Below are 230686 nucleotides of genomic sequence, written 5' to 3'. Positions count from 1 at the left end.
GCAAGGAAGCCCCGCTGGAGGAAGTTTGTCTGCTGGGGTGTGGTGTAACCACAGGGATGGGGGCCGTCGTAAACACGGCGAAAGTCCAGCCAGGTGACAGCGTGGCGATTTTCGGTCTCGGTGGTATTGGCCTGTCAGCGATTATCGGTGCCAGAATGGCCGGCGCCGGGCGCATTATCGGGATTGACGTCAACACCAGTAAATTCGATCTGGCCCGCAAGCTGGGTGCTACCGACCTGATTAATCCCAAAGATCATGATAAGCCAATTCAGGATGTCATTATCGACCTGACGGAAGGCGGCGTTGATTTCTCTTTTGAGTGTATCGGTAACGTTAATGTGATGCGCTCCGCACTGGAATGCTGCCACAAGGGCTGGGGTGAGTCAGTGATTATCGGCGTGGCGGGTGCTGGTGAAGAAATTTCTACCCGTCCATTCCAGTTGGTGACCGGACGTGTATGGCGCGGATCTGCTTTTGGCGGTGTTAAAGGCCGCAGCCAGCTACCCGGCATTGTGCAGCGTTATCTGGACGGTGAATTCCAGCTCAACGATTTTATTACCCATACCATGAAGCTGGAAGACATCAATCAAGCATTTGAATTAATGCATGAAGGAAAATCCATCCGCTCTGTCATCCATTTCGACTAAATCGGAGGAACACCGCAACAATGAATGTGTCACTGGAACTTCTGGAAGAACATCGTATTTTTGGCGGCTGGCAACAGCGTTACCGTCATGCTTCATCCGCACTGAATTGCGACATGACGTTCAGCATCTACTTACCGCCGACGTCCGATGATATACCACCTCCGGTGCTGTATTGGCTGTCCGGGCTGACCTGTACGGATGAAAACTTTACTATCAAGGCCGGAGCCCAACGGGTTGCCTCGGAACTGGGTCTGGTGTTGGTGGTACCGGATAGCAGCCCGCGTGGTGAGAACGTAACAGATGATGACAGCTACGATCTTGGACAAGGTGCGAGCTTCTATGTCAATGCTATTCAGCCCCCTTGGAACACGCATTACCGGATGTATGATTATATCTGTCAGGAACTGCCAGCGCTGATTCAACAACACTTTAACGTCAGTGATCATCAGTCAATCAGCGGACATTCTATGGGGGGACACGGTGCCCTGATGTTGGCATTGCGCAACCCTGGCCGCTATCGCTCGGCGTCGGCCTTTGCCCCCATTGTCAATCCCTGTCGGACGCCATGGGGTAGAAAAGCGTTTACGGCATATCTGGGCAGTGATGAACAGTTGTGGCAACAGTATGACAGTTGTGCCCTGTTGGCAAACAGCACTGAGACCTTGCCAATACTGGTGGATCAAGGTGATTGCGACCAGTTCCTGGCTGATCAACTCCAACCTGCCCGGCTGGATGATGTAGCCCGCCAGCAGGGGTATCCACTGACGTTGCGGACACAATCCGGTTATGATCATAGCTATTATTTCATTGCCAGTTTTATTGAAGATCATCTGCGATTTCACGCTAAATACTTGCAATAAATAGTCGTGAGGTGTTGTTTACCCCTGATATTAGTAACAGAATAGCATCATGGAATGTTCAGCGGGCTTGAGCTTTCAAGTTTGCTGGTTTCCCATGTTTATTTATAGTGCGGGATATCAGGGGGAAACGTATTACGTTAACCCTTTAACCAGGGTAAATGGTGGCTGATGCCCATAGATTGACCAAAAAAAAGACAACCAGTAACATGCTCGCTATATAGTCTGTTTATTGGCTGCTTAATAACAACAGGGAGTTATCGGCTTTGCAACGCAAACGTGTTTCATCAACAGAACTGTTCTCCGTGGGATATGATCCGGAAACCAGCACACTGGAGATAGAGTTTCTCAACGGAAGCTTGTATCAGTATAAAGGCGTGGCGCGCATGATTTATGAAGAACTCATGTCGACAAGTGCCAAAAATCGCTACTATACCCGGTATGTGAAAAATTCATTTCCTTATGAAAAAATCCAATAACGTAACAGAGCGGACACCTGCTCCGCTCGGTTTGTTTCTGGCTTTATCATTGTGTATTTACCGCTGACACCACCTGGTGGAACGCCGTCAGTGATGTAGTTTCACCCATAGCCCCGGTGCAGAAAATACGTAATGTGGTTTTACCTGCCCCGCCACCGGAGAGGACAGCGTAACTGCACGGTACTGGCATGCAGATAACGCGAGATCAGATTATTTTTTCAAAAAACGCAGAATACGGATTCTACATTTCGTCACCAGCCTGAATAAAGTCGATATTCTGAACGAATCCAGTATTGACCACAAAATATACACCTTGACCGTCTTGTTATAATGAGGCGATCCATGAACATCTCTTAGTGAAAGAATATTATGGTGTCGGGATATTTTTTTGATGAACCCGGCTTCAACATTCGGGATAACTTCATCCATCAGACTCTGCACATAGTACAATTTAACGTTATTGTTAACTTCTGATGCATCAATGGTAAAAGTGGAATCCAGATAACTAAACACCTGCGCCGCATCAATCACTTTAGGTATTGTATTGATAATATTATGCTCAATAACCAGCCGTGTAACATACGGTAATTTGTTATAGACATCTGCATCATGGTACAGCGTGTCGAAAGGTGTTCCCACCATGGTCAACCCGCTAATTCGGCTGTCGATAATACTGTTCTTATACGCAATAAAACCGCTAAAACTTAACCCGATGATATGGCAATGGTATGTTCCCTGCTCGCTGCCGAGATAATCCAATATATCACTGTACATACTGAATGATTTATCACCATACGGTAATTTATTTTCTCCAACACCAGGCATTTCTGCCAAGACAATGGTGAAATCAAACTTGTCAAACAAGTTAATAATATTGACCCATTGTTCTTTTAAAGAAATGATTCCACCACTGATAATAATCACATTATTAGACTTTTTCTTCCTTATATAACAAATCTGTTTATCATCAGAAAGGCTAACACGCGTCACTATCCCCTTATCGATATAAAGATGCTTGAATAAGCGCAAACAATGTTCATAGCATGCTTGTTGCAATTCTGTTTCCGCATAGGGAAATCGACTAAGATTATAAAGTGCACAGGCCTTGACATATTCCCCTTTTTTTTCACATGCCTGCGCCGCTTCAAAAAACGTCCGACTCCAGCTGCTGTGGAGATCATCACCCAAATGATCAATCCGGCTTAAAAGATGTCGGGTTTCATCATAAACACCAAGTACCTTACTGTGTAATAAAACAAAATTCTTTAACTCATCCAATACCATAATAATTAGTCCATTGGGAAATGTTCTATATTCTGTTTTACCTGTCCCAGCAGTTGCGATGCCAGCTTCCCATCAAGAACCCGATGATCAAATACCATGACGAGATTCGCTACCCATGCGGCCACTATTTCCTCTCCAGCCACGATCGGTTTTTCGTTAACTGCACCCAGCGTAAAAGTAAATGTCGAACCGGATATGGGAATACACATATCAGGGCCGTTTTTCCCTAGCGATGTTACCGTAAAGCTTCCCCATGTTTCTGCCTGTGTTTTTGATGAACGTAACGCCAGCTTCATCAAAATAGCGGCTAAAAAACCGGGTAGTTGCTGAATCAACCTGATTTTACGGTAGTGTTCACTTTCCTTAACGTTCTCATGCTTAATCTCTTTTAACGCTTTTTCTATATCCATAACTGTTTTTATATCGGTATTTTTTATAACCCGCGAGTAGACCCCCGATACTCCATTCAACGTTTTCTCGAGCGTCAATCTGGCGCTGATATCATTCAAACAAATCAGAGTATTGCTGCTACCAAATTTCACCATTACATTCAGATCAGGAAATTTAGCCAGAGCATCACTGATTGCCTTGATAGTAATAGCGGTCATACTGCCAAGCTTGGCACTTTTTACAATGTGTGAGACATTCACTTCCCGTATTAACGTGATGGCCGGTATGTTTTTGGAAATCGATAAAAAAGAAAGTGTCTGATTCCTTTCCTTAGAGACCTTCTGCAACTTCATCGCTGACCGCCTGGTAAATATCATGAAGTGTTGTGCACTGTAAAACTCGCTCAACATTAAGTGTGAGCTTATTTTTCTTTTCAATTTCCATTAACATATAAACAAAGGTCAAAGAGTCCCACTCTGATAAATTGGTCAAATCAATATCCACATGTTCCTTGAGTAAGGACATCCCGGTTTTAACATTAATAAAGCTGATAAACTCGTCCAGATTCATATTAATATCTCCTCTTGAATAGCAACGGAATGGCTCTTTCCTGCCAAGTGATGATTATCCTGACCAACGATATTGAAGATTGTGTCCTTTGTATTATCAAAACCGCAGTCATGATAAAAAGACCGAAACTTTTTATTTTTTTCAGTCGGAATAAATGCAGCTTCTATAATATCGATACTTTTTTGTTTACACAGATCAAATAACCATTGTATTGCAGCGAACTCTACTTGCCGACCAAATATCCGGCAACTCATGATAAAGTTATCAATATAACAACGTTCATTCGAGAATCTGAGAAACATAGCACCTATCGTGCCATAATCCCCAATGTTATCATGACAATTCAATGCAACAATCAGGTTGTCACTGTTACGGTTGAATTCAGCCACATCATTCACGCTCATTCGCCTGGTCGTCATATTAAACTGATTGGTTCTCAGCGTGAGCTGTGATATTCGATCAAGCGTAGCATCATCAATCCTTCGGATGCTAAGCGTCATATTCAGACTGGCAAGAAAATCGTTGTTATCCGCGTAATTCTTTCTCATTTCTGTGCGGATTTTGTTCTGCGAATACGTCAGATTCCGTAACCGGTCATCATTACTGAGAGTTTCACGTTGAAAATAATCTTGGGTAATAATCCACGATACATTTTCAGCAACGTCACCAGAAAAATCGACCACCGTAATTTCCGGGCATCGCGTTTTGACCTCTGCGCATTCATAACCAGAATCATCAATGAACATCATGTGTTCTATTGATATATTCAACTCTTTGGCTATCTTGACGATATTGGTGCTTTTCTCATCCCAGTTAGCACTGATGACCGAAAATTTATCTAGTGAGATCTGTAATTCGTTGCTTCTGCGCTGAAACATCGCCTCGACATTTTCCAGGTTATTTTTACTGCATATCGCCAGAATAATCCCCTGATCGTACAAGTTACTCAAAAAACGTTGGTAGCGTAAAAATCCAGTACCGACCTGTTTATCGCTGATAATGATGTTATCGATACCATCATCAGCCAGCGTGCCTTTCCACAGCGTATTATCCAGATCGGTAACCACACATTTAATGGTTTTCCCCATGATCATTCGTAATGTAGAGGAAATCGATCTGGCCATGTCATCCAGTGTGCCAAGGCCGACGGACAGCCCCAGCAATTGCGCCAGCTTGCCATCTTCAGCACTGCCACCCGCCGTGTTGAATTCTTGGATATCAATCACCGTGACATGACTGCCGATATGAGATTTTGACTGGATAAAGGCGTTGAAATCATCGAGCAGCGACTTTATCTCGGCCCTTTTATTCAATGCGGTACACTGCTTTAAAATAACTTCACTGATATGAATCGTATTTATAAATGTATGTGCTTTACAGATCTGGGTTGAAAAGTTCAACACATGCTCCAGTCTGTCCTTATATTCTGTGATTTTTTCTCTGATAACATCGGCTGACCGTGCGCAACCAATCCCATCTTCAACAAATCTACCATCTATAATATAGACATGAAAATGTGCATTAAAATCACTGATCGCATCCATATTACCCAATATATGGGGGAAATAGTTGCTGTATACCTCGTCATAAAACTCAGGGAAATATCCCATTTTACCGATATTATAAGTAATAAGATTATTCAATGCTTTATGGTTGAAATCACTGAATATTACTCCCCTAACAATACGTTTATCAGTAGAATCAATTCTTTTAGAAAACGCTATTTTATCTAATGCTGTATCCTTTTCCATAAAAACTCCCTCTATTATTAATACACTTCCCTATAAAATTCCCTTTTTGTTTTCCAGAATAAAACCACCCGACAACCATCGTGATGACTCGACAGATACACCGATAGCCGTTTCATTTGGAGAGGAAACGTCACTAAACTCTTTTAACTGGAAAAATAATGCGGCATTCGCTGTATTACCTATCTCATCAACCATACTGAATATTTCATCTGCTTCATAATCAGTATCAGACAATATTTTCTTAACCATGCTCCCCGATAATTGTGGTGGCATGAGCCAATCTGCTTTTTTGTTTAATGAACTGGTCAAGCCCTCGATCATTTCCTTTGTTATTTTAGGAACAAGACTTTCTATAAGTTTATACTCTTCCATCAGCATAGGCCCATAGTCGATATCATTTCTTATTCCCCGCCAGTTCGCAAGTTGTCCCACATTCTCATCCAGGCCGAGATACTTAAAACAAATATCAACTAATTCAATACCGGCACCATCAGCCGTATCAGAGATAATACACCCTCCGACACCATCACCAAACAAGGTATAATTTACTATTTCTTTCATTTCTTTCTTTCTTGTATCGTCACTGAAGAAATCAAGAAACTTAAAAGCACACTCTACACCGATAACAATCCCGCGGTGCAATGAGTTGTCCGGTGCAGAAACCAATTCACGAGCGAGCTTAAGCGCCTGTATTGCGCCGGAACAGCCCGAAAGAATCTGATAGGTTTCTATATTTTTCATTCCCACCAAGAAACAGGCTTGATTGACACTGGTAGGAAGAAGGCAATCAGGCGTGGCGGATGAAACAATAACGAAATCTATCTCATCTTTTGAAATATGATGATTTGATAATAATTTTTTAATTACTATCGATACCAAATCAGCCGATGTTGAAGTTGGTTTTCCTGTATTTATATTTGTAGTAAAATGTCGACCAATGTTACCAAATAGTTTCTTTATCAATTCTGGTTTGAAACCAATTTTCTCACCAAGCTCATTATTAGTAACATTAGGTCCTGGCAAATACGTCTCCACCGCATTAATATAAACGCTCATTTGTGATCCCTCATTTTTAAGCATGAAATAAAACTCGCACACATTATGTGCTTTTGCAACTGTATTTCAATAGCCATCTGAAAATCCTATTTCTAAAAACGGATATAAATGTGCATTTGTTTTTTAAACTATTATCAAGATAATAGTTTCATATTATACACGTTATACAGATAAAAATTATAGCCAAAAAAAATATCAATAACACTGAATTATATAAAGTTATATTGAATTATTTATGGATAGAAAAATCGATAAAAGTAAAAATAATGAAAGAAAATATATTTGTTTCATTATTGAAACAGAAAAGAAACAAAATATTATATTTATAATCCACACATTAATATCCGCATCATTATTCCACAAAAATATAGTCATGAAATAGTATTATTATATAATAATAATGTACACCTAGAATATAGACATTTCCGGGATACTACAGATAAGATGTTTTCCATCCATAAGCGACATGCACTAAGCCCATTGTAAAAAAAACGAAAAAACGTGACACATGTCGCATTTCTAAGTTGAATTGACTAGAATGCGCTGTCCGTTATACCTATACCTGTTCAGGAAATATCTATGGAATCCGCCATTCCATCACGCTCCACAGCCTGGATGCGCGTTGTCACCCTGGCTATCGCTGCCTTTATTTTTAATACCACTGAATTTATCCCTGTCGGGCTACTGAGTGACATCGCACAAAGCTTTTCCATGAGAAGCGAGGATGTTGGACTGATGATCACTATCTATGCCTGGATAGTGGCAGGGATGTCACTTATCTGTATGTTGCTGACCAGCAAGATAGAACGTCGTAAATTACTGATTGCCTTGTTTAGCCTGTTTATCGTCAGTCATATTCTCTCCGCCGTGGCCTGGAACTTCACGGTTCTGATCATTTCACGTGCCGGAGTAGCACTGGCCCACTCGGTTTTTTGGTCAATCACCGCATCACTGGCCATTCGTATGGCGCCACCGGGGAAACGTGCTCAAGCGCTAAGCTTGCTGGCGACCGGTTCAGCATTGGCCATGGTGTTCGGTCTACCACTGGGCCGTATAGTTGGCCAGTATCTGGGCTGGCGCGTCACCTTTATCGCCATTGCGGTTGGTGCCACCATTGCCCTGATTCTATTGGCCCGCCTGCTACCGGTACTGCCAAGTGAACATTCCGGCTCACTGGCCAGCGTGCCAATATTGTTCAAGCGTCCAGAACTGGTCACCGTATATATGTTGACCATCATGGTCGTAACAGCAAACTTTACGGCTTACAGCTATATCGAACCCTTCATACAAAACGTGGCTGGACTGCCGGGAAGCTTCACGACGTTGATACTCCTGTTATTTGGCGCAGCAGGTATTCTGGGCAGCGTGCTGTACAGCCGTTACAGCGAGCGTTTTCCATCCGGCTTTATCATTGGTGCCATGGTGATGCTACTCGCCAGCCTGCTGCTATTGTTGCCGGCAGCTGGTCATCGACTTAGCCTGACGTTGCTCTGTGTGATATGGGGAGTATCGATTATGGCTATCGGTCTATCCATGCAATCCAAAGTATTAAATCTGGCGCCGGATGCCAGTGATATCGCCATGTCTATCTTCTCAGGTCTCTATAACTTTGGTATCGGTAGCGGTGCCTTGCTAGGCAATCAGGTCAGTTTACATATCGGCATGGATAAAATCGGTTATATAGGAGCGCCACTGGCATTGATAGCGCTTGGCTGGTGCCTGTTCAGCTTCTACCACAACACAAGACTGGTTAATTTTCGGATGAAGAAAGCACACAATCCGGATGTACATTCAATCCGTTAAGCGCCATATTTAGGGTTGTACGACCCATATCGCACCCCAAAAAAATGCCAGTCAGCTAATGTGACTGGCATTTGAATTCGGGATATCACGCCTATTAAATCAGCCATCCCTTGATAGTCAATGCATTACCACCAGTCTCAATCCGATGCGTGATTGACCGATGTTTCAGGGAATGTCATTTCTTCGTATTTCACGACTCGCGTGCCTTTCAGCAGCTTATACCCAAACCAGATAACCAGAAACAGCGGGATACCGATGTAAGTCGCGGTGACGGAATACCAGTCGATCTTATCTGACAGAAATGCCTGATAATTCTGGCCAAGGGTGATAATCAGGCACAGCACAAACGCGAAAACCGGTCCCAACGGGAATAAACCGGAACGGTATGGCAGTTCGCCCAGATCACGCCCTTGCTTAACATAACCACGCCGAAAACGGTAATGGCTGACGGCGATCCCAAGCCAGGCAATAAAACCTGTCATACCCGACGTATTGAGCAACCATAGGTAGACCGTCTGATTACCATACATCGAACTCAAAAAGCAGAGCGCGGCTACTGCGGTGGTCGCATACAGTGCATTACGCGGCACGCCACCTGTGGACAATTTGGCGAACAATGCCGGCGCTTTACCTTCCGTCGCCAGGTTATACAGCATCCGGGTAGAAGCATACATCCCCGAGTTCCCGGCTGACAGCACGGCAGTCAGGATAACCGTGTTCATCATCGCCGCTGCGGATAACAAACCAGCGTTCTCAAACACCAACGTAAACGGGCTGACGCTGATGTCTTTCACGTCGTTACGCAGCAGATTAGGATCAGTATAAGGAATGATCAAACTGATAATCAGAATAGCGAGAACATAGAACAGCAGGATACGCCAGAACACCTGTCGGATAGCACGCGGAATGTTGATGTGTGGATCTTTAGATTCACCGGCAGCAACCCCGATCAACTCGGTTCCCTGGAAGGAAAAACCGGCGATCATCGCCACGCCAATCATGGCAGAAAATCCACCGACAAACGGCGCATCGCCAATCTGCCAGTTATGCCAACCCGCATGCTCGCCACCCCGTAAAATACCGACGATCATCAGGATACCCACGCCGATGAAGACCACAACGGTGACGACCTTAATTAAAGAGAACCAGTATTCCGCCTCGCCAAAACCTTTTACCGAAATGGCATTCAACAAAAACATCACCGACAAAAATAGTGCGCTCCACACCCAGCCAGGGAAATCTGGAAACCAATAGCCCATCACCAATTGTGCCGCCACCAGTTCCACTGCGATGGTGACCGCCCAGTTATACCAATAGTTCCAGCCCAGCGCGAAACCGAAGCCTTCTTCTACATATTGTGCGCCGTAGGTGGAAAAAGAGCCGGCAACCGGCATAAAAGCGGCAAGCTCGCCGAGGCTGGTCATTAAAAAATAAACCATCAAGCCAATCAGCGCATAAGATAATAACGCGCCGCCAGGCCCGGCCTGAGAAACCGTAGCACCGGAAGCCACAAATAAACCGGTACCAATCGAACCACCGATCGCGATCATGGTGAGATGCCGTGCTTTTAGCTCACGGCGGAGCATGGTGCCCCCCTGTCCCGGGGCTTGAATATCATACTGAGCCATTAGAATCCTGCGTGCTCTTACAAAAATTGAGGCCGGATTGTAACAAATATGCCTGAGCTTAATAGCGGCGAACACCAATTATAAGAGAGCTTAATAACTCCATGGCTATCATAAGAAATTCATTTGGTCACAATATTCTTGAAGGAAAAAGGACTACGCCGCCTGACAATATCCCAGAAAACATTGCAGCACACTGGAAAGATGTTTCTGCCGGTGATGTACCAGGTACAGGGTTCGGACCAGCCGAGGCAACGGTATTGGCAGCTCAACCAACGTCCCCGCCGCGAGTTGCTCGGCGATAACATGCCGGGATAAGCAGCTGATGCCAATACCATGCCGCACCGCATGTTTGATCGCCTCAGAGTTCCCCAACTCCATCACCAGACGGAAATGAGGCAGGCGCGTTAGCAATAGGTGGTCCAGAACTTCACGCGTACCCGAACCTCGCTCTCGCAGGATCCACGGTGCATCAGCCAGGTGTTGAAGTGTAAATGTCTCATTAATCAGCGGATTTCCGGGAGCACAGAACACCACCAGTTCATCTTCCATCCAGGGTGTGGTAATCAGATCCGGGTGATGGCACGGCCCTTCGATCAACCCCAGGTCTACACTCAACGTCGCCACCGCCGTGACCACATCCTGGGTATTACCCACATGTAACTCCAGGGGGATATGCGGGTAATCCTGGCGATAGCGGGCGATCATTTCGGGCATTAAGTAATTACCAATGGTGCTACTGGCATAAATGCGCAACGCACCATTGCCTTTACGAAATAACAACTCAATCTCAGAGGATTGCTCCAACAATGACAGTGCTTTGGGATAGAGCAGACGACCATGTTCATTCACCACCAGTCGCTTTCCTACACGATCAAACAACTGCACCCCAAGTTGACTTTCCAAATCAGCCAACGCGGCACTGACGGCCGATTGAGAAAGCGATAACACGACGGATGCCTGAGTCGTCGAACCGCTTTTCAACACTTCAGTAAAAACTTCCAACTGACGTAATGTTATATGCATAGTGGGCTCTTATCGTAAATATCTATAGGTTATAAATATATAATCGATTTCTCTTTTAAGCACTCTGATTATAGGCTGTGCACTCAGCTCGATATATTCATAATAGGAACTGCCATGCTTTCTCTTGCTTCCAGGGTATTGCTTCAAAAACCACGATTTGCCGTCAAACACATCGCTACCGGTATGATACTGATCAGTTTGATGACCGTACTGATGCTCTGTCTGGCCAACCAACCGACTATCGCCACCTGGGGCCTTGGCTCCCTGACGCTGGCTATTTTGGGGGGCATGGTACTGGGAAATACAGTTTATCCCCGGTTACATCCCCGCTGTGATGCTGGAGTACAATGGGCAAAACACCACTTGTTACGATGGGGTATCATTCTGTATGGCTTTAAACTCAGTTTTCAGCAAATTACTTCAATTGGCGCAACCGGTATCACCATCGATATCCTGACGTTAACATCCACTTTTCTGCTCGCCTGCTGGATTGGACAACGGTGGTTCAAGCTTGATCAGCAAACGGTATTCTTGATCGGTGCCGGCAGCAGCATCTGCGGTGCTGCGGCAGTTCTCGCCACTGCACCGGTATTAAAAGGCCCGGCGGATAAAATAGCCGTTGCCGTTTCTACCGTCGTTATTTTTGGTACTACGGCCATGTTTCTTTATCCCTGGATTTATCATTTCATTCTTCATTATAGCGGCAGCTTATTTACCCCGCAGACTTTCGGCATATATCTTGGCTCGACCGTTCACGAAGTCGCCCAGGTGGTTGCCGCCGGTCATGCCATTAGCCCGGAAACAGAGAATGTCGCGGTAATTGGCAAAATGTTGCGCGTCATGATGTTGGCCCCCTTTCTACTGATCCTCAGCTTTTGGCTGAAACAGAAACAGCCGGTGACGGAATCCACCGAAAAGGCCGCACCGTTGATTTTCCCTTGGTTCGCCCTGGGCTTTATTTTGATGGCAGCCTTTAATTCCTTTGCATTATTGCCCACATCATGGGTGAAGGGCATCGTTCACCTGGATAACATACTATTGACCATGGCTATGGTCGCATTGGGTATTGCTACCCGTTTCAGCGCGATAAAACAGGCCGGTCTCAAACCCATTCTGTTAGCACTGTTGCTGTTTATCTGGCTGATTTTCGGCGGGGCCGCTATCAATCTGGGAATAGAACATCTGTTTGCAGCATGAATGTCACAGGGATTTACCGCCTGACCATCAGACAATGCCATAATGCACGCACCAGCAAAGGAGAAAACCATGAAATATGTCGGTGCTCATGTCAGTGCATCCGGTGGTGTCGACCAGGCGGTAATCCGCGCCCATGAACTTAATGCCACGGCGTTTGCGCTGTTTACAAAAAATCAGCGCCAATGGCAGGCGGCACCGCTTACACCGGAGATTATCGGGCAGTTCAAGGCCGCCTGTGTCCAGTATGGCTATACATCCGCGCAAATACTTCCTCACGACAGTTATTTGATTAACCTAGGTCATCCGGATGATGAAGCACTGCAAAAATCCCGTATCGCATTTATTGATGAAATGCACCGTTGCCAGCAACTGGGACTGACGATGCTCAATTTTCATCCCGGTAGCCATTTACGCCAGATAACGGAGCGTCAGTGTCTGGCGCGGATTGCGGAATCCATCAACATTGCCCTCGAAGCAATCCAGGGTGTCACCGCCGTGATCGAAAATACCGCCGGTCAGGGCAGTAACCTGGGATTTCGTTTTGAACAGCTGGCGGAAATTATCCACCAGGTTGAAGACAAAAGCCGGGTAGGTGTCTGTATTGATACCTGCCACGCATTTGCGGGTGGTTATGATCTGCGCACCGAGGCCGATTGTGACCATACGTTTGCCGAACTGGAAAACGTAGTGGGCTTCACATACTTGAAAGGGATGCATCTCAATGATGCCAAAAGCGAGTTCGGTAGTCGGGTTGACCGCCATCATAGTCTGGGAGAGGGCAACATTGGCAAAACGGTGTTCAGCTATATCATGCGTGATCCTCGTTTTGATGGCATTCCACTCATTCTTGAAACTATCAATTCCGCTATCTGGGCAGAAGAGATCGCCTGGCTGAAATCTCAGCAGTCCGGCAACTGACCCCCTGAGAAAATGTTATCACTGCCGATGTTCTACTATTTCATTACGTAAACACCAATGTCATTCCCGTGAAAACGGGAATCTATCTGTTAATCAATTCGTTATTATCAGAATGGATTCCCCTCTACACGGAGATGGCAAACATCGTGTCCTTGCCATCAAACGCAAACACGCCAGTCTAAATAGACTGGCGTGTTTGCAACAACATCCCTGTGTATGGCTAATACTTATGACAAATCAATATCAAGCAGCTTTCATCAACTGCTCGTCAGTGCGTTTCAGCGCCGCGTACAGCAGACCGGTAACCACTGTACCTGCCAGGATCGAAAACAGGTAACCGAACACCGGTGTAATTGCACCCGGAATCAGCAGCACGAACAGACCACCGTGTGGCGCCATCAGTTTAGCACCGATAGCCATCGACAACGCACCGGTCAGTGCGCCACCCAGAATACAACTCGGTATTACACGCATCGGGTCACGGGCAGCATACGGAATCGCCCCTTCAGAGATGAAGCACAAGCCCAGAATCAGCGCGGCTTTACCCCCTTCACGCTCGGTATCCGTAAATTTCTTCCCGGCGACAATGGTCGCCAGACCCATTGCCAGCGGTGGCACCATACCAGCCGCCATGACCGCCGCCATTGGTGCATAAATCTGACTACTGAGCAGCGTGGTGCCGAACACATAGGCAACCTTGTTCACCGGACCACCCATATCGGTACACATCATGCCACCAAGGATCGCACCCAAAATGATGGCGTTCGCGGTTCCCATGGTTTGCAGCCAGTTCGTCAGCCCGGTCAAAATCTTCGCAACCGGTGTCCCTACCACATAAATCATGATCAGACCGGTAATCAGCGTAGCGATCAGCGGAATAATCAGGATAGGTTTCAACGCATCCATACTTTGTGGCAGCTTCACATGATTATTGATTGCACGGGCCAGATAACCAGCCAGGAAACCAGCAATAATACCACCGAGGAAACCTGCACCCGTGCTGACCGCCAGCATGCCGCCGACCATACCAGGTGCCAGACCAGGACGGTCAGCAATCGAGAAGGCGATGTAACCTGCCAGTACCGGAACCATCAGTGCAAAGGCCGAACCACCACCGATCTTCATCAGTGCCGCAGCCAACGTCCCGGGTTCTTTAAAGGCAGTAATACCGAACACGAACGACAGTGCGATACACAAACCACCGGCTACCACGACCGGCAGCATGTAGGACACACCGGTCAACAGGTGACGATAAGGACCGGTACCACCTTTCTGAGATCCGCCGGTAGAGGCACTATTGCTTTGACCGGAAGGCTGATACACCACGGCTTCTACCGCTGCCTTGTCCAGCTCTTGCGCCGTTTTCTTCAGCGCCAGTCCGGTTGAGGTACGGTACATTTTTTTACCGGCGAACTTACTCAAGTCAACTTCGATATCGGCCGCCACAATCACCAAATCAGCCTGTTCGACCTCTTCTGGTGTAATGGGGTTACCGGCACCTACGGATCCGCGAGTTTCTACTTTAACCCACCAGCCACGTTTTTTAGCTTCGGTTTCAATGGCTTCCGCCGCCATAAATGTATGAGCGACACCGGTTGGACAGGCGGTGATCGCCACGATGCGCTTCGCCGCTGAAGGCGTAGCCGCCGCGATAGGTGATGCCTGATACGGTTTGGATTCAGCTTTGGCTTTTTCCAGGAACGCATCTGGCTGGCTAAGTGCCAGCTCTACATCACCGACATACACATTTTTGCCATTCAGACCACTGTCTGTCTGTGCCGTAGCACCCAACACAATAGCCAGTTCAGCATCTGAAAGTTGTTCGGTAAGAGTAAGACCTGCTTTCACAGCGGCAGAGCCGAGTAGGTTCTTCACCAGACGGCTTTTCGCCAGTCCCAGTGATTTATCTATTATCAGCAGCGTTTTCATCGTTCATCTCCTGCTGTCAGTTAAAAGGTTTTAAATCGACACGCGCCATCATTGCGGCCAATTGTGGACGATCGGTAATGCCGACGTTACTTTGACTGACAGCTAACGCAGCGACTGCCGTTGCCAAACGTAACGTATGTTCACTGGACTCCCGCATCAATAAGCCATAAATCAATCCCCCCACCATGGAGTCACCCGCACCTACAGTACTGATCACCTCACAGGCCGGCGGTTTAGCCAACCATGCACCTGACGCATTCACCCACAGTGCGCCTTCCGCTCCCAGCGAAATAACGACATGGGCAATGCCTTGTTCACGCAGTGCATGAGCAGCGTCAACCACATCGGATAACGTTGGTAATTTACGTCCCGCCCAGATTTCCAACTCACGACGGTTAGGTTTCACTAGCCAAGGCGATGCTTTCAACCCCGCCACCAGTGCTTCACGACTACTGTCAAAAATAATGCACGGACATTGGCTACGCAGCCGTGTCATCCAGTCAGTAAAGGCATCAGGATCAACGCCACTGGGCAGACTGCCGCTGACAGCAACCATATCGAATTGCCCCAACCAGCTCAGCGAATCATTGACAAACCGCTGCCAGTCCTGAGGCGTAACTTCAAAACCAGAGAAATTCAGATCGGTAACATCACCGTTTTTTTCGGTCAACTTAACGTTAATGCGTGTGCGTCCTGGAACGACCTGGAAACGGTTGGCAATGCCCAACTCGCTGAACAATTGCTGAAATCCGTCCTGGTTGTCTTTACCCAGAAATCCACCCACCGTGACGTCAATCCCAAGATCTTTCAGCACTTTGGCAACATTGATACCTTTGCCAGCCGCATGCAGACCTGCAGTCTGAACCAGATTCACTTCGCCACGTTCAATTTCCGGGCAATAGCCAACCAGATCATAAGCGGGATTCAAGGTAATGGTGGCGACTCGCCTACTCATGCAGCCCCCTCACCCAAACCAGAGGTAATTGCCTCGCCAATGGCTTTCAGCGCAGCTTCAGCATCACTGCCGCTAGCCGTAAAACGCAGATGGTGGCCACTCTTAACCCCTAGCGCTACCACTTTCATCAAACTGCGCCCATTCGCCGGTTTACCGCTGCCATCAAGATTGGTCACGGTAATTTCGCTGGAGAATTGTTTAATGACATTCACCAGCATCGCTCCCGGACGCGCATGCAGCCCGTGTTCATTACGAACAGTGAATTCCGCTACCAGCGCATTGCTCTCTTCCACCACATCACTGGTCAGCAGTGCCAATAGTGTAGCGTCATCCGCAGCCAGTAATTGGCTAGCCTTACCAGCAATCATCAGGTTACTGAAGTAATCCAGCGGGGCGAAAATCTGTTCATCTGCTGCCGCAACGGTTAGCAACATGGCGACATTTTCACCATCGACGAGGAAAGGCTCTGCCGGACGGCTCACCGCCAACGCGCTGATCAAGTTGCCGTTCAGGCTGTCATTTAACCAGATACCCTGCCCCAGATTCAGGGGTTTGCCTGCCACGACATTGCTGACGAAGCTGGCATCCACCGCACCAATCTGTTGCAGACGGCCAGCATTCAGTGCCTGCAACGTCATCAGGTTGTCAGTAGCGACATTCAGGTTGATTAGCGAAGTATCAAAGCGGAATTCTCCGGCCAGTTTTTCGCCCATCAGCAAATGGTGTAACTCTTCAGCAGACGTGGTGCTGGCCAGGCGCTCGGCAACACGATCGTCACTCAGCACATGAGTAAGCTGACGCAGCAATTCCAGATGCTCATCAGAACGGGCGGCAATTCCCAGCACGACATAAGCCGTCTGGTCATCTCCCCAGGGAATCCCCTGCGGGAACTGATAGACCTGAACACCTGTGTTCAGCACCAGATCACGCGTGTCAGTAGTACCATGAGGAATGGCAATGCCATTGCCCAGATAAGTGGATGTTTGCTTTTCACGCTGAAACATACCTTCAACGTAACCAGCGCTGACGCAACCGGCTTCAGTCAATGCGGCAGCCACCAAATTGATGGCCTCTTGCTTGCTGCTGGCGGTAGCACCTATATGAATATCGTGCTGTGACAACTGGAACATGGCTCTCCTCCTCCGCTAAAATTGAATCGTTTCAGCATTTGTGAGAAAAAAAAAAAGTATCAATTTTCGGAAGCGTTTCGAAAAAAAAACCGCTGAAACGTTTCAAAAATTCTGAGGTATTCATCATATCGATGCAAGCATTCTCCATGAACTATGTTACGGATCTTAGAGGTCACGCACACTTTCATCATTTTATGGGATAGTTCTTAATTATTTTGTAACATTTGCTGAAGCTGTGCTGAAGAAAAAATTCTGAAACTGTTTTTTGTTTTTTATTGGCAGGCGTAATATAACGCGTCCTGTTTTATCTCTCGTTCACTTTTTAGCCAAAGAACCACCATGCACACGTCTGCCAATATTACCCGACGATTACCCGATATTACGTCGTCGGCATTTTTAGTGGTTGCTTTTCTGACCGGCACCGCCGGTGCGTTGCAATTGCCGACGCTCAGTCTGTTTTTGTCAACGGAAGTTCATGCCCGCCCTTTTTTGGTAGGCCTGTTTTACACCGGCAGCGCGATCATCGGAATTATTGTCAGTCAACTGCTGGCCGGTCGTTCGGATCGACAAGGCGACAGAAAAACGCTTATTTTTCAATGCTGTATATTGGGTGCGCTCGCCTGTGCATTGTTTGCCTGGAACCGCAATTACTTCATTCTGCTGTTTATTGGCGTGTTACTTTCCAGTTTTGGCTCCACCGCGAATCCACAACTTTTCGCGCTGGCGCGGGAATATGCTGACCATACCGGACGCGAAGCCACCATGTTCAGTTCGATGTTACGCGCCCAGATCTCCCTCTCCTGGGTCGTCGGACCGCCCATCGCCTTTATGCTGGCACTGGGTTTTGGCTTTCCGTTCATGTATCTGGCCGCCGCTGGCGTGTTTATCCTGTGTGGCCTGCTGGTATGGATGCTCCTGCCCTCAATGCCGAAGGTTCAGACAAAAACCCGCGATACGTTGGAATCCCCACGTCGTAACCGCCGCGATACGCTGCTGTTGTTTATCGCGTGTACGCTGATGTGGAGCTGCAACGGTATCTACCTGATTAATATGCCGCTGTATCTGATTCATGAATTGCAATTGCCGGAAAAACTGGCTGGCGTAATGATGGGGACAGCCGCCGGGCTGGAGATTCCCGCCATGCTCATCGCTGGTTATGTAGCTGAACGGTTTGGTAAACGTTTTCTGATGCGTCTGGCCATCACCGCCGGTTTATTGTTCTATATAGGACTGAGCGTATTGCATGCTGAGTGGATATTGCTGGCTTTACAACTGCTGAACGCTATCTTTATTGGTATCCTTGCTGGCATCGGCATGCTGTATTTTCAGGATCTTATGCCTGGGCAGGCCGGTGCAGCCACCACTTTGTTTTCCAACACATCCCGTGTTGGCTGGATTATTTCCGGCTCGCTGGCAGGCATAGTGGCTGAAATCTGGAGTTACCATGCCGGTTTTATCATCGCGATGGGAATGATCGTCGGCTCAGGTTATTGTTTGTGGCGGATTAAGGACGTCTGATCGTCCGGCGAGGTATCCACTTCAAGCTGAATCAAATAGATCAGCGCATCGTCACGATGGCTGTGACACATCTCCAGGTTGGCCTGCAAGCTGCCACAGACGGCTGGACGCAATGGAGAATGGAACAAGGCACAACGCATCTGTTCATCCAGATGGATGCAGCGGGTATTAGCAGGTTTCCCCTGCGGCATACCCGGTATCGGGCTGGATATAGAAGGGGCGATACAGCAGGCTCCGCAATCAGGACGGCAGTTCATCAGTGATGCTCCAGTGGTCTGGTCCTAACGGGGTTTCCCATTCCGCACCTTAGCAGGCTTATGCCGACAAGGCGAATGCTTCTCCCGTCATCTCCCGACAACGGCATTTTTAAAGTCACTGGCGCATCAAATCCTGCTTGCCTGAATCCGGCGGCACGAGTAACGTGACGCCACAAAAATTCAACTCCTTACACAGGTATTACTTCATGGCAAGAGCGAACGAAATTAAGCGCGGCATGGCCGTTAACTACAATGGCAAGCTGCTGTTGGTAAAAGATATTGATATTCAAAGTCCCAGTGCTCGTGGTGCCAGTACGCTATATAAAATGCGTTTCTCCGATGTCCGCACTGGTTTGAAAGTTGAAGAACGCTTCAAAGGGGATGATATTCTTGACACCATCACCCTCACCCGCCGTTCCGTCACCTTTTCCTATATTGATGGTGACGAGTATGTGTTTATGGATAACGAAGATTACACGCCCTATAACTTTAAAAAAGAGCAGATCGAAGACGAGCTGCTGTTTATTCCAGAAAGCGGCATGCCAGGTATTCAGGTCCTGACGATGGATGGACAGATTCTGGCACTGGAACTGCCACAAACCGTTGATCTGGAAATTGTGGATACAGCGCCAGGTATCAAGGGTGCCTCTGCCAGTTCCCGTAACAAACCCGCCACCATGAGCACCGGCCTGACAATTCAGGTGCCGGAATATCTGAGCGCTGGCGAGAAAATCCGCATTCATATTCCAGAACGCCGTTATATGGGGCGTGCCGAGTAAGTGTTATTCGACCTGATGTCTGGCGCAATGCGTCAGACATCACCTCACCCTGATCTTTTAGCCTGTACCTCTGGGGGGTTCTTTTGTTGACGAAAGTGAATTTGATTACCGGTTTTCTAGGTAGCGGCAAAACCACCACCCTCCTCCATCTGCTGTCACAAAAACCGGAAAACGAAGTCTGGGCCGTTTTGGTGAACGAATTTGGAGAAATCGGCATTGATGGCGCGCTACTGGCAGACCACGGTGCCGTATTGAAAGAGATTCCAGGCGGCTGCATGTGCTGCGTGAATGGTCTGCCAATGCAGATCGGCCTGAATATGTTGTTGCAACAGAAGAAACCACACCGTCTGCTGATCGAACCGACCGGTCTCGGCCATCCTAAACAGATTTTGTCGCTGTTAATGGCAGAGACCTATCAGCCCTGGTTGGAACTCCAGGCCACGCTGTGCCTCCTCGATGCTCGCCAGCTCAGCAATAGCCGCTATACCGATAACGAAAACTTCCGCGACCAACTGGCCGCAGCCGATATTATCGTAGCCAACAAACAGGATACCTGGCAAGACGACGATCGACGCGCACTGACCCAATGGTATCAAGCGTCTGGCGACGGCAGACAGCTTGTCACAGTGAGCCAAGGCCAGATCGATATGCAGTACCTGGATCTGCCACGCGAAAATCTGCGCGCGCTGCCGGATGCGGCGCATCATCATGCTGCCCCCCAAAAACAAGGGCTGGCCGCATTACGACTGACAGGGAATGAAGCCTGGCGTCGGGCACTGAATCAGGGTCAGGGCTATTACGCCTGTAGCTGGATTTTTGTGCAGGATACGGTGTTTGATACCGCCAGACTGCTCGATTGGATACGGCTGTCACCGGTCGATCGGGTTAAAGGCGTGATGCGTATCGCTGAAGGTACGCTGATTGTTAACCGACAGGGTACCGATCTGCATATCGAAACCAAACCCGTCCCGCCGATGGATAGCCGCATTGAACTCATTCATGAAGCCGAGGCGCCATGGAATCACCTGCAAGCCGGTTTATTAATGGCGCGTTTAACGCAATCGAGCTGAAATAGCGACAAAAACCGCTTCATACCAGCTACCATTATTACCGCTATATGAAGATCAAAGACAACGTCCGGCGGACATAAGACACTGTCTTTTGCGATCTACGAGCCGGTTAATCGCTCGTGTGGTCGAGAGAACGCGACAAACTTACTGACAGCGTTTGCTCATAGCGCCCATGGCGGTGTCGAGATTGTTGGTGGTGTGCTGCCCCAGATAAACAATCGCCCCCATAGCCGCACTGCCACTGACTTGCGCCACCTGACATAAATACGCTTCCGCTCCCATCGCTACACTGACATTGGCGCTTTGGGCTTTGAAATCATTCACACCATCATTAAATTTCGCCCCCATGGCCAGATCGGCATTCAGTTTGTTGGTTTCGCCGGAAATCGCAAAGCTGGAACCCATGCTGCCATTGACGTTTAATTGATCCTTGGGTACGGCGCAGGCATCCACTGTCAGCTTCACGCCAAACATGATTTTCATGTTATCAATCGGCTTGTTGGTATAAATTTTCAACGTAGCCTTATGATCGGAAAAGTCCCAGGCATCATAATCTTGTGTTGTCCCGGTGACAGCCAGATGGTGGTTACTGACCTTTACTTCCAGCTTATTCATGGTTTCCGGTGAAGCACTGGCGACAATCTGTGGATGTGCGGCGCACATGACATGAACCTCCAATCCTTTCGCCAGCGTGATGGTATTAAAGTCGCTGACATCAAACTGCTTTTCAACCTGACTGGCATGCGCGGCCGCGGCAGGCAGAATTAGCAGTGTCAAAATAGAGGGAAGGACAGACAACATTTTTTTCAGCGTATTCATAGTAACAGTTCTCTTTCAGGGGTTGAGCAGTACCGGTACCCTTTCCAGGGGAGACGCGGTCAAAGCGACATCGCCACGGGGTGCCAGATTAAGGTCGAATTGGGGCCGTAGATCGAGCGCCCGGGTTGACGCAGCCACTTGCCAGCGACAACTCAGCGCCAGTCGGGATAGCGTTATCGTCAGTTGATTCAGGGATAAGGTCATACCGACGCAATTACGTTTCCCTGTTCCAAACGGGAAAAAGTGGTGAGTGGGTACCGTATCATGCAGAAAGCGTTCAATATCGAAGCGCAGCGGCTCCGGCCAGAGTTGCGCATTACGATGAACCAGCCACGGTGAGAACATCACGTTCACCCCTGGCGGCAACAGGTACCCCTCAATTTCCACACTCTGCCGAATGGTGCGCTCAATCAAAGAAGAGACGGGTGTAAGGCGCAAACACTCCCGCACTGCCGCCAGCGTGACAGGACATTTTTGTATCGACCAGTTCCGGTAGTCCAGTCCTGCCGCTTCCTGACGGATTCGTGCCTGCACCTCAGGGTGCTGCGCCAGATGGATAAGACACCATTGCAGGCTGGTAGCCGGATTATCAATGCTACCCGATAGGTTACCTATCACCAGATTGACCAATGACGATTTCTGACTGGGATGCTGGTCAATCTCCATTGCGCGATATAACGCCGCCAGCATGGTATCCGGTTCGTTATGAATATTAGCAATGGCACGATCCACCATGTCATTCATTTTTTGGCGGATATTCAGCAATTCTGGAGACTGTAACAGTGTTTCCCGATTGCTGGTCGTCGCTTTCTGAATCAGATCGAAAAACGCCTTATGTATTTCAGCGGCGAATAGCTTGCTTTCCTGTAGTGAAAAAACCTGCCCCATAAACGGGGGCATTACCGCCCGGACGGCCCATTCCCCGCAGACATCACGCAGGGAGTTCACCGCCCCGGACTGAAATCGCGCCACCAGCCACTCTGCGCTATCAGTGAGGGCCAACTGGATAGTGTCGAGTCTGGGGCTGACCAATGGCATGGTCAACCGGCGACCTTTGCGCCATTCATCACCATCGGCAGCAAACGTTAACGCGTCGCCCAGCAGTATCCTGCCCACAGCGGAGGAAGACGGTAATGTCGATATCTCTTTCGCAAAACTGTCGTAGTGATTTTGCCAAAACCTGACATGTTCGGCAGCGCCGAGAATAACCAGGTCTTCACTCCCGGCAAACTGTAGCCGCACCAGCGGTCCATGCTGCTGTACCGCCTCTTCGATGATTCTTAAAATCCCAATGGTCTGTAACCGCTGTAGGGCAACCTGATGGGCCGGTAACGCATCATAGGGCAACGTCATGTCTGCCTCCCTCTTCCCATGAAACAGTGGATTGTGGTGGGAAATACACATTACAGGCGCCGATAAAAGCGCCTGCGCCAATCGATAACAGCGTGATGGGTTGCCGCTGGCGATCGGGTTGTTGCAGCCAGGAGTCCAGCATTAAAAAAGGATCACTCGCGCAGCAATGACCAACATCCGGCAGCAGGCCCAGATCAATTTTCTCTTTCAGTGCCGGATTAATCCGCTCATAGTTCATCCAGGTCAGTCGGTTGATATTATGTGGCAGCAGCGCCCCATGGGTTTGCACCGAAAAGCCGATAGCACTTAGGGCGGTATCAATCATGGCGTAATGTGCTTCATAGAATCCCCGGTTTTTATCCACGTCACCAAACAAACCGGGGTAAAATTCAGGGCGATGATGCAGGTAGGGCCGGTCAAGCTGTACACCAGTGTGGTGGTTATCCACGACCAGGGCGGCAAAGCCATCGCCCAGCAGCGTGCAACCGGGAATATAGCGTTCTATGGGATCGAAACCGGACAGACTGTCCCCTAGCACTAACAATACCCGTTTAGCAATACCCTGCTGCAATAGACGATAGGCCAGCATCAACCCCCAGAATCCGCCGCCACAGTTGTGCTGATTGATCTCATAGCGGCGTTGTACCTGATGCAGTGCCGCGTGACGACGGCAGAGTTGCACGGTTATAGACTCCTCACCACCAGGTTGGATTGGCAACGCATGCACATAAATCAACGTGTCAATCGCCACTTCCGCATCCAGTTGCCCGGCAACGCGGTCGGTCAGTGCCAAAAAGCAATCCGTCAGGCTCTGTTCGGCACCTAGCGCTGCCACGCTTTCAATGCCAAACAGCTTACAGAAGACTCTCGCTTCGCTGCGTTTGCCTCCGGCCGACTGAATAATCTCCATGGCATCAAGGCGATGCTCGGGGATATCACTGGCGAACGCGGCAATTCTCATGCCATCACCAGTTGGCCACGCAGACCGATCGCTGTCAGTACCGCATTTTCCCAGGTAAGCAACAGATAATCCTGCGTGGGATCCCCCTGCTGAAGAGCGGCAAAGGGCGCGCTACACAATAGGCGGTCGTCAGATGCGATCCGGTAGGCGGTCGACGGCAGATGGCTCAGTACCGCAGACGAGGCAACGATGCGACAATCACTCGGTGACAGGGAAAAATGCGCCAGCATCTCGTCACAACATGATGCAAGCTGGTCAGCACTGATCTCGACCCGCCGCTGATAACCCTGGTAACACCACCCTTGCTGTTCACGATTGATTGCCAGGATGCAGGCACTATTCGCCGGTTGCAGTTGCGCCATAAGCGTTGAGCGATACAGTAAATGTTTTTGATCGGCAATTAGCAGTAGCGCCCGACGATGGTTGTTACAGACATAACGGTTAAGACAGTCAAACGCGAAAAGTGACGCCGATAATCCCCGATCGCTGATGGCCAGACCAAAGCTCTGCTCAGACAGATTCAAGCTGTAAATAACATGGTTGACCACCGACGTTCCCAGGTGCAGATCCGGTGTCCAGTGCGCCATCAGAACGACATCGATATCCTCTGTGTCAATGCGCTGGCGCAGCGTTGGCAGAAGTTGGTTGAACATGCTGATAAAGGAGGCTTTATCCGGCGCATGAATACACGACGTGACATTGCTCTGCGCCGCGTCCCACGACAGGCCATTGGCTTTAAAAAAGGCCGCGATATAACTCTCCCAGTGGGGGATGTTATCAACCCATGCCGGGTTAAAGGTTTCCAACTGACCAAAGGTATCCCAGATAATATGCTGCGGGCTCAGACAAATATTCATCGCACTCCTCGGCTCGAAACGTAAGCGCGAAAAGCGTTTAAACGATGAATATGGGATGTCCCTTCCATGTATTCGAATGCGAAGGCATCACGATAGCGTTTCTGTAGCGCTGGCATATTCAGCCAGCGTACAGCGGGCAAACGCTGCGGTAACAGCATGGCGACCTGCTCTACAAAAGCGGTGGCTTGCATCTTCAACTGACTGGTCAACCATACTTTGGACCGTCCCTGCTGATACTCGTCCCCTAACGCCAGCAATCGATAATAAAGCGCCCGATAGCACCGCCAGTATGACGCCAGATCATCAATGCCTTCAGCGTCAAGGGCATCCAACAGGCCACGCGCCGTTCCCAGCGCCATCGCGGCTACCAAGGGGCGATGCTTTTCAAACACCGTGCCCAACGCGTTGATTCCCTGATGTAAACCAGACAACTCCCGGCCGAGAATCTGCTCTTGAGCAACCGGGAAATCAGTGATGGTGATACGCGTCAACCCGGCACCGGCCAGCCCATAGGCTTCCAGCGCATCAACGTTAAACGCCTGTGGTGCGGCGTGTGGCTCCACCATCACTAGCTGGGTACGGCCCTGACCCTGGCTGGCGAAAACCAAACCAATACTGGCCAGTTGGGCGCCGCCGATGAACATTTTTTCGCCGTTCAACAGATAACGGTCACCATGCGGTGTTAGCTGGGTGCGAATGGCTGACGCATCTGAGCCAACCTCCGGCTCACTGACGGCAAAAAATGTCCAGGTGGGACACTGTAAATACCGGCTAAAAAACAGCGCCTGCTGTTGCTCGTTACCGAGTGTCAACACCGCCCGGCAAGCCAGTGAAGTGCCCGGCATCGCCATCATGCTACTGGCGTCAAAGCGCGAGAGATACTCCACCAAGACTAAATAATCGACGAAATTATCACTATCAATCGGTAACTCGTGCAGATATCTGTGCCACGGGTTGTACTTTTCCGGCAAGCCGATATGGGATATGGCCAGCAAGATTTCATCCTGAAGTCGCAGTCGTGCCGTATCAGGATCGGTTTCAAGTAATAGCCCTGCTGCCGTGAATTCACTCAGGCTGGCGTCCAGACGATGTAATTCCCATTTATGCTCGACCTTCACGTCATTCACCTCGGTCTGTTAACCGGTAGCAGGCAACCCTGCCAGATTAATTATCTGACAATAAGCGTAATACCGATGGTTTTTGACAATTGATTGAAATTGCACTCTGTTGAGAATAATCAAGCACCTGCTATCAGCTGACGGCGATTCGCCGATGCGGGTTTCCTCACCACTATCCGTTTGTTAATTGACGCGTTTTACTGGCATGATCACGGTTTCCAGTGCTGCAAATGGCATTCGATCACGGCTGATGACGCGGTTGCGCCCAGCCCGACGCTGATGAGCATCACCTTGTCACCTTCAGCCAAGCGACCTTCGACGATCAGCCGCATTAAATTGATGAAGGGATCGGCCCCGAAACAGTGCCCATAGCGGGAAACATTATCGAGGAAGACCAGATCGGCAGGAAACATCATATTCTTGCCGATCTCTTTCCACGAAGAGCGGTTAACGTTATGGGGAACCAGATATTTTATCTCCGACATATCCATCCCACTTTTCGTCAGGCTGGTCGTAATATGGTGCTGGACGAAATCAAAATAGCATTGCTGGAAAAGTGTCGGATCATGTTCCTGACGATGACCACTATTGATGCTGAAACGCCCGTCGCGCGTGGTAGTGGTCTGTAACACATTAAGCTGCCTGCCGGTACGAGTGATCAAAACGGCGCAGGCGGCTTCGCCCATAATCGTAGTCGCAGGGATCAGCTGTACCCACTGATGGAAGGCTTTCTCTGCAATCAACACAATCGCGCTTTCGCCCTCTTCCAGCATGGTCGCCGTTTGTTCCAGTGCTACCAATCCGGTAGCGCAGTGACTCATGGTATAACTGGCGCACTCTGTGGTTGGACCAAAAAAATGGTTTACCAGCCCAGCCAGTGGCGAATCATTAAACGGGGAGATCGTGGGGATAGTATGGCAATGGACGCACAGCTTCAGCCGACCGACCAGATCAGGATGACGATCGGCGATACCCGACAGTACTGGCGCCATCAGTGCGGCCAGCGGTTGGTCATCATCATGAGGAAACTGCTTTAGGCCATAAAAGCGTTCGAACATTTTGCCATCAATTTTCGACAAGCCCAATTGCTCAACAGCCTGTGCGATAGTCTGAATTTTAGGGGCGAAGGCAACCTCGATATCCACAATATTAAGCAACATTTACCGCGCTCCCGATCGCGTTATGCTGCCGCGACATAATGCTGACTGAGGATACTGTCTTGCTGCCCGTGCTCACCGGGTAAACGCAATGTCAACGCCGCAGCCTGCGGTTTATCGGTCAGCCACTCGGCAAGCGTCGCCGAGTCTGAATGATCGGCAGATGGCTGTCGTGTCCAGCGCCACCCGCCGGTAGTCAGGGTTTTGCCCGGATGACTAAACAACAGATAATCAACCCGATTGGCGCAAGTGTCAGAAGATAAGGAAAAACGGGACAGTGCATCAACAATCAGCAAACAATCCTGCTCGGCCGTGACCATCGCGCCAGCTAATTGTAAATGGCTCCATGTCAATCCGCTGTCATCCATCTTCAGCCCCAGCACTTCATTGAAATGGCCCGCGTTATAGAGAAGTTCAGGCAATAACGGTGTTTTGCAATCCGGTGAAGGCAAGCGATGCAGATAAATCAGTGACAGCGCGCCACGAGTGGTCAGTTGTCGACAAAATGTGGTTACGCTCTGATGGTGTTTGGCTTCCGGCCATTCGCCACCGGCAGAGTAGGAGGCGATGCGCAGCTGGCCGGGGTCCGGCTGGGGGTTTAGCGAGAACCAACAATGTAACAACGCGATATCATCCTCTTCAGCATTACGCCACACCGAAGATACGGGTAGTGTTCCTGCCGCCCCGATCCATAGCTCATCACATTTACCCATTGATTTTATTCTCCCGGAACACCCCGCAGGCATTGAAGAAATGGATATTCCGCGTCCCCTCTGTGTACTCAAAGCCTTTAATATCACGCATCAGTTTTCTCAACTGCGGGTCGAAGAGAACAGCGCCCGCCTCACAACGGTGAACTGCCTGTTCCGCTACCGATTCTGCCGTACTGGTAGCCATCGCTTTTGCCAGACCAATTTGTCGGCTGATGGTTTCGCCACGATCCACCCGTTCCGTGCAGTGGATTAACTGCCCTAATGCCGCCGCCAGTCGCCGCTGCGACTGCTGTAACCATTCCCGGTGGCGAGACAGCGTAAGCAGTCCGGCTTGTTGAACATGATCCACGATGGCACGGGCCACGCCCAGTGATAGCGAACCGACGCAGGGACGCAGACTGTCAAACGTATTCATGGCCGCGGCGGAGAAACGCTGAACCGGGCGCAGATGTCGGCCGATCAGGGCATCATCATCCAGCCACATATCATCAAATACCAGATGTGAGATATTACTTCCCGGCACACCAAGGATCGGAAGTCGGGTGGCGGAAAAACCAGAGACTTTGCGGGGTTCAAACAGAAAAAGGTTAATCCCCAAAGGCCCGTCATTGCTGCGGGCAAATACCACACCGATATCCGCGTTTATCCCATTGCCGATAAAATATTTTTCCCCACGGATCAACCATCCGCCATCCACCTTAATAGCCCGGGTCGTCATCTCGCCAGCATCGGTGCCGTGCATAGGCTCACTCATGGCGAAACAGCTCCAGCAGAGTCGCTGACGAAAATGGGAAAAAAAACGCTCCTGCTCTTCAGCACTACCAATAGTTTGTAAAACGAAACCCGACATGCCCGGATTCGGACAGGAAAAAATAAGATTGGGTTCGACATACCCCAGCGCTTCGTAAAATAAACAGCGCTGTGAAACCGTTAATTCATAAATAACGTCACCGTTACTCAACACCAATGGAGTGGGGTTATATTTCTCCGGCAGTCCCAGTCGGTTAATTTGTGGTGCCAAAGCATAATTCACGGTTGCCAGATAATTATCCGGATCCTGCTCAATCAGTTGACCAATAGCACGCCCTGATGCCAGCGAAGATAATGCCAACTCTCTTAACGCCATTTGCGGCACGCTCAACTTCATGGTTTCTCCCATTAAAAACAGCAAGATATCTGTAGTATCATCTGCTAATGAATTCGGTCAGGCTGATTATTACTGTCAACCACATCACTGATTTACCCCTGCTTGCATGACGCCAGTGTCTTTCATCTACGACGGGCTATCCTGACGTTGATAGTTTTGCTGCCAGTATTGCAGTAACGCCTGATGATCAATTTTGCCATTCAGACTCAGCGGTAACTGTTGCAGATAATGGAGGGACGTCGGCACCATATATTTGGGCAGTTGTTCACTAATATGACGGACAAAACCCTGCCGCTGTTCGGGCGTATCATGATGTAGTTGCAGGAACATAATCACGTCAGCCAGTTTATTGTGCTGATAAACCGGTACAGCGGCCGCCTGGCTTACCAGCGGATAGCGGCAGGCTACCGCTTCAATTTCCGCCAGTTCCACTCGGTTACCATGCCATTTGACCTGGCGGTCTATCCGGCCTTTTAACCACAGTTCGCCATGTTCATTGACGAAACCGTAGTCGCCGGTGCGGTAGAAACGCCTATCGTCATGACCACCGAAAGCGACATTTTTCGGATGCGATTCGGGCAAATATCCCAAGCCGACCTGTTCACCGTAAATTACCACTTCCCCGACCTCCCCAATGGGAAGCTGCTCACCACGATCATTTTCGATGCCAATCACGTTATTGCCACGGGGTTTGCCTAGTGGCAACAGTCTGTGTTCGCCGTCAGACAACCGTTCGATAGGCTGAAGATGTGTGAGGCAGGCGGTTTCCGTCGGCCCATAACCGTGCATCACCCGCACCTGTGGAAAGCGCTGATGAATTTTGTCAATCAGTTGTGGCGAGACAAACTCGCCCCCGACGATCACCAACTGTAAATGCACTAAAACCTGCTGGTTGAACTGGGGGTCCAGACACATGATCTCCAGAAAACTTGGCGTTGAAAACCAGCTGGTTACCGCCACCGCTGGCTGGCATCTCATCAGATTAAGGTTCTGGCGTGGCATCGCATTATGCGCATGACATAACATAATCAACGGTTTCGCCAGCGCGAGGCTGGTAAACAGATCGAGCAGACCCATATCAAAGGAGAGACGCGCATGATTGAGATGTGCTCCGTTGGAGGCTTCAACCAGCATGATCTCACGATACCAGGCGTAAAAAGCGCCAAATTGCGCATAGCCAATCTTGACGCCTTTCGGCAGCCCAGTGCTGCCGGACGTTGACAGCACATAAAAAATCGGATTATCCGCGGGCGTCTGCCACGCTGTCAGTTGACAATCACTGTCGGGCAATGACGCCAGCGCCACTATCGGGTAGTGAGTGATCGCGTCATCGCAGACGGGCTGCGAAGCCACACGCCCATCCAGGATCAGGTCGGTTTGATAAATCTCGGCCATTTTCACCACTCTGGACAGCGGATTGGCGGAATCCACCACAGTAAACGCGATACCGCAGTAAGCACAGGCAAGCAATGCCGAGAGGGTATCCAGTTCTTTATGACCAAAGACCAACACCCGTGTCGGCTTTAGCTGCTGTAAAACATCAACGATAGCCTGTACGCGCCCGGCAACCTGCCGGCAACTGAACTGTCCATCCGGCGAGATGATAGCGATGGTGTCACCCGACTGTTCAAGATGACTAACGATCGCCTGCATCATTGACGAAAACATAATATTTTCCTTCACGGGTGGCCGACTCGCTTACCGCCTTGCGGTCGAGTTTACTGTTAAGGTTAAGGGACTGATGGGTAATGGCATACCAGCGTTTGGGGATCATATAGGGCGGGAAATGACGGCACATCGCCTGCCCCATCGCGGCAAAATCAAGTGGATCATCACTCAGTACAAAAGCGCTGATCCCCTGTAAGGTGTCCCGGCGGTACCAGGGTTCGATAAAGGCTTCGCGTACCTGGGCCAGACTACGTAAGTACCCTTCAATTTCATTAAGTTCGATGCGGTAACCCTGTAGTTTTATTTCCCGATCAGTACGTCCCCAGAAATAAAACCGATGCTGACATACCGACCCCAGATCACCGGTGTGATACCCCCGGACTCCCACCGCATCAGTAAAGTAACGCGCCTGTTGCTGTGGCGTGGCGTTGAGATAACCAACACCAACCGAACGTCCTTTGATGATCATTTCGCCCCGTTCCGCCGCGGCGGGCGCAATCTCGATGGCCGTTCCCGGACGCACGTTGCCGAGCGGTAACGGTAATGCGTCCGCCAGATGCTCAGGCTGAATATCAACGTGGGTTACCGCCACGGTGCATTCCGTCGGACCATAGGTATTGGTGATTCGGCATCCGGGAAAACGTTGCCACAGCTCACTGACCAAGGCTTTCGACAACACTTCCCCACAAAAAATGAAGTGTGTCAGATGTGGCAGGGATACGGCGGAGAACATTTTGTCATTCAGGTAGTAACGCGTGATGGTGGGGGTGGACACCCAGGTCACCGTGCGGTAAGCGGCATGACGACTAATGTATTTACGGGTATTAATGAATTCCCGGTGATCCAGTGCAGAAAGGGGTTGCAGATTAAGCCAGGCCAGCCACAGTTCGAACAGAGAGACATCAAAACAGTAACGAATATTGCCACTCACGGCGCCATTCAGTACAAACGCCTCCGCCAGCCAACTGACAAAGTCACTCACATTGTCATAACTGACCGCAATGCCTTTCGGCAAACCAGTGGTGCCGGAAGAAAACATAATATACATGGTGGCTGACGGCGGCACCTGACGTAGTGCCAGCACTGGCTCCACCTGACGACGGGCGACCAGCTCAACCGGCCACCAGGGGACATCACTTAGCGTCAGATGAGCTGCATCAGCGGTGGCATTCAGTACCAGTTGCACACCAGCCCCTGCCACCACCTGCGTCAACCTGTCGGCAGAATTGTCGGTTTCCGCTGGTACGAATGCCCTGCCGGCGAGAATACAGGCCCAGACAGCAATAAGATAACGTTTATCTTTGTGCCCGTAGATCATCACCGCGCCATCGCCCTGCGCAATCAACTGTCGGCTCAAGTCATTGGCGAAAAAATAGAGTTCGTCATAACGCAGATCGCCATCAACATGATGATAAGCGGCGGTCTGACAGTGCCGGAAACGCTGGAATATCGCCCACAATACGGGTTGTCCCTGCACGATACTCATGAGGCCTCGGTAATCATTAATCCATTGATATAACGGGCAATCGAGCCAACGGTTTCAAAATGTTTGATATCCAGCGATGCCGGATCAAGATGCAACCCGTCAATCGCATCTTCCAGATACATGATCAATTCAATATACAAACCGCTGTCGAACCCCAGATCGCGCTCAATCTGGATACCACTGTGCAGTTCTGCGGTATCGTCGATATCCATCACTTGGGCAATGGCGTCAATAACCAAGCGTTCGTAGCTATCCATTCTTCACTCCTGACGATATGGTTGAATCCGGTGGGTCGAGGCTTAAGGCTTTTAGCGCCAGCCGATCGATTTTACTGTTGCTGTTTTTAGGAAGATGTTGGGTGAAATAAAAACGGTGCGGAACCATATAGGTTTCCATGCGTGTTTTGCACCACTCTTTAATTTGCTGGTGGTGGGTCGTCGCGGCTGATGCTATTTCTATCCACGCCACAATTTCATCGCCGTAAACCGGATGGGGCAAACCTATCACCGCGACCTGGCTGACGTTATAGAAGCCAGCCAGCACCGACTCTACCTCACGCGGAGCGACTTTCTCGCCACAGACATTGAGTACATCATCCATCCGGCTGACGAAATAAAGATAGCCCTCTTCATCCAGACGGCAGATATCGCCGGTATACAGTACCCGCTCACCGGAAAGTGGCCCGGGCTTTAATTTTTCGTCGGTTTTCTCCGGATTATTCCAATAGCCGAGCATCACCGTCGCGCCACGGATCACCAGCTCGCCGGTGGCGTTGCGTCGATGTGCGCGTCCCTGTGGGTCAACCACCCACATTTCAGTATTGGGAATGGCCTTCCCGACGCTTTGCTTACGGGTTTCCAACATGGCGGGCTCAAGATACGTACAGCGATGACACTCGGTTAGTCCGTACATCGAGAACAGTTGAGCCTGACTGAATATTTCGCCAATTTTATCGATGTCAGCGGGATTTAACGCCGCGGCGGTATTGGTAATCAGGCGTAGCGAGGAGAAATCAAAACGCCTGGCCAAGGGTACGATCAGGCTCAGCATGGTCGGCACCAAAGGAAGTACCGTCGCCTGCTGCTTCACCAGGCGATGCAGCACAAACAGCGGCTGCGCAAACGACGTTTCAATAATCAGCGTGGCGCCGATCAGTGCCGACATAATCACCTGATGCAAGCCATAGTCGAAACTTAACGGGATGGCGCAAAAAATTCTGTCCGTTTCCACCAATTGCAAATAACTGGCGACCGACTGCGATGCGGCAATCATATTCAGTTGTGTCAACATGACGCCTTTGGGTTTTCCGGTTGATCCGGAAGTGTAAATAATTGCCGCCAGATCCTGGCTCAATCTCTCTCCCGGCAATGCTGCTGCACAATTTGAGGCCAGAATAGTGGCTAGCTGTGAGCACGAACGTTCACTCGGGCCGTTGAGCAATAGAGTTGGCAGCCTGCGCATCTGTTCACTGGCCAACGCAAGTTCACTCTCCAGCGCCGCATCAGTAATAATCAGGCTGGCGGCGCAATCATCACTGATCCACGCCAGCTTTTCCGCCCGGGTATCAGGATGTATCGGCACATAAACGGCACCGATATATTGAATCGCCCAGAAACAGCGGATCAATTCCGGGCTGTTTGCCATCCAGACCATCACTCGATCCCCACGCTGGACATTCTGCTCAACCAACCAGGTCCCGATCTTTAACGCGTCGTTCCGCAGTTGCGTGTAGCTGATTGCGCTATTGTTACCGATGACAGCGATACTCTCCGATCGCCTTTCCGCGCTGACATCAAGATATTGACTGAGTACCTGATAATTCATTTGCATCATGCTGCCTCCTGTCGACGCAATACCATAGCGCTGAACGTACCGGCCACTCCGGCGGCGACAGCCAGCATCCGGCCTTGTGGCTTAACAGCGGCAGGGTTGTGCATCACATCATGTAAATTGATAAAGGCATCGCCACAGAAGCAGTGACCAAGCCGGTAGAGGTTGTCGCGCATCACGCAGTTTCGGTCCAGGCCAAGTCGGTCGGCAATGCGATCGAAAGTAGACGGGCTCATATGATATGGCAGCACGGTTTCAATCATCGGTGCGCTGATACGGGCCGCCGCCATTGCCCGCTCGATGGCGGACATCATGGTGGGCATAAAATCATGGTCATAACGGTTCTCAACCTGGCGATCGGTGATTACCGTGCGACTACCGAGTCCGCCAATCATCGCCCACCCCATGCCTTCAATGACACTGCCGCCCGCATCAGCGGCGCGGGTTACCAGCACGGCACTGCACCCTTCACCAAACACGCCGTTCTGATCAACATACTGCACCGTTTGATGGAAACACTTGTCACCGGTTAACAGTACAGCGAAACCTGCCGACGCATCAGCTGCGGGCAATATTCGCTGTAACAGCGCCAGCCCGGCGAACGAGGAGGCACAGGAGTTTTGCGTTACCGATAATACCTCCACGCTGGCAGGCAAATGTTCGGCCACGACGGTACGGAGCACGTCGGCATCGAAAGGATACGTGCTGTGCAGTGAATGCGCATAGGCAACATGGGTAATCTGCTGTCGTTTTTCCGGGTGACGGGCCAGTAATCGAGCCAGGCATTCACTCAACATCCGGGATAATGCCAGATCGGGAAACAGGCAGGCAGATTCCAGCTTATGAAAGCGGCTGAAAATCTTCTGGTTTCGCTCTCCCCACTGATAGTGCTGTTGCAGCGTCGATAACACCGTCAATTGCGGGTTAATCAGTGTCGCAATATCAATGATGTTCATCGACGTCCTCCAGTGAGAATGCCAGCACATGGCAATTATTATGCCGATGACAGGTCAGCAATAGGGTCTCTGCCGCTGGCTTTTCCGCCTGAAGTACACTGGCCAGTTCAAAGAAAGGCGCGGCGCACAGTAACGCCGGCTGCGGGGTGAGCATGGCGGTGAATGCCATCGCTGAGTGGCGCTGCGGCTCAGCAGTGATCAACAGTGTGCTTTCCGGCTTGATAGCGTGCTGTCTTAGCTGTGCCGCAAAATACGCTGGGGTGTTTTCATCATCCCCACACTGCTGCCAGCGGGCTTTCAACCGACAGCGGCCTGGCTGACGTTGAAATAACAACGCTGCGCCACAGTCCCTACCCGCCAGACGATCCAGCGTGGGTGACTCATGCATCAACAGATGTTGATCAACGATCAGCAGCAGTGCTTTACCCTGCGTGGCGGGAAGATAGCGATCGATTAACTCCAGCGCGGTAAACGGGGCCGCCAGCCCACAGTCGCTTACCGCGAACGCGAACGCCTGGCTGGCATGACATTGATGCAGGATAAAATTGGTGACAGAACATCCCATTAACGCGTCAGGCGTCCAGTGGGCCAGTATCACCACATCCAGATCGCTCAGTTCCACTTCCGGTTGCAGGCGTGAGATCAGCGCTCCGGCGATGTCGGTAAACGTGACACGTGACTCACCCTCAATCCATGCCTGCGCACGGCTACTGGTAGCGTGCCACGGTCGGTCGTTAGCCTGATAAAACGCCTGTAGCCACGCGTCAACCACCTCCACGCGATCAGTTGCCGGTAAGGAAAACGTCTCCTGATCAGTAAAAGTCAGGCAATGGATGTGGGCGCTATCCAGATAAAGATCCATAGTTACGCTCTGTCGTTGCAAACCGTCAGGGTTGCGGAATCTCAAGATCGACCGGTTGTTGCTGATTCAGCATATGTGCCACACCATCCGGTTTGCGGATCTGCGTCGCCCGATCACCATCAACCAGAATTTCTGCCGGATAACCAAAACTGAGAAAATAAACCGGGGAAGCCGTTGGTCCATAGGCACCAGAATTGAAAACACCAATCAGGTCACCAACCGCCAATCTGGGTAGTGTGACCGTATCAGCGATAATATCGGTCGGCGTACACAGTGGGCCGGAAAGAGTATAGGTTTGCATCGCACCTTCCTGCCTGGCGGCCAAACGCCGCACCGGGAAGTTTTTGCGAATGACCGACCCCAATCCCGCCGCAGCCCCGTGGCAGTTAGAACCACCGTCACAAATGGCAAACGTTGATCCTTTGGAATCTTTAAGATAACGGACTCGTGTAACGAAAATTCCCGCTCGGGCAATCATGTAACGGCCCAGTTCCATCATCAGTTGCATCTGTGGGAACTGCTGTCGAAACGCAGCCAGGAGAGGCGCCAGACTGTAGCCGAGAGCAGCCAGATCGAGCGGCTGTTCCTTGGCGTAGTAAGGCACACCCAGGCCACCACCGATATCAACAAATTGCAGCGGGAAAGACAGTTGCTGCTGAATCTTCTCTGCCAGTACCAGAATGTTGCGGGTGTTACTGGCAATCGCCTCAGCATCCAGAATGCGCGTGCCAAGGTAAATATGAATCCCGACCATTTTCAGATGTGGGTAGTGATGCAGGCACGATAGCTCAGCCAATGCCTGGGATTCATCAATACCAAATTGCCGAGGTTTGCCGCTCATCACCAGCCGGGCTTTCTCGGTGCTGAAATCCGGGTTGATACGCAACATGAAGGTTTGCTGACAGTTCGCTTCGGCAGCGATGTCATTAAGCTGCCTAAGTTCCGCCAGAGATTCCACCACTACCGCTTTAATCCCTAACGCCACACAACGGCGTAGCTCTTGTGGCGATTTGGCTGGCCCGACAAAGATGATTTGCTGTGGAGTAGCACCCGCTGCCAGCGCCATTTCCAATTCGGCGGCGGAACAGACCTCACAGCCGATGTCATATTGTCTGATAATTTTTATCAGTGACACATTCGGATTGGCTTTTAAGGAGTAAAAGTAATGCAATTCTGCTGGCAATGTTTCCGTTAGTGTTTTTAGGTCATGTCGTATTTGATTGGCACTGTATATATAACATGGTGTCCCGGTTACCTGAACCAGCGTGTCGAAATTCAGTTTCTCAATACCATTCTGATGGATGAATTCTGTCTGGTAATTAAAGCGGTGCATGCTGAATACTCTCTGCGAGGTAGTGACTGAGAGAATTAATATTGAGGAAATTACCCAGGAATTCACCATCCATTTTTTCAAATAGATCAAATTCTCTACCGATAATTTTTTCAATACGTTCATTTAATCCAGCAATCAGCTCAACTAATTTCACTGAGTCAAGCACGCCAGAAAACCCATAAAGCTCACGACCGGAAAGCACCAGACTTATTCTGTGGTCATCTAACCCCAACTTTTCTAGCTCTACTGTTATTATTGATACAATCTCATTTATGATGAGTGACATGATCTCTCCATCCAATAAAAACTCGCCAAATGTCCGCGAGAATAAATCAGTAAGCTGTGGCATATTTCTGCATAGTAATAGGGTGTTTTTTCATAATTTTGACTAGAATTGTAAATATGGATTAAAAAATAGAAAAAGTATCACTCAGCAATTTCAGGCAAATCCCGCTAAAAAAAATGCATAATTTACTTCCTATCAAGACATTGTGTCCGTAGGTTCACGGTAATATTACGGCAATATTAGTGACCCGTGTTGACTTGCCATCATGTCGCCAGCGTTAGTTAATAACCAATATCTGGACAGCGGCTTATGCTCTTCATAAAGGATATTCAGTGTAGCCAGCCCGCTAGCTACCGTTGCAGACCCTTACAGGAACTGGCAGAAAGTCATCAGCTTTCCGATAAAGAAATCAAGATTTATCAACGTATTTACCAACTGGACAGCGTGTCGATGATCGAGAAGAGTCATTTTGATATGCATCTTGAAACCTTATCGGAATTAGTGTCCAGGCATCCGTCACTGTGTAACAAAAAAGGCTATTTGATCTTTACCAAGACCCAGACGCACAATACGTTTTTCGATGATGAGTGGCTGAAAAATCTGGCTAATACATGTGGTTTGACGCGCTGGACGACGTTTACACTCAGCCTGAATCATTGCGCTTCCGCATTAAGCGCGGTGCATTTGATTCGACAACTTCACACTACGGATTTTGATGGCTTGGCAATTATTCTGAGTGGCGAAAAAAGTTTTTCGTCTTACTTTAATAAAATGCCAGTGGGGTTATTAGGTGAAATGTCTGCCGCCTGTTTACTCAGCAGTAAAATAGGAAAATGGCAAATTACCGAATCAAAAGTGACACATATTAACCAGTATTATAAGAATCCAGAAAACACTACCGTGCAAGAAAGAAATGAAATGCGAAATGTCTTTTATGACCAATTAGTGACATTTCTTTCTTCTGATTCAATAAGGGATAAACCTCCCGACGTAGTGATTTCATACAACTTAAATCGGCCATTACTATCCCGCCTCGCTTTGGATATGAATTGGGAGGATAGACTTGATTTATCCCATATTGGTAAATATGGCCACACCTTTTGTTCAGATGTATTTTTTAATTTACAGATGATCACGGAACATCGCGATTTTAATTCAGCACTATTATTTTCGGCAGGGATGGGAATTACATTCTCCTCGCTGAATATTTTAAAACACACCGCAACCTTTAATTAGTGAGATGACAATATGGCAATTTTAGACGCAATCAAACTGGCTCTGGATGAAGTGTTAGATGGTGAGCCTGTTGTGCTGACTGACACCACGCGCTTTGATGAGGATTTGGATCTCGACTCCGTCAGCTTTGTCCAGTTCTTGTTGACACTGGAGGATAATATCGATGGATTGATGTTTGATCCTGATCAGATCAGCCAACAATCATTTAATACTGTCGGCACACTGGTTGCGTATATTGAATCCTACACTTGCGCAGCCCAACAATGATGATGCTTTCCTCCAAACACGTTGAGCAAGCGCTGCACTGTGGACGCACAGCGCAACCGGCGGAAATATTAAGTCAGCTTACTTTATGGATAACGGGAAACCAGGGTTATCTGGCCAGTAACGGTGTCGCGTTGTATTCCCTTCAGCCTCCGTTGCCGCTGTTACAGGGTGATGGTTCGGTGGTGGCGGACACAGCGTTGACAACATTGGCTGATGATCGGCTGCTGAATTACCTGGGACTGGCAGTGGCACAAGTCTCTGCCAGTCAACCCGGCACCCCACAACAAGCGCTGTTAGTGGCAGCGCTACGACTCGGGCTGGCGGCAAAAATCCTCGACATGTCCTATACGCACCTTAATCAACGGCAAAGTTTTGGACAAAAAACCACCCGGCATCAGTTGATCAAAGCCAGCTTCTCTGAAATATACGCCGACATCACTCAACTGAAATTTCAGTTGATCTTGCGTCTTGAAGAGGGAGATTTCACCGGCCTTGAGCAGGAACACCATGCGATAACACAGCTCACCAATAAAGCGGAAAAACTCATGGGCGGGCATGGTTTTCTGCTGGGTAACAGTCATACGCTGAGCCATTTTTCGATGCTGCTCTATAGCGCTTCGGGAAAAACAGGCAACGATATCTGGCATCAGCCGGCCCCCGTGATGTGAGGAAACCGTTTTATGACAACGTCCAAACAACCCGCACTTTATGCCGCGGAATATCCACGACAGAGTGATTTAAGACAAGTTGTCACCTTGGCCTGGCCAATGATCTTAACGGCCGTAGTGGTTTCACTGTCACAAAACGGCCAGATCTGGATTCTGGGTAACAATAGCGCCGGTAATGATGCACTGTACCTGCTCTCCATGTTACAGCCGTTTCATTTTCTATTTATTGCCTTGCTTGAATGCCTGACGATTACGAATCAGATCTTCAGCGCCCGTTCCACGCAGCACTGGCCGCGCCGCAACGTAATAAACAGTACGCTGCTTTTCGCCCTGGTCGGCGCACTGTTTCTGGCATTAATTGCACTATGCAGTTGGTTATTCGCCGCCCCACTGCAACATCTTTATGTCAGTAACAATACCCGGTTATTCAACACGATTTTGCCGGTTTATATGCTATCGCTGATTCCTTTTCTGATCTTTGAACTCAGCAATGCCGCACTGCGTGGGCAAAGTAAAAGCAAATCCAGTATGACGTTTATTATTGGTTTTATTCTTATCAATTTTATCAGTTGCTATATTGGTTTTAACTACTATCACCTTGGTTTCTCTGCTGTTATTTACTCCAATCTGATCGCGGCGCTGATGCTGCTGCCGTGCTCATATATCACTATGGTGAAAACGGTTTCTCAAGGCGAACACGCTCAGGCAAGGACCTATTTACCCCGACTGCTGGCGATCACCGCCGATGCTGGCGTGCCAATTTTTCTGTCCATGATGCTGGCTTTCGCCAGTTCAGCGGTCATCTTTCCCTTACTCAGTAAGTCAGGTCTCGGCTACGCCACCGGTTTTCTGATTGTGGTCAAACTACGCACTTTCTTTATTATTCCCGCCGTGGCTATCGGTTCCGCCATCGCTATCTGCGTAAACCAAAAGCTATCCAACAGTGCTACATCCACCACATTGAGCCGAATCCTCAGTAAAGGACTGGGTTGGATAGCTCTCAGCTACCTGGTTTTTACCCTGCTCGCCTTTTTCAGCCAACACCTGTTGGTCGATCTACTGGCGGGTAGCGAAGAGATCCGCAAAACCGCCTATCTGATAATGGCATGGCTGCTACCCACTTTTTTCATGACATCTCTGGTGGCAAGCATACAAACCATTCTGGAGCAATTAGGTCGAGGTAAACGGGTGCTGCTAGTGACGTTTGTGATGGAAGCCTTGTTGATAATGGCAGTGTTACTGGCCGACGGTGGGCAGAATATTCACCGGCTGATTAACATCATCCTGGTCTTTAATCTTCTCTATTTGACCGTGTTTGTTTACGAGTACTACCTGCTGGTCAAAAAGATGGGAAAACTGAATGCTGTATGATCTCTGTTACCCATTATTGAAACTGGCCGCAGTGGCCCATTACCGCTACAACCATTGTCTGGTCAAATTGAAACGCCGCCCCAGCCTGCTGCTGAAAACGCAGATTACGCCAGAAACGCATTACGGCCACACTTGCCGTAGATTACGGCAGGTGGATATCACCATTCTAAACAGGATTTCACCGCATCGCGCCGTTGATTATGCCATCGCGCTGTTCGAACATCCGCACCGAATGCCCTGTAAAAACAGCGATCTGCTTTATCTTCAATCCTTGAATAAGGATTCTCTGGTGTTCGCCGGCCAACAGATCACCGTTTACCGGTCAGGGCCGGGATCCCACCAGCGCGTGCTGTTGGTACATGGCTGGGAGGGGCACAGTGTGATGTTCCGTCCGCTGGCTGAAAAACTGGTCGCTCAAGGTTATGAAGTGATTGCACCCGATCTGTTGGCACACGGCAATTCAGCCGGCGAGCGCTGTTCTTTCTATGATCTGGTGCAATTGCTGCTCATGCTGGGTAATCACTACGGTCCTTTCAAGACGGTTATTGGTCACTCATTCGGTGGTACTGCCGCAACCCTGGCGAAATGGAAAGGGCTAGACTGCCATCAACTGGTGAATATCAGCAGTCCAGACTCTTTTGCCTGTCTGCTGGATGCCTGGATTGACTATCACCGGGTTCCCTCTTCGTTACGCAGTCAATTGGCAGAAGAGTACCATCAGCGTTATGGCCTGCATCCTGATCTTATTTCCACCACATCCTGGAAGGCTATCCCTATTCCCACGTTGATTTGTCATGATCGTGATGACAGTAATATAGATTTGCATCAGGCTTACAATATGGTCAGCGCTTTTCCCGACAGCCAGCTGTTTCTGACCTCGGGCCTGGGACATCGAGGCATACTGAAGGACCATGCCCTTCACCAACGCATCATCACGTTTATGCACGAAGGAAAAGAAAGCAACGTTAACACGGAGTGAATACAATGGAACCGCTCTACACGGGAAGCGTAATACTTACCTTACATCCGGTTCTATCCCGACGATTTTCCAGACTGAAATAACCACCGTGTAGTTCCACAATTTGCCGCGAAAGCATCAGACCGATACCACTACCATTTTTCTTCGTACTGTAAAAAGGAACAAACAAATTGTCTCTGTTGCCAATACCATGCCCCTCATCAAGCACGTCGAGATGAAATTTGTTCTCTTTAATCTGCCAGCCTAATGTCACCACACCGTCGATCTCGTCAGCCATCGACTCATCCGCATTTTTCAGAATATTGATCATCAACTGTTCTATTTGTACAGCATCAATATTGATCATTGCCCGGCCTGAATCATGAAGCACTATTTTACGGTGCTCGAAAAGCGGCAACAGATTACGAATCAATTCACCCGCATCCTGTAATGACTTTTCGGGTTTGGGTAAAGAGGCCAACTTCCGATAACTTTCGACAAAGCTTTTCAGGTTATTGGCTCTTTCATGAATGATCTGTAATCCATCACGAATGTCCTGGTACTCTTCCTTCTCTTCCGTGGGGATCAATGACGTCAATACCTGGCTGAGTGAAGCGATCGGGGTCAAGGTATTATTAATCTCATGGCTCATGACACGCAGTAGATTTCTCCAGGCCCGATACTCTTCCTCACGCAGTAACTGACTGACATCCGTGATAAACAACAACCGCTGGCGCAATCCGTCTTCAAAGTAGCTGTCATGCCCAATCTTGAATCTCCCGTGACGCTCTGGAAAATTCCATTCAATAACACTGTTTTCCGGCTGCTCAAATAGCGGTTTAAACGGCAGTGATTCCAGAGATTGTCCCTGTATGGTCTGAGGCGTGGTGTTAAGCAGTTTTGCCGCGGTGTTATTGAGAAAAGCCACTTCACCCTGATTATTGATAGCCACAATGGCCACATCAATATTATTAATCACGGTTTTAACCAGGTACTGCTGTTGCTTCACCGTCAAGCGTTGCTGCTGCATTGAAGAGGCCAGTTCATTGATCATGTCAATCAACCCATTCAAGGCGCTGTTTTTTTTCTGCTGCTTACCACGTAAGCTGAAATCATTGTGCGTGATGGCTTCAATTAAATTCATCAGCGTGGCTATCTGATAATGCAGGGATTGACGGGTCATGAGCACACAATAACCAATAGAGACACAGAGCATTAGCGCCACCAGCGCCACCAGATAACCGGAGAATCCATTCCAGATCATCAGAGCGATCACGCTAATGGCCGAGGGTAATGACGCCAACAGTATCAGCCAACGCTGTAACGCTTCTAGCGAGCTCCAGGCTATATTCATCAGCTATTCTTTTTTAACCTGCGATAAAATGCGCTGCGGCTCAGGCCTAAAGACTCGGCGGCTTCAATGACATTCCCATCGAACTCCCGCAGACGCTGCTGAAGCGCCATCTGTTCAATATCGTCCAATGTTTGCCACGTACCCTCATCATCCAAATCCACTGCCGCAGAGATTCCGGGCAGATTATCCGCGCAGGTTGGCTCACACGGTAATCGGCTATCGGCGTTGTTAGGCGTGAAATCCATGGACAGTACCATTTTCAACAATGGTACATCCAGCGTCCCGGCCCGGCTAAGCAGTACGGCTCGCTCCAGAATATGATTAAGCTCGCGGATATTTCCCGGCCATGGATATTGTTGCAACAATTCCAGCGCTTCAGACGTCAGCACCAGCACCGGTTTGCGGTATTTTTCGGCAAATGCCGCCATCATTCCTTGTGCCAACGGGCCAATATCCTCCGGTCTTTCGCGTAACGCTGGCACACGAAATTCAAAGGTGTTCAACCGGTAGTAGAGATCACGGCGAAACGAGCCGTTGGCAATCATGGTATCGAAGTCTGCATTGGTGGCGGCAATAATGCGGACATCAGCGAACTGCGTCTTACTGGCGCCGACTTTTTCGAACTGCCGTTCCTCCAGCATTCTCAAGAGTTTGACCTGCTGATTCAGCGGCGTGTTACCTATTTCATCGAGGAAAAGCGTGCCGCCATCCGCCAGTTCAAAACGGCCGATACGCTGCTGTTTGGCATCAGTAAATGCCCCTTTGACATGCCCGAACATTTCACTTTCAAACAAACTGTCAGGAATACACCCCATGTTGACCGAAACATAGCTCATCTCACGTCGCATCGAACGCTGATGAATATAACTCGCCAGCATACTTTTACCGGTGCCATTTTCACCAGTCAGCAAAATACTGGCATCGCTTGGAATCACCTGGTCAAGCAGGTTTAACAGCTCCTGCATCGCCCTGGAGCAGGCAACAATGTTCTTCTGTAGGCACGGATGCAGTTGCTCCTGCAACAACGTATTCTGTTGCAGGAGCGAACGCTGTTTTTTTATGCCTTCCACCAATTGTAGCTGGGTATTGAGCACATGGACCAGACGCTCATTTTCCCAGGGCTTCTGAATAAAATCAGCGGCGCCATTTTTCATGGCGTCAACAGCAATATCTATCGAGCCCCAACCGCTCATGACGACCACGGGAAGATCGGCATCAATCTGCCGGATACTCTCAATCAGAGACAACCCCTCCTGACCCGAGGTTGTGTCACGCTGGTAGTTGAGATCAACCAGCGCAATATCCGGTGTTCCCTGGCGTACCTGGGTTAACACCTCTTCCGGCTGAGTTGCGGTAATCACCTCAAACTGATGCACTTTCAACATCAGTTTGAGTGTACTGAGGATGATGGCATCATCGTCGGCGACCAGAACCCGGTATCTTTTGCCCATACTTTATGTTCTCAGCCTTTTTTCATCTATGGCGCAGTTATTGATGTCGCAGGGCATCCATTGGACTGGTCTGCACTGCACGTTTTGCTGGTAACAGGATGGCGAACGTGACAACCAGACCAATCATCAATGATGTGATGGAAAATAGCATCATCATACCAATGCCGGGATACCCGAAGGTAACCAGAATCATCGGGCTGATGGCACCGATGACCGGCACGCTAATCACTAATCCCAATACCAGTTGCCACCATCCTTGCCGCATAATCAGCGCGATAATATCGCCTCTGGTGGCGCCAAGGGCGCGACGGGTGCCAAACTCCTGATAACGCTGATTAATCGTTTTCGCCATCACACCATAGATACCACTGCCCGCCAGCAATACCGCCATTATACCGAAAATGTTAAACAAAATAGAGATATAGCTTAACCCGGAGGTGTTACGGTCAATCACTTCCTGTAACGTTTTCTCCTGATATACCGGCAGTTGAGCATCAATGCTGCTGACGGCATGTCGAATCACATTGCTCAGGTTCTCATGCGGTACGCCGGTAACCACCACGGATATCTGCTCCTGGGGAACCTGAAGCATGGAACGGTAGACGGAAGGCATCCACTGACTATGACCAAAAGGCCGGCCCTGAATCACATGCGGTATAACTCCTACCACCGTGTACCATGCATGATCTTCGCCATCGATCCAGCGGATACGTTTACCGACCACGTCTTTTTCATCTGGCCAGTAACGCTGGGCGAATGAGCGGGTTATCACTACCACCTTTTGCGATTGAGCATCATCATTCTGTGTCAGCAACCGGCCCTCTTCCGGCATAATTCCCAACGCGCTCAGCGAGGATGGATAAACAACCACATCGTTGGCTCGGGGGAACTGATTACGGTTGGATCGCGTGAAGCTACTACCTTCCAGTTCAATACTGCTGGCCGAGGTGAATTCCCCGGGAAGGCGGCTCATCAGTCCCGCTTGCACGACCCCGGGCTGGGTTTTCAAATCGCTCACCAGACGGTTAAAGAAATTCACTTTGCTGGCGTCATCAGGGTAATTAATCGGCGGCAGACTCACCTTTGCCGTCCAGACATTATTACTGTCCACGCCATAGTCAATTTTCGCAGCCTGAGCGACCACCAAAGCAAGTAGCACCCCCACGCAGAGCACCGAACTGGAGAGCGCCACTTCAAAAATCACCAGTCCGCGACTGATGCGACTACTATTACGGCTTTGGGCACCGCGTGTACCATCCCGTAGCGCATCGTTGACATTACTGTGTACAATTTTCCAGGCAGGCAGCGCCCCGGTAATAATACTGGCAATAACCACCAGAATCAGGGCCTTCACCACCACATCGGTATCAATGCCGAGTTGCCACCAGAACGGTGGTTTATCCGGCACAACAGAGGTAATCAGACTACCGGTTAATGAAATACCCCAGCCAGCCAGCAGCAGCCCCACAATGCCACCAGCACAGCAAAGAATGACACTCTCCCACATCATCTGCATCACTACGCGTAACGGCGGAGCGCCATGAGCCACACGAATAGCAGTTTCTTTACTACGCTCAATCGCTCTGACCAGCAGCATGTTGCCAACGTTACAACAAGCCAGCAGCAACACCAGCAGCACCGCCAGTAACATCACCAGAAAGATCGGTTTTGAATCTTCCCCCATGAAACTGTCCATAAAGGTGATGGCAAAAGCGGAATGCCCACCGTTGATTTCAGGAAAGCGCTGCTCACGCCCGGCCATGATATTTTTCAGTTCAACGTCCACATCAGCCAGCGTAAAACCTGGTTTGATCTTGGCGAAAACCTGGACCTTCGGTGCATTTTCGACCGTAATATGCGCAGGATTCAACGTGGTGGGCAGCCAGATTTGATTATTCATCGGGAAGGCATACCCCTTTGGCATAACGCCGATGATTTGGGTACTGACACCATTCACCAGCAGCGACTGAGCGAGAATATCCTGACGTCCGCCAAAATAGTTCTGCCATAGCGCATACCCGATCACCGCCACAGGATTAGCGCCTTCGCCTGCATCCTGTTGATTGAACAACCGGCCTTTAGCGGCCTGAACACCGGTAAAAGGGAAAAAATCAGGCCCTGAACGAATGGCAATATAGCGTGATGCCTGGCCGTCGAGATTAATGTTCGCGACATCACCATAATAGTAACCCACCTGCTCCAAACGCGTGCTGTGCGCTTTGATATCAAGATAGTCCATAAAACTGATGGGAGAATCGCCCAGCCGCACATCGTTAATACTGGGGCTGATCATGACCATCCGATCGCCGTCCTTAAACGGCAACGGCTTGAGAACCAGGCTGTTAATAATGGAATACATGTAGATGCATAATCCCAGCCCGACTGCCATGATTAATATAGTGAACAGTGAAAAACCGGGCCGTTTCAATAACAGACGGCAGGCATAGCGAAAATCGAACAGAGTGGACATAAAACGCTCCTCAGGCCAGGCACATCGAGTTTCGCAACAGTCGATCATCAATGACCATGCCATCAAAAATTTCAATCTGTCGCAGCGCCCTTGCCGCCGAACGAGCATCATGGGTCACCATGCAAATGGTCGAACCCGTTTGGTGTAACTGATCAAACAGCGCGATTACCGCATCGGCGTTTTTGGAATCCAGATTACCGGTTGGTTCATCCGCCAATACCAGCGTCGGGTTACCCACAATGGCGCGGGCCACCGCAACACGCTGCTGCTGACCGCCAGAAAGCTGGGCAGGAAAGTGTTTGCCGCGATGCTTCATATCTACTTTTTCCAATGCCGACTGCGCCATCAATTTCATCTCTTTCTTATGCATTCCTTTGCGGTAGGTCAGCGGCAACATGACATTCTCTTCTACCGTCAGGTCGCTAATCAGATTAAATGACTGGAAAACGAATCCGATTTCCTGATTGCGGATCACCGCCTGCTGTTTCGCGTTGAGGTGGCCTACATCGATACCGTTAATTTTATATTCGCCTTCACTGGGTTTATCGAGCAAGCCAAGGATAGACAATAACGTCGATTTGCCACAGCCAGAGGGGCCGGAAATGGAAATATATTCACCTTTATTAATGGTGAAACAGATGTCGCTCAGTGCATGCGTTTCCATCTCCTCGGTATAAAACACTTTCTTAATGCTTTTTAACTCTACAATTGCTGACATACACTTATCCTCTTAACGAGTAATGCTAATCTGTTCAACATGATCCCACGCATGATAACTGGATAAAACAATCCTATCCGCAACCGACAGTCCGCTACTGATGGCAATTTCATCTGCTGAACCTTTGCCAAATACCACCTGGACTTTTTTGGCGCTTTTGCCATCAGCGGAAAGTTTATAGACAATGCCTGGCATATTATTCTGCGCATACAGTGGCCTGGGGACATAAAGTATATTGGTCAGGCGGGCGACCTGTATCGAACCTTCAATACTTAAATCTGGCCGGGCTTCATCTGGCAGTGGACCGGTTAATTCGACATCAACCAACACCGTGCCATTAATGACTGAGGGATCAATACGGGAAACTTTGCCCTGAATATTGTGGATCTGTGTATTGATGGTGACCGATTGGCCGAGGGCCACATCGCGGATTTGTCGTTCGGGCACGTTCAATTCGGCTATCAGTTGGTCTTTCCGTGCCACACGGGCAATGTTGTAACCAGTGCTGATACGCTGCCCCACTTCAAGATTTATGGTCTGAATGACTCCAGATTCTGTTGCCCGCACCGTTAATGAACGAATTTGTGACTCTGAACGAGCCAGCATATTTTTCAATTTACTCACGCGGGCATAGTTCGCATCCATATCTGCTTTCTGCGCAATTTTCAGTTTTTCCAACTGTAGACGGGTGAGATCCAGACTCTGTTTGTTTTGCTGCGTTGCCAGTTTGGAACGGCGGTAAACCAGCATGGATACCGAACCATTATTACGTTTATTTAAAATTTCAGCGGCATCATATTCCAGCTTCGCATGTTCATATTTTTGTCTGGCATCGACAATTGCCACCTGTGCACCCAGCAGATTACTCTCATGCCGACTCTCAAGCGCTTTGGTATCCGCTTCCTTCGCCGCCAATTCCCAACGTAACTCTTCAGTAGCCTGCACCAAATCTGGATTAACCATTTCGGCTATCACATCACCGGTATTAACAAATGCACCCGCTTTCACTTTTACTGACTCAACACGACCATCCACATTGGCGGCAACCCAGCTGATATTGCGGGGAACCAGCGAACCATTACCTCGCACTTCTACCACCATATTGCCTTTCTTGACTGCGCCAATCAGCAGACTGGATGCACTGACTTTATATCCGTCAGGGGTATAGCTCAGTGCATAGAAACTGGCGATGGCAATCACAATCAACAGTGAAGTTGCCATTGCCACTCGCTTGATAGTGAATTTGCTGGTTTTACGCTGAACATCCATCGTCTTTTTCACTTAATTATTATTTGATTCAGAACAACATTAAGCAGCATTCATGCCAATTTTTATATAATTGATATTTATGTATTTTATATTTAAAGACGACTAAATTCCCATTTCTGACAACAAACTACAGATACAAATGGGACGAGTTCCAGAATATGGGACACAGACTTTATGCGCGACAAGGATGCTGATTTAACAGGAATGCAACCCAGGATTATCGCGTCTCACCAGAGAAGAAATATGACATTAATATGTCATTAGTGTGATGGTGATATGGCAAGAAATGATCATGCCGACGATACTGAAATAAGTATTATTCACTATCAACGAGCATTACAAAAATGTTATTAATTCCTATGTCAAAACGTAATCTTTTACTTATCTTGCTGTTAAATAGTGTGGGTATCATCCTGTTTTTTTCTTGGTATTTACCCATGAACCATGGATTCTGGTTTGTTATAGATAAAAATACCTTTTTCTATTTCAATCAGCATCTGGCCACCAGCCCTGTATTTCTTAAACTGGTGGCGATTACCAACAACCGAGCCTTTGATGGGTGTTCCCTGTTAGCTATGGGTTTGTTGTATCTGTCCCTCTATGTAGCACGCGACTCGAGTGGTCGGCGCCATATGTTGACAACCGGGGTGGTCATGCTGTTGACAGCGTTGGTACTGAACCAATTGGGACATGCACTCCCGGTACAACATGCCAGTCCTACGCTGTATTTCGATGGTATCAATCGTGTCAGCGAACTGACCGGTTTTCCGACCAAAGACAGTTCCAGCGACAGTTTTCCTGGCGACCACGGTATGCTGCTGATGGTTTTTTCCGCCTTTATGCTGCGCTATTTTGGCGGTAAAGCGTTTGCAATAAGTCTGCTCATCACCGTCGTATTCTCTTTGCCACGAGTCATGATCGGTGCCCACTGGCTGACGGATATCATTGTCGGTTCTCTTTCCATCGTTTTAGTGGGATTGAGTTGGTGGTTATTAACCCCCGCCAGCGATCTCCTGATCGAAGCGATTGAACGTCGCTTACCCAGCAAGACCCCTTCGAGTACCACCACAAACTAGCCCTTTTACTTCATCTATTTTTACCTTTAGCCGTAGCGGACATCTTTCTCACTGCTACGGCGCTCATGCCAATCAACAATTTTTTATGCTGTGTTATCAGCTCGAAATATCGGCGCTATATCTTGCATGGGGGGAGGGATTTCATCATGAAATCATATAAATGAAATAAGCAAAAATACTCGCAATCTGTTTTCCAATACGGTAGGCTCATCGCGGCAAACTATTTTTATGCACTTATCTGCTCAGTTGAGGGAATTATGTGCTGTATTGCACAGTTTGGCAGATCGGTAATTGTCCTATAAATAGTAGTGCTTTACGCTGAATCCCGTTTTCGTTTGGCATTAACACACATAACGATTGGTATTATCGTTAAGGACATCAAGGGAATATAATCGTAATGGTCAAGTCTCAACCGATTTTGAGATATATCTGGCGGACGATGCCAGCGATTGCAGTGGCCATTGTGCTCACTGCCTGTACTAACAACAATGCGAACCTGAATGCACAAACTGATAGGCATGTGGTTAATGGCGACCCTTCACTACAAGCCTCTCAGGATGAATTTGAAGCAATGGTTCATAATCTGGATATTAAATCCAGATTACTTAACCAATATGCTAGTTGGAAAGGCGTTCGTTACCGTTTAGGCGGTGACAGCAAGCGCGGTATCGACTGTTCAGCTTTCGTACAGCGCACATTCCGTGAACAGTTTGGTATGGATCTGCCTCGGTCCACTTATGAACAGCAGGAAATCGGTAAAAAAATTCAACGCAGCAAGCTACGCGTTGGCGATCTTGTGCTATTCCGTGCTGGCTCAACAGGCCGCCATGTCGGCATCTATCTTGGTAACCGGCAATTTGTCCACGCCTCCACCAGCGGTGGTGTGATGATTTCCAGCATGGATGAAAGTTACTGGAATCGCCGTTATCAGGAAGGGCGACGGGTTCTTAATAGAGATCCACAGAGTTAACGCTGTTTTCATTCCCTGTTCTAATGCCAAACGAAGTGAAACGCCGCTACCTCAACAGCGGCGTTTTTCTATATCTGTCCTGCGCCTTATGTGATCAAAGATAAGTTTCTCTGACTGATTCATGATAAAAATGCAATGGTGCCGGCGTGTTTATTGCTAAATATTTCAAAAACTTTATCGTGTCGTCCCAGCCGCCGACATACATGAGATAATACGTCTGGCAGGTTATATAACATGGGTTCTCAGGAGCTGAACACCCCGATGTTTAAACGTGTCGTTACTGCTGTGCTGTTAGCAACCTGCCCACTGATCGGCCATGCTGAAACCATCAAACAGGTTTTTGCCTTTGCTCTGTTGGGCTCGCCTAAATATGATAAAAATTTTACCCACTTCGATTATGTCAATCCTGATGCCCCTAAAGGTGGCGATGTCACACTTTACGCACTTGGCACCTTCGACAATTTTAACCTCTACGCTTTACGAGGCATTAGCGCTATCCGCACCGGCCAGCTGTACGATGCGCTCTATACGCCTTCTGAGGATGAACCCGGCAGTTATTATCCACTGATTGCACAACGTGCACGCCATGCCAGCGATGATAGCTGGATTGAAGTGGATATGAATCCCAACGCACGCTTTCATGACGGTTCACCGATTACTGCAACTGATGTGGCTTACACCTTCAACATGTTTATGACTCAGGGCGTACCGCAGTTTCGTATTTATATGAAAGGCGTTACCGCCAAAGTTATTGCACCGTTGACAATACGCTATGATTTTGCCAAACCCGGCAGAATGAAAATGGTCAGCCTGCTGACATTACCGATAATGTCTGAGAAATTCTGGGAAAAGCATAAATTCAACGAACCATTATCGTCCCCGCCGCTGGCCAGTGGCCCTTATCGCATTACCGACTATCGAATGGGACAATATGTCACCTATTCACGGGTAAAAAATTATTGGGCGGCGGATCTGCCGGTCAATAAGGGCCGCTACAATTTTGACCATATTCGCTACGACTACTATCTGGACGACAATGTGGCCCTCGAAGCGTTCAAGGCAGGCGCGTTCGACCTGCGGATAGAAAGCTCCCCCAAACACTGGGCCACGCAATATCAGGGCGGTAACTTTAAACGAGGTTACATTATCAAGAAAGATGAGCCAAACCAGAGCGCACAGGATACGCGTTGGATGGCATTTAACATTCATCGCCCTTTATTTTCCGATCGGCGGGTCAGACAGGCGCTAACGTTAGCGTTTGATTTTAACTGGATGAATAAGGCTCTATTTTTCAACAGCTATCAGCGGGCCAACAGTTACTTTCAGAATACGGAATATGCGGCGCAAGGCAAGCCTTCTACGGCAGAACTGGCCTGGCTAACGCCGCTGAAAGGTAAAATTCCAGCGGAAGTATTTGGCCCTCGCTATCAACCGCCGGTATCCGATGGCAGTGGCTACGATCGGCCTAATTTATTAAAGGCGCAACACCTGTTGGCACAGGCGGGCTGGATTATAAAAGACCAAACGCTGGTGAATCGCCAGAGCGGTCAACCTTTCGCCTTTGAACTGCTTATTCCCAGTTCAGCCAATGCGCTATATGTGCAACCATTCCAGCAAAATCTGCAACGACTCGGCATCCAGATGAGCATCCGTAGTGTGGATTCCCCACAGTTTAATAACCGGTTGCGCAAGCGGGACTTTGACATGATACCGACGCTATATAGTGCTGAGCCGTATCCCAATGCCAATCTGCAATTCAGTTGGAGTTCAAAATACATCAACTCAACCTACAATACCTCGGGCGTAGAAGATCCGGCTATTGACAGTCTGATCGACGACATCATGCGACACCAGGGCGATAAAGACGCATTACTGGCACTGGGTCGCGCATTAGACCGGGTGCTGACCTGGAATCAGTTCATGATACCGATGTGGTACTCCAACCATGATCGTTACGCCTACTGGAACAAATTTGCAATGCCGGCGGTACGCCCCGCTTATTCGCTGGGTTTTGATAGCTGGTGGTACGATGCCAGTAAGGCCGCGACGCTACCTGAAGAACGCCGATAAGGAGTTGATGTGGGAAGCTACCTGTTACGTCGCCTGTTGCTCATCATCCCCACATTGTGGGCCATTATTACCATTAACTTTTTTATTGTACAGATTGCACCGGGAGGCCCGGTTGATCAGGCCATTGCCGCTATTGAACTGGGGCAAGGCAGTGGTTTTACCGCGGGTGGCACCGGAAGTGGCATGGCCCGTTCAGGCGGTAGCGGCACGCCTTCAGCAGAGAATGCTTATCGGGGATCCCGCGGCCTGGACCCAGAGATTATTGCGGAAATCACCCAACGTTACGGCTTTGACAAACCTATCCATGAGCGCTATTTCAAGCTGCTATGGAATTATATCCGTTTCGATTTTGGCAACAGCCTGTTTCGCGGCTCATCCGTCATCGAACTGATCAAAGAAAGCATGCCGGTATCCATTTCACTGGGGTTATGGAGCACGCTGATCATCTATCTGGTTTCCATTCCGCTGGGTATCAAAAAAGCGGTGAAAAACGGAACGGCATTCGATACCTGGAGTAGTAGCCTGATTATTATCGGCTACGCCATTCCCGCGTTTCTGTTTGCCATTCTACTGATTGTACTCTTTGCCGGCGGCAGTTATCTGGACTGGTTTCCGCTGCGCGGATTAGTTTCCAGCAACTTTGATACCCTTCCCTGGTACGGCAAAATCACTGACTATCTGTGGCACATTACACTGCCGGTACTGGCAACGGTAATCGGCGGTTTCGCTACCCTGACCATGTTGACCAAAAACTCCTTTATGGATGAAATCCGTAAACAGTATGTCATCACGGCACGGGCCAAAGGATTGGATGAAAAAACCATTCTCTACCGCCATGTCTTCCGTAATGCCATGTTGCTGGTCATCGCCGGATTTCCAGCCACGTTTATCAGTATGTTCTTTACCGGCTCGCTGTTGATTGAAGTCATGTTCTCTCTTAACGGACTGGGACTGCTGGGATATGACGCGACATTGCAACGCGATTACCCGGTGATGTTCGGCACGCTGTATATCTTCACCATCATCGGACTGCTGCTGAATATCGTCAGTGATATGACCTACACACTGGTTGACCCGCGTATTGATTTTGAGGAACGCCAATGAGCCGCTTAAGCCCAATGAACCAGGCGCGCTGGGCAAGATTCAGAAGTAACCGTCGCGGTTACTGGTCGCTATGGGTCTTTATGGTGCTGTTCATCGCCACGTTGTTTTCCGAACTTATCGCCAACGACAAACCGCTGCTGGTGCGCTATGACGGCCAGTTTTATGTCCCGTTCATGGTGAATTACAGCGAGACCACGTTCGGCGGTGAATTTGGCACTCAAGCCGATTATCGTGATCCTTATGTAGCGGCGCGACTGGCAAAACACGGCTGGGCGATCTGGCCGCCGATCCACTACAGTTACCGCACCATCAACTACGCCACCCAGGTTTCTTTCCCTTCTCCGCCTTCACGCTACAATTTGCTCGGCACAGATAGTCAGGGAAAAGATGTACTGGCACAGGTGCTGTATGGTTTTCGCATTTCTCTGTTGTTTGGACTGGCGCTGACACTCCTCTCCAGTGTGATGGGTATCGTTGTCGGTGCGGCACAAGGCTACTATGGCGGGTATGTGGATTTATGGGGACAGCGCTTTATCGAAGTATGGTCCGGTATGCCGACGCTGTTTCTGATCATTCTGCTATCCAGCGTCATTCAGCCTAACTTCTGGTGGCTGCTCGGGATCACGGTATTATTCGGCTGGATGAGTCTGGTGGGCGTGGTACGGGCTGAATTCCTGCGAACACGTAATTTTGACTATATCCGCGCTGCCCAGGCCATGGGTGTCAGCGATCGGTCCATTATGTTTCGTTGCATGTTACCCAATGCCATGGTCGCCACCCTCACCTATCTGCCGTTCATCCTCTGTGGCTCTATTACAACACTGACTTCATTGGATTTTCTCGGCTTCGGGTTGCCAATTGGTTCACCATCACTGGGAAGCTTGTTGCTGGAGGGGAAAAACAATCTGCAAGCGCCCTGGCTGGGTATGACGGTATTTATCGTACTGGCGCTTATTCTTTCACTCCTTATTTTTATCGGCGAAGCGGTTCGCGACGCTTTCGACCCGAGCAAGGCGCATTAATATGTCCGGTACTCCGTTGTTACAAATCAAGGACCTCAGCATCGCGTTTCGTCATGGTGCGGAAGAAAAACGCGTGGTTGATCAGATCTCACTGGAAGTGGCGCAAGGTGAAACGCTGGCGCTGGTCGGTGAGTCCGGTTCAGGGAAAAGTGTGACCGCCTTGTCGATTCTGCGTCTGCTGCCTTCTCCGCCGGTGGTTTACCCGCAAGGAGACATCCTGTTTGAGGGGCAGTCACTACTGCACGCCGATGAAGCCACACTACGGCAGGTGCGAGGTAACCGCATCGCCATGATTTTTCAGGAGCCTATGGTTTCCCTCAACCCATTGCAATCCATTGAAAAACAGTTGGCGGAAGTGCTGTCACTGCATCAGGGAATGCGTCGTGAAGCTGCCAAAGGAGAGATTATCAGTTGTCTGGAACGCGTTGGCATTCGGCAGGCCAGCGCACGACTGGCGGATTTTCCACACCAGCTTTCTGGTGGTGAACGGCAACGGGTAATGATTGCAATGGCCTTGCTAACCCAGCCAGATCTCCTGATTGCGGATGAACCGACTACTGCGCTGGATGTGACCGTACAGGCGCAAATACTGACGTTACTGACATCACTGAAACAGGAGTTGGGGATGGCTCTGCTGTTCATCACCCATAATCTGAATATTGTCAAACGTCTGGCCGATAACGTGGCCGTAATGAAATCAGGTCAGTGCGTCGAGCATAATTCGACCAGGATGTTATTTTCCGCGCCTCAGCACGCTTATACTCGGCAATTGCTGGATGCCGAGCCTGGCGGTATGCCGTTACCCTTGACCGATGACCAAACCGAATTACTGCGCGTCAATCACCTCAATGTCGCTTTTTCCATCAAGCGCGGTCTGCTGCGGCGTACTGTTGATGAAAAAAAGGTGGTCAATGATCTCTGCTTTACTCTGCGGCGGGGAGAAAGTCTGGGATTGGTGGGCGAGTCCGGTTCCGGCAAGAGCACTACCGGACTGGCATTACTGCGGCTGCTGACGTCACGTGGGGAAATCTGGTTTGATGGACAACCACTACATACGTTTAACCGTAAACAGATGCTTCCCATCCGCCGTCGAATTCAGGTGGTTTTTCAAGACCCCAACTCCTCACTGAATCCGCGCTTCAATGCCGAACAGATTATTGCCGAAGGGCTGACCGTTCATCAAAAACTGAGCGCTGCCGAACAGGAACAGCGCGTTATCCAGGCCATGCAGGAAGTGGGACTGGATCCCGAGACACGTCACCGCTATCCAGCCGAATTTTCCGGCGGTCAACGTCAGCGTATCGCTATTGCGCGGGCACTGATTCTACAACCAGAGCTGCTGATTCTTGATGAACCCACCTCATCGTTGGATCGTACTGTGCAAGCACAAATTCTGATGTTGTTGAAAACACTGCAACAGAAACACCGTCTGACCTACCTGTTTATCAGTCACGACCTCCATATTGTACATGCGTTATGTCATCAGGTTATCGTGTTGCGCCATGGTGAAGTGGTTGAACAAGGTTCTTGTCAGCACGTATTTGCCCACCCGGTGCAGGAATATACCCGGCAGTTATTACAACTCTCAGCTTAAGACCACAACGCAGACTTATCTATGGGGCAGCAACAGGGCCAACCGCTGTTGCTGTTTCAGAAGGGATGCTGAGCGGCGATAGACTCGGCAATGGCGACACCAACGTTTTTCAGATGGCATAATGCTGTACTTTCATCGTTCCGATGCAGAAACAGGCAAGGTTCACTGTCCCATTCCAATACAGTGCATTGAACATGGATTTCATCCAGGTATTGATCCAACTGATGCAGGATTTTCCATGCATCTTTGCCATCATGACTTAACAGTTTGAAACCAATCAAATTATTATCATCGTCCTTGCCACTGAGCGGAATCGGTTCCACTTTCACACCGGTAAACCCAGTTAACCAGCGATAACTTTGCGGCAAGCGATGAACTACCGAAAGTTGGAGACTATTCACGACGGTTTTCCTCAGCTAGGCAGACTGCATAATTTACAAAATTATAACATATGTAATGCATACTTTTTGAATTTCACTTTTTTTTTGCTCAAGAAGCTAACATTTTCTTAGCGATTGATTAATATTCGTGCGTTTAATGACTGTCAGGACGATTAATTCTGTTACAAGGATCACGAATCTGAGCTATTTTTCGCTATATGTAACCTTTTACGCCTCATATCTCAACTTATTTTTCATGTTGTTCACTTTTAAAACAAATAAATTACAAGACAGACAACAACTCCCTATTGCCTTGAGAGTATCAGCACTATAGTAATGATGATCGTGACAACCAGACGGGAAACGCCCCTTGTTCAAAAAGACTCAGGAACGACTGGCATACAGATACAGGGCAGCGGCGGAGACAGAACAGAATGCCATAGAAATCACCATCGGCCAGGCACTCTGAAACGACGATAAAGATAACACGGCACCGATCAGTGAACCCAAACCAAAACGTAGTGTACCCGCCAATGATGACGCCGTACCTGCCATATGAGGGAAACCATCAAGAATAACCGCCATCGCGTTGGATGCGACGGTAGCCACGCAACCGACAAACAACGCCACCCCGACAACCAATGACAGGAATCCAAGATTGAACGCACAGACCAACAGCAGAAAAATGCCCATAGAAAACTGGATAATCAGCCCCAACCGGAACATAAACATCGGTCCCATGCGGGAGACAATGCGGCTATTCAACAACGTCATCAGGAACAGAACAACAATATTCAGAGCAAAGTAGTAGCCAAAATTCTGGGGAGACACCCCATTCAGATCGATATAAACAAACGGCCCGGCACTCAGAAAAGAGAACATCCCGGCAAAAGAGAATCCGCTGGCCAACATGTAGCCAAATACCCGCTTGTGACGACACAGCTGAGAAAAATTACCCAACGTAGTGCGCAAATGAAAGCGCTGACGCCGCTCCACTGGTAGCGACTCCGGGATAAACAACCATACAAAAATTGTAGCCATCAGCGCTGCACCAGAAATGGTCCAGAATATTGCATGCCAACTGAACCAGAATAACAATGCACCACCGATGATCGGCGCCAGCAAGGGTGCAATTGTCATCACCAGAATCACAAACGACATCATGCGAGAGAACTCATCTTTGGAGAACATATCCCGCATCAACGCATTAATCACTACGCTGGCCGAGGCGGCTGACAAGCCATGCAGAAAACGCATGTAAATCAGTTGTTCCACCGTTTGAGACAGCGCACAGGCGGCAGCGGCGATAGTGAAAACCAGAACGCCCCCCAGGATCACCGGTTTGCGTCCTATACTGTCGGACATCGGCCCGTAAAAAAGTTGGCCGATGGCGAACCCCAACACGTAAGCGCTAAGCGTCATCTGTACCCGACCGGGGTCCACGTTAAATTCTTTTGCAATCACGGGTAATGCTGGCAAATACATGTCAATGGCTATTGGCATCAACATGGAGATCAAACCAAGGATAAAAATAAGACGCAGCCGGGACGAATGTTGTGGACGCACGGAAAACAATTCCTTTAGAGATGACAAAAGCCCGCTGCCAGTAGCATCAGCGGGGATAAAGAGTTAATCGTATTACAGGACGTCCGTTCCAAATGCAGGCAGTTACAACCCGACGCTGGCAACTTCCTCCGCCGTCAGCGCACGGTACTCTCCCGGTTTCAGATCACTGCCCAGCACAATGGCACCGATGCGTTCACGATGCAGCGCCACAACATGGTTCCCCACGGCGGCAAACATCCGTTTTACCTGATGGTAGCGGCCTTCACTGATCGTCAACCTCACCTGATATTCCGTTACCTTCTCCAGCAGCGCGGGACGGGTCAGTGTTTTTTCATTATGCAATTGTATACCTGTCGCAAATTGCGCTGCGGTATCGGCATTCACTGGCTGTTCAAGCGTCACCAGATAGGTTTTTTCACAATGGTGTTTTGGCGACGTGATCCGGTGCGACCACTGGCCATCATCGGTTAATAACACCAAGCCACTGGTATCAATATCCAGCCGTCCGGCGGGATGCAATTTATACGCTACCGGCTCATCCATAAAATAAAGGATTGTCGGATGGTCAGGATCGTCGGTAGAACAGACATAACCCAGCGGTTTGTGCAGCATAAAATAACGTGGCCCGTTTTGCTGTTGCAGGGGCTTGCCGTCAAATTCAACCACGTGTTCCGGTAGCAGTTTGAATGATCCGCTTTTTATCACTTCACCTTGCACCGTAACCCGCTGGGCGCGCAATTCCCGCACGATCAGTGAACGGCTTATCCCTAACTGTTGGGATAGAAATTTATCCAGTCTCATTAAACGTTTACTGCCTATATTACCCGGCTGACTGACCAGGTTGAATCCGCCAGAAGCGCGAGATCTGCCCGTCAGCATAAAAAAAGAAGAGTAGCGTTATACACCCTAAGCACACATTAGCATAACGGCGTGTTACGCCGATGGAGAGACCCAGTCAATCAGACACTATTGACCCACTGACCCAAAGGGTCGCTCCTGCCATGAGTAACAGGCATAATGGAAGCAATTTATAATAAGGAGCGATACGATGTCATCTATTCATGGTCATGAGGTGCTGCAAATGATGCTGGCGGCCGAAACCCCTTTTACGACTGAACAGTTAATCACCACCATAAACATCCGCTTTGGCAACGATGCCCGCTTTCATACTTACTCGGCCAGCGATATGACCGCCGAGATGCTGGTGCAGTTTTTAGCCAGGAAAGGCAAATTTGTTCTGCAGAGTGCGCGTTTTACCACCCACGCCAGTAAAATCTGTCAACACTAGGCGATGTCTTTTACACTGCGGCCTTATCAGCAAGATGCCGTAACAGCCACCCTCGACTACTTTCGGCACCACACTACACCCGCCGTGATCGTTCTGCCCACTGGCGCGGGAAAAAGTCTGGTGATCGCCGAACTGGCCCGGTTAGCCCGTGGTCGCGTGCTGGTGCTGGCGCATGTCAAAGAGCTGGTAGCGCAGAACCACGAAAAATACTGTGCCCTGGGGCTGGAGGCCAACATCTTTGCCGCCGGACTGCAACAGCGACAGAGTCAGGGCAAGGTGGTTTTTGGCAGCGTACAGTCAGTCGCCCGCAATCTGGCCCTGTTTGAACAGGCTTTTTCATTATTGATTATTGATGAATGCCACCGGGTCAGCGACGACGATAGCAGCCAATATCAGCAAATTATTCATCATCTCCAACAATCCAATGCACAGTTGCGTTTGCTGGGACTGACTGCTACACCCTACCGCCTGGGAAAAGGCTGGATCTATCAATACCACTACCACGGCATGATCCGGGGTGATGAGCACTGCCTGTTCCGGGACTGCATTTATGAGTTACCGCTACGCTACATGATCAAGCACGCTTTTCTGGTGCCGCCACAGCGCCTGGATATGCCAGTAGTACAGTATGATTTCAGCCAGTTGAGCGCTCACAGTAACGGTTTATTCAGCGAGGAAGACCTTAACCGTGAATTGAAACGTCAACAACGGGTTACACCACAAATTATCCACCAGATTGTCGAATATGCCGCCGATCGTAACGGGGTGATGATTTTTGCCGCCACGGTGGAACATGCCAGTGAGATTGAACGTTTGCTACCCGACGGTCAGGCCGCGCTTATCAGCGCTGACACACCAGCAGCCAGACGTGATTCGCTGATTGAGGCGTTTAAACAGCAACAATTGCGCTATCTGGTCAATGTCGCCGTATTAACCACCGGTTTTGATGCTCCTCACGTAGACGTTATCGCCATTCTACGCCCGACCGAATCCGTCAGCCTCTATCAGCAGATCGTCGGGCGCGGTTTGCGATTGTCTGCGGGAAAAACTGATTGTCTGATTCTCGACTACGCCGGTAATCCACACGACCTGTATACACCCGAAGTCGGCAAGCGTAAACCGCATAGCGATAGCCAGCCAGTACAGGTCTTCTGCCCACAGTGCGGCTTTGCCAATCTGTTCTGGGGCAAATGTACCGACGACGGCACCGTGATTGAACACTACGGGAGACGCTGTCAGGGGTGGAGTGAGGATGAGGATGGCCGCCGTCAACAATGCGATTACCGCTTTCGTTTCAAAACCTGTCCGCACTGTGGAGCAGAAAATGATATTGCCGCCCGCCGTTGCCATCAATGTGAAGAAATACTGGTAGACCCGGACGACATGCTGAAAGCGGCGCTAAAGCTGAAAGACGCGCTGGTACTGCGTTGCAGTGGTATGAGTATGGTTCATGGCCTGGATACCAAAGGCGAATGGTTGAACATCACCTATCATGATGAAGATGGTGCTGAAGTTAGTGAGCGTTTCCGCTTGCAGACACCGGCCCAGCGGCACGTTTTTCAGATCCATTTTCTACGCGTCCACCTGCGTGCGCCCGGTATCCCCTTCCACTGGCAGACTGCCGCCGAGATCACACAGCAACAACCGCTACTGCGAGCTCCCGATTTTGTTGTCGCACGCCAACAAGGCAAATTCTGGCAAGTGCGGGAAAAAATATTCGACTACCAGGGCCGCTACCGCAGAGCGAATGAACTGCGCGGCTGATTAAATGGCGGTTTCATTTGCCCGCTGGGCCAGATTCCGATAGAATTCCGCCCGCTTTTGTCTAAACACAAGCGGAATATCCAACCTGTTGCTGGGTCGCCTGTAGCAGGATCACTTTTTTAAAGTCGAGAAAGACATGATTACTATCAATGCAGAAGTACGCAAAGAGCAGGGTAAGGGTGCGAGCCGCCGCCTGCGTAATGCGAACAAATTCCCAGCCATCGTTTATGGTGGTGCGGAAGCGCCGGTTTCTATCGAGCTGGATCACGATATCGTTAAAAACCAGGAAGGGAAAGGCGGTTTTTACGATGCAGTTATCTCCCTCGTTATCGATGGCAAAGAAACCAAAGTGAAAATTCAGGCTGTTCAGCGTCATGCTTTCAAGCCTAAATTAACTCACATCGACTTCGTTCGCGTTTAATCACGCTGAAGTTATCCGGTATCCCGGAGAGAAAAACGCCGCATTAGCGGCGTTTTTTATTTCTATCGACAACGGCGGTGAACTTCAGTTCCGGGGTGACCTTAAAGCAGCTTGATACGCTTTGATTTTCGGCACCAACAGGGCCGCACGCCGCAGGCTCTCTTCTTGCCACACCGTTTGGCGGTCGTAGTATTCGGCAAACGCCGGAGTTTCCTGCGGCAGAATCACCCACGGTAGTTTAGATTGGGTAAAAATATGCACATCTGGCGGCAACAGTTCCGGATGAGTCAAGGTCCCAACCCGCACGAACCGGGTCAGCGGGCCACTGCCAGCATAGTGGCTCCACAATGCCACATAGCATTTAGGACAGCGAGCGATCTGTTGCCCTTGTCCGCTGTTGGATGGTGTGTTCACCAGCAGAGGCTCACCACTGAGCAATTCCACGTTGTCTGACTCAATCATGGCATTCAAGGCAAATGCCGAGCCGCTTTCCCGCTGACACCAGCTACAATGGCAGCAGTGCACTACCAACGGTGCGCATTTCAGACGGTAGCGGATAGCCCCACAATCACAACTGCCGTCCATAGGATATGGGTTTTGCATCAGTACCCCTTATCTGCGGTGGTTTTGCTGGTTTCAGTAATGGTTTCCCGGTATTAATTCGCTAAAAACACACTCAGCCGAGGCCCCAGATTGCCAGTAAAATACCGAATAATCAGTTATCAATACCTTGCTCTGCCCACATTTTTTACAAAAATCCTGATTCAATACAAATCCATATCGCAACAGATCAGTTACCGCCGCCCAGGCGACGCTGTAGTTGATCACGCAAATTCGGTGGTGTTCCCTTGATAGTCAAAGTATCAGTCGCCGGATCCCAGAAAATACGTTCCCCCAACAGTAATGCATCGAAGTTGATACTCAGGCCGCCGCCACTGCCGGCGAACTTGGTCAGTTGCCGCAACGTGCTGCGATCTGCCGGGAAACTCTCCTCAAGTTCATAGCCTTGTCCGATGGAAAAGTCCTGAAAACTCTGATCTCCTAAAGTCGGTAACTCACCGGACAAGGCTGCCACTTCAATCTCATCTCCTGCTTGCAACTGTTCGTTGCAATAGCTGTACACTTGCTGACGGTATTGCTGACGCTCATTTTTATCCAATTGCGCATCAGCGCAATAGTCATCAACAGCCTTGAGCAAGCCACGGTTCTGCGCTTTGGTATCCAGCCCTTCGGCTGCGGCCAGGAAATCCATGAAAAAATCAGATACCTTGCGCCCGACCCGCCCTTTCAGGAAAGTGAGATAACGAGTTGATGACGGGTTGGTCTCCCATTCAGTCAAATCGATACGTGCCACAATATCGGCATGGTGAATATCCAGATAATGAGTGCTGCTGATATCCAATTGTTCGTTTACCCGCAAACTATTACAACTGTTCAACACCGCGATCAGCAAATACTCCACCGCCAAATAGCGATATTGGCAAAACAGAACCACCCCCCCTTCCGCAAACGGATATTTTGCCAGTTCATCACGCAGACGCCCTGTCGCGGCACGGGTAAATGCCAGAAAGTCATCGTCTCCCTTACGGCAGGCACGTAATGCATCTGCCAGTTCACTTTGCTCATTAAACAGGCCATAGGCCTTATTTTTAGCACTATAGACACGATGCAGTTCAGCCATCATTTCGTTAACGGCGTCATTGGTGGATAACAGCGAATCACGCAACACCATTTCCAGTGTTTGCTCATCGCGTTTGATGAGCTGATGCAGGGCAATCTGGTCGATATCCAGACTCATGATAAACTCTCCTTTTAGCGGGGGAACGTATTCAAGCACCTAAGTATCCTCGCTGCAACCAAAAGCCACTACCACACAGAGATAACGCATCCACGGGCCGAAATGATAAAAGTGCGGAAAAAGACGCTCTTATACGGTAATATGTTCGACTTTAGTCGCTTAAGAAGCACCATTTTATGCCACAATCATCCCGTTATAGTGACGAGCAAGTTGAACAGTTACTATCAGACTTGGTCAAGGTTCTGGAAAACCGCCGCACACCAACCGATCTCGCATTGATGGTGTTGGGAAACATGGTGACCAACCTGATTAACACTAGCGTGGCCCCGGCACAACGTCAGGTGCTGGCCCGCTCTTTCGCTGAAGCACTACAAGCTTCAGTAACAGCAGATAAAACACATTGATTTTGACCTGTATATGGTAACCAACCGCCAGCGCTACCGCGAAAAAGTTTCCCAGATGATCAGCTGGGGACACTGGTTTGCCTTGTTTAACATTCTCCTCAGCCTCGGGCTAGGTAGCCGTTATCTGTTTGTTACCGACTGGCCATCATCACTGACCGGGCGTCTTTATGCGCTGGTCAGTTGGCTTGGACACTTTAGTTTTATTGGTTTTTCCGCGTATCTGCTGATTATTTTCCCTCTGACATTTGTCGTTATGTCGCAACGATTGTTGCGGTTTTTATCAGCGGCGATAGCAACGACGGGACTCACACTGCTCATCGTCGATGCTGCTGTTTTTACTCGTTTCCACCTGCACCTTAATCCCACTGTATGGGAACTGGTAACCAACCCCAACCAGAGCGAGATGGTCCGTGACTGGCAATTGATGTTTATTGGGGTGCCCGTCATATTTATGGTGGAGATGCTGTTTGGTACTTGGTGCTGGCAAAAATTGCGTAGCCTGAATCGACGTCATCATTTTGCCAAACCGCTGGTGGGTATTTTTATCATTTCGTTTTGTGCCTCGCATCTAATGTACATCTGGGCTGATGCCAATTTCTATCGCCCGATAACCATGCAGCGCTCTAACTTACCGCTTTCTTACCCGATGACTGCACGCCGTTTTCTGGAGAAACACGGTCTGCTCAACGCACAGGAATATCAGCGCAGACTGCTGCGACAAGGTAATCCCGAAGCAGTTTCGGTGGAATATCCACTGAGCGACATCGCCTTTAGTGATGCCGGCAGTGGCTATAACCTGTTAATGGTAATGGTAGACAGTATTCCTGATCAGAATACGCCACATGCTATGCCTAACCTGACCCGTTTTGCGTCTGAAAATATTCGGTTCAGTGACCATTACAGTGCCGGTATGCAGCAGGACAGTGGGTTGTTCAACCTGTTCTATGGTATCTCCTCCACCTATATAGACAGTGTTCTCAACAGCAGTAAGCCCTCTGCGCTGATTACCGCGTTAAGTCAGCAGGGTTATCAGTTCGGTCTGTTTTCTGCCAGTGGATTCGACAGTCCTCTTTACCGACAAGCACTTCTGGCTGACTTCTCACTGCCAACGCCAGATGCGCAAAGTGATGAAATCATCACCACGCAATGGCAAAAATGGCTGGACAGTCGCGCCGGCACAACCGAACCGTGGTTCTCATTCATTGAGCTAAACCACACCAGTTGGCAGGCAACTACGTCTAAAAGCCCAGCTGCGGAACAACAACGCCTCTACCTTCAGGGTAATCAGCGCGTGGACCAGCAAATTGAACGGATCATCAGTGTGCTGCGTGACAAAAATATGCTGGATAAAACCGTGGTGGTTATCACGGCTGAACAAGGAAATGCCCAACGCCCAGGCGATAACTCGCCGACGCCGATGAAACGCTCGTTGTGGCAGGTTCCGCTGGTCATTCACTGGCCTGGCACACCCGCACAGACCATCAACAAAATGACGGATAACAAAGACGTTATGACCACATTGATGCAACGTCTGCTACATGTAAAAACGCCATCCAGCGATTACTCACAGGGAGAAGACCTGTTTACAGCAGAGCGACGAGATAACTGGCTGGTCAACGGTGATGGGAGTGATTTGATCATTACCACACCAAAACAGATTATTGAACTCGGGAGTCACGGCAATTACCGGGCTTATAATCAGGAAGGTCATGAATTATTGAATGAAAAACCGCAGTTGGATCTGTTATTGCAGGTATTGACCGACGAACGGCGATTTATTGCTGACTAACTGCCTAAATCTAAAGCAGTCGTTTCGTAAGGCTATTGCAATCAAAGCGAGAAACGGTAGTATATGCCCCCACAGCGTCGGCACGTAGCGCAGCCTGGTAGCGCACTGTCATGGGGTGTCAGGGGTCGGAGGTTCAAATCCTCTCGTGCCGACCAAATATATATTCGGTTAGTCTCGTTCACTACCGGAAACCCCACAAAAACCCGCATTCTCACTGAGTTTGCGGGTTTTTTGTTGCCTGTTATCTCTCGGCATACCCCGTTTACAGCCGGAAAGTTTAGTTATACGCTTAGTTATACCATCCCATATAACTACAAAAGCGTATAACTACGATGGCTCGTATAACTACCCCACTGACCAATACCGAGATCAAAGCCGCCAAACCTGCCGAGAAGGAATACACGCTACAGGACGGAGATGGGTTGTATCTGCTGGTGAAACCGAGCGGTTCTAAAATCTGGCGTTTTAACTATTACCGCCCCGATACAAAGAAACGTGCATTAATCAGCTTTGGTTCATTCCCTGCTGTTTCTTTGGCCGAAGCCCGACAACGGCGTGAAGCGGCAAAAGCGCTGATAAGTAAAGGCATCGATCCACAATTCCATCAGCAACAGCAGCGCGAACAAAAGCAAGCCATCAACCTAAACACGTTCGCCAAAGTCTCCGCTGACTGGTATGAATTAAAAAAGTCTCAACCGCTGGCCGAGAACACCATTAAAGATATCTGGCGTTCGCTGGAAAAATACGTGTTCCCGTTCATCGGAACCCTACCGATCAGCCAACTTACTGCTCGTCACTTCATCACCGCGCTGGAACCGATACAGGCCAGCGGCAAACTGGAAACTGTCAAACGGGTAAGCCAGCGAATCAACGAGGTGATGGATTATGCGGTTAACTCCGGGCTGATTCCTGCTAACCCCGCCGCCAAGATCCGCAAAGCCTTTCAGACGCCGGTGAAAAACCATATGCCAACTATTCGGCCAGAGGCATTACCTGGCTTGATGAAAACGCTATCGGTCGCCAGCATTGAGTTACAGACCCGCTTATTGATTGAATGGCAGCTACTCACTGTTACCCGTCCCGCCGAAGCCGCTGAAACCCGCTGGAGCGAGATAAACCTGACAGATAAAACCTGGACGATCCCCGCAGGCCGCATGAAGATGCGCCGTGACCACATTATTCCCCTGCCCCCGCAGGCGTTAGCCATTCTGGACGCCATGAAGCCCATCAGCGGACACCGTGAATACCTGTTTCCATCCAGTAAAGATCCCAAGCAGCCGATGAACAGCCAAACCGCTAACGCCGCATTGCGCCGTATGGGTTACAAAAGCGTACTGGTATCCCACGGTCTACGCGCCATATTCAGTACCGCCGCCAATGAAGAAGGGTTCCCGCCAGATGTGATCGAAGCCGCTCTCGCCCACGTAGACACCAACGAAGTACGCCGCGCCTATAACCGCTCCACCTATCTGGAACAACGCAAGGTGTTGATGTGCTGGTGGGGTGAATTTGTGGAAACAGCCGCAACAGGAAAAGTGATGGCATCGGAAGGAGCCAGAGGATTACGCATCGCCAATAGCTAATACTGTATTTATATACAGTTAATTATTGATTCCTGTTAGTTGCCCTCCTAAAATGTGGTTATCCGGTGAAAACAGGCAGAACCGAGAACCCCATACCTGAATGTTTTTCTCCGCCAACTGGCACAAGACTCACTGATAGGGAGCATCATGAAAAAGCTGTTTAAGCTCAAAGAGTGGTTAACATTAGAAGAAACCGCCCGCAGACTGACCACCAGCTTTCAGGAAGAAGTATCCATTGCAGACTGTCTTCAACTTGCACTTGATGGCCACATCATCATTTCAGCGCTAATAGAAAAAAATCGCTATGGTATGTGGGCTGAAAAAAAGAGCCCTCTTAGCAAAGATCTTTTAGCAGGGTTTAACAAATTCTTATTAGAGAAAGGAATGCTTAAGGAAAATCCTCATGTGTTGGATGATGCACTTGAGGCAATATCAAATAGGATGCCTATACGCATGTCTCGATATGGGGAAGTGTTTCGCCTTGAAACAGGCATCTATGATCTACCGATGATAGGGGCTGAAGTATTGGATGTTTTGCACCTTTGTTCTATTCACCAAGGAAGGGAGCCAGCAACCTTTATTAATCTGGATGGACCATTTTTAATTGATGACGAACGATATATCAGCATAGTCGAACCTTTCATTGAGAAAGCTGTTGGATACAAAATGGATGACGCAGGAAAGCTAAGATTATTTGATGAAAAAAGAAAAGAATTCGTAACACCAGATAATTATCACTCATCGTTTTATCCCGCAGATGGATTACGTGATGTCGAATTTGTATTTCGTCGCGTAAATATTGAACAATTTGAAAAGCAGCAGTTGGATGAATATACCGACCTCGATCTGAATGAAAGTCTTTTCGTTATTGGCGCGATTATTGATGCACTAAAAAATACATCGACCAAATCAAAAAGATGGACACAAGATAGCCTGAAGCTAGAAATAGTCGAGAATACGGAGAACATCAAAAACCGTACTCTGGATAATTACTTTTCAGAAGCAAATAAATATTATAAATCAAACTGTTAAGTTTGCAGCGAAAATCGATTTTTCGTTGCGATGCCAATTCCCTCACTCTGTTATTGAATAGCCTCATCGACCGGATACGACCGGTCATTGATGAGGTATATCGCTATGAATCTGTTAGACAGAAAAATCCTGTTAAAGAAAGAAGTGAAAGCCATTCTGCGCGTTAGCTCGGACAGCAGCTTTCAGGAAATGATCAATGCCGGAGAATTCCCCAAAGGGTTTCGGGTCGGCTTACGGCGCGTAGGCTGGTTCGAGGATGAAGTTAGCGATTGGTTAAGGCAACGCATTGCCGAACGTGACCAGCAAACCGAAACCGCATAAACCGACACCTTCATTTTTATTGCCGCGATAGCGGCATATCGGAATCAAAAAAATATGATGATCCAAAAATCTGGCGCTGGCTGGAACGGGCATTGTTACGCCCAAAATCAGGGAATAGCCCTTTTTATACACAATGGCGAATCTATTTCTACCACTCAGGAAAATGCGCAACGCTTAGCAAAACCAATACAAAACGTATTGACGCTGGCGGGGCATCTGGCTTATCGTTTCGCTGTTGCCGCAAAATCGGCGACCAGGTTTGACAGCCTGAATGTACAAGCGGACGACCGCTTTAGTTTCATGCGGTTTTTTTACGTCCGTAAACCATGTTATGCCCAAATTATGGTGGGGCGTAATGGGGGAGCCTTCGGGCTCGCCGGTTTCTTGTACGCCGGTCTGTCAACCCTGTTACGTCTCACCACCCCGATTGACAGCGGTGTGGTGAGGTTTTCAAACCCGTACGAGAGGCCGCCGCTATGGTTGCTACCCCTACCCCGTCTCACCCTAATTTCACCTTTCTCTTTCTGGCTGTCTACCGCAGAACGCCGCACGAAAAACCGCACCGTAAAGCCATTATTGCCCCAAATGAGCGATCCGCTCGTCAGCATTTTGAGCCTGATTTTATTCTGTTCTTTGCTGGTCGCCTTCCCGTTCAGGAGGTGCGCCATGTTTGATAACACACCGCTGGAACAGGAAGAACTGATCGATCAGTGTCGTGCGTTAGCTTATGCCATCGTGGAATTAAGGGAACCGCAGGCAAAAGAGATCCTGATGTTCATTCTTGCCGAACGGCTTGATGCGCTCCACCGTGCGCAGGAGGACGAAGACGCATGAGCAACACGTTTATTCAAGACGTGCGGGCAAAAGCCAACGGCCATTGGGAGGGAATTTTGCAGCGCTTAGGCATCCCGACCAATCGGCAGGAAAGTGAATGCCCCAACTGTGGCGGGAATACCCGCTACCGTTTTGACGATAAAGAAGGCCGTGGCACCTATTTTTGTTCTCATTGCGGCGCAGGAACCGGGCTGGATCTGGTAATGAAGGTGAACAAGTGTGGCGCGAGGCAAGCTGCGGAACAGGTCGCCGAGGTACTAGCGCTTCCGTTGCCGGTCGTTATGCCCGCCAGTGAAAAGCCTGATAATCGTCTGATTACCGAACGGGTAAATTCGCTGGTGGAGAAGGCGGTATCAGGCCAGTCTGACTATCTGCTGAATAAGGGGCTGCAACGCCCCTCGCTACTGCTGGATGATGGTTCCCTGTTGCTGATACTGCAAAACATGGACAGCACCACAACCGGCGCACAGCTTATCAAACCCAATGGTGAGAAAAAGCTGATTGCCGGTAGCCGCAAGAAAGGCACATTCATTCCCGTTAGTACCCTACCCGAACACACAGACACGGTGATCATTGCCGAAGGATACGCCACGGCGCTTACGACATCGTTACTGATGCAAGGTGTCGCTATCAGCGCGTTAGACAGCGGTAATCTGATCCACGTTGCGCGGTCTTGTCGTGCTGTCTGGCCGGACGCCAAAATCATCCTTGCTGCGGATAATGACAACAAACCTGATGGTAGTAACACCGGAAAAATCGCGGCTGAAAAAGCGGCACTGGCGGTAAACGGTTGGGTGGCGCTCCCGCCGACAACTGAAAAAGCTGACTGGAATGATTACTACCAGCAGCATGGCGTGGCGGTATCCATATCGGCCTTTGCCGCCTCACTTTATCAGCCAGGACAAAAACAGCAGCCGTCTTTCGATTCCCCCTTAAAACCTTACGCAGATATTCGTCATGGTGGACTGTATTGGGTAGAGCCGAAAACGAATCGCGACAGCGGCGACATTATCGAGCGTGAAAGCTGGCTATCTGACCCTATTACGGTAGCAGGTATCGGATCGGATGAATCAGAGCGTTATCTGGTTTTAAGCTGGACGCCAAGCGGTGAGAACCAATCCCGTACCGAAGCCCTTCCAATGCGAGATATCAGCGAACGTGAAGGCTGGGCGCGATTACGTGCAGGTGGGCTGGCAGTCACGGCCAAAGGCGGATTACGGGCAATACTGGCCGATCATTTATGTCGTAGTCATGCGGGTTGTCGCTGGGCAATCGCCAGCGCCACTGGTTGGCAGCATGGCGCTTACCTGATGCCGGACGGTTCTGTTATCGGTACACCAAGCATTCCCGTCTTGTTCAACGGTAAATCGGGCGCGGCTAAAGGTTATGCCACCAGCGGAACGGCGCAAAGTTGGCGCGAAAACGTCGTAGCATTGGCACAGGGTAATCCCTCCATGATGCTGGGGATCGCCTGCGCCTTTGCTGCGCCCCTCATCGGGCTGGTAAACGCGGATGGGTTCGGCGTCCATCTGTTTGGCGGTTCGTCTGCGGGCAAAACCACCACCGGCGATATCGCCTCTTCCGTCTATGGCGATCCTAATGCGCTTAAACTGACGTGGTACTCCACCGCGCTGGGGCTGGTGAACGAAGCCGCCTCCCATAATGACGGCTTTATGCCGCTGGATGAAATCGGGCAAGGCAGCAATCGCAAAGCCGTGGCCGATGCCGCCTATGCGCTGTTTAACGGCGTAGGTAAGATTCAGGGAGCCAGAGAAGGCGGCAACCGAGAGCTAAAACGCTGGCGGGCAATGGCGTTCAGTACCGGTGAAATCGACCTGGAAAGCTATATCCGCGCTGACGGCGGGCGGGTGAATGCCGGTCAATTGGTGCGCTTGCTGAATGTCCCGATCACCAAAGCGACGGTATTTCATGGCTATCAGGATGGCAAAGCCCATGCTGACGCGATCCGGGATGCCAGCAACGCCCATTATGGCGCAGTTGGTCGGGCGTGGATCGCCTACCTTACCAGCCAGAAAGAAAATGCGCAGGCAACCTACCGCGAAACAGAGCGACGCTGGTTGTCACTCTTACCCGATGATGCCAGCGAACAAGTTCGGCGTGTGGCATCACGTTTTGCCGTACTGGAAGCCGCTTTGTTGCTCTCAGCCTCTTTTACCGGCTGGACGGCGCAAGAATGCCACGATGCACTGCAACATAGCTTCTATGCCTGGGTAAATGAATTTGGCATGGGCAACCGTGAAGCCAAAGCCTGGGTAGAACAGGCTGACGCCTTTTTGCACCAGTTTGGCTACAGCCGTTATTTACCGCATCCCAATCCTGACCCCCGTGATCTGCCTATCAAGGATCTGGCGGGTTATCGGGTGAAAAAACCGGGAGCCGATACGCTGGTGTTTCACACCTTCCCTGCCGTGTTCAATAACGAAATTGCCACTGGTGCCAATGCCGCAGCGTTTGCACAGGTGTTAGCCGATGCCGGAATGCTGGATAAACCGACCAAAGGCATTACACGCAAATCTCTGCGCATCGACGGCAAACAACCGCGCTTTGTGGTGCTCATGACACTCGACGACGAGGAAGAGTAAATCACGCGTAAAGTAAAATAAGGTCGGTTCGGTAGGTTCAGTCGGTTCATTATTTTAATACATTGATTTATGGTTATTTTTATTTGAATAGTGAACCGACCCTGAACCGACTTTAGCCATTTTGAACCGACCTAACCAAACGCCCCTTTTCTGGCTGGCTTGATGAACCGACCTACACACCGCGTAAACCTACCCATAGGTCGGTTCAATTCTAGGAATAATTATCCTATCTATCAATCGGTTGACTACGTGAACCGACTGAACCTATCGAACCGACCCACTTTTGCTTATCTATAAGAATTTGCACAGACAAAAATCATGATGGGTTAAACCATTACCAGCAAGAAAGTGCGCAAAACGACACAGAGCGAGTATGGAAAAATGCACAATATGGTACGCAGTTGTGCGCATTACTGTGCGAACTGCGTACCTCGCTGCAACCCGCACCACGCCTAATTTTATTCAATTTGAAATCAATTTTTTGGTCGGTACGCATGTATCGAAATGCTAAGGTTTTTTGCGCAGTCGGCGCGGCGGGGAAATGGTATGGGGAATGTGCTTAAAATGGCAGATTGGGGGCGATTTCGATCTATGACAGAGTGAAACATTACTGGAGATCGACTAAGTTCGACGGCCTGCTATGTGCCAGAAGCAGAAGTTGCTAGGTTCGTACTGCATGAATCATTGAGGAACAGATCATACCACTTGAAAGCATCGTGCTATGGACACAATTATCTTCATCGACAGTAAACAAACCTAGGCCTTGTTGAAGAGAGCATCTTGGACTGACTGCCGAAATGTGATCAGCTTTAACTATCGTAATAAACAACCTGTAGGGGTCGGTTTTTGTGCTATAAATCAAAAAAAATTAGATAACACCGCCACTTGAAATTATCTTTTTATTCTATAGTGATTTACAATGGCAATGAATAACGTGAATTACACATCTTTTGTCAAATAAATACATGTGGGGGGGGTAATATGTTTGATGATTTTGATTTTAACCTACTAAGCTCTGATGAATTTAAAGAGGATTCAGTTAGAGAAGAGTTGATTTTACCAATTATTAAAGCTCTTGGTTATAAAGCATCGGGAGATAGCCGTGTAATCAGGAGCAAAACGCTTACACATCCATTTGTCTCAATAGGTTCACAGCCAAGAAAGATTTCAATAGTACCGGATTATGTTTTTCTTTCTAACGACCGACCATATTGGATTCTTGATGCAAAGGCTCCTAATGAGAAAATAACCAAAAGCATGCACGTTGAGCAAGCCTATAGTTATGCTATACATCCAGAAATAAGGGCGGAAATGTATGCTTTGTGCAATGGGAATGAATTTGTTCTATATAGCATCCGGGAACTCCACCCAATACTCAGATTTTCTTTAAAAGACATTGATAATCACTGGGAAAAATTATTTAGGATATTAAATCCAGATATTAAAGCTAATCCGGATGTTTTGAATTATGCGCCTGATTTTGGAATTCACATTCGAAAAATGGGTTTGGTTAAAGATGGTTTTTTTAGTGCCCCAGCTATAAACACTAAATTTATTAGTCGATTGAGCGAACGGTCATACACGTGCATATCTACAATACCCGGAGATATTGATATGGCCATTTCTCTGGACTTTAACAAAAAAACATTTAAACAACTACTTAAAGTACTTCCATCAGAACAAGCAAGTAAAATTAGACAGGCTTTAGGTCAACAGCCTTTTCATATAAATTTCTCTGAAAACGACCCTGACGTAAAATTCGGGATCACAAGTAATATCAGTAATGAAATACATCACAATGCTGAAGAAAGCTATATTCCTTTCATAGTTAAAGAGGTATTTCCTTATAATAACTCCATCGACGAATGGGAAGAGTTAGCCAAAAGAGAAATGGAGTGAATTGGTATTTTTTATTTTGCATAAAATTTTTGGTAAATGATTCTCGCGTGTGAGTTTAAACCGATGTAAGCCGGTTTTTTACAGTAATATGCTCCCAAATATGAACTACAGCATCCATTCATAATTCACTGCTCAGCTCCCATTACATTAGCTAATACATTGCATTATAAGTAAAGCCACTTATCAGTGGTGAGGATAATTGCGAACTTCCACTTTTCGCTCATAGATGCCCTTTGGTACTCCTGTGCCAAAAGCGGAGGTTACCTCTCGGGGGCATTAAAGATTAGCCTTGGCTATTATGATAAATTCATTCAACTGTCAGGGTTCAATTAGGGTGAGAAAAATGCTCTTGGAAAAGCTGAAAGCACTTGAATGCAGTCTTCACGGTGCCCGGCGGAAAGATCGGAAATGGCTTGAACAGATATTGCATCCCGAATTTCGGGAAATTACACGGTCAGGTGTAATAGTTGACCGCGCGGAGACGATAGCATCTCTGGCTGGCGAATTAAGTCCAACGATCATTCTTAGCAGTGATTTCCGGCTGCTCAGCATGGGAGAGTACTGCGCCATTCTGCACTACAAGACGTTTAATTCGGACGGCAGCCGAGCATCCCTACGTTCTTCTTGCTGGGTGTATTCTGACAGGGGGCAATGGGAGCTGGCTTTCCATCAGGGAACACCAGAGGCGGGTGCGGTATAAGTTTGGCAATGATACGCTAAAAAAACCACCAGCCCGGTGGGTATCTCTTACAGGCATGAAAGGCCAATGTCAGCTTCACGCCCTGAGACATTCGACAAGCTTTTTATGGCCTAAGTAAAGACGAGTGTCGCTCTTCCAATGCCAGCAAATATTTCGCTTCGTCGTAGCGGGTTCTAGTCTTCCAGCAGCGGTAAATGATCCTTATCCATTTAAACGCCAGAGCCCGGATAGCTGAGTGATGCGATTTCCCTTTTTCTCGCTGGCTCTGGTAATAAAGTCTGGCCCAGTATGATGAGTTAACCGTCTTCGCAGCCCATTCAACAAAGGTCTGCCTGACAAACTTAGCACATTGCCATCGCCAGTGAACCCAGGATTTCTGGCCACTTCGTTCTGTCACCGGTGCAATACCTGCGTAGTTTTGAATTTCTTCAGCGCTGTTAAACCGGTCACGGTTATCACCAAGTGCAGCAAGCATCCGTGGGCCCATACACGGCCCCATGCCCGGAAGTGATTTGAACAGCCCCCGCATCTGGCAATGTGTCAAACAGCGTTTCGATTCGCTCATCATAGGTTTTGATGATTTCACTCACGACTTTAATTTGTGTCGCCAGTGCTGTTGCCATCAAAGCATTAGCCTCTATAACACTCGGGTCTGTAGTCAATGGGATCGCGTTATCAATACTCGCAACACGTTGCTCGGTAAGGACCATTGCACGGCCACCTTTGGCATTCAGAAAGTTGCGGATCGTGTCGCGCCTGGCACGTTTCAGTTGTTGCAGACTGGGCCACCGTGTAATTAGTTCACACAACAGTAAACTCCCCCCCGGTGTGAGAACCACTCCAGGGGCTGAGGATAATATTGTTTAAGTGTGTTGATTATCCGATTCACAAAGCGGCGTTTATCTTCAACCAGCTGACGACGTTGCTCAACCAATTGCTGGAGCAACCGTATATCCACATTGTCGGGTTCAATGGCTTTTATCTTTTGGGGATAGCGTAGCATTAACTCTAATGCCAGCTCGGCATCCTGCGGGTCATCTTTAGCGCCGCTGGGCGAGAAAGCTTGCCGGTAACGGGCCAGGGACAAAGCATGGACAGGGAAAACGGTAATAAATGGATATTTTTGAAGAGAATACACCACGGGGCCTTTCTTCAGTTCGAGAGCTATAGCGATCCTGCCCTTCACCTTCTGGTGTAACCCGGTAAGCCAGAGATCAAGCGCTTCAGCTGTATGTTCAATTACATGGAATGCGCGTTCGCCGTTTTTAAACTGAACACAGACATCGTGTTTTTTATCTGCCCAGTCCAGACCAACATGTGCAGCAAATTGATTAGTCGCAGTCATCACCAACTCCTTTTCATCGGGGATTGGTATGCATTCCACGCTCTTCGAAAGAAATATAGCCAGCAGTTTATCTGCATGCCCTGAGTATTCGTTAGCGAACGTGGAGCACTTACTGGCTCGAAGGAAAAGCGGCGATCATCACATGATTCTCGCTCAATATTCGTAACCAGTAAGCGCATACCCTGAATCACTTCAAAGTGTAATTCTCAGGGTGCGAATGACTATACCTCGCTCATTGCAGACGATCAGCGATTAAATCACACCAGCACAGAGAACAACATTCCAGCTACCATTGAGTAGCCACTTGCCTCTCTCTCCCCACCTCACTACAATGTATACAAAACACACAATGTAGTGAGGTGGCAGCATGGGCGTCATGTCCGTTCGCTTAAATGATGAAACAACTGCGCAGCTTGATGCGCTGGCTAAAGCCACGGGACGTACCCGCTCTTTTCTGGCCGGACAAGCCATTGAAGACTATCTTGCGCGGGAAGCCTGGCAGATAGCAGAGATCGAACAAGCCATTAAAGAAGCCGATGCAAGTGATTTTATCTCACCAGATGAGATGGATAATCTGTTTAAAAAGTTAGGTACGGTAAGACATGGAAATTAAATGGCTGCGTAAAGCTGCGGCCAATTTGGAAGCCGAGTACCTGTATATCGCACAAGACGATCCACAAGCCGCCAGCCAATTCGTAGATGAAGTCCAAAGGTTAACGGAATTACTACCGCAACAGCCAGCAATGGGAAGACCTGGCCGTGTACCTGGAACGCGTGAACTGGTGTTAACGCACTATCCCTACATCATCCCCTACCGCGTGAAAGATAATATGATCCAGATTCTGCGCGTCTTTCATACGCACAGACGTTTACCGTCAAAATGGTGAACAACCTTTAACGAACGCACATCCACCAACTAACCGCCACGCAGCCATGAAAGAGAACAAAAAACATAACCAACAATCAAGATCATCTGGCTGGGGCGGGAAACGTATCGGTGCAGGCGCTCCCGTTGGTAACACCAATGCAGTGAAACATGGGGAACGCAGCCGCCAGGCATTCTTTCCTTTGGCTGGAGATAATGGACGATTCACGCCGTTGCAATTGCTACGTGCAAGAAACCTGATCCTTGCTGAACGTGTAGGCGAGTTGATGCACAGATCGCTTTCTTTGGGTACAGCCGAGTGGCGCGAGTTTATGTTACTAGATGGGATTCTATGGCAACACACCCGAAAAATGATGGTATTAGAACGTCGTAAAGCAAAATTAAATTTACAGCACAACCAGCGCTAAAAATCAGCGTATCAAGCGAAACTCAACTGTCATGCGCAGACTATTTCTCATGATGACTTTTCGTTTTAGTTATACGTTTAGTTATATGATAAAAAACAAACTCACAACCAAGATAATATAAACAAATAGTTAACCTATAAATTCAACTTCTCTCGTGCCACAAAAACCCGCATTCTCACTGAGTTTGCGGGTTTTTTGTTGCCTGTTATCTATTGGCATACCCCGTTTACAGCCGGAAAGTTTAGTTATACCGTCCCATATAACTACAAAAGCGTATAACTACGATGGCTCGTATAACTACCCCACTGACCAATACCGAGATCAAAGCCGCCAAACCTGCCGAGAAGGAATACACGCCGTTGTATCTGTTGGTAAAACCGAGTGGCTCTAAGATCTGGCGCTTTAACTATTACCGCCCTGATACGAAGAAACGTGCATTAATCAGCTTTGGCGCATTCCCTTCGGCTTCTTTGGCCGAAGCCGGGCAACGGCGTAATCAGCAAAGGCATCGATCCACATTGGCAGTTCCTCTGCCGGAAAGACCACTACCGGCACCATCGCATCCTCCGTGTATGGCGATCCCAAGATGCTTAAGCTGACGTGGTATTCCACCGCGCTGGGGTTGGTGAACGAAGCCGCCGCCCACAATGACGGCTTTGTGCCAGGACGTTGCTAATTAATTGTAGTGCTATTCAATGGGGAGCAGGCCACTGCCTGCATCCTTACCATAAGAGGATGCTAAACTTGCTAAAAATTGGCTGAATGTATTCAGCAAAGAAATTGTATCAGCGTAGAGTGAATAAACAACCAATCGTGGCAACTAAAGCAGAAAAAAACTTTAATCTTACTTTTTCTTTTTCTTTTAACAGATAAATCCCTAGAAAAGTAACCAGTACGGGTGAGATCATATAAATCGAGATGACCATAGAAATCTCTCCGTACTTAAGTGAGTAAATAAGAAGTAAGTAACATAGAGCACTAAATAATGACGCTGGGAGCGCAACTTTTATTAACTCCAGTTTAAAATTGAATCTGCCTTTTCGTATTAAAGAAATAATAATGGCGCTATTAAAAAAAGAAAATAGAACAATTACTGGCTCATTGAAGTAATCAGCACATATTTTATCAAATGTTAATGCAAATGCTATCATTAAACTTGCAGTAATTTCTAGTATGAAACCTAGAGCAGTACCTTTTCCTCTTATTTTTGATACTAGAAAAGGAGATCCCCAAATGAGACCCCCCCCTGCAAATTGCCACAAAGAAAAATATTCATTGAAAAACAAATAACCTATTATACTTGCCCACACTAATCTTAATCGGGAAATTCCTGATTTAACGGATGCTTCCAGGTATTTATCTGCATGAAACGTTAACAATGAAAAGCCTGCCCAGCATGCAGCAGCCAGAATGAGGAATACATAGGCTCTTATCTCAGCAACGTTTGGAAACACTGGATTCATAACAACAGCAGGAGAAACAATAGCAGCACATAAAAATTGGAAAATTATAGTGTAACTATATACATCTTTAACTTTAAGCATATTAAAGCGATGTGTTATTTTTTCAAAGCCTGAGAAAACTGCTGCTAAAAATGACGTTAGAATCCAGATATCCATGGTTTTATATCTTCTGCTCTTCTATATATTTAAACGACTGAATGATCACATTACGAGTCTCTGCTGAAATCAACATCTCTGCTGGCAGATCCTTTTCGCTTTTTAGTATACGATATTCATCATGCTCATTTGGACAAAGAGTTATTACGTCATTTGTAACTTGCACTAAAAAGTTCCACTGCCTTACTTTTTTATTCGTTTTAGTCTCATAGTCAAAAAAACCGAGGTAATGAATTAAATTATTTATTTTTAATCCTGTTTCTTCCAACAACTCCCTTTCAGCAATATCGAATATGGTGGTGTCTGATACCTCTCTTCCGCCACTCGGCAACTCCCAATAATCAGCAAGAAAATCTTCGCTTACTGCCCTCTTGATTATTAATATGCCTTCATCAATAACAGGAACTACTCCACCAACATGTTTCGTGACGCCATCCTGCTTTGCTGAAACTTCCAATGAAGATAGCAGTTTATTAAGAAGCTTTCTGTCAATCATATTATTTTATTCCTAAAAAAATTTCAGGTCTCGACACCACGGCTTCCGCTACTTTTTTAATACCTAAGGCATAACTAAGCATAATTTCTCTATCCTGTTCTCGCGCCCATACAGGGATCTTGAATGCGGATGAGAAAAATTTTTGAGCTCCTTTATATTCTGAGCGAATTTCTGCAGCCGGTTTAGAGTAAAGTCGCGGCATAATTTTTTCCGTTTTCCGGAATAAAGGCATATCCGCTATCACACCTGTTGAGGTAGGGACATCAACCTCTGAAAGGCCTTCAGCATGAAGCGCCGTAACAAACTGGTTCAATGATACTCCATTGGTTGCATTCGCATCGTAATTCATTACATACGCATACCAACTCGGTTGGCGATCATCAAAGACTGGCAGCTTTAGAAAAGGGATACCAGCCAAAACTTCAGAGATTTCGGCGGCAAATTTACGCTTAGTTTTAAGCCAAGCATCGAGGTGAGTGAATTGCTCTTCAGCAAGCGCAATTGCAAGAGGATGAGCGCGTAACTTCAAACCCATTCCTGATGTGCTGAATTCTGAAAGTTCATAATTTTTGGGGATTTCTGATCTGCAGCGTTTGTTATAATGCCCCTGTAATAGAGCTCTGTTATAGATGTTGTTGTTATCTGTCAATAGGATTCCTCCTTCACCGCCAGTCACAATCTTTTGCCCCTGCAGACTCCATGCTGCAATCTCACCAAAACTTCCCACTTTTCGTCCACCAATTTCAGCACCGTGTGCATGAGAGCAGTCCTCTATCACAGGTATATGATGATGCTGAGCTATTTTAATAATCGCTGGCATGTCACAGGGCATACCCCACATATGTGTGACTACAATCGCTCGGGTATTGTCAGTGATAAGCTCAGGAATCTTATTTGCATCAATATTTCCTCGTTCATCTGCATCGCAGAATACCAAAGTAGCCCCTGTATAAACTACTGGGCTCACCGTTGCAAAAAAGGTATAAGCAGGGCAAATTACTTCATCACCTGGTCCTAGCCCAAGTCCTTCAAAGGCTGAAAATAGAGCAGACGTTCCTGAATTTAATACGAGTCCTTTACTGCGCCCGTGGTAACGGGAGAACGTATCTTCAAATCTTTCAAACACTCCTGAACGATTATAAATAGAAATACTCTCGCCAAGTTGTTTGACCACTGCGTTAACGCTTGTTTCATCAATAATTGGCCATTCAAATTTTCCATAGCCATCAGCAAGAACTGAAACCCCACCCTCAATAGCTAATTTTTTTAATTTATCATCATGCATTTGTTATTTCCTTGTTTTCAGTATCTCTTGAATACTTGTATTTTGTTTTTATCACCCCTGATTTATATATTGCATCTATAATATAATGATGCTTAAGTTGCTCAATATTTTCAACCTCACTGTTACGGTGGGAATTCAAGAGTGAAGATATTTGTATTTTAAGGATTTCATCAGAGCTTAAATTATTTTTAATATGTTTTAGAAGCACACCTTGATGTGATAAGAGCTTCATCTCTTTAGGTGTGACAATAATAATTCCATTAGTTCCTATAAGCTTAACCTCCTCATTTTTATTGCCATAGCACCGCGATATCACAGCATTGCAGATAAAATCCTCATTGTACGTTGCCGAAGGAAATTCAAATAGTATATGGGCAGTATCCTCCACGTCATACTGCTGCTCAGGTTTGGCAATTTTGCTAATCTTTGCTGTAACAAAATCAGGTTCACCTAGATACCATACGATGAGGTCTATTAGATGATATCCCATATCAATGACTGCTCCACCGCCTGATACACACTTACTGGCCCGCCATCCCTCATCGAGTCGGTCAACAGAAAGTGTGTACCTGAATTCAGCGGAATAGATGTTACCGACTTCACTTATAAAATTACTGGCAGCCTGATAAGCAGGATTAAAACGTCTTTTAAGTAGTACAGCACAACTTGCTCCTGTCATTTTTAACATAGAGTAAGTATCTTCTGCTTCTCCAAGATCGATAGCAAAAGGCTTCTCTTTGATAAAATAACACCCCGGATAAGATAAAAGACTCATTGCATTAAAATACTGATTGTGCGGTAAGCAAAGAAGATAGATATCACATTTTTTGGATGCTGCAAGTTCCTCTATCGAGGTATAACATTCGGCATTTAGGTGAGAAGAGACTTTTGAAGAAATATCTTTATCACGGTCACATACGGCTGTGATATCCCATCCGGGAATCTGTTTTATTATTTTGATATACTCTTCGGCTTGTTTGCCTAGCCCCACGACTCCAATACTTCCCATTCCATCCATCCTTGTGTAGTTATTGGGAATGTGAAATTAATGAAGAATTACTTCATTAAAATTAAGGTAATGTTACATTTTTAAATAATGCATTTTTATAGCTATCATTAAATAAAGTTACCCATTCTAAAATGGACACTATTAATTAACCATTAACACACAGCTACCCTGCTCACAAACTAGTATTTAAGCCCTTTGTAAAGTGCACTCCTGAGACATAGTTCTGTAGCTATGTCTCATCAATAGATTTTCCGATAAAACACGGTTGTAACAGAAACAAGAAGTAGAAATTTTTTGTCACAATTTTTTATCAAATCACCACTGAGAATCTAGTTACTCCCAGCCAATTCTATCTTTGGCGGCTACGACCGCTTCACACTCGAAGCTGCCCGAAACCCTCCAAGCTCTCCGTTTCTAAAACGGACGTTATTTACATAATATGAGTCTGGACTAGAGTTACGCCTAGCGCATTAGACATATTGTCTCTGCGCTTGATGCGCGCGCACTATTTGTTAGCATGCTTCATCATGAAAAAGATCCGTAGTCATGATGATAGAATACACATCGTAGTCATTCACCAGTTTATTCGCATTCAAGCGGACATCATCTTCTGGTCGAAAGAAGGCCTCATCTGTGTCAGCAATGAATGCTAGATCCGTACGTTGGATTGTCTGGTCTATGAGATATCCAGCAGTTTCTTTCTCGGTCGTAATCTCTAGCCAGACACGTCCAGGCATCTGAACAACCCTTACGGCTACAATATCGGGACGTAGGTACATGGAATATTTTTCTCGAAGCCGTTGTGTTACATCTTCGGCTACATATTGCTCCGCGGAACTTTGGATTGGTTCCGCTAATTTGATCAATAACGCAATGGCTTTGTCGAGCGGGTAGCGAAAGAACTCGCGTGCCGTATTAACACGAAAATCTGTTAATTCCAGATGTACCCTAGCCTCCAGAGTTTCATGTTGTTCGGCAAATATTTCGAAGGCCACTTGAAAGGGTGTTGGAACACCTGTAGAGGATAATTCACGTGCCCTCATACGGGAATCACGTAGTGTTCGACCGACCTTAATCAATCCCGGCATGCTCGGATTGACCAAAATATATACATAACCTGGAACCATAGATAAACTTTCCTTTTTCTAAAGATCTATTTTCTTGGCGATAGTTTACTACAGATGTTGCTAAATGGATGATCCTTGCTCTAATAGCCACTACAACTCTAAAGCTGATTCAGAGATGCCAATAAGCATTATGCACAACGTCTATATCTCGCTCAAAGCAGTGCTTTGTGTACTGGCATCAGGTTGAGGTAATCACGCGTATGAAGAATCAGGTTCTCACATCCTATTAAAATCTTTTCTATTGATTTTATCTCTATCCGTACCATAAATTATGGTTGCAAAAAAACGTCCTAATTCCAAATGATGGAAGTGATTATCTTTAGCTTGAGATGCCATTGAGTTCAGTATGTTATAAAGACATTCAATAATCTCAATAACTAAAAGAACCCGATAACCAGCAAGCATCTCGCTTCTCTTGAGTAAATAATTTAATTCCCCAGGTGAGTTTATAGGATTCCTATTTTCATCGTAATACCCCATCACAAAGCTAGGTAATATTTCGCCAATATTCCGATATAGTTCACATTTTTTATCGATTACGTTTCTTTGTCTGTCAGTTAATAATTCATTGTAAATTCTCTTATCTATTTCATTATACCAATATTTCATTGGATCGTTATCATGATTATTAGTGATGAAGTCAACATTGCTATATCTTGATGATTTTGCGAATTCAGTTAATAATTCCATAACTCTATAATGAATTTCATGTAAGCCAGAAGGAAAATTAACTCTCCCTGTTACCAGCTCGAATAATACATTTAAATCATGCCCATAATTCTTTAATTCTTTAATTCTTTAATTCTTTAATTCTTTAATTCTTTAATTCTTTAATTCTTTAATTCTTTAATTCTTTAATTCTTTAATTCTTTAATTCTTTAATTCTTTAATTCTTTAATTCTTTAATTCTTTTCGTGAAGTATATTTTCCATTTTGATTATAATCATCAAGCATAAGGCAAGGCTTCATAAACCTCTCTAACCCTAGACTAACTCCTGATAATGCTTGAAAATATAGCCCTCTAGTTGCAAAGTTTGCTTTCCTCAAACAAGTGAGTCCTATTCCCAATAATTGCCTTGAAAAATCAACTTCATCAACAAACCTTCTGTATTTTTCGTCCATAAAAACCTCGGGCTACTAATTGATAACTCAGAGTAATTCTAGCAAAAAGGGCAATCAAGTTAAATCATCTGATTACTACCTAATTCCGTCATATAGAATCCACCGTTCTTTTGACGTCTATAACTCGCTCTTAACAGACGGTCAGCGACTAATTCACACCAGCATAGAGAACGATATTCCAGATACCATTGAGTAACCGCTTGCCTCCCTTCCCCTGGTAACTACGATGTATACAAAATACACAATATAGTGAGGTGGAGCATGGGCGTCATGTCCGTTCGATTGAATGATGAAACCACCGCGTAGCTTGATGCGCTGGCTAAAGCTACTGGACGTACCCGCTCTTTTCTGGCCGGACAAGCCATTGAAGACTATCTTGCGCGGGAAGCCTGGCAGATTGCAGAGATTGAACAAGCTATTAAAGAAGCCGATGCGGGTGATTTTGTCTCACCAGATGAGATGTACAGCCTGTTTAAAAAGTTAGGTACGGCAAGACATGGCGAATGCAGCCGCCAGGGCATCTTTCCTTATGAGACTACGATTGGGACTACGATGAAAATCCAATAGAAAAAACAATTAAAATCAATCAATTGAAAAATAAATTGAATTTCTCTCGGGCGGTTTTCTACTAACTGAGTATTGTATTTAATATTGAGGCCAGGCCAACCGCCCCTTTGCATACCAGAGATTTATCATCAAGACTTAAACCAAAGACGTAGTCTGCGCAGGCATTGTGATTTACACTGCGCGCTGCAAAAACTGAGTAGATAAACGATTAAGTAGGCGGTAATGGCGATGAACGGAACGATCACAACCTGGTTTAAAGATAAAGGTTTTGGATTTATCAAAGATGAAAACGGTGATAACCGTTATTTTCATGTGATTAAAGTCGCCAATCCTGAACTGATTAAGAAAGATGCGGCGGTCACTTTCGAACCCACCACCAATAACAAGGGTTTGTCAGCTTATGCTGTGAAAGTCGTACCGGAGAGCAAATACATCTATATTGCGGGCGAGCGCCTTAAGCTCACGTCGATCAAGTCTTACCTGGTTTACCGCGAAGAAGTGTCTGCCGATACCCGCATTGATAAAGAAAATGCGGTGCTGTCTGTGGGGGTACTGATGGGTAATATCAGGCCGAAATCAGCCACTAAGCCTGGTGAAATGCGCTCGCTAAAAAAACTGGCGATCACTACCTTCCAGGGAACGACGTTAATCTTCTCAGAAGATGAGATAGACGTGGATGCCACGGTAAAACTGCTCAAGGTCTGAAATAATTCGCACTGACCCTGTGCCGAAATCCTGCGCCATTCATAAGCAGAATTTCGGCATCGCTTACCAGCCGCAGTACGCCGTGATATATAGATCTTTTATAAACGCTTCTAACAACCAGACCATATCATGTAGCAGCCCGGTTAATGCTTTCGCCACATTGGGCGGCAGTGTTCCCCCAGAATGGCTTGCGTTAATGCCTGCGCATCGTCCACTTGTAATGCGGTTTCCTGCCAGCAGTTCGTTATCAACTCAAGCCACATAGTGATCAGGTACTGCAACCTGGTACAGCCTCAAAAATTACAGGTATAATCCCACACATTATTCAACTGGTTTAGAAACGAAGATGACAAAACTCACCTTACAAGAGCAGATGCTAAAAGCTGGGTTAGTGACCAGCAAAAAAATGGCCAAAGTCCAAAGAACAGCCAAAAAATCACGAGTTCAGGCGCGTGAGGCAAGAGAGGCTGTGGAAGAAAATAAAAAATCACAACTTGAACGTGATAAACAGCTAAGTGAACAACAAAAACAAGCTGCTTTAGCTAAAGAATATAAAGCTCAGGTGAAGCAGCTCATTGAAATGAACAGAATTGACATTTCAAACGGCGATATTGGTTTTAACTTCACAGATAATAAGTTAATTAAAAAAATAGCTGTGGATAAGCTGACTCAGGCTCAGCTGATTAGTGGTCGTCTCGCCATTGCTCGTTTGGTTGTTGATAACAGTGGCGAGAGTGAATACGCTATTATCCCCGCTAGCGTAGCCGATAAAATTGCGCAGCGAGATGCGAGCAGCATTGTATTAAATAGTGCGCTTAGTCAGGAAGAGCAGGATGAAGAAGATCCGTATGCCGATTTTAAAGTGCCCGATGATTTGATGTGGTAATTAACGTTTTGCAGATACTTATGTATGAAAAGTCCCTGAGGGCTTTTCATTAAGATGCTTTGCTCAACCCTTTCAATGTGGCCTTTTATTTTCTGGGGTGTGAAGCGGAGATGTCTAACAGTCAATCAACGATAAGTTACAGATACTGATAATATCTCTTCTTATAATGAAGCAGTGTCAGCATATACCCGAATTGATATCGAAAATGTGGTGGCTATCTGTGGGTGTACTAATTAATAACATCAGGCCGAAACCTTGCATCATTCATAAACAAGATTTCGGCATCACTAGCTGACCTAAGGGAGTCAAGCCATACAATTGTAGTGAATAAATGAGACAATGATCTTCATTTGCTAAAAGCACGCCCTGACGATTTATTCACAAATATTTAAAATATATCGCACGAACATTTACTCGTTTAATTTCTTATCCTCTGTAAGAACATCCTCGAGGAAACGCACCGCATTGCGCAAAGCCTGATCAGCTTCAGGCAGGATCCCTGCTAGAAGATGCCATACATGGAACATTCCAGGCCAAACTTCGAGTGTGGTGCGTACACGCGCTTCCCCTAAATTTGAAGCTAGTCGGATAGCATCACTCAGCATGACCTCATTCTCACCGATCTGGATTAGTATCGGTGCAAGCCCTTGGACATCAGCATAAACGGGGGAAGCATCAGGATGTGTAGGAAGCTCACCGGCGAGAAAACACCTTCCCAAGATGTTGAGAAAATCCACGCTACAAATCGGATCAATCCCCTCGCGGGTGGTCGCAGACAAACCGCTATGGGTAAGATTTGCCCATGGTGAGATCGCCACCCCGGCGGCGGGTAGCGGAATACCAGCATCGCGAGCCTTGCGCATCATAGTGACGACCATCGCGCCGCCTGCTGAATCACCTACCAGAGCGAGATCGCGGGGATGAATGCCACGGTCCAGAATTGCACGATAAGCTGAAAAAACATCATTAATTGGCGTCGGAAATGGGAAATCGGGCGCCTGCCTATAGTCTGGCGTGTAAACCCTGGCTTTCAACGCTTTGGCAAGACGCCCCGTAATTCCACGGTATGCTTCGACACCCCCATGCACATAGCCGCCGCCATGAATGTATAGAACGACTCTGCTCCCAACGTGTTCCTCCATCTCGCTGATCATTGCAGGAGCATCGCCTAACGTAGTGGTCTTATAGGAAATCCCCTCGATCGCAGGGAAAATTTTTTCAAGACTTTGCATATAGTGAGCGCGTACTTCCGGCCAGCTAGCTTCAGACTGACCATAGAGCTTCTGAACAACCGGGCCAGCGGCAGTGATCCATCCATCAAGAGCATTTTGGGCATTTTTCGACAGCATTGTTGAAACCTCACTCAGTTAAATTCTACAATGACAGTATATTCAACACATTAACGAAAAGGGTTCCCCAATGGTGGGAAAAAAAATCCCAGTGGCTAAACCAAAAGGCTCGGATATAGATATTGGTGCACTGCGTATCTTTGTTGCTGTTGCAGAGGCGGGGAGTTTTGTTGCAGGCGGTAAGGCAATGGGACTGACGCGTTCTGCGGCGGGTAAAGCACTGGCTCGTTTGGAAAACTATCTTGAGACACGGCTTTTCCAACGGACAACTCGTCGCTTATCTCTCACGACAGAGGGGCATGAATTTTATCATCGATGCAGTCAGTTGCTGGAGGATCTAGAAGAAGCTGAAGCTACCATTCGTCAAAATCCACTACGGCCAAAAGGCATACTTCGACTTACCGTTTCAGAAGGCTACGGCAAAATGATTATTTTGCCGTTTCTCAATGAATTTCTAGAGGCCTCACCAGAATTGAGCATTGAGGTAAGCTTCACTGATCGGGTTGTTGATCTTGTAGAAGAAGGATTCGATCTCGCCATCCGAGTAGGTAGTGCAACCACAAGTTACCAATACATAACGCAGGTGATCGACAGGGCATGGCCACACCTTTATGCATCCCCCAACTATCTCGAAAAGTGGGGAATTCCGAACTCGTTTGCTGAGATAAAAAACCATCGGCGTCTCGTCTATGGTCTGGGAACGACTCCCACCGCATGGACACTGGTTGATAAAGAGCAAGGTCAGATAACTCTAGACGGCCCGGCTTATGCCAGATTTGACAGCGGAGATGCAATTCGCACCGCATCCATCGCGGGGCTGGGTATCGGATATTTACCGTCCTTCATGATTGAAAAGGATTTATTTGAAGGCCGCCTGGTGCAAGTGCTGACTGATGTAAGAGGTGAAGAAATTGCTATCCATGCAATTTACCCAAACCGCAGGAATCTCTCTGTTCGGGTACGAGCTTTCATTGATGATCTTAGAAAATTTCTGAATCACACTTAAAAAGTGACATTTCTCATCCTGCGAACATGAACTTCCGCTTCACGCCCTGAGACATTTGACAAGCTTTGTATGGCTTCAGTAAGGGCGAATTTTGCTCTCTGCGTGCTCAAGTATTTTGCCCCGTCGTAGCAGGTTCCGGTCTTCCAGCAGCGGTAAATGATCCTTATCCATTTTAAACACCAGCGCCCGGATCGCAGATTGGTGAGATTTCCCTTTTCTCACTGGCCCTGGTAATACAGTCTGGCCCAGTATGAGGAATTTACCGTCTTGGCTGCCCATTCACGCCTGCCTGACGAATATTTATCTGACTTTTCAGGAACCAGATTAAACATTATATCCGAGACACTGAAGCAACCATTACGAAAGGTTTGCTCTATATTCCAGATCATCTGGTAAAAAGATAAAAGCCCCGCCGGGTTGTATCCGCCCGAACGGGGTCGCAGGCCCTTACCGTTGTTGATGGAATAGCCAATCAATGTGCTGCCTTACTGCACATAACCTTCTTGATTAATTTGCCCTGTCGCCAGGATTTCATCTTCTTCCTCAGTAATTTTTGGTGCGGCCAAACTGGTGCTGACACCCCAGTAGTAGCACACCAGGCTGACAATAGCAGACAGGATCATATCCATCGGCGCGCTGATAAGCCCTGTGCCACCAAAGGTTCCCAGGCCGGAAATCACCATTATGGCAATGTAATAAACCAACAACCACCATGCACAACCGACATCGCGCTGATGATGCTGACCTTTTTTCGCAAACAGTGCATATAGCACCCAGGCAACAATCAGTATCGGCAGCAAAATCACGTTAACCGACCACCCGCTCCAGTAAACCAGCATTGTACTGGCGACAAATGCCAGCGGGCTTAATAGGTTAAACAGCGGCAGGCGGAAAGGACGGTATAAATTCGGTAGATGACGGCGGAAAGCGCCTGCGGAAATCGGCCCTGGCAAGTAAGTAAAGACCGTTGCCGATGTCACGGCCCCAATCAGGCCCCCCCACATCTGGAATTCAGAAGGCAAAGTCCAGGCGATCGCCAGCACAAGTGATAACCAGAGCGCCCCACGCGGTACACCGGATTTCTCATCCACTTTGCCAAAGACTTTAAACAGGTGGCCGTTACGCGCCCAGGCAAACAGTACGCGGCTCGCCCCCGCGAGATAAATATTACCGGTACCTGCCGGAGAGATGACAGCATCAACCAGGATCAGGTTGATAAGCCAGGTGATCCCAAGGCTGCGCGCCAGATCAGCATAAGGGGATTGCAATACATGTTTCAGGCCATCCCAACCGTGGGCACTCAACGCTTCGGATGGTACCGCTCCCAGGAAAGCATATTGCAACAGCAGGTAAATAACAAAACTCAACCCAATGGCAATGATGATAGACAGTGGTACATCACGCTGAGGATTTTTCGCTTCACTGGCAAAGTCCACTGCCTGGCGGAAACCCAGATAGGCGAATACAATCCCGGCACCGGTCAGCGAGGAGAAGATACCATGCGTTCCGCCCGGCGGCGGCGGTGGTACATTCAGGTTGGCAGCATTGAAGTACATGAATAAGGTGACAATGGTTAGCAATGGCACAACAAATTTAAAGACAGTAACAATGGTATTTACCCGACCAAAGACTTTTACACTCCAGTAGTTGAGCAGGAAGAACACCAGCAGCAGCCCTATCTGAACAGCAAAACCGATCATTGTCGGGCTGCCATCAGTATTCCCCAGAGCAGGCCACCAGTACACAGCGTACTGACGCACGGCTTCCACCTCCACCCCTGCCGTACTGGTATAAGCAAGTAACGAACTGACGCCAATCACGAAACCCACAACATTACCATGGGAATAATTAGGATAACGGACAAAACCGCCAGCACGTGGTAACGCAGCGGATAATTCCGCAAACACCAGCCCGATTAATAATACGATGATGGCCCCCAGAATCCATGCCCAGCCAGTCTGTGCTCCTGCATACCCGGCGCTGGTGAGCGCGGCATAAAGCCAGCCAGAGCCAATCATTGACCCTATTCCCAGCAAGGTGAGATCGACTAATCCCAGCTCTTTCTTAAGTCCGTGTTTCACCATATGACATACCTCTTGTTTTCAGTTTCGGCACTCACTGGCCCGACTGTCTGAACCATTCGTTGATGTGATGTGTTGTGTGTAACAAGACTAAATGAGCAGGTTACATGCCATCGCAGGTATCTATAGGTAAATAAATATGTCTTTTTATAATTCAGGTATCGGTAGGTAACTGGAGAATGAAATTTGCAAACTACCGGGCACAAAACAATCTGGACAAAGAGCCATCTGGCAGGACTGTTCGTAAACTAAAAGCAGATGAATATCCCAATGCGCCAAAAAAGTGCACATCCCCAAATAGGGATGTTGAAAGGCACCAAAATGGGGCATCGTTTTTAATTGTCAGCGTTAAACCTATTTCCTCGCGGTAATCGCCAACGAAGTTGACACCCTTATTTGCTTTTACGCTGTGGATTTCAGCCTGGTTTCTGGCTTGTCCGGATTCAACATCACTACCTCAACTCGTTGTCATTGACGGCATGAAGTTGACCACCGTTCACGTAATACGTTGCGGTCCGCGGCTACGGCCCCGGTGATGCACCTGACTCTGTCGCCGCAGTACATACCATGACTATCTGATGCTCTTCTTCGGCGCTCAGTTTATTGACCGGTACCGGACACACTGCTGTGGATCGATGGTCTTCAGCTTGTCCATTCCAGCGCCGCCAGGTACTTAGGCTGACGGGTATCCGTTTGCGGCGTCTGAGTGTTCTGGATAAAGCCCTTTAACCTATTGCTGTGGTGTAAAGGAGAAACGGTACACGTTGCTCTCCCGCCGCTCAAAACCAAGCTTCTGATATAAAGTGTTGGCGGCCTCCCGCGACGGACGGGAAGTTAAATCCACTGTTCTCGCTCCAGCCTCTTGCGCAAGTCTCAACGCTTCTCGTGTCAGCATTTCCGCGAAGCCCTGCCCCCGGTGCTCAACATCAACAACGACATCTTCGATCATTGCTCTTATTCCCGTAGGGATTTCAAAGAGCACAAGCGTCAACATGCCAACGTAGGCACCGTCTTCTAAACGGGCGACGAGAAGAATTGTCGCAGAAGATTCTACAATTCTGGCGATCCTGTCGAGTGTTGGAGTGGCGGACGTAGTTGATAATTGAGATACCAACTGCGAAATCAGTCTCGTCACGGTTGGCGTCGCCTCTGTCACAACTTCAATCTTCACAAACCATTCCTCCAACTTTCTGAAACCCGCAATGATTTTAGCAATTAGTGTCTGCAACGATAAACCGCTAGTGCTTTAATTTGATGCCTACCCTGCGGTTTCTTTCGCCGACGCCCGTCTCATGAGAGACGAAACACGCCACACTTGGCAAACGCCACATATTTATCCCACCCGTAATCTACGCGCGGCCTCCCGCACTTCATCCTGTCGCTGTGGCGCTATATGCGCCATGGACTCTGTGTAGAGCGCTAACACATCGGCTGGCGCAGTTTCGGGTCGTCCGGCATTGAACGGGGGTTCCGGCGCATATTCCAGCCGCAGTTGTATAGACTGGGCTACGGTATCTCCGGCAATCTCGGCCAACACGGTCAAAGCAAAATCAATGCCTGCCGTCACCCCACCACCGGTGATAAGCCGACCATCGCGTACTACACGCGCGGCGTCAGGAATAGCACCATACAGTGGCAGTAGTTCGCGCAAAGCCCAGTGACAGGCGGCATGTTTGCCCTGTAAAAATCCCGCGGCCCCCAGGATTAGCGAACCGGTACAGACCGATGTTACATACTGAGCACTGTGACCTAGACGCCGGATGTGGCCAATAAACTCCGCATCCAGCGATATCTGTGTAGCGGTCAGTCCACCAGGTACGCATATCAAATCACAGCGGTCTATGTCGGCCAGCGGTACGGTATTGGCAAATGCCAACCCACCGCACAGCACAGTGCCACCATATAAGCTAGCCACCTGTGTTTCAGCATTCGGCAAACGCGATATGAATTCATAAGGACCGATAAAGTCTAAGGGCGTCATACCTGGGTAAATGACAAACACGGTGCGAAAATTGGCTTGGGACATATTCATATTGAACTCCTGGAAAACGGATTACGCTTCTTACCTGCCGATATACTATCTGTTGACAGGTTGGCTTAGATGACATAAATACCTATTTTTCAGCCAACATTATGCCTATGAAACGCATCATCGCCTTTTTCCTGTTCGACGGTTTCCAGATGCTGGATGCTGCCGGGCCGATTGCCGCATTTGAAATGCCCACACGCTTCGTCCAGCCCGCGCCTTATACGCTCAAGCTATTGTCACGCGATGGAGGTCTGATCACTAGCTCTTCGGGCGCAGCAATGCAGACTGAACCCATGCACCAGATCCGCAATATCGACACGCTGATTCTGGCTGGCGGCATCGGTATACACGAAGCGGCTCAATGCCCAGCCACGTTGGCATTTGTGCGCCACCAAGCTGAGATAGCACGCCGCATGTGCAGCGTGTGCTCAGGCGCATATCTTCTGGCGACAGCAGGTTTGTTGAACGGTAGGCAGGCCACCACGCACTGGCGACGCACCAAAGATTTTTCCCAGCGTTTTCCCAAGGTGCTTTTTCGCCCGGATCAGATATACACCCAAGACGGCAAATTCTGGACATCGGCAGGCATCACCGCAGGTATCGACCTGGCTTTGGCATTGATCGAAGACGACCTGGGAGCAGAACTGTCCAAACAAGTTGCTCAACAACTCGTGGTTTACCACCGGCGTGGCGGCGGACAGTCCCAGTTCTCTGCCCTACTCGAATTTGACACCCCTGGCAGCCGCTTTTCCGCACTTTTCCCGTGGATTCGCGAGCACATTGCCGAGTGTCTGTCGGTGCAACGTTTGGCAGAACACGCTTGTATGAGCGAACGCAACTTCGCCCGTACATTCAGGAACGAGACCGGTATCACACCGGCCAAAGCCGTGGAGAAAATCCGCCTGGAACTTGCTCGCAACCTGATCGAATCAACGCAGAAACCGATAGAAGCTATCGCAATCCAAACCGGATTTGTCGACGCCGAACGTATGCGTAAAGCTTTTCTGCGCATCTATGGGCAGCCACCGCAGAGCGTGCGGCGTGCAGCACGTGCGCAAGCAGGAGACACATCAACCTGACTGCCGAAAACTATAGCGCGACAGGTGCCACTGATCTGTAATGTCTGGTATCGGGTTACACGCCGGTTACGGTCATACTATACGGCGTGATACCAACTCCACATTTTAATCAACAATGCGGCAGAAACACTCCAGCACACCACAGCGGCGATGAGTGCCTGCGGAAGGCGCATCATCGTCGTCAAGTAGTACAGGGAAATGAGATAGATAAGATAGGGAATGACCGACCAGATACCAAAAAGGATCGTCGCGCGCAACGCATCTATTCCGCGTTCAGCACCCACAATATAATGTGCAATAAGGGCAAAAGTAGGAAATAGGGGAATCAGCCCGGCGATATAGTAATTACGTGTTTTTGCCAGTACACCAATCAACAAAACAACAAGTGCACCAAGAACAGCTTTGATAAGCAGCGACATACTTTATTTTCATTCCGTTGGACAATCCCTATTTTTAACAGAAATGTGCCCACAGAAAAGTGAAAATTGCGCTCAGATCGTTTCTGTTCAACCCCGCAGAATAAATTCAATAAATAAAACATCGGTTCATTTTTATAATACTTTGATCCCGCTCCGTTTTTTATGTCGAATGATTGACTACGCTTAACCTCCTTAGCAGAAAAAAACATTGAATAACAAGGAGTATTGAACGTGAGCCTGACTCGTTTTCCCCTCGCGGCAACAGCGGTGTCGGTATCCCTGCTACTCGCTGCCTGTAGCAATTCGCAACCACATGACACCGTTAAACCGCTATCTCCGGGAACAGCTACCCGCCCGGTGCTTTCCTCTCAGGAAGCCGAGCCGTTTACTCTACAACACTAATGACCAGACATAACACCGGATTACCGGCCTCAAAATGAGGTGAAAATAAAAAACACACCATTCACTATCAACCAGTGAATGGTGTGATGATAGATACCTTGTAACAAGCCCCGGCAACTACCGGAGCCATAGCAGTGATATCAATACTTTTTAACGCTTAGTGCCAATGCACATCATCCGTTGGTATCTATGAAACGCTCTCATGATGTTTTTCAATAGCAATTTTTTTCGGTTTTTCATCTTCCTTGATTTCCTGCAGCAGGTTTACTGTCAGTAATCCACTGTCCAGATGCGCGCCTTCAACTTTGACATGATCCGGCAGCGAATAACGAACACTAAAGTCACTACGGCTGATACCACAATGCAGCCAGCCATCTTTCTCCTTCGTGGACGTTTCTTCTTTGTGTTTACCGGAAATAAGCAGTTGCCCATTGTTGATGCTGACTTCCAGATCTTCATCACGCCAGCCAGGTACACTGAGTGTGATGTCGTAGTGGGTATCGTCGAGTCGGCGGATGTCATAAGACGGCGTGACGGATAAAGGCGTATCGCCTGTCAGCTGGCTGAACAACCGGTCTATACGGTCAAATCGGTCAGAGAAGAGTGAATCGGCAAACGCCGGAAATAAAGACACTGATTTGAATGCCATGGTTAACCTCCTGAATCGCAAAATACACATTCAAAAGTGCAAACCGCAAGGCAACGAAATTGTCTTGCCCTCACTCAATAAGATAATAGTGATTGTGAGACTTTCAAGTCCGTATGATTAAAATTATGCAGAGTACCCTCACCAGTATAAGGCACAGGCATCCCTGCCTATGGTCCGTGCCCATCATTGATCTTATGCCATTAATTAAACCTGCTGGCTACGTGGCCAAACGCAGTACAGCACCAGCGCGGTCAGAAACGTCACCGGAGCAGAAAATGATTGCCACAGCGTGCTGCCATGCATCAGCACAATACCCGCGACCACACTGAGAAACCAGGCGCTCAGCCCATGCAGGTTGACGGTTTTTTCCGTAGGTTTAGGTAACGACGAAAACTGGCGAGCGGAAAAAATATGCCCTAACGCCACACCAACCCATGCCACAACAAAGACACCCTGATAGGCCAGCGCTTGCAGAATATAGGCAAAGATATCGGCCAGCATCAATACATATACCGCCACACCAACCACACAGGCCCAGACTATTTTGCGATAGCGAATACGTAACAACCGATCGAAAAATACCTGCATATTTACCGTTGCCAGATAGTAGTTGGCAGTGTTGATACGGGTTTGAGTAATCCAGACAAACAGTAACCCCCATAACCCCAGTAAATTCAGGATCGCCACCACCACCGCCGTTTCACTGACACCACCTTGGTGGGCCACGCTACTGACCAGATAAATTCCGGCTATACCATTCAGCAAAAAGGTGATGAGATAAAATGGCATGCCAAAGTTGAACCGTGCATGGTAATGGCTGTCATCCTTTTTACCAAACCTGGCATAATCAAAGGTATACATCATCAAGACCCATACCCCCATGTAGTAAGTGAAGCAATTCCACCACCCATTAGCTGGAGGGGAAGCCGGCCCGAATTCCAGCCACTGTGGCTGATAACCATAATGATTAATGGACACCAGGACCGTAAGTAGCAGGCCGATAAGATAGAACGGCAACAGCACACCGTTGAATTTATCCAGCCAGTGCTGCACGCTACCGAAAATCAGCGGCACGCTGTAAAGCACCACCACCAGCGCCGCCCAGTGATAAGCTACTTGTGGGAACAGATGATTGATGGCAAAGGCGATAACCGACCCTTCAAACACCGCATAGTAAATGGCAGTAGAGAAGAAAATCAGCGTGGCAAGCGCTGACCCCATACGGCCGAACAGCAGATTGGAAAACAGGGCTACCGACAATCCGCTGCGGATGGCAAAACGGCTGATCGTCCCATTAACCAGACCATAGCTCACCACCGATAGTGCCATACCAATGATGGCGTTTTTCGCGCCATAGCTCAGTGCCAGCGACGCCCCGACCACAATGTAGAAAATGGCACTGCATACTGCCCACCAGGCCATAGTCAGAGACAGTTTTCCCATTCGCTCTGCCCCAGTCACGGTTTCAGCGGAAATGGCGGAATAGGCCTCTTGCTCATGGGATAAATCAGCCATTGCAAACCTCCGGATACGCGGTTGAACATCATTTAAGGTCGAAAAAATCCGCAGTTTGGGCAGAACCAAAACTGACAAAAAACATTCGGATGAATTAGAAGATCACGCTATGAAAAGCTGCTCCAACCGCTGCAAACGGTTTTGGTATTGCTGTCGGGCCACCAGTGCTTCTTCAAGACTGACCGGCACAAAACGTACCTGGTTATGCGGTTGTAACTGCCCGACACTATCCAGATCGGCACTGATAACCGTGCCCAGCGTCATGTAGCCACCACCAGAAACCGCGTCACGTAACAGAATAATCGGCTCCAGACCACCGGGAACCTGAACAGACCCGATCGGATAGCAGGCATCAACGATATTGGAAGGATCCGATCCCGCGCCAAAAGGCGGCGTGCGGGGCTCAAACACCAGTGGTGCGCCGCCTTTCAACCGATAACCGATACGATCGGCTTCGGTACCCACGGACCAGCTATCAGCAAAAAATTGTGCTACCGCCGCGGCTGTTAAACGATGAATGTACAACCCGGTCACCATGCGCAGCTCGACCGCTTTGGCAAATGTTGGAATGAAATCGTCAGGCACGCTAGCGCCTGCCTTTGCCTTCATCCCTGCCATCCCAACCGCCAGCGTATCGTTAATCATCAAACGGCGTCCCTGATACCCCCCCAACGCCCCTAACGTATAGGTGGAACGGCTGCCCAGGGCTTGTGGCACGTCAATCCCTCCGGCTACCGCCAGATAGCTGCGGCAGCCTGCCACGGCGTAATCGAAACGCAATATCTGCCCAGCCTTCACGCTGAAAGCGGTATGCATCGGCATCTCTGTACCGTCGAGCTTTGGTTTCATCGACGCACCACACAATGCCACCAGCCCATCACCGGTAAACTCCAGTTCCGGTCCCAGCAAGGTTAATTCCAGTACTGCGGCCTGTTGCGGGTTCCCCACCAACAGATTGGCCATACGCAGAGAATACTGATCCAGCCCGCCTGATGGCGGGATACCAAGATGGTAATACCCTTCCCGGCCGGTATCCTGTACCGATGTTGCCAGCCCGGGTTTGAGGACATTAATCTGCATACAGAACCTCCTGAAGATAGTGCTTGTACCCCGTAGGATCGGCGGCAAATTTATCCAGCTCAAAAGTAACCGGACGAATACGCAGACGGAACGTTCCGTCCTCCACCTCATGGATGGCCTGCTCATAAGCGAGTTGATCGATGGGCTTGAACTGTACGATGTCGCCAGTCCGGAAAAACACCAGTAACTCGCTGAAGTAATCCAACCGCTGTTCTGGGTCATAGATAGGTGCCGGTGTCACACCAAATAACTGATAACCACCCGCGCCCCGTACCGAATAGATACAGCCGAAACAGCCGCCGTGCCCCACTGACAGCCGAGGCGTGTCAGTGCGCGGTCGCAAGTATTTCGGTACCTCAATCTGCTGTGCCCGTTCCACCATCTGAAACATGAAGGGTAATCCGGCGACAAACCCCACCATGGAGACAAACCACGGCGTACCACTGTGGGCGGCGATGAAAGCCGCAACATCTGGATAGCCATTACTGCGTGCCGCGTATTCCAGATCGGTTACGGTGGGATCCTGATGACGATCCCGAAAACGCATCAGCGTTTCCCGCGTCCAGGGGTCGTCATATAACACCGGAATTTCAATGATGCGGGTTTCAAGCCGATTAACCGTCTGTGCCTGGTTTTCTGCCTGCTGCACCGCCTCCAGCAATGCCTGCGGCGCGATGATGTCCGGATTAAAGCGAATCTGAAAGGACGCATTGGCCAGACAAATATCCAGTATGCCGGGAATGGCCTGTCGCTCCATAGCGCGGGTAATCGCCATCCCACGGAAGAATGCGGGTAGAGACATCGATTCATCTACTTCAGCGAATAGATGCTCATCCCCACCGAAGGTGTAGCGTATTGTGGCGTTTTCCATATCAGGCCTCCTGAGATATCGGGCTCTTGGTGTCCACACGCTCTTTCAGCCAGGCTTCCAGCGTAGTGGTATCGAACTGCCCAGCCCGCAGACGTGGATCGGCAATCAGCCATTGATGCAGTGATTGTGTCGTCGTGATACCGGTCAGTTTTAGCTGATGCAACGCCCGCTCTGCTCGTGCGATAGCTTGCTGACGATCACGACCATGCACGATCAGCTTGGCTAGCAGGGAATCATAATATGCGGGAATCCGGTAACCGCTGTACAGATGACTATCAACCCGGACCCCCTCGCCTTGCGGCCATACCAGCTTTTCCACCATGCCGGGACACGGGAAGAACCCTCGATCAGGGTCTTCGGCATTAATTCGCATTTCACAGGCGCTGCCGTTAATGGTGATAGCCTCCTGCGCCAACGTCAGCGGTTCACCCTGAGCGATACGTAGCATCCACTGCACCAGATCGACACCGGTGATCATTTCCGTCACCGGGTGTTCCACCTGAATACGAGTATTCATTTCAATAAAATAGAACCGGCCGGTGGCGATATCGAACAGATATTCCAGCGTACCGGCACCGCGATAACGAATCTGTTGGGCCAGTTGTAACGCACTGTGGCAGATCGCCTCGCGTTGCGTCGGGGAAAGCGCGGGAGACGGTGCTTCTTCAAACACTTTCTGCCGCCGCCGTTGCAGCGAACATTCTCGTTCATATAAATGCACGACATGCTCGCCATCTCCCAGGATTTGCACCTCGATATGCCGGGCATGCTGGATAAAATGCTCCAGATAGACATCACCGGAGCCGAACGCGGCCCGGGCTTCACTCTGAGCAATAGGGAAATCACGTGTCAAATCGGCAGCATTGTGAGCGATGCGGATTCCCCGCCCACCGCCACCAGCCGCCGCCTTGATCAGCAACGGATAACCAATTTCTTCTGCACACCGTAACGCGGCAGTGACGGTGTCCAGCGCCTTATCGGAGCCGGGAACCACGGGTACGCCCGCCGCCTGGGCAGTACGTCTGGCGACGGCCTTGTCACCCATCATACGAATGGTATCAGGCGTCGGCCCGACAAAAATGTAGCCAGCCTTTTCCACTGCCTCGGCAAAATCAGCGTTTTCGGCAAGAAAACCATATCCCGGATGAACAGCGTCGACACCACATGTGCGGGCTCCCTGGAGCAGCGCTTCACTCTTTAAATAACTTTGATCCGCTCGGGCTGGACCAAGAATATAAACTTCATCGGCAAGACGGGCAGGCAGAGAATCGGCATCCGCTTCGCTACAGGCGGCGACAGTAGCAATACCCAGGCTTTTGGCGGCACGGATGATACGTACAGCGATTTCGCCACGATTGGCTATCAGTAGTTTTCTTATTGGTATATTCATCTCTACCTCTGCAATAAATCTTTATTGTTGTAATTATCTATCAGTTTTTATGATGGCAATAACTTGTCCCGGTTCAACAGCTTCACCATTGGAAACCTTAAACATAATGAGACGTCCATCCTGTTCAGCATAAATTTCACTAAACTGTTTCATGACTTCAATTAAACCAATAACCGTATTTGGCGTGACTACATCATTTTCTTCAATATACACTGCCACATCCGGGGCAGGTTGCCGGTAGAAAATGCCGGGTAAAGGAGAACAGATTTCATATTCTTTCATTACCAATGATTCCTCTAATTTAGTTATCAGATACCTGATTAAAAATTGCTTTTACTGGAGATTTAATTTCAATATCAGCATTAATTAATACTTCTCGCGTGGTTTTAATTAATGCCAATGCGCCGGGGGTATCACTGTGAATACAGACCGAATCAAATGTAATTGGGATATCATCCCCCTCGATGGTACGAACTTTCCCTTCCAGGCAGGCGCGCAGCACTCTCTTCGCCGCCTGCTCCGGGTCAAGTGCCTCAACCCGGCGGGTGAAAACAATTGAACCACTTCGGTCATAATCCCGGTCACCATAAAATTCACAGATAACAGGATGTTGTGATTCTTTCGCTGCATGCCACACCGCCGAACCATGCATACAGAACAACAGGAGACCTGGCGCTAATGCATGCAGGGTTTCTACAAAAACCTGTGCTGCCTGAGAATCTTTTGCCAGATGCATATAAAGCGCGCCATGTGGCTTGATATGTTGCAATGGCAATTGATATAAATGGGAAAATTCCCGCAACGCTCCCAGCTGATAAATAATATCGTTCACCACTTCTTGTGGCTGAATATTGATATGCCGCCGACCAAAACCCACCAGATCGCGAAATCCAGGATGTGCGCCAATAGCCACTTCATGATATTTTGCCAATGCAACGGTCTCTCGCATGATATTGGGATCCCCGGCATGAAAACCGGTCGCGATATTGGCGGAACTGATGAGAGACATAATGTCTTTATCAACACTATCACCAATGATCCACGGCCCAAAGTTTTCACCCATATCAGAATTAAGATCGACTGCACGTTTCATAATTATTTCTTATTTGTGATAGATTTGTTTAAAAATAATATAAAGTGAATTTTTTATATTCGGAAAGACGTATTTTCAGATAGCAGAGTATCTGAAAAACAGATGGCTCGTTCATCGGAGAAAACATCATGATTACGCTGCGCCAAATCCGGTATTTTGTCGCCACCGCTGAAATGGGACAAATATCTCAGGCCGCCATTCAGTTGAACATTTCCCAGTCAGCGGTCACCGCTGCCATACAGGAGCTGGAAAGTTTATTGGGGAAACCGCTGTTTCTGCGCTCAGTACATGGTATGACACTGACGGAAAACGGTAGCTATTTTCTCAATCATGCCTATTCCATTCTACGCAGCGTGGACGATGCCACTAACATCCCACTGACCGACAACCGTATCAGTGGAACATTGAGGATAGCGGCCAGCTACACGGTGATGGGGTATTTCCTGCCATTTCACTTACAGCGGCTCTCTTATGGGTTCCCGCATGTCAATATCAATCTGTATGAACGGGAACGCCGTGATATTGAGCAGGGCCTGATCAATCGCGCGTTGGATCTTTCTCTGGTATTGACGGCAAACCTCACGCATCCGGAAATTATCTCTGAAACCCTGTTCAATTCCGAACGACGACTATGGTTACCCAGCCGTCACCCATTATGCGAAAAAGCGGAAGTCAGTCTTGAGGATGTGGCAAAAGAACCCTTCATCATGCTGACAGTTGATGAAGCCGATCACAGCGCCATGCGCTACTGGGATCTCAATGGTCTCCAGCCACGGGAGATGCTGCGCACCAGTTCCGTCGAGGCGGTACGCAGCATGGTGGCGAATGGCCTGGGGGTAGCCATTCTGTCTGATCTGGTCTACCGCCCATGGTCACTGGAAGGTCGACGCATTGAAACCCGTTCGCTCAAGGATACCGTGCATCCAATGAGTGTCGGATTAGCCTGGCATCGTGACGCTGAATTTACCCCACCCATGCAGGCAATTCGGGAGTATTTCCGTAATGCGTTTCTGACACCGCACCTTAATTTTTCACGACGGTGACAACGCTCGGCGCAATTGACGATACAGAATCGTCTAATGTGATGACCCTTCCATCAGGCATCAGACATACGCCGGCTTACGGGGGCCAAAACGCAGCGCCATCAACATCAGAACGATCACACCGGCAGTCAGTCATAATCACCCATGCCTGTTCCAGCCCGGTTGAATGCTGGCGAATAAAGCCGGCCACTAATGGCATCAGACTGGCAATAATGTAGCCTCCGCCTTGTACAACCTCCATTAACGCACCCGCCTGTTGGGGCATATCCACATTATCCAGCACAATAATCAGATAGTTATTACAATAAAAAGCTGAGAACGAGCGGTAAATTCTGTTGTCATGAGCATTCTTAATGGCGTGAGTCGATAACCTTGCTGGTTCAGACTTCCATGTCTTTCCACAAAGAATCTTAATATCAAGATAAATACCATGACTAACAGAGCAGATATTGCATTTGCACAATGGCAACGGGAAAGACCCGATGTGGATCCCTTTCCCATGCGACTGATTAGCCGCTTATATGAGGCATCGTTGCGCATCGAACGTGACTACATCAATCCGCTTTTTACCCGTTTTGACCTGCGTTCCGGTGAGTTTGACGTACTGGCGACACTACGTCGCTCTGGTGCACCTTTTGCACTCTCACCCACTCAGCTTTATGAGGCACTAATGCTCTCATCCGGGGGAATGACCAATCGTATCGACCGGTTGGAAGACGCGTTGCTGGTCAGCCGCCAACGCAATCCGCAAGATCGACGTGGGACGCTGGTGGAATTAACTGAAAAAGGGTTACAACTGGTAGATGAACTACTGGAATTACATGTCGATAACGAGCGCCACGTATTGTCAGTGTTGAACGGGGAAGAACAACAGCAGTTGGATAACCTACTGGCAAAATTGGTGGCTGGATTAACTCAGGCATAAAAAAATCCGCTCATTAAGAGCGGATTTCACATACTTACACTCAACACGTACAAGTGTAGTAACGTTATTTAGAAGCGATAACCGACGCCTACATTCCAACTGCCGATATCAACGCTACGGACACGGCTTTGTTCATAACCCACATCCAGTGCAACGTCTTCCCTTGGGTTGAACTGCAAACCAGCACCATAGACAAAACCAACGTCACTGGTACTGTGGTTAGCACCCCCCCCCGTTGCATTGTTAGTGAACTTACCGGCACTTATCCCAATAACACCGTAGATGCTTGCCCAATCATTAATACGGTAAGCAGGACCGGCACTCAATCCATAGTACTGACCTTTCTGGTAGATACCACCAGTAGTCTGGCTATCATCCAGATAAGTGAATGAGCTAATAACACCCAATGGGCTATTATCAAACTCATAACGGTATTTCAGGTTAAAACCAGGGGCTTTATTTATTACGCTCTGCATATCACCTTGAGCATAACCTAACGATACAGTACTTTGACCCGCAACTGCGGAACCAGCACTGGCGGCCAAAACACAGGCCAAAGCAGAAAGACACGCGATCTTTTTCATATACAGCCTCGAATTCATCTTATGAAAGAATACTTACGCGCTATAAATATAACAAAAAAATAAGCACTTGGTTGCCTGGCAAATATTTTCCAAACCGGGAAAACATGTAACAAAAATTATCAAATTCAAGATATCCATATGATTTTAATTGATTTTTAATCATAATATTTAAATAAATACTTAATTTCTTGATAGCAAAAAAAACAGATAAATCTTAATTTTTCGCTTAGTTTTCAATCTGAAACTTATATTATGAAAATTTTCTCCAAACAGAGAGTAAATTAAAGTCAACAAGAGTAAACTGAATCTGAATAACTTGTTTATTTATGTAAAGTCCGATTTTTATTAATTGCTCACTATTAAGGCCCCATGGATGACCTTATTCCCCACCCTGCGAACGTCCGTTTTACTCCCTGTATTGCTGATTTTTATCTCCATGCTATCCATTCAGAGCGGAGCTGCTCTGGCTAAAAGCCTTTTCCCACTTATTGGGGTATCGGGCGTGACCGCATTGCGCCTGGGGTTTGGGGCGTTGATTCTTGCTGCCATCTTTAAACCCTGGCGAATGCACTTTGGCTCTAACCGTCTGCCACTACTCGTTTACGGTATCACGCTAGGGGGAATGAACTATTTATTTTATCTTTCCCTGCGCACTGTTCCACTCGGTATTGTCGTAGCACTGGAATTTACCGGTCCTCTTACCGTCGCTATTTTCTCTTCCCGACGACTCTTCGATTTTCTGTGGGTCATACTGGCGATTGCCGGATTATGGTTGTTATTGCCTCTGGGGCAAAATCTGGGCAGCATATCTCCCCGTGGGGCCGCCTATGCCATCGGTGCCGGAGCCTGCTGGGCATTTTATATTCTGTTTGGACAGAAAGCTGGTAATAACCACGGTGCGGGTAGTGTCGCTATCGGAGCCTTAATTTCTGCGCTGGTTTTTTGTCCACTGGGTATATTTTTTTCCGATGCCAACTTGTTTTCTTTCTCGGTCTTGCCTATGGGAATCGGGGTGGCGATCCTCTCCACGGCACTGCCTTATTCGCTGGAAATGATAGCCTTGACACGTCTGCCGGCACGAACATTCAGTACATTAATGAGCATGGAGCCCGCGATTGCCGCTCTCTCCGGCATTCTGTTTCTGGGAGAGCATCTCATCCTGACCCAGTGGATAGCGTTACTGTTTATCATCATAGCTTCATTGGGTACCACGCTGACAATAAAAAAACCGAATCGAGCCAAGGAGAGCTGAAATAACCAATAGATTTCCCTATAACACAATCTATAGGGAAACCTCAATATCTGCCCTTTCATATAAAAAATAAACTTAACATTCAGATATTGAGACTAATAAATAAGCTGAATATGTCTTGGTGCAATTATTTTTTCATCAATATAAAAAATGGATTAATGTTACTTGACATCACCTATTAATTTATTTACTCCGTTATTGTTCTTGTCAATCTATCTCAGCATGTCATCATATCACCTCACCATATAAATGTAATATAGGACAATAGGCCACAAATAAAACAATGACTGGTAATAGAAAGAACAGTAATTAACTCATTGTTAATAATGGTAAATTATAACGCAACGATTAGTAATGTGAAAAAATATCCTGCTGGATGTCAGTCCTTCGCGACACATGATAAAAATCAAATTCATGGGGAAGAAAAAATAACGCCACAGACTATTTGTATAATAGGTGATTCTTTGCGAACAAGACTGACAGAGTTGCTATAATTAACCATGTTGAACAGCAGAATTATGAACAATCAGAGCCGGTTGAAATTGAACTGGCAGTTAATAAAATTAAGAGGGTAACAATTATGCGTACAGCTAAACTGGTAAAATCAGCCCCTTCACAATTCGTTTACACCCGGAATGACCTGGACGATGACGTTAAAGCCTCAACCATCAAACTGTTAAACCAACTGGTGATAGACTTTATCGATCTGTCACTGATCACCAAACAGGCTCACTGGAATATGCGTGGTGCCAATTTCATCGCTGTACATGAAATGATCGATACCTTCCGCGATGCCATTATCATCCACCTGGATACTTTCGCAGAACGTGTGGTACAGATCGGTGGTATAGCAACCGGCACGGTACAGGTGATTAATGAAAAAACCGCCCTGAAGAGCTATCCGACTGATATCCACAGCGTGCAGGATCATTTGAAAGCGCTGGCAGAACGCTATGCCGTCGTCGCTAACGACGTCCGAAAAGCTATCAGTAAAGCGAAAGATGAGGATACTGCCGATATGCTGACCGCTGCGTCTCGCGATTTGGATAAGTTCTTGTGGTTTATCGAAGCGAACATTGAATAACTATCCTAAAATAAATCATGGTCCAACGGTCATCTGCCGTTGGACAACACTTATTCAACCATCAGAAAAACCTACTTTTAGCTAGGTTAACCCTCTATCCTGCCAGCCTTTATGTACAAAAAATTAGCTTTTACCCACAATATTGCGATGTAACGCAAATCAACGGTTGTTTCCCCACTACAATTTAGTTAATCATAGCAGCGCGATACATAGGTATTTATGATGGCAGACGTTTCCTCCAACTTGTTATCTGTGCACGCGATAAAAACAATCAGGTTAAACACCATCTTTGACCACTAACCCCAGATGTTCACCACCGTGTCCGCTCTCTGCGGCTGGAGTGATGCAACCTATAAAATCGGGGCTCTTACAACCAATAGGAAGTATGTTGATGAAATCACTACTCAAAGCTTCAATTGCCGCCCTCGCGCTGGCCTTTAGCCTTTCCAGTCAGGCAGCAGATAAAACACTGATCGTTGCAACCGATACCGCGTTTGTACCGTTTGAGTTTAAACAGGGCGATAAATATGTTGGTTTTGATATCGATCTTTGGGATGCCATTGCCAAACAACTGAACTTGAATTACACCCTAAAACCGATGGATTTCAGTGGCATCATCCCAGCACTACAAACCCGTAATATCGATCTTGCCCTGGCAGGTATCACCATTACGGAAAATCGCAAACAGGCCGTTGATTTCTCGGACGGATATTACAACAGTGGTTTGATGGTGATGGTCAGATCCGATAATCATGACATCAACGGCGAAAAAGACCTGAATGGTAAAATTCTGGCAGTGAAAAGCGGCACCGGCTCTGTGGATTATGCCAAGGCCAATATCAAAACCAAAGATCTGCGCCAGTTCCCGAACATCGATAACGCCTATCTGGAATTAGCCACCCATCGTGCTGACGCGGTGCTGCATGATACCCCTAACATCCTGTATTTCATCAAGACTGCCGGTAATGGTAAGTTTAAAGCGGTAGGCGGATCCATTAAGGCACAACAGTACGGCATTGCCTTCCCGAAAGGCAGCGATCTGCGTGAAAAAGTAAACGGTGCGCTGAAAACCCTGCGTGAAAATGGTACTTATGCAGCCATCTATAAAAAATGGTTTGGCGTAGAACCTAAATAACCACCGTTTGTTGCTGGAGAAATTTAATGCAGTTTGATTGGAGTGTCATCTGGCCATCGATTCCCCTCTTGCTGGAGGGGGCAAAAATGACCCTGCTGATTTCAGTACTGGGTCTGTTCGGCGGACTGGTTATTGGTGTGCTTGCGGGATTTGCCCGCGTCTACGGCGGTAGAGTGTCCAGCCATATCGCGCTGGTATTTATCGAGATTATCCGCGGTACGCCGATTGTTGTTCAGGTCATGTTCATCTATTTCGCATTGCCGATGATTCTGACGTCTATCCGCATCGACCCATTTTCCGCCGCGGTGGTGACCATCATGATTAACTCGGGAGCCTATATTGCGGAAATCACCCGTGGTTCGGTGCTGTCGATCCATAAAGGTTTCAGCGAAGCGGGTCTGGCGTTAGGCCTGTCCCGCCGCGACACACTGCGCCACGTCATCGCCCCACTGGCATTGCGCCGCATGTTACCGCCTTTGGGTAATCAATGGATTATCAGCATCAAGGATACTTCGCTGTTTATTGTTATCGGTGTGGCGGAACTGACCCGTGAAGGGCAGGAGATCATCGCCGGTAATTTCCGAGCCCTGGAAATCTGGAGTGCGGTAGCAGTGATTTACTTGATCATCACACTGACACTGAGCTTTATTCTGCGACGTCTGGAAAGAAAACTTAAAATTATATGATTGAATTTAAAAATGTTTCCAAACACTTTGGTCAGACAAAGGTTCTGCACGATATCGATCTGAAAATTGACCAAGGTGAAGTGGTCGTGATCATTGGGCCGTCAGGTTCCGGTAAATCCACGCTGTTACGCTGTATCAACAAGCTGGAAGAGATCACCAGCGGTGACTTGATTGTAGATGGTTTGCACGTCAATGATCCTCACGTGGATGAACGCCTGATCCGTCAGGAAGCGGGCATGGTATTTCAGCAGTTTTATCTGTTCCCACACCTGACGGCACTGGAAAATGTAGCGTTTGGGCCCATCCGGGTGCGGGGAGCCAGCAAGGAAGAGGCTAAAAAGTCGGCCCTCGAATTGCTGGCTAAAGTCGGGTTGTCCGAACGCGCACATCACTATCCATCTGAACTTTCCGGCGGTCAGCAGCAACGTGTGGCGATTGCCCGTGCGTTGGCGGTGAAGCCCAAGCTGATGCTGTTCGATGAACCGACATCCGCGCTGGACCCGGAATTGCGTCATGAAGTGCTGACGGTAATGAAAGATCTGGCCGAGGAAGGGATGACCATGGTTATTGTGACGCACGAAGTGGGCTTTGCCCAGAAAGTGGCGTCACGTTTGATCTTCATTGATAAAGGTCGTGTTGCTGAAGATGGTGACCCGGAGACGCTGGTCGCCAACCCACCCAGCGACCGTCTGCGTGAATTCCTGCAGCACGTTTCCTGACCACATTCTTCCTCCCAGATATCCCCGCACTCCTGCGGGGATATGTCGCTTTCGGCTTAACATTTTGATCTGAAGATATCGCTACAGCACAGATACTTTCATTCCGCCGTAGCCGGATATTCCTGTTGTATCACCTCGGCAAAATCACGGCACATCACGTCATCGCCATGCAGATTATCTGCCAGCACCCGCTCACCATCCACTACCCGAATTCTGGCATTCAGATTAAAGTCCGCTGCTGGCTGAGGACGTTTCGCCGCCGCAGTGATAGTCGCTTCAGCCGCTTGCCAGACATCATCCACTGTCTGGTTACAAACCGTCGCCAGATAATCCGGGTTAAATCCTTCACCGGTCAGGCTACGTAGAGTGTCGTCATGACTGACGCTATTACCTGGATTCCAGTAATGACGAGCTAGATCCGGACCAATCAGCGGATTGTCCGTCAGGTAGCCATCGCGTTGCAGGAAGAAATGGCGCGTTTGTTCAACGGCCATCAATGCCAGCAAGTATCCCTGATACGAACAGGCGGACTCCATTGACAGCAAATGCGGGATCGCCAGCGTAGGACGTGGGCTGCCGTCGATGCCCAAAATACGCCGTTCCGTATCCCGCGCCAGCTCGGTAACCGCCTGCGGTGTGAGCTGGTCATCGTCCCAGGAATAGAGCTGCCATTCAAAATAGGGCACCAGCAGAATATGCCGCTCATTAAACGCTCGCATGGGTTGACGAGTGCGGATATCCGCCTGAATTAGCGCATCGGGGATCACATCGCCCTGAACATTGGTGGCGTAGCGCTTTAACCAGTCCGCATCCTGCAACAAACTGTCGCAAAACATTGATTGTGTCTCGGCATACGCCATCGACGTTGGCGGAAACTCTTGAGAGAAACAGGGGGCATTCTGGCGAATATTGGCAAAATGCGCCGCATGCCCGCCTTCGTGAAATAACGTATTGATGCCATTTGCCCCACTGCCGATCTGGTCTGGTTTCGCCAGGCTGGTAAAATTGATACGCGCTGGCACCCAGTGCCCTTGCTGAATAAACGGTGGCACCGGTTCGTGCATAAACCCGTTTTCATATTTGCCTTTGCGCACCAGCAGATCGAGCCGCATGTCGGCACCATTAAAACCGATGTGCAGACGTTTGAAACTATTTACCCAACGTTCAAGTGATGCGGCAAACGGGAAGTAAGGATCGAGCTGACGGGTCACATCCCCTGAACTGGTATAACGGACATTCCAGGGTTGCAATGCGTCTTCCCCATTTTCCGCCGACAGTTGACGCAGACTACGCAGATTGGCGTCGCGGGTTCGCGCTTCAAAGCGGTCCAGAATGGCAAAGAGTTGCTCTGGCGTCATACGCTCGGTCTTATTGACCTTGTAATCGAAGTAATTGCGATAGCCCATCTGACGTGCAAAACGATTACGCAGGCTGACCAACGCCAGAAATCCATGCTGTAATAACCACTGCTCCAGATCCCGTAATGCCTGCTGCGAACTACGACGAGAGGCTTCGTTATCGTTGGTGGCCTGATTGGTTAGCAACTCGCCCAATGAAGCCTCAACCCGCTCACCCTCCTCATTCAGATGGGTCATCTCATAGGTTTTACGTTGGGAATACAGCGTATTTTCCGCTGAGATAAGCTCATCCAACAGGGATTGTGCCTGAGGATCTTCAATCACATTACAATCGAAAAAACGATACCAACCGCGTAAGCCGTGTAACAACGCTGCGTTATCCACGGTATGCGGTGCCGCCTCCAGCGTGGCAATATGCGCACGCAATGTCGCCAATTGTTGTGGTTGTGAGATAAAACGCTTGTAGGCACTCTCCGCCTCGGCAAAACGAGCCGCCACATTGTCGTTGCCGGTTCCCATATAGTATTGCCAGAACAGATCTTCTTTAGTCTGGTGCACCGCAAGATAGTCGCGGTTCAGCGCATTGAAATAATCCACTACCTGTTGCATGACTGATCCTTCTCTTATTTTTGCCGCTGAGGGAAATATTCACCTTCAGCCCAGTTGCTTTATGATGGCGGAGGCGGCCTGCTCCATCGTGGATGCAGCCCCGCTTGCCACCAGGCAACAAGCCAGTTGCAGACGAATTGCCAGCGGTATGGCCTGTTCCCCCGCCAGGCATTGTGCCGTCCAGCGGGCTGTCGTCTCGGCGTCTTTTGTGGCGGGCAGCGCATCGGCAGCCACCACGATATCCTGCCGCAATTGCAGTACCTGTTGCTGCTGATGGATGAAATGTATCTCCGGACAACGCTCGGGATGGGCGTACACTTCCCCTTCCGTACCGTGCATCAACAACGCCCGTCCACCCATATTCTGAAAAAATGAGGCCACCCGTGTCACATATTCCGGATGAGACACACTGGCCAACCGAAGCGCCGCCGCTTCAGCAAACGGGGTTGCTATTTTCGCCAGCGTATGCGCACTGTTTCGCACCCCCATCCGCCAGCGGAAATTCAGTTGTCGTTCCATCGGCGGACACAGGACGGATACCGGCATAAACACGGGCTTCCCACTGTCCAGCCGCTTCTGCGCCTCTATGTTGTCCTTTACCGGCATCACCCCCAACTCATGCAGAATTTCCGCACTGGTCACCCGGGTAGGATCCTCACTAACGCCGTGGATCAGCACCGGGAAACCGAGCTTTGATAGTAGTAACGCCAGCAATGGCGTCAGACAGGCCTGCTTGCGCGCGCCGTTATAGCTGGGAATCACGATGGGTGGTAAGCGCTGCGCGGGAGGGTTCAAATGCAGAGTCTGCTCACACATTGCCTGATAAAAACCACGCATCTCGGCGTCTGACTCCCCTTTGATACGAAACGCGATCAATAATCCCCCCAACACCAGTTCAGGAACCTGATCGTTGAGCATCTCACGGTAAAGTTCGTAGGCGGTAGTCTGGTCTATATCTCGGGCGTGCTGTTTGCCGCGCCCGACTTCTTTGATAATTTTAGTGAAATCCATGATGCGTCTCATCACTAATACGGTAGTCAATCGGCTAACTGCGAAAATACCATGTTTTTATTTGATCCGTGTCACCAAAGCCATTATTATCGCCCGCGCATTAATAACAACCTATTAACGATTTATCTTTTATGCGTATTTCGCCACGCTGATCCATCCTTTTTTACAAACTGTACGCCCACACGTAACCATTTTGCGCGCAACATGCGCCTGTCGCCGATGAATCGGCGCCAACCGGCAGACCAGTCGGTGTATTGATAATCGCTTTATTAACCAACAAGGCCTTATGACTATGTTGTTGTCTTCAAACCGCCAGGACTGGCTTGGCAATATCCGTGGCGATATTCTGGCGGGTATCGTTGTTGCTCTGGCGTTGATTCCAGAATCCATTGCCTTTTCCATTATTGCTGGTGTTGACCCTAAAATCGGGCTATATGCCGCATTCTGCATCACTATCGTGATCGCGTTCATTGGTGGCCGTCCCGGCATGATTTCTTCCGCTACCGGCGCCATGGCGCTACTGATGGTCACGCTAGTGAAAGAACATGGACTAGAATACCTGTTTGCCGCGACGCTGCTGGCGGGTATGCTGCAATTTCTGGCCGGTTATCTGAAGCTGGGCAGTCTGATGCGCTTCGTCTCTCATTCGGTGATTGTCGGGTTTGTGAACGCACTGGCTATCCTGATTTTCATGGCCCAGCTACCTGAACTGACGCATGTTGGCTGGCCGGTTTATGCCATGACAGCGCTGGGACTCGCCATTATTTATCTCTTCCCCTTTATCACCCGTAGCATCCCATCTCCGCTGGTTTGCATTATCGTGTTGACGATCCTGTCACTCAGCCTGGGGCTGGATATTCGAACCGTGGGCGATATGGGCCAGCTACCGGATACACTGCCGGTTTTCGCCCTGCCGGATATCCCGATAAACCTGCACACATTTGCGGTGATTTTCCCTTATTCCGCAGGGTTGGCCGCGGTCGGGCTACTGGAATCGATGATGACGTCCACCATCGTTGATGAGATGACCGACACGTCCAGCGATAAAAACCGGGAATGCAAAGCTCAGGGAATTGCCAACATGGTGACGTCACTGATGGGCGGAATGGCGGGTTGCGCCATGATTGGTCAGTCGGTGATTAATATTAAATCCGGTGGACGTGGACGCCTCTCGACGCTGACCGCTGGTGTCTTCCTGTTGTGTCTGGTCATGTTTCTGCGCGACTGGGTATCCCACATTCCGATGGCTGCACTGGTTGCCGTCATGATCATGGTATCCATCAGCACTTTTTCCTGGCGTTCCATCCGTGACCTGCGGACACATCCGGTTTCCACCAGCGTAGTGATGCTGACCACCGTCACGGTTGTAGTGACAACCCATAATCTAGCCTACGGCGTTCTGGTTGGTGTATTGATTGCGGGGATTAATTTCGCCAACAAAGTGGCTCAGTTTATGCTGGTAGACAGCGTTGTTTCAGAAAATACCCGACATTATCAGGTTAAAGGACAGTTGTTCTTCGCTTCTGCTGAACGATTTGCCAATAGTTTTGATTTTAATGACAGCATTAATCACATCGTTATCGATTTGCATCATGCACACTGTTGGGACATCACATCCGTCAGCGCACTGGATAAAGTGGTCATGAAATTCAGACGCCTGGGCAAGCAGGTTGACGTCACCGGATTAAACACCGCCAGTGCTACGATTGTCGATAAATTCGCCATTCATGACAAACCCATCGACGCGACGAAACTACTGGAAGAGCATTAACGGACATCACTACTAAGTACGTCGTCTTTTCAGGCACAACGGGCTACCAGGCAACGGGTAGCCTGTTTACGCATCGGCTTCACCCTCTTCCGGCATATCGCGCTGTTCAATTGGAAATACCGGCAACGCTGCCAGTAATTGTGCCCCATAACTTTTAGTCAGCAGACGACGATCGTAGATCACTATTTCGCCGAAACAATCATGACTGCGGATCAGTCGTCCCACCTGCTGGATCAATCTGAACGACGCACTCGGCAGACTCTGAACCACAAACGGATGGCGCTTCAGGCTTTTCAACCATTCGCCTTCGGTCAGGATCACCGGACTGTCAATCGGCGGAAAGGCTATCTTGTGAATATGCACTTGCGTTAATAGCTCACCTTTCAGATCCAGCCCTTCCGCAAAAGATTGTAGGCCGACCAGCACGCTGGTTTGCCCCTCTTCTACCCGCTGGCGATGCAGTTCCACCAATCGATAGCGAGGCTGGTCGCCCTGCACCAGCAGCATTAACCGCAAATCGGTCACTTGTATCAGAAACAGTTGCATAGCACGCTGGCTGGCAAACAGCATTAGCATGCCTTTATGGGTATTTTTTTGAAGTTCCGAGCGAAAAAAACGTGCCATTTCAGCAACATGTTGTGCTTCGCACGCCATCAGCGGCTCATAGCGCATTTTAGGGATCACTAACCGACCTTGCTCACGGTGATTAAACGGCGAATCCAGGGCAATAAACGTATCCCCCTCTTCTTCACTCAGCCCCGACAGCTCTTGCAAACGGGTAAAACTGTTCAGTGAGCGCAGCGTCGCCGAGGTCATCACGACATGAGAAAGATTGCGCCACAGTAATCGGTCAAGCTGGTCGCAAACACGGATCCCAGCACAATGCAGATAAAGATGCGGCTGGCCGTCCCACATCTCGCGGACAATCCACTTGGAAACCGGCGCATTGGAAGATTGCTCCAGCGCCGCCAGACGCCATAATTTACTCACCGTTTCCAGATAATTCAGGATCCGGCTCATCCGCAACATGGTGTGGTGTAATCGCACTATATCGTGCTGGCCGGTTTTTTCGCCCAGATCATTGAGCATGTACTCCGCCAGTCCGCGCAGACTGTCGGTCAGCTTGAACAGGCGGGAGCAGACATCGCTCATTTCTTCCGGCAATTTTCCCATTGGGAAACGATAATCCGCCGATACGTTGTCGACGGGCAGGAACGACACGCACATCTGCTCAAATATCTGCATCCGTTCCCGCACTTCACCACAATGCGCTAACAGCCGTTCGGCGTTAGCCAACCGAGGCGGCGATTTCGGCGCAAACTGTGCCATACAGATGCCCATTTGTTGCACCAGCTGTTCCAACTGGTACTGAGTCACGCTGTGGGTAATATCAGCGGATACTTCTAATGCATCCCGTGCAACATCAGGCACGTGATGCCCTTCATCCAATACCAGTAACAGATTTTTGGCGCTGGGTAACACCGAATCACTTTCCATCGCCGCCATCACCAAGGCATGATTGGTGACTACCACATCAGCCTCTTCAATCTCACGCCGGGCGATAAAAAACGGGCATTCGCGGAAATAGTGACAGTTACGCCCCAGACAGTTCGCCTTATCAGTGCTAAGCCTGGCCCACAGTCCATCAGCTATCGATGCCTGATAATGATCCCGAAGTCCGTCCCAGGTATGACTCTGCAAGGCTTTTGACAGTTTTGTGCAGATGACCTGCTCTTCGCGACTGGAAGGAACCCGTTCGTCATCCAGAAACAGGGTTAAATCCCCTTGTGCATCGACATCCGTCGCCATGACCGCCAGATTACGTGGACAGATATAACGTCCCCGACCAAACGCCGCCGTATATTTCAAGTCGGGAATGAACGACTTCAGCAACGGTAAATCCTTGCTAAAAAGCTGATCCTGTAGTGCAACATTGGCCGTACTGATCACCAGCGTTTTCAGTTCCGACCGACCGACCGCAATGCCTGGAATCAGGTATGACAGGGTTTTCCCCACCCCAGTCGGCGCTTCAATGACTAAATGGCGCGGATAATCGCCCGCCAGCGTTTTAGCCACTTCAGCTATCATCTGTCGCTGTGGAGTACGGGAAACAAAATCCGGAATTTGCTGCTGCAATGCCTTATACCATTGGCCGATCTGCAGTTTTAACGCGGGGGAAAGGGTCATGCCTGCTCAATATCAGTTAATTCAGCAGGCATTGTCCCACAGACGGCAGGTAATACGCCACTTTCGTTATGGAAGCGCAGGTTCACACCACGTCTTTACCACTGCGGATGATACGAATTCAAGAAACCGGCAACGGCAGTTTGCTTGTATCACCAGCGGAAGGCTTTATAATCCAGAGGAATTAACAAAAGGATAACCTGATGAGTTTAAGCAAGCTGGGTATGATCGGGCTATTTGCCCTGTGTGCATTGAGTGGTATTGGTGGCGTCATGCTGGTGGGTTATATCATTATTGTTCACAGCAACTGACCATACGATAACGGCAAACTCGTGTCTGAGGGGAAAAACTATTCAACCGCTATTGCCCCTGTACCATCATTCCTTGATGGCGTTTCCCGACCCCATCACGGTGGTCAGGAAACGGAACTGATAAAGGCATTAACGCCAAGAAAGGTGTTCATGCAAGGTAAGGTGTTAAAGCAAGGTAAAGTGCTGTGTTTTCACCCGTTCTGAATCCACGCCAATCATGACATCAAATCGGCCCGGCTCCACAACATGCTGCATTTTCTCGTTATAGAACATCAAGTCTTTAGGCGAGAGTGTAAAGCTGACCGTTCTTTCTTCTCCCGGTTGCAGCATCACTCGCTGAAATCCTTTCAGTTCTTTTACCGGACGACTAACCGAAGCCACTACATCATGTAAATACAGCTGGATAACGGTTTCTCCTGCGCGTTTACCGGTATTTTTCACTGTCACTGACGCAGTTAATGTTCCGTCACGTTTCATGATCGGGCTGGAAAGCCGGATCGCCGACACGTCAAACGTGGTGTAACTCAGGCCATAGCCAAATGGATAGAGCGGGCCATTGGCTTCATCATAGTAATGCGAGGTGTACTTACCCGGATTCTCCGGCGTATAAGGACGTCCGGTTGGCAGGTGATTATAGTAAATCGGAATCTGCCCTACGGAACGCGGAAAGGATATCGGCAGTCTGCCGGACGGGTTGTAGTCACCAAACAACACATCGGCAATCGCGTTCCCGCCTTCCGTCCCGCTGAACCAGGTTTCCAGCAATGCGTTTGCCTGCTGATTTTCCCGTACCAGTGCCAGAGGACGCCCATTCATCAGTACCAGCACCAGGGGTTTACCCGTCGCTTTCAACGCAGTGATTAATGCTTCCTGACTATCCGGGATAGTAATATTGGAACGGCTGGAGGCCTCATGCGCCATGCCTTGCGCCTCACCTACTACCGCGACCACGACATCAGACTGTCTGGCCACGTTCACCGCCTCGTCAATCATCACCTGGGGCGTGCGACGATCTACCGTCACCGCAGGTTCATACTGATTCAGGAAATCAATAATCCCTTTATGATTACTGATGTTGGCACCTTTGGCATACAAGATATGGGCCTTATCGCCTACGGCGTTTTTAATCCCCTGATATACCGTTACCGACTGTTGGGCAACGCCAGCTGCCGACCAACTGCCCATAATGTCGCGTTTACTGTCCGCCAACGGCCCTATCACCGCAATCGTACCGGTTTTTTTCAGTGGCAGAATATTAAGCCGGTTTTTCAGTAAAACCAGACTTTCGCGCGCCACTTTCCGTGCCGCCAGACGATGCAGACGGCTTTCCGCATTAGTATCCACCGGGTCGGAACCTACTGGCCCAAGGTGACGATATGGGTTCTGAAACAACCCCATATCGTATTTCATATTCAGCACTTTCCGACAGGCCGCCTCGACATCTTTTTCACTTACCGCACCGCTTTTTACCAGTCCCGGCAAGTAACGACCAAAATATTCATCGCTCATGCTCATATCAATACCGGACGTAATGGCAATACGCGAGGCATCGCGCGCATCCGCCGCCACCCCGTGTTTAATCAGTTCTTTGATGGCGCCATGATCGCTGATAGTGACGCCGTTAAAATGCCACTGATCGCGTAGTACATCTTTCATCAGCCAGCGATTAGAGGTAGCCGGTACGCCGTTGATGGAATTGAGTGCGATCATGACCCCGCCACTCCCCGCATCAATCGCAGCCTTATACGGCGGCATATAATCCTGGAACATGCGCTGCAAGCTCATGTCCACCGTGTTATAGTCGCGGCCACCTTCGACTGCACCATACAAGGCGTAATGTTTAACACTGGTCATCAGGGAGTGCCGGCCCGTAAGATCGTCGCCCTGAAAGGCTTTCACCATCACACGGGCAATTTCACTGGTCAGCCAGGTATCCTCGCCAAAGCCTTCGGATACTCTGCCCCAGCGTGGGTCACGGGTAATATCCACCATCGGCGCCCAGGTCATGTTCAGACCATCTTCAGTCGCCTCATAGGCTGCTGTACGCCCAGTCAGCGCGATAGCATCCATATCCCAGGAAGAGGCCAATCCCAGTGCGATAGGGAAAATGGTACGCTGACCATGTACCACGTCATAGGCAAAAAACAGTGGAATCTTCAGGCGACTGAGCTGCATAGCCTGATCCTGCATCTGTCGAATATCGTGGCGAGTGACAGTATTAAAGATACCACCCACTTGCCCGTGTCGAATCATTTCACGAATGGCTGCCTTCGGGTTGTCCGCTCCCACGCTGATTAACCGCAGCTGGCCGATTTTTTCTTCCAGCGTCATTCTTTTCAGCAGATCGGTTACAAAAGCATCACGTTGCTGATGCGAAGTTAACACCACCGTAGGTGGTGTTGTGACCAACGGTTGGGCAGCAACAGCATTACCGGCAAGCCCGATTACAATCGTCAGTGAAGTAAGCCATTTCATTATTTTTTCGTACTCAATCAATCCCTTGTTTCTGGCGATATCACCAAAACACGGCATAAAAGTTGGTGGGACAGGTCAGTTAATGTGCCATAACCCTGAAGTGGCAAGAAGAGTGTTCACCCTCCACATGCCATTGTTGTGATGTACCACAGAATACATCGCACATCATGATAATGATTTTCAGACAAGAAATTGACTTAAAAGTGAAAGAATTATGCGAGTTGCTGCACAAATGACCATGATCACCAGATGAAGTGACATCACGCCACATTACGATCAGGACATTATTAGAAGGGCGATAGCAGTATGACGTTGATGGTGGAGGCAAGCACCCGGCCTTGGCCGGCCGGGCACAGGAGAGTGGATAATCGGCAGAGCACACTATAATGCAGCAACAGTCAACGCTTTATCCAGCGAACCGACCAGCCAGTCGATATCTTGTTCCTGAAACGCCAACGGTGGGCGCAGCTTCAATACGTTACCATACGGTCCGGCAACTGATGTCAGCACATGATCGGTTCGCAAACGTTCAATCACATCCAGCGCCAACGCTTTGTTCGGTGTTTTTGCATCACGGTCGCTGACCAGCTCAAAACCGATGAACAACCCGGCGCCACGCACATCCCCGACACTGGAGTGCCGTTGTGCCAATAGAGCCAGTTCGCGACGTAGTTTTTCCCCGACGTTTTTGCTGTGCGCCTGCAATTTCTCTTCTCGTATAACCTGTAACACCGCCTGTGCGGCCGCAATCGACACCGGATTCCCCCCGAACGTATTGAAATAAGGAATCTCATCACTGAACGCCGCCAGTACGTCCGGTCTGGCCAACAGTGCTGAAACGGGAATACCGTTACCCATCGGTTTTCCCATGGTGATGATGTCCGGCACGATACCGTGGCGGGCAAAACCCCAGAAAGCGTCCCCGGTTCGGGCGAAACCGGGTTGCACTTCGTCAGCGATGAAAATACCGCCATTAGCGTGCACCACATCGACAGCCGGCTGCAAATAGCCAATTGGTGCTGGCAGTACGCCATCTGATGAAAAAATGGAATCGGCCAGAAAGCCGGCAAATTTAATACCGTGTGCCGCCATGTCATCAATCTGCTTTTGAATTTCGTTAGCAAACCAGATGCCAAGGTCAGGAGCATCGACCCGATAACGATCCGGGGCCGGAACCAGCCGGGTTGTTGCCGCCAACGGCTGACCGCTGCCCAACGCCGGTGAAGCACCTGATGTAAGCTCACTGGTCCCGTGGTAGGCTTCCTGACTGACAATGATTCCCGTACCACCGCTATAGGCGCGGGCAACACGAATAGCCAAGTCGTTGGCTTCCGACCCGGTACACATGTACATCGCTTTGGTGATTTCCGCTGGTACTGTCGTCAATAAATCCTCGGTGTAATCCAGGATACGTTCATGCAGATAACGGGTATGCGTATTGAGCTGGCTCATCTGTTGGTGCACTGCGGCGATAACGGCAGGATGGCAGTGTCCGATACTGGCCACGTTGTTATACACATCCAGATATTTATCGCCAGCAGCATCCCACAAATACTGCCCTTCTCCTCGCACCAGATGCACGGGGTTACGATAAAACAGGCGATAGGAGTCTCCCAACACCCGACTACGTTTATCAGTAAGTTTACGAACATCTTGACTCAACGCATCGGCATGTTCGGCTCGAAAGCTGTTGGTATCCATAATGGTTGAACGTGTTGCCATGATGACTCCTGTCTAGAAGATGAATAAAAAACCCAAGATGGGTTCTGCCAGCGGGTTATCGGTTATATGCCCGGGTGACAATACTGCCTATCACCATACAACAAAAACAATAAAATACACAAATACAAAAATAAGCACTAATAATCTGCAAAAAAAACCCACAAAAAAACTTATTTACACGCTGAAACCAAAATACTCATAGCACAATAAAAAATCTCAATTGATTGTTTTTTAACTTAAAAATAAATAAAATACTTACCTCGAAGCCCAAAATATCAGTGTCCTCACCAAGCGACATGCACAAAACTACACATTTGTGCAATAATTTATCCACCCATCATCGTTGAACTTGCCAGTATAATGACACTGGGACACCCAGGGTCATCGAGAAACAGAACACCAATAAACCTGTCCCTAACGAGGTTTGTTATCTGTTACACACGATCATACAAGCTTCGAATATTTCATTCCAAGAGCGAGACTCATGCTAGAAGAAACCCGTCTACACCGTATCCGCGCCCTGCTGTCCACGTTAAACCGGGTCAGTACGGAGCAAATTATTCAGCATCTTGGCGTTTCCAGAGAAACGGTACGACGGGATATTCTTAAACTGGAAGCCCAGGGCGGACTGCGGCGGGTTCATGGTGGTATCGTGGCTACAGGTAGCTCACCAGAACCCCCGCTTGCCATACGTAATGCTGTGCGCGCCAAAGAAAAACACGCCATTGCCCGCGCTGCGGTACAGCAATTGCAGGCTGGACAAACCCTCTTCATTGATGCAGGCAGTACGACATCGCTGCTGGCTGATGAACTACTGTCGATGCCCGGCATGACAATTATCACCAACAGTCTGAACATTGCGCTTACCTTAAGTGCGGTCGACTCAGACAAACTGTTGCGCCATGACGTTATTTTGCTCGGCGGGCATATGGGCCCGTCAATGCAGGCGACCAGTGGTGCACTGACCGTCAGTGAAATTCAGCGCTATCGCGCCGATGTCGCGTTACTGTCACCGGTCGGCATTGCCAGTCAGTCCGGTGCCAGCAGTTTTGCCCACCATGAGGCTGAGGTCGCAGGGGCGATGGCGCATCATGCCAAAACGCGGATTATTCTGGCCGATCACAGCAAGATTGGCGTTACCAGTCGTATTATTTACGCCTCTATAAGCGACATCGACATGATTATTAGCGATGAAGCCGCCACCGATAGCAGCGACTGGGAATTGCTACAGGTTGCCTGCGGACATGTCATCCTGGCGTGAACACTGTTATAAACGGATGGACGCTGACGTCGTGGTTATCCCCACGGTCGGGATGTCAGCTAACGTTTTTCGTGCTAAAGATAAGGTATGGATAACAAAAGGAGAATAAGAGATGTACCAGTTGTATATTGCAAACAAGAACTATTCATCATGGTCACTACGACCCTGGATCATGCTCAAAGCGTTGGAAGTTCCTTTTGAAGAAAAATTGGCTCCTTTTTCTCCCGGACTTACACAACCTGCCTTCAAAACCTTTTCACCCACCGGTAAAGTGCCTTGCTTAATTGATGGTGATACCACGGTGTGGGACTCACTGGCGATTATCGAATATCTGGCCGAACATCATCCTGGCGTCTGGCCGACTGACTCCGCGGCCCGTACCTGGGCACGTTGTGCAGCAGCAGAAATGCATTCCGGGTTTAATGCCATACGCAACCAGTGCTCTATGAGTTGCGGCGTGCGGATCAAGCTACATGACATCACGCCTGAACTGAAAAATGACCTGACACGCCTGAATACGCTGTGGAAAGAAGGGCTCTCCCGCTTTGGCGGTCCATTCCTGGCGGGCAAACAATTCAGTGCGGTCGATGCGTTTTTCGCGCCGGTGGTATTCCGCATCCAGACCTACAGTCTGCCACTGGAACCGGAGGTGGAAAATTACTACCGCCATATGCTGAGACATCCAGCCATGCGTATCTGGATGGAACAGGCATTGTCAGAGCCCTGGCGGGAAGCGACTCATGAGGAAGAAATCACCCGTTTTGGAGATATCACGCTAGATCTCAGGGTTTCGATATAACGCGGTGGGCGGGTGGCCAAATTGCCTCTTAAAAGCAAGCTCACACGATGGCGACATACCTCGTGGCATAAAGGGATGCAGAAGCCGTTGCTACAGCTCGGTGTGGAAAGGTAATCGGTGATACTGCGGGAGCCACATTTCTGTCAGACCTCCCGCGAATAATCCCAGCTTACACAAGCGTGGTATTTCTCTAATGCCTGCATTTTACTCTGTCGCTGTTAACGCCATGTCGGTTGTTTCTGCATTATGAGGCTCACGCAATGTTAGGGCTCTCTCCCTTTTATAACTCAGCGCGGCTGCCGGCACAGCGCTGATCTTCCCGGTTTCCAGCCAGTTACGCAGACGATTGGCATCCGCAAAATGCGTATATTTTCCATACGCATCCAGTACCACCAATGATACCGGACGATGGTTGATTACCGTACGCATTGCCAAACAATGACCTGCTTGATTGGTAAACCCGGTTTTCGTCAGCTGGATATTCCAGTCGGACCGATAAACCAGATGGTTGGTATTACGAAACGGCAAGGTATAGGTCGGATGAGAAAACGTCTCCATTTTTTCGTGAGTGGTACTCAGTTGACTCAGGAGCGGGTACTGCCGGGAGGCAATTAGCAGCTTGGTCAAATCCCGGGCAGTGGAAACGTTATTGATCGACAGCCCCGTCGGTTCTACATAATGCGTATGAGTCATTCCCAATGCTTTGGCTTTGGCATTCATTGCCGCAATAAAAGCCTGATAACCGCCACGATAGTGATATGCCAAACTGGCCGCCGCACGGTTTTCAGAAGACATCAGCGCCAACAGCAACATATCATGACGGCTGATTTCACTACCAAGACGCACACGGGAATACACGCCTTTCATCTCTTTCGTCTGGCTTATATTCACGGAAAGAAGCTCATCCAATGGCTGATTGGCATCCAGCACTACCAATGCCGTCATCAGTTTGGTGAGGGACGCAATGGGTACCACGACATCAGGATTACTGGAATACAGCACCTTGTTGTTACTCAAATCCACCACCATAGCACTGCCGGAGGCAATCTCCTGACGGGTAGCAGTATGCTGCACAATATGTTGCTTCGCCATCGCAGCCGGAAGCAGCAAAAATGGCGAAGAAAGAAGCAATAGTCCCACGCAGGGATATTTAAATTTTTTATTCATTATTCAACAACTTAAACAGTAAACTGTTAAATTAAAAAGGAGAGAACGCGGCATTATAATTGACCCCTTCCCTCGGTGCACTCGAAGTAACCATAAAGCTTTGTGACAAAGTTTGACTGACGCTGAAAAACTGATTACCCAACCATAAAAATCGGTCTGTCCCCGGTTACTCTCACCATCCCGGATCCGCTTTCCTGTTGTAGCACCGTAAGCTGCATTCCTGCATCGTTAACGCTATTGGGTGCACCGCATTGTAAACACATCAACTCTGGTTAATAATTTGTCGCAACAAAGCGAGTTTTTGCTTAACAATGGATAATGTTTATGCCCAATGAAAAAAACGCGTCAAACGTTCAACGACCGTTATTAACACTACCAGGCACAGCTGACAAATTACTGCTTCATTCCTGCTGTGCGCCTTGTTCAGGAGAAGTGATGGAAGCGCTGGCGGCTTCAGGCATTGATTACACCATTTTTTTCTATAACCCCAATATTCATCCACAACGAGAGTATCTGATTCGCAAAGAAGAAAATATCCGTTTTGCCAAAAAGTATAGCGTGCCTTTTGTCGATGCGGACTACGATACCGATAACTGGTTTGAGCGGGCGACAGGTATGGAGTGGGAACCGGAACGGGGAATCCGCTGTACCATGTGTTTTGATATGCGTCTTGAGCGTACCGCGCTTTACGCACATGAACATGGTTTTAGCGCTATCGCCAGCTCATTGGGAATTTCGCGCTGGAAAAACATGCAACAGATCAACACCTGCGGGATGAACGCCACCCGAAAATACCCAGGGATGATGTATTGGGATTATAACTGGCGTAAACAAGGTGGTTCAACCCGGATGATTGAAATTAGTAAACGAGAGCAATTTTATCAGCAAGAATATTGTGGTTGTATTTATTCATTACGCGACACAAATAAGCATCGAAAATCTCAGGGCCGGGATATTATTCGCATTGGGGAACGGTATTATGGTGATGATTCAACATCATCCTGATAAAAATAATACCAAAAGAACAAACGTCGTTTGATGCTAAAACAAGACCGTCTGTTCTATACAGAACAGCCTTGTTTTATATCGCAAAATCAATAACCAAGCAATTGTCGATAAGACCGATGCTCCATATTATCCAGCAATAAACCCAACCGTAATGCGCAGTCTTGGCATTTTTCTCCAAGAACATCCAATTCAGAATCATCTTCGGCCATACACGATATTTTCACATAGTGACCCAGTGGTTCTATATAATCTATTGTAATATTGAATGTATCCAGGAAATAAATACTACGGGTTTTATTGAGCTCAAAAATCGGTTTGTAACCTAACGTTCTCAGGATACTGTCAGTTATTTCAAAAGACTCGACATTAACTGCTTCGCTCAACCCGGTACGTGGCCCCTTGACAATCCATAGCTTAATTCCCGATGGTGCCATACGACGCAGGACCATACTGATATTTTGCTGCTGAAGTTTATTTTCTTCAGAATCATAATAAATATCATACTCTTTATTTTCAAAAACATAAGATTCAGGGTGTTGGCTAAATAAACTCTCACGAAAAGCCCCAATTTCCTGAATGCGAAACTTCACGTCAACTTCATATTTCCCTCTGTAATACTCAGTCACTTTCACTCTCCACTATGAACTATCGATCTGATACTACAAACCACCAGGGAAAAGGATCGAACGGTCATTTTTAATGTGCCAACTAAAACAGGAATAATAATATATTTTTCCAGCCACACCGGGAATATATTATCACAGATAATAATTCTTATTTAACCTGATAAAATAAAAACTCTATCATAACAGTATATTGGTACACACCTTAATGTATTTACTTGTTGGTTACTATCAGACAACTTACTGATAGCGCTATAAAATCAAGTAGTAATCTTATACCTTAAGTAAGAGGTAGTGTTTACTCAATAATTTTATTTAATAAAAAATTCATTCCCCCTCCACTAATGTGCAAACGAATGTACCCAATAAATTTCGAGTGGCGGGAGAGCAACAAACAAAAAATCCTGATGCGCTTACTCAGGTAAAGGTTGTCTCGTTCTACCCGTGTTTTGTCCATACGCTATGGATAAATGAACAGTAAAGCTCAGTGCTCTTGTCTACTCCTCAGAAAGGCATATCAACGAAAACGCCCACTCGCTAACTATGTATAGATATGAAAGAGTGATAATACAATCTCTCCGACATTAATTTGTAAACTCAGTGCAAATAGCTGTGTAAATTTTCATTTCAACGGCGATCTGGGTTTCTACCATGTTACTTACCTCATCCGGAAAATGTTGAAAATAGGCAAAACTCCACCACTTCAACAAGCAACATTAATAGCCTGCGCAATGGCCTCAGAGCGGTTCAATGACCGAATTTCACTAAACAACCCAGTCGCTTCTACATATTCTTGACGTAAATATCCCAGCCACTGTTTGATGCGGGCGACGTGATACATGCCGGTATCCCCTTGTTTCTCCAGCCGAACGTATTTTTGTAGTAGCGCCAACACCTGTGACCATGGCATCCGAGGTTCATTATATTTAATCACCCGACCAAGATTGGGCACATTCAATGCGCCACGACCAATCATCACCGCATCACAACCGGTTACCGCCATACACGCCTGTGCACTTTCCCAATCCCGAATGTCACCATTAGCGATCACCGGAATGCGCAGGCGCTGGCGAATTTCACCGATTGCCTGCCAATTGATGCGATCAGAACGGTAGCCATCTTCTTTGGTGCGACCATGAACCGCCAGCTCACTGGCTCCCGCTTGCTGTACCGCGTCAGCAATCTCAAACCGTGCGTCACCGCTATCCCACCCTAACCGGACTTTCACTGTGACCGGCAAATGTTCAGGTACCGCGTCACGCATGGCTTTGGCGGCTTGATAAATCAGCTCGGGATCCTTTAGCAACGTTGCTCCACCGCCACTACCGTTCACCAATTTTGACGGACAGCCGCAGTTGAGATCAACACCCCAGGATCCTAACTCTACTGCCCGGGCAGCGTTCTCTGCCAACCACTGCGGATATTGTCCTAGCAGTTGTACCCGGACGGGTATCCCAGAAGGCGTCTGGCTGGCGTGTTGTAGTTCCGGGCAAATACGATAGAACGACTTTACTGGCAAGCGTTGGTCCACCACCCGCAAAAATTCGGTGATGCACAGATCATAGTCATTCACTTCGGTAAGCAATTCCCGTACCAGGGAATCTAGCACACCTTCCATCGGAGCCAGTAAAACGCGCATAATTCAACTCAATCAATAACGGCAGGCAATGGTACTGTTGGTAGGCAAAACAACGCAATGGAAATAATGAGACAGGCACTTATCGGTTAAATGATATTATTACCCTACTGTCTAACCGATTGGCGACTTTGTACGATAATTATGCCATAAAATACGCCAGTAAAAGCGAAAGGAGATAACTTGATTAGCAGAAAAAGTATTCACGTGGCTTTTGAGATAAGTTTACTTTTCAAGGCGGTGCTTGCTGTCTCTGAAATTGCCGCTGGTATTTTCACTTACTTTGTGTCAAAGCAATATATTCTCAATCTGGTGGAATCCATTACACACATCGAACTAACCGAAGATCCCCATGATGTTATAGCCACCTATTTGATGCATACCGCACATGGCCTATCCGTAACCAGTCAGATGTTCACTGCATTTTATCTATTAAGTCATGGAGTGATTAAACTGTGGCTCATCGGCGGGCTTTGGCGAAAAAAAATGAATTATTACCCGATTGCCATCGCCATATTCTGCATTCTCATTATTTATCAACTCTATCGATACAGTTTTACCCACTCGTGGCTATTACTGTTAATCAGTCTACTGGATGTTGTGGTTATTGGCTTGACATGGTTTGAGTACCAGAATTTACGCTATTTATCGCCTGAAGAACAAAGATAATATATTGGGTAATTACGCTGACACACTACAGGAAAAACAGTTCAAATCTGTAGACCGATTACCCAGACACGTTGTTCAGACAAGCGATCCCATATTCAGTTTGATGACAACGTCTATATAGCGGCGATAATGAGAAGATCGTAAAGACGCTGCAAGGACCTCCTTGTAAGCTCAAGCCGCGCCATCCCTGGCGCAGATGCTTTAGTCTTTTCCCTCATTATCACCGTTCTGACGCTACACGTAGGTTTGTCAATGGTCTGAAGGGAGCCAATTGACGCCTATATGCTGCTAAGCTTTTGCTGAAGATTTCTGTTGCGGACGCGGTGAACGACGCGGTTGTCCATCCTGCTGGCGCTGACCGGCTCCTGCTGGTCGAGACGTCGCGGGTTTACGCGCCGAACGGGAATAATCGCCCTGCCCGCGCGGTCCCTGGCGATCACCCTGGCTACGCGGTGCGCTGGCACGACTATCACGACCACCTTGACGGCCATTCTGGATCGGGTCGGCTTTAATCGTCGGGTCCGGTTCATAACCGTCAATCGCTATACGGGGAATTTCACGATTCAACAGACGCTCAATATCCCGTAGCAACTTGTGCTCATCCACACACACCAGTGACAGTGCCTCACCAGTGGCTTCCGCCCGCCCGGTACGACCAATACGATGGACATAATCTTCCGGCACATTCGGTAACTCATAGTTCACCACATGGGGTAACTGGTCGATGTCCAGCCCACGAGCGGCAATATCCGTAGCAACCAGTACGCGGATGCCACCATCTTTGAAATTTGCCAACGCCCGGGTACGAGCGCCCTGACTTTTATTACCGTGAATGGCCGTGGCGGTAATACCATCTTTATTCAACAACTCGGCCAAATGGTTAGCACCGTGTTTGGTACGGGTAAAAACCAGTACCTGCTGCCAGTTGTGTTTGCCAATCAAATAGGAAAGCAATTCCCGTTTGCGTTTCTTATCAACAAAATGCACATGCTGCGCCACCAGTTCAGACGGCGTATTGCGACGCGCCACTTCCACTGATGCCGGGTTCGTTAACCATTTACTGGCCAGTGTTCTTATTTCATTCGAGAACGTTGCAGAAAACAGCAGGTTCTGACGTTTGGCCGGCAATTTTGCCAGTACACGGCGTATATCGTGAATAAAGCCCATATCCAGCATCCGGTCGGCTTCATCCAACACCAGGATTTCCACCTGTGACAAATCAACCGCGTTCTGGTGCTCCAGATCCAGCAATCGTCCCGGCGTGGCGATCAGAATATCGACGCCGCCGCGCAGCTTCATCATCTGTGGATTAATGCTGACACCGCCGAAAACCACCAGTGAACGAAGATGTAGATATTTGCTATACGCCAGAACGTTTTCACCGATCTGTGCTGCCAGTTCACGGGTTGGAGTCAGGATCAGCGCCCGTACCGGACGACGCCCTTTGGGAGCGGGTTTAGTGCTGAGTAATTGCAACAAGGGCAGCGTAAAACCTGCGGTTTTACCCGTGCCGGTCTGTGCGCTGGCCATCAGGTCACGGCCTGCCAGCACAATCGGGATTGCCTGACGCTGTATCGGTGTCGGTTCGCGGTAACCCTGCTCTTCCACAGCACGCAAAATATCAGCGCTCAGGCTGAGAGATTCAAAAGACATAAAGAGAACAACTCCAGATCAACCCTGACCGAGCACAAGCCGGTGTAGTTTCCAGGGTGATATCAAGACGGGGTTAGCGCGGCATGTCATTCCAGCACGCATGCGCGATAATCTCGGTGAATGGGCACAAACTACGGTGCATAACTGCGGGCGATTGTAACAGAAAACCGCCGGTTTCAAGAATTTTTCTACGTAAATCACATTTTCTTTACTCAACCAACCCACAACTACCCATCACGATCTGATTAATATCAATCCATTGGCATAACTTTTACGCGATAGTGACCACCAAATTCTGATAAAGGCGTATACACTAAAAGTATTACCGCTGACAGGTAAACGCTGGCTACCTGTGCCATAGTCACCCGTCGTTACTCTCCGATGCAGCCTGATAGCGGCCGATTCTGATTAACAGACTAATCCTTAACAATGGATTGAATTATCAAGGTTATAACGAGGTACCGGGAGAACCATGAACAAAAAAACAGGGATAATGGTAATTATTGGTCTGGTGTTGATCGTCGCCGTTACTTATGGCGTAACCCTCTATCGCCAGCATCAGGAGCAGCCGCTTACGCTCTATGGCAACGTGGACATTCGCACTGTCAATCTGGGATTCCGGGTCGACGGACGGCTGGCAGATCTGAAAGTCGATGAAGGCGACACCATCCAACCAGGACAACTGCTGGCGCAACTGGACAGCGCTCCCTACCAGAATGCATTGCATCAGGCCGAAGCGGATGTGGCTAATGCCCGGGCACAACTGGCGTTATTGCAAGAGGGGTATCGCAGCGAAGAAATAGCGCAGGTGCGTTCTCAAGCCGCTCAGACAAAAGCAGCTTATGACTATGCCAACAGTTTCTATCAGCGCCAGCTCGAACTATGGAAAAAGCACACTATTTCCGCCGATACGCTGGAAGACGCCAGAGCCTCGAAGAATCAGAACCTGGCTAATCTGCAAGCAGCGTTAGAAAAGCTGAGCCAGTATGAACGGGGTAACCGACCTCAGGAAATAACAGCGTCCGAAGCCTCGCTGGCGCAAGCCGAAGCCGTTCAGGCACAGGCAATACTGAATTTACAGGATACAAATCTGCATTCGCCTTCCGCCGGGGTCATCCTTACCCGCGCCGCCGAAGCGGGCAGTATGCTCAGCTCAGGCAGCACTGTCTTTACACTGTCGCTGACACGACCGGTCTGGATCCGCGCTTACGTCAGTGAAGTCAATCTCGGCCGTACGGTGCCGGGTCGCGAGGTACTGATTTATACCGACGGCCGGCCAGACAAGCCCTATCACGGTAAAGTTGGGTTCGTTTCTCCCAGTGCCGAATTCACGCCAAAGAATGTTGAGACAGAAGATCTGCGCACTGCACTGGTATACCGCTTGCGTATCATCGTGAACGATGCGGACAACGGCTTACGCCAGGGAATGCCGGTAACATTACGTTTTGCACAGGATAGTCAGCATGCCGGAAAATAATTCCACGCGAATCATTTTTGAGGCGCTGGAAAAAAGCTTTCCCGGACAAGAAAAACCGGCATTGGCCCGTCTGACAGCAGAGATCGATAGCGGTGCAGTAACCGGTCTGGTGGGGCCGGATGGTGCCGGAAAAACGACACTGTTGCGCATGTTGGCCGGACTACTAACCCCCAGTTCGGGCACTATGCGGGTCATGGAACTGGATCCGGTGGCAGACGATCGTCAGCTACGCGCCATTTTAGGTTATATGCCGCAAAAATTCGGGTTATATGAAGATTTGACGGTAATAGAAAACCTGACGCTCTATGCCGATTTGCGTGGCATCACTGGTGAGAAGCGGCGTACGACATTTGAACAATTGTTGGCCTTTACCGATCTCACTCACTTTACTAAACGGCTGGCGGGCAAACTCTCTGGTGGCATGAAACAGAAACTGGGGCTGGCCTGTACGCTGTTGGGTCAACCCAATGTGCTACTCCTGGATGAACCCGGTGTGGGTGTCGACCCTATCTCCCGACGTGAGTTGTGGCGGATGGTGCATGAACTCGCTGACGACGGTATGTTGATTTTATGGAGCACCTCATATCTGGATGAAGCCGAACAGTGCCGCGATATTCTGCTGCTTAATGAAGGTGAACTCTTATATCGTGGCCCACCGCAGGATCTCACCCAAAAAATGTCCGGTCGCAGTATATTGGTCAATAGTATGACCGGCAGCCATCGGCAGTTACTGCAAAAGGCACTGTGTCAGCCACAGGTCAGTGACGGGGTGATCCAGGGACGCTCTGTCCGGTTGATCCTGAAACCAGACGCCGATCGGGAAGCACTGTTTCAGGCACTGGCGTTATCGCCAGACTGTGTAGAGAACACAGAACCTCGTTTTGAAGATGCGTTTATCGACCTATTGGGCGGTGGCCCGGCTGAAACGTCGTCATTGGCAAAAATCATGCCACAGATTGAGATTCACGCAGACGAAACGGTGATTGAAGCTCAACAACTAACAAAAAAATTTGGTGACTTTACCGCCACCGATCATGTGAACTTTAGCGTAAAACGCGGAGAAATATTCGGCCTGCTTGGCCCTAATGGCGCGGGAAAATCTACCACATTCAAAATGATGTGCGGACTCCTGGTACCCACGTCGGGTAAAGCCCTGGTGCTGGATATGGACCTGAAAACCGGTTCTGGAAAGGTGCGTCAGCATCTGGGTTATATGGCGCAAAAATTCTCGTTATACGGCAACCTGACGGTGGAACAGAATCTGCGATTTTTTTCCGGTGTCTATGGCCTGCGCGGCACGCGGCAACAGGAAAAAATGGCGGAAATGACCGAAGCCTTCAATTTCCGGCCCATTTACCACCAGACTCCCGACTCATTGCCGCTGGGTTTCAAACAACGGCTGGCGTTAGCCTGCGCCCTGATGCATGAACCCGACATTCTGTTTCTGGATGAACCGACATCCGGTGTCGACCCGATCACCCGCCGGGAGTTCTGGCTGCATATTAACGGTATGGTGGATAAAGGTGTCACGGTGATGGTAACCACCCATTTTATGGATGAGGCTGAATATTGTGATCGTATCGGACTGATTTACCACGGAAAACTGATTGCCAACGGCACACCGGACGACCTCAAACAGCAGGTCGCCAGTGATACGCTTTCCGATCCCACAATGGAGCAGGCGTTTATCGCGCTGGTACAGGAATATGATGAGGAATCTGAGGAATCGCCCCATGTTTCAACCCCATGATGACACCCGTTTTTCCTGGCGTCGCCTGCGGGCACTGTGTCTGAAGGAAACCCGCCAGATTCTGCGCGATCCCAGCAGTGGATTGATCGCCTTTGTGATTCCGCTAATGCTGCTATTTATTTTCGGCTATGGCATCAATCTTGATTCCAGCAGTCTGCATGTCGGCATTTTGGTGGAACAACAAAGTGACGATGCCCACAGCCTGGTTCGTGCCTTTGCCGGATCGCCATATCTGGAACCCACTATCAGCGATAATCGACCCTATCTGATCTCTCTTATGCAGGCAGGCCGTATCCGCGGATTGATCGTCATTCCCAGCGACTTTGCCGAACAGATGGCCCGGCCTAGGGTTAGTGCGCCGATACAAGTGATCACGGATGGCAGCGAGCCCAACACCGCCAATTTCGTACAAGGCTATGCCGAAGGGGTGTGGCAAATCTGGCAGCAACAACGCGCCAGTGACCGGGGACAGGAATTCGAATTGCCGATTGAGGTACAGACACGCTACTGGTTTAACCCAGCCGCCATCAGCAAACACTTTATTATCCCCGGTGCCATTACCATCATCATGACGGTGATCGGCGCCATTCTGACGTCTTTGGTGATTGCCCGTGAATGGGAGCGCGGCACCATGGAAGCCTTGCTGTCGACTCAGGTAACACGTGCCGAACTTCTGCTAAGCAAACTGTTGCCGTACTATGTTCTTGGTATGGCCGTCATGGTGCTGTGCATGGTGGTATCCGTGTTCGTGCTAGGCGTACCGTACCGGGGATCTTTGTGGCTGCTGTTCGTCATCAGCAGTCTGTTTCTGGCCTGTACTTTGGGGATGGGACTGCTGATTTCCACCCTCACCCGCAACCAGTTCAATGCCGCGATGGTGGCGCTGAATGCCGCCTTTTTACCGGCCGTGATGCTCTCAGGATTTGTGTTTGTAATCGACAGTATGCCCGGACTGGTACGAGCCGTGTCCTATCTCATACCGGCCCGCTATTTTGTCAGTACGCTGCAAACCCTGTTTCTGGCAGGCAATATCGGCAGCATACTGGTCGTCAACCTGCTATTTCTGATTGCTTCCGCCGTCATTTTTATTGGTCTGACCGCCTGGCAAACCCGGCGCAGGCTGGATTAGGGATCCATTATGTTTTATCGTCTGTGGACACTGATAAGAAAGGAATTACAGTCGCTGCTGCGAGAACCACAAACCCGTACCATTTTGATAATGCCGGTGATCATTCAGGTTGTACTGTTCCCCTTTGCAGCTACGTTGGATGTGACCAACGCCACCATCGCCATTTACAGCGAGGATAACGGCCAGGCGGCAGTGGAACTGACGCAGCGGTTTGCCGAAGCCAAGGCCTTTTCCCATGTGGTGATGTTACACAGCCCACAGGAGATAGCCCCCACATTGGATAACCAGCGGGCTTTACTGCTGATCCGCTTTCCTCCGCAGTTTTCCCGCAATCTGGCCAGCGGCAACAGCACCACACTTCAGGTAATACTGGATGGCCGACACTCTAACAGCGCCCAGATTGCCGCCAACGATGTACAACACATCGTGCGGAATTACCAGTTGGAGCTGACAAGCGAGCAAACCCGCCTTAACAACAGCGAGCTGGTCGTGCGTAACTGGTACAATCCCAATCTGAATTACAAATGGTTTGTAGTGCCATCACTTATCGCCATGATCACCACCATTGGCGTGCTGATTGTAACATCCCTTTCCGTGGCCAGAGAACGTGAGCAGGGAACGCTGGAACAGTTACTGGTTTCACCACTCTCCACCTGGCAAATTTTCGTCGGTAAGGCCATACCCGCACTGATTGTCGCCACGTTTCAAGCCTCGATTGTGCTGGCGGCAGGCATTCTGGCGTATCGCATTCCGTTTGCCGGCTCGTTACTGCTATTTTATGCCTCTATGCTGATTTACGGGTTGTCGCTGGTCGGATTCGGCCTGCTGATCTCCTCGCTGTGCTCTACTCAACAGCAGGCGTTTATCGGGGTATTTGTCTTTATGATGCCAGCAATTCTGCTCTCCGGTTATGTTTCACCGGTGGAAAACATGCCGCAATGGCTGCAAAACATCACCTGGATTAACCCTATCCGACATTTTACCGACATCACCAAACAGATTTATCTGAAAGATGCCAGCTTTGCCATTATCTGGCATAGCCTGTGGCCGTTGCTGGTGATCACCGCCACGACGGGCAGTGTGGCCTACTGGATGTTCCGACGCAAAATTGCATAAAACACATAACAAATACAATGCACGGTGCGGCATACTGACAACACTGACCATAGCAGGAACACAACTGATGAAAATGGCGTGGCGCGACGACAACCAGATTGAACTGCTGGTGAACGGTGACGAATTTTACCCCAGTGTGTTTACTGCCATTCGCCAGGCCCGTAGTCGGGTAATACTGGAAACATTCATCTGGCATGAAGACAATGTGGGATATCAATTGCAATCTGCCTTGCTCACTGCCGCGCAAAATGGCGTCAGTATCGATGTTACGGTGGATGACTACGGTTCCCATGATTTATCCACCGTGTTTCTTGCCCCCCTGATTAACGCTGGCGTGCGCGTGCGCTTCTACGATCCACAGCCACGCTTCTTTGGCATGAGAACCAATCTGTTTCGTCGCCTACATCGCAAAATCGTGGTTGTTGACGGTGAAATGGCCTACATCGGTGGGATTAATTATTCCGCTGAACAGATGATCGATTATGGTCCAGAAGCCAAGCAGGATTATGCAGTGAAAGTCCGAGGTCCGATCGTGGATGACATCTATCGCAACGCGCTCGCGATGCTGTCTGGTAAAAAGGAGCCGCGGCAATGGTGGCGACGCCGATTTCGTCGTCCGATTCGCAATAAAAACCCCGGCGATGCGCAGGCCTTGTTCGTTTATCGGGATAACGGCGAGCACCGTAACGATATCGAAAAACATTATCTGTATATGCTGCGCCAGGCCAAACGCGAAATCATTATTGCCAACGCCTACTTTTTCCCTGGCTACCGGTTACTGCGGGCCATGCGTAGCGCTTCACGGCGCGACGTGAGAGTCAAACTGATCATTCAGGGGCACCCCGACATTCCTATCGTCCGGACAGGCGCGCGCCTGCTTTATCGCTATCTGATGGCTGCCGGGGTAGAAATCTATGAGTATCAGCGTCGCCCCTTACACGGCAAAGTTGCCGTTCAGGACGACCATTGGACCACCGTCGGTTCCAGTAACCTCGACCCGTTAAGCCTGGCGCTGAATCTGGAGGCGAATCTGTTCATTTATGATCGCGACTTCAACCAGCAGCTCCGCGACAATCTTCAGCAAATCATCAATGACGATTGCCATCTGATTGATGCCGATCAGTTGCCTAAACGCACTCACTGGCAGTTCATCAAAAATGTCGTGGTATTCCATTTTCTACGCCATTTCCCGGCGATGGTCGGCTGGTTCCCGGCACATGTTCCCCGGTTATCGCTGGTTAGCTCATCACAACCAGCCACGTTGAAAGAGATGAAACCAGAGCATATTGAAACCGACAATAAAGAAATATAATGCTGGGTCATACCAAAAAAATGGGGCCGATTGGCCCCATTTTCATCACAATGACTCGGTCATCAGCGGCGATTGCCAAAAATACGCAACAACATCAGGAACAGGTTGATGAAGTCCAGATACAGTGTCAACGCCCCCACAATGGAGTATTTGCGGAAGCTATCTTTATCATCTTCAGAAAGCTGTTCACCAATGTTTTTCAGTTTCTGAGTGTCATAAGCGGTCAGGCCCACGAACACAATCACACCGATATAGGTCACCGCCCACATCAGCGCTTCACTCTTCAGCCAAAAATTCACTACCGAAGCCAGCACAATACCAATCAGCGCCATAAACAGCATGCTGCCCATACCGCTCAAATCACGTTTGGTGGTATAACCATACAGGCTCATGGCACCAAACATGCCCGCCGTAATCAAAAACGTACTGGCGATGGATGCACCGGAATAAAGAATAAAAATACTGGAGATAGTCAGACCGGTCAGCGCGGAATAAAGCATAAACAGGCTGGTGGCCACTGCACCGCTAAGGCGCTGCACCATGCCAGAAATCACAAATACCAGCCCCAGTTGCGCAATGATCAAACCAAAAAAGGTGATCTGACTGGAAAATACCAGATGGAGTACCGCAGGCGTATGTGCTGTATACCAGGCGACAAACGCCGTCAGCAACAGGCCACAGGTCATCCAGCCATACACCTGCGCCATATAGGCTTGTATACCGGTGCCAACCCGCTGGACAATCGAATCGTTGGAACGTGGATATCGATCCATGATGCTACCTTTACTTTAAGTGAAACACACGGGACTCGATGAGCCCACCTCTTCGTCCATAGCTTAACACAAAATACCACAGCAATAGGTAACCCCAAAGACCTGCTCGCAGAGATAATCTCTGAATTGAGATATCCTCGGCAGACTTAGCCGCTCTGCCCCGCAATAGATCAGAACGATGTGTGCATGATCGTAGTGCTGATGACTACTGACGGTCATTCGCCACAACATATATTTGGCCGGCCACCCGCACCTTGCACTGACATCACCAGCGTTCGGCAGCCTGTTTGTCACTATCATGAGACTCGATCCAGCGATCACCCTCTGGCGTCGCTTCTCGTTTCCAGAATGGGGCGCGGGTTTTCAAATAGTCCATAATGAACTGAGCGGCATCAAAGGCAGTACTGCGATGCGCGCCGGTCACACCGACAAACACGATTTCATCGCCAGGATAAAGCGCTCCGATACGATGAATGACACTGACACGCTGTAACGGCCAGCGGGAACGGGCCTCAGCCACGATGTCCGCCAGTGCTTTTTCCGTCATGCCGGGATAATGCTCCAGCGTCAACGCACTGACGTGTTCACCTAAATTGTGATTACGCACTTTGCCGGTAAACGTGACCACGGCACCATCTTCGTCACACTGGGCCAGCCAGTCATACTCTTCACCGACATTAAACCCGGCTTCGCCTACATGAATGCGTGTCTGTTCCATCATCAGCCTCCCGTCACTGGCGGGAAAAACGCCACTTCATCCCCATCCTGCAACGGATGGTGCATGTCCACCAGCGACTGATTCACCGCCGCCAGCAGCTTGCCCTCCTCCAGCGCCAGCGCCCAGCGCTCCCCTTGCTCACACAATGCCTGGCGCAACATCTCAACCGTGGCATAGTCGGCAGGCAGAGCAAGTTGCCCAGTCCCGGCCAATTCCCGAACTTGCGCAAAAAACAGTACATTAATCATGCTACGTCCGCCTTAAAATCGCCGGATTTACCCCCACTCTTCGCCAACAGCCGTACCGGGCCAATCACCATATCTTTTTGTACCGCCTTGCACATGTCATAGATAGTCAGCGCCGCCACAGATGCCGCCGTCAGCGCTTCCATTTCCACACCGGTCTTACCGGTCAGACGACACACCGATTCAATGCGCACCCGATTGTGCTCGGGTTGAGCTTCCAGTTCCACCGCGACCTTACTCAATAATAGAGGATGGCATAGCGGAATTAACTCCCAGGTCCGTTTTGCCGCCTGAATTCCCGCGATACGGGCGGTAGCAAACACATCCCCTTTGTGATGACGGCCATCGATAATCATGGCCAGCGTCTGCGGTGCCATTTCCACGAATGCCTCGGCGCGGGCTTCCCGTACTGTCTCCGCCTTGGCGGAAACATCCACCATGATGGCTTCTCCTGCGGCATTAATGTGAGTCAGTTGTGTCTGCATCAGTTGTGTCATAGTTACCGCTATTTCTTCAGATGTGGATGGACATTGCAGGGTTTCTGGCGTGCATCTAGCTGTTCCTGAATGATGCGTTCCCAGGCGGTACGACAGGCTTTGCTCGACCCCGGCATGGCAAATATCACTGTACGATTTGCCAGCCCGGCAATCGCCCGCGACTGAATGGTCGCAGTACCGATCTCTTCATACGATGCCATACGGAACAATTCACCAAAGCCTTCAATTTCACGATCAAACAAAACGCTGATGGCCTCTGGCACCACATCACCCGGTGTAAACCCGGTTCCGCCATTGATCAGAATCACCTGCACATCATAACTGGCGATCCAGGCAGAAATCTGGGCACGAATCTGGTACAGGTTCTCTTTTACTATCGCGCTGGCAATCATCTGATGGCCGGCATCCTGCGCCACTTCGCGCAGATAATCTCCCGAGGTATCATCAGCCTCGGTACGATGCGCGGAGACCGTCAGCACGGCAATACGCAACGGGATAAACTCACTGCTGACCTTACTCATAACTGGCTCCTTCGAATCAATGAACGACAGTATCAACCGCCAATAAAGGACAGATTCTGCGTGATACCGCTATTACCATCATGCAGGAAATGGGCCTGCTTTTTCGTCAGCAACCCACCGGAAATCCGCATCTTCAAATCGTCAAGCTGCCCGTCATCGGCCAGCAGATCGCGTAATGGGATTCCCTGTTCGCCAAACAGGCACAAATGAAGGTTACCGATCGCTGAAACCCGCAGCCGATTACAACTCTGACAGAAATCTTTCTCATATGGCATGATCAGGCCAATTTCACCTTGATAATCAGGATGGCAAAACACTTGTGCCGGGCCATCGCTGCGTTGACGTTCTTGCCGCTGCCAGCCTTGCAATAACAGGCGATCGCGGAGCACTTCACCGGAAACATGGTGACGGCGAAACAGCTCCCGCCCATCCCCGGTTTCCATCAATTCGATAAACCTCAGTTGGATCGGTCGCGGTTTAATCCAGGCCAGAAACGTATCCAGGCTGCCGTCATTGACATCCCGCATCAATACGGTATTGACCTTGACCTTACTGAACCCGCAGGCAAACGCCGCATCAATACCCGCCATGACCTGACGAAATTTGTCCTGCCCGGTAATGGCATGAAACTGACGGGCATCAAGGCTGTCCACGCTGACATTCAGTGCTGTCAGTCCCGCATCACGCCATTGGGCCACATCACGCGTCAGCCGATAACCATTGGTGGTGACCGCTAGCGTGCGAATAGCCGGGTTTTCACGGATTGCAGCAATGATGTCGACAAAATCACGGCGCAGTGACGGTTCACCGCCGGTTAAACGCACCTTTTCCGTACCTAGTTCCGCAAAAGCGCGGCTGACACGGCGAATTTCATCTAGCGATAAAAAAGTGTGGGGGTTAAGTCCATGGGACTGGTAACCATCAGGCAGGCAGTAGGTACAACGAAAATTGCAAACATCCGTAATCGACAAACGCAGATAATAAAACTTGCGCGCAAACGCATCAGTCAGTTGACTCGCCATAAACACCTTTCCAAATACGGGAGATGCCGGCATTTCTACCCTGCACCCTGGTGACCACAAGAGCCACGGCCAGGGCACCCTATTATGCGAACTCATACATAACGTAGGCACCAAGGCTAGGAGTTTGATCCTATAGCAACTGTCTTGACAGATGTCACCACAGAACCTTGATTACATCGTAAAGTCTATCGCCAAAATCGACTGATAGTCACTGAAAATACGATATATAGTTTTGTATATAACGGATTTTCTTCACTTTATGTTCTGATAGCATACCGAAAAAAACTGCTCTCGGTTTGTTTCAGGTCATGCTCTGCACGACATTTTCCATTTTTGTACTCACGATCATAATCACTCTATTTATGTTAAAAATTCGCGCGGCTGGTAACAAATTGTCTAAGGTTATATCAAGGGTTATTCAGCACATCGACTTATAGTAAATAAACAGTCGACTCTGATTCAGATTCAGTCCCCTTTCTGATATATATCATCGCGCCATTTTTTACATAAATTCGATAAGGGTATCTATGAGTAATCGCACGTTGACTGACCTTGATCGCGTGGTGGCTTTAGGTGGTGGACATGGACTGGGGCGCGTGATGTCATCGCTCTCCTTTCTGGGTTCCCGGCTGACGGGGATTGTCACCACGACCGATAATGGCGGTTCAACGGGCAGGATTCGTCGTTCCGAGGGCGGCATTGCCTGGGGAGATACCCGTAATTGCCTCAATCAGCTCATCACCACACCTAGCGTGGCTTCCGCCATGTTTGAATACCTCTTTCATGGCAAGGGCGAACTGGCGGGGCATAATTTAGGAAACCTGATGCTTAAAGCACTCGACAACCTGAGTGTGCGCCCACTGGAAGCCATTAATCTGATCCGTAATTTGCTCAACGTAGACGCGTCCCTGATCCCCATGTCCGAACACCCGGCAGATCTGCTGGCGATTGATGCTCAGGGGGATCAGGTGTACGGCGAAGTGGAAATCGATAAACTGTCTGTCTTGCCGCAGGAGTTGATGTTATATCCAGCAGTGTCTGCCACCCCGGAAGCCATAGAGGCCATCGCCGAAGCCGACTTGATACTGATCGGCCCTGGCAGTTTTCTGACCAGCCTAATGCCGCTGCTATTGCTGGACGATCTAACCTGGGCGCTACGCCAAACCCAAGCCCCCATGGTCTATATCGGTAATCTGAGCAGAGAGCTCAATCAGCCCGCCGCGAACCTGACGCTATTGCAAAAGCTGTCGATTATTGAAACCAAAGTAGGACGCAGAATTGTTGACGCTGTTGTGGTTAGCCCACAAGTGGATGTCAGTCTGATAACGGGACGAGTTATCATTCAACAGCCACTGGAAGCTACCGATATGCCACATCATCATGATCGGCAACTGCTGCGCAAAGCGCTGGAACGAGTGTTACCGTTACTGGAAATTTGCACATTCAGCGCCGACGAGTTGTCAGCGACAGTAAGATAATCAGGACACTGCGATAAATTGTTCCCGTAATGCATGAACCTGATCACGCAATTGTGCCGCCTCTTCAAATTCCAGGTTTTGCGCATGCATCATCATCTTACTTTCCAGTTCGTGGATTTTATGCTCCAGCGCTTTCGGCGTCAGTAGCTGATACTCGGCTACCGGTTCAGCCGCTTTCCTGCTGCGACCTTTACCTCTACCGTGTGCAGACTGACCAATCTGCAATATATCGCCAACTTTCTTATTAAGACCCTGTGGGGTAATGCCATGTTTTTCATTATATTCCCGCTGTTTTTCGCGGCGGCGCTGCGTTTCACTAATCGCCCTCTCCATCGACGGCGTGATTTTATCCGCGTAAAGAATAGCTCGCCCCTTAAGATTACGGGCAGCACGGCCAATGGTCTGAATCAGTGAACGCTCGGAGCGCAGGAAACCCTCCTTATCGGCATCCAGGATTGCCACCAGAGATACTTCCGGGATATCCAGTCCTTCCCGCAACAGGTTAATCCCCACTAGCACATCAAACTCACCCAATCGCAGATCCCGGATGATTTCCACCCGTTCAACCGTGTCGATATCAGAGTGAAGATAGCGCACCCGTTCGCCATGCTCTTCCAGATACTCAGTCAAATCCTCCGCCATGCGTTTGGTCAGTGTGGTGACCAGCACCCGCTCATTAATGGCGGCGCGTTTATGGATTTCCGACAACAGGTCATCCACCTGCGTCGTTACTGGTCGGATTTCAATTTCCGGATCCAACAAACCAGTAGGACGCACGACTTGATCGATCACCTCACCACCGGATTTTTCCAGCTCGTACTTACCTGGCGTCGCCGAAACGTAGATGGTTTGCGGCGCCAGCGACTCAAACTCCTCAAACCGCATCGGCCGGTTATCCAACGCCGACGGCAGACGAAAACCGTACTCCACCAGTGTCTCTTTACGCGCCCGATCGCCACGGTACATTCCCCCCAGTTGCGGAATGGTCACGTGTGATTCGTCAATGACCAACAAACCATCGGCTGGCAGATAGTCAAATAAGGTAGGAGGCGGCTCGCCCGGACCGCGACCAGAGAGGAAGCGTGAGTAGTTTTCAATCCCTGAGCAATAACCCAGTTCATTCATCATCTCCAGATCAAATTGGGTTCGCTGGCTCAGACGTTGCTCTTCTACCAATTTATTGTTTTCCAGCAACACCTTACGACGGTCAACCAGCTCAACCTTTATATCTTCCATCGCTTGCAGAATACGTTCGCGCGGCGTCACATAATGTGTCTTGGGATAAATGGTGTAGCGTGGCACATTTTGCATGATCTGCCCGGTGAGTGAATCAAACAGCGACAACCGCTCCACTTCTTCATCAAATAGTTCGATGCGCAGCGCAACTTCATCCGATTCAGCCGGGAAAATATCGATAACATCGCCCCGGACACGAAACGTGCCGCGCTGAAAAACCTGATCATTACGGGCGTACTGCAATTCGGACAACCGACGCAAAATGGCTCGCTGGTCAATCAACATACCTTGAGTCAGATGTAGCATCATCTTCAGATAAAGATCTGGATCACCCAGACCATAAATCGCTGATACCGATGCCACCACGACAACATCGCGCCGTTCCAGCAACGCTTTGGTAGCGGATAGCCGCATCTGTTCAATATGTTCGTTGACCGAAGCGTCTTTCTCAATGAAGGTATCCGAACTCGGGACATAGGCTTCGGGTTGATAGTAATCATAATAAGAAACGAAATATTCCACGGCGTTGTCCGGGAAAAACGATTTCATTTCACTATAAAGCTGGGCCGCCAACGTCTTGTTCGGCGCCAGCACCATCGTCGGGCGGTTGAGATCCGCAACCACGTTGGCAATAGTGAACGTCTTACCGGACCCCGTTACCCCCAACAAGGTCTGATGCGCCAACCCATCCTCCAGCCCTTCCTCCAACCGGTGAATAGCCTCAGGTTGATCGCCTGCGGGTTGAAAATCCGAATACAGTTTAAATACTTTGCTCATAGCCGGGGATACCTGATGAAAAAACGACAAAACCAGGACGACGATAACAGACACTCTGCATTATGAAAATCCGCCATCGATGTTACCACTCACATAATACTGAATATATACCCAGTACAGGAAGACGACAACCGAGTGAATCTCCCGCGGCTTGTGGTGGCCTTGTGCTGACCATGGTTGCTGTTTTGTCTGCACCCGACACTATTTTCTATTTTCCCCTCTGCTTTTGCCTGATGACACCAGCGATATAAAGTCACTTTCAATATCCCCATTCATTTGCGCAACTGAGGTAACATTCACGTTATACGTGGCAACATTTTGGTCAATGCGGCGGGACTTTTCGTTCCGATGAAATACATTTCATATCGTGTCCCCATCACTATATTAACGTTCTTGATAAGGGTAAAATGTATTCTGACTCTTATGACAGTAACCATCAAAATACATAAAGAAGTGATCGTGCCTATATTGAGAATCATCATTACAACATATTTGAGTTATAACAGGTATATTGATAAATAAATTCCCCGATAACATATCAGGGAATATCAGAGTTCATCATTAAAATAAACAACGCCAGAAAATATTATTTTGGGGTCGCTAAAATCACATTAGATGCTTTAATTAAAGCAATCACTTCGCTTCCTTTCGCAATTGCCATTTCATCTATGCTTTCATTAGTGATATTAGATGTCAGTTTTAATCCATTAACAGTTTCGATATGCACTGTAGAATTCACCGCACCTTTAATAACATGTTTCACTGTCCCTGCAAACTGATTACGCGCTGAAAAATTCAACCCACAATCCACCGATGCCAAGATAACCCAAGGCGCTTTGATCAAAGCGATCGCCGTTTTACCCGGAGCTAAGCCCAAAGAGTCACAACTCGCCTTGGTAATCACGGTTGCCAGTTGCTCTCCGCCATCCAGCGTCAGTATAACCTCATTATTAATCGCCCCAGGAATAACACCTGAAACAATACCTGTTAATTGATTTCTTGCAGAAACTGACATAGTTACTCCTTTTCATTTGTCTATTAAATGACACATGTCTAGCTCAATCCATATGGCGGTGACTACAACACCCAATAGCCCACACTTTATAGTGTAATACCTCACTATGACGCACAACACAATGCTTCCAACACAACTCAATAAAATAGTGGCTGGAACACCTATAATAAAGCATTCATCAACCCGGCAGAACGCGGAGATCACGATGGCTTATCGCCGTATTGATAATATACGGCTTTCTCACCATCGAAGATTCAATACTCACAGGATTTTCTTATGTGACGCACTATATAGAAGAAATACTCAAACCACTGATCCCGGAAACTGTCTATGCTTATCTTCTGCATCTATCACCCTATTATCCTCACTGATGAATGGTCTAATCATCTCGCACTCTCGCACTGAGCCCAGTGCATACCTATGCATCACGCACGATAGCGCTGTGTTGTAAAAACGCTTAGAGCCTTTAGTACGCTTTATATCCACTATTTAAAGAACAATCCACTGAATATTCTTGTTGCGCCATACGACTGTAAACGCGAATTACGTGTCCTCACTACAACCAACAGACATCATTATTTTGTTCGCTTAGTAACAAACAAACTTCCGATCCTGATTCCTTTCACTAGTGTTGTACACCAGCATCATTTCCAATCACAGTTGTATAAGTAGGTTATATGAGTACAAAATACTTTGCTCTATTGACAAATGTCGGCGCGGCGAAACTGGCGAAAGCCACCGTACTGGGTAGTCGTCTTGCCAGCTCTCAGATGGCTGTTGGTGACGGTGGTGACACCTTATCCGAGACAGCGCAGATCAAACTGATTAATGAATAACGAAGGGCATCTCTAAAAAACACTACCGTATCGACGGTAATTTTTGACAAACTTACTCCATCGCAAGAAGCCCACATTTAGTTGGCTTCTTGTTGCTCTGACTCTGTGTAGACAAAATATAGTCATTTTTGCTGCCACTTGGCATTTTACAGGCACAAAAAAACCGCTTCATGAGCGGCTATAATTTTTGTAGTAACTTGAATTTAAAGCTATTTTTGTAATGGTGCCCAGGGCGGGACTTGAACCCGCACAGCGCGTACGCCGAGGGATTTTAAATCCCTTGTGTCTACCGATTCCACCACCTGGGCCGAAAATTTGGAGGCGCGTCCCGGAGTCGAACCGAGGTAGGCGGATTTGCAATCCGCTGCATGGCCACTCTGCCAACGCGCCTTACCTTAAAATATTTGCAGCTACTATAGGATAAAATTGGAGCGGGAAACGAGACTCGAACTCGCGACCCCGACCTTGGCAAGGTCGTGCTCTACCAACTGAGCTATTCCCGCAACGAACAGAATACTTTGTTTATCAAAACGTTCCAATAAACAGCGCCGCTGTCGATGCGGTGCATTCTACTTACCTGACGCAGTGAGTCAATAAAATTATCAACCAACTCTATCTGTTTGCTGTTTTTTAAGGCGTCCCGATCAATGTTCAAACAAATCGTGACGTGCAGCGTTCAAATACTGAAACATTGACCAGAAAGTAAGCACTGCCGCAATGTATAGCGCAATCACACCGATACCTTCAACAATGCGCTCAGGACGCCATAGCAATCCAAGTAACGCGATCATCTGCGCCATAGTCTTGACTTTGCCGATCCAGGAAACAGCCACACTGCTTCGTTTACCAATCTCAGCCATCCATTCACGTAATGCAGAGATAATTATCTCACGCGCGATCATGGTAGCAGCCGGTAACGTAATCCACCATGAATGGTAATGTTCGGCAACCAGTACCAGTGCGACTGCAACCATCACCTTATCGGCTACGGGATCTAAAAAAGCACCGAACCGGGTAGTTTGTTTCCAACGTCGGGCGAGAAAGCCATCAAACCAATCAGTAACGGCTGCACACACAAAAATAATGGCACAAACCATGGGTGCCCAGGCGAATGGAAGATAAAACGCCAGCACAAAGAAAGGAATCAAAGCAATACGAAACAGGGTAAGCCACGTAGGTATATTAAATTGCATAGCGCTTAAGTCACTGTTGGCTGGAGTGATATTGTGAGTATGTTGCTACATTGTCCCTAGTGTTTCAATGCATAGAAGATTTTTTCTGCCAATGCATGTGAAATTCCCGGCACATTAGCAATCTCCTCAATACTGGCATTCATTAAAGGTTGCAGTCCTCCCATGTACTTCAGGAGCATCTGGCGACGTTTCGGGCCAACACCTTCAATAGTTTCAAGCGTGCTGGTGCTTTTCACTTTTGCCCTTTTCTTACGATGTCCACTAATGGCGTGATCATGCGAGTCATCACGAATATGTTGGATAACGTGCAAAGCGGGCGAGTCTGACGGTAAGGCAATACCATCACCTGTCGCTTCAAAGAACAACGTTTCCAGCCCGGCCTTACGATCACTGCCTTTCGCAACCCCTAACAGTAACGGCTTACTTTTGTCCCAAGGAACCTCTAAAGAGTCAAAAACGGCTTTCGCCTGCCCTAACTGACCTTTTCCGCCATCAATAATGATGACATCCGGAATCTTACTCTCATCCCACGCCTTGTCGTAGCGACGCCTCAGTACCTGAGTCATCGCCGCATAATCATCTCCCGGTGTAATTCCGGTAATATTATAGCGGCGATATTCTGAACGTAGTGGACCATTGGCATCAAAAACCACACATGATGCTACCGTTTGTTCCCCCATCGTATGGCTAATGTCAAAACACTCCATCCGTTGGATTTTTGGCAGCTTGAGTACATTGGCTAGTGCGGTCAATCGCTGATGGATAGTCGACTGCTGAGAAAGTCTGGTTACCAGTGCAGTTCTTGCATTTGTGCGCGCCAGCTTGAGATAGCGGGCTCTGTCACCACGGGGTTTGCTCTGAATTTGTACTTTACGTCCGGCAATATCCGTCAAAGATTCCGTGAGAAGCTGTTGATCGGGAAGTGTGAAATCCAGCAATATTTCCGTCGGTAAAGTCCGGGATAAACTACCTTGCAAATAAAACTGCCCGACAAATGTCTGCACCACCTCTCCCAGCTCGGTTCCTCCAGGGACTCTCGGAAAATAACTACGGCTTCCCAATACCTTCCCCTGACGGATAAAAAGCACATGAACACATGCCATACCCGTATCAAAAGCAACACCAATTACATCCAGATCGTCGCCATCACCGGAGACAAACTGTTTTTCCGTTACCCGACGTACTGCTTGAATTTGATCACGAATACGAGCTGCCTCTTCAAACTTCAAACTCCGGCTTGCCAATTCCATGCGTTCAATTAACTTGGTCAATACCTGTTGATCTTTGCCAGACAAAAACAGGCGAACATATTCAACTTGCTGCAGATATTCTGCCTCACTTACCAGCCCGGCCACACACGGCCCAAGACAACGACCAATCTGATATTGTAGACAAGGACGGGAACGATTGCGGTACACGCTGTTTTCACACTGACGGACTGGAAACAACTTTTGCAATAGCATTAAAGTTTCACGTACAGCGTTTCCATTAGGAAACGGTCCGAAATACTCTCCTTTGGCATGCTTAGCACCACGATGCACCGACAGACGTGGATGAATATCTGCGCTCAAAAAAATCATCGGATAGGATTTATCATCCCGCAGCAGCACGTTATAACGCGGTTGATATAGCTTGATGTAATTATGTTCCAGCAGTAAAGCTTCAGTTTCAGTGTGAGTGATCGTGACATCGATCTGATAAATACTTCGAACCAAAGCCTCGGTTTTACGACTGGGAACATGACTGCGGAAATAACTGGAAAGACGTTTTTTTAAATCTTTTGCCTTGCCGACATAGATCACCGTATTACTGGCATCATACATACGATAAACCCCAGGTCGACTGGTTACCGTCTTCAGGAACGCCAGGGAATCAAAACATTCACTCACTGCTAATCAATGTCTCCGCATTAAACAGGCCGTGTCGAATTGCCAGATGGGTCAGCTCTACATCACCATTAATGTTCAGCTTGTTGAACATTCGATAACGATAGCTATTCACGGTTTTAGGGCTCAGATTAAGTTGATCGGAAATCTCCGTCACTTTCTGCCCTTTGGTGATCATCAGCATAATTTGCAATTCTCGTTCAGACAGGCGTTCCAGCGGCGTTTCGGTCTGTGGCTCTAACTGACTCAACGCCATCTGTTGTGCAATATCGGAAGCAATATAACGTTTACCAGCATGAACGGACCGAATCGCATAGATAACCTCCTGAGGTGTGGCACCTTTACTTAAGTAGCCTGCCGCACCAGCCTGCATAACTTTAGCAGGCAAAGGGTTCTCTGTGTATATAGTCAGCATTATAACCTTTATTTCGGGAGAAAATCGTACGATTTTGCGTGTGGCTTCAAGGCCGCCGATCCCAGGCATATTCATATCCATTAAGACGACATCAACACGATTACTGCGGCACCATCTTACAGCATCTTCGCCACATTGAGCCTCACCAACGACCTTAAGGCCTTTGATATCGTCGAGAATGCGCTGTATCCCTGCCCGCACCAGTTCATGGTCATCAACAAGAAAAACGCTAATCAAAGAACAATTCTCCAAAAAAGAGAGTAACACTTACAGACGAAATGTTGCAGGTGATACTACGTGGTTTAAAAAAACAATGAATACACTTTTTAATTAAAAATGTACTTTATTTACCATGCGGTAATATGTTCTAAGCTCTAGTTAAGGATACCAATAGAGTACTAGAAATAGAACTCTCCTCCGTCACAGCATCAACATTTCAAACCTGGCTTTTAGAGAATGGGTGTCATACACTGACAAAACCCAATAAAAAATCAAAAAATACTTTATAAATCAATATGATAACGTCAATTTTTTTATAATAAAAATACGCGGATTTACTCTCTATAAGTCGATTATAACAATCACTTAGCTTTACTGCGACTATTTTCTATAGCTAACATCTTTATATCCATACAGAATTTACTATGTTTGTTATCAAATGCATTTAAAGCTCAGCAGCCATATAATCAAGGACAGACAAATATAACCCAAGAAGCTCATAACGTGCGAAAAATATACATTTTTACTATTGGGAATTTATTCTGAATAGAAAGAACCCGGATTCCATATGTTATACTTGACCCTAATTCCATAATCTGACAGGTAATGATGTCCTGAAACTTATCAGATCTTAGTGCCTGCTATCTTTTTTAAGAAAAAATATGGACGATAGTGATTTCACTACAATAGCTTCAGGAGAGGCTTCAGCATACCAAGCCGCTTGTTTAAAAACGCTATTGACACTAATTTTAAAAACAATTAGTCAGCTTGATATAGGTAAAGTAATCATAAAAATAGAGAAATATGCCACTAAAACAAAATATTCGACTTAGCAAGAAATATTTAGAAACAAAATAAAACAAATAAAGATAACCCGTTATAGATAACAGTATAATTTTTGATAAAAAATCATAGCCCCTTTATAGGGATAGATCACTTTTTATTTTAATCATCATATTAATGCATTCGTTTATTATCTATTTTTTATTCTACACCCAATAGGTCTCGAGGCGCAGAAAGAGGGTAAGCAAAAGGATCCCGGTAGGTAATTTGAGTGGCTGAGCGCCAGCAACTTGCAATATGACGGATATAAACTATATTTTTCAATTCAGTTTATAATACTATCAATCGAGACTATTTCGCGCAAAATAATTAATTAATGAAAATACATTAATTAACATTTCCTTTTTATGGAGAATTTAACCAGTCAACGCGAATGGATATCTATATGTAGATAAAAAACAATAGAATGAAAAGAAATGACACAAGGTAAGTGTTGGTGGGTCGTATAGGGTTCGAACCTATGACCAATTGATTAAGAGTCAACTGCTCTACCAACTGAGCTAACGACCCAACGGGAACGCATTATTCTCTGATTAACGTCATCTGTCAAATGGTTCGTATTATTTTTTTAACTCACTGAGAGAGATAACTGTGTTTAAACAACACTCTCGCTGCCAAGTTTGGGTTTTCATACTATATCTTGTACTGTAGTGAGCTTATTTGTTACTTACCGTCTAATTGACTATAAAATAGGCAGACCCGCATCGAACATTATTTCACCATATAAAATTGTGCTCACCCCTTATAAAGTAAGTACAGCAGTGACACTATAATATTACTACTGGTTTAGAATGAAATATTACAGAGAGCCATTCAAGAGCATCTAACAACATCACAGACACGAGACAGGAAAAACAATTAAATGGTAGATCAATCAAAAGAGGTTGAAGCTAGCGATCTCACAGAAACCGACCATGACGGCTTACAAAGGAATCTAACTAACCGACATATTCAGCTAATTGCTATTGGTGGTGCTATCGGTACCGGACTATTTATGGGTTCAGGTAAAACCATCAGCCTGGCAGGACCATCAATCATTTTCGTTTATATGATTATTGGTTTTATGTTGTTTTTTGTCATGCGAGCAATGGGTGAGCTATTGCTCTCAAACCTGGACTATAAATCATTCAGTGATTTTGCAGCCGACTTGCTCGGCCCCTGGGCAGGTTTTTTTACCGGCTGGACTTACTGGTTCTGTTGGATAGTTACCGGTATTGCAGATGTTGTTGCCATTAGTGCCTATACACAGTTCTGGTTTCCCGACGTTTCCCAGTGGATTTCCTCTTTGCTATGCATACTGTTGCTTCTGACGTTAAATCTGGCGACTGTTAAGCTGTTTGGTGAAATGGAGTTCTGGTTTGCGATGATAAAGATCATTGCTATCACCGCGCTAATCATTATAGGTGTCGTACTCGTTGCCATGCACTTTCCCTCTCCATCCGGCACCACCGCTTCTTTTACCAACTTGTGGAACGATGGTGGGATGTTCCCCAAAGGGATTACTGGATTCTTTGCCGGCTTCCAGATAGCAGTATTTGCTTTTGTAGGCATTGAATTGGTAGGTACAACGGCCGCTGAAACAAAAAACCCTCATGTTGTATTACCGCGTGCTATCAATGCCATACCGATTCGCATCATTATGTTCTACGTGTTCGCTCTGCTCATGATTATGTCAGTCACGCCCTGGAGTCATATTGCAGCAGATCGCAGCCCGTTTGTTGAAATGTTTGTATTGGTTGGATTACCAGCAGCTGCCAGCATAATCAATTTTGTGGTTTTAACCTCTGCTGCCTCATCTGCCAACAGTGGAATATTTTCCACTAGTCGCATGCTATTCGGATTGGCCAGACAAGGCGATGCGCCACAACGTTTCGGTGTTCTGTCAAAGCACGCAGTTCCTTCTACTGGACTTCTGTTTTCCTGTACCTGTCTGCTATCAGGTGTCATTCTTATCTATCTGATCCCTAATGTAATGACTGTATTTACCCTGGTTACCACGGTATCAGCAATTTTGTTCATGTTTATCTGGAGCATTATTCTATTTTCGTACCTGGCTTATCGGAAACACCGACCTCAGTTACATGAAAGTTCGCAATACAAAATGCCATTAGGTAAATTCATGTGTTGGGTATGCATCACCTTCTTCGCCTTTGTACTATTCCTGCTGATGCTACAGCCGGATACCCGGCAAGCACTGCTTGTCACACCAATATGGTTTATTGTGCTGGCTATTGCATATCTCTTCATCTATAAGAAAAAACAGACGATTTAATCGTTCTGGCAGGATATATGTGCTGAAGGAAATCAAAGAAACACCAGAAAGGTTGGATTAACGCGGTCAGCTATATCAGATAACTGACCGCGTTAAGGTCAGGCATTTACCGTTTGCCGAACACCATTAACCGCACTCTTTGCCTGCTCACATTGATTTAAAATAGTTTGCGCATGTGAATATAGAATCTTTCCTGCCTCAGTCGGCGTCACTCCACGACGACTACGCACCAGCAACTGTTTTTCAAGCTCACCTTCCAGCGTAGCAACTTGTTGACTCAGCGCTGGTTGCGCGATATGCAACATTTCAGCAGCCTGCGTCAAGCTACCGATATCAACGATTTTTACAAAATATTTGAGTCGTCTAAGATTCATGTGTACCTCCTGAATAGTCACCTTCTACAGGTAGCAAAAACCGCGCCATATTCCTTTTAGTCATGAATAAAAAACATGGGATGAGCTTAAGAGGTTGTAAAAATAAGTAAAAGTAATGGTCCATTAAATTTAAGGTTATGAATTCACTATGGTCTTTCCAATAGAGCCACCCCCTTGAACGCACCATTACGGTGCGCCATTTGCAATCTGCAAGTGCACCAGTTTGCTGGTGCACCGATTAGTCAGGCCAAAGTAAGGGATGTTATAACAATAGTTTCAATGAGTTGATTAGAAGTGCATCAAACGATTCCAGAAGAAGGTTCCATCCTTTGACAAGGCCAACTACTGCCGCTATCATCCCTCGCACTCAACGATTCCTCTGTAGTTCAGTCGGTAGAACGGCGGACTGTTAATCCGTATGTCACTGGTTCGAGTCCAGTCAGAGGAGCCATATTCTTGTTCTCATGCATTCTTGCGAATCCCTATATGATGTAGATTCAACAGATTAGCGTGAAAACTCTTCCCGATGCATGTTCAATTTTCCCTCTGCATCGGGAGAATTTGGTGGTCAGATTTGGGGTCTTTCCGGTTCGATAATGGAGTGACCCGCATATGTCTCTTAACGACACTAAAATCCGCAACTTAAAACCACCTGTTACCCCCATAAAACTATCCGATTCACACGGTCTGTATCTTCACGTTAAACCTACTGGTTCACGTCTCTGGTATTTCAGATATTATTTTTGTGGCAAAGAAACCCGCATAGCGTTGGGCGCTTATCCATTAATCAGTCTGTCAGAAGCACGCCAGAAACGCGATGAACTCCGCAAACTGCTGGCACAGAATATCAACCCGGCGCAGCAACGTGCCGCAGAAAAGGCAGCTCGTTCTCCAGCAAAGAGTTTCAAGACTGTGGCATTGAGCTGGCATAAAAGTAACAGAACATGGTCAGAGAACCATGCCGCCCGTCTGCTCACCAGCATGAATAACCATATCTTCCCGATAATTGGACGCCTGCCAGTCACAGAACTGAAAACTCGACACTTCATCGATCTGCTGAAAGGGATTGAGAAAAAAGGTCTGCTGGAAGTGGCGTCCCGTACCCGACAGCACCTGTACAACATCATGCGTCATGCCGTGCATCAGGAGCTGATTGAAAATAATCCGGCGGCCAATCTGGGCGGTATTATCGCCCCTCCGGTTAAACGCCACTACCCTGCCCTTCCCTTGGAACAACTACCAGAACTGTTAACCCGTATTAAGGACTACAAGCAAGGACGAGAATTAACCCGCCTGGCAGTATCACTCACCCTGCACCTGTTCATCCGTTCCAGTGAACTGCGTTTCGCCCGTTGGTCTGAGATCGATTTCAAAAATAGAATCTGGACCATTCCTGCCACTCGCGAGTCCATCCCCGGTGTCCGCTACTCCGGGCGTGGTGCAAAAATGCGCACTCCACATATCGTTCCACTCTCCCGTCAGTCCATTGCTATTCTGAAACAGATACGGGAAATATCCGGGCATCAGGTGTTGGTATTCCCCGGCGATCACAATCCTTATAAACCGATGTGTGAAAACACGGTCAACAAGGCGCTACGCCTGATGGGCTATGACACAAAAGATGAAATCTGCGGTCACGGGTTTCGGGCAATGGCCTGTAGTGCCCTGATGGAGTCTGGCCTATGGGCACAGGATGCGGTTGAACGGCAGATGAGTCACCAGGAGCGTAACAGCGTTCGAGCGGCTTACATCCATAAAGCAGAATATCTCGATGCCCGTAAAGCAATGATGCAATGGTGGTCGGATTATCTGGATACCAACCGGGAAGAATATGTTGCGCCATACATTTATGCGCAACAACATAAAACGGCTGGAGCAGCCTGATCGATAAAACTCTTAAGAGCAGATCCTGATAAAAAGGATCTGCTTTTTAGTGTGCGAGCCCCTCAAAGCATCATAAAAAACAATAAATATCATTATATTAGTAATTAAGGATGAATAAATGAGGGTCTATTGCGGGGTAATCAACAATGTAGAATTAGGGTTACTTTTCTTATAACGATGGTACTGCAAGATTAGCGTTGCCAGATCCTCATCGACAGCATAGAAATATGCTTCCGGCACATCCAGCACCGCCGCAAATCGGCAAACCAGACCAAAATCCGGCGAACTGACTTCCCTTTCATATTGGCTTACACGGGAACTCGCCGTTTCTTCATCCAGCCCAGCGAGACAACCTAGCTCGACCTGTTTTAATCCTGCATTCACTCGAGCCAATCTTAATCGTTTACCAATCACGGCATTACCTGCTTCGCAGATTAACATAAGCCGATTATCGCCGTTCCCCCCATGCCGCTCTTGAAGTGGTTCTTTACTAAGTAAATTTAAAATTTATTTTTGGCTATTTTTAGATCAAAAATGAAGATTTAATTTATTGAAAGTAGGAATAATTAAATTTAGAAGGGTAAACGCACAGGAATTGAATACCATGACGCATTAGGACATCAACCTTACTGAGGTGTGATGATAAGCGTGGAGTTAGGGTTGGCTTTTTTGAAACGGTGATATTGTAAGATCAAGGTAGCCAGATCGTCATCAACAGCATAGAAATACGCTTCAGGAACATCCAGCACTGTAGCGAACCGAGAAACCAGACCAAAATCTGGCGCACTGACTTCTCTTTCATATTGGCTCACACGAGAGCTTGCCGTTTCCTCATCCAGACCAGCAAGGCAACCGAGCTCTGCCTGCTTTAATCTCTTGTTCACTCGGGCTAGTCTTAATCGCTTACCAATCACAGTGTTATCCACGGTACTGATCAACATAGGTTAATTATCTCTTCTCTCAACAAATTCTTCTTAAAGCATTTCTTTCCTAAATAAATTTTATCTTTATTTTTGGTTGTTTTTTAATCCATAATAAAGATATAGTTTACTGGAAGAAGTAAAGTTTCAATTCAAGAGGAGGACGTATGAACATTGAACAACAGGAACAACGAATGGACTGGCATCCTGCCGACATCATTGCAGCCCTTCGCAAACGTAACACCACGCTGGCCGCCGTCTCTCGCGCGGCTGGTCTCAGCTCATCAACACTCGCCAATGCGCTAATTCGCCCATGGCCGAAAGGCGAACGACTTATCGCTGACGCACTGGGCATACAGGCAAGTGAAATCTGGCCGAATCGTTATTTCGACTCACAAGGGCGGCGTATCCCGAGAGAAATTCGTCATAAAAATAATTAGATAATTAATTTTATGTACCAACACACAGGGAAAAACGAATTCTGATTTCCAATAAATTCAACGGCACAGCATCATCAATTGGTTCGTGAGCCGTATCGAACCAATTGATATGCACTGACTCATGGCCTTGGGATATTGGGCATCATTAATATCAGTAGTCGTGTAGAATAAATCTTACATATGGTGATATTAATTGTCTGGTGCTCAACGCCACCACGTTGAATTCTATTAGATAGGAATACTCTCAGAAATGATTACGAACAGCCTTTTTCTTATATTATAAAAAGTGCAATTGTAGTCCCTCCGGTTTTTAGTACCACCGCCAATGAGGATCTCCGGCCAGTTTTTGCCTCGCATAGATAACGGGTGGCATATCACCCAGTGAGCTATGCGGACGTTCTTCGTTATATTCTGCGCGCCAGTCTTCTGTTAGCACACGGACTTCTGACAGTGTTCTGAACAGATACATATCGAGTATTTCTGTTCGTAGCGTTTTGTTAAATCGCTCAATAAATCCGTTCTGCATTGGCCTGCCTGGCTGAATAAAATCGAGTATCACGCCGTGCAACTCTGCCCATTCAGCTAAAGCAGCGGCTGTAAGTTCTGGCCCGTTATCGCTGCGTATAAATGCCGGATAGCCTCTTTCAGCACTTAACCGCTCCAGGATGCGTACAACGCGATGAGCTGGTATATTCAAATCAACCTCGATTGCCAGCGCTTCCCGATTAAAATCATCGACGACGTTAAATAACCTGAATCGCCGCCCGTCGATCAAGGCATCACTCATAAAATCAACTGACCAACAGTGGTTCATTTTATGCGGAATAACCAACGGCTGTGGATGCCTGTTAGGTAAGCGTTTTTTTCCTTTACACCGAAGGTTCAGTTTTAATAATCGGTAGATCCGGTAAACCCGTTTTGCATTCCACGATAATCCTGCTTGACGTAACTTATTGAACATAAGGCCAAAACCATAGGCCGGATGCTGATGTGCAAGTTTTTGTAATGCCTCGACCACGGGCAGATCCCGCGCCGTGTTCGGGCAATAATGCAACAGGCTTCGACTAATACCGATAATCCGGCACCCGCGTCGTTCGCTGGCCTGATGTTCCGTCATGACGTAACGCACCAGCTCACGCTTCTCAGGCACCGTTAAAGTTTTTTTGATACAACATCCTTAAGAATTTCATGATCTAAACTAAGGGATGCGTACATTTGCTTTAACCGGCGATTTTCCTCTTCCAGCTCTTTCATTCGTTTGATATCAGAGGATTCCATGCCACCATATTTGGCTTTCCAATTGTAATAGCTGGCTTCCGACACACCGTTTTCTCGGCACACATCCTTCACATGCCGACCACCTTCAACCTCTTTCAGAACACGTAGGATCTGAGTTTCAGTGAAACGCGCTTTCTTCATGATGAGCCTCCGTTGGTTGTATTTTAACCAGAGAACTCCATTGTGCGGTAAGACTAAATTCAGGAGGGACTACAGTGGGATTTTCTCGATATAGAGCATCCCGAACCTGTTTGCCAAAGTCCTTGCCTAGGTTGTTTTTAAGGTACTTTCCAAGGATCAGAGATGACGCACCATGGCGCTTGTTGAACTCCTCTGCTGCATCGGAGCCCAATTTCAGCGAATGATCTTTTGAAAGGCGTTCGATTATAGAGCTGAGGAGGCTCAAAAGAAGCTCATTCCAGACCGGTATTCCCGCTTTGACCGAAGTGCCTGCACCACAAACGAGTGTTAAGCGGCCAGATTTCAAAGCTGCTCCTAAGCTAGCAATCTGCGAAGTGTGAGTTTCATTACGTTTCTCAGGCGGCAGACGTGGGCGGGCAATATCTTTGCGCTTTATAACCTCTAAAGAATGTATAAGCGAACTTAGACCAGCCTCTAGATCTTTATTTAGATCAATGTAGAGATATTTTAATAGGTAGCTCGGAACAGAACTGGAGTCTATAAGGACTGGAATGACTCTTGATGCATGTTTTGATATCTCGCTCAAGGCAAGTAATGAAAATTCCTGCTGAACCCATTTGGAGCTAAGAGAATTGGCACTGACAACTACCAATACGAGAGCGTTCAGAATTCTGTGTCACGTTAAAAACTCTATAGCGTTATCACACTATTCAGTCGTCCTTCAAAATAAATGGCTAACTGCGACAATGTCAAATTCCAGTTCTGGATCGGCATTGTCCATTTCTCCCGTGCATTCATCAGTCCCAGATAAAGCAGTTTCAACAGGCTGTTTTCATTCGGAAAAGCGCCTTTGGTTTTGGTCAGTTTCCTGAACTGACGGTGCACCGATTCTATCGCGTTGGTTGTGTAGATCACTTTGCGTATGTTAGCCGGGTAGCGGAAGTACGCTGACAGGTTTTCCCACTTGCGCCGCCATGACTGGAGCACCACCGGATATTGCTGACCCCATTTGGCCTCCAGCTCATCCAGTGCCGTTTCTGCGGCTTCTTTTGACACCGCACGATACACCGGCTTCAGGTCGGCCATGAAGGCTTTATGGTGCTTTGAGGCCACGTATTTAATCGAGTTGCGTATCTGGTGAATAACGCACAACTGCACCTCTGTCTGCGGATAAATGCTGTTTATCGCCTCCGGGAACCCAGTCAGTCCGTCCACGCAGGCTATCAGGATGTCTTCAACGCCACGGTTTTGCAGATCGCTTAATACAGATAGCCAGAAGTTTGCCCCTTCGCTTTCCGACAGATACAGACCCAGAACTTCTTTTTTGCCTTCCAGATTCAGCGCCAGCACAGTGTAAACGGCTTTGCTCTGGTAACGGCCATCCTCGCGGATTTTATAGTGAATGGCGTCCAGCCAGACGAAAGGATAAACTTTCTCCAGCGGGCGCTGTTGCCACTGTTTTAACTCAGGAATGACTTTATCGGTGACGGCACTGATGGTGGCGGTAGACACGCTGAATGCGTATAAATCTTCAATCTCCCGGCTGATATCCTGGTAACTCATCCCCAGCGCAAACAGACGAATGATTTTGCGCTCGATCTCATCGGACAGTGTGGTCTGATGCTTTTTCACCAGTTGAGGCTCAAAAGTGCCATTACGATCGCGCGGAGTCGTCAGTTCGAAGCTGCCGGTCGGGGCTTTAATGGTTTTTTTACCAGAGCCGTTTTTACGGTTGGCTTCCACATCTGAAGCCAAATGGGAGTCAAGTTCCGCAGACAGGGCTGCTTCAGTTAACTGTTTGATTAACGGGGTTAAGATGCCATCTTTGCCGGTCAGGGACTGACCGGACTGTAGCGCTTTCAGGGCTTTGTCAAAATCAAAGGGCTGGGACATTTGTCATTCCTTTTTGATGATATATTACTGGAATGACACGGAATTTCTAACACTCCCCAAAGCTGCCCACGGCTACGACCAAGGGCAGCTTTGAGAGCGGACCTTGCTCATACGGTTTATAGGCAGTTCAGAGTTATCTAAAATACTCTTGAGCTGCCCTGTTAAATCCGTACGCTTTACCAAGAGCCATAGATAATTTAAGTTTAGAGTTCAATGGACATATCCATGCAGCGTAAGTCTGTCTGGGCAAGTCTTGATGGACAGATACTTTCCTTGATAAACATAAAACCATGCTTTTCATAAAATGTTTTCGCATTTGGCGTTGAGGACAAAGTCAATTGTTTCAACCCTCTTTTAAGAGCCTCACCTTTAATCGTTTCAATAATCATGCTGGCCAAACCTTTACCAAAATAATCTGGTAATGTAAAAATAGCCTCGACGCTTCCAGATGAAAGATCCAAATATCCCGTTGCAACTAGCCCTGTATCCGCTATATCAACAACAAAGAAAGGATTTTCCGTTATTACCTTTCTGTAATTTTCAGGCATAGTTTCAGGCGTCCAGGCTTCGAGCACAATAGCGCTATAACTGGACTTACATCCCTCCCGGATGGAAAGATTTCTGATATTCCAACATTTCTCTGCTTCCTCAGGTACAGCAAGTCTGATCTTCATTTTTTCTTCCGTTTTGTCTCTATCAACTATGTTGATTTATCATAAAATGGCTTTGTCTCAACATCCGTCATCACCCAAAAAGCAATGTCCGCTTCACGCCCTGAGACATTCGACAAGCTTTTTATGGCCTAAGTAAAGACGAGTGTCGCTCTTCCAATGCCAGCAAATATTTCGCTTCGTCGTAGCGGGTTCTAGTCTTCCAGCAGCGGTAAATGATCCTTATCCATTTAAACGCCAGAGCCCGGATAGCTGAGTGATGCGATTTCCCTTTTTCTCGCTGGCTCTGGTAATAAAGTCTGGCCCAGTATGATGAGTTAACCGTCTTCGCAGCCCATTCAACAAAGGTCTGCCTGACAAACTTAGCACATTGCCATCGCCAGTGAACCCAGGATTTCTGGCCACTTCGTTCTGTCACCGGTGCAATACCTGCGTAGTTTTGAATTTCTTCAGCGCTGTTAAACCGGTCACGGTTATCACCAAGTGCAGCAAGCATCCGTGGGCCCATACACGGCCCCATGCCCGGAAGTGATTTGAACAGCCCCCGCATCTGGCAATGTGTCAAACAGCGTTTCGATTCGCTCATCATAGGTTTTGATGATTTCACTCACGACTTTAATTTGTGTCGCCAGTGCTGTTGCCATCAAAGCATTAGCCTCTATAACACTCGGGTCTGTAGTCAATGGGATCGCGTTATCAATACTCGCAACACGTTGCTCGGTAAGGACCATTGCACGGCCACCTTTGGCATTCAGAAAGTTGCGGATCGTGTCGCGCCTGGCACGTTTCAGTTGTTGCAGACTGGGCCACCGTGTAATTAGTTCACACAACAGTAAACTCCCCCCGGTGTGAGAACCACTCCAGGGGCTGAGGATAATATTGTTTAAGTGTGTTGATTATCCGATTCACAAAGCGGCGTTTATCTTCAACCAGCTGACGACGTTGCTCAACTAACTGTTGAAGCAACCGGATATCCGCATTGTCGGGTTCAATGGCTTTTATCTTTTTGGGATAGCGTAGCATTAGTTCTAACGCTAACTCAGCATCTTGCGGATCATCCTTCGCGCCGCCGGGCCAGAAGGTCTACCGATAGTGGTCAGTGATAACGCGTGTACTGGATAAACGGTTATAAAGGGATATTTCTGAAGAGCGTACACCACCGGACCTTTATTCAACTCAACAGAGACCGCGATCTTGCCTTTCACCTGCTTGTGTAGGACTTTCAGCCAGGTATCAAGCGGTTCGGTGTATGTTCAATCACATGGAATACGCGTTCACCGTTTTTAAATTGCACACAGGCATCGTGTTTTTTATCTGCCTAGTCCAAACCAATATGAGCAGCAAACTGATCTATCGCAGTCATCACCAACTCCTTTTTATCGGGGATTCGTACGCATTCCACGCTCTTCGAAAGAAATATAGTCAGCAGTTTTTCTGCATGCCCTGAGTATTCGTTAGCGAACGTGGAGCACTTACTGGCTCGAAAGCAAAGCGGCAATCATCAAATCACATGATTCTGGCACAATATTCGTAACCAATAAGCGCATACCCTGAATCACTTAAAAGTGTAACTCTCAGAGTGTGAATGACTATATTGGCACCAAACCGCCCATAGGAGGACCTCGTTCAGTCATGAGCGAAGAGCGTAACACCGGAACTAAGCCGCGCCTCAAAGTGCGTGAACCTGTTTAATGGGAAAAGATCATGGGCAGAGCGCACCGCACGATGCATTTTACCGGAAGGTCAGCACTTCGTGCGTCTCGGACGCGGCACGAAGTGTACGAAAACCGATAAGCACGACCATCACCATGACGAGCCCCGCGACGATGGGCACACCGAAGCCTGCCCGTGCGCCAAAGGCGTCGATAATCCGGCCCGAAAGTGCGCTGCCGAGCGCAACGCCAATACTGATGCCGGTCGTCATCCATGTCAGTCCTTCAGTGAGCTTGGACGGTGGAACAATGATGGTGCCAAGATTCATGACGACGACCATTGTCGGCGCGAAGGATAAGCTTGCCACAAAGACCATTCCCGTCATGATATAAACATCCGGTGAGAGAATGGGCAATATCGCTGTTACTGCCGTGACCAGTATCCCTATAAGGAACTGCCTCTCAAGCGGTAAGGTAATCCTGAACGCACCGAAAGCCAGGCCAGAGATCACCGAGCCGAACGCGTAGGCGGCAAGGATGAAACTGGCGGCCGTTGGCCAATGTTGTGCGTTGGCGAAGGCCACGACGGCCACATCGATTGAACCTCCAATCACACCCATCGCCATAAGCGCCAGAAAGATGATACGAAGACCGGGGATACGCAAGGTCGAGCTTCCGATCCCCCTGCCGCTGCTGACCACCTTCGGTTCCGTCTGCCGTTGTAAAAGAAAGGCGGTCATGCCAATCACCAGCAGCAAGACGGCAGCCAGAGGTCCTGCTTCGGCAAAGACGCTCGTGCTCAAGGCAATGGCCAGTACTGGGCCAACAATATAGGACAGCTCTGTTAGAGCAGTATCGAGGGAAAAGGCCGTGTGCAATTGCGGCTTGCCTCGGAAAAGCTCTGTCCAGCGCGCCCTTATCATGGCCGGCATGTTCGGCATCGTGCCGGCCAGTGCAGCAAGAATAAAAAGGAATGGAGCAGCGACTTTCATATAGGCTGCAATCAGCAGCGCCAGCAGCATGACAATGCTGAAGGCGGTAATAACCGGAAGAACTCTGCTCTGGCCGTGCCGGTCAACAAATTTCGACACGTGCGGGCCGATAAGCGCGTTTGCTAACGTAAATGTGGCTGCGACCGAGCCCGCCAGCCAATAAAGACCACGCTGCTCCGCCAACATGGTAATGATGCCGATGCCGATCATCGCCTGTGGCAGGCGCACAATAAAACTCGCGAACACCAATCCCATCACTCCAGGGGTTGTCAGCATTTCGCGATAGGAATTAGCCATGATATCTCCAATTTGTATTCCGGCGCCGGGTCACATTCCGCTGATATGTTGATTTATGGCATCATTTTGAGCAACGCCTAAATTTTACCTATGGTCTTCTTTTGAAAAGCAATTTACCACTATAACATTATGTTATTTGAATCCATTTCTGGATATATTTCCCGCTGCTGGCAGCGGGGGGTCTATTTACGAACCATATCAAATGGGTAATAGCGAATTTTGCACCGGCGCCCCTTATGAGTAAGTGAACGGCGCGCGCAATGCTCACTCTCAATCACCATTGAGTTTTAAGAGTGCGCGATTGAATGCCTCAGCCAGCTGCTTACGATGGTCGATGTCAGTCATCATCGATAGATGTCCACCGAGAATGGAAACAGAATGAATATTCAAATCAGGTAATGCATCTTTCCACCCACCGACCATATCAATCGGCGGCAGATTAACGTTCTCGCGATCGGCCGCGTAAAACTGATAGAGCGGGATCTGAATTGGCAATCGCATTGGCTTATAGCCACCCGCAAGTTGTGCAAAGCGATAAATTGATCTCCATTTGGCGGTGTCCAGCAAGAGGTCTGCATTAGAATCATAGCCCCCTAGACCCTGCGCTTTTTTTATCAGTTCTTCAAATTCGGTATCATCAATATCCCTAATTAAAATATCTAATTTATGGTGCTCAGCTTCGGAAGCCATTGCTTTCGCATGTGCAATAAAATCCAGTTTAATGTTTTGATTTTTGTACGTTAACTTATTGGGCGCGGGTACATCAATGAAACCTAAAAACTCAACGTAGGCGTCTTTATCCATAAGCGAATGGGCGAGGGCATAAGCGAGTATCCCGCCTGAAGAATACCCGGCGATTCTATAGGGGCCGTTGGGCTGAATTGTCTGGATGACGGGAAGCATTCTCTCAGCCATAGTTTCCAGCGTGAGGGGAGAAGGTTCACCAATAGCCGACCACGGCAGCACGTAGATTGGGCAGCTTACTCGGAGATATTGCGCCAGAGAAATAACATACGAATAATCACCTAATCCTGAGGGAACAAAAAAGATGGGTGGTTCGGTTCCCCCAAGACGCACCGGGATAGCCCTCGTATGCGGTCCCAATGGAGACTGTGCGATTTGCAAAGCAAAATTAGCCAATCGCGGGTGTTCAAAAATCTTGTTTAATGAGCAATCAAAACCGCAGTTCCTGATCCTCTGCATCAACTGCAAAGCCATGAGAGAATGACCGCCGAGGGGGTGCGGATGTTTTCTTGGACGGTTTTATTGCGCGATGCCGAGTTGTCGACGGTACATTTCCGGGCTGAGTGCTCCCAGCGACAACTTGATGCGATGTTCGTTATACCATCGTATATAGGCATCAACATGCTGCATAAAGTGCTCAGGTGTCACGCCTGACCACTCATGACCATAGTACATTTCCGTTTTCAGGCGACCAAAGAATCCTTCACAGGCCGCATTATCCGGTGAACAGCCTTTACGGGACATCGAACGGATAAGACTGGCAGCATTCACACGCTTAAGCCAGCCTGGCCAGCGGTAATGCCCGCCTCGATCGCTATGGATTATTGGTCGTTCGCCTGCGGTTAATGTGCTGATTGCACCATCCAGCATGGTATTCGCCAGTTCTGCATCCGGGCGTGTACCCAACGACCAGCTCACAACTTTACCATCGAAGCAGTCGATTACAGGTGACAACCATACTTTGCCTGACGGCAGCTGGAACTCCGTGATATCTGTCAGCCATTTTTGATTAGGCTGTTCCGCGTTAAAGTCTCTGGCGAGAAGATTGTCAGGTGCCGGGCCGATTTCTCCGCAGTATGAGCTGTAGCGGCGCCGACGGTTTCGACTGACCACAAGCTGTTCTTCCACCATAAGTCTGCGTACAACCTTCTCAGAGAGTCGCTGGCCTTTGTGCCGTAGCATAGCGTGCAGACGGCGATAGCCATAACAACGATAGTTACCGTTGAAGATCTCTGTTATTGCGATACGTACGGTCGCGTATTTATCTCCCGAGCGCAGAGCTGTCCGGTGGTAAAAAAAACTGCTCCGTGCAAGTTCAAGGACTCGCAGCAGCTCTGTCAACGGGTACGAGCCTCTCAGGACATCAGCGATCTGCGTCTTTTCCCTGTTTGTCAGAGTGCTGACGCTGATGCCCGGGTCTTTTTTTATGATTTCCTCCGCTTTTTTCAGGATATCGAGCTCCATCTGCTGTCGACGTATCTCCTGATTAAGTCGGTTAACTTCTTCGCGCAGAGTGTCGCGCTCTTCCGTAAGAGACGGCTTTTCATGTTTGCGCATGGACTGGTAAGCCTCATCGCCGATGATTTCATCTTTCCATTTGTACAATACCGTGCGACTGATGCCAACGTTCATGGCGATTTCTCTGGCAGGTACATGCCGTGTACAAAGCGCCATGACAGCCTGACGTTTCACCTCAGGTTCAAAAGGTGCATTTTGATTGATCGTACTGGTGAAAATAAGCCGTCTGCCGGGATGACGTTCATTAACCCAGCGAGCCAATACATCACAGCAGGGATAACCAAGAGTCCTGCTGGTAAACGCCAGGCAGCAGCCATGGTTAAGATAATGTTCAACAGCAGCCTGCTTTTGCACATCAGAGTAACGAGGCTTACGGAGTATGGATTTTGTAGCACCGTCACTCGCTTCCCATAAACGGATCCAGCGTCGTAGATTTCTTTTAGAGGGGTAACCCAGTTCACGAACTACAGGAGCCAGTTTTCTGCCGTATTTAAAGTAAAGTTCAATTGCGCGGAGCCGTTCTGCTTCGGTAAACATTATTTATCTCCTGAGAGTCCAGGAAATCGTCCGCACCCCCAAAACGGCCATAAATCTTGGCGTTGACACCTCAAAAGCGCGGTGAAAAAGGCCGATCGCTATGAGCCTGTCATCAATGAACTTAGGTGATAAATTAACGAATCAATATTTATCCGCGGACAACATTTCAATTGTCCAGTCCATATCAACTAAATTAATCGTTTAAATGCCTCGCCTTCAATGGGATTGTCTGCCTTTTCCACCTTCTCGTGGCCACAGCGATTTCTAGCTCAAATCGAAACAAATCAGGCTCTAAGAGCGAATATCAATTGAAACAAAAAGTGTCATATCAGAAGTTTTACAGATGGGTGACATGAGCTGTTCAGCGCATGCAGGCGATTCTTGAAGATTGTCACTTAAGTTAAATACAACAAATATAATTTCGTCATAAAAAGGAAACAAAAAGAGATAACATTAATATCCTTTAATAATAAAGGGCGTATTTACATGAGTGAAAAATTCAGTTTCCCACAAAGGACAGTTCATGAAACAGGATCCGGTTCGCCGTTAAGCAATGCCTCAAAACTAAAAGAGTTACTTTTCAGCAAAGAGCTCTCATTCATTATGGAAGCTCATAATGGTCTGTCCGCAAAAATTGTAGAGGAAGAAGGTTTCAAAGCCGTGTGAGCTTCTGGACTGTCTATTTCAACTTCACTTGGCCTCAGAGATCGCAATGAAGTTTCGTGGACGCAGGTAGTCGATGTTCTTGAGTATATGGCGGATGGTATCAATATCCCGATCCTAGTTGATGGTGATACAGGTCATGGGGACTTTAATAATGTCCGTCGTTTTGTAAAGAAACTCGGGCAAAGAAAAATAGGCGGAGTATGTATTGAAGATAAGCAATTTCCAAAAACTAATTCGTTCCTTGGTGAAAATCAGGAACTAACTTCTATTCCTGATTTCACAGGAAAAATAAAAGCAGCCGTTGATACGCGCGATGACAACAACTTCTGCATTGTTGCCAGAACAGAGGCACTCATTTCAGGTCTCGGCATGGCTGAGACACTCAAACGCGCAGAGGCTTACCAGGCAGCCGGTGCAGACGCTATTCTTGTACATTCAAAGAAAAGCACGGCAGATGAAATCTCTGCTTTTATGAAGGAATGGGATAATCGCTGCCCTATTGTGATCGTCCCAACAAAATACTTCGATACTCCTGTCAGTCTTTTCGAGGAAATTGGTGTTTCAACGGTCATATGGGCGAATCATAATCTCCGCTCAGCGATTACCTCCATGCGTGAAACAACTCGTCTAATATACAGGGAAAAGTCTATTAACGCGATTGAACACAGCATAGCAAGCCTTGATGAGGTGTTTTCACTGGTGAATATGGCCGAAATAGACGCTGCCGAGAAAAAATATTCGGCTTAATCATGGAAGATTAACAAAATGAAAGTAAAAGGATCCACATTATTTCAGGTGCTGTCTCAATCAGGATGTATTTTTTATACAGGTGTACCTGATAGTGTATTGGCCGGATTTATTGAAGCCATTGAACAGGCTCATCAAGACGAGCGAGTACAGCATATCGTCGCTGCAAATGAAGGAAACGCCATTGCTATGGCAGCAGGGAAGTGGCTGGCTACGGGTGAAATATCTGTTGTATATATGCAAAATTCAGGCCTCGGTAATGCAATTAACCCCCTTATGTCTTTATCCCATGATGATGTGTACCGCATCCCAATGCTTCTGATTATTGGCTGGCGGGGGCATAATGGCAGGGATGAACCCCAGCATCTTCCTCAGGGCAGAGCAACACCCACCATGTTAGAAATCATGGATATTAAGACTATGGTCCTTGAAGGGGGTGACTCTATTGGGGAAGTCATTACCGCTGCTCTAACACATTGTCGTGAACATAATTCAATCACCGCCATCCTGATCCCCCGGGAGGGATTGGAACCATTGCCTGTTCCGGAGGTGAGTGGGAAAAGTGCACGGCCTTACCGGGGCGAGGTGCTGGAGAAGATCCTGAAACACCTGCCGGAAAATGACATTATTGTTAGTTCCACTGGATTTATTTCACGTGAAATACTTGATTTATGCCGCAAGGAAAATAAAAGTACAGACGGAATTTTTATGAATGTGGGAGCGATGGGCCATACCTCATCGCTTGCTCTAGGTATTTCGCTTGCGCTTCCGGGCAGAACAGTTTGGTGTATTGAGGGGGATGGTAGTTTTCTTATGCACCTTGGTGCGGCTGCCACAATTGGTAATTTATCGCCTCATAATTTAAAACACATTGTCCTGGATAATGGTATCCATGCCTCGGTGGGAGGAATAAGGCACTGTGCTTCAGCACTTTCTCTGTCTGGGCTGGCCTCATGTTTTGGATACGCACGTACAGCCGAAATTACAACACTTGAGGATCTCGACACAGTCTTTACCACCGATATCAATCAGGTTCCTGAGCTCTTAATTATCAGGATCGCCGAAAAGCCAGATACGCTGATGAGACCTGACAAAACGCTGATTGAGTTCAGGGATCGCTTTATACAAAACTTGAGACATTAATCAGGGACGGATTATGCGAAATTCCCTTTCTTATGAGCAGCCTTTACCTCGTAAACTGGTTCACAAATGGTCTCCGGAACAAATTCTGCTTACTGATTGTATTCAGACCGGGGAAGATGAATTTCATCTCGGAGCTATTTTGCCTCGAACTCATGTACTCTATTGCGAAAATTATCTTCAAAATGACGAGCCCGATATTCAGTGTCTCGTTGAAATCTGCCGGCAGGCATGCTTTGTCACGGCCCATCGTTTCTATTCCGTACCTGTAAGCACTCCTTCATTTCAGTTCTTATTTCAGAAGCTGAGCGCTCACCTCAGTAAGAGTTCTTTGATGCTCTATTCATCGAATTCACCGGTGAAGAACCCGGTTGAACTCGATGTGAAATGCACTGTGATGGATAAACGAAAACGGGGTAGCGGCTATTCTGGATTAAGCTGGGTATTTAATCTTTACGATGTTGCCAGCAGCACTGAGATTGCCACCATACATATCAAACAGACCTGGATTGAAAAGCCTGTCTGGCTGAAATACAGGGATATTATGCGAATGGACAGAGGGCTGCCTGCTGATAACATGTTGCCCACTCCTGAAGTTAGTGATGTCCTTAGCGGACGGGTAAAACGGCAGGACAGGCGCAATATACTGATACGTCGCGCACGCGCTGAAGGCGGCGGTTTTATCGCTGAGATGGAGGCGGATGCGCGTCATCCAGGTTTCTTCGATCACGCAATTGATCACATCTACGCAATGGTTCAACTGGAAGCGAGCAGGCAGTTTATTTTTTTCATGCTGACAGAAACCCAGTTTAACAGCACTGATGATTTTATGATCACAGGCTGTGTCTCTGAATACCTGTCCGTTGCCGAGTTTGACGTACCCGTAAAGCTGGCTGGCCGGAAGGTGGAACATCCAACGGACATTGTGTTTTCAGTCAGCATGATGCAACAGAACAGAAAAGTGTCTGAATTTACCCTCACTGTGGCCAATAAAAAGGATCTCCAATGAAGACTCCAGAACTCGCTGATATTGTAGCACTTCTTGCAGAAACGGGTGACCAGGATGATAGCGTCCAGGCCGAGTTAACAGTGAGTGAAGCTGACAAAAGTCTTGAAGAATTGGGCTTCGATTCCCTTGCGCTGTTTAACTTCGCCATTTTAGTTGACAAAAAATATGGCGTGCATCTTTCGTTTGACGAGCTGATGGGCTATAGCACCATAACCAGTCTCTTTGAAGCTATTCATCATGTTTACATCAGCAAAATACAGGGGTAATCCATGTGCGGAATTACCGGATGGTCCGACTTTAGTCTCGATTTACAGGCTCATAGAACAATTATTGATGGCATGACCGATTCCCTTTCATCACGTGGTCCGGATGACCGTGGAACATGGTTCGAGAAAAACATTGCTTTCGGGCACCGGCGGCTATCAATACTTGATCTGGAACATGGGCAACAACCCATGTTTTTCCATGAGAATGGCAGACCTGTTTTCGCGATGGTGTTTTGTGGAGAAATTTATAATTTTAAAACTTTGCGCACAGAAATGGAGCGAGAGGGATACTCTTTTCGTACACGAACTGACAGTGAGGTATTGCTTGCCATGTACCATCGCTATCGGGATGATATGTTTCCGCTACTGCAGGGCATGTTTGCCGTTGCAATCTGGGACATCCGTAATAATGAACTGATACTTGGCAGAGACCGTCTTGGCATCAAGCCTCTTTATTATTATCTCAAAGAAAAAGGGCTAATCTTCGGATCTGAACCTAAAGCCCTTCTCAAAAACCCGTATTGTGAGCGGGTTATTGGCTGTGATGAGCTGCGCGAAATACTGGATATGGTGAAAACGCCGGGGAAAACAGCCTACAGGGGAATGAAGGAATTGCGTCCCGGTGAAATTATGAAGTTCAACATCCATGGCGTTCACACAAAAAAGTACTGGTCGCTAAGTACCGCCCCCCATCTGGATACTCCAGAACAAACCCGAGAAAAAGTCACCTGGCTTCTTGATCAATCGATTCGCTCTCACCTTGTTTCAGATGTCCCCCTGAGTGCTCTGCTGTCAGGGGGACTCGATTCATCCATTATTGCGGTACAGGCGAACAAACATCTGAACCATAAGCTGATGACTTTCTCCATGGATTTTACCAGCAATTTATCTGACTTCAGGGCCGATGCAGTCCGCTCTTCTCCAGATGAAATGTATGCACGCGAGCTGGCCATGTTCGCAGATACAGCCCATGAATCTGTTTTGCTTAGTACTGAGGAAATGGCAGACGGGCCCGTAAGAAACAGAGTTCTGGAAGCTGTAGACTCACCGCCAGCTTACTGGGGAGACATGTGGCCATCTATGTATTTACTCTTCCGGCGTATAAAAGAAAAATCCAGTGTGGCACTGTCTGGAGAAGGTGCCGATGAAATCTTTGGAGGATATCGGTGGTTTCATAATCCCGCAGCCGTGACCGTAGAGACGTTCCCCTGGTTAACCCCCGGATCGTCACGTTATTTTGGTGGTGCAGGGTTGCTCGACGAGGGATTACTGCGTCAACTCCGCATTGAAGAATATCGTAAAGCCAATTATGAAGAAGCTGTAAATGAAATATCCTATCTGGAGGGCGAGTCTGAAGAAGATAAAAGAATGCGGCGTATCAGTTATCTGAATATTACGCGCTTTCTTCAGACCCTGCTTGACCGTAACGATCGCATGAGTATGGCTGCCGGTGTTGAAGTACGGGTCCCTTTCTGCGACCACCATCTGGTGGAATATGTTTATAACATCCCCTGGGGAATGAAGAATACACGGCCACAGGAGAAGGGACTTCTGAGGGATGCCACCCGACAGTGGCTTCCTGCATCAATTAATGACAGGGTTAAAAACCCCTATCCTGCAACACAGGATGGCGCTTACGAGGCTTCGCTGAGAAATGAAATTAAGCAAATTCTGAGGGATCGTAACAGCCCCATTTACCCTTATATTAATATTGAACGCATGTTAAAAAACAGCCAGCGAAAAGAATCAGATCTCAGCCTTCCTTATAACAGAGGGAGCATGGAGATGGTTATATCAATGAATAACTGGCTTCGACGCTATAATGTAAGTATTGAAGTATAATGATGGGGAAGCCTCCCCCACCTTTTATTTTATGTGCAACGAGGGGAAGCTTTAATAAACATAAGGATGATAGTTGCCATCATCAGAAACAAAGCAGCGAAAAAAAGAAGTGCTGATTGAGAGATGTGCTGTGAAGAAAAACCCGCAATTAGTGGTCCGATACCCGCACCAATATCTCGCCATATTGCATTGCCAGCCAAATCCGAAACGCGACGATCCTCTGAACTTTCGTCGGCCACAACAACAGGAACTAATGGAAGTTGTATTGCGCGCAAAATAAGAATGGCAATCGGTGCTATATATATCCATTCAAAACCGTAGAGAGTCAGAAAAAAACAGGTCGTAACAGAGAATCCGATGAGTATTTTTTTTGCACCAAACCGGAATGCTAAATACCCGCCTACTGGACTGAAAAAAAACTCAAAAGCATAGCGGGACGCCATTATCAAACAGGCAATGATGACAGCATCTGCATGATCGGTATAACTGAAAACAGCGGCCAGACTGAAGATGAATAGACCATCTATAACCACACCTTCAGCGAATGACCAGAAAGAAATTGCCGAAGGCAGCGATACGGATTTTTTCTTAGCAAATCCTTCATATTTTGTAGTTTTGACATAAAAAGACATAGCTACAGCAATCATAGAAATGATGGTGAGGAAAAGGTATGCTTGTTGAATACCATAAAGCCAGACGATAACGGAACAAACAGGGAGAAGAAACATTTGGCCGGATGAAATAATCGAACGGGATGAACCCGCAACTTTACTACGATTATGCTGGTCTGATGTTGCTGTGGCCTGAGTAGACAGGTTCAAACCGGCAAATGACAGCCCCCATAATATGCGGACGATAAATAACAATGCAAAACCCTTTAAATACATATAACCAAGACAGCAAAATAAAGTTCCAACAGAGGATAGCTGGCAAATAAATCTGTCACCACATCGATTGTAAATTTTAACTACATAACTGTAACCGAATATCCTTATAATCCTATTGGCGGAAAGAAGTATGCCTGCTTCTGCCAAAGAAACCTCGAAAAAACTATGAAACATAGGCAGCAATATATAAATCAGCGTGTCACCTGGCCCACAACATGCAAGAATTAATGCGGTCTTTTTAAAGTCAGGCAATTTTTCCATCCTGCGAAACATCAGTAATCTCCTTTATTAAGATGCTTATATTGTATGGAATTATTTATTGAAAATCCTGCATGTATCAGGGCTTTCATAAAATCTTCATGAAAGAAGATTATGTATAGAGAACATTTAAATTTCGCAGAACAAATCATATGCAACCGCATCCTTAATTCGTTAAAAGAGCGTGCTGAAGGATTAAAACCTGTAGGTGTTATGCTAGCGGGCTCCGGTCAGATGGACACAGATCTGATCGTACAGTTACAGCAAATGGTGAGGATGTCGCTGGTATCAATAACCATTCGCTCAGACTTCGCAAAGTGTTTCGAAGCACTCAGGGTCGGAGGGTACACCGAACAGGACTGGAAAGTTTCAGCACAAACGAGCAGTATGCCGAAGCCTGCAGAAATAATAAAATCGCCATCGGTGACGACATAGACTTGCTACTCTCCGGCAATCACGTTGAGGTGGTAATTGATGCAACGGGTCACCTGAAGTGGCACACTAAATTTGGCCACCTGAATAGAGGTGATATCATCACCTCATAGTCCAAATCATTCTGTAATTATTTCTTTATTCTCAACGATCAACGTATCTTCTTTTATAAGAGCGCCTTTAAAGAGAAGCTGTTCAATTACCTCTGAAATGACTTTACGTAAGGTTCCACTTGTTGCTTTAAATCCAAGAGATCTAGAAATAGACATAACTATCTCTTCTTCTGTTGCACCAAGGTTATTTTTTACAACCTTAATGATTCCCGTAGCTATTTCCTGATGAGGCAGCATCTCAGTTTTACGCAGTCCCGATGACTGAACATTCTGTCGATTCCGTAAAATAATCTTTGATTTCTGATGTATTAAAAATTGACCATCCTGAAAAATATCATCTTTATTACATACTAGATTAATGGCCCTGTTAACAACGGCCTCGATTCTGGCTCCAGCACGTTGCAATCCCCAGGCAGTTCGTAATCTGGTTATAACCTCACTCACATGTACCGGGGACTCAACCTCAACAATCTGTTCAATCATTTCACTAAGAATACCCAGAGGAGTTTCATGCAATTCGTAACTCATATTAACGGACGGAGTAGCCTCCACATAGGCATTCTCAGATTCGTTTGGAATATCCGAATCGACAAGTCCAATCTCAACGACAGGTCCCCTGTCGACAGTAACGATTTCAACAGGGACTGCTCGCGCGCTCTGTCGTAATTGTTCACCTCGTTCTGATAGCTCTTTTTTGGCAGATTCTATGGCCTGAAGTGTGCGCTCCATCTGTTCTTCGGGCCGATGGAACCAATCAGTACTCCAGATACGATGGATAATCCACCCATGATCTTCAAGTACAGCCTGACGCAAGCGATCGCGCTCTCGCGCAGAGCGTGATGAGTGATAAGCACATCCATCGCACTCAATACCAATCAAGTATCGCCCTGGCATATCTGGATCAGCGATAGCTAAGTCTATAAAGAATCCAGCGATACCGACCTGAGGATGAACCTGATAACCGGCTTTCTGAAGCGCGTCAGCAACCTGCTCTTCAAATACACTATCCATTTTTCTTTCAGAACGCTGCGCCAAGGATATCCGCCCGGTACGGGCATACTGCAGGAAGAGTTTAAAAGCAAATACACCTTTACCCTTTGCTCGTTCCAGATCGATATCTTTATCTGTGATTGAAGCGAAAACTTCGCAACGCCGTTTGGCTCGGCTGATTAACACATTTAACCTCCGTTCGCCCCCCTCAAACCCCAAGGGACCGAAACGCATCGCCATGTATCCCTGTGCATTCCTAGCATAGCCGACAGATATCATGATGACATCACGTTCATCACCCTGTACGTTCTCAAGGTTTTTAACAAAGAAAGGCTCACTAGGATGCGCATTGAAAAAATCTTCTAAATAGGGGTTCAGGCGACGCAATAGTTCAAGTTCATCCTGAATAACCTTGCGTTGGGAAACAGAGAATGTTGCAACACCAAGCGACTGTTCAGGATATTTACGTGCATGTTCCATGATTGCTTTAGCAACAACTTTCGCTTCTACCGTATTAGTTCCCTTGCCACCTGACTCAAACACACCATCAGGGATGTGATGGAATTGCAGACCCATACCAGCTTCCTGAGTGTAAGGGCTCGGTACGATAAAGAGTTTATTTTCATAGAACTGACTATTGGAGACAGCAATCAATGATTGATGGCGGCTGCGATAGTGCCATCTCAACATACGTTGAGGCAACCCTCTAGCGATAAATAAACCAAGAACACTCTCGATATCAGCAACCTGAGATATTTCATCATCGTCATCATTAGCAGCAGACTCTGTCATTTTAGCGAAGAATCGCGTAGGCGGGAGTTGGCGTTCATCCCCAACAACTACAACCTGCTTGCAACGGGTAATTGCACCAATCGCATCAACTGGTTGTATCTGGCTCGCTTCATCCATGACCAAAAGGTCGAACTTTTGTTTACCGGGAATGAGGAATTGGGCGACGGATAACGGACTCATCATCATTACTGGTTTTAATGCCTGAATAGCAACGCCAGCCTTCAGCATTAACTGACGTATCGGCAAATGACCTCTCTTCTTCACCATTTCCGAACGCAGAACACCTACAGGACCGACTCCACCGCTCTTGGATGGGATTTGTCTATGGTGGGCACGTACAACCTCAAGGCTAGCGGCTTTGATACGTTTAAGGTCAAGCTCTGCAAATCCTGTAACCTGCCGAGAGTGAAGTTCGCCATCAAAACGAACCAGTTCAGGTTCTTCGAGAACCATGATTTTAAGTAACGACTCAAAATAGGTACGCTCTACGGCAGAGATCGAAGAATCTACCGAAATCTCTCCACTGGCGAGTTTTTTTACAACTTCAGATAATCCATATTTTTGAGCCTGAGCAATACGATGCTGATACGCAACCCACTTAGATAGCTGTTCTGCACTCGCAACCCATGTTTGAAGTTTCTCGCACGCAACCGATATTTTTAATTCATCAAATGTCGATCCGAAAAGGTTTTTGATAGGCCCTTTTAATTCCTTCGCTATTTGTTCCAGTTCATTGACTATCTTTTGGCTGAACTGGTAAGTTTCTCGTACAATTTGGGCAGTTTTGGCTCTGTTTGTAAGTTTTGCAGCAACGAAACGTAATGCACTATTATTTTCTAACCAACAACAGGCCTGACTCAGGTATTCCCAGTCAGATAACAACTCTTTCCACTGCCCGTCAAAAGCACTCTCAGCAAGAGGGGTTTCCGCACGTAGTTCCGCAATGAGTTTCTGTAACTCAATCATTCGGGTGACTAACTGGCAACGTTCATCTATACGTGCAGGCGGTTTCACCATTACACGGGTGCATTGTTCATCGAGTTTTATAAGATGTTGAATTTTTTGTTCAATGAACATTAATGAAACACGGGTGACAGATATCTGGTTAGTAAAGTGCTCTTCAGGTGATAGACCAAATGCACTCCAGAGTATATCCAATTGGGCCCGAACCTGTTGCAGTAGCTGGTTCAATTGTTGCGCACGGAGTTTCACACCCTCTCGGTCAACAAGTCGGCTGGCTAATAGCCGAGCTTCAGCCCCTACACCACGGAGCGTTCTCATCCATTCAACTAATGCCATTAAAGAAGAGCTGTCACTTTTTTCACCGCGCCAATCGCTACCGAAGGCAGAATGACCAAAATCATTACCTTCCTGAATTTTTTTCCTCTCGCCTTGCGCTCTAATTAGCTCGTCCAGCAACAGCACCTGCTGGTCAACAGGTAGAGACCGATCTCGCAGTAAAGAACCAACGAGTGCTTTCGCTTTTCTCCAGTTTCCATTCAGGTAGCGGAAAAGGCCAGTATGGCTCGCAAGAAGATTCCTGGCCTCCAGAACATCTGTACTCCAGGCAACCTCATTGATTTTGGGCTTAAGAGATTCGTTAGCGATTCTGAAAGAGGCAATCGACTCAACCAATTCAGCTGCTTTCTCAACACCATGGTCCCAGACTGAGGCAATAAAGGCGTCAGGACTGGCGTTAGGTGCTGCTGCAATTCTTTCGCCCAGTGCGATAAGACGTTCTATTTCTTGAACAGTGCTGTACCCTTCCTGAGTACCTAGTTCTTCATGTAAGCGGGCTGCATCAAGGTATAACTTAGCTAAGGGTTTTGACAGAGAACGAGCAGCGGAAAAACCGTTAACATGAAAATCCTGAGGAAGTTTTGCCAGTGCATCTTCCAGTTCGCTAACTGGAGTTTCGATTTCTTCAGCTACTATATCTGGCTCAAGATTCAAGCGGGTTTGCTGATACTGCTTGCCCAACGCAATAAGACTTTTAATCGCAAGAGTGTTGCCATGCCAAACAGCTGAGGTAAGAGCTTTCACTGATAAGTCAGGGGCTTTATTGATGCATTCAGAAACCTGAACTAATTTCCCAATGGATAAGAACGTCTCCGGCATAGGAGTCACAGCAAGTTCACCAGACAGGCTTGCGACATCGTTTGTAAGGCGTACAACATCTTCTTTAAGTTCTTGCAGACGTGGGATTAGTTTTTCTACATCCATAGGTAAGATCTGCTCAAGACCAACACCATTCCACGGATGCTGATCAGGCAAACCAATATCTCGGATGCGATCAACAATCTCTTTTACGAGATCAATGCGTTTCTCAAGATCATTGACATTCCATTGTTCAAAATTTCCGAGACTGAAATCAGTCGGAGCTTGGCCTAACTGGCGTAACCGGACAAGATGCCCCATTACCTGATAGGGAGAGAAAGTGGAAGGATAATATATCTTGTGCAACCTTGCGGAATGCTCGTTAAGTTTATCTCGAGCATCCGTTAAGTTTTCAACCAGTGTATCTGGAAATTCACCCCTTGGGGATCCTAGCTCCCAGACCCTCTTTAATTCCTCCAGGAAAACCCTTTTGTTCGCTTTATTACTATGCAACTCTAAACATGCGTCGCCAACACCTGCATGGTCGAGACGACGTTTCACCACCTCAAGTGCAGCCATTTTTTCTGCGACGAATAAGACCGTTTTGCCGTCAGCTACTGCAGAAGCAATTACGTTCGCAATCGTTTGAGATTTACCTGTGTTAGCGCCAATGATATAAGACTGTAATGGGGGTGCGGACGATTTCCTGGACTCTCAGGTGATAAATAATGTTTACCGAAGCAGAACGGCTCCGCGCAATTGAACTTTACTTTAAATACGGCAGAAAACTGGCTCCTGTAGTTCGTGAACTGGGTTACCCCTCTAAAAGAAATCTACGACGCTGGATCCGTTTATGGGAAGCGAGTGACGGTGCTACAAAATCCATACTCCGTAAGCCTCGTTACTCTGATGTGCAAAAGCAGGCTGCTGTTGAACATTATCTTAACCATGGCTGCTGCCTGGCGTTTACCAGCAGGACTCTTGGTTATCCCTGCTGTGATGTATTGGCTCGCTGGGTTAATGAACGTCATCCCGGCAGACGGCTTATTTTCACCAGTACGATCAATCAAAATGCACCTTTTGAACCTGAGGTGAAACGTCAGGCTGTCATGGCGCTTTGTACACGGCATGTACCTGCCAGAGAAATCGCCATGAACGTTGGCATCAGTCGCACGGTATTGTACAAATGGAAAGATGAAATCATCGGCGATGAGGCTTACCAGTCCATGCGCAAACATGAAAAGCCGTCTCTTACGGAAGAGCTCGACACTCTGCGCGAAGAAGTTAACCGACTTAATCAGGAGATACGTCGACAGCAGATGGAGCTCGATATCCTGAAAAAAGCGGAGGAAATCATAAAAAAAGACCCGGGCATCAGCGTCAGCACTCTGACAAACAGGGAAAAGACGCAGATCGCTGATGTCCTGAGAGGCTCGTACCCGTTGACAGAGCTGCTGCGAGTCCTTGAACTTGCACGGAGCAGTTTTTTTACCACCGGACAGCTCTGCGCTCGGGAGATAAATACGCGACCGTACGTATCGCAATAACAGAGATCTTCAACGGTAACTATCGTTGTTATGGCTATCGCCGTCTGCACGCTATGCTACGGCACAAAGGCCAGCGACTCTCTGAGAAGGTTGTACGCAGACTTATGGTGGAAGAACAGCTTGTGGTCAGTCGAAACCGTCGGCGCCGCTACAGCTCATACGGCGGAGAAATCGGCCCGGCACCTGACAATCTTCTCGCCAGAGACTTTAACGCGGAACAGCCTAATCAAAAATGGCTGACAGATATCACGGAGTTTCAGTTGCCGTCAGGCAAAGTATGGTTGTCACCTGTAATCGACTGCTTCGATGGTAAAGTTGTGAGCTGGTCGTTGGGTACACGCCCGGATGCAGAACTGGCGAATACCATGCTGGATGGTGCAATCAGCACATTAACCGCAGGCGAACGACCAATAATCCATAGCGATCGAGGCGGGTATTACCGCTGGCCAGGCTGGCTTAAGCGTGTGAATGCTGCCAGTCTTATCCGTTCGATGTCCCGTAAAGGCTGTTCACCGGATAATGCGGCTTGTGAAGGGTTCTTTGGTCGCCTGAAAACGGAAATGTACTATGGTCATGAGTGGTCAGGCGTGACACCTGAGCACTTTATGCAGCATGTTGATGCCTATATACGATGGTATAACGAACATCGCATCAAGTTGTCGCTGGGAGCACTCAGCCCGGAAATGTACCGTCGACAACTCGGCATCGCGCAATAAAACCGTCCAAGAAAACATCCGCATCCCCTATTAGTCCAACTTTCGCTGGAGAAGAACAATGATCGTAAGGACATGGCATGGATGTGTACCGCTTGAACACACTGAGGATTTCGCTGCACATCTTGATTTAACTGGTGTGAGGCATTCTCAGGAGATCGAGAGTAACAAAGGTGCTTTTGTAAAAAGAGTTACCCAAGGGAGCTGGGAACATTTTTTCCTTGCAACATATTGGGAATATATTGAGGCGGTTAAAGCTTTCGCGGGTGACGACTACCACGTAGCTGTCACCTACCTCGACGATGATAAATTTTGCTTATTGTCAGACCCCTATGTTTTTCAGCATGAAGTAGAAGTTATTCATCCACTTTGAGTAAATTAATAAGCGGCCTGGTTTTGGTTGCTTATTCCGCTCTTTCAATACCTCATATCCAGCTTTCCATAGTGGAACAACACGCCCAGTTTGTACCGTTCTTTATTCCTGAAGCCACGTGATTTTATTCTAAGCAGGCGGATTTTACTGCTCAGAGACTCCACATTACCGTTCGATACCCCGTTTTTCATTGCTGTCAGGATGCTGTAAAGGCGCTTTTCCACCATGCGAGCAACGCTGGCCATGAGAGGTATGCCAGTTTCTTTGACCATCGCCACCATAACTAACAATCACCGGTAAATATGTACGATTCTGCCATACTTTTATTTATGAATTCCGTTCCCCTCCACCGTTATTTTACAGTTCCTGGCACCCCGCTTGAAGCAGGATTGCGTATTCCGCTCTATTCGATCACGGATTGGCATCGAAGTTCGATCAGCGATTCTCATCCATTCGATCAGCCGGGAACTTAACTTTTCCTACTGCTTTTTAACCTGTTTTTTCGTCGCTTTCCACTCCCGGTTTATTTTTCCTCATTGACTCACCCTGGAGTGCCAGTCTGTGCGCGTTATGCACCAGCCTGTCCAGGATCGCATCTGCCGTTGTCGGGTTCTCCATCAGACCGTGCCACTTGTCTACTGGGAACTGGCTCACCACGATGGTACTGCTTTGTCCGTAGCGGTCTTCGATTATCTCCAACAGGTCGTTACATTGCGCGTTGCTCAGTGGCTCCAGACCCAGATCGTCCAGGATGAGCACCTGCGTTTTTTGCAGCTGTTTCAGGTGCTTCAGCCAGCTGCCGTCAACGCGACCCTGCGCCAGCATCTCCAGTAGCCGTCCCGTACGCCAGTACTGCACGCTGTGTTTCTGTCGGCATGCCTGCTCACCCAGCGCATTGGCTATCCAACTTTTTCCACACCCCGTCGGACCGGTGATCAACAGGCTTTTCTTGTGGGTGATGTAGTGACCGTTCAGCAGTTCCCGCATCTGCTCGGCCCGCAGACCCCGTGAGACCGGGTAATGCAGCCCCTCCGGGGCTGCCTGGTACTTCAGGTTGGCGCTTTTTCTCAGCCGCGCAACACGACCGTTTTCTCTGTTCAGCAACTCATCATCGGCCAGCAGGGTCAGCCGCTCCTCGAACGACAGCTCCTCGTAAGTCTGGGGCGTTTCTCGCTGGCGTATCAGCCCACCGGCCATCGCCGGGAGCTTCAGTTGGGTCAGTTTGTTTAACAGGTTATCGCTCATACAGTCGGTTCCTCTGGTTGTCAGTTAGTGGTAGTAGCCCGGGCCGCGCAGGTTTTCATGCTCAGGTGAGGTCACGGTGTGCTGCTCGCTCTGACGGGATAACGGCAGCTCCTGGTGCTCACGATGGTGACGCAGCAGGTTGTCGATAAAGCGTCTGTCCGGTGCGTTATAGTGCCAGGCGACGCAACTGGCTTTTTCCAGCCGCTCTTTTCCGTATTTTTTCTGCAGCGCGATCAGACCGAGTACCGCGCGGTAGGCCAGCTCCGGATGAGCCTTTGCTTTCAGCATGGCGTCAACCACCCTGCCGGTGAACGGGCCGATGCTGCATCCCATCTCGAGCAGTCGTTCCGGTGTCCAGGTTCCGTGCCCCCGGTGTTGAGCCGGCATATGCAGCGGATTGGTAGTGTGCTTATACTCATGCGAACTGCGCGGATGCTGCGCCACGCACTGCCCCTTGTGCCAGAGCTGAACCACCGTCTGACCTGCTTTCAGCGACAGGCGCTGACCGACCAGTTCGTGCGGAACCGAGTACCAGTGGCGGGCATATTCAACGTGGTAGTCAGGGCCGACCTTCACCGCTTTGTACTCCGTGTATTCATACGTCGCCAGAGGCAGCGGTGAGAGTGCCGGCGCATCCAGTATGCGGAAGCGCTCTGCGCGGGTCTGGTTGCCGTACCCTTTCATTGGCCGGTTATTCATGTCCGTCAGCAACTCCCGCAGGCGGGTATTCAGCGCCCTGAGCGTGTAGAAGGTTTCATTGCGGATGCGGGCAAGCAGCCATCTTTCGACGATGAGGACGCCGTTTTCTGCTTTCGGTTTGTCTTTCGGCTTATAGGGGCGGGTCGGGATAATAACGGTGCCGTAGTGCTCTGCCAGCGCCTGATAGCTGTCATTGATGACAGGCTCATAGCGATCGGCCTTTTTCACCGCGCTTTTGAGGTTATCGGGGATAAGCAGCTTCGGCACGCCGCCCAGGAAGGTCAGGCAGCGGCTGTTGGCGTTCAGCCAGGACATCATGTCCTGGCCTTCACACGCCTCAACGTAGGTGTAGTTGGATGCCCCCATCACGGCCACGAAGATGGCCACCCGGCGTATTTCTCCGGTATCCGGGTTGATGACGGGGAGCGTCGGGCCACAGAAGTCGATAAAGAGTTTTTCGCCGGCGCGGTGCTCCTGGCGCATAGAGAGGCGGCGCGTTTTTTTCCACTCCCGGTAGCAACGGCAGAAGTGGGAGTACCCCATCGCCAGCTCACCGGCCTGAGCCTTGTACTCCATCCACAGCAGCTGTCGCGTTACGCCAGGCTTTCTCATCTCAGTATCGAAGTGAAGCAGGTCAGGCATCACCAGTTCTGATGCAGAGGCACTTTTGGCCGGGAAGATGCGCTTTTCAAGGGCATCATGGGATATTGCTTCAGGGAGGGGCCATGGGAGAGACGTGGCTTTAAAGCGGGAGAGCACCTCAAAAACTGTTGATGCACTGATTTTCAGTGTCAGTGCGATGCAACGGTTGGTCAGCTTCTGGTCGAACTTAAGCTGAAGGATCTTAAAACAGGTTTCCATGGAACTCCTGGCTTTTCTCTTTTTGGACATCGATATCTCCATTGGCTTAAAACAGCAATGGAGACTGTGATGGAAAGAGTTAATTCCCGGAGTGAGCGACAGGATGCCAATCAGTGATCGGATGCGTGCCAAATCGTGATCGATTGTGATGCCAAACCGCGATCGGAGATGCATGCCAAATCATGATCGATTCGAATGCCAAACAGTGATCGATTCAGATGCCAAACAGTGATCGATTCAGATGCCATTTTGCAGCAGGATATCTCTGTACATTTATCTGAGCTATCTTCTCACAATTCCTGACTTCCAGAACCCCGCTAGTGCCCACTCCGCGAAGCAGAGTACCTGCTCATTATCAGATATTGTTGGAAGAGATTTCTTTTGCACGAAACTCTGTGAGTTTTACAAAGTGACATTTGAAAAAATGTTTCACATACCTGAAAATTAAACATTAAAAAAAATAATGAGATAAATAAAAATAATTACGATTTTTTACGGTTAATTACAAACAAGGGAATGAAAATTCATTGAAATCTCGCTATTTTGAATAAAAAATCGATAAAAATGAATAATAATTTATTCAAAAGATAAGAAGGGAAGCAGTGAATGAGCCGGAGTAGCACTAATTGTATCATAATTCTTACGTTTTTCCTTGCAGCCAGTTTCCTGATTATGCCCTATCTGCTATCAGATATTGCGCCATCTACTGGCCTCACTGTCAGCGAAATGACCATTGGATTAGGGGTCTGTAATGCCGTTGCCGCACTGACGTTGTATCTGCGCCCCGTGTTTTCCCAATCATCGAGAATGCTAACATTGATCATGGTGCTGATCGTGACTGGATCCGTAGCAGTGCTGTCGGGAATGAGCAGCAGCCTGCCATGGATGCTTATGGTTGGCGTGGGGTTAATGAGGATTTCACTGGTTAATTTCAGCGATTTTAACCGCCAGATACATATGCAGACCAATAATGAAGCTGGTATTAAACGTGCACTTTCAACAGCGAATGTAGTGTCGAACGTTGTTTCCTGTTCCGTTCCGCTTGCGGCGGCAGGCATACTGCAAAAATGGGGGATATTGGGTCTGGTAAAGACAGCAGTCTTTCTTGCTCTTTGTTCTGCAGTACTTGCGCCACTTCTTTTCACCCGTAAAGCGTCGCTGAAATCCGTAGCTGTTTTGGGAAAACCTTTGCCTGAGAATACAGTCAGTCGATTCCACAGGTATTGGCCTCTCTATCTTATCGTACTAATGAATTCCATCATTTTCGCATTTATCTTTTCTTATATCCCTCTGAGAATTACTCAGGTTCGACCGGATAAGATTGAGGCTGCTCAGAACTTCATTGCTGTGTATTTCACGGTCAACTCTCTGGCAATCGTCATATTCTCCTTTCCAGTTTTATTCCTTACTGAAAAATTGGGAGTACATGATAAAAAAGTTGTACTGTCTGCAACCTTATTCGCACTTGCCTCCGTCGTCCCTTTCATGGGTTATGAGGGAGAGCTATACAGGATTTTAAGCTCCTCAGTCTTAATGGCCATATCTGAAATACTTTTCCTCCCGTATGTCATCTCTTTTGTTTCTGCATTTAAATCTGAACACAGAGAAATGGTATTAAAAGACGTTACGCTTCTGAGCGTAAGTGTAAGTGCAGCCCTGTCAGCACCCATTGCCGGATTGCTTTATCACGCAGGTAATAAAGGTTTATTATTGTTTATTGTTTCTGGAGTGTCAATATTTATTTTTTGTATACTTAAACTGGAAGGAAGCCTTAAATGAAAGATAAAGTACTTATTATAGGTGCAATCAGCAACTACAGCGTAAAACAGTTCTATAGCGCTGCAATAAAGTTAAATAAAACCCCTATATACCTTTTTCATAAAGAGCATATACCGGACTCGCCTTTACTGAAAGAAGGAAACTATATTGTCACAGATGGGCTCGGAGTCGAGTGTCTTGATGCAATTATGGAAAATATATACACGCTGAAAAATCGTATATTTTCTGTAGTTCCCGGAGGAGAACTGGCAGTTCCCCTGACAGAAAAAATTTGCGCAAGCTTGAGTTTATCCTTTAATCAGGGCGACATTAACCGCTTCCGCAATAAGAAGGTTATGCGCGACTGGCTTTCGAGAGGCATTATATCGCAACCAAAACAGTATGGTATAGTTTCTACTAAGGAAAATATTCAATCCCTACTCGGAGGATTAAAATTCCCCCTCATCATAAAGCCGGTTGATGGAGCAGCGAGTTTTTTTGTAAAAAAAATCGAACATGAAAGTGAATTATCAGATGCAGTTGACGCTATTATTTCCCATAAGCTATCAAAAGCAACCGGTATACGGTTTGAAGGAACGGCTCTTCTGGAACAGTATATAGAGGGAACAGAATACAGTGCAGAAGTCATGGTCCATAAAGGCGTTTGCATTGACTTTTATATCACGCGAAAACTTCTTTCTGATGAACCCTATTTTGATGAAATTGGACATATCTCCCTTTCTCCTGAATATTATCCGAATGGGTGTGAAAAGCTGGTCAATGAAGTCATTGGCGCAATGCAGGTGACAAGCGCGGTTCTACATGTGGAATTCCGTCAGAATGAAAATGGAAAGCTTTATCTCATTGAAGTAGCCTCCAGAATAGCCGGAGATCTGATTTCCAACTTGGTTGAGTTAAAGCATGGCCGTTCGCTTGAGGAGTTCTACCTTCTATCCCGTTCGGAAGATGCAGGAAACTTACATGAAACGCAAAGTGCGCGTCAGGATCCTGATTGTTTTGTCGGTGTCCGTTTCCTGTTTGGTGAGGATGTCGTAGTACCCGGAAAAATAACAAACCTACAAGAGGATATTGCACAGAGATATATCAAAATTTCTGAAAATAGTCCCAAGAATGTTGTCAATCGCACCGGATACATTTTATTCAAAAGCGCAACCTATGAAGACGCCATCAGCTTTATCAGGGGTGCTCAATGATAATCAGACAAGCAATACCGGAAGATCTGCCCACGATATGTGAAATTTATAATCATGCTGTTTTGCATACAGATGCTACATTCGACACGGAAATAAAAAATCCGGAATATTTTACTGAGTTTCTTGAACGTTCAGAGTATTTTTTTTATCTATCCGTTGCGATTGAAGAAGGCAGAGTAATAGGGTTTTCAGGGTTGTATCCGTTTTCGCGTAGAAAAGCCTATGCTGACCTGTCAGAATTAACCTGCTACGTCCACCCTACAGCACACCGGAAATCTGTCGGAACTGCACTGTGCCAGCATGTTAGCGAATACGCCGCTCTGGCAGGCCTTCACACTGTCTTAGCACTATTTAATACCAAAAACATTTCCATGCGGAAAATATGTGAGCGATTGGGATATATATCCAAAGGCGAAATGAGTGAAGTTGCGTTCAAGCTGGAACAGTATCAGTCTCTATCTATTTATCAGAAATTCATGAGGAAAAATTAATTATGCCTGGAACGGCCTATAGTATTATTCTGGATAACTTAAAAAAAGATTCAGACTTTCATGCATTGCTAGATGAAAAAATATCTCCGACAGAATATTTCATGCGCATCAGTGAAAAAAAGAATAAACTGCTTCACGGTGATTTTAATGAAGATATGCTCAATCTATCAGCCAGAATGCCACCAGATCCTGAAAAATATGTAGACACATTGTTGGAGATGCTTTTTGAACATGGAATTATACCTTCAAAAACCTACAACAAGGAGGTGTATGATGAAACCGAGAAAATTTTTTCACACAATTTTAATCATAGAAATAATAAGACCTTCATTTTCCCGGAAGAATCACGCCTTCTTTTTGCGCTTGCAGACATTACAAAGCCTCGAAAAATTGCTTTTATGGGTTCATATTATGCTTTCTGGGCTCTATGGGTACTGCCAGCTTTACCCATAGGGTCTACTGTCTGGTTAATGGACATTGACACTAATAGTCAGGCGCTGGCAACAGAAAATATTAATAATTTAAGCCTAGCAGAGGAAGTGGAAATTATTCAGATCGGCGAGGATGCTATTAAGTATATTAAAAACATTATGGACCTTGACTGGATTGTACTTGATGCGGAAGGACCCAAATATGGTGTCGATGATGATATGATCGATAAAGCAATCTACTACCCTATGATCCGTGAGGGTTACGCCTCACTTCGTGAGGGCGGGATAATGATAGCTCATAATATTCTCCTTAATAACACTACCAACTCTGAATATATCTCAGAAAAAATCAGGTGGAACGAGAAAATGTTTTCAAAATTCATTCCCTTCCTGCAAAAAAACTTCCAGTCCTTCTTACATTTCGAGTCTACTGAAGGTGTAGGAATAGCGAAAAAATGAACATACAGAATGTATTTGAAAGGCAGCACCGGCATGAAAAACTGTGGGCTGAAAATGCGGCGGTAGCAGAGCACAAAGAGATACTTCTTCAGATTGAAGGTATGCAGTATCAACCTGAATATGACGATTTCATTAAGGAATATCTGCCTTTTTACTCGGCGGATATCTGGAATGGGCTGGTACCTGAAAAAAAGAAGCTACTCCTTTCTTTCGGGTGGTTTATGTACAATCAAAAGACCATCATCATTGAACAGGCTGCGCTGACTGAATACTGCAAACTGGTTTTATCGGGTAACTCATCCTTTGCATTCCCCCAATATTTTATTTCCAGACTTGCCCAGGTTCAGGTTGACGAAACTTATCATACGCTGATGTCCTACAAAGGAATCAGTTTATGCCAGAGGATTGAAGAATATAGACTTAGTGTTTTTCCTGATACGGATCTTGCTTTATATATTGATTCGTTACAGTCACTTCCTGCTGCAGAAAAGGAACTAGCCTGGCTGGCCCTTACGACCGTGTGTGAAGTAACCATCAGTAAATATCTCTCTGTTTTACCGGGAGTCATAGGCGTTCAGCCAGCATTTCGCTTTATTACAGATATGCACCGGCAGGATGAAGTTTCACACTCTTCATTGTTCCTAGATTTAATAGCCTTTGCCAATGATGAACTGAGTGAGGAAATGCGCCGCAAGCTTTTCACTTATCTGAAGAAAGGTATTACGGCCCTGAAGTCCCCCGACCAGAGTTCATGGCGTTTCCTCCATGAATTGGCAGGAGTTACTTGTCCTGATTCTGTAAATCCTTTATTTGCTAATTTGTATAATTTTCGTATTCTAAAAAAATACACGGAGGGAGATTATGTCTGACGTGAAAGGAACGGTTATGTCCCCAGAGGAATGCAGTTTTTTCCTCAGCCAATATTCCTTCGGCTCTCTGATTTCACACGACCTGCTAATCAGTCACATTCCTTTTATTTTCTCGGAAGACAATCTTATTGAGACTCATTTGGCGTCAGGTAATCCCCAAATCGAATCGCTGCATAATCAAGCGTGTCTGCTGACAGTTATGGGTCCCCATGCATTTATTTCCACGGAGTATTACAAGGCAAAGCCAGCCGTACCCACATGGAATTATGCCTCGGTTAGCATCAGAGGTATAAGCCGTTGTCTGACATCGGATGAGCTGGAAATGTCCCTAGACAGACTGCTAGCGCGATTTCAGCCGCAGCTGAAGAGCGATAAGCAATCGTTTCCCGATGATTTCAGGCAAAGGCTAATGAGCGGAATTAAGGGAGTGGGCATCGAAGTGACTCAAATTAGTGGAATACTAAAACTAGGGCACCATCGTTCCCTGGCAGACCAATTTGGTGTGTTTAAACAACTGGAACAAAACGGTCAGCAGGGTTACGCCCGGTTTGCACAACAATGGCTGAGGCATTTCCGGCCGTCCATTCTTGATGGTGGCTCTGTTGTACAGTAATCATTCATTATTGAACGGGCAGGTCTGCTGGCAATACAGCAGCCCTGCGGCTTTGTTGAATAAATCGAACTTCTAACTGCAATCAGGATCAGATCTCCACACTCCTGATCCTGTAGCGATATCCCGTGGCAAAGAAAAAATTTAAAATCAACAACTGGGCTGCCTACAACAAGGTTCTTTTCAATCATGGTTCGCTGATATTCTGGCTTGATGAGTCAGCCATCCAGGCCTGGTACGACGAGCCAAAAACTTCTTCGCGTGTTCGTCCGCAGCGTTATTCTGAGCTGGCTATTTCCACCGTACTGATGCTCAAACGCGTCTTTCGCCTCACGCTACGTGCTGCTTAGGGATTAATTGATTCCATTTTTACGTTAATGAAGCTCCCGCTCGTTGCCCGGATATTCCTGCGCCAGCAGGCGAGCCAAGTCCGTGTGCATCTCTTTCAAGAACCCCACACGTGGTGTTGTAGTCCCCCCTGAATTTAGTCTTACCGCACAATGGAGTTCTCTGGTTAAAATACAACCAACGGAGGCTCATCATGAAGAAAGCGCGTTTCACTGAAACTCAGATCCTACGTGTTCTGAAAGAGGTTGAAGGTGGTCGGCATGTGAAGGATGTGTGCCGAGAAAACGGTGTGTCGGAAGCCAGCTATTACAATTGGAAAGCCAAATATGGTGGCATGGAATCCTCTGATATCAAACGAATGAAAGAGCTGGAAGAGGAAAATCGCCGGTTAAAGCAAATGTACGCATCCCTTAGTTTAGATCATGAAATTCTTAAGGATGTTGTATCAAAAAACTTTAACGGTGCCTGAGAAGCGTGAGCTGGTGCGTTACGTCATGACGGAACATCAGGCCAGCGAACGACGCGGGTGCCGGATTATCGGTATTAGTCGAAGCCTGTTGCATTATTGCCCGAACACGGCGCGGGATCTGCCCGTGGTCGAGGCATTACAAAAACTTGCACATCAGCATCCGGCCTATGGTTTTGGCCTTATGTTCAATAAGTTACGTCAAGCAGGATTATCGTGGAATGCAAAACGGGTTTACCGGATCTACCGATTATTAAAACTGAACCTTCGGTGTAAAGGAAAAAAACGCTTACCTAACAGGCATCCACAGCCGTTGGTTATTCCGCATAAAATGAACCACTGTTGGTCAGTTGATTTTATGAGTGATGCCTTGATCGACGGGCGGCGATTCAGGTTATTTAACGTCGTCGATGATTTTAATCGGGAAGCGCTGGCAATCGAGGTTGATTTGAATATACCAGCTCATCGCGTTGTACGCATCCTGGAGCGGTTAAGTGCTGAAAGAGGCTATCCGGCATTTATACGCAGCGATAACGGGCCAGAACTTACAGCCGCTGCTTTAGCTGAATGGGCAGAGTTGCACGGCGTGATACTCGATTTTATTCAGCCAGGCAGGCCAATGCAGAACGGATTTATTGAGCGATTTAACAAAACGCTACGAACAGAAATACTCGATATGTATCTGTTCAGAACACTGTCAGAAGTCCGTGTGCTAACAGAAGACTGGCGCGCAGAATATAACGAAGAACGTCCGCATAGCTCACTGGGTGATATGCCACCCGTTATCTATGCGAGGCAAAAACTGGCCGGAGATCCTCATTGGCGGTGGTACTAAAAACCGGAGGGACTACAAAACCACCTGTTACCCCCATAAAACTCGGTAGCTGTCAACGAAGTTGACAGCTACCGACCCGCTTGCCGACCTGGCCCAACAACCGAATCAGCGAGCTGTTGCCCTACGCCGAAAATAGCTTCAGTTAATATCTGCCAGCTTATTACATTATTTTAATCACACAACGCGACTTCGCGGTTCGGTTACAAACTAAATGCATTGTTACTGACTGTATGATGTTGCTAAACCATCTTAAGGAGATGAGTTTTAGCAACACCAATAAAAAATATATTATTCAGCCAGCCTTCAATGAGATTGATTCAAAATGTTGCGGTGGTTCAGAGGGTTTTCAAAGCGACCTCGAAGCTAACCGGTAGCGACCTAAGTGTTGATTTCTGCAAGTTAAGCAATTCGATTATAGATATATCAAGAGATTTAAACATCCTTTCAATAGCGTCATTATTTCCCCCTGCAATGATATTTCTCGATGTTTTTCCATCGACATTTATAACATCGTCACGATAAACAGTTATGTTCCCAACCTCATTATTAAGTAATAGTGATAATTTATCAGCCAGCCCGCCTCCGATTTGAATCGCGGTGTTATTTTTAAATTCCTCTCGAAATGAATCTATATTCCACTGAGCTAACGAAATGTGATAAAGAGCCTCAAAAGAATTTAACCCACTTGCTGCAGAGCCTAAACAACTTATCCCGCTTATGCGAGGATTGATTTCAAGGAAATAGATATCATCGCCTTTCACAATGAAATCTACACAACAGACTCCAGAATAATCTAGATAAGTTAATAGATTACATAGACGAGTCTTTATATCTTTATTAAGTTGTTCTTTGAAAAAGTAAGGGTTAGACACTCGAACCGTATCAAAATCAGAACGCACACCGCTACTACTGTTGCCAGTAAAGCATGGAGGTTGAAAGAAGTAATTGTTTGGTGTGCCTATAATTTCAACACAGCCTAGATAACCATCGATAAAAGATTCAATTAAAACATTCCGTTGAGCATTTGAACTTAAGTTTTTAAATAAATCATTTTCATCCCTGATTATTTCTATTCCATGGCCCATGCAATCCCACAGAGGTTTTGATATGATAGGGAAATTTAGACGGCTTGCTAATTCAAGCTCTAATTTATTCCCAAATGACTCTTTTAGTAAATTTCCATGGGTAAATTCTCTATCTAAAACTACCCAGTTTGGAGTTGGAAGGAAAAATTTTTCAAAAAGTGATTTAGTGGCTCTTTTATCTGATAATTTATAAATTGCAGTAATGGGGCCAGGGACAGCATCCACATCCTCCAGTAAGGTAACATCCTCAATGGTTCTTTCATTTGGTACTGACCAAGATATTACTCTTTCAATCACTTTTTTTGAAATTGATTCATGATCTATGTTTTCATACAGAGCACCCGGAATCAAAGGAGTAATATTTTTAGGCTGATCCTTCAAAAGAAGAAGCGAATTAGGACTTAAAGCTTTAATTTTTTCCCACGCCATCTCTAAAAATGGAGACGCTTGATTTACATCTAGGGACCGTATGAAAAGTGAAGATGATAATTTCATAAAATATCAACCTTTACTCTTTGTGATAATTCATCCATAGCTTGAAGGACGTAATCTTTACTATTAGAGATGAATATTGCCCAACCCAAACGTTCAATGTTCGTTGAGCCGGGTTTCACATTTGAGCCAAATGGTGCTGTGACCCTTGATTCAATAATTTCAGCATGCGCAAGAGAAGATGGCATCTCAATAGAATTGAATGTGCCTTCTGATTCTGGACGTATAAATTGTATGGCAGAATATCGTTTAGGGTGTGCGGGTGTAAAGTTAGTGGGAAGAATATCCACAGCTTGCTTAGCATAAATAGCCAATGGGTTTTCATCGGTCGAAAGCTCGACCAGACGGGGAATATAATCTCCTGCTGGTCTTGAGCAGCTCTCAATTACGCGAGGTTTTCCTTCATAATCTAACTTTATTTCAGTATGGCTAATCCCATTGGTAATACCTAAAGCAATTACTGCTTTGGCCGCTACATCTAGAACATCATCTCGTAAAAAATCAGGTATTGGCGCCGGGAATATGTGCCCTGTTTCGGCTCGTGCTTTTCCCGGGGTGGTAAATTTCATTGTAACTCCCCAAGGCATATATTTACCTGACAATGAAATACCTTCCACGCTAAATTCCTGCCCTGGAATATATTCTTGAATAAGGATCTCATTACTAAATGGGATGCCATGTGGGTATTCATGAGTCCACTGAGAAGCATCAATAAATGCTTGAGGTAGATCTTTTATCTCATTAATTACTGAAACACCGAAAGACGCTGCGTTCTCTGCCGGCTTAACTACTAAGGGGAACTCTAACTCTTCAAGAGGGAGTTGGTTGATATCATCTTTATTTGTTATCACTGCCTGTAAAGATGGAAGCGGACATTTTGCTTCTGCTAAGGTACGATACATGAAATATTTATTTCTTCTTGCTCTTGACAAAGTAGCGTCAGGTCCACAGAAATTTAGACCATGAGCAACCTCTGCAGCAATGTCTGTTAAAAACTCCCAAGCTACAACTACTCCTGAAACCCTTTTGTTTTTTGATTCTTCAATCAAAGTTTCAATAGCAGCCTCTCTTGCTGAAAAGTCTACAAAGATTAGATCATCAATCATATCATTGAAGCCCTGTAGCATAGAATGATATACATCTTCTGTCGTGGCTATGACTGTATGAAATCCGAGTGAACGAGTCGCTTTGAGGAGCAACTCCCCCCCCATTCCAATTGGTTCAATCACTAAAATAACTTTATTACTGTCAATAGTTGAAATGCTCATTAACTTCTCCTTTTAAGTTTCTGAAACCAATACCAAAAATCAAAATAGTTAGTATTAGAAGAACAGCCCAAGTTGAGTTTTTATTCATATCAAGAAGCCACCCAAATATGGCGGGAGATACCGTCATGCCTATAGACCATGTCATTTGAAAAGCTGCCATATAACTCCCATTTTTTTTTCTGGGTGCTAAGTTAATACTAAGTACATTTACGGAAGGTGTTGACAGCATCTCTGCAAAACTATAGATGAGCATTGCAATTAACAATATGAAGCAAGTAGCTATTTTGTTTTCGATTGTAATGCTTGCACACCAAAAAAGAATAAATGATAAAGTATTTAGGAAATATGATAGTTTTATATTATGCACAGGGTCGTGCCCTTTAGTCCAAGATGCTACATGAGTGCTTAATAAGGCCACGATAATAGTGTTTAGGATTACTAACCCCCCAGAAAAAAAAGGTGATAATCCAAGTTGTTCGGTAGCATAAATTACTATTACCAACGGAATGACCATTGCAGCCAAAACTAAACCAAAATTAACTATAAGTAGTCGACAATAGCTAGTGTCTGAAAACACAGATTTCAAACTTTGTTTTTCTTGATCGTTTAAATCATTTGTCTCATCAAAACTTACTCTTGGTTGCCAAATTCCGAGTGCCAAACAAGACAAAAAATAAAACAAAGATGAAGAGATAATTACATAGTGCAAACTTGTATCAGAATTTATTGATAAAGCTAAAGATGTAAAAATTGTTCCTAATCCAAGCCCAATATTCCTGATAGAAGCAATTAGACCGAACCATGTTTGGGTTCCTTTACAGTCTGAAGCTAATGCTACAAGTCCACGATTGCTAGTCCAAAAAACATGAGAGCCGGCCTGTGTCAAAAACTGGGTAAGTATTATTGTTAAAGGGTCTCTGGCAAAAAGACACATTATAAAACCAATGCCGCTTATGAAATCACCGTAAATGGATAACTTCTTGGGACCAAGTTTATCTAGTAATTGACCAATTAAAATCGGGACCAATGATGCAAGTGCACGACCAACGGCTATAGCTAATCCAATTACGGATAGACTTAACGTCGTTGTCCTGTTGAAGTAAATCATCATAAACGCCATTATCAATCCACTTCCTGTAGCATTTAGAACTGTTGAAGCTACAAAAAGTTTGGAATGATTTATGTTGGGCACTGATACTTTTAATATATTTTTCACGCGGAGACCTTATAGAGCTATGTAGTTAAATTACTGATTGTAGTATTTCTCATAAAATTAAAGGCTTTAAGAAAATCAGGGGATATCTCATTAATTAAATTTAGGGTTTCTTGTGATTTCCACTTACGACTCAAATATTCAATAGCAGCTATGTGAAAATCAGTTTTACCCAGGTCACAAAGGTAATTAATTATAATATCCCTATCAACATTCAAATTTAATGCATTATGAATTTTTAAGAGAATTGCCGCATTTCTAAAGAAATGGTCACTGATTTTGTTTTCAATTTCGCTGGATTTATTGAACTCTCCCATTCTAGAAAAATTTTCAGCCTTAAAGACTAGAGATAAAATTTTGTCGAGCTCATCGATCCCACTAGTAACTGGAGTCGGCTTGACATTAAATTCATACATACTTTTGGGATGTGAAATTTTACTGATTTTCTCAGCTGTAGAATAATGACGGTTGTAAATATGGAATGTCCCGACGTACCATGATAATTTTCCAACTTTCCATCCCAGTGAGTTGGCAATAACCTCGTGTAATACGCTCCATTCAAAGAAATTTATGCCACTAAAACCCCAAATGGCGTCATTAGCACGCACTGTTACATGTAAGTCAAGATAACCATTTCGTTGGATAAAGTGCAGCCAATTGTTGCAGGGTACATCCTTTGTATCCTGGTAATCACTCTCTGGATCAAAAATGTTCATAACTGCGCGTTTAGTTAATGGGTCTTCCTTGAATCGATTAACAACCCCTTCTAATTGGTCAATTTTTCCCTTCCAATTCCTCAGCCTTGGTCCATAAGCCGCTCTCCAAGTCATCTTATCGTCAGAGAAATCTTCAGCACGAGGAAGATAATTAGATAGGAACTCTAAGTCATTTCTTCCCGCCAGAACCCACAATGTTTCGGCAACTTGTGCAAACACATTGTTATTACGATATGGCAACACAAGAAATCTTTCAGTGGGGAAGTTTATTTTCGTTAAGGTAGATAAGATTTCAATTTGTTCTTGGTCTCGAGAACCTACTCTCGCACCATTTTTTAATATTGTGTCGAGAGTGTTGACTAAAGCATTTGTGATATTACGATTCATAGTTTGCCTCATAGCCTAATTTTGCCATTTCACTTTCGATGATGTGATTTGCGTCTTCTACATTGTTATATTCGTAATGACGACAACCTTCACTTCCTGAAATCATGGCAGAGACAACTTTATCTCCCTTCCTGAACAGCGTAATTACGGGAATTCGCCAACTTATTGCAGTTGCAATTTCATAGCCAACACCAAGACTTGGAGTGGTTACCTCTGCAACAACAACTTGAGAGTTTCGCAGCCAGTATAGATCTCTATCATGAATAAACTTATCAGTAAGAAATGATTGGCCACCGATTGATAAATTGTAATCACCTACATGTTCAGTAATTACCTTACCGTATTCTTTCAATTTGTTGATTAACTTTGAGTAAGTCGAGACATCGTCTCTACCTGCTCTAATAGAGCCAGCAAAATAAATGACTAAGGTTTTGTCTGCAGCGATGTAACTGGTGATCGTATGTAATATTTCACTCATTGTTATTTCCCATATAATAAACTTCATCCCCATTCCAATAAATGAAATTAGAGCTATGATTAACTTCCTTTTTTGTTGATATTTCATGATGAAATAAAATATACATCATGAGGTATATTGATATGATTTTTTAATTAGTCTCCTAATCTGATGTCAATTTTCTTAAATGCTTTCGCTAACTGTTCGAATTAACATTTTCGGTAAGACTAAAACGTGTACTTTCCATTGTAAATATAAGTGAATGTACTTACACTAAGGAAAAAAATTCATCAATAAGGTGATGAAATGGATAGCTTCAGAAGTATCAATGCTTTCGTCCATGCTGCTGAACTCAGCAGTTATGCGGCTGCCGCAAGGGTCTTAGGTATCTCTCCATCAGCGATCGCCAAGAGCGTAGCGAGACTTGAGGACGATCTTGGGGTTAGACTTTTTCATAGAACAACGCGCAGTATAGGATTGACTGAAGAAGGAAATGTTTTTTACGAAAGATGCAAATTTATCTTAGGTGAGATTAGAGACACAAAAGCGTTGATCGCAGAGACTCGCGCCTTTCCTAAAGGGAAACTTCATGTGAGTGTCCCGCAAATTTTTGGCCATACATTACTTATGCCATTACTACCTAAATTTTTAGGAAAGTACCCAGATGTTCAACTTGATATAGATTTCGAAGATCGTGTTGTAGATCTCATTGCTGAAGGGGTTGATATTGCAGTTAGAAGTGGAGAACTTGCTGACAACCGACTTGTTGGTAGAAAGTTAGGTGAACAATACTTTGTGGTCTGTGCAAGTAAAAAATACATTGAATCAAATGGCACTCCATCCACGCCCACTGAACTAATGAATCATCATTGTATTCATTTTAAGTATCCGACAAGTGGTCGTATAGCGTCATGGTCTTTCATAAAACCATACGAAGACTTAGATCTTCCAAGAGATCTAATCTTCAACAATACGCATGCAGGTTTACGTGCAGCAATAGAAGGATTAGGGATTGCACACCTCCCAGTTTATGTAGCCGAGGAAGCATTTAAAAAGAAATCACTTATTCCTCTATTAACTCAATTCATGTCACCTTTAGGATCGATGTCATTAATTTGGCCATCAAATAGGCACTTATCTCCTAAAGTTAGAGCTTTTTCCGATTTCATAAGTAACGAATTATCTTCCGGAAAATATCTTTCAAATAACATTGATATATATAAATAAGCTCCCTTATGCGAAAGGTAATCAGGCAACTTAATACACTCTTTCGCATATAAACTTTAAAAGTTTTTTATCTAGCATGCGCTACATTCGTAGTTAAATGCTTTTAATTTAATAAAAATCCCATCAAAAAATGTATTAACGTTGCTCATTTTTCACTCCCCATTGCTAAAATAAACATTCTTCATTTATCATGATATTCGTTATAACGTTACTTATAGGTAAGCGCCATCATCTGAAGAAATATCAATATTCCCCTCTCTAGCAAAACTAAGTTGCTCTTGATAATCTAACATAAATTCCTGCGCAGCTTCATCTGCGATTTTTATTTGATCCTCACATGCAGTAATCGTTGGTTCAAGACCAATATAAAGCCGATGCTTATAGTAAGATATTATTTCACTGTCATGTAATAAATGAATATTAATGGCAGTAGTGTTGGTGTTAATCAGACTCTTAGCCTTTGTAATACAAAGCTCTACATGTTCATGACTATTTAGCCAGCCAGCGATATCATAAAGTAATGATATTAGCTCCTCTGTAGTTGCTATAATATTTCCGCTTATCAAATTAGCGAATGAATTACCAATAGGATTATACACGGAAAGTATAGTTTCTCTTTCTTTATGAGAAAGCTCATCAAGCCACCAGTTCGTCATGTCGAGAAACCCAATACTGCCGTTAATGAATTCCATCATTAACATCCCCCAGTGTCAGCATAGTTGTCACCCCCTCTAAAAAATAAACCTGAGGGCAGGATGTGATAAATGAAACGTATTTCCCCAGAACGTAAAACCAGCGTGTTAGCGAAATTGCTGCCGCCTTACAACATGACTGTCGCGGCAGTTGTGCAGAGGGAAGGGATATTATCATTGGAAACCAAGCCCAAACAGAGAGGAAACCTGTGTGTTGGCGGATAAAGGGGTTTATCTGGCGAGTGAATCAACCTTTTACCGGGTGTTGCGCCACCATGGAGAAGTTCACCACCGCGGTCGCCGTATCAGTATCAAGCCGAGTCGGGTAAAGGCATCGACCACGTTCACCGCCTCCGGGCCTTGCCAGGTGTGGACCTGGACATCACCTGGTTGCCTTCAGTGGTACGTGGTCGTTGGTATTATTTGTATACGGTGGAAGATGTGTTCAGCCGCTGGTGTTGCATGAACGGTGCGGCGATGAAATCGCAGACACTTCAGGTTAAGCTGACAGAGCTGAATATCTCGGCTTCGCACAGTCGACCCCGGGTGAGCAATGATAATGCGGATGTGGAGTCGTTGTTCCGCATACTGAAATATGTGCCAGCGTGGCCGTCGTCGGGATTTAAAACGCGGGAGGAAGCGTGAGTCTGGGTGGATAGGTTTACCGGTTGGTATAACGAAGAGCATCAGCACAGTGGGATAGGTTATGTGACGCCGTTACAGCGGCATACGGGTGAGGACAAGGTGCTGTTGACCCGTAAACCATATAGCCGACATTATGCACGACAACATCCAGATGCCCCTGCTCTGTGATGACCTGCGCAATAGCCGCATCAGCGGAATCCTGAGAAACACATCTAGCTCAGCAGTATGTAATGATCTTTGGCGTAATCCAGCGTGCCAGTTACCTGCGGTGCATTACAGTCTGCGGTATTACGCATGCTGGCGTAAACGGTATGGCCTGCATGGGACAATGCACGTGCAGACAATGGCCACTGGAAGCACCGGTAATCAGAATAACCTGCTTCATGAATTGACACCTGAAGGACGGATAGTCTGGCTATCCGCTCAAATATGAAAATTAAGCGAAACCACCATTAACCCGAATAACCTGGGAGTTTACCCAGCCACCATCAGGACCTACCAGAGTAGCGACAACACTGGCGATTTCGTCTGGTGTCCCGATACGCTCCAGCGGAGCCATTTTTGCGATGGTATGGATTTGCTCTTCACTCTTGCCGTTGAAGAACAGATCTGTGCCGGTTGGCCCCGGTGCCACAGCGTTGACTGTGATGTTCCGACCTCGTAGTTCATTAGCCAGAACATGTACCAGACCTTCCACACCTGCTTTAGAAGCGATATATGGGCCATAAGCCGGGAAGGATTTCGCGATAACGCTGGTGGAAAGTACAACAATACGGCCACCATCGCTGATGTACTCTGCCGCGTTCGCCAGAATCAGGAAGGCACCACGCAGATTGGTGTGGATCACTTTATCGAAATCCGCCAGACCCGCCGTGGTGATTTTCGCCATCGGCATAATGCCGGCGCTGTGTACCACCACATCGAGCTGGCCGCTGATAGCTTTTACTTCTGCAAACAGGCGGCTCACATCGGCTTCGCTAGCAACATCTGCCTGAATAGCGATGGCTTTCCCACCCAGGGAAGTAATCGCCTGAACAGTTTCTCCCGCGCTTACGGCATTGCCTGCATAGTTTACGATAACGGTAAAGCCATCTTTTGCCAGACGTTCTGCAATCGCGCGGCCAATACCACGGGATGCACCGGTAACCAGCGCTGTTTTGTTTGATGTGTTCATTGTTTCTCCCGATATTTTGTTGGGGCACTATCAGTGCCGACTATGTTCGATATGTATACTAGTGTTTATCTCAGAGAGATAAAGGGGGCTAATTTAATATAATAATTCCATTATTATTAACAATAGAGAGCATCGCGCCACCAAAGCGCTAGAAAATCATCCTGAATGTCGCCTACTGGAGCACATCACTCGTCATGTGAGGCCGTCGCTGGACGGTCAGGCATACGAACGTTGCACTCATATACTGTCTGAACTGGATGACGATCAGAACCGGCTGGGTGATTAACGGTTCCGGGATATTTTCCGAGGCATTGCTTGGACCACAGTCAAAATATTATCCAGCAAAGAAATAGCCTGCCTGTTGAATATTAATCGGCAGAATGAAGGGATATCTTTCTCCGGAGCCTGCCCGATAGCAATGAGATCATCCCCGCGCTGGCGCTACCGCCATGGGGCGATATTTTTACCGGGCAATGAGCGCTATACTGGCGTTGAACTTTATAGCTCGAGTAAAGGAGAGCCTGTCAATGTTGTTACCGATTCAGAAAGATGACGACGAAAAAAAGGAAACTGAGCAGAGCAATGCTTCATCGCTTATTCAGCAAAAAATGTTAGAGTCCCGCTCTATCATTATTTCAGGTGAAATCGATCAGAAGCTGACAGAAAAAGTGGTTTCACAGCTTCTGTTACTGCAAGGAATCAGTGCCGATCCGATCAAAATATACATCAATAGTCAAGGTGGACACGTTGAGGCCGCAGATACTATTCATGATATGATCAAATTCATCAAACCCGAGGTACATATTATCGGTACCGGTTGGGTTGCCAGCGCAGGGATTACTATTTTCCTCGCAGCAAAAAAAGAACACCGTTACTCCCTCACTAATACCCGTTTTATGATTCATCAGCCACTTGGCGGCGTCCGCGGCCCGGCCAGTGACATTGAAATTGAAGCCAAAGAGATCATTAGGATGCTGAACCGGGTCAACCAATTGATTGCTGATGCAACAGGACAACCGGTAGAGAAAGTAAAAAAAGATACGGATCGTAACTACTGGATGACACCGCAAGAAGCAATGGACTATGGGATTGTGGGTAAAGTATTGACTCGCTATGAAGATTTGAATCTGGACTAACCGCCCTACTCTTGCTTATTTTATCCCTGGCTCAAGGCCTTATGGCTTTGAGCTACATCATCCTCCCACTCACATGCCTCATCGTCATGAGTGCAGCGAATCAAGTGTTCGCATCATCCACTAGAAGTGGAAAGAATTGGCGTGATAAGCTGCAACTCAATACCGAGTCTAATCGCATGTTTAGCATTTATAGCGCCGATTTTTTTCACAGCATTACCAATATGAAACTTTACGGTACTCACTTTTATACCCAGGATCAGTGCAATTTCCTGATATGTTTTACCTACACTCGCCCAGTACAGGATTTCATTCTCTCGTTGAGAAAAGATTTCTTTATCATTTGACACTTTATTACTATTATTTTTGGTCATATCACGGTAAAGAGAAGTAATTTTCTCATGCGCTGTAATAAGCAACATTTGCAATTTATCTTTATTATTTTCGATCATCTCTTCAATATCACCAGTTTTAAACTTGTTCAGTAAAATAGACAGCATCGCCAAATTATTATTTTGATCATGAAGTACAAAGGTATATCCATTAACAATATTATATCTTTTTGAAAGATTAAATATTTCTGATAGTTTCAAACTTGAATTAATAAGAATGTTTTTCTCTAACCACAGAAAAGGAGAAACTTTATTTAAAGCGGTGAGAACAACGGGATCGATGTGTTGATAATTGCCTTCTTTATATATTTCAATCCATTCATCGGGATAATTGGAAATTACCACTGTTTGTGTCAGATTTTTCTTATTCACGATCATATAAGAATATTTTATATCATTATAATGATTTAATTCCTTATGAAAATAATTTTTCATTATGCTGCTTATAGTTTCGCTATCAAAAAATACCACTGACATTTAATTCCCCCCAATACATTGCCAATGTCCCTATAAGGCTCAAAGCATAGTGTGAAACTATACTTAAGTCTAACTACTATCCCTTTGTCGTTCCCTTTATAATCTTCGAATAATACTGACACGTCTAATAATGCTGTTCTGTTTTCTATTATGGCTAATGCCAGGGAATACTACTGTAGTTAATATATTTTAACCGACCCCTCACCCTCTTGCGCCCTTTTGAAAGGAGCGTAAGAGGGTGGTTCCAATAAATGTGTGATCCTGCTCACTAAAACCAATGCACAGATATTTTAATAATTCATCAAAATTTTTAAATGACTGATGAACTTATGTCAGCCGATTCTCAACTGATTTTTGATAGGCAATCTTGCATAACAAAGTCTTTAAAACGTCTGACGACAAGGCTCGCCTCACGGCTCTTCAGCCAAATCATCAACGTATCAACTTCCCCAATCGCAGGGGTAATAGAATGGCAACGTATATCCAAACTCTGTTCATATTGTTTAACCACATTTTCAGGCAGCATAGCAATGCCCATACCTGCAGCGACACACCCTAAAATAGCCTGAAAAGATCCAAATTCCTGTGGCACGGCATTATCTATACCCTGCTCTTGCAGCCAAAGCACTAAACGGGAACGGTAGTTACAGCCTTGATGAAAAGCGAGCGGTTTATGAACGCGTAAATCAGCGCCAGACATCACGTTTGGATGATCAGCAGAGGTCACCAATACGAGTGTTTCCCTGCATAATATTGCCGAATTCAATTGTTCATGGTTCAGCATTCCGTTATCCGCAACAAAGCCAATATCCAACTCAGATTCCAAAACTTGTTTCACCAAAAATAACGTTGGCGACGTTTTCAGGCTGAGTTCAACAAACGGCATAAGGCGGCTAAAAGCAGAAAGCAATGATGGAAGACGCGTAGCGGCTGTTGTTTCCATCGCGCCAATGCGTAATTGCCCCACCGGTTTTTTATCTCGTAATGACGATGCTGCCTCTTCGATAAGCCCCAGAATTTTGTTGGCATACGTCAGTAAATGCTCTCCTTCGGGAGTGATATAGAGCCGATTCTTCTCCCTGATAAAGAGTGAAACATCCAGACTCGCCTCCAATTGCTTAAGCCGAGTAGTGACATTTGAAGAAACGCAATGCAAACGCTTAGCCGCCGCAGACACCGACCCAGTATCTGCCACCGCCTTAAACAAATTCAAAGAAACACTGTTCATTTAACAATCATCACTTTTAATAAACGTTCAACTTAATAATATTCACTTTTTTTTATCATTTATACAGGCAAGATAACCATTAATGATTAAAAATGATCATGGATCGTGAGTGCTAAAACATGCATAGAGATAGCACGTCAGCTAATCAGCGTCAGCTTGGAACCGCGTTATATGGAATGATTGTGTTAGCTTTGGGCATGGGGATCGGGCGTTTTCTCTACACACCGATGTTACCTGTAATGCTGCATGAAGGTGGATTTACCTTTAGCCAACTCTCTTATATTGCCAGCGCTAACTACGCAGGTTATCTGGTTGGGAGTTTGCTCTTTTCTTTTAATGCTTTTCACCACACCTCCCGTTCACGCTTCCAGCTTCTGATTGCGGCAACCTCCACTGGACTACTGATTTTAGCCATGTCGATGACTATGCATCCCACTGTGGTTATCACTATCCGTTTCCTGGCTGGCGTCGCGAGTGCTGGCATGATGATCTTTGGTTCGATGACGGTGTTGCACTATACCCGTCACCCTTTTGTCATTGCGTCACTATTCGCAGGTGTTGGTACAGGCATCTTATTGGGTAACGAGTATGTGATTGCAGGATTGAATTATGGGCTCTCGGCCAAAAATCTTTGGCTGGGTGCAAGCGTGATGTCAGCCATTTTACTATTGTTACTGGTTTTACTTTCACCGCGTCAATCTGTACCTCTGACCGTTTCTGTCACACGTCCGGTTGAAAGCCAACCGATTGAATGGTGGCAACTTGCCCTGCTTTATGGAATGGCGGGATTCGGATATATCATTGTGGCAACCTATTTACCGCTGATAGCAAAAGGATTGATCGTTCCTTTACTATCAGAACACCTCTGGTCGGTTGTGGGTGTATCTATCATTCCTGGTTGTTATGGGTGGCTATGGGCTGCTGGCCGGTGGGGAATACTTAAAAGTCTCAGCATCAATCTGACCATTCAGGGAATCTGCGTACTGCTGACATTATTCAGTCACTCCACCTTACTTTTCACCCTCGGTTGTATCGGTTTTGGTGCAACATTCATGGGAACAACCTCGCTGGTTATGCCGCTGGCGAAACGACTCAAAACACCAAGGAATATCAATCTTATTGGATTAGTGACACTAACCTACGGCATCGGGCAAGTTATCGGCCCTTTGCTGACCAGTGCACTGTCCTCTAGATCCAATGCTGTCGCGACCGCCACTGTCTGTGGTGCCGTGGCACTGTTTATGGCAGCCGGCATTAGTCTGCTCCATCTTGATAAAGACAAGCGTTAAATTTGATGTAAAAAAGGCGATGAGTGTCAGCAGCGAATACCCATTATCATCCTAATTTTCCTCCAGATCTTAGCATATGGCTGGGCTCATTGAACGACTGTCAACATTAGGTGCTCATTCATTTTCACACAATTCCATCACTACTCTGGTTACGGAGATACCATGCCCTACGTTAATATCAAAATCACCAATGAAGGCGTCACTGCCGAGCAAAAACGCCAGCTAATAGAAGGCGCGACTAAACTGCTGGTGGATATACTGAACAAAAACCCTAAAACCACTGTGGTGGTCATCGACGAAGTCGAGACAGATAACTGGGGGATCGGGGGTATATCCGTCACCGAACGCCGCAAGGCAAATCAGTAACCACATTCGTATTCTTATTGAGACAAACCAAGGGGAAAAGTGATGAGCACCCTTCCCTTTGGTTCAATACTCGTCATCTTTCAAATTTCACATCGCAAGTGTATTGGTTTTGTACACATATACGGAACTTGCCTTACCGTTCACCTACCTCATTTTTTTTCTCAGAATTCATAACGTTAACGTTCCAAAAGCACCTAGCCAGTCTTTTTCAAATTTTTCAACTGCGGCCTCTACCGCTGGCATTGAAATGAACTGTTCCGCAACGTCAGGAGGCAAAGTGATACATTGACAGCCCGCCAGCAAACACGCCATCACCTGACGCGCCGTTTTAAAACTGGCAGCCAGTATCCTGGAATCCGGCGCATGTAAAGAAAGCAATTGCTGAAGATCTTTGACCATCTGAATACCATCGCCACCTTGTGCGTCCAGACGATTGACATAAGGAGCGACATACTCCGCCCCCGCCAGTGCAGACAAGAGCCCCTGACCGGCGCCATATACGGCGGTCCCCAAAGTTGGAATATCTTCTGATTTCAAAATCTTAATTGCTGCCAGTCCTTCTCTTGTCACCGGGACTTTGATAACGACATCGTCAATGATGCAACGTAATTGCCGAGCATGATTGACCATCCCTTCCGCCGTCGTGGCCAACACCTGGGCAAACAGACGGCCTTTTCCCCCCCAACGCCTCTTTTAACTCAGGTAGCAGGACATCAATCGGCTTCCCGGCATGTGCAACAATACTCGGATTGGTTGTGACACCGGCCAGTGGGAATACGCGTGCCAGACGCTGTACTGCCGCCACATCAGCAGTATCGAGATAAAGTTCCATCGTAGTTTCCTCACAAAGTGTGATATTTCTCATATTTTGCCAGTATAGCGATTAGAACCGGTTTCTTTGTTGATAGAAATCAATATAGGTTTCTTTCGAAACACATTAAATCTTCATATGAAGAATTCAGTGGGTTGATTTTATGATCTTCAACATTCAGCGATATTCAACACACGATGGCCCTGGCATCCGTACCGTTGTTTTTTTGAAAGGGTGTGCGTTGAGATGTCGATGGTGTCAAAACCCGGAAAGCTATTCTCAAACTCAGGATGTGTTATTCGATGCCAGATTATGCCTGGAAGGGTGTGAACTGTGCCATCAAGCTGCACCGGATGTGATTACCAGAACAGCACAGGGCCTGGTCATCGAACGCCAGAAACTCCGACCGGAACATTATCGCGTTTTGCAAGACTGCTGTCCGACACTTGCCCTAACGCTGTGTGGCGAAGACATGGATGTTGAGCAGATTATGGCGATAGTAGTGCGGGATAAACCGTTTTACGCCCGCAGCCAGGGCGGCGTTACCCTGTCCGGTGGTGAACCGTTCATCAATCCACAACTGGCAGAAGCGCTACTCCGAAAAAGTCATGAGCAGGGTATACATACTGCGGTCGAGACCTGTTTGCATGTGCCCTGGCATTACATTGAACCCGCCTTGCCCTGGATAGATCTGTTCCTGGCAGATCTTAAACATGTGGACGCGACGGTGTTTAAAGCATGGACCGGGGGTAGTGCCAAACGCGTGCTGGACAACTTGCGTCGCGTTGCCGCCGCCAACCAGAAAATGATTATTCGGGTTCCATTAATTCCTGGCTTTAATGCCGACAAAAAATCAATCCGGGCGATTACGAATTTCGCCGCAGATGAACTGAATGTAAAAGACATCCATTTTCTGCCTTACCACACCCTGGGGATGAACAAATACGTTTTACTCAATCAACCCTATTTGGCCCCGCAGAAACCCTTTGATGATCCACAACTGCTTGATTTCGCAAGATCATATGCTCAGCAAAAAGGTCTGACGGCCACACTAAGAGGATAAGATGATGACTACCCTGAAACTGGATATTCTCGGTGAACGCATTAAAGCGCATAAAGATGCACTGGTTCATATTGTAAAACCATCGGTATGTACCGAGCGAGCACAGCACTACACCACTGTCTATCAATCCAACATGGATAAGCCACTTCCGGTTCGCCGGGCATTGGCGTTGGCCTACCACCTGACTCACCGTACTATCTGGATTCAACATGATGAATTAATTGTTGGCAACCAGGCGAGTGAAGTTCGCGCGGCCCCTATTTTCCCGGAATACACCGTCAGTTGGATTGAAAAAGAAATTGATGAACTGTCCGAACGTCCGGGAGCTGGCTTTTCCGTCAGCGATGAAAATAAACACCTATTGCATCTGATTTGTCACTGGTGGCGTGGGCAAACCGTTCAGGATCGCTGCTACGGCATGTTCACCACCGAACAAAAAGCGTTGTTGGAGGCCGGTATAATCAAAGCGGAAGGCAACATGACCTCCGGTGACGCCCATCTTGCCGTCGATTATGCCTTACTGCTGGAAAAGGGTCTGGATGGGTTGCGTGACACGGTAAGCGAACGTCGTTCCCGTATCGATCTGACCGTGCTGGAAGATGTGCACGGAGCACAATTTCTGAAAGCGATTGATATCACACTCCAGGCGGTAAGCCAGCATATTGAACGTTACGCTGATCTGGCGCGCGGTATGGCAAAGAAAGAGCCTCGTGCCAGCCGCCGGGAAGAGCTACTGATCATCGCGGGAAACTGCGACCAGGTTGCTCATAAACCACCGGAAACCTTCTGGCAGGCGTTGCAGCTTTGCTACTTTATCCAGCTTATTCTGCAAATCGAATCGAATGGCCACTCCGTGTCGTTTGGCCGCATGGACCAATATCTCTATCCGTGGTATCGCCGTGATGTAGAACTCAAGCAGACACTGGGTCGCGAGCAGGCGATTGAGATGCTGCAAAGCTGCTGGCTCAAACTACTGGAAGTCAGCAAAATTCGCTCGGGTTCCCACTCTAAAGCGTCAGCAGGGAATCCGCTGTATCAAAACGTGACGATTGGTGGACAGAACCTGATCAACGGTAACGCGGTTGATGCGGTGAACCCGCTTTCTTATGCAATTTTGGAATCCTGTGGTCGTCTGCGCTCGACTCAACCCAATCTCAGCGTTCGCTACCATGCCGGCATGAGTAATGACTTTCTGGACGCCTGTATACAGGTCATCCGCTGTGGCTTCGGGATGCCGGCCTTTAACAATGATGAGATTGTCATTCCCGAATTCATCAAGCTGGGTATTGAACCACAAGATGCTTACCAGTATGCGGCGATCGGTTGTATTGAAACGGCGGTTGGCGGCAAATGGGGATATCGTTGTACCGGGATGAGTTTCATCAACTTTGCACGTGTCATGTTGGCGGCGCTAGAGGGTGGACGCGACGCGACCAGCGGCCAGGTTTTCCTGCCGCAAGAGAAGGCCTTATCCAAGGGTAACTTTGCTCATTTCAGTGAAGTCATGGATGCATGGGATGCTCAGATCCGCTACTACACCAGAAAATCTATCGAGATCGAGTATGTGGTGGATACCATGCTGGAAGAAAATGCGCATGATATCCTCTGTTCCGCACTGGTTGATGATTGTATTGAACGGGCCAAGAGCATTAAACAAGGTGGCGCAAAATATGATTGGGTATCTGGCTTGCAGGTCGGTATTGCCAATTTGGGTAATAGCCTGGCTTCAGTCAAGAAACTGGTATTCGATCAAGGTGTTATCGAGCAGCAAGCATTGGCCAAAGCGCTGGCAACCGACTTTGAAGGCCTGAACAACGAACAATTGCGCCAACGTCTGCTCAATACAGCACCCAAATACGGTAACGACGATGATGATGTTGATCTGTTGCTGGTTCGTGCTTATCAGACCTACATTGATGAAATAAAGCATTACCATAACCCACGTTATGGGCGAGGTCCGATTGGTGGTAATTATTACGCGGGAACATCCTCCATTTCCGCGAACGTCCCTTTCGGTGCCGCCACCATGGCAACGCCTGACGGACGTAAAGCAAGAACCCCTCTGGCAGAAGGTGCCAGCCCCGCGTCCGGTACCGACCATCTGGGGCCAACCGCCGTGATCAGTTCGGTAGGAAAATTACCCACCGGCTCAATTCTGGGGGGCGTATTACTCAATCAGAAGCTAAACCCTGCCACACTGGATAACATCAACGACCGGCAGAAACTGATGGCACTACTGCGTACCTTCTTTGAAGACCATAAAGGTTGGCATATTCAGTACAATATTGTTTCTCGGGAGACGTTGCTCGACGCCAAAAAACATCCTCAGCTTCATCGGGATTTGGTGGTGCGCGTTGCCGGTTATTCCGCGTTCTTCACCGCACTTTCCCCCGATACTCAGGACGATATTATCGCTCGTACCGAACATACCCTGTAATCAATACGACTCAGGATTTAGCTACTTGTCGGTTGTGATAAAAGGTGAGAGTAGCCACTGGCGAGTGGCTACCTGACAACAGGAGAACTCACATATTCTGCGGCAAGGGCTCAGGCACAATGTCCAGCTGGATATTCTGCTCTTTCAGATGCCGCTGATAATCAGGCGAGAGTCCGCTGTCGGTGATGACTCTGGAAAAGTGATGTTCAAGGGAAAGGGGATAAGGGTGAATAAGCCCAAACTTTGAGGAATCCGTCAGCGCGATATTCTCGACGCCCTTTGCCAGCACTGCGCTCACCACATCGCTACGCATCATATTACGGCTGGTAAACCCGGTATCGTCGTGATAGCCATCAATACCAATGAATGCCTTATGGAAATGCACCTGCTGGATACAAGAACGGGTTAACGGACCAACCACAGATTCACTGCTTTTCTGATACAACCCACCAAGAATAATCACTGAACAATCAGTGTCTTTGAGAAGATGGGCGATATAATAGCTGACCGTTACAATCGTCACACGTCGACTATCGGCCAGGCAGCGCGCCAGCAAGGCATTAGTACTGCCACCTTCAATAAATACCGACTCTCCATCGCTGATAATTGAAGCGGCATAGTCAGCAAGAGATTGTTTTAACCGATAACGTGTGCACATGCGGGCACTCACGTCATCACTGTCAATGGCGACGGCGGCACCATGAACACGTTTGAGATAGCGCTCCCGTTCCAGGATAGTCAAATCCTGACGGACCGTCACTTCTGATACGCCAGTGACCTGCGCCAGCTCACTGACACTAACGTTACCGCGCTCGTTAACCAATTGAATGATGTGCTGCTGGCGTGAATTCATACGCAATGGCTTTTTTGATTAAGTATCGAGACAGTGTATCAAAAAAGTCGCCTACGGTCAGAGAGGCTCGGGGGTAAAGAACAGAGGTTGCGTCAAGGTCCGTACATCGTTTGCCAGCAGCACGATGTACGGACGAATGCGAAATTAGCCGGGGTTCACTTCATCAAGCACGTTGTGGATCGCCGTTGCCAGCTCGTTCACCTCGAATTTTGCCACATACGCATTAGCACCCACATTGCGAACATGCTCTTCATTGGCGCTGCCAGACAACGAAGAGTGGATAATAACCGGGATTTTCTTTAGAAAATCATCACGTTTAATATTCCGTGTCAGAGTGAAACCATCCATCTCAGGCATTTCCAAATCGGTTAGCACAAACGCGATTTTATCCGAAATCGGCTTACCTTCGGCTTGTGCCTCTTGGGCCATCAATTTTATTTTATTCCAGGCTTCCAGCCCGGTGACATGCATGATGAAGGGAATCGACATGATGTTTAAACCCTGTTCGAGCATCACGCGAGCGACTTTCGAATCTTCAGCCACAATGGCGACCGCCCCTGGCTTTAGGTGAAACGTCTTCGCTTCCACGCTCTCGATCTGCATCTCGCGAGCAGTGGGTATGATGTCATGCAGAATCTGTTCGACATCCAGCACCAACGCCAGACGGTTACTCTCCTTATCCTGGTCAAGACGAGCGATACTCGTAATGTAGCTGCTACTGACACTCGGCTCGGCTGCAAGCACCTGGCTCCAGTCAAGACGAACAATATCGTCAACGGATTCCACCGCAAACGCCTGGGTACTACGCGCATACTCCGTCACCAGAATGATATTGAGCCCGGTACGTGGCACACACCCGACGACGGCAGGGAGATCAATAACGGGGATAACTTGCCCACGAATATCAACCATGCCAAGCAGCGGCGATTTCATACCAGCAGCCTTGGTCAACGATGGCATTGGAACAATTTCCCGGAGCTTAAACACATTGATACCGAACAACTCAGACGGTTCTTCAGGTGAGGCCGACCCCACCTGGAACAATAACAATTCAAACTTATTAGATGAGGTGAGATTGGTTCTCTCCTCAATCTCTTTTTGAAAATTATCCATATTTGCCTCAATGTGAGTACTTAATTAATGTACGGTAACAACGTGATATGAGTGATACAGGTAACATCCAGCTCCCCCACTGTACGCAATACTTTCATTCAAATCACGTTGACATATTATCCACCGCAAAAAATAAAATATGTGTTCCACATCCTCTGCTACATATTCTTGTTACCAATAGCATAACCCAGCGGACTGATATCCATTCTTTTTTAAACCAAAAGCGCTGACGCCACCGCATGGGCATTGTCCATCCGTCACCATACCGCCACCAAAAGCGGGTCGGAAGCGCTCAACAATACATAGGGATAAATATGATGGTATGTCTGCGGGAAATGAATAGTCTGAAATAACGCACCCTCTGAGATAATAGGGAATCACAGCGCGGCGATCGAGATGATTAACACAACCGGCTTACTCCTGTACCCAGTGCCCATCTTCATACTGATGATAACGTCGTTCGGGCGGACAATAATCCGCCGGTCGCAGTGGGCTGGTCAGCTCTTCTTCGAATAGCGAACGTTTAACCCGTTTTTCAGGATCGGGAACCGGCACGGCGGCCAACAAACGGCGAGTATAGGGATGTTGCGGATTATCAAAAATTGCCTGCCGTGAACCGATCTCGACGATTTCCCCCTGATACATCACCGCGACCCGGTGGCTGATACGTTCGACAACCGCCATATCATGAGAAATAAACAGATAAGCCAACCCCAACTGTTGTTGAAGATCGAGCATCAAATTAATGATTTGCGCTTTCACCGTCATATCCAATGCGGAAACCGACTCATCGGCAATGATCACTTTCGGGTTCAACGCCAATGCACGGGCGATACAAATTCGCTGGCGCTGTCCCCCGGAAAACTGATGAGGGAAACGTTCACCCATATCAGCGCGCAGTCCGACTTTTTTCAATAAGTCGGCCACACTTCTCTTTGCCTGTTCGGGTTTGATGATGCCATGAGTGATCATCGGTTCGGCTATTGCCTCGCCAATACGCAGACGCGGATTCAGACTTTCATAAGGATCCTGAAATATCATTTGCACCTGCATGCGCAATCGTGCCAATTCACTGCTATCTGCCGCCAGCATATCTTTTCCGTTAATAGACACCGTGCCGCCACACGGCGATGTTAAACGCAGAATAGAACGCCCGGTAGTTGATTTACCACAGCCAGACTCGCCTACCAGCGACAGCGTTTCTCCTGGAAACAGTTGGAAAGAGACATTTTCAACGGCGTGTACGCGTCCGGTAACGCGTTTCAGCCAACCCGATCTCACCTCAAATCGCGTCACCAAATCCTTTACCGCCAATATCGGCTCACCATGTTGCACGGTATCGGTAATCTGATCTTCAGTGATATTTTGCAAATCTGGTATCGCGGGCTGATCGGGATCAACCAGCGCAAAGCGCTGCGGTAAGCGCGTACCGGCCATAGCGCCCAGCCGTGGCACAGCGGAAAACAGTATCTTGCTGTATGTATGTTGCGGTTGCCGGAACAGCTGCCGGGTGTCAGCCATCTCCACCCCTTCGCCCCGATACATCACCATGGTTCTATCTGCCACTTCCGCCACCACACTCATGTCATGCGTGATGAACAGAATCGACATGCCGGAATCTTCCTGTAGGGTTTTAATCAGTGACAGAATCTGCGCCTGAATCGTCACATCCAGTGCGGTCGTCGGTTCATCGACAATCAGCAGTTTAGGCTGGCACGCCAACGCGATAGCGATCACGACTCGCTGGCGCATCCCGCCGGAAAAACTGAGCGGATACTCGTTAAGCCGCGACTTCGCCGCCGGAATTCGCACCTTCTCCAGCAACCGAACCGCTTCCGCCTGCGCACTGGCTCGGTCCATGCCACGATGGCGTCTCAACACTTCGGTAATCTGTGTACCAATCTTCAACACCGGATTAAGGCTGGTCATCGGTTCCTGAAAGACCATCCCAATATGGTTACCGCGAATTCGCTGCATGGCGGATGCAGGCAGGGACAATAACGCCTGTCCGTCAAACTGAATGCTACCACTGACGCTGACCTGTGGACCGGCCAGCAGCCGCATGATCGACATGGCGGTCACGCTTTTACCGGAGCCTGATTCGCCCACCAGCGCCACAGTCTCACCTGACGCGATATCAAACGACAGATCGCGCACTACATTCATCCATTCGCCGTTGACGCGAAATGCCGTATTGAGTTGTTTAACGCTAAGCACCGGCTGGCTCACGCCCTACTCCTCATTTCTTGTATTTAATATGTCGCGCAGGGCATCACCAATCAGGTTGATGGAGACAATCAGCAACAGCAGCATGATTCCGGGGAACAGACTAATCCAATAATCGCCCGACATTAAATAGTCGAAACCGTTGGCAATCAGTAACCCTAATGAAGGCTCGGTGATCGGCAGACCAATGCCCAGAAACGACAGTGTGGCTTCCAGCATAATGGCATAGGCAATCCGCATGGTAGCCACCACGATCAGCGGTGGCAGGCAGTTAGGCAGCATGTGATGAAACAGAATACGGCGATCCGACAACGCCATCCCGCGGGCGGCATCAACATAACTGCGTCTACTTTCAATCAGCGCGGAACCGCGAATGGTGCGCGCGTAATACGCCCATTGGGTAATCACCAGCGCCAGAATGATTTTATCCACCCCTTGCCCAAAAACGGCCAGTAGAATCAGGGCAATCAGAATCGGCGGGAAACTCAACTGGATATCCACGATCCGCATCATTAACGCATCGGTTTTTCCGCCATGCCAGGCGCTGAACATTCCAACCGTCATTCCAATCAGCAGGGCAACGACCGCGCTGCTCACGCCGACAATCAGGCTGGTCCGCGTGCCGTAAAGAATGGCACTCAGCAGATCTCGTCCCTGATCGTCGGTACCCAACCAATAGATCAGCCCCGCCGGACTCTGTGAGCCGGGCGGCAGACGATTATCCATGATCTCCAACTGGGCAAGGTCGTAAGGATTCTGTGGTGAGATATAAGGTGCCAACACGGCCAGAAGAACGATGACCGAGAGTAATACCACCCCCATTAACGATAGACGGTTACTGATCAGCGCATGCAGTGTGCGGATAAAGGCCGACCGTGTCTCCACAACATGCTGGGTAGTAGAGTGGACTGAATGGTCTGACACGTTTAGCGCCCTCCCAGCCGGATACGCGGATCGACCACCGCATACAGCACATCGACCAGTAAATTAATCAGACTGAACATGACCACGGTCATCATCAGGTAAGCCAGAATCACCGGTCGGTCAAGCACCGCGATGGAGTCAATAATCAGCTTACCCATGCCCGGCCACGCATAGATGGTTTCTGTCACCACCGCGAAAGCAATCAGCGACCCCAGTTCAAGACCAATCACCGTAATAAGCGGAATCAGCGTATTTTTCAACACGTGGACAAATAGGATGCGCGTATCAGACAGCCCTTTGGCGCGGGCAAAACGCACATAGTCTTGTTGCAGACACTCCAGCACACCAGCGCGAGTCAGACGGATAATCAGCGAAATTTTGAACAACGCCAGATTGAGTGCTGGCAGAATCAGGTGCCGCCAGCCATCAATGGTCAACAGACTTGTCGGTATGCCAAATACCTCTACCGTCGCCCCCCGGCCAGAAGACGGCAATATTCCCAGCTTAACGCTGAACAACATGACCATCATCATACCGATCCAGAAAGTAGGCAGGCTGAAACCAAGAATAGAAAACGTCATCACCGATTTAGCCGCCAGACTGTCTGGCCGCAACCCGGCAAATACCCCCAGAGGAATTCCCACCACCAACGCCATCAGAAAAGCGACCAACGCCAGTTCCAGTGTCGCAGGCATGCGCTGCAAAATAAGATGCAGCGCCGGCTGATTAAAAATATAGGAATTACCCAGATTGCCATGCAGTGCATTGACCACAAACAGCGCGTACTGTTGCCATAACGATTTATCCAACCCGAAGGCGTGAATAACCGCATCGCGCTCCGCTGGCGTCGCATTGCTGCCCAGTAATAAATCAATGGGGTTGCCAACCAGATAGATTCCGCCAAATACCAGCACCGACATCACAACCAACGTTATCAGCGTTTGTGCCAGACGGTTAAGTAAGAAAGCGGTCATGCGATAGCGGCCCTTGTGTTATCCCTGATGATAGCCGTAGTGGCTTAGTACCCTCGTCAATAGTGCCATAAATTTCGCCTCATCGACGGATTGCATCACCGTTGCATTAGGAGCAGTCGGTAACTTGCCATAAAAATCCGCCCAGGTATGACCGGCGGTTTCCCCGGTAACGGCCACGCCGATGGTCGCCGACCTGCCGGCAAACAGCGTCGGTTGCAGTAACCAGGCAATCACCGTGGCGTCATGAATCGGCCCACCCTCGCGCCCCAAGCGACCAATATCACTGCGGTCAAAAGCAGCCAGCAAGTTTGCAATCGCTTGCCCCGGTTGCCCGGCGGTTTGCTGCAAAGTAGTGATCTCTTTCTGGGTGATCAGCGCTTGAAATGTCATATCAAGCGGCATCACGACCAGCGGTATACCGCTGGAAAACACCCGCTGCGCGGCATGAGGATCAGCATAAACATTGAATTCAGCCCACGGAACACGGTGCCCTAGTGCAGTAAACGCACAACTCATGGTAACAATCTGGCCAATGCCTTTCGCTACGTCCGGATGCTGAATCAACGCCAGCGCCAGATTAGTCATTGGCCCGATGGCACAAAATGTAATCGGATCATTATCCGCCGCCGCCTGACGTGCAGTCCGTACAATAAAATCAACAGCATGCTCTGACTGCACCGCGTAAGATGCGTCAGGCACCAGATCGTCACTGAATGCACCGATCGCCGCATATTTGCCATACCGTTGCGGACCGATCAGCGGCCCGTGGCTACCGGCATAAATCGCTACACCCTGACGGCCTGAAAGGCTCACAATTTTCGTCGCATTGGTCACCGCATCATGGAGCGGCACATTACCAGCCACCACCGTAATACCCAACACGTCCAACTGTGGAGACGCCAGTGCCAACCATAGTGCAATCGCGTCATCCACGCCTGGATCGGTATCAATAATAATGCGACGTGTCATAGGCCGGTCCCATACACAGAAAATAACTGACAAAACAACTGAAATACCTGTTCTGTATCCACACCAGTAACGATATCCACATTCGCGGTCTGACCCGATTTATTGTACAGATCAGCAATGGTTTGCCCCATGCATAGCTCACTCTGATACTCAATAAACACCCTGGCCCGTTCAGTCCGAAACAGATCAGGGCGCAGCACCCAGGCAATCACCAGCGGATCGTGGAGCGGCCCGCCGCGTGAACCATAGCGGCGGACATCATTACGATCCCAGAAAGCCATCAAATTCCCCAACGGCGCACTGATTCGCCCGGCCTGTGCGACCAGTTGCGTCACCCGTTCCGGCGTTAATATCACCTGATGGGTAGCATCCAGCGGTAATACGGTGATCGGGAGTGTCTGAGAAAAAACAATATGTGCCGCATGCGGATCAGCAAACATATTGAATTCGGATGTCATGGTACGATTGCCTGCTTCACGGTAGGCGCCGCCCATCAACACGATACGCTCAATTCCCGACACAATATCGGGTGCAATACGGAGCGCAGAGGCAATGTTGGTTAACGGCCCTAACGCACAAAGCGTGATCCGTTCGCCCGAGATAACGGCCGCACGACAGCTATCAATCAAGAAACCGACCGCATGCTGTGTTTTCACCTGTAGTCGCGGGGTGGGAAACGGACAATTGCCCAATCCGCTTTCACCATGAAACCGCCCGTGAATCGGTGCACGTAGTATGGGTTGCCAGCAACCGGCGAACACCGGTATGTCTTCACGCTGGCCGAGTTCAACAATCTGTAATGCATTGCGCGCGGTGTGGATTACCGGCTGATTGCCATTGACCACTGTGATACCGAGAATGTCGAGCTGAGGGGCGACAAAAGCGCTGAGCAGCGCGATGGCATCATCAATACCGGGATCGCAATCAATAATGATAGGAATTTGACTCATAAAGCACCAACTGTATGCAATACAGCGGTGATTTCTTGTCTGGCCTGATCGTTCAACGGCTGCTGTGGCGGTATCGGATTACCAACGGCAAAACCCTGTAGTTCCAGCGCAGCTTTGATACAGGCGGCAATAGTGTATTTGGCAAAAATTTCATTAACGCACCACAGCGGACGCTGTAGATCCATCGCCTGCTGCCAGTCACCACGTTTGGCAGCGTCGTACAGCGCCAGGCTCTGTTTAGGTACGATACACGCCGGTCCCGCCATCCACCCTACCCCGCCAATTAACATGACACAGGCTGGAATATGTGCCGACGCGGCAAAAACCCGCATCCGCCCCTGCGTTCGTTCTATGATTGATAGTAACCGCCCAGTGTTGGTCGAGGCATCCTTAATGTAGTTGATATTGCCAACATGACTGAGGCGCTCGATCACCGGCAGACTTAAGTCGGCACGCTGAAATTGTGGATTGGTGTACAATACCACTGGTTTTTGCTGTGCTGCCTGTGCGATAGCGCGGAAATAGCCTTCAATCCCGGCATCAGTCACCGGGAAATAGGCTTCCAAAATCGCCAAAATGCCATCAACTCCAAGCCGGACATACGTTTGCGTTTGCTCCACCGCCTCCTGAACCGCGGTAGCGGCGACGCCGGCAATAACCGGTACTCGCCCCCGCGCAGCATTCACTACGGTACTGACTACATCAAAACGCTGCCTGGTGTTCAGATAAGCAAACTCTCCCGTGCTGCCCAGCGGAACAAGACCGTGCACACCGCTGGCAATCAAGTGTTCCACCAGATCGATCAGCACGGCCTTGTCAACGCTGCCATCAGCGTTCACCGGCGAAACCAAATAGGAATAAACGCCGCTAAATTCCTTCATTTTCTTACTCTTATTAGATAAAACCCTGGTGTTAACGCAAAAAATCACACACTACATATTTTCTTTTTTATGTACAAAATAGGGCAATGTATAGCCGTCTGTGCGGCCGGAATAGCTATATCCTTTCTTCATTGCCCAGGTATTGGACAGAAACAGTAACGGGATAACCCCCTGCTCTTTCATGGCCAAATCGGTTGCCTGCTGTAGCAGTTTGTCGCGCTTAGTATCGTCGAGCGTAGCGCGCGCCTGATTCAGCAGTTTGTCAAATTCGGGATTGGAATAACGCCCACGGTTACCCTGCCCGGCATTCGGTCCAAAGGTTTCCAACAGCGGGCCGAGCACCCCGGAGGCTTCGCCGGTTTCAATCGCCGCACCGCCCATCACCAGACTGAATTCCCGTTTGGATGCTTTGGCGAAATAGATACTGCCCGGCATGGTCACAACGCTGGTTTTAATCCCAACCTGAGTAAACATCTGCCCCAGCGCCTGAGCGATTTTGGCATCATTGGGGTAACGGTCATTGGAAGCATGGAACGTCAGCGTAAATCCATGCGGATACCCAGCTTCCGCCAGTTTCTTCTTCGCCAGCGTCGGGTTATAAACCGGAGCCGGAATATCTTTTGAATACCCTGGATAACCGGGTGGCACCAACTGAGATGAAACCAGTCCCTGACCATCCAGAATACGTTGCACAATCGCATTACGATTAATGGCTAACGACATCGCCTGACGAACCAGCAGCTTCTTCAGCGGGTTTTTGCCATCATCACCTTTGGCAAACGGTGATACATCGCGGTCCTGATCCGGATGCAGGTACATGATGCGGTTGCCCGGTATCGAAACAGTAGTCAGGTTCTGTTGCCTGATAATGTTGCTTCTGTCAGCGGTAGGAACCTGTTCAATCATGTCAACGTCACCGGACAACAGTGCCGCAACGCGTGCGCTACTGTTTTTAAACACCCGCAGAGTGACTTTCTTCCACTCGGCTTTACCCCCCCAATATTGGTCGTTACGTTGCAAAACCACTTTGTCATCAGGGGTGTAGGAGACAAACTTGAACGGACCGGTCCCAATGACATCTTTGCCACTGTTCAGGACTTCAGTCGGTACATTGACAAAACGCGCAGGCATAATCGCGATGCGGCTTAAATTGTTCAGTAACAGTGCCGTAGGTGTTTTGGTCTTTATTTCTACGGTCAGCGGATCAATAGCTTTGGCGTCAGCAATATCCGCCACATACGGCGTATAGGCACTAGGGCTATTTTTAGCCGCCAACGACACCCGTTTGAAACTGGCAATGACATCTTTAGCGGTCAGCGTGCTGCCATCGTGAAATTTGACGTTAGGCCGCAGCGTAAACCGCCAGGTGGTATCATCAATTTTTTTTCCATGACACCGCCAATGCTGGCGTAATTTGTTGTCTTTCATTCTGATTAACCAACCCGTCAAAAATATTACGGGCCATCGCACTATTGGCGCCCCCTACGTAAAACAGCGGGTCCATAGAGGTGGTGGACGAAGCCAGTCCGATAGTCAAATCCGCAGCTTGAACCATTGGCAGAGGCAGCAGCGGTGCCAGAGCCATCAGGCTGGCAAATAGCGTTGTTCCTTTCATTCTGCATCCTTGTTATTTCCGTCATAATCGCGTTGTGTGACTCATGACAAACTGTACCTGCTCACTTTTTCGAGTGTAAGAGCTGGTAAAAATAATTAAAAATTGTATTTTGTATCGTACTCATAAATAAACGTTATGATTGGTAACATCTTATGCAACGTATCAACCTACGACAAGTCGAAGCATTTCATAAAGTGATCCTTACTGGCGGTATTACGCAAGCGGCCAATATCATGAATATTACGCAGCCAGCAGTGAGCCGTTTGATTAAAGATTTTGAATATTCGGTTAATCTGAAGTTATTCGATAGACATGGGCGAGGACTGGAGCCCCGGGAAGAAGCACTCAAACTTTTTCGTGAAATAGAAAGGCTCTATATGGGCGTAGACCATATCGCTCACATCGCGGATGATATTCGTCACGCCAAAGGCGGCGTGCTGCGTATCGGTGCCGTGTCGGCATTGTCTAACCTATGTACCCGATACATTTTCCCTACCTTGTTGCAGCAACATCCCGACATCTCACTATTTATGGATGTAGAAAGTACCGTGTCCATCACCGATATGGTGATGAGTAGTCAATATGACGTCGGTTTTATCAATGGTACACGGGCTATAAAAGGATTACGGGCAGAATTACTGGGTGTCACTCAAGCAGTGGCAGTGATTTCACCACAACACGAACTTGCCCACGCAGACCAAATCACCCTGGATGATTTGACACGACACCGCGCCATCCTACCCGGGCGTAAAACGGTATTACGCGGACAGTTGGCCAAACTTATCTCGGCGGAAGATCGAGTCCTTCATTGTCCCATAGAGACGTCACTGCGACACTGTTGCGCTATGGCCTCATCCTGTCTGGGAATCGGCATTGTCGATTCCATAACCGCTCACACCAACGAGTCCAATATTCTGATCAAACCGTTTGAACCTAAAATAGATGTGGCCTATCTGGCCATCTTTCCACCCCAAAGTGCGAAAAGTTTACTGGTTGAAGCAATCATTGAAGACATGAAAAAACTCATCACTCTGTAACCTCAATACACCCGTTATAGTAAGTGCCTACTATTAAAAATAGCAGGCCTGATGAGATGGAGATGGGCACGTCTCACGGTCCGTCTGAACAGGCAGGCATTAAATATAATGAAGCTTAGTTTCAGACGATGACTCAGCATGAAAATGGTTGAAATACCCAGACTGGAGAAAACCAAAGGCCACATCATGATCCTTTAGTGCTCGATATCAACAACATCTATTAATAATCTGCCAATAAACCGTAGTTATACTAAGATCATTCACATATCTACCCCAGCCATCAATCCGGCTACTTTTCACTACTTCTCAACGCTATAACCTATCAAATCATAAAAATTGATCGGTCAACTAATCACACTAATCAATCAATACATAGTTATTGATCGTTTTTATAGATTGATCAATAATGCTCAAAACATATCCAAGCAGGAAGCCATGGTGATTATCAATTCAGCCTTAAATAATAAAAAGCGCTATGTCATGGAGCCGATTTATAGTCGCCAGAACGAGCTGTTCGCTATGGAACTGCTCACTCGATTTGATAATAGTCAGAATACAGAAAAATATATTCAGCAAATGAATAGTGCTGAAAAGCAAGCACTATTTGTCAATAAGTTAGAATGCATTGCAGAGAAGAAATCATATTTTATAGATAACAACATACTATTATCTATCGATGTCGACTTCTCAACAGTGGTATTTATACTCCAGGATCTGACCACAAAAAATTTACTGGATAAACTACCGTTCATACGCCTGGAAATAAGTGAAAACTTTCCAAATCTTAATGATGGTAAACATAATCCATTGCTTACAAAACTGCATGAATGTTACCCACTTTGGCTGGGTGATTTTGGCAGTGGGAACGCGAATCTTTATGCTGTCACACAGTCTATATTTGATTATATTAAATTAGATAAGAATTTTTACCAGCAGATAATAAAACATGAAAAGAGCTATATATTGTCAGTCCTGATAGAAAGCATAAAAAAATACTGTTCTGGTGTCATTATTGAAGGCGTACAACATCATTCAGAATATTACTTTTTAGAAGACTGCGAAATAGATGGCATACAAGGCGATATTTATCCTAAATATACGCTAGACGATATCAATACATTGGAATAGTGAACATATCAGCCATAGGATAGATTTTATTTTTTAATTATCTATTCATTGTGCCATCACAGATGGTAAAGTCATAATCCAGAATGGATATGCGGTTTCTATCTTCATTTTTTCAAAACATTAGTTAATTTATGCACTACTACAAAGATATTGTATCTGGGCATAGACTATGCACACAACATAGTCTATCACATAAAGAGTGCCCTCCGTCTTGCCTTAAAAATTGCAACATATCTCATGGGTAATCCCACAAAAATGTTATGTGTTACGAACCGGTTTTTAATCGTTTTATTAGCTGTCGATCTGTAGTCACAGTTATTTTCGCCTTAACAATAAAAATAGCTATAGACATCATATTTCAAGTTACAGATCTATTGGGTATAGAACAATTGATAGGCTCGCCACGAAATATCTTATTCAGGATAACATTACTGGCCATCGTGCCACATTTCATCAACAAAACCGCTTAAATTAAATAACAAACATCTCACAAAATAAGGTTAATTAAAATAAAACAAATTAAAATCAGATAGTTAAATATTTAAAATATAGAAAAGTCTCAAAGTGACACGTAATGATAGTTTTATATTGAAACCATTACAGCTTTTAGCTAGGTTAAATAGCAACCGGGCAACTATATATACCCAGGAATGCCTAAGCGATATTGACGGAGAGTTAAAGATTTATAGAAGAGAGCGACCATCGCTCCCCCTGGTATTAACTCAATTCATTGTTCGGGCAAGAGTCTGTCTAAACAGATTTGAACACATTTTAGAGAGTGGTTGTAGCAAACGAGATTCAGGGATAGATCGCACCATACTATCAACTCACCAACAACTTGAATCGGTTGAATTGATTGGATTGGTTAGAACATAAACACCCTCATTTAAAAATGAGGACAAAATTTTTTTATTTTTATTATTCCTTTGGGTTTTAGTTTTAAATAGCTAGCCACTCTTCTTTTCAAGAATCTTTCCTGACGGGAAGCTGATGATTCCCTATGAATAATTCAGAGGTGAAGATATGGACAGCATAAATTACCTTATTTCTCAAAAAGTCACTTCCATTTCTCTTGCACGGCCGGAGAATACGGCCGTTATTTATGGGTCGAATAAATTAACCTATCGTCAACTTGAGATATACACCACCCGCATTGCACACTATCTGGCTAGCCATTACCCAAAGAACAAGAATGGGAAAATAGCAATTTACCTTGAACCAGGGCTATATTTACCTGTCATTTTACTGTCAATAATGAAAGCCGGTTTTACATATATTCCACTTTCCCACTTTCACCCACTAGAAAGAATTAATACCATTATTGATGACTCCCTATCCTTTTTGATTATTACTACCAAGGATATTTATCAACGCGATAAACTGGTCAAACTAGGGAAAACAACGCTATTCCTGGAAGACCTCATCGTTCTGCCGGAAGGCGCCATCACCGGTAATCTGCCGCAGGTCACCGCCGACGATCTGGCTTACATTCTGTACACTTCAGGTTCGACTGGCATCCCCAAAGGTGTTGCCATTGAACACGGCAACATGCGCTATTACCTGAACTGGTTCAACGAGGATCTGTGGCCGCTCACCCGTGCATGCCTGCCGCTGACCTCCTCCCTAAGCTTCGCTGCGGCGGTCACCCAGCTTTATGCACCATTGCTGCGTGGCGATACACTGTACATTCTTCCCAAAGATATCCTGCATCACTATCCTGATCTGCTGAACTGGTATCAGCAGCACCCTGACGGCGCGCTCTACTGCGTCCCAACCATCTGGGAAGAGCTGCTCAACTATACCCGCCAGCGTCGCGACATCGAATCACTGCGGCTGCCAAAAACGGTGTTCCTGTCTGGCGAGGCCGTATCCAACAATCTCAAGAACCGTACTTTTCGCGAAGTACCCGACATTCGCCTGTTCAACCTGTACGGCCCGACAGAAACCACTGCTAATGGCTCGTTCACTGAACTCTCGCCGCAACGGCCAGTCACCATCGGCAAAGCGTTGCGCGGCAGCGAGTTACTGATTGTGGACGAACAGTGCCAGCCGGTCATACCGGGCAAGGTAGGTGAAGTCTGCATTCTGGGTGATGGAGTGGCTCAAGGTTATATCAACCGCGACGCATTAACCCGCGAGCGATTTTTCACCGTCGAGCGGCAAGGCCGTTCCTATCGGGCGCACCGCACCGGCGATCTGGGCAAAGTGCTTGACGACGGCGAGGTACTTTATCTCGGCCGCTGTGATCGGCAGGTCAAAATCAATGGTATACGCATTGAGCCGGAGGAGATTGAGCAAATACTGCAATGCCATGCAGGTATCGCCAAAGCAGTAGTGCGCTGCGATGACAGCCTGACCACGCCACGACTGATCGCCTATCTGATCGCAGCCGGAGAACGTCTTACCCTGAAAGCGCTGCGTCAATATCTGGCTGAACGGTTGCCCGTCGCGATGATTCCCGGCAGTTTTATCTATCTGGACGCCATTCCCAAGCTGCCCAACGGCAAGCTGGATGTCAAACGTCTGCCGCCGCCATCCCCGCTGCGTCCGGCGCTGCAAACACCTTACGCCACTGCTGCAAATAAGCTGGAACAGGAACTAATCGATATCTGGCAGGAAGTGCTGGGGATTGTCGATCCTGGCGCTAACGACAATTTTTTTGAGCTAGGCGGCAACTCGCTGCAAGTGATGCAAGTGCGCCGGCGTATCCGCCAGCAGTTGTATGCCGATATTGATCATGACTGTTTTTTCGCTAACCCAACACCGCGGGCACTGGCGGGCGTCGTCCCCTATTACTGCAATGACGAGAGTAACAGCGACGATGACAACAATGCTGAGCCCCGTCTATCCTCCCAGCAGCGCTACTTCCTGACGCTGGAACTGCTGAGTGAAAATCCTTGGGCGTATCAGATCTATTTCACCATCGACATACGCGGCGATCTCAATGAAAACGCCATCAACCACAGTTTATCAAGGATCCTGGAGCAGAATGCCATTCTGCGAACCCGCTTCGATCTCGACAGCGGCGACGGCTTCGGCGGTATTGCGCCTGCCGTCAAGGTCACTGTAGCGCGCCGCAAAGTGACCCTGCCCGACGCGCACCCGCTACGGGACAGCGTACTGCTGGAATTAGCGCGCGCCGAACCAGCAGAGTTCGAGCAACTGCCGATAGTGGACTTCCAGCTACTAGAACAAGCGCCACAGCACCACGTTTTACTAGGTAGAGTGCACCACACGCTGTTCGACCACGACGCTATCGCGCCGTTTTTCCACCAGTTCGTCAGCTACTATCGAGCATTTCTTGCTGGTGATACTGCTTACCGGATCAACTCGCCATGGCAGTACGCCGACTACTGTCGCCAGCAGACGTGTGAAGATACACCAGCACGGCACCAACAGGAGCTAGCCTTCTGGCGTCAGACGTTAGCCGGCTATCGCCGTCAAGGCGCATTACCGCCGCAGGCTCTGCGGCCCACCGTGGCCGAGGGACGCAACTATCTGATCACATTGAGCACCGACATCAGCCACCAGCTACGGCATTTTTCCCGCCAACGCCAGGTAACACCGTTCATCACCCTGTTGACGTTGTTCAACCTATTATTACAGCAGCATACAGACTATCAACGGCGTCCCATCGGCATCCCAATCTCGGACCGCACCTCGCAAGACAACGCCGACATCATGGGCTGCTTCGTCAATATGACCAGTTTTTTTATGCCGATCGACAGCGGCGACACGCTAAAAAGCTTGCTGGAACGGTGCAAGAAACAGCTCTTTCCATTACTGGAACATCAGCACTTATCTTATCAGGATGTAGTTAACGCTTTGCGCAATACAGCAGATGAAACGCTGCTGCACTTTTCTATCGGTTTTAATTATCTGACCGCACTACCGGAAAGGGAAAATAGCAACAGCTGTGAATTTAGCGTGAGCGAAATATATCACCAACAGGCAAGACTGGACATGACACTTTTAATTCAGGACGCCGACTGTTTCACGCTTTGTTTTAATTATAACTCGGGTATTTATTCGGAAGAAAATATCAAAAATCTGGCGAGAAAATATTGCGAACTATTATCCGAACTGAGCGCCTGATGATCATGCTCGCATAATCGTTATTGTTGCAAAATTAAAAATGGACAGAGGATCAGATCATGGAATCTGAGAAGACGCTTCACGCACAATTTATTGCGCAGAAAAATAAAACGCCCCACGCCATTGCTCTGAGATCGGATAAATCATTATTAACCTATCAAGAGCTGGATAGACACTCGACGGCGCTGGCGAGTTATCTGCTGGAACAGGGCGTAGTGCCCGGCGATAAAATCGGTGTGTACCTGTACAAGGGTTCCACGCTGGTTATCAGCCTGCTTGGCATCCTGAAAGCAGGCGCCTGTTATGTGCCACTTGACCCGTCTTACCCGCGGGATCGCCTACTGTACATGGTGCGCCACGCCGATGCTCGGGTCATCATCACCGAAACCGCTCTTGCCGCCAATCTGGAGGAAAACGAACGCCGTCTGATGGACATCTCCGCGCTGGATCTGGACGCACCCTACGCCCCGGACTTACCACAGGTTGATGACAACGCGCTCTGCTATGTGATGTACACCTCCGGCTCTACCGGCCAGCCGAAAGGCGTTATGGTCAGGCACCGCACCGTCGTGAACTATCTGTTGTGGATGCAGGATGCCTTCGCACTTACGCCGCAGGATGTGGTACTAAACCAGTCTACGTTCAGCTTCGACGTGTCAGTATGGGAGATCTTCTGGCCGTTGATTATCGGCGCCAGCTGTGCGCTGATCGCCGACGACATGAAATATGACCCGGCGCTGCTGGCAGACTTCATGCAACAACATCAGGTTACCGTGGCCCAGTTTGTACCCACTGCGCTGCGCGTCATTGCCGCAGCGCAAGTGCTACCTTCCTGTCCCCGGCTTCAGCACCTTTTCTCCGGCGGTGAAGCACTAGACCAACAGTTGGTGAACGATCTATCTGCTCAGTTTAGTGGACATATTCACAACCTGTACGGGCCAACGGAAGCCACTATCTTTATCTGCCACTGGCTATGCCAACCGGGGGCAGATCTCACCATCGTGCCCATCGGTACGCCAATCCCCCACGCCCGTGCCTACGTGTTGGATGAGCATCGTCAACCACTGCCGCCGGGGGAAGCAGGCGAACTGTATCTGGCTGGCGACACCCTGGCGCTTGGCTATCTCAACGCGCCAGAACAGACCCAGGCCAGCTTTGTGCCTGATCCGTTTGTATCTGATAGTGCTGATCGCATGTATAAAACCGGTGATATCGTCCGGGCGCGGATGGATGGCGTGCTGGAGTTCATCGGCCGCGTCGACAGCCAGGTCAAACTGCGTGGTCACCGGGTTGAACTCAACGAAATCGAAGCCACTCTGCGCACCTTCAGCAAGTTGGCTAATGTGGTGGTGGCGCTGGAAACCGCTCAGGATACCCAGTCCCAAACATTAAACGCATTCTACGTTCTGCGGGAAAATGAAACGACCCATAACCAGGAATTAAAGGCGCACTTATCCAAATACCTGCCGTTTTATATGGTGCCATCCCACTTTATTGAGCTGAAAAAAATACCCACGTTGCCAAACGGCAAAGTGGATAACGCTCATTTACGTCATTACCTTAAAAAAGGCGGAGGAAATATGTCTGAAAAGACCACAGCTCTCGGTAACGGTATTGAAACCGAGATTATAAAAATATGGAAACAGGTATTGGAGAATCAAAAACTTTCCGTACATGAAAACTTTTTTGATGCCGGCGGTAATTCATTATTGATGTCGAAAGTCCACAGGGAAATAAAAAAACACCTGGGAATTCCCATTTCAATTATGGAGCTGTTCCAGTACCCGACGGTAAAAACGTTGAGCAGCCATATTTCTAAAAAACACGCCAGCATCGCGGCCAGCCTGAAAACAGCTAAACAAGGAAGAGAATAATGGATAATCGTACCACTCTACGCGACAAGGATATCGCCATCATCGGCATGGCAGGCCGTTTTCCTGGCGCCAATGATGTCAATGCCTACTGGCGTAACCTGCTGGATGGTCTGGAAACCATCAGTGCCTTCAGCGAAGAAGAACTGCGTGCTTCTGGCGTAGACGAGGAACAGATCGCTTCCCCCAACTATATCCGCCGCCGCGGTATTTTGGGTAACGCACAACACTTTGACGCCAATTTTTTCGACATCACGCCACGCGACGCTGAGATCATGGATCCCCAGCACCGCATCTTTCTGGAGTGCAGCTGGCACGCCTTTGAAGATGCCGGCTACGTGCCGTCCACCTATCCAGGCAAGGTCGGAGTATTTGGCGGTACCGGCACTGCCTGGCACCTCAACAAAGTGAACACCCACCCAGAGGTACAGAAGTACGCCAGCGGCGCATCTGTCGTCACCAACAACGATAAGGATTACGTCACCACCCGCGTCTCCTATAAACTAAATCTGAAAGGCCCGAGCGTTAACGTACAGAGCGCCTGCTCCACCGCGATGGTGGCCGTGGTCATGGGTATCAACAGCCTGCTAAATGGCGAAAGCGATCTGATTGTCGCCGGTGGCGTATCCATCGATACACCGGAACGTCGTGGTTATCAGTACATGCAGGGCGGAATGGAATCCGCCGACGGTCGCTGCTATGCCTTCGACGCCCGCGCTAACGGCACCGTATTCAGCCGCGGCGTCGGCGTGGTGATTCTCAAGCGTCTGAAAGATGCCCAGCGAGACGGCGACCACATCTACGCCGTGCTGAAAGGTGGCGCCATCAACAACGACGGTAGCTTGAAAGCAGGCTACACCGCACCGGGCATCGCCGGTCAGATCTCTGTCGTCAAAGCAGCGCTGGCCCGCGCCGAAGTAGACCCGGGCACTATCAGTTTTGTGGAAGCCCACGGCACTGCCACAGCGTTGGGCGATCCTATTGAATTCAGCTCCCTGAGCCAGACCTTTCAGGAATACACTGACAAAACCCAATATTGCCGATTGGGATCAGTCAAGACCAACATCGGTCACACCGACGCGGCCTCTGGCGCCGCTAGCCTGATCAAAGCCTCGTTGGCGCTGAAAAACGGCGTACTGCCGGCGTCGCTGCACTATCAGTCACCAAACCCTAACATCGACTTTGAAAACAGCCCGTTCATCATGAACACTGAAACACACAGGTTGACGGCTGACGGCTCGCCGCTCCGGGCGTTAGTCAACTCGTTCGGCGTCGGCGGTACCAACGCCTGTGTTATTTTGGAAACTCCACCGGACGTAGCTATCAGCGATAGCACCGATGGTTATCTGGTGTTCCCCTTCTCCGCCAAAACACCCTCCGCGCTGGAAAACATGCGCGAAAATCTGAAGCAGTACCTGCAACAACACGAAGACGCTAACCTGGCAGATGTGGCCTACACCCTGCAAGTGGGACGCCAGCACCTGACACACAGCTGCTGCACAGTGGCGCGCGATCGCGACACACTGCTCAGTCGACTGTCGCAATCTGCCAGCGTCATCCCGCAGTTCAGCAAGAACAATAAGTCGGTGGTGTTCATGTTCCCTGGACAGGGCAACCAATACATCAACATGGCGCGCGAGCTATACGACACCTATCCGACGTTTCGCGACGCACTGGATCGCTGCTGTGCTTACCTACAGGACATCCTTGGCTGCAACTTGCTTGACATCATTTTCCAGAGCGACGACAGCACGGAAAAAGCGCGCATCAATGAAACCCAATACACCCAACCAGCGCTATTCGTGGTGGAATACAGCCTGGCTCAGCTATGGCTGTCATGGGATGTGAAGCCGGACATGATGATCGGCCACAGTGTCGGCGAATATGTGGCAGCCTGTATCGCTGGCGTATTCTCGCTAGAAGATGCGCTCACCGCAGTGGCGCTGCGCGGCAAATTGGTACAGCAACTGCCAGCTGGCGCCATGCTGGCAGTACTGATGGAAGAAGAAGCACTACATGAGCGCCTGCAAGGTACCAAGTTGGAGCTCGCCGCCGCCAACTATCCGGGCCTGTGCGTTATCGCTGGCGAGCTGGATGAGATCGAAATATTCCAGAATGCACTGGAAGACGACGACATTTTCTGCAAACACCTGGATACCTCTCACGCGTTCCACTCCTACATGATGGAGCCGATATTGGACGACTTCCGTAAAGTGATCGAAAAAATCACCTTCCACGCGCCCACCATTCCATTCGTCTCTACCCTGACTGGAGACTGGATCACTGACAGCCAGGCCCAGGATCGCGACTACTGGGTCAAACACGTGCGACAGCCGGTGCTGTTTACCCATGCCTTCAAAACGCTGATTGCCGAAGAGCATCACGATTTCGTCTTCCTGGAAGTCGGCCCCGGCCGCTCACTGGAGTCCGCCGCCAAACAGCACATCAAAGCGGTTGAGAATCCATCCATCTTCGCTTCGCTGCCTACCGCCAGGGATGTGGCTCTCAGCGGCGAACAGTTGCTGACCACACTCGGCAACCTGTGGTGCAGCGGTGTCGCCATCGACTGGTCCCGCTACTACGCCGGCCAGCGTCGCCTGCGACTATCACTGCCGGGCTATCCGTTCGAACGCAAAGAATTCAAACTACCGGCAATACGACAGGACGCCCAGGGCGGACTGAACAACCGCTTGCTCAATACCCGTAAGCGCAAACAGGCGGACGTCGGCAACTGGTTCTACATGCCCACTTGGCGACGCACCATCCCGGCGAAATACATGGCCGGCAAGCGCCCCGACCGCGACAATGACTGTTGGCTGATTTTTGCCGATGACCACGGCATCGCCGATGAAATGCGCGCGCAACTGACCAATGACGGCTATCAGGTGATGACGGTTACCGCTGGCGGTCGCTATCAGGAACGGGACAACGCGTTCGTCATCAATCCCGACGACAGCGCCGATTACATCGCACTGCTCAGAAGTGTCAAAAAGAGCGGTCGCCGCCCGAATCGCATCCTGCATCTGTGGAATCTGTCGGATAGTACCGCCGCCCCCCGCTTCGTTGATCGTTACCATGATTTCCAGGTCAATGCGTTTTACAGCCCACTGTACCTGCAACAAGCACTGGTTGGTGAAAATCTGCTGGAAGGCCTGCACCTGCTGTTCGCCGCCAACAACATCTTCAGCGTGGCGGATGAAACCATCCGTGCGCCAGAGAAAGCACTGCTTACTGGCCCGGCACGGGTGTTCTACCACGAATACCCGGAAGTGCACTGCCATCTGGTGGATGTCGATCTCGACGCGCCACGCACTGAAGTGGCCCGCCTGCTGATCGACGAAAGCCACATCGCCACCGACGGCAATCTGATCGCCATCCGCCGCCACAACCGCTGGGAAGA

The 230686-nt window shown here is 47.8% G+C and carries 200 protein-coding genes, 6 tRNA genes, 14 pseudogenes and 1 riboswitch (2 of these 221 running past the window's edge); of the genes and pseudogenes, 100 read left to right on the top strand and 120 right to left on the bottom strand.

Features of this window, described 5'->3' with window-relative positions; genetic code table 11:
• The 3 genes from PCO85_08875 to PCO85_08865 form a co-directional block, all read left to right on the top strand.
• On the top strand, positions 1-647 hold the 3' portion of the coding sequence (locus PCO85_08875) for an S-(hydroxymethyl)glutathione dehydrogenase/class III alcohol dehydrogenase (GenBank protein ID WJV55484.1). The gene continues 475 nt to the left of window position 1, outside the view; the window shows 647 of its 1122 coding nt (coding positions 476-1122); the start codon falls outside the window, past its left edge; it ends in the stop codon at positions 645-647.
• A gap of 20 nt (positions 648-667) precedes the next feature.
• On the top strand, positions 668-1507 hold the full coding sequence (gene fghA, locus PCO85_08870) for an S-formylglutathione hydrolase (GenBank protein WJV55483.1): 840 nt from the start codon (positions 668-670) through the stop codon (positions 1505-1507).
• Positions 1508-1770: 263 nt separating this feature from the next.
• The gene (locus tag PCO85_08865; protein WJV55482.1) at positions 1771-1983 is read left to right on the top strand and encodes a KTSC domain-containing protein; all 213 of its coding nucleotides are present in this window, start codon (positions 1771-1773) and stop codon (positions 1981-1983) included.
• Positions 1984-2193: 210 nt separating this feature from the next.
• Here PCO85_08865 and PCO85_08860 read toward each other — a convergent pair whose 3' ends face one another.
• From PCO85_08860 to PCO85_08840, 5 genes are read right to left on the bottom strand one after another with little or no spacing between them, the layout of a single operon-like run.
• The gene (locus PCO85_08860) at positions 2194-3267 is read right to left on the bottom strand and encodes a hypothetical protein (GenBank protein ID WJV55481.1); all 1074 of its coding nucleotides are present in this window, start codon (positions 3265-3267) and stop codon (positions 2194-2196) included.
• A 5-nt stretch (positions 3268-3272) separates the two neighbouring features.
• Positions 3273-4010: a 2-oxo acid dehydrogenase subunit E2 gene (locus tag PCO85_08855; GenBank protein ID WJV55480.1), complete on the bottom strand. Its 738-nt coding sequence runs from the start codon at positions 4008-4010 to the stop codon at positions 3273-3275.
• On the bottom strand, positions 3988-4227 hold the full coding sequence (locus PCO85_08850) for a phosphopantetheine-binding protein (GenBank protein WJV55479.1): 240 nt from the start codon (positions 4225-4227) through the stop codon (positions 3988-3990). Before PCO85_08850 ends, PCO85_08855 begins: the two co-directional genes overlap by 23 nt.
• Positions 4224-5978: an HAD-IIIC family phosphatase gene (locus tag PCO85_08845; GenBank protein WJV55478.1), complete on the bottom strand. Its 1755-nt coding sequence runs from the start codon at positions 5976-5978 to the stop codon at positions 4224-4226. Before PCO85_08845 ends, PCO85_08850 begins: the two co-directional genes overlap by 4 nt.
• Before the next feature lie 30 nt (positions 5979-6008).
• Positions 6009-7034: a 3-oxoacyl-ACP synthase gene (locus PCO85_08840; protein WJV55477.1), complete on the bottom strand. Its 1026-nt coding sequence runs from the start codon at positions 7032-7034 to the stop codon at positions 6009-6011.
• Between the two features lie 579 nt (positions 7035-7613).
• Between PCO85_08840 and PCO85_08835 the strand changes: the two genes are divergently transcribed.
• Positions 7614-8837 carry a sugar transporter gene (locus PCO85_08835; protein ID WJV55476.1) on the top strand — a complete coding sequence of 408 codons (1224 nt, stop codon included), beginning with the start codon at positions 7614-7616 and terminating at the stop codon, positions 8835-8837.
• A gap of 137 nt (positions 8838-8974) precedes the next feature.
• Here PCO85_08835 and PCO85_08830 read toward each other — a convergent pair whose 3' ends face one another.
• Both PCO85_08830 and yieE read right to left on the bottom strand, forming a co-directional pair.
• A complete protein-coding gene (locus PCO85_08830) occupies positions 8975-10465 on the bottom strand; it encodes an amino acid permease (GenBank protein WJV55475.1) in 1491 nt (496 codons plus the stop codon).
• A 153-nt stretch (positions 10466-10618) separates the two neighbouring features.
• Positions 10619-11488: a DNA-binding transcriptional regulator YeiE gene (yieE, locus tag PCO85_08825; protein ID WJV55474.1), complete on the bottom strand. Its 870-nt coding sequence runs from the start codon at positions 11486-11488 to the stop codon at positions 10619-10621.
• Between the two features lie 114 nt (positions 11489-11602).
• Between yieE and PCO85_08820 the strand changes: the two genes are divergently transcribed.
• Together PCO85_08820 and nfo are read left to right on the top strand one after the other, a co-directional pair.
• Positions 11603-12685: a YeiH family protein gene (locus tag PCO85_08820; protein ID WJV55473.1), complete on the top strand. Its 1083-nt coding sequence runs from the start codon at positions 11603-11605 to the stop codon at positions 12683-12685.
• Between the two features lie 69 nt (positions 12686-12754).
• Entirely contained in the window at positions 12755-13603 is an 849-nt protein-coding gene (nfo, locus tag PCO85_08815; GenBank protein WJV55472.1) for a deoxyribonuclease IV, read from the top strand.
• A gap of 243 nt (positions 13604-13846) precedes the next feature.
• Here the strand turns inward: nfo and fruA are convergent, their stop codons facing one another.
• From fruA to fruB, 3 genes are read right to left on the bottom strand one after another with little or no spacing between them, the layout of a single operon-like run.
• Positions 13847-15532, bottom strand: a complete 1686-nt coding sequence (fruA, locus tag PCO85_08810; GenBank protein ID WJV55471.1) for a PTS fructose transporter subunit IIBC — start codon at positions 15530-15532, stop codon at positions 13847-13849.
• Between the two features lie 16 nt (positions 15533-15548).
• Entirely contained in the window at positions 15549-16487 is a 939-nt protein-coding gene (gene fruK, locus PCO85_08805) for a 1-phosphofructokinase (protein WJV55470.1), read from the bottom strand.
• On the bottom strand, positions 16484-17617 hold the full coding sequence (gene fruB / locus PCO85_08800; GenBank protein ID WJV55469.1) for a fused PTS fructose transporter subunit IIA/HPr protein: 1134 nt from the start codon (positions 17615-17617) through the stop codon (positions 16484-16486). Before fruB ends, fruK begins: the two co-directional genes overlap by 4 nt.
• Positions 17618-17956: 339 nt before the next feature.
• On the opposite strand from fruB, the gene PCO85_08795 reads away from it, so the two are divergent.
• Positions 17957-19135, top strand: a complete 1179-nt coding sequence (locus PCO85_08795) for a sugar efflux transporter (protein WJV55468.1) — start codon at positions 17957-17959, stop codon at positions 19133-19135.
• Here the strand turns inward: PCO85_08795 and PCO85_08790 are convergent.
• A complete protein-coding gene (locus PCO85_08790) occupies positions 19105-19392 on the bottom strand; it encodes a YkgJ family cysteine cluster protein (protein WJV55467.1) in 288 nt (95 codons plus the stop codon). The two genes, PCO85_08795 and PCO85_08790, sit on opposite strands and share 31 nt — an antisense overlap.
• Positions 19393-19598: 206 nt before the next feature.
• Between PCO85_08790 and yeiP the strand changes: the two genes are divergently transcribed.
• Positions 19599-20171, top strand: a complete 573-nt coding sequence (gene yeiP, locus PCO85_08785; GenBank protein ID WJV55466.1) for an elongation factor P-like protein YeiP — start codon at positions 19599-19601, stop codon at positions 20169-20171.
• 83 nt (positions 20172-20254) lie between these two features.
• On the top strand, positions 20255-21241 hold the full coding sequence (locus tag PCO85_08780) for a GTP-binding protein (GenBank protein ID WJV55465.1): 987 nt from the start codon (positions 20255-20257) through the stop codon (positions 21239-21241).
• A 144-nt stretch (positions 21242-21385) separates the two neighbouring features.
• On the opposite strand, the gene PCO85_08775 is transcribed toward PCO85_08780, so the two are convergent.
• The 16 genes from PCO85_08775 to PCO85_08700 all read right to left on the bottom strand — a co-directional run bounded on the left by PCO85_08775 (position 21386) and on the right by PCO85_08700 (position 37787).
• Positions 21386-22060 (bottom strand): DUF2807 domain-containing protein, encoded by a 675-nt coding sequence (locus tag PCO85_08775; protein ID WJV55464.1) that lies wholly within the window; start codon positions 22058-22060, stop codon positions 21386-21388.
• Between the two features lie 15 nt (positions 22061-22075).
• Positions 22076-23413, bottom strand: coding sequence for a cytochrome P450 (locus tag PCO85_08770; GenBank protein ID WJV55463.1), 1338 nt, complete (start codon positions 23411-23413; stop codon positions 22076-22078).
• Complete coding sequence (locus PCO85_08765; protein WJV55462.1) at positions 23397-24374, bottom strand: 3-oxoacyl-ACP synthase; 978 nt, start codon at positions 24372-24374, stop codon at positions 23397-23399. Before PCO85_08765 ends, PCO85_08770 begins: the two co-directional genes overlap by 17 nt.
• Positions 24371-25231 carry a hypothetical protein gene (locus PCO85_08760; GenBank protein ID WJV55461.1) on the bottom strand — a complete coding sequence of 287 codons (861 nt, stop codon included), beginning with the start codon at positions 25229-25231 and terminating at the stop codon, positions 24371-24373. The genes PCO85_08765 and PCO85_08760 overlap by 4 nt, the downstream gene beginning before the upstream one ends.
• Complete coding sequence (locus PCO85_08755; GenBank protein ID WJV55460.1) at positions 25228-26349, bottom strand: acyl-CoA dehydrogenase family protein; 1122 nt, start codon at positions 26347-26349, stop codon at positions 25228-25230. Before PCO85_08755 ends, PCO85_08760 begins: the two co-directional genes overlap by 4 nt.
• A 209-nt stretch (positions 26350-26558) precedes the next feature.
• Entirely contained in the window at positions 26559-27509 is a 951-nt protein-coding gene (locus PCO85_08750; GenBank protein WJV55459.1) for a 3-oxoacyl-[acyl-carrier-protein] synthase III C-terminal domain-containing protein, read from the bottom strand.
• Positions 27510-27529: 20 nt separating this feature from the next.
• Complete coding sequence (locus PCO85_08745; GenBank protein ID WJV55458.1) at positions 27530-28219, bottom strand: hypothetical protein; 690 nt, start codon at positions 28217-28219, stop codon at positions 27530-27532.
• The gene (locus PCO85_08740) at positions 28212-29366 is read right to left on the bottom strand and encodes an acyl-CoA dehydrogenase family protein (GenBank protein WJV55457.1); all 1155 of its coding nucleotides are present in this window, start codon (positions 29364-29366) and stop codon (positions 28212-28214) included. The genes PCO85_08745 and PCO85_08740 overlap by 8 nt, the downstream gene beginning before the upstream one ends.
• Before the next feature lie 126 nt (positions 29367-29492).
• Positions 29493-31034: an AMP-binding protein gene (locus PCO85_08735; protein WJV55456.1), complete on the bottom strand. Its 1542-nt coding sequence runs from the start codon at positions 31032-31034 to the stop codon at positions 29493-29495.
• Entirely contained in the window at positions 31003-32520 is a 1518-nt protein-coding gene (locus tag PCO85_08730) for an AMP-binding protein (GenBank protein WJV55455.1), read from the bottom strand. The genes PCO85_08735 and PCO85_08730 overlap by 32 nt, the downstream gene beginning before the upstream one ends.
• On the bottom strand, positions 32517-32777 hold the full coding sequence (locus tag PCO85_08725; protein ID WJV55454.1) for a phosphopantetheine-binding protein: 261 nt from the start codon (positions 32775-32777) through the stop codon (positions 32517-32519). The genes PCO85_08730 and PCO85_08725 overlap by 4 nt, the downstream gene beginning before the upstream one ends.
• A complete protein-coding gene (locus PCO85_08720; protein ID WJV55453.1) occupies positions 32770-34353 on the bottom strand; it encodes a class I adenylate-forming enzyme family protein in 1584 nt (527 codons plus the stop codon). Before PCO85_08720 ends, PCO85_08725 begins: the two co-directional genes overlap by 8 nt.
• On the bottom strand, positions 34350-35306 hold the full coding sequence (locus PCO85_08715) for a 3-oxoacyl-[acyl-carrier-protein] synthase III C-terminal domain-containing protein (GenBank protein ID WJV55452.1): 957 nt from the start codon (positions 35304-35306) through the stop codon (positions 34350-34352). The genes PCO85_08720 and PCO85_08715 overlap by 4 nt, the downstream gene beginning before the upstream one ends.
• Positions 35293-36168, bottom strand: a complete 876-nt coding sequence (locus PCO85_08710) for a hypothetical protein (GenBank protein ID WJV55451.1) — start codon at positions 36166-36168, stop codon at positions 35293-35295. The genes PCO85_08715 and PCO85_08710 overlap by 14 nt, the downstream gene beginning before the upstream one ends.
• 25 nt (positions 36169-36193) lie before the next feature.
• Entirely contained in the window at positions 36194-37501 is a 1308-nt protein-coding gene (locus PCO85_08705; protein ID WJV55450.1) for a type III PLP-dependent enzyme, read from the bottom strand.
• Positions 37488-37787: a hypothetical protein gene (locus tag PCO85_08700; GenBank protein WJV55449.1), complete on the bottom strand. Its 300-nt coding sequence runs from the start codon at positions 37785-37787 to the stop codon at positions 37488-37490. Before PCO85_08700 ends, PCO85_08705 begins: the two co-directional genes overlap by 14 nt.
• A gap of 309 nt (positions 37788-38096) precedes the next feature.
• Here PCO85_08700 and PCO85_08695 point away from each other — a divergent pair, with 309 nt between their 5' ends.
• Genes PCO85_08695 through PCO85_08675 form a run of 5 tightly spaced genes read left to right on the top strand, consistent with a single transcriptional unit; the run spans position 38097 to position 42308 of the window.
• Positions 38097-39023 carry a hypothetical protein gene (locus PCO85_08695; protein WJV55448.1) on the top strand — a complete coding sequence of 309 codons (927 nt, stop codon included), beginning with the start codon at positions 38097-38099 and terminating at the stop codon, positions 39021-39023.
• A gap of 12 nt (positions 39024-39035) precedes the next feature.
• Complete coding sequence (locus tag PCO85_08690; protein WJV55447.1) at positions 39036-39290, top strand: acyl carrier protein; 255 nt, start codon at positions 39036-39038, stop codon at positions 39288-39290.
• Complete coding sequence (locus PCO85_08685) at positions 39287-39958, top strand: acyl-CoA dehydrogenase family protein (GenBank protein WJV55446.1); 672 nt, start codon at positions 39287-39289, stop codon at positions 39956-39958. Before PCO85_08690 ends, PCO85_08685 begins: the two co-directional genes overlap by 4 nt.
• 12 nt (positions 39959-39970) lie before the next feature.
• Positions 39971-41329, top strand: a complete 1359-nt coding sequence (locus PCO85_08680) for an MATE family efflux transporter (protein ID WJV55445.1) — start codon at positions 39971-39973, stop codon at positions 41327-41329.
• Positions 41319-42308 (top strand): alpha/beta fold hydrolase, encoded by a 990-nt coding sequence (locus tag PCO85_08675; GenBank protein ID WJV55444.1) that lies wholly within the window; start codon positions 41319-41321, stop codon positions 42306-42308. The genes PCO85_08680 and PCO85_08675 overlap by 11 nt, the downstream gene beginning before the upstream one ends.
• 16 nt (positions 42309-42324) lie before the next feature.
• Here PCO85_08675 and PCO85_08670 read toward each other — a convergent pair whose 3' ends face one another.
• The 5 genes from PCO85_08670 to PCO85_08650 are packed head-to-tail and all read right to left on the bottom strand — an operon-like array spanning position 42325 to position 49561.
• Positions 42325-43641 (bottom strand): ATP-binding protein, encoded by a 1317-nt coding sequence (locus PCO85_08670; protein ID WJV55443.1) that lies wholly within the window; start codon positions 43639-43641, stop codon positions 42325-42327.
• Entirely contained in the window at positions 43641-45092 is a 1452-nt protein-coding gene (locus PCO85_08665) for a sigma-54 dependent transcriptional regulator (protein WJV55442.1), read from the bottom strand. The genes PCO85_08670 and PCO85_08665 overlap by 1 nt, the downstream gene beginning before the upstream one ends.
• A 37-nt stretch (positions 45093-45129) precedes the next feature.
• On the bottom strand, positions 45130-47562 hold the full coding sequence (locus PCO85_08660) for an ADOP family duplicated permease (protein WJV55441.1): 2433 nt from the start codon (positions 47560-47562) through the stop codon (positions 45130-45132).
• A gap of 10 nt (positions 47563-47572) precedes the next feature.
• A complete protein-coding gene (locus PCO85_08655) occupies positions 47573-48280 on the bottom strand; it encodes an ABC transporter ATP-binding protein (protein WJV55440.1) in 708 nt (235 codons plus the stop codon).
• A 12-nt stretch (positions 48281-48292) separates the two neighbouring features.
• A complete protein-coding gene (locus PCO85_08650) occupies positions 48293-49561 on the bottom strand; it encodes an efflux RND transporter periplasmic adaptor subunit (protein WJV55439.1) in 1269 nt (422 codons plus the stop codon).
• 347 nt (positions 49562-49908) lie between these two features.
• Here PCO85_08650 and PCO85_08645 point away from each other — a divergent pair, with 347 nt between their 5' ends.
• The 6 genes from PCO85_08645 to yejF all read left to right on the top strand — a co-directional run bounded on the left by PCO85_08645 (position 49909) and on the right by yejF (position 57385).
• A complete protein-coding gene (locus PCO85_08645) occupies positions 49909-50625 on the top strand; it encodes a phosphatase PAP2 family protein (protein ID WJV55438.1) in 717 nt (238 codons plus the stop codon).
• Positions 50626-51022: 397 nt separating this feature from the next.
• Positions 51023-51595, top strand: coding sequence for a bifunctional murein DD-endopeptidase/murein LD-carboxypeptidase (mepS, locus tag PCO85_08640; protein ID WJV55437.1), 573 nt, complete (start codon positions 51023-51025; stop codon positions 51593-51595).
• A 261-nt stretch (positions 51596-51856) separates the two neighbouring features.
• The gene (locus PCO85_08635; protein WJV55436.1) at positions 51857-53665 is read left to right on the top strand and encodes an extracellular solute-binding protein; all 1809 of its coding nucleotides are present in this window, start codon (positions 51857-51859) and stop codon (positions 53663-53665) included.
• Between the two features lie 9 nt (positions 53666-53674).
• The gene (locus tag PCO85_08630) at positions 53675-54769 is read left to right on the top strand and encodes a microcin C ABC transporter permease YejB (protein ID WJV55435.1); all 1095 of its coding nucleotides are present in this window, start codon (positions 53675-53677) and stop codon (positions 54767-54769) included.
• Positions 54766-55791: a microcin C ABC transporter permease gene (locus PCO85_08625; GenBank protein WJV55434.1), complete on the top strand. Its 1026-nt coding sequence runs from the start codon at positions 54766-54768 to the stop codon at positions 55789-55791. The genes PCO85_08630 and PCO85_08625 overlap by 4 nt, the downstream gene beginning before the upstream one ends.
• 1 nt (position 55792) lies before the next feature.
• Positions 55793-57385, top strand: coding sequence for a microcin C ABC transporter ATP-binding protein YejF (gene yejF, locus PCO85_08620; GenBank protein ID WJV55433.1), 1593 nt, complete (start codon positions 55793-55795; stop codon positions 57383-57385).
• Positions 57386-57441: 56 nt separating this feature from the next.
• On the opposite strand, the gene PCO85_08615 is transcribed toward yejF, so the two are convergent.
• The 3 genes from PCO85_08615 to rsuA all read right to left on the bottom strand — a co-directional run bounded on the left by PCO85_08615 (position 57442) and on the right by rsuA (position 60132).
• Positions 57442-57786 carry a YejG family protein gene (locus PCO85_08615; protein ID WJV55432.1) on the bottom strand — a complete coding sequence of 115 codons (345 nt, stop codon included), beginning with the start codon at positions 57784-57786 and terminating at the stop codon, positions 57442-57444.
• 363 nt (positions 57787-58149) lie between these two features.
• Entirely contained in the window at positions 58150-59331 is a 1182-nt protein-coding gene (locus tag PCO85_08610; protein WJV55431.1) for a Bcr/CflA family multidrug efflux MFS transporter, read from the bottom strand.
• 102 nt (positions 59332-59433) lie between these two features.
• On the bottom strand, positions 59434-60132 hold the full coding sequence (gene rsuA, locus PCO85_08605) for a 16S rRNA pseudouridine(516) synthase RsuA (protein WJV55430.1): 699 nt from the start codon (positions 60130-60132) through the stop codon (positions 59434-59436).
• A gap of 247 nt (positions 60133-60379) precedes the next feature.
• Between rsuA and PCO85_08600 the strand changes: the two genes are divergently transcribed.
• The 3 genes from PCO85_08600 to rplY all read left to right on the top strand — a co-directional run bounded on the left by PCO85_08600 (position 60380) and on the right by rplY (position 62804).
• Entirely contained in the window at positions 60380-60619 is a 240-nt protein-coding gene (locus PCO85_08600; GenBank protein ID WJV55429.1) for a YecH family protein, read from the top strand.
• Positions 60620-60622: 3 nt separating this feature from the next.
• The gene (locus PCO85_08595) at positions 60623-62383 is read left to right on the top strand and encodes a DEAD/DEAH box helicase family protein (GenBank protein WJV55428.1); all 1761 of its coding nucleotides are present in this window, start codon (positions 60623-60625) and stop codon (positions 62381-62383) included.
• A gap of 136 nt (positions 62384-62519) precedes the next feature.
• A complete protein-coding gene (gene rplY / locus PCO85_08590; protein WJV55427.1) occupies positions 62520-62804 on the top strand; it encodes a 50S ribosomal protein L25 in 285 nt (94 codons plus the stop codon).
• An 84-nt stretch (positions 62805-62888) separates the two neighbouring features.
• Here rplY and PCO85_08585 read toward each other — a convergent pair whose 3' ends face one another.
• Complete coding sequence (locus PCO85_08585) at positions 62889-63407, bottom strand: GFA family protein (protein WJV55426.1); 519 nt, start codon at positions 63405-63407, stop codon at positions 62889-62891.
• 187 nt (positions 63408-63594) lie between these two features.
• The gene (gene yejK / locus PCO85_08580; GenBank protein WJV55425.1) at positions 63595-64602 is read right to left on the bottom strand and encodes a nucleoid-associated protein YejK; all 1008 of its coding nucleotides are present in this window, start codon (positions 64600-64602) and stop codon (positions 63595-63597) included.
• Positions 64603-64778: 176 nt separating this feature from the next.
• Between yejK and PCO85_08575 the strand changes: the two genes are divergently transcribed.
• From PCO85_08575 to PCO85_08525, 11 genes and pseudogenes are all read left to right on the top strand, one after another.
• A complete protein-coding gene (locus PCO85_08575; protein WJV55424.1) occupies positions 64779-65006 on the top strand; it encodes a YejL family protein in 228 nt (75 codons plus the stop codon).
• 13 nt (positions 65007-65019) lie between these two features.
• On the top strand, positions 65020-66795 hold the full coding sequence (gene yejM, locus PCO85_08570; protein ID WJV55423.1) for an LPS biosynthesis-modulating metalloenzyme YejM: 1776 nt from the start codon (positions 65020-65022) through the stop codon (positions 66793-66795).
• A 78-nt stretch (positions 66796-66873) separates the two neighbouring features.
• Positions 66874-66950 (top strand) — tRNA-Pro (locus PCO85_08565).
• A gap of 177 nt (positions 66951-67127) precedes the next feature.
• On the top strand, positions 67128-68378 hold the full coding sequence (locus tag PCO85_08560) for an integrase domain-containing protein (protein WJV55422.1): 1251 nt from the start codon (positions 67128-67130) through the stop codon (positions 68376-68378).
• A 147-nt stretch (positions 68379-68525) separates the two neighbouring features.
• Complete coding sequence (locus PCO85_08555) at positions 68526-69410, top strand: hypothetical protein (protein ID WJV55421.1); 885 nt, start codon at positions 68526-68528, stop codon at positions 69408-69410.
• A 105-nt stretch (positions 69411-69515) separates the two neighbouring features.
• Positions 69516-69731, top strand: a complete 216-nt coding sequence (locus PCO85_08550) for an AlpA family phage regulatory protein (protein WJV55420.1) — start codon at positions 69516-69518, stop codon at positions 69729-69731.
• A gap of 258 nt (positions 69732-69989) precedes the next feature.
• A pseudogene (locus PCO85_08545) lies at positions 69990-70157 on the top strand (host cell division inhibitor Icd-like protein).
• 50 nt (positions 70158-70207) lie between these two features.
• Complete coding sequence (locus tag PCO85_08540) at positions 70208-70405, top strand: host cell division inhibitor Icd-like protein (GenBank protein WJV56037.1); 198 nt, start codon at positions 70208-70210, stop codon at positions 70403-70405.
• 156 nt (positions 70406-70561) lie between these two features.
• Positions 70562-73168 (top strand): DUF927 domain-containing protein, encoded by a 2607-nt coding sequence (locus PCO85_08535; GenBank protein ID WJV55419.1) that lies wholly within the window; start codon positions 70562-70564, stop codon positions 73166-73168.
• A gap of 981 nt (positions 73169-74149) precedes the next feature.
• Positions 74150-75067 (top strand): type I restriction enzyme HsdR N-terminal domain-containing protein, encoded by a 918-nt coding sequence (locus tag PCO85_08530; GenBank protein ID WJV55418.1) that lies wholly within the window; start codon positions 74150-74152, stop codon positions 75065-75067.
• A gap of 343 nt (positions 75068-75410) precedes the next feature.
• Positions 75411-75767 (top strand): DUF4440 domain-containing protein, encoded by a 357-nt coding sequence (locus tag PCO85_08525; protein WJV55417.1) that lies wholly within the window; start codon positions 75411-75413, stop codon positions 75765-75767.
• A gap of 103 nt (positions 75768-75870) precedes the next feature.
• Here PCO85_08525 and PCO85_08520 read toward each other — a convergent pair.
• Positions 75871-77112: pseudogene (locus PCO85_08520) on the bottom strand (IS110 family transposase).
• 367 nt (positions 77113-77479) lie between these two features.
• Between PCO85_08520 and PCO85_08515 the strand changes: the two are divergent.
• From PCO85_08515 to PCO85_08495, 5 genes and pseudogenes are all read left to right on the top strand, one after another.
• Positions 77480-77725, top strand: coding sequence for a CopG family ribbon-helix-helix protein (locus PCO85_08515; GenBank protein ID WJV55416.1), 246 nt, complete (start codon positions 77480-77482; stop codon positions 77723-77725).
• Positions 77715-77999, top strand: a complete 285-nt coding sequence (locus PCO85_08510; GenBank protein ID WJV55415.1) for a type II toxin-antitoxin system RelE/ParE family toxin — start codon at positions 77715-77717, stop codon at positions 77997-77999. The genes PCO85_08515 and PCO85_08510 overlap by 11 nt, the downstream gene beginning before the upstream one ends.
• A gap of 46 nt (positions 78000-78045) precedes the next feature.
• A complete protein-coding gene (locus PCO85_08505) occupies positions 78046-78405 on the top strand; it encodes a hypothetical protein (GenBank protein ID WJV55414.1) in 360 nt (119 codons plus the stop codon).
• 284 nt (positions 78406-78689) lie between these two features.
• Positions 78690-78899 (top strand): annotated as a pseudogene (locus PCO85_08500) (integrase arm-type DNA-binding domain-containing protein).
• Positions 78900-78931: 32 nt separating this feature from the next.
• Positions 78932-79069, top strand: a pseudogene (locus tag PCO85_08495) (DUF927 domain-containing protein).
• Between the two features lie 121 nt (positions 79070-79190).
• On the opposite strand, the gene PCO85_08490 reads toward PCO85_08495, so the two are convergent.
• From PCO85_08490 to PCO85_08460, 7 genes are all read right to left on the bottom strand, one after another.
• A complete protein-coding gene (locus PCO85_08490; protein WJV55413.1) occupies positions 79191-80024 on the bottom strand; it encodes an EamA family transporter in 834 nt (277 codons plus the stop codon).
• A gap of 4 nt (positions 80025-80028) precedes the next feature.
• Complete coding sequence (locus tag PCO85_08485; protein ID WJV55412.1) at positions 80029-80520, bottom strand: NUDIX hydrolase; 492 nt, start codon at positions 80518-80520, stop codon at positions 80029-80031.
• A gap of 1 nt (position 80521) precedes the next feature.
• Entirely contained in the window at positions 80522-81805 is a 1284-nt protein-coding gene (locus tag PCO85_08480) for a DegT/DnrJ/EryC1/StrS family aminotransferase (protein ID WJV55411.1), read from the bottom strand.
• A complete protein-coding gene (locus PCO85_08475) occupies positions 81798-82814 on the bottom strand; it encodes a Gfo/Idh/MocA family oxidoreductase (protein WJV55410.1) in 1017 nt (338 codons plus the stop codon). The genes PCO85_08480 and PCO85_08475 overlap by 8 nt, the downstream gene beginning before the upstream one ends.
• Positions 82815-83326: 512 nt before the next feature.
• The gene (locus PCO85_08470; GenBank protein WJV55409.1) at positions 83327-83941 is read right to left on the bottom strand and encodes a GIY-YIG nuclease family protein; all 615 of its coding nucleotides are present in this window, start codon (positions 83939-83941) and stop codon (positions 83327-83329) included.
• Positions 83942-84157: 216 nt separating this feature from the next.
• Entirely contained in the window at positions 84158-84631 is a 474-nt protein-coding gene (locus tag PCO85_08465; GenBank protein WJV55408.1) for a hypothetical protein, read from the bottom strand.
• 204 nt (positions 84632-84835) lie between these two features.
• A complete protein-coding gene (locus PCO85_08460; GenBank protein ID WJV55407.1) occupies positions 84836-85063 on the bottom strand; it encodes a hypothetical protein in 228 nt (75 codons plus the stop codon).
• A 315-nt stretch (positions 85064-85378) separates the two neighbouring features.
• On the opposite strand from PCO85_08460, the gene PCO85_08455 reads away from it, so the two are divergent.
• Positions 85379-85630 carry a CopG family transcriptional regulator gene (locus PCO85_08455; GenBank protein ID WJV56036.1) on the top strand — a complete coding sequence of 84 codons (252 nt, stop codon included), beginning with the start codon at positions 85379-85381 and terminating at the stop codon, positions 85628-85630.
• 222 nt (positions 85631-85852) lie between these two features.
• A complete protein-coding gene (locus PCO85_08450; GenBank protein WJV55406.1) occupies positions 85853-86335 on the top strand; it encodes a cold shock domain-containing protein in 483 nt (160 codons plus the stop codon).
• Between the two features lie 63 nt (positions 86336-86398).
• On the opposite strand, the pseudogene PCO85_08445 reads toward PCO85_08450, so the two are convergent.
• A pseudogene (locus PCO85_08445) lies at positions 86399-86583 on the bottom strand (hypothetical protein).
• Between the two features lie 98 nt (positions 86584-86681).
• Between PCO85_08445 and PCO85_08440 the strand changes: the two are divergent.
• Positions 86682-87221, top strand: coding sequence for a DUF2058 domain-containing protein (locus PCO85_08440; GenBank protein WJV55405.1), 540 nt, complete (start codon positions 86682-86684; stop codon positions 87219-87221).
• 410 nt (positions 87222-87631) lie between these two features.
• Here PCO85_08440 and PCO85_08435 read toward each other — a convergent pair whose 3' ends face one another.
• Positions 87632-88570 (bottom strand): alpha/beta hydrolase, encoded by a 939-nt coding sequence (locus PCO85_08435; GenBank protein WJV55404.1) that lies wholly within the window; start codon positions 88568-88570, stop codon positions 87632-87634.
• A gap of 70 nt (positions 88571-88640) precedes the next feature.
• Between PCO85_08435 and PCO85_08430 the strand changes: the two genes are divergently transcribed.
• Positions 88641-89576: a LysR family transcriptional regulator gene (locus PCO85_08430; protein ID WJV55403.1), complete on the top strand. Its 936-nt coding sequence runs from the start codon at positions 88641-88643 to the stop codon at positions 89574-89576.
• Positions 89577-89589: 13 nt separating this feature from the next.
• Here PCO85_08430 and PCO85_08425 read toward each other — a convergent pair.
• The 4 genes and pseudogenes from PCO85_08425 to PCO85_08410 form a co-directional block, all read right to left on the bottom strand.
• A pseudogene (locus tag PCO85_08425) lies at positions 89590-89857 on the bottom strand (hypothetical protein).
• 204 nt (positions 89858-90061) lie between these two features.
• The gene (locus tag PCO85_08420; protein ID WJV55402.1) at positions 90062-91660 is read right to left on the bottom strand and encodes an APC family permease; all 1599 of its coding nucleotides are present in this window, start codon (positions 91658-91660) and stop codon (positions 90062-90064) included.
• A 727-nt stretch (positions 91661-92387) separates the two neighbouring features.
• The gene (locus tag PCO85_08415) at positions 92388-92828 is read right to left on the bottom strand and encodes a GNAT family N-acetyltransferase (protein ID WJV55401.1); all 441 of its coding nucleotides are present in this window, start codon (positions 92826-92828) and stop codon (positions 92388-92390) included.
• Positions 92829-92990: 162 nt separating this feature from the next.
• Positions 92991-93689 (bottom strand): DJ-1/PfpI family protein, encoded by a 699-nt coding sequence (locus PCO85_08410; GenBank protein ID WJV55400.1) that lies wholly within the window; start codon positions 93687-93689, stop codon positions 92991-92993.
• Between the two features lie 107 nt (positions 93690-93796).
• Between PCO85_08410 and PCO85_08405 the strand changes: the two genes are divergently transcribed.
• On the top strand, positions 93797-94765 hold the full coding sequence (locus PCO85_08405; GenBank protein ID WJV55399.1) for a GlxA family transcriptional regulator: 969 nt from the start codon (positions 93797-93799) through the stop codon (positions 94763-94765).
• Between the two features lie 77 nt (positions 94766-94842).
• Here PCO85_08405 and PCO85_08400 read toward each other — a convergent pair whose 3' ends face one another.
• The gene (locus PCO85_08400) at positions 94843-95184 is read right to left on the bottom strand and encodes a GlpM family protein (GenBank protein WJV55398.1); all 342 of its coding nucleotides are present in this window, start codon (positions 95182-95184) and stop codon (positions 94843-94845) included.
• A 231-nt stretch (positions 95185-95415) separates the two neighbouring features.
• Here PCO85_08400 and PCO85_08395 point away from each other — a divergent pair, with 231 nt between their 5' ends.
• A complete protein-coding gene (locus tag PCO85_08395; protein ID WJV55397.1) occupies positions 95416-95586 on the top strand; it encodes a hypothetical protein in 171 nt (56 codons plus the stop codon).
• A gap of 187 nt (positions 95587-95773) precedes the next feature.
• On the opposite strand, the gene PCO85_08390 is transcribed toward PCO85_08395, so the two are convergent.
• The 7 genes from PCO85_08390 to PCO85_08360 form a co-directional block, all read right to left on the bottom strand.
• Positions 95774-96235, bottom strand: a complete 462-nt coding sequence (locus tag PCO85_08390; GenBank protein ID WJV55396.1) for an Hsp20 family protein — start codon at positions 96233-96235, stop codon at positions 95774-95776.
• A gap of 204 nt (positions 96236-96439) precedes the next feature.
• Positions 96440-97750: an allantoin permease gene (locus PCO85_08385; protein WJV55395.1), complete on the bottom strand. Its 1311-nt coding sequence runs from the start codon at positions 97748-97750 to the stop codon at positions 96440-96442.
• A 102-nt stretch (positions 97751-97852) separates the two neighbouring features.
• Positions 97853-98830, bottom strand: a complete 978-nt coding sequence (locus PCO85_08380; protein ID WJV55394.1) for a biotin-dependent carboxyltransferase family protein — start codon at positions 98828-98830, stop codon at positions 97853-97855.
• A complete protein-coding gene (locus tag PCO85_08375) occupies positions 98820-99701 on the bottom strand; it encodes a carboxyltransferase domain-containing protein (protein ID WJV55393.1) in 882 nt (293 codons plus the stop codon). The genes PCO85_08380 and PCO85_08375 overlap by 11 nt, the downstream gene beginning before the upstream one ends.
• A gap of 1 nt (position 99702) precedes the next feature.
• Complete coding sequence (locus tag PCO85_08370; protein ID WJV55392.1) at positions 99703-101091, bottom strand: acetyl-CoA carboxylase biotin carboxylase subunit; 1389 nt, start codon at positions 101089-101091, stop codon at positions 99703-99705.
• A 33-nt stretch (positions 101092-101124) separates the two neighbouring features.
• A complete protein-coding gene (locus PCO85_08365; GenBank protein ID WJV55391.1) occupies positions 101125-101373 on the bottom strand; it encodes an acetyl-CoA carboxylase in 249 nt (82 codons plus the stop codon).
• A gap of 19 nt (positions 101374-101392) precedes the next feature.
• Positions 101393-102184 (bottom strand): 5-oxoprolinase subunit PxpA, encoded by a 792-nt coding sequence (locus PCO85_08360; protein ID WJV55390.1) that lies wholly within the window; start codon positions 102182-102184, stop codon positions 101393-101395.
• A gap of 128 nt (positions 102185-102312) precedes the next feature.
• Between PCO85_08360 and PCO85_08355 the strand changes: the two genes are divergently transcribed.
• Positions 102313-103227, top strand: coding sequence for a LysR family transcriptional regulator (locus PCO85_08355; GenBank protein ID WJV55389.1), 915 nt, complete (start codon positions 102313-102315; stop codon positions 103225-103227).
• Positions 103228-103287: 60 nt separating this feature from the next.
• Here the strand turns inward: PCO85_08355 and PCO85_08350 are convergent.
• Positions 103288-103519: pseudogene (locus PCO85_08350) on the bottom strand (MFS transporter).
• Positions 103520-103657: 138 nt separating this feature from the next.
• On the opposite strand from PCO85_08350, the gene PCO85_08345 reads away from it, so the two are divergent.
• Positions 103658-104152 (top strand): MarR family transcriptional regulator, encoded by a 495-nt coding sequence (locus tag PCO85_08345; protein ID WJV55388.1) that lies wholly within the window; start codon positions 103658-103660, stop codon positions 104150-104152.
• 68 nt (positions 104153-104220) lie between these two features.
• Here the strand turns inward: PCO85_08345 and ompX are convergent, their stop codons facing one another.
• Entirely contained in the window at positions 104221-104736 is a 516-nt protein-coding gene (ompX, locus tag PCO85_08340; protein WJV55387.1) for an outer membrane protein OmpX, read from the bottom strand.
• Positions 104737-105109: 373 nt separating this feature from the next.
• On the opposite strand from ompX, the gene rhtA reads away from it, so the two are divergent.
• From rhtA to glnQ, 5 genes are all read left to right on the top strand, one after another.
• Positions 105110-105988, top strand: coding sequence for a threonine/homoserine exporter RhtA (gene rhtA / locus PCO85_08335; protein ID WJV55386.1), 879 nt, complete (start codon positions 105110-105112; stop codon positions 105986-105988).
• 580 nt (positions 105989-106568) lie between these two features.
• Positions 106569-107072, top strand: a complete 504-nt coding sequence (gene dps / locus PCO85_08330; protein WJV55385.1) for a DNA starvation/stationary phase protection protein Dps — start codon at positions 106569-106571, stop codon at positions 107070-107072.
• 391 nt (positions 107073-107463) lie between these two features.
• Positions 107464-108207 carry a glutamine ABC transporter substrate-binding protein GlnH gene (gene glnH, locus PCO85_08325; protein WJV55384.1) on the top strand — a complete coding sequence of 248 codons (744 nt, stop codon included), beginning with the start codon at positions 107464-107466 and terminating at the stop codon, positions 108205-108207.
• Between the two features lie 26 nt (positions 108208-108233).
• A complete protein-coding gene (glnP, locus tag PCO85_08320; GenBank protein WJV55383.1) occupies positions 108234-108893 on the top strand; it encodes a glutamine ABC transporter permease GlnP in 660 nt (219 codons plus the stop codon).
• The gene (gene glnQ, locus PCO85_08315; GenBank protein WJV55382.1) at positions 108890-109612 is read left to right on the top strand and encodes a glutamine ABC transporter ATP-binding protein GlnQ; all 723 of its coding nucleotides are present in this window, start codon (positions 108890-108892) and stop codon (positions 109610-109612) included. The genes glnP and glnQ overlap by 4 nt, the downstream gene beginning before the upstream one ends.
• A gap of 98 nt (positions 109613-109710) precedes the next feature.
• Here the strand turns inward: glnQ and PCO85_08310 are convergent, their stop codons facing one another.
• The gene (locus tag PCO85_08310; GenBank protein ID WJV55381.1) at positions 109711-111579 is read right to left on the bottom strand and encodes a M3 family metallopeptidase; all 1869 of its coding nucleotides are present in this window, start codon (positions 111577-111579) and stop codon (positions 109711-109713) included.
• Positions 111580-111624: 45 nt separating this feature from the next.
• Positions 111625-112590, bottom strand: coding sequence for a DNA-binding protein YbiB (gene ybiB, locus PCO85_08305; GenBank protein ID WJV55380.1), 966 nt, complete (start codon positions 112588-112590; stop codon positions 111625-111627).
• A 292-nt stretch (positions 112591-112882) separates the two neighbouring features.
• On the opposite strand from ybiB, the gene PCO85_08300 reads away from it, so the two are divergent.
• Entirely contained in the window at positions 112883-114361 is a 1479-nt protein-coding gene (locus PCO85_08300) for a SulP family inorganic anion transporter (GenBank protein WJV55379.1), read from the top strand.
• A 66-nt stretch (positions 114362-114427) separates the two neighbouring features.
• Here the strand turns inward: PCO85_08300 and dinG are convergent, their stop codons facing one another.
• Positions 114428-116548 carry an ATP-dependent DNA helicase DinG gene (dinG, locus tag PCO85_08295; protein ID WJV55378.1) on the bottom strand — a complete coding sequence of 707 codons (2121 nt, stop codon included), beginning with the start codon at positions 116546-116548 and terminating at the stop codon, positions 114428-114430.
• A 200-nt stretch (positions 116549-116748) separates the two neighbouring features.
• Here dinG and PCO85_08290 point away from each other — a divergent pair, with 200 nt between their 5' ends.
• Positions 116749-116856, top strand: a complete 108-nt coding sequence (locus PCO85_08290; GenBank protein WJV55377.1) for a hypothetical protein — start codon at positions 116749-116751, stop codon at positions 116854-116856.
• Positions 116857-117021: 165 nt separating this feature from the next.
• Here PCO85_08290 and bglX read toward each other — a convergent pair whose 3' ends face one another.
• Positions 117022-119331, bottom strand: coding sequence for a beta-glucosidase BglX (gene bglX, locus PCO85_08285; GenBank protein WJV55376.1), 2310 nt, complete (start codon positions 119329-119331; stop codon positions 117022-117024).
• Between the two features lie 381 nt (positions 119332-119712).
• On the bottom strand, positions 119713-121053 hold the full coding sequence (locus PCO85_08280; GenBank protein WJV55375.1) for an aspartate aminotransferase family protein: 1341 nt from the start codon (positions 121051-121053) through the stop codon (positions 119713-119715).
• 484 nt (positions 121054-121537) lie between these two features.
• Between PCO85_08280 and PCO85_08275 the strand changes: the two genes are divergently transcribed.
• Together PCO85_08275 and PCO85_08270 are read left to right on the top strand one after the other, a co-directional pair.
• Entirely contained in the window at positions 121538-122314 is a 777-nt protein-coding gene (locus PCO85_08275; protein WJV55374.1) for a DeoR/GlpR family DNA-binding transcription regulator, read from the top strand.
• A 112-nt stretch (positions 122315-122426) separates the two neighbouring features.
• The gene (locus PCO85_08270; protein WJV55373.1) at positions 122427-123113 is read left to right on the top strand and encodes a glutathione S-transferase family protein; all 687 of its coding nucleotides are present in this window, start codon (positions 122427-122429) and stop codon (positions 123111-123113) included.
• Positions 123114-123317: 204 nt separating this feature from the next.
• On the opposite strand, the gene pbpG is transcribed toward PCO85_08270, so the two are convergent.
• Positions 123318-124280 carry a D-alanyl-D-alanine endopeptidase gene (gene pbpG, locus PCO85_08265; protein ID WJV55372.1) on the bottom strand — a complete coding sequence of 321 codons (963 nt, stop codon included), beginning with the start codon at positions 124278-124280 and terminating at the stop codon, positions 123318-123320.
• Positions 124281-124604: 324 nt separating this feature from the next.
• Between pbpG and PCO85_08260 the strand changes: the two genes are divergently transcribed.
• Complete coding sequence (locus PCO85_08260) at positions 124605-125285, top strand: epoxyqueuosine reductase QueH (protein WJV55371.1); 681 nt, start codon at positions 124605-124607, stop codon at positions 125283-125285.
• An 89-nt stretch (positions 125286-125374) separates the two neighbouring features.
• Here the strand turns inward: PCO85_08260 and cyaB are convergent, their stop codons facing one another.
• Both cyaB and dusC read right to left on the bottom strand, forming a co-directional pair.
• The gene (gene cyaB, locus PCO85_08255) at positions 125375-125914 is read right to left on the bottom strand and encodes a class IV adenylate cyclase (GenBank protein WJV55370.1); all 540 of its coding nucleotides are present in this window, start codon (positions 125912-125914) and stop codon (positions 125375-125377) included.
• Between the two features lie 700 nt (positions 125915-126614).
• The gene (gene dusC, locus PCO85_08250; GenBank protein ID WJV55369.1) at positions 126615-127550 is read right to left on the bottom strand and encodes a tRNA dihydrouridine(16) synthase DusC; all 936 of its coding nucleotides are present in this window, start codon (positions 127548-127550) and stop codon (positions 126615-126617) included.
• A gap of 180 nt (positions 127551-127730) precedes the next feature.
• Here dusC and PCO85_08245 point away from each other — a divergent pair, with 180 nt between their 5' ends.
• Positions 127731-128216 carry a DUF2127 domain-containing protein gene (locus PCO85_08245; protein ID WJV55368.1) on the top strand — a complete coding sequence of 162 codons (486 nt, stop codon included), beginning with the start codon at positions 127731-127733 and terminating at the stop codon, positions 128214-128216.
• Positions 128217-128504: 288 nt separating this feature from the next.
• Here the strand turns inward: PCO85_08245 and rhlE are convergent, their stop codons facing one another.
• Positions 128505-129869: an ATP-dependent RNA helicase RhlE gene (gene rhlE / locus PCO85_08240; protein ID WJV55367.1), complete on the bottom strand. Its 1365-nt coding sequence runs from the start codon at positions 129867-129869 to the stop codon at positions 128505-128507.
• Positions 129870-130341: 472 nt separating this feature from the next.
• On the opposite strand from rhlE, the gene hlyD reads away from it, so the two are divergent.
• From hlyD to clsB, 5 genes are all read left to right on the top strand, one after another.
• Complete coding sequence (gene hlyD, locus PCO85_08235; GenBank protein ID WJV55366.1) at positions 130342-131346, top strand: secretion protein HlyD; 1005 nt, start codon at positions 130342-130344, stop codon at positions 131344-131346.
• The gene (locus PCO85_08230) at positions 131333-133096 is read left to right on the top strand and encodes an ATP-binding cassette domain-containing protein (protein ID WJV55365.1); all 1764 of its coding nucleotides are present in this window, start codon (positions 131333-131335) and stop codon (positions 133094-133096) included. The genes hlyD and PCO85_08230 overlap by 14 nt, the downstream gene beginning before the upstream one ends.
• Positions 133053-134225, top strand: coding sequence for an ABC transporter permease (locus PCO85_08225; GenBank protein ID WJV55364.1), 1173 nt, complete (start codon positions 133053-133055; stop codon positions 134223-134225). Before PCO85_08230 ends, PCO85_08225 begins: the two co-directional genes overlap by 44 nt.
• 9 nt (positions 134226-134234) lie before the next feature.
• Positions 134235-135341, top strand: coding sequence for an ABC transporter permease (locus PCO85_08220; GenBank protein ID WJV55363.1), 1107 nt, complete (start codon positions 134235-134237; stop codon positions 135339-135341).
• Between the two features lie 67 nt (positions 135342-135408).
• Positions 135409-136653 (top strand): cardiolipin synthase ClsB, encoded by a 1245-nt coding sequence (gene clsB, locus PCO85_08215; GenBank protein WJV55362.1) that lies wholly within the window; start codon positions 135409-135411, stop codon positions 136651-136653.
• Between the two features lie 62 nt (positions 136654-136715).
• Here the strand turns inward: clsB and PCO85_08210 are convergent, their stop codons facing one another.
• The 6 genes from PCO85_08210 to moaA form a co-directional block, all read right to left on the bottom strand.
• Positions 136716-137426, bottom strand: coding sequence for a Bax inhibitor-1/YccA family protein (locus tag PCO85_08210; protein WJV55361.1), 711 nt, complete (start codon positions 137424-137426; stop codon positions 136716-136718).
• A 265-nt stretch (positions 137427-137691) separates the two neighbouring features.
• Entirely contained in the window at positions 137692-138144 is a 453-nt protein-coding gene (gene moaE, locus PCO85_08205; GenBank protein ID WJV56035.1) for a molybdopterin synthase catalytic subunit MoaE, read from the bottom strand.
• Between the two features lie 2 nt (positions 138145-138146).
• Positions 138147-138392, bottom strand: coding sequence for a molybdopterin synthase sulfur carrier subunit (gene moaD, locus PCO85_08200; protein WJV55360.1), 246 nt, complete (start codon positions 138390-138392; stop codon positions 138147-138149).
• Complete coding sequence (moaC, locus tag PCO85_08195; protein WJV55359.1) at positions 138389-138886, bottom strand: cyclic pyranopterin monophosphate synthase MoaC; 498 nt, start codon at positions 138884-138886, stop codon at positions 138389-138391. The genes moaD and moaC overlap by 4 nt, the downstream gene beginning before the upstream one ends.
• Positions 138887-138894: 8 nt before the next feature.
• Positions 138895-139407, bottom strand: a complete 513-nt coding sequence (gene moaB / locus PCO85_08190; protein WJV55358.1) for a molybdenum cofactor biosynthesis protein B — start codon at positions 139405-139407, stop codon at positions 138895-138897.
• A 32-nt stretch (positions 139408-139439) separates the two neighbouring features.
• Complete coding sequence (gene moaA, locus PCO85_08185) at positions 139440-140429, bottom strand: GTP 3',8-cyclase MoaA (protein WJV55357.1); 990 nt, start codon at positions 140427-140429, stop codon at positions 139440-139442.
• Positions 140417-140564: riboswitch (molybdenum cofactor riboswitch) on the bottom strand. It overlaps the preceding gene by 13 nt.
• 392 nt (positions 140565-140956) lie before the next feature.
• Between moaA and yvcK the strand changes: the two genes are divergently transcribed.
• Positions 140957-141907, top strand: coding sequence for a uridine diphosphate-N-acetylglucosamine-binding protein YvcK (yvcK, locus tag PCO85_08180; GenBank protein WJV55356.1), 951 nt, complete (start codon positions 140957-140959; stop codon positions 141905-141907).
• Here the strand turns inward: yvcK and uvrB are convergent, their stop codons facing one another.
• Both uvrB and PCO85_08170 read right to left on the bottom strand, forming a co-directional pair.
• Positions 141908-143920, bottom strand: a complete 2013-nt coding sequence (gene uvrB / locus PCO85_08175; GenBank protein ID WJV55355.1) for an excinuclease ABC subunit UvrB — start codon at positions 143918-143920, stop codon at positions 141908-141910.
• A 586-nt stretch (positions 143921-144506) separates the two neighbouring features.
• A complete protein-coding gene (locus PCO85_08170; GenBank protein ID WJV55354.1) occupies positions 144507-144935 on the bottom strand; it encodes a TOBE domain-containing protein in 429 nt (142 codons plus the stop codon).
• Positions 144936-145612: 677 nt separating this feature from the next.
• Here PCO85_08170 and PCO85_08165 point away from each other — a divergent pair.
• A pseudogene (locus tag PCO85_08165) lies at positions 145613-145768 on the top strand (phage tail protein).
• A gap of 224 nt (positions 145769-145992) precedes the next feature.
• On the opposite strand, the gene PCO85_08160 reads toward PCO85_08165, so the two are convergent.
• The 6 genes from PCO85_08160 to uvrY all read right to left on the bottom strand — a co-directional run bounded on the left by PCO85_08160 (position 145993) and on the right by uvrY (position 149502).
• Positions 145993-146079: transfer RNA gene (locus tag PCO85_08160), tRNA-Leu, on the bottom strand.
• 8 nt (positions 146080-146087) lie between these two features.
• Positions 146088-146161: transfer RNA gene (locus PCO85_08155), tRNA-Cys, on the bottom strand.
• A gap of 37 nt (positions 146162-146198) precedes the next feature.
• Positions 146199-146274 (bottom strand) — tRNA-Gly (locus tag PCO85_08150).
• Between the two features lie 141 nt (positions 146275-146415).
• On the bottom strand, positions 146416-146964 hold the full coding sequence (pgsA, locus tag PCO85_08145; GenBank protein WJV55353.1) for a CDP-diacylglycerol--glycerol-3-phosphate 3-phosphatidyltransferase: 549 nt from the start codon (positions 146962-146964) through the stop codon (positions 146416-146418).
• A 56-nt stretch (positions 146965-147020) separates the two neighbouring features.
• Complete coding sequence (gene uvrC, locus PCO85_08140; GenBank protein WJV55352.1) at positions 147021-148853, bottom strand: excinuclease ABC subunit UvrC; 1833 nt, start codon at positions 148851-148853, stop codon at positions 147021-147023.
• Positions 148846-149502, bottom strand: a complete 657-nt coding sequence (gene uvrY, locus PCO85_08135) for a UvrY/SirA/GacA family response regulator transcription factor (protein WJV55351.1) — start codon at positions 149500-149502, stop codon at positions 148846-148848. The genes uvrC and uvrY overlap by 8 nt, the downstream gene beginning before the upstream one ends.
• A 644-nt stretch (positions 149503-150146) precedes the next feature.
• Here uvrY and PCO85_08130 point away from each other — a divergent pair.
• Complete coding sequence (locus PCO85_08130) at positions 150147-150317, top strand: DUF2594 family protein (GenBank protein ID WJV55350.1); 171 nt, start codon at positions 150147-150149, stop codon at positions 150315-150317.
• A gap of 444 nt (positions 150318-150761) precedes the next feature.
• Here PCO85_08130 and PCO85_08125 read toward each other — a convergent pair.
• Positions 150762-150837: transfer RNA gene (locus tag PCO85_08125), tRNA-Lys, on the bottom strand.
• Positions 150838-151189: 352 nt separating this feature from the next.
• Here PCO85_08125 and cycA point away from each other — a divergent pair.
• The gene (gene cycA / locus PCO85_08120) at positions 151190-152599 is read left to right on the top strand and encodes a D-serine/D-alanine/glycine transporter (protein ID WJV55349.1); all 1410 of its coding nucleotides are present in this window, start codon (positions 151190-151192) and stop codon (positions 152597-152599) included.
• 107 nt (positions 152600-152706) lie between these two features.
• Here cycA and PCO85_08115 read toward each other — a convergent pair.
• A pseudogene (locus PCO85_08115) lies at positions 152707-152973 on the bottom strand (LysR family transcriptional regulator).
• 375 nt (positions 152974-153348) lie between these two features.
• On the opposite strand from PCO85_08115, the gene PCO85_08110 reads away from it, so the two are divergent.
• Positions 153349-153424 (top strand) — tRNA-Asn (locus tag PCO85_08110).
• Positions 153425-153585: 161 nt separating this feature from the next.
• Positions 153586-154857, top strand: coding sequence for an integrase arm-type DNA-binding domain-containing protein (locus PCO85_08105; protein WJV55348.1), 1272 nt, complete (start codon positions 153586-153588; stop codon positions 154855-154857).
• Between the two features lie 126 nt (positions 154858-154983).
• On the opposite strand, the gene PCO85_08100 is transcribed toward PCO85_08105, so the two are convergent.
• Together PCO85_08100 and PCO85_08095 are read right to left on the bottom strand one after the other, a co-directional pair.
• Complete coding sequence (locus PCO85_08100; GenBank protein ID WJV55347.1) at positions 154984-155298, bottom strand: helix-turn-helix transcriptional regulator; 315 nt, start codon at positions 155296-155298, stop codon at positions 154984-154986.
• Between the two features lie 185 nt (positions 155299-155483).
• Positions 155484-155798, bottom strand: coding sequence for a helix-turn-helix transcriptional regulator (locus tag PCO85_08095; protein WJV55346.1), 315 nt, complete (start codon positions 155796-155798; stop codon positions 155484-155486).
• Positions 155799-155971: 173 nt separating this feature from the next.
• Here PCO85_08095 and PCO85_08090 point away from each other — a divergent pair, with 173 nt between their 5' ends.
• On the top strand, positions 155972-156217 hold the full coding sequence (locus PCO85_08090; protein ID WJV56034.1) for a helix-turn-helix transcriptional regulator: 246 nt from the start codon (positions 155972-155974) through the stop codon (positions 156215-156217).
• A gap of 310 nt (positions 156218-156527) precedes the next feature.
• Here the strand turns inward: PCO85_08090 and PCO85_08085 are convergent.
• The 8 genes and pseudogenes from PCO85_08085 to PCO85_08050 form a co-directional block, all read right to left on the bottom strand.
• Positions 156528-157636 (bottom strand): IS3 family transposase gene (locus PCO85_08085; protein WJV55345.1). Its coding sequence is split into 2 segments (ribosomal slippage): positions 156528-157384 and positions 157384-157636, totalling 1110 coding nucleotides; the frame shifts between segments, so codons are not numbered across the junction.
• A complete protein-coding gene (locus PCO85_08080; protein WJV55344.1) occupies positions 157614-158288 on the bottom strand; it encodes a toll/interleukin-1 receptor domain-containing protein in 675 nt (224 codons plus the stop codon). The genes PCO85_08085 and PCO85_08080 overlap by 23 nt, the downstream gene beginning before the upstream one ends.
• Positions 158289-158326: 38 nt before the next feature.
• Entirely contained in the window at positions 158327-159529 is a 1203-nt protein-coding gene (locus PCO85_08075) for an IS256 family transposase (GenBank protein WJV55343.1), read from the bottom strand.
• A 203-nt stretch (positions 159530-159732) separates the two neighbouring features.
• On the bottom strand, positions 159733-160203 hold the full coding sequence (locus PCO85_08070) for a GNAT family N-acetyltransferase (GenBank protein ID WJV55342.1): 471 nt from the start codon (positions 160201-160203) through the stop codon (positions 159733-159735).
• A gap of 121 nt (positions 160204-160324) precedes the next feature.
• Positions 160325-161494, bottom strand: a pseudogene (locus PCO85_08065) (IS110 family transposase).
• Positions 161495-161932: 438 nt separating this feature from the next.
• A complete protein-coding gene (locus PCO85_08060; protein ID WJV55341.1) occupies positions 161933-163141 on the bottom strand; it encodes an MFS transporter in 1209 nt (402 codons plus the stop codon).
• 270 nt (positions 163142-163411) lie between these two features.
• Complete coding sequence (locus tag PCO85_08055; protein WJV55340.1) at positions 163412-164359, bottom strand: thioesterase domain-containing protein; 948 nt, start codon at positions 164357-164359, stop codon at positions 163412-163414.
• 45 nt (positions 164360-164404) lie between these two features.
• A complete protein-coding gene (locus PCO85_08050) occupies positions 164405-165940 on the bottom strand; it encodes an IS3 family transposase (GenBank protein WJV55339.1) in 1536 nt (511 codons plus the stop codon).
• Between the two features lie 486 nt (positions 165941-166426).
• Here PCO85_08050 and PCO85_08045 point away from each other — a divergent pair, with 486 nt between their 5' ends.
• The 6 genes from PCO85_08045 to asnB are packed head-to-tail and all read left to right on the top strand — an operon-like array spanning position 166427 to position 171610.
• The gene (locus PCO85_08045) at positions 166427-166606 is read left to right on the top strand and encodes a hypothetical protein (protein ID WJV55338.1); all 180 of its coding nucleotides are present in this window, start codon (positions 166427-166429) and stop codon (positions 166604-166606) included.
• A gap of 9 nt (positions 166607-166615) precedes the next feature.
• Positions 166616-167353 (top strand): isocitrate lyase/phosphoenolpyruvate mutase family protein, encoded by a 738-nt coding sequence (locus tag PCO85_08040; protein WJV56033.1) that lies wholly within the window; start codon positions 166616-166618, stop codon positions 167351-167353.
• Between the two features lie 18 nt (positions 167354-167371).
• A complete protein-coding gene (gene aepY / locus PCO85_08035; protein ID WJV55337.1) occupies positions 167372-168496 on the top strand; it encodes a phosphonopyruvate decarboxylase in 1125 nt (374 codons plus the stop codon).
• Positions 168497-168509: 13 nt separating this feature from the next.
• A complete protein-coding gene (locus PCO85_08030; GenBank protein WJV55336.1) occupies positions 168510-169502 on the top strand; it encodes an AfsA-related hotdog domain-containing protein in 993 nt (330 codons plus the stop codon).
• The gene (locus PCO85_08025) at positions 169499-169768 is read left to right on the top strand and encodes an acyl carrier protein (protein WJV55335.1); all 270 of its coding nucleotides are present in this window, start codon (positions 169499-169501) and stop codon (positions 169766-169768) included. Before PCO85_08030 ends, PCO85_08025 begins: the two co-directional genes overlap by 4 nt.
• Positions 169769-169771: 3 nt before the next feature.
• On the top strand, positions 169772-171610 hold the full coding sequence (gene asnB / locus PCO85_08020; protein WJV55334.1) for an asparagine synthase (glutamine-hydrolyzing): 1839 nt from the start codon (positions 169772-169774) through the stop codon (positions 171608-171610).
• 29 nt (positions 171611-171639) lie between these two features.
• Here asnB and PCO85_08015 read toward each other — a convergent pair whose 3' ends face one another.
• A complete protein-coding gene (locus tag PCO85_08015; protein ID WJV55333.1) occupies positions 171640-172770 on the bottom strand; it encodes an MFS transporter in 1131 nt (376 codons plus the stop codon).
• A 536-nt stretch (positions 172771-173306) separates the two neighbouring features.
• The gene (locus PCO85_08010) at positions 173307-177758 is read right to left on the bottom strand and encodes a DUF3320 domain-containing protein (protein ID WJV55332.1); all 4452 of its coding nucleotides are present in this window, start codon (positions 177756-177758) and stop codon (positions 173307-173309) included.
• 149 nt (positions 177759-177907) lie between these two features.
• On the opposite strand from PCO85_08010, the gene PCO85_08005 reads away from it, so the two are divergent.
• Both PCO85_08005 and PCO85_08000 read left to right on the top strand, forming a co-directional pair.
• A protein-coding gene (locus PCO85_08005) for an IS3 family transposase (GenBank protein WJV55331.1) occupies positions 177908-179442 on the top strand; the annotation gives its coding sequence in 2 pieces (ribosomal slippage) (positions 177908-178664 and positions 178664-179442; 1536 coding nt in all).
• A 58-nt stretch (positions 179443-179500) separates the two neighbouring features.
• On the top strand, positions 179501-179812 hold the full coding sequence (locus PCO85_08000; protein ID WJV55330.1) for a hypothetical protein: 312 nt from the start codon (positions 179501-179503) through the stop codon (positions 179810-179812).
• Between the two features lie 44 nt (positions 179813-179856).
• On the opposite strand, the pseudogene PCO85_07995 reads toward PCO85_08000, so the two are convergent.
• The 3 genes and pseudogenes from PCO85_07995 to istA all read right to left on the bottom strand — a co-directional run bounded on the left by PCO85_07995 (position 179857) and on the right by istA (position 182617).
• Positions 179857-180090, bottom strand: a pseudogene (locus PCO85_07995) (transposase).
• A gap of 211 nt (positions 180091-180301) precedes the next feature.
• The gene (gene istB, locus PCO85_07990; protein WJV55329.1) at positions 180302-181057 is read right to left on the bottom strand and encodes an IS21-like element helper ATPase IstB; all 756 of its coding nucleotides are present in this window, start codon (positions 181055-181057) and stop codon (positions 180302-180304) included.
• A gap of 24 nt (positions 181058-181081) precedes the next feature.
• On the bottom strand, positions 181082-182617 hold the full coding sequence (istA, locus tag PCO85_07985; GenBank protein ID WJV55328.1) for an IS21 family transposase: 1536 nt from the start codon (positions 182615-182617) through the stop codon (positions 181082-181084).
• A gap of 606 nt (positions 182618-183223) precedes the next feature.
• Here istA and PCO85_07980 point away from each other — a divergent pair.
• From PCO85_07980 to PCO85_07945, 8 genes and pseudogenes are all read left to right on the top strand, one after another.
• Entirely contained in the window at positions 183224-184396 is a 1173-nt protein-coding gene (locus PCO85_07980) for a hypothetical protein (GenBank protein ID WJV55327.1), read from the top strand.
• The gene (locus tag PCO85_07975; protein ID WJV55326.1) at positions 184393-185589 is read left to right on the top strand and encodes an ATP-grasp domain-containing protein; all 1197 of its coding nucleotides are present in this window, start codon (positions 184393-184395) and stop codon (positions 185587-185589) included. Before PCO85_07980 ends, PCO85_07975 begins: the two co-directional genes overlap by 4 nt.
• Positions 185586-186080 (top strand): N-acetyltransferase family protein, encoded by a 495-nt coding sequence (locus PCO85_07970; GenBank protein WJV55325.1) that lies wholly within the window; start codon positions 185586-185588, stop codon positions 186078-186080. Before PCO85_07975 ends, PCO85_07970 begins: the two co-directional genes overlap by 4 nt.
• 2 nt (positions 186081-186082) lie before the next feature.
• The gene (locus PCO85_07965) at positions 186083-186970 is read left to right on the top strand and encodes a hypothetical protein (GenBank protein ID WJV55324.1); all 888 of its coding nucleotides are present in this window, start codon (positions 186083-186085) and stop codon (positions 186968-186970) included.
• Complete coding sequence (locus PCO85_07960) at positions 186967-187839, top strand: diiron oxygenase (GenBank protein ID WJV55323.1); 873 nt, start codon at positions 186967-186969, stop codon at positions 187837-187839. The genes PCO85_07965 and PCO85_07960 overlap by 4 nt, the downstream gene beginning before the upstream one ends.
• Positions 187832-188452 carry an FMN-binding negative transcriptional regulator gene (locus tag PCO85_07955; GenBank protein ID WJV55322.1) on the top strand — a complete coding sequence of 207 codons (621 nt, stop codon included), beginning with the start codon at positions 187832-187834 and terminating at the stop codon, positions 188450-188452. Before PCO85_07960 ends, PCO85_07955 begins: the two co-directional genes overlap by 8 nt.
• A gap of 125 nt (positions 188453-188577) precedes the next feature.
• Positions 188578-188920, top strand: a pseudogene (locus PCO85_07950) (transposase).
• Between the two features lie 70 nt (positions 188921-188990).
• Positions 188991-190098 (top strand): IS3 family transposase gene (locus tag PCO85_07945; GenBank protein WJV55321.1). Its coding sequence is split into 2 segments (ribosomal slippage): positions 188991-189247 and positions 189246-190098, totalling 1110 coding nucleotides; the frame shifts between segments, so codons are not numbered across the junction.
• A gap of 335 nt (positions 190099-190433) precedes the next feature.
• On the opposite strand, the gene PCO85_07940 is transcribed toward PCO85_07945, so the two are convergent.
• Genes PCO85_07940 through PCO85_07920 form a run of 5 tightly spaced genes read right to left on the bottom strand, consistent with a single transcriptional unit; the run spans position 190434 to position 195737 of the window.
• Positions 190434-191678 (bottom strand): ATP-grasp domain-containing protein, encoded by a 1245-nt coding sequence (locus PCO85_07940; GenBank protein ID WJV55320.1) that lies wholly within the window; start codon positions 191676-191678, stop codon positions 190434-190436.
• Positions 191675-192943: an ATP-grasp domain-containing protein gene (locus PCO85_07935; protein ID WJV55319.1), complete on the bottom strand. Its 1269-nt coding sequence runs from the start codon at positions 192941-192943 to the stop codon at positions 191675-191677. The genes PCO85_07940 and PCO85_07935 overlap by 4 nt, the downstream gene beginning before the upstream one ends.
• Complete coding sequence (locus PCO85_07930; protein WJV55318.1) at positions 192924-194159, bottom strand: MFS transporter; 1236 nt, start codon at positions 194157-194159, stop codon at positions 192924-192926. Before PCO85_07930 ends, PCO85_07935 begins: the two co-directional genes overlap by 20 nt.
• Positions 194160-194176: 17 nt before the next feature.
• Positions 194177-195259, bottom strand: coding sequence for a thymidylate synthase (locus tag PCO85_07925; GenBank protein ID WJV55317.1), 1083 nt, complete (start codon positions 195257-195259; stop codon positions 194177-194179).
• Positions 195249-195737 carry a nucleoside 2-deoxyribosyltransferase gene (locus PCO85_07920; GenBank protein ID WJV55316.1) on the bottom strand — a complete coding sequence of 163 codons (489 nt, stop codon included), beginning with the start codon at positions 195735-195737 and terminating at the stop codon, positions 195249-195251. Before PCO85_07920 ends, PCO85_07925 begins: the two co-directional genes overlap by 11 nt.
• A 285-nt stretch (positions 195738-196022) precedes the next feature.
• Here PCO85_07920 and PCO85_07915 point away from each other — a divergent pair, with 285 nt between their 5' ends.
• Complete coding sequence (locus PCO85_07915; GenBank protein WJV55315.1) at positions 196023-196943, top strand: LysR family transcriptional regulator; 921 nt, start codon at positions 196023-196025, stop codon at positions 196941-196943.
• Positions 196944-197155: 212 nt separating this feature from the next.
• Here PCO85_07915 and PCO85_07910 read toward each other — a convergent pair whose 3' ends face one another.
• On the bottom strand, positions 197156-197638 hold the full coding sequence (locus PCO85_07910; GenBank protein ID WJV55314.1) for a hypothetical protein: 483 nt from the start codon (positions 197636-197638) through the stop codon (positions 197156-197158).
• A gap of 69 nt (positions 197639-197707) precedes the next feature.
• On the opposite strand from PCO85_07910, the gene PCO85_07905 reads away from it, so the two are divergent.
• The 3 genes from PCO85_07905 (at position 197708) to PCO85_07895 (ending at position 198448) form a co-directional block, all read left to right on the top strand.
• Positions 197708-197860: a hypothetical protein gene (locus tag PCO85_07905; protein ID WJV55313.1), complete on the top strand. Its 153-nt coding sequence runs from the start codon at positions 197708-197710 to the stop codon at positions 197858-197860.
• A 144-nt stretch (positions 197861-198004) separates the two neighbouring features.
• Positions 198005-198280: a hypothetical protein gene (locus tag PCO85_07900; protein WJV55312.1), complete on the top strand. Its 276-nt coding sequence runs from the start codon at positions 198005-198007 to the stop codon at positions 198278-198280.
• Positions 198281-198286: 6 nt separating this feature from the next.
• Complete coding sequence (locus PCO85_07895) at positions 198287-198448, top strand: hypothetical protein (protein WJV55311.1); 162 nt, start codon at positions 198287-198289, stop codon at positions 198446-198448.
• A 268-nt stretch (positions 198449-198716) separates the two neighbouring features.
• Here PCO85_07895 and PCO85_07890 read toward each other — a convergent pair whose 3' ends face one another.
• A complete protein-coding gene (locus PCO85_07890) occupies positions 198717-199454 on the bottom strand; it encodes an SDR family oxidoreductase (protein ID WJV55310.1) in 738 nt (245 codons plus the stop codon).
• A 527-nt stretch (positions 199455-199981) separates the two neighbouring features.
• Here PCO85_07890 and PCO85_07885 point away from each other — a divergent pair.
• Complete coding sequence (locus tag PCO85_07885; protein ID WJV55309.1) at positions 199982-200590, top strand: ATP-dependent Clp protease proteolytic subunit; 609 nt, start codon at positions 199982-199984, stop codon at positions 200588-200590.
• 113 nt (positions 200591-200703) lie between these two features.
• On the opposite strand, the gene PCO85_07880 is transcribed toward PCO85_07885, so the two are convergent.
• Together PCO85_07880 and PCO85_07875 are read right to left on the bottom strand one after the other, a co-directional pair.
• The gene (locus PCO85_07880; protein WJV55308.1) at positions 200704-201456 is read right to left on the bottom strand and encodes a LuxR family transcriptional regulator; all 753 of its coding nucleotides are present in this window, start codon (positions 201454-201456) and stop codon (positions 200704-200706) included.
• Between the two features lie 343 nt (positions 201457-201799).
• Positions 201800-202684, bottom strand: coding sequence for a LysR substrate-binding domain-containing protein (locus PCO85_07875; GenBank protein ID WJV55307.1), 885 nt, complete (start codon positions 202682-202684; stop codon positions 201800-201802).
• A gap of 119 nt (positions 202685-202803) precedes the next feature.
• Here PCO85_07875 and PCO85_07870 point away from each other — a divergent pair, with 119 nt between their 5' ends.
• Positions 202804-203973 (top strand): MFS transporter, encoded by a 1170-nt coding sequence (locus PCO85_07870; protein WJV55306.1) that lies wholly within the window; start codon positions 202804-202806, stop codon positions 203971-203973.
• A gap of 120 nt (positions 203974-204093) precedes the next feature.
• Positions 204094-204339, top strand: coding sequence for a 4-oxalocrotonate tautomerase family protein (locus PCO85_07865; GenBank protein WJV56032.1), 246 nt, complete (start codon positions 204094-204096; stop codon positions 204337-204339).
• Positions 204340-204507: 168 nt separating this feature from the next.
• Here PCO85_07865 and fsa read toward each other — a convergent pair.
• Positions 204508-205171: pseudogene (fsa, locus tag PCO85_07860) on the bottom strand (fructose-6-phosphate aldolase).
• Between the two features lie 142 nt (positions 205172-205313).
• On the opposite strand from fsa, the gene PCO85_07855 reads away from it, so the two are divergent.
• Positions 205314-206213, top strand: a complete 900-nt coding sequence (locus PCO85_07855; GenBank protein ID WJV55305.1) for a glycyl-radical enzyme activating protein — start codon at positions 205314-205316, stop codon at positions 206211-206213.
• A gap of 4 nt (positions 206214-206217) precedes the next feature.
• Positions 206218-208650, top strand: coding sequence for a formate C-acetyltransferase/glycerol dehydratase family glycyl radical enzyme (locus PCO85_07850; protein WJV56031.1), 2433 nt, complete (start codon positions 206218-206220; stop codon positions 208648-208650).
• Between the two features lie 88 nt (positions 208651-208738).
• Here PCO85_07850 and PCO85_07845 read toward each other — a convergent pair whose 3' ends face one another.
• From PCO85_07845 to PCO85_07805, 9 genes and pseudogenes are all read right to left on the bottom strand, one after another.
• A complete protein-coding gene (locus PCO85_07845) occupies positions 208739-209503 on the bottom strand; it encodes a DNA-binding transcriptional regulator YciT (GenBank protein ID WJV55304.1) in 765 nt (254 codons plus the stop codon).
• Positions 209504-209647: 144 nt separating this feature from the next.
• The gene (locus PCO85_07840) at positions 209648-210616 is read right to left on the bottom strand and encodes a chemotaxis protein (GenBank protein WJV55303.1); all 969 of its coding nucleotides are present in this window, start codon (positions 210614-210616) and stop codon (positions 209648-209650) included.
• A gap of 414 nt (positions 210617-211030) precedes the next feature.
• Complete coding sequence (locus PCO85_07835) at positions 211031-212845, bottom strand: ABC transporter ATP-binding protein (protein WJV55302.1); 1815 nt, start codon at positions 212843-212845, stop codon at positions 211031-211033.
• Positions 212846-212848: 3 nt separating this feature from the next.
• Positions 212849-213766 carry an ABC transporter permease gene (locus tag PCO85_07830; GenBank protein ID WJV55301.1) on the bottom strand — a complete coding sequence of 306 codons (918 nt, stop codon included), beginning with the start codon at positions 213764-213766 and terminating at the stop codon, positions 212849-212851.
• A gap of 2 nt (positions 213767-213768) precedes the next feature.
• Positions 213769-214740, bottom strand: a complete 972-nt coding sequence (locus tag PCO85_07825; GenBank protein ID WJV55300.1) for an ABC transporter permease — start codon at positions 214738-214740, stop codon at positions 213769-213771.
• Positions 214741-214758: 18 nt separating this feature from the next.
• Positions 214759-215709, bottom strand: coding sequence for a nucleoside hydrolase (locus tag PCO85_07820; GenBank protein ID WJV55299.1), 951 nt, complete (start codon positions 215707-215709; stop codon positions 214759-214761).
• Positions 215706-216659, bottom strand: a complete 954-nt coding sequence (locus PCO85_07815) for a nucleoside hydrolase (GenBank protein ID WJV55298.1) — start codon at positions 216657-216659, stop codon at positions 215706-215708. The genes PCO85_07820 and PCO85_07815 overlap by 4 nt, the downstream gene beginning before the upstream one ends.
• Positions 216656-217540 (bottom strand): dihydrodipicolinate synthase family protein, encoded by an 885-nt coding sequence (locus tag PCO85_07810; GenBank protein WJV55297.1) that lies wholly within the window; start codon positions 217538-217540, stop codon positions 216656-216658. Before PCO85_07810 ends, PCO85_07815 begins: the two co-directional genes overlap by 4 nt.
• Positions 217541-217591: 51 nt before the next feature.
• A pseudogene (locus tag PCO85_07805) lies at positions 217592-219155 on the bottom strand (ABC transporter substrate-binding protein).
• A gap of 152 nt (positions 219156-219307) precedes the next feature.
• Between PCO85_07805 and PCO85_07800 the strand changes: the two are divergent.
• From PCO85_07800 to PCO85_07780, 5 genes are all read left to right on the top strand, one after another.
• Positions 219308-220192: a LysR family transcriptional regulator gene (locus tag PCO85_07800; protein ID WJV55296.1), complete on the top strand. Its 885-nt coding sequence runs from the start codon at positions 219308-219310 to the stop codon at positions 220190-220192.
• A gap of 435 nt (positions 220193-220627) precedes the next feature.
• On the top strand, positions 220628-221320 hold the full coding sequence (locus PCO85_07795; GenBank protein ID WJV55295.1) for an EAL domain-containing protein: 693 nt from the start codon (positions 220628-220630) through the stop codon (positions 221318-221320).
• A gap of 1023 nt (positions 221321-222343) precedes the next feature.
• Positions 222344-225415: an amino acid adenylation domain-containing protein gene (locus PCO85_07790; GenBank protein WJV55294.1), complete on the top strand. Its 3072-nt coding sequence runs from the start codon at positions 222344-222346 to the stop codon at positions 225413-225415.
• A gap of 59 nt (positions 225416-225474) precedes the next feature.
• Positions 225475-227289, top strand: a complete 1815-nt coding sequence (locus PCO85_07785; GenBank protein ID WJV55293.1) for a non-ribosomal peptide synthetase — start codon at positions 225475-225477, stop codon at positions 227287-227289.
• Positions 227289-230686, top strand: the 5' portion of a protein-coding gene (locus PCO85_07780; GenBank protein ID WJV55292.1) for a beta-ketoacyl synthase N-terminal-like domain-containing protein. 2083 nt of this gene lie beyond the right edge of the window; the window shows 3398 of its 5481 coding nt (coding positions 1-3398); its start codon is at positions 227289-227291; the stop codon falls past the right edge of the window. The genes PCO85_07785 and PCO85_07780 overlap by 1 nt, the downstream gene beginning before the upstream one ends.

Source organism: Prodigiosinella aquatilis (assembly GCA_030388725.1).
Classification (GTDB): domain Bacteria; phylum Pseudomonadota; class Gammaproteobacteria; order Enterobacterales; family Enterobacteriaceae; genus Prodigiosinella; species Prodigiosinella aquatilis.
This window is presented reverse-complemented; position numbering and strand designations above follow the sequence as displayed.

Coding starts and splice junctions, on each gene's coding strand:
- fghA (WJV55483.1), top strand. CDS start 668: ATGAATGTGTCACTGGAACTTCTGGAAGAACATCGTATTTTTGGCGGC.
- PCO85_08860 (WJV55481.1), bottom strand. CDS start 3,267: ATGGTATTGGATGAGTTAAAGAATTTTGTTTTATTACACAGTAAGGTA.
- PCO85_08855 (WJV55480.1), bottom strand. CDS start 4,010: ATGAAGTTGCAGAAGGTCTCTAAGGAAAGGAATCAGACACTTTCTTTT.
- PCO85_08850 (WJV55479.1), bottom strand. CDS start 4,227: ATGAATCTGGACGAGTTTATCAGCTTTATTAATGTTAAAACCGGGATG.
- PCO85_08845 (WJV55478.1), bottom strand. CDS start 5,978: ATGGAAAAGGATACAGCATTAGATAAAATAGCGTTTTCTAAAAGAATT.
- PCO85_08840 (WJV55477.1), bottom strand. CDS start 7,034: ATGAGCGTTTATATTAATGCGGTGGAGACGTATTTGCCAGGACCTAAT.
- PCO85_08835 (WJV55476.1), top strand. CDS start 7,614: ATGGAATCCGCCATTCCATCACGCTCCACAGCCTGGATGCGCGTTGTC.
- PCO85_08830 (WJV55475.1), bottom strand. CDS start 10,465: ATGGCTCAGTATGATATTCAAGCCCCGGGACAGGGGGGCACCATGCTC.
- yieE (WJV55474.1), bottom strand. CDS start 11,488: ATGCATATAACATTACGTCAGTTGGAAGTTTTTACTGAAGTGTTGAAA.
- PCO85_08820 (WJV55473.1), top strand. CDS start 11,603: ATGCTTTCTCTTGCTTCCAGGGTATTGCTTCAAAAACCACGATTTGCC.
- nfo (WJV55472.1), top strand. CDS start 12,755: ATGAAATATGTCGGTGCTCATGTCAGTGCATCCGGTGGTGTCGACCAG.
- fruA (WJV55471.1), bottom strand. CDS start 15,532: ATGAAAACGCTGCTGATAATAGATAAATCACTGGGACTGGCGAAAAGC.
- fruK (WJV55470.1), bottom strand. CDS start 16,487: ATGAGTAGGCGAGTCGCCACCATTACCTTGAATCCCGCTTATGATCTG.
- fruB (WJV55469.1), bottom strand. CDS start 17,617: ATGTTCCAGTTGTCACAGCACGATATTCATATAGGTGCTACCGCCAGC.
- PCO85_08795 (WJV55468.1), top strand. CDS start 17,957: ATGCACACGTCTGCCAATATTACCCGACGATTACCCGATATTACGTCG.
- PCO85_08790 (WJV55467.1), bottom strand. CDS start 19,392: ATGAACTGCCGTCCTGATTGCGGAGCCTGCTGTATCGCCCCTTCTATA.
- yeiP (WJV55466.1), top strand. CDS start 19,599: ATGGCAAGAGCGAACGAAATTAAGCGCGGCATGGCCGTTAACTACAAT.
- PCO85_08775 (WJV55464.1), bottom strand. CDS start 22,060: ATGAATACGCTGAAAAAAATGTTGTCTGTCCTTCCCTCTATTTTGACA.
- PCO85_08770 (WJV55463.1), bottom strand. CDS start 23,413: ATGACGTTGCCCTATGATGCGTTACCGGCCCATCAGGTTGCCCTACAG.
- PCO85_08765 (WJV55462.1), bottom strand. CDS start 24,374: ATGAGAATTGCCGCGTTCGCCAGTGATATCCCCGAGCATCGCCTTGAT.
- PCO85_08760 (WJV55461.1), bottom strand. CDS start 25,231: ATGAATATTTGTCTGAGCCCGCAGCATATTATCTGGGATACCTTTGGT.
- PCO85_08750 (WJV55459.1), bottom strand. CDS start 27,509: ATGTTGCTTAATATTGTGGATATCGAGGTTGCCTTCGCCCCTAAAATT.
- PCO85_08745 (WJV55458.1), bottom strand. CDS start 28,219: ATGGGTAAATGTGATGAGCTATGGATCGGGGCGGCAGGAACACTACCC.
- PCO85_08740 (WJV55457.1), bottom strand. CDS start 29,366: ATGAAGTTGAGCGTGCCGCAAATGGCGTTAAGAGAGTTGGCATTATCT.
- PCO85_08735 (WJV55456.1), bottom strand. CDS start 31,034: ATGTTTTCGTCAATGATGCAGGCGATCGTTAGTCATCTTGAACAGTCG.
- PCO85_08730 (WJV55455.1), bottom strand. CDS start 32,520: ATGAGTATCGTGCAGGGACAACCCGTATTGTGGGCGATATTCCAGCGT.
- PCO85_08725 (WJV55454.1), bottom strand. CDS start 32,777: ATGGATAGCTACGAACGCTTGGTTATTGACGCCATTGCCCAAGTGATG.
- PCO85_08720 (WJV55453.1), bottom strand. CDS start 34,353: ATGATGCAAATGAATTATCAGGTACTCAGTCAATATCTTGATGTCAGC.
- PCO85_08715 (WJV55452.1), bottom strand. CDS start 35,306: ATGAACATCATTGATATTGCGACACTGATTAACCCGCAATTGACGGTG.
- PCO85_08710 (WJV55451.1), bottom strand. CDS start 36,168: ATGGATCTTTATCTGGATAGCGCCCACATCCATTGCCTGACTTTTACT.
- PCO85_08705 (WJV55450.1), bottom strand. CDS start 37,501: ATGCACCGCTTTAATTACCAGACAGAATTCATCCATCAGAATGGTATT.
- PCO85_08700 (WJV55449.1), bottom strand. CDS start 37,787: ATGTCACTCATCATAAATGAGATTGTATCAATAATAACAGTAGAGCTA.
- PCO85_08695 (WJV55448.1), top strand. CDS start 38,097: ATGCTCTTCATAAAGGATATTCAGTGTAGCCAGCCCGCTAGCTACCGT.
- PCO85_08690 (WJV55447.1), top strand. CDS start 39,036: ATGGCAATTTTAGACGCAATCAAACTGGCTCTGGATGAAGTGTTAGAT.
- PCO85_08685 (WJV55446.1), top strand. CDS start 39,287: ATGATGATGCTTTCCTCCAAACACGTTGAGCAAGCGCTGCACTGTGGA.
- PCO85_08680 (WJV55445.1), top strand. CDS start 39,971: ATGACAACGTCCAAACAACCCGCACTTTATGCCGCGGAATATCCACGA.
- PCO85_08675 (WJV55444.1), top strand. CDS start 41,319: ATGCTGTATGATCTCTGTTACCCATTATTGAAACTGGCCGCAGTGGCC.
- PCO85_08670 (WJV55443.1), bottom strand. CDS start 43,641: ATGAATATAGCCTGGAGCTCGCTAGAAGCGTTACAGCGTTGGCTGATA.
- PCO85_08665 (WJV55442.1), bottom strand. CDS start 45,092: ATGGGCAAAAGATACCGGGTTCTGGTCGCCGACGATGATGCCATCATC.
- PCO85_08660 (WJV55441.1), bottom strand. CDS start 47,562: ATGTCCACTCTGTTCGATTTTCGCTATGCCTGCCGTCTGTTATTGAAA.
- PCO85_08655 (WJV55440.1), bottom strand. CDS start 48,280: ATGTCAGCAATTGTAGAGTTAAAAAGCATTAAGAAAGTGTTTTATACC.
- PCO85_08645 (WJV55438.1), top strand. CDS start 49,909: ATGTCAAAACGTAATCTTTTACTTATCTTGCTGTTAAATAGTGTGGGT.
- mepS (WJV55437.1), top strand. CDS start 51,023: ATGGTCAAGTCTCAACCGATTTTGAGATATATCTGGCGGACGATGCCA.
- PCO85_08635 (WJV55436.1), top strand. CDS start 51,857: ATGTTTAAACGTGTCGTTACTGCTGTGCTGTTAGCAACCTGCCCACTG.
- PCO85_08625 (WJV55434.1), top strand. CDS start 54,766: ATGAGCCGCTTAAGCCCAATGAACCAGGCGCGCTGGGCAAGATTCAGA.
- yejF (WJV55433.1), top strand. CDS start 55,793: ATGTCCGGTACTCCGTTGTTACAAATCAAGGACCTCAGCATCGCGTTT.
- rsuA (WJV55430.1), bottom strand. CDS start 60,132: ATGAGACTGGATAAATTTCTATCCCAACAGTTAGGGATAAGCCGTTCA.
- PCO85_08600 (WJV55429.1), top strand. CDS start 60,380: ATGTCATCTATTCATGGTCATGAGGTGCTGCAAATGATGCTGGCGGCC.
- PCO85_08595 (WJV55428.1), top strand. CDS start 60,623: ATGTCTTTTACACTGCGGCCTTATCAGCAAGATGCCGTAACAGCCACC.
- rplY (WJV55427.1), top strand. CDS start 62,520: ATGATTACTATCAATGCAGAAGTACGCAAAGAGCAGGGTAAGGGTGCG.
- PCO85_08585 (WJV55426.1), bottom strand. CDS start 63,407: ATGCAAAACCCATATCCTATGGACGGCAGTTGTGATTGTGGGGCTATC.
- yejK (WJV55425.1), bottom strand. CDS start 64,602: ATGAGTCTGGATATCGACCAGATTGCCCTGCATCAGCTCATCAAACGC.
- PCO85_08575 (WJV55424.1), top strand. CDS start 64,779: ATGCCACAATCATCCCGTTATAGTGACGAGCAAGTTGAACAGTTACTA.
- yejM (WJV55423.1), top strand. CDS start 65,020: ATGGTAACCAACCGCCAGCGCTACCGCGAAAAAGTTTCCCAGATGATC.
- PCO85_08560 (WJV55422.1), top strand. CDS start 67,128: ATGGCTCGTATAACTACCCCACTGACCAATACCGAGATCAAAGCCGCC.
- PCO85_08555 (WJV55421.1), top strand. CDS start 68,526: ATGAAAAAGCTGTTTAAGCTCAAAGAGTGGTTAACATTAGAAGAAACC.
- PCO85_08550 (WJV55420.1), top strand. CDS start 69,516: ATGAATCTGTTAGACAGAAAAATCCTGTTAAAGAAAGAAGTGAAAGCC.
- PCO85_08540 (WJV56037.1), top strand. CDS start 70,208: ATGGTTGCTACCCCTACCCCGTCTCACCCTAATTTCACCTTTCTCTTT.
- PCO85_08535 (WJV55419.1), top strand. CDS start 70,562: ATGAGCAACACGTTTATTCAAGACGTGCGGGCAAAAGCCAACGGCCAT.
- PCO85_08530 (WJV55418.1), top strand. CDS start 74,150: ATGTTTGATGATTTTGATTTTAACCTACTAAGCTCTGATGAATTTAAA.
- PCO85_08525 (WJV55417.1), top strand. CDS start 75,411: ATGCTCTTGGAAAAGCTGAAAGCACTTGAATGCAGTCTTCACGGTGCC.
- PCO85_08515 (WJV55416.1), top strand. CDS start 77,480: ATGGGCGTCATGTCCGTTCGCTTAAATGATGAAACAACTGCGCAGCTT.
- PCO85_08510 (WJV55415.1), top strand. CDS start 77,715: ATGGAAATTAAATGGCTGCGTAAAGCTGCGGCCAATTTGGAAGCCGAG.
- PCO85_08505 (WJV55414.1), top strand. CDS start 78,046: ATGAAAGAGAACAAAAAACATAACCAACAATCAAGATCATCTGGCTGG.
- PCO85_08490 (WJV55413.1), bottom strand. CDS start 80,024: ATGGATATCTGGATTCTAACGTCATTTTTAGCAGCAGTTTTCTCAGGC.
- PCO85_08485 (WJV55412.1), bottom strand. CDS start 80,520: ATGATTGACAGAAAGCTTCTTAATAAACTGCTATCTTCATTGGAAGTT.
- PCO85_08480 (WJV55411.1), bottom strand. CDS start 81,805: ATGCATGATGATAAATTAAAAAAATTAGCTATTGAGGGTGGGGTTTCA.
- PCO85_08475 (WJV55410.1), bottom strand. CDS start 82,814: ATGGGAAGTATTGGAGTCGTGGGGCTAGGCAAACAAGCCGAAGAGTAT.
- PCO85_08470 (WJV55409.1), bottom strand. CDS start 83,941: ATGGTTCCAGGTTATGTATATATTTTGGTCAATCCGAGCATGCCGGGA.
- PCO85_08465 (WJV55408.1), bottom strand. CDS start 84,631: ATGGAATTATTAACTGAATTCGCAAAATCATCAAGATATAGCAATGTT.
- PCO85_08460 (WJV55407.1), bottom strand. CDS start 85,063: ATGGACGAAAAATACAGAAGGTTTGTTGATGAAGTTGATTTTTCAAGG.
- PCO85_08450 (WJV55406.1), top strand. CDS start 85,853: ATGGCGATGAACGGAACGATCACAACCTGGTTTAAAGATAAAGGTTTT.
- PCO85_08440 (WJV55405.1), top strand. CDS start 86,682: ATGACAAAACTCACCTTACAAGAGCAGATGCTAAAAGCTGGGTTAGTG.
- PCO85_08435 (WJV55404.1), bottom strand. CDS start 88,570: ATGCTGTCGAAAAATGCCCAAAATGCTCTTGATGGATGGATCACTGCC.
- PCO85_08430 (WJV55403.1), top strand. CDS start 88,641: ATGGTGGGAAAAAAAATCCCAGTGGCTAAACCAAAAGGCTCGGATATA.
- PCO85_08420 (WJV55402.1), bottom strand. CDS start 91,660: ATGGTGAAACACGGACTTAAGAAAGAGCTGGGATTAGTCGATCTCACC.
- PCO85_08410 (WJV55400.1), bottom strand. CDS start 93,689: ATGAATATGTCCCAAGCCAATTTTCGCACCGTGTTTGTCATTTACCCA.
- PCO85_08405 (WJV55399.1), top strand. CDS start 93,797: ATGAAACGCATCATCGCCTTTTTCCTGTTCGACGGTTTCCAGATGCTG.
- PCO85_08400 (WJV55398.1), bottom strand. CDS start 95,184: ATGTCGCTGCTTATCAAAGCTGTTCTTGGTGCACTTGTTGTTTTGTTG.
- PCO85_08390 (WJV55396.1), bottom strand. CDS start 96,235: ATGGCATTCAAATCAGTGTCTTTATTTCCGGCGTTTGCCGATTCACTC.
- PCO85_08385 (WJV55395.1), bottom strand. CDS start 97,750: ATGGCTGATTTATCCCATGAGCAAGAGGCCTATTCCGCCATTTCCGCT.
- PCO85_08380 (WJV55394.1), bottom strand. CDS start 98,830: ATGCAGATTAATGTCCTCAAACCCGGGCTGGCAACATCGGTACAGGAT.
- PCO85_08375 (WJV55393.1), bottom strand. CDS start 99,701: ATGGAAAACGCCACAATACGCTACACCTTCGGTGGGGATGAGCATCTA.
- PCO85_08370 (WJV55392.1), bottom strand. CDS start 101,091: ATGAATATACCAATAAGAAAACTACTGATAGCCAATCGTGGCGAAATC.
- PCO85_08365 (WJV55391.1), bottom strand. CDS start 101,373: ATGAAAGAATATGAAATCTGTTCTCCTTTACCCGGCATTTTCTACCGG.
- PCO85_08360 (WJV55390.1), bottom strand. CDS start 102,184: ATGAAACGTGCAGTCGATCTTAATTCTGATATGGGTGAAAACTTTGGG.
- PCO85_08355 (WJV55389.1), top strand. CDS start 102,313: ATGATTACGCTGCGCCAAATCCGGTATTTTGTCGCCACCGCTGAAATG.
- PCO85_08345 (WJV55388.1), top strand. CDS start 103,658: ATGACTAACAGAGCAGATATTGCATTTGCACAATGGCAACGGGAAAGA.
- ompX (WJV55387.1), bottom strand. CDS start 104,736: ATGAAAAAGATCGCGTGTCTTTCTGCTTTGGCCTGTGTTTTGGCCGCC.
- rhtA (WJV55386.1), top strand. CDS start 105,110: ATGACCTTATTCCCCACCCTGCGAACGTCCGTTTTACTCCCTGTATTG.
- dps (WJV55385.1), top strand. CDS start 106,569: ATGCGTACAGCTAAACTGGTAAAATCAGCCCCTTCACAATTCGTTTAC.
- glnH (WJV55384.1), top strand. CDS start 107,464: ATGAAATCACTACTCAAAGCTTCAATTGCCGCCCTCGCGCTGGCCTTT.
- glnP (WJV55383.1), top strand. CDS start 108,234: ATGCAGTTTGATTGGAGTGTCATCTGGCCATCGATTCCCCTCTTGCTG.
- glnQ (WJV55382.1), top strand. CDS start 108,890: ATGATTGAATTTAAAAATGTTTCCAAACACTTTGGTCAGACAAAGGTT.
- PCO85_08310 (WJV55381.1), bottom strand. CDS start 111,579: ATGCAACAGGTAGTGGATTATTTCAATGCGCTGAACCGCGACTATCTT.
- ybiB (WJV55380.1), bottom strand. CDS start 112,590: ATGGATTTCACTAAAATTATCAAAGAAGTCGGGCGCGGCAAACAGCAC.
- PCO85_08300 (WJV55379.1), top strand. CDS start 112,883: ATGTTGTTGTCTTCAAACCGCCAGGACTGGCTTGGCAATATCCGTGGC.
- dinG (WJV55378.1), bottom strand. CDS start 116,548: ATGACCCTTTCCCCCGCGTTAAAACTGCAGATCGGCCAATGGTATAAG.
- PCO85_08290 (WJV55377.1), top strand. CDS start 116,749: ATGAGTTTAAGCAAGCTGGGTATGATCGGGCTATTTGCCCTGTGTGCA.
- bglX (WJV55376.1), bottom strand. CDS start 119,331: ATGAAATGGCTTACTTCACTGACGATTGTAATCGGGCTTGCCGGTAAT.
- PCO85_08280 (WJV55375.1), bottom strand. CDS start 121,053: ATGGCAACACGTTCAACCATTATGGATACCAACAGCTTTCGAGCCGAA.
- PCO85_08275 (WJV55374.1), top strand. CDS start 121,538: ATGCTAGAAGAAACCCGTCTACACCGTATCCGCGCCCTGCTGTCCACG.
- PCO85_08270 (WJV55373.1), top strand. CDS start 122,427: ATGTACCAGTTGTATATTGCAAACAAGAACTATTCATCATGGTCACTA.
- pbpG (WJV55372.1), bottom strand. CDS start 124,280: ATGAATAAAAAATTTAAATATCCCTGCGTGGGACTATTGCTTCTTTCT.
- PCO85_08260 (WJV55371.1), top strand. CDS start 124,605: ATGCCCAATGAAAAAAACGCGTCAAACGTTCAACGACCGTTATTAACA.
- dusC (WJV55369.1), bottom strand. CDS start 127,550: ATGCGCGTTTTACTGGCTCCGATGGAAGGTGTGCTAGATTCCCTGGTA.
- rhlE (WJV55367.1), bottom strand. CDS start 129,869: ATGTCTTTTGAATCTCTCAGCCTGAGCGCTGATATTTTGCGTGCTGTG.
- hlyD (WJV55366.1), top strand. CDS start 130,342: ATGAACAAAAAAACAGGGATAATGGTAATTATTGGTCTGGTGTTGATC.
- PCO85_08230 (WJV55365.1), top strand. CDS start 131,333: ATGCCGGAAAATAATTCCACGCGAATCATTTTTGAGGCGCTGGAAAAA.
- PCO85_08225 (WJV55364.1), top strand. CDS start 133,053: ATGATGAGGAATCTGAGGAATCGCCCCATGTTTCAACCCCATGATGAC.
- PCO85_08220 (WJV55363.1), top strand. CDS start 134,235: ATGTTTTATCGTCTGTGGACACTGATAAGAAAGGAATTACAGTCGCTG.
- clsB (WJV55362.1), top strand. CDS start 135,409: ATGAAAATGGCGTGGCGCGACGACAACCAGATTGAACTGCTGGTGAAC.
- PCO85_08210 (WJV55361.1), bottom strand. CDS start 137,426: ATGGATCGATATCCACGTTCCAACGATTCGATTGTCCAGCGGGTTGGC.
- moaE (WJV56035.1), bottom strand. CDS start 138,144: ATGGAACAGACACGCATTCATGTAGGCGAAGCCGGGTTTAATGTCGGT.
- moaD (WJV55360.1), bottom strand. CDS start 138,392: ATGATTAATGTACTGTTTTTTGCGCAAGTTCGGGAATTGGCCGGGACT.
- moaC (WJV55359.1), bottom strand. CDS start 138,886: ATGACACAACTGATGCAGACACAACTGACTCACATTAATGCCGCAGGA.
- moaB (WJV55358.1), bottom strand. CDS start 139,407: ATGAGTAAGGTCAGCAGTGAGTTTATCCCGTTGCGTATTGCCGTGCTG.
- moaA (WJV55357.1), bottom strand. CDS start 140,429: ATGGCGAGTCAACTGACTGATGCGTTTGCGCGCAAGTTTTATTATCTG.
- yvcK (WJV55356.1), top strand. CDS start 140,957: ATGAGTAATCGCACGTTGACTGACCTTGATCGCGTGGTGGCTTTAGGT.
- uvrB (WJV55355.1), bottom strand. CDS start 143,920: ATGAGCAAAGTATTTAAACTGTATTCGGATTTTCAACCCGCAGGCGAT.
- PCO85_08170 (WJV55354.1), bottom strand. CDS start 144,935: ATGTCAGTTTCTGCAAGAAATCAATTAACAGGTATTGTTTCAGGTGTT.
- pgsA (WJV55353.1), bottom strand. CDS start 146,964: ATGCAATTTAATATACCTACGTGGCTTACCCTGTTTCGTATTGCTTTG.
- PCO85_08130 (WJV55350.1), top strand. CDS start 150,147: ATGGACGATAGTGATTTCACTACAATAGCTTCAGGAGAGGCTTCAGCA.
- cycA (WJV55349.1), top strand. CDS start 151,190: ATGGTAGATCAATCAAAAGAGGTTGAAGCTAGCGATCTCACAGAAACC.
- PCO85_08105 (WJV55348.1), top strand. CDS start 153,586: ATGTCTCTTAACGACACTAAAATCCGCAACTTAAAACCACCTGTTACC.
- PCO85_08100 (WJV55347.1), bottom strand. CDS start 155,298: ATGTTAATCTGCGAAGCAGGTAATGCCGTGATTGGTAAACGATTAAGA.
- PCO85_08095 (WJV55346.1), bottom strand. CDS start 155,798: ATGTTGATCAGTACCGTGGATAACACTGTGATTGGTAAGCGATTAAGA.
- PCO85_08090 (WJV56034.1), top strand. CDS start 155,972: ATGGACTGGCATCCTGCCGACATCATTGCAGCCCTTCGCAAACGTAAC.
- PCO85_08075 (WJV55343.1), bottom strand. CDS start 159,529: ATGTCCCAGCCCTTTGATTTTGACAAAGCCCTGAAAGCGCTACAGTCC.
- PCO85_08070 (WJV55342.1), bottom strand. CDS start 160,203: ATGAAGATCAGACTTGCTGTACCTGAGGAAGCAGAGAAATGTTGGAAT.
- PCO85_08060 (WJV55341.1), bottom strand. CDS start 163,141: ATGGCTAATTCCTATCGCGAAATGCTGACAACCCCTGGAGTGATGGGA.
- PCO85_08055 (WJV55340.1), bottom strand. CDS start 164,359: ATGGCTTTGCAGTTGATGCAGAGGATCAGGAACTGCGGTTTTGATTGC.
- PCO85_08050 (WJV55339.1), bottom strand. CDS start 165,940: ATGTTTACCGAAGCAGAACGGCTCCGCGCAATTGAACTTTACTTTAAA.
- PCO85_08045 (WJV55338.1), top strand. CDS start 166,427: ATGAGTGAAAAATTCAGTTTCCCACAAAGGACAGTTCATGAAACAGGA.
- aepY (WJV55337.1), top strand. CDS start 167,372: ATGAAAGTAAAAGGATCCACATTATTTCAGGTGCTGTCTCAATCAGGA.
- PCO85_08030 (WJV55336.1), top strand. CDS start 168,510: ATGCGAAATTCCCTTTCTTATGAGCAGCCTTTACCTCGTAAACTGGTT.
- PCO85_08025 (WJV55335.1), top strand. CDS start 169,499: ATGAAGACTCCAGAACTCGCTGATATTGTAGCACTTCTTGCAGAAACG.
- asnB (WJV55334.1), top strand. CDS start 169,772: ATGTGCGGAATTACCGGATGGTCCGACTTTAGTCTCGATTTACAGGCT.
- PCO85_08015 (WJV55333.1), bottom strand. CDS start 172,770: ATGTTTCGCAGGATGGAAAAATTGCCTGACTTTAAAAAGACCGCATTA.
- PCO85_08010 (WJV55332.1), bottom strand. CDS start 177,758: ATGGCTGCACTTGAGGTGGTGAAACGTCGTCTCGACCATGCAGGTGTT.
- PCO85_08000 (WJV55330.1), top strand. CDS start 179,501: ATGATCGTAAGGACATGGCATGGATGTGTACCGCTTGAACACACTGAG.
- istB (WJV55329.1), bottom strand. CDS start 181,057: ATGAGCGATAACCTGTTAAACAAACTGACCCAACTGAAGCTCCCGGCG.
- istA (WJV55328.1), bottom strand. CDS start 182,617: ATGGAAACCTGTTTTAAGATCCTTCAGCTTAAGTTCGACCAGAAGCTG.
- PCO85_07980 (WJV55327.1), top strand. CDS start 183,224: ATGAGCCGGAGTAGCACTAATTGTATCATAATTCTTACGTTTTTCCTT.
- PCO85_07975 (WJV55326.1), top strand. CDS start 184,393: ATGAAAGATAAAGTACTTATTATAGGTGCAATCAGCAACTACAGCGTA.
- PCO85_07970 (WJV55325.1), top strand. CDS start 185,586: ATGATAATCAGACAAGCAATACCGGAAGATCTGCCCACGATATGTGAA.
- PCO85_07965 (WJV55324.1), top strand. CDS start 186,083: ATGCCTGGAACGGCCTATAGTATTATTCTGGATAACTTAAAAAAAGAT.
- PCO85_07960 (WJV55323.1), top strand. CDS start 186,967: ATGAACATACAGAATGTATTTGAAAGGCAGCACCGGCATGAAAAACTG.
- PCO85_07955 (WJV55322.1), top strand. CDS start 187,832: ATGTCTGACGTGAAAGGAACGGTTATGTCCCCAGAGGAATGCAGTTTT.
- PCO85_07940 (WJV55320.1), bottom strand. CDS start 191,678: ATGAAATTATCATCTTCACTTTTCATACGGTCCCTAGATGTAAATCAA.
- PCO85_07935 (WJV55319.1), bottom strand. CDS start 192,943: ATGAGCATTTCAACTATTGACAGTAATAAAGTTATTTTAGTGATTGAA.
- PCO85_07925 (WJV55317.1), bottom strand. CDS start 195,259: ATGAATCGTAATATCACAAATGCTTTAGTCAACACTCTCGACACAATA.
- PCO85_07920 (WJV55316.1), bottom strand. CDS start 195,737: ATGAGTGAAATATTACATACGATCACCAGTTACATCGCTGCAGACAAA.
- PCO85_07915 (WJV55315.1), top strand. CDS start 196,023: ATGGATAGCTTCAGAAGTATCAATGCTTTCGTCCATGCTGCTGAACTC.
- PCO85_07910 (WJV55314.1), bottom strand. CDS start 197,638: ATGATGGAATTCATTAACGGCAGTATTGGGTTTCTCGACATGACGAAC.
- PCO85_07905 (WJV55313.1), top strand. CDS start 197,708: ATGAAACGTATTTCCCCAGAACGTAAAACCAGCGTGTTAGCGAAATTG.
- PCO85_07890 (WJV55310.1), bottom strand. CDS start 199,454: ATGAACACATCAAACAAAACAGCGCTGGTTACCGGTGCATCCCGTGGT.
- PCO85_07885 (WJV55309.1), top strand. CDS start 199,982: ATGTTGTTACCGATTCAGAAAGATGACGACGAAAAAAAGGAAACTGAG.
- PCO85_07880 (WJV55308.1), bottom strand. CDS start 201,456: ATGTCAGTGGTATTTTTTGATAGCGAAACTATAAGCAGCATAATGAAA.
- PCO85_07875 (WJV55307.1), bottom strand. CDS start 202,684: ATGAACAGTGTTTCTTTGAATTTGTTTAAGGCGGTGGCAGATACTGGG.
- PCO85_07870 (WJV55306.1), top strand. CDS start 202,804: ATGCATAGAGATAGCACGTCAGCTAATCAGCGTCAGCTTGGAACCGCG.
- PCO85_07855 (WJV55305.1), top strand. CDS start 205,314: ATGATCTTCAACATTCAGCGATATTCAACACACGATGGCCCTGGCATC.
- PCO85_07850 (WJV56031.1), top strand. CDS start 206,218: ATGACTACCCTGAAACTGGATATTCTCGGTGAACGCATTAAAGCGCAT.
- PCO85_07845 (WJV55304.1), bottom strand. CDS start 209,503: ATGAATTCACGCCAGCAGCACATCATTCAATTGGTTAACGAGCGCGGT.
- PCO85_07840 (WJV55303.1), bottom strand. CDS start 210,616: ATGGATAATTTTCAAAAAGAGATTGAGGAGAGAACCAATCTCACCTCA.
- PCO85_07825 (WJV55300.1), bottom strand. CDS start 214,740: ATGACCGCTTTCTTACTTAACCGTCTGGCACAAACGCTGATAACGTTG.
- PCO85_07820 (WJV55299.1), bottom strand. CDS start 215,709: ATGACACGTCGCATTATTATTGATACCGATCCAGGCGTGGATGACGCG.
- PCO85_07815 (WJV55298.1), bottom strand. CDS start 216,659: ATGAGTCAAATTCCTATCATTATTGATTGCGATCCCGGTATTGATGAT.
- PCO85_07810 (WJV55297.1), bottom strand. CDS start 217,540: ATGAAGGAATTTAGCGGCGTTTATTCCTATTTGGTTTCGCCGGTGAAC.
- PCO85_07800 (WJV55296.1), top strand. CDS start 219,308: ATGCAACGTATCAACCTACGACAAGTCGAAGCATTTCATAAAGTGATC.
- PCO85_07795 (WJV55295.1), top strand. CDS start 220,628: ATGGTGATTATCAATTCAGCCTTAAATAATAAAAAGCGCTATGTCATG.
- PCO85_07790 (WJV55294.1), top strand. CDS start 222,344: ATGGACAGCATAAATTACCTTATTTCTCAAAAAGTCACTTCCATTTCT.
- PCO85_07785 (WJV55293.1), top strand. CDS start 225,475: ATGGAATCTGAGAAGACGCTTCACGCACAATTTATTGCGCAGAAAAAT.